Genomic DNA, 224,589 nt, shown 5'->3' on the forward strand with positions numbered 1-224,589 from the left:
CCGAGCTGGCCAAGCAGGTCGAGGCCGGAGCGCCGGCCAACATCTTCATCTCCGCCGACAATCGCTGGATGGACTATCTGGAGCAGCGCAACCTCATCGTGAAGGACACGCGCGTTCCGGCACTGGGCAACACGCTGGTGGTGGTCGTCCCTGCCAGCAAGCCGACACAGATCACCATCAGCCCCACGTTCGATTTCGCCACGCTGCTCGGCAAGGACGGGAAGCTGGTGACGGGCAATGTGGATAGCGTGCCGGTCGGCGTCTATGCCAAGGCGGCGCTGACCAAGCTCGGCCTGTGGGACAAGGTGAAGGCCCAGATCGCGGGCGCCGACAGCGTGCGCGCCGCCCTCGCTTTCGTGGAGCGCGGCGAGGCCCCGGCGGGCATCGTCTATGGCACGGATGCGGCCATCGCGAAGAATGTCGTCGTCGCGGGCACCTTCCCGTCGGATAGCCACGAGCCCATCACCTATCCCTTCGCACTGGTGAAGGATCATGACACGGCCGCCGCCAAGGCCTTCTTCGCAGAGCTTCTCAGCCCCGAGGCCAAGGCGGTCTATGCCAAATACGGTTTCACGGTGAAGTAAGCGCTTCCCCCTTCGCAGCGCAATGCGCGGGGGCGTAAGCTTTCCTTGCCCCCGCCGATCCTCAAGGACCCGCCGTGATTCTGACCCCGGAGGAATGGACGGCCGTGCGGCTGAGCCTGCAGGTGGCCTTCTGGGCCACCGTGTGGAGCCTGCCCCCCGGCATCGTCGTCGCCTTCATCCTCTCCCGCCTCGATTTCCCGGGGCGCGGGCTGGTGGATGGCGTCATCAACCTGCCGCTCGTCCTGCCCCGCGTGGTGGTGGGCTATCTGCTGCTGCTGTTCCTCGGGACGCGCGGCGCCCTTGGCTATTATCTCTATGAGTGGTTCGGCATCCGGCTGATCTTCTCCACCGCTGGGGCCACCGTCGCCGCCGCCGTGGTCTCGTTCCCGCTCACCGTCAGCGCCATCCGCCTCTCGCTCGATGCGGTGGACCGGGGGCTGGAGACGGCCGCGCGCACGCTTGGCGCCTCACGGCTCGACGTCTTCTTCAGCATCACCCTGCCGCTGATGCTGCCGGGCATTCTCTCCGGCACGCTCATGTCGCTGGCGTCCGCGCTGGGCGAGTTCGGCGCCACCATCACCTTCGTCTCCAACGTGGAAGGCGTGACGCGGACCATCCCGCTCGCCATCTACAGCGCCACCAGCGTGCCCGACGGCGACGCCATCGCACTGCGCCTCACGGTCGTCTCCATCATCCTGGCGCTCGGTGCCCTTCTACTGGCGGAGTTCGCCGACCGGCGCATCCGCATGGTCCTGGGGCGGGCATGATCGAGATCGACGTCGCGCTGACGCGCTCCTCCAGCTTCCGGCTCGCAGCCCGTTTCGTGGCGCCCGAGAAGGGCATCACCTCGCTGTTCGGCCGCTCCGGCGCGGGCAAGAGCACCATCATCCATATGGTGGCGGGCACCGTGCGCCCGGACAGCGGCAGCATCCGCATCGGCGATACGGTGTTTTTCGACGCCGCGCGGGGCATCGACCTCGCCATGGAGCGTCGGCGGGTGGGCTATGTCTTCCAGGACGCCCGCCTGTTTCCGCACATGCGCGTGGAAACCAACCTGCGCTATGGCGAACGGCGGGCGAAGGGCGAAAAGCGAATCGGCTTCGATGCGGTGGTGGGCATGCTCGGCATCGGCCATCTGCTCGGCCGCCGGCCGCACACTCTCTCCGGTGGCGAGCGCCAGCGGGTGGCCATCGGCCGCGCCCTGCTCGCCCAGCCCCGCCTGCTCCTGATGGACGAGCCCCTCGCCGCCCTCGACGAACAGCGCAAGGCGGAAATCCTGCCCTATCTTGAAGTGCTGCGGGACGAGCTGAAGCTGCCCATCCTCTATGTCAGCCACGCCATCGAGGAGGTGCTGCGCCTCTCCGACATGGTGGTGGCCATGGCGGACGGGGACGTGGTGGCGGCCGGCAGCGTGGCGGATGTGATGTCCCAGCCAGCGCTGCTGCCGGTGGTGGGGCGCTTCGACCTCGGCACCATCGTGGACTGCACGGTCGCTTCCCATGATGCCCATTATGCCCTCTCCAGCCTCGCCTTTCCCGACGGCGAACTGCGGGTGCCCCTGGTGGATCTGCCGCTCGGCGCACCCGCCCGTGCCCGCATCCGCTCCCGCGACGTGGCGCTCTCCTTGTCGCGGCCCATGGATGTCTCCGTCACCAACCGCCTCGCCGGCAGGGTCAGCGACATCCGCCGCGAGGAGGGTCCCTATGCGGACGTGGGCGTCAATCTCGGCCACGTCACCCTGCGCGCGCTCGTGACCGTGGAGAGCGTCAATCGTCTGGCGCTGGAGCCCGGCATGCCAGTGTGGGTGATGATCAAGGCGGTGGCGGTTGATTCCCGCTCGCCTTTGTTCGCGGCGCCGGCGGACGGCCCGCTCAGCCCGCCTGGGTCTCCGGCTCTGCGTCTGGTCGAGCCTGATAATCCTTCGCAAGCGAACGCATGATCTCGCTGCCCGCGCCCTCGGTGGCGCGGGCCGCCTGCCGCTCCATGGCGCGGTAGAGCGCGATGAGGCGATGGCCGAAGGGCGTCACTTCCGACCCGCCGCCCCGGCGGCCGGGAAAGGTGCGCAGCACCGGCTCCTCGAACATGCGGCCGAGTTCGTCCATCAGCATCCAGGCGCGGCGATAGCTCATGCCCAGTGCCTTGGCGGCGCCGAGGATGGAGCCGCTGAGATGGATCGCCTCCAACAATGCGATCTTGCCGGGGCCGAGGCGCCGGCCGTCACCAAAATCGAGACGGATGAACAGGGCGGGGGACGTGTCGGCCACGGCAGTTCCTCTCAGACTGCCGGATGATAGCCCAAAGCGGACCGGGGCGGACCCGCGAATTCCGGGCGGCAGCCCTCAATGGCTCGTGCACACGAACGGCGGCCGGCCGCAGCGGGAGAGATAGCGCTCGCACTGCTGCTCGCGGTCGTAGCCGAGCAGGGTACCGAGCATGAAATCCTCCTCCGGTGTCAATTGGCACAGGGGCTTGGTCACGATGCTGCGGGTGGTCTGCACAAAGGCGGTCCGGCCGAAGAACAGGTTCACCTTCTCCGCATTCACGTGCTGGACGAAATGCTCGATCTGCGATCCCTCCAGCCGCACGAGGATGGGCGGCAGGTCATGGGCAGCCATGGTCATGAGGAACAGGCAGCGGACGCCACGCCGGAACTCATAGACATTGTGGTTGAAGATGCGCAGCGTCACCTGGTCTAGAGCAGCTTCGCAAGCCATGCGGTGACCCGTTTCTCGGTGAGGGAGGACTGGGTGTCGGGATCGATGGCGAGGCCAACGAACTGCCCGTCACGCTCGGCCAGCGAACCGGTGAAGTCGTAGCCAGCCGTCTCGGTGAAGCCGACGACGGCGGCCCCCTTCTCCGCCACGAGATCATAAAGCAGGCCCATGGCATCCACGAAGGAGTCCGGATAGGTCGCCTGATCACCGGTGCCGAAGAGGGCCACCTTCTTGCCCGCGAGGTTGGCGGACTTGAGCGTGTCGATATTGGCTTCCCAGTCGGACTGGAGATCGCCCGCCCCATAGGTGGGCGAGCCGAGGATGAGCAGGTCGCACTGCTCGAAATCACCGACGCTCGCGGCCTTGATGTCGATGGAGCGGCCCGAGGCCTTCTTGCAAATGCGGGCGGCGACGGCCTTGGTGGCCCCCCCGTCCGAACCGAAAATCACGTTGACGATCATCTGCCTTCTTCCGTGTGCGGCCGGCGGCCCAGCCGCCCTGCCCTGTCGCCCGCGGGACCAGCGCATCCGTGAGGCAGGCCCAAGGCTGAGGCACCGGAAGGCGCGCCTCAAGACGGAGGCGCCCAGTTCTAAATGAGAATGATTAGACGGGACGGCGGCTAAGGCCTTGGTGCCGAAGTCATTCTGCCGCTTCTTTAGGAGGCTTCTGTCGTGCAGCGGATCGGATGGGCACCCTGAAACAGAAACGGGCGCCTTCCGGCGCCCGCTCCCTGTTCCAGAACCTGACTGAAACTCAGTTCTTGCTCTTGTCCACGAGCGCCTTGGCCTTGATCCAGGGCATCATCTCGCGGAGCTTCTCGCCGACCGCCTCGATCTGGTGGGCGTTGTGGCGGGCGCGGGTGGCCTTGAACGAGGCCTGGTTGACCTTGTTCTCGAGCATCCAGTCGCGGGTGAACTTGCCGGTCTGGATGTCGGTCAGCACGCGCTTCATCTCCGCCTTGGTCTCGGGCGTGATGATGCGGGGGCCGGTGACATACTCGCCATACTCGGCGGTGTTCGAGATGGAGTAGTTCATGTTGGCGATGCCGCCCTCATAGATGAGGTCGACGATCAGCTTCACTTCGTGCAGGCATTCGAAATAGGCCATCTCCGGCGCGTAGCCGGCTTCCACCAGCGTCTCGAAGCCGGCGCGGATCAGCTCCACGAGGCCGCCGCACAGGACGACCTGCTCGCCGAACAGGTCGGTCTCGCACTCTTCCTTGAAGGTGGTCTCGATGATGCCGGCGCGGCCGCCGCCGTTCGCCGAGGCGTAGGAGAGGCCGAGGTCATGGGCGTTGCCCGAGGCGTCCTGCGCGATGGCGATCAGGGTCGGCACGCCGCCGCCACGCTGATACTCGGAGCGCACCGTGTGGCCCGGGCCCTTCGGGGCGATCATGAGCACGTCGAGATCCTTGCGGGGCTCGATGAGGTTGAAGTGCACGTTGAGGCCGTGGGCGAACAGCAGCGCGGCGCCCTGCTTCATGTTGTCGTGCAGGCTCTCGCGATAGATGTCGGCCTGGAGCTCGTCGGGGGTGAGCATCATCACCACGTCGCCCCACTTGGCGGCTTCCGCGGGGGTCATGACCTTGAAGCCCTCACCCTCGGCCTTCTTGGCGCTGGCGGAACCGGGACGCAGGGCGACCACGATATCCTTCACGCCGCTGTCGCGCAGGTTGAGCGCATGGGCGTGGCCCTGGCTGCCGTAGCCGACGATGACGACCTTCTTGCCCTTGATGAGGTTCAGGTCGGCATCACGATCGTAATAAACGCGCATGGGTTTTCCTCTTGGTAAAACGGGTTGAAAGGGGTCGCAGCCGGCGCTCACATGGCTTCCGGGCCGCGGGAAATGGCGACGATGCCGGTGCGCGCCACCTCGACGAGGCCGAGGGGCGCCATCAGCAGCGCGAACTGGTCGATCTTGTCGGACTTGCCGGTGATCTCGAACACGAAGCTCTCGGTGGTGGCGTCGATGACGCGGGCGCGGAAGGCCTCCGCGAGGCGCAGCGCCTCGGAACGGGCTTCTCCGGTGCCGCGCACCTTCACCATGGCGAGCTCGCGCTCCAGCGACACCGCTTCCACGGTGAGATCCCGCACCCGATGGACCGGCACGAGGCGGTCGAGCTGGTTGCGGATCTGCTCGATCACCATGGGCGTGCCGGTGGTGACGATGGTGATGCGCGAGAGGTGACCCTCATGGCTCACCTCGGACACGGTCAGGCTGTCGATATTGTAGCCACGGCCGGAGAACAGGCCGATGACGCGGGCCAGCACGCCCGGCTCGTTGTCCACGAGGACCGAGAGGGTGTGGCGTTCCGTCTTCTCTTGCGCGAGCGACATCGAGGGGACTCTGCGAAAACAGGGAATGGAGGGGCGCGGCGAGGCCGGGCGCAAAGGCGCGCCCGGCGGCAGGAGGCTCACACCAGCATCTTGCCTTCGTCGGTGATGGCCTCGTCGAGGTCGACCGCCATGTCGCCGAGGATCATCTCATTGTGCGCGCGGCCCGACGGGATCATGGGGAAGCAGTTTTCCTGCTGGTCCACGATGCAGTCGAAGATCACCGGGCGCTTGATGTTGATCATCTCCTGGATGGCCCCGTCGAGGTCGCCGGGCTTCTCGCAGCGGATGCCGACGCCGCCATAAGCGTCGGCGAGCTTCACGAAGTCGGGCAGCGCCTCCGAATAGGAGTGCGAGTAGCGCCCGCCGTGCAGCAGTTCCTGCCACTGGCGCACCATGCCCATGTAGCGATTGTCCAGGATGAAGATCTTCACCGGCAGGTTGAACTGTACGGCCGTCGACATCTCCTGCATGTTCATCAGGATGGAGGCCTCGCCGGCGATGTCGATGCACAGGCCGTCCGGATGGGCGATCTGCGCGCCGATGGCGGCGGGCAGGCCGTAGCCCATGGTGCCGAGGCCGCCGGAGGTCATCCAGCGGTTCGGCTCCTCGAACCGGAAGAACTGGGCCGCCCACATCTGGTGCTGGCCGACCTCGGTGGTGATGTAGACGTCCTTGTCCTTGGTCGCCGCATAGAGGCGCTCGATGGCCTGCTGCGGCTTGATGACGTCCGGCAGCAGACGGTAGGCGAGCGAGTTGCGCGCACGCCAGCGGTCGATCTGCTTCCACCATTCGTCGAGCGCCGCCTTGTCGGTCTGGCGGTCCTGAGACTTCCAGAGGGCAACCATCGCCTCCAGCACCTTGGTACAGTCGCCGATGATGGGCAGGTCGACCTTGACGTTCTTGTTGATGGACGACGGGTCGATGTCGATGTGGATCTTCTTCGAGCCCGGCGCGAAGGCGTCGAGGCGGCCGGTGATGCGGTCGTCGAACCGCGCGCCGATGCAGACCATCACGTCGCAGCCGTGCATGGCCATGTTGGCTTCGTAGGTGCCGTGCATGCCGAGCATGCCCAGCCACTGGCTGCTGGCCGCGGGGAAGGCGCCGAGGCCCATCAGGGTCGAGGTGACCGGAACGCCCGTGAGGCGCGCCAGCTCGCGCAGCGCACGGCTCGCCGCCGGGCCGGAATTGATGACGCCGCCGCCGGTGTAGAAGATCGGACGCTTGGCGCCGGCGATCATCTCGATGGCCTGGCGAACCGCGCCGTCATCGCCCACGAGCTTGGGCTTGTAGGTCTTGTGCTCGATGTTCTCGCGGCCGATGTAGGTGCCCTTTGCGAACTGGACATCCTTCGGGATGTCCACGACCACCGGACCCGGACGCCCGTTCTGGGCGACATAGAAGGCCTCGTGCAGCACGCGGGCGAGATCGTTGACGTCGCGCACCAGATAATTGTGCTTGGTGCAGGGCCGGGTGATGCCGACCGTGTCGCACTCCTGGAAGGCGTCGTTGCCGATGAGGTGGGTCGCGACCTGGCCAGTGATGCAGACGATCGGGATCGAATCCATCAGGGCATCCGTCAGGCCGGTGACCGCGTTGGTGGCACCGGGGCCGGACGTGACGAGGACGACGCCGACCTTGCCGGACGAGCGGGCATAGCCCTCCGCCGAATGCACAGCCGCCTGCTCGTGGCGCACGAGGATGTGCTCGATCCGGTTCTGGTGGAACAGGGCGTCATAGATGGGCAGCACCGCGCCGCCCGGATAACCGAACAGGTGTTCGACACCCTGATCGGTGAGCGCCTGGATCACCATTTCGGCGCCGGTCATCTCCTTGGTCATGTCGTCCACTCCTCGCAGCCCCAGCTGCCCGGCGCCTCGCGCGCCCTCAATCCCGATTGATCACCATATGTGGGCTCCGGAGCTGAGCTCCAGAAACAACGAAGGGGCCCGAAGGCCCCTGATCGCGCGCCACCTGTCCCCCGGACGGCCCGTCAGGCCGCCGCGACGATGGCGCGCTCACGTACAAGAAGGATAATGAAGTTGCGCATCGGCGCACCCGCCCTTTCGAAAGTTGCGCGAACCTACCCACGGACGAAATCTCCGTCAAGCGGGGCCCTCACGCTTTTTTGCGCGCCGGTCGCTGCGGCACCTATTCCCCGGCTCTGCCGCGATATTGCCCCAAGCGTGCTGTCTTTGTAAGGAAACCCCAGTTCCGACGTTGCGGAAGAGACCATGCTCCGGATTTCCCATCCCCCGCGCCTCAAGGGCTCGATCGCCATCGGGCTTGCCTTAGCCTTCTGCGCGGCCGGAACCCTGCCGGCCCTCGCGGACTGCCAGACCGACTTCAACGCCTTGCGCGCCGACATGGAGACCAAGGGCAAGGCCCTCCAGGCGGCCGGCAAGGCCAAGGCCGGTCCGCAGGAACTCTGCCCGCTGTTCCGCACCTTCACGACCGCCGAGGCCAAGGCCGCAAAGTACCTTGAAGACAACAAGGACTGGTGCCAGATCCCGCCGGAGGCGATCAAGCAGGCAGTGGAGAACAACAAGAAGACCGCCCAGCTCCGTGATCGCGTCTGCCAGGCTGCGGCCAATGGCGCCACGGGCGCTTCGGGCGGCCCGGCCAAGCCGCCGCCGCAGGGCAGCCTGTCCCAGGCTCTGGGTGTCACCACCGGCTATGTGCCCGGCGAGAGCAACGGCCGCGGCGGTGTGTTCGACACGCTGACCGGCAACGCCCTCTCCAAGTGACCAGAACGTGAGCGGAGACCTGGGAGAGGCGGCCCGCGCGCCGGAACTGGCGGCGGTCGCCGACGCGCCGTCCGGCAATTGGGTGGACCGGCATGCGCCGGCGGCCCTGCGTCCCTATCTGCGGCTGGCCCGCCTCGACCGGCCCATCGGCAGTTGGCTCCTGCTCATGCCGTGCTGGTGGTCGACAGCGCTCGCCGCCGGTGCCGCGCACCAGCCCTATCCCGATCCGAAGCTGCTGATTCTGTTCGCCATCGGTGCCGTCGCCATGCGCGGCGCCGGCTGCACCTGGAACGACATCCTCGACCGCAAGATCGACCGCATGGTCGCGCGCACCCAGAACCGCCCCATCGCCAGCGGCGCGGTCAGCGTGCCGGCAGCCATGGCGTTCCTGGTGTTCCAGTGCCTCGTCGGCCTCGCGGTGCTGCTGTCCCTGCCCCGCTTCGCCGTCATCACCGGCATCGCCTCGCTCGGCGTCGTCGCCATCTATCCGCTGATGAAGCGCATCACCTCGGTGCCGCAGGCGGTGCTGGGCATCGCCTTCTCCTGGGGCGCCCTGATGGGCTGGGCGAGCGTCTTCCGCAGCATCGACGATCCCGCGCTTCTGCTCTTCGTGGGTTCGGTGTGCTGGGTGTTCGCCTATGACACCATCTATGCCCATCAGGATCGCGAGGACGACGCCATCGTCGGCGTGCGCTCGACGGCATTGCTGTTCGGCCAGTCGAGCTGGGTGGCGCTGGCGCTGAGCTACACGGCCACCGTCATCTTCTTCGCACTGGCGCTCATGGAGACGCCGAGCGGTTTCTTCGCCTGGGCGGGGCTCGTGGCTTTCGCGGCCCATCTCTTCAATCAGGTCCGTCGGCTCGATATCGACGATCCGGACCTGTGCCTTGCGCTCTTCAAGTCCAACCGCGACGCCGGCCTTCTCTTCTTCGTCGGCCTGTCCCTGGACGTGGTCGCGCAGCACCTGTCCGCCCTTTGGCCGTGAGTGCGCGCTCCGCGGGAACGGGCCTCAACTTTCTCCAGAGTGAACGCAAGTCGTCTTGCCACGGACATGCGAGGCGCTTAAGGGCAGCCCCATGAAGTCGCAGGATCAGACCCCGCCCCGTTCCGGCGCACCGGCGCCGGACGCGCCGGATGCCGTCGCCCGGCTGATGGCCGATGCGGTGACCGCGGCGGGAGCCATCGCGCTCGATATGTTCCGCGCGGGCCGGCTTGAAAGCTGGAGCAAGGCCAACGATTCGCCCGTGACGGCGGCCGACATCGCCGTGGACCGCTTCCTGAAGGATCGCTTCACCGCGCTGGCGCCCGACTACGGCTGGCTCTCGGAAGAGAGCGTGGACAGCCCGGATCGCCTCGCTCGCAGCCGGGTCTGGGTGGTGGACCCCATCGACGGCACGCGCGGCTTCATGGCGGGCGGCGTGGACTGGGCGGTCTCCGCCGCTCTGGTCGAGGACGGCCGGCCTGTCGCCGCAGCCCTGTTCGCACCTGCGAGCGAAGAGCTGTTCGTCGCCTCTGTCGGAGCGGGGGCGACGCGCAACGGCGTCCCGCTCGCCGTTTCCGATCTGACGGCACTGGCGGGCGCGCGCATCTCCGGTCCCGTGGCGAGCCTCGACCGGCTGGCCCAGCACGCCCCCATCGAGCGGCGCCCGCGTGTGCGCTCGCTCGCCTTGCGCATCACCCGCGTGGCCACGGCTGAACTGGATGTGGCGCTGGCCGCCCCCAATGCCCATGACTGGGACATCGCGGCGGCCGACCTTCTGGTGCAGGAGGCCGGCGGCCTTCTGTCCGGCTTGGATGGCCGGCCTCTCACCTATAATGCTACGGTGCCCCGGCACGGGGCGCTCGTCTGCGCGGGGACCGCCCTGCATCCTCACATTCTCGCTGCGGCGCGTGCGGGCGCCGGCGGCGCATCCTGACGTTCCTCCCGTTTTCGCCTGTCCCAGGAACTTATGACCATGACCGAACGCAAGCAGCTGCTTCATCTCGTCTTCGGCGGTGAGCTCAAGGATCTCGACTCGGTTGACTTCAAGGATCTGAGCCAGCTCGACATCGTTGGCATCTATCCCGACTATGCCAGCGCCGCCGCCGCGTGGCGCGGCAAGGCGCAGATGACCGTGGACAACGCGATGATGCGCTATTTCGTCGTCCACCTGCATCGCCTGCTCGATCCGGACACCGACAAGACGCACGGCAGCTGAAGGACGGAACCCCTCACTCATGTGGCGTCGTATTCGGACCAACCGGGGCGTCCAGGTCGCCCTGGGAACGACCTTTGCTTACTATTTCAAGGCTGTGGCCTACACGACGCGTTTCGTGGTGGAGCCGGCTGACATCTACGCGCGGATCGAAGAGAACCTGCCGCTCATCATGACCTTCTGGCATGGGCAGCACTTCCTGACGCCGTTCGTGATGAAGCCGCACCACAAGGCGAAGGTGCTGATCTCCCGCCATGCGGATGCGGAGATCAATGCCATCGCCGCCGAGAAGCTCGGGGTCGGAACCATCCGCGGTTCCGGCGCCACCTCCCCGCGCGACTTCCACCGCAAGGGCGGCGTGTCCGCCACCTATGCGCTCATTGACACGCTGGCCGAGGGGATCAATGTGGCGATGACGGCGGACGTGCCGAAGATCGCGCGCCATGTGGGCAAGGGCGTCGTGGTGGTGGCCCGTCATTCCGGCCGTCCCATCGTTCCCATCGCCATGGCCACGAGCAACCGCATCACCCTGAAGAGCTGGGACAAGGCCAGCCTCAACCTGCCCTTCAGCCGCGGCGCCGCCGTGGCGGCGGCGCCGATCTGGGTGCCCCGCGATGCGGACGACGCCGCCATCGAAGCCGCGCGGCTTCTGGTGCAGCGGCGCCTCGAAGCCGCGACCGCCCGTGCCGAGGCGCTGGTGGGACGCGGCAGCGCCCCCGCCCTCGTCGACGGCAAGGCCCCCGGCGAGGCCGCCCGATGACCCGAAGGCCGCTCCCGGTTCCGCTCCGTCTCTACCGGGGCGCCGCCTCGTTCGCGACGGTGCTGGCCCCGGCCTGGCTGAAGTACCGGGTGCGCAAGGGCAAGGAAGACCCGGCACGCATCGCCGAGCGGCGCGGCATCACGCGGGTGGAGCGGCCGCAGGGTCCGCTCATCTGGGTCCATGGCGCGAGCGTCGGCGAGATCGTCTCCATTCTGCCCCTCGTGGAGCGGCTTCAGGATCGCGGTTTCGCCATCCTGCTCACCTCGGGCACCCTCACCTCGAGCCGCGTCGCCGCCCGCCGGGCGCCGGCCTCGGTGATCCACCAGTTCGTCCCCCTCGACGCCCCCGCCTTCGTGCGCCGCTTCCTCGACCACTGGAAGCCCGATCTCGCGCTGCTGGCGGAATCCGAGCTCTGGCCCAACCTCATGACCGAGCTCGACAAGCGCGGTACGGCGGTTGTGCTTGTGAACGGCCGTCTGTCCGCCCGTTCGGCACAGCGCTGGGCCCGCCTGCCCCGCAGCGCGCGGGCGCTTCTCTCGCGGGTGGATCTCTGCCTCGCCCAGACGCCCGAGGATGCCGCCCGTTTCCGGGGCCTTGGCGCGCCGCGCGTTCAGGTCGCCGGCAATCTCAAGTTCGACGTTCCGGCGCCGCCCGCCGACGCCAGCATGCTCGCCCGCCTCCAGGCCGCCATCGGCGAGCGTCCCGTCCTGCTCGCGGCCTCGACGCATCCGGGCGAGGACGAATACGTTCTGGAAGCTCACGGGCGGCTTCGGCAGGAGCTGCCCGGCCTTCTCACCATCATCGCCCCCCGTCATCCCGAGCGCGGCGGTGCCATCCGCCAGCTGGCCCACGACGCGGGATTTGCGGCCACCCAGCGCAGCCAGACGCCGCTCCCTCTGCCCGAGGCGGAGGTTTATGTGGCCGACACCATCGGCGAAATGGGCCTCTTCTACCGGGTGGCACCGGTCGCCTTCCTCGGCGGCTCGCTCATCGAGCACGGCGGACAGAACCCCATCGAACCGGCGAAGATCGGTACTGTCGTGTTGCACGGCCCCCATGTGTGGAACTTCGCCGCCGTCTACGGAAAGCTGGACGAGGCCGCCGGCTCCGTCCCGGTGATGGATGCTGAGGACATCGTGCGCGCCACGCTCGACATCTTCTTCACGCCCGGCTGCCACGAGCGCATCTCCCACGCCGCGTGGCAGACGGTGGAAAACCTCAGCGGCGCACTGCCGCGCACGCTGGCGGCCATCGAGCCCTATCTCCTGCAGATCCGGCTGGAAGGGAAATGATCGGGCAGGCGCCCGCCTTCTGGTCCCGCCGCAACAGCCTCATGGGCTGGGTGCTCTCGCCGATCGGCGCGCTTGTCGGCGCCGTCACCCTGAAGCGGATGGCCGGCCCCTCTACGGGCGTCCCGGTCCCCGTCATCTGCATCGGCAATCCCACCGTCGGCGGCTCCGGCAAGACACCAACCGCGCTCATGGTCCTGGCGCGCCTGCAAGAGCAGGGCGCACGCCCCTTCGCCCTGCTGCGCGGCCATGGCGGGCGCCTCGCAGGTCCGGTCCTCGTCGATCCGCAGACCCATACGGCGGCTGACGTGGGCGACGAAGCCCTGCTGCTTGCGCAGGCGGCACCCACTGTTGTGTCCCGCGACCGCCCCGCCGGCGCCGCCCACGCCGTGGCCCTCGGCGCCAGCCATGTGGTGATGGACGACGGCTTCCAGAACCCGTCGCTCGCCAAGGACGTGAGCCTGCTGGTCATTGATGGCGAGGCTGGCGTCGGCAACGGGCGCGTGCTGCCCGCCGGGCCTTTGCGCGCACCGCTGGCGCCGCAGCTTGATCGCGCCGATGCGCTGCTGGTGGCCGGTGGCGGGCGCTGTGCCGACGCGCTCGGAAAGCTTGCCCGCAGCCATGGCAAGGTGGTGCTGAGGGGGCAGGTCCGGCCCGATCCGTCGGTCATCGCCACGCTCGAAGCGGGGACCGTACTTGCCTTCGCGGGCATCGGCCGACCGCAGAAGCTCGCCGACACGCTGGCGGCAGCGGGCGTGCGGATCGGGCGGCTCCAGCCCTTTCCCGATCATCATCCCTACCAGCCGTCGGACATCGCTCCGCTCATCGCGGAGGCCGCGCGCAAAGGGTGGCAGCTCGTCACCACCACAAAGGACCATGTGCGGCTGGGAGATCGGCGCTTTGCCGACATGGCCGGCGCCATCACGGCCCTGCCGGTGACCATGCAGTTGGATGCGCCCGGGGCCCTGAATGACCTTCTGCGGCTGGCAGAGGCGCGGGCCGCGGCCCGGATCTGAAGCCGTTAGGGCTCAGTCTTCGTCGTCGGCCGCTTCGATCTTGGTCGGGCCGAGCACCCGCGTCAGGACAGCCTGCGGGTCCGCATAGGCCTCCTGCAGATCGACGCTCCAGTACCGCAGTTCATCGAGCGGGATCTGCTGACCGGTCACGGCGCAACGCACATAGCTTCCCGGCCGAATGATCCGGAATTCACCGTCCAGATACCGGATCTCCGCTTCGCCCTGCGGCTCGGGAAAACGTTCGAATCGATTCATCACGGCGAAGAGAGACCCCAGAAACGAAGCAGACATGGCAGACTTGCCCGAAAGATACTGGTTTTCGGGAGAGGCCGAAAGGGCAACACCCTGCGGCGGCGCGTCAATCGTCGAACAGCGATGGCTGCTCCGCCTTGGTCCGCCCCCCCTTCGAGGGGCGCGCAGCCTGCGGCGGCTCGACAGGAGCCCCCTCTCCCAGTGCCTGGACGCCCAAGCGCCCATCGGCGAATTCCAGTTCCAGTCGCGCGCCCGGCACGACCGCGCCGGCAGCCCGCACCGCGCCGCCCTGCGCATCGCGCACCAGCGCGAAGCCGCGGGCCAGAACCCCGCGATAGGAGAGGGCCTTCAGCAATTGTTCCATCGCGGCGAGACGATTGGCGCGCACCCGCAAGTCGTGCCCCACCGCCCGTTGCGCCCGCGTCGAGAGGACAGAGAGGCGCTCCCGGCAGCGGGACAGATGGAGGACATGGGCGCGCAACGAGGCGGTCCGCGCGGAGCCGAAGCGCGCCGTCACCGCCGAAAGACGCTCGCTGCGGCGGGACACGAGGCCGGTCAGTCCCCACTGCAGGCGCCCACCCAAAGCCGCCACGCGGTCCTGCGCGCGGGCAAGCCGCAGGCGGAAGGCGGAAGCGGAATGACGTGTGCGCACTGCCTCGAAGGCCAGCCGATGCGCCGCCGCATTGGCCCTGAGCGCGCGCGGCAGCCGCTCGCCGGCGGCATCGAGCCGCTGACGCGGGACCGCAAGCAAAGCATCCGCTGTCGGCAGGTGCCGGGCGAGCGCGCGGAAATCGGCCCGGCGGCGCTCCAGAAGGCGCCGGGGCGCCGCAGAAAGGCGCTCGCCATAGGCCTCGATGCCGGCGATGAGATCCGCGCGCACGGGCACCACCATTTCGGCGGCGGCAGTGGGGGTCGGCGCGCGCACGTCGGCGGCGAAATCGATCAGCGTCACGTCGGTCTCGTGGCCCACCGCCGAGACCAGCGGAATGAAGCTCTCGGCCGCCGCGCGCACCACCGCTTCGTCGGAGAAGCCGAGCAGATCCTCCAGCGAGCCGCCGCCGCGCGCCACGATGAGCACGTCCGGCCGCGGGATGGGACCGCCCTCGGGCAAGGCGTTGAAGCCCCGGATGGCCTCGGCCACCTCCGCCGCGCTGGTCTCGCCCTGCACCCGCACGGGCCAGACGATCACCTCACGGGGAAAACGGTCGGCGAGGCGGTGGAGAATGTCGCGAATGACGGCGCCGGTGGGCGAGGTGACGACGCCGATCACCTTGGGCAGGAAGGGCAGTTCCTGCTTGCGGGCGGCATCGAACAGGCCTTCGGCGGCGAGGCGGCGCTTGCGCTCTTCCAGCATCGCCATGATGGCGCCGGCGCCAGCGAATTCGAGGCTCTCGATGACGATCTGGTAGCCGGATTTGCCCGGATAGGTGGTGAGCTTGCCCACCGCCACCACCTCCAGCCCTTCCTCGGGCCTGAGTTTCAGGCGGGCGAAGGCGGATTTCCAGATCACCGCATCGAGGCGCGCGCCCTCGTCCTTGATGCTGAAATAGGCGTGGCCCGAGGAATGGGGCCCGCGATATCCAGAGATTTCTCCGCGCACCCGCACATGACCATAGGCGTCCTCCACCGTCCGCCGCAGGGCGAAAGAGAGTTCGGAGACGGTCCATTCCGGCGCATTGGCGCGGGTTTCAGGCAGATCGGTCATCGAATCAGACGGCACCAGACAATCGAGGCAGAAGCATAGCCGCTATCTCATATGCGGCGGGCGCAATGCCCTACCCCTTGTTCACGGCCTCTCGACCCGATAGCCAAACCGAAACGGGGAAACAGTCCGATGAACGTGCTCCTGCTCGGTTCCGGTGGCCGCGAACATGCCCTTGCCTGGAAGCTCGCCCAGAGCCCGGACATGGGTCAATTCTATGCCCTGCCGGGCAACCCCGGCATTTCCGATTTCGCCGAGGCCATCGAGGGCATCGCTTTGTCCGCCCACGATACGCTCGTGCGCTGGTGCAAGGACCATGCGATCGAACTCGTGATCGTCGGCCCCGAAGCACCGCTGGTGGCGGGTCTCGTGGACCGGCTGGCGGAAGCCGGCATCGCCGCCTTCGGCCCCACCGCCGCCGCCGCGCGCCTTGAGGGCTCCAAGCTCTTCACCAAGGAACTGTGCCGCGCCAACGGCATTCCCACCGCCGCCTTCGCCCGCTTCACCAAGGCGGAAGCAGCCTGGGCCTATGTGACCGCCGAGGGCGCCCCCATCGTCATCAAGGCCGACGGCCTCATGGCCGGCAAGGGCGTGGTGGTGGCGCAGACGGTGGAAGAAGCCATCTCCGCCATCGATCAGGTGTTCGCCGCCGGCGGGCAGGAAGTGCTGATCGAGGAATTCATGGAAGGGGAGGAGGCGAGCCTCTTCTGCCTCGTGGACGGCGAGACCGTGGTGCCCTTCGGCAGCGCGCAGGACCACAAGCGCGCCTTCGACGGCGACCTCGGTCCCAATACCGGCGGCATGGGCGCCTATTCCCCCGCCCCCGTGCTGACGCCGGAGCTTGAGAAGCGGGCCATCGACGAGATCGTCATCCCCACCGCCAAGGCCATGGCGGCGGCGGGCACGCCCTATCGCGGCGTGCTGTATGCGGGCCTGATGCTCACCTCCACCGGTCCTAAGCTCGTGGAATACAACTGCCGCTTCGGCGACCCGGAATGCCAGGTTCTGATGCCCCGCTACACCGGCGACCTCCTGGAGACGCTGAATGCCGTCGCCCACGGCCGGCTGTCGCAGGTGAAGGTCTCCTGGTCGGACGACGCCGCCATCACGGTGGTCTATGCCAGCCGCGGCTATCCCGGCGCCCACCAGACGGGCAGCGAGATCAAGGGGATCGAGGCCGCCGCCGCGCTGCCGGACGTGCTGGTCTTCCAGGCCGGCACCAAGAAGAACGGCGCCCGCCTGCTCTCGAACGGTGGCCGCGTGCTGAACGTGACGGCCACCGGCAAGACGCTGAAGGACGCCCGCGACCGGGCTTATGAGGCCGCCGGCCTCATCGACTGGCCGGACGGCTTCCACCGCAACGACATCGGCTGGCGCGCCCTGCGCTGACCGCAAGCCGATTTTCGACTTCTGCAACGGCGGGACACCAGTCCCGCCGTTTTGCGTTGTGCGGGTGGTGGCGCGCCCGACGGCGTGCGACGCTGAGCGAAAATGCGCCGGAGGACTGCCATGCCCGACCTTGCCGACCTCTATCCGGGCTTCGAGGCCCATAACATCGATACGGCGGCCGGCCGCGTCTTCGTGCGCACCGGCGGCTCGGGCACGCCGCTCCTGCTGCTGCACGGTTTCCCGCAGACCGGCGTCATGTGGCACAAGGTGGCGCCGGAGCTCGCGAAGACCCACAGCCTCGTCATCGCCGACCTGCCCGGCTACGGCTGGAGCGCGGCGCCCGAGCCCGGCCGCGATCATGCGCCTTATTCCAAGCGCGCCATGGGAGAAGCCATGGTGCGGGTGATGGAGCATCTGGGCCACGCCCATTTCGCGCTCATGGGGCATGACCGGGGGGCGCGCGTCGGCTATCGCATCGGCCTCGACCATCCCGGCCGGCTCGACCGGCTGGTGGTGCTCGACATCGTGCCCACCATGGCCATGTGGCACGGCATGGACCGCAGCCGGGCCATGTCCGTCTATCACTGGATGTTCCTCGCCCAGCCCCATCCACTGCCGGAGACACTGATCGGCAAGGATCCCGGCTTCTATTTCGACTGGACGCTGGCGAGTTGGACTCGCGACAAGGATCTCTCCGCCTTCAGCCCCAAGGCGCTCGCCCATTACCGGGCCTCCTGCGCCGTGCCCGAGCGCATCCGGGCCATGTGCGAGGACTATCGGGCCGGGGCCACCATCGACCTCGCCCATGACGAGGCGGACCGCTCGGCGGGCCGCACCATCGACTGCCCGGTGTTGGCGGTATGGGGGGCGAGCGGCATTCCCGCCAAAGGCGAGAGCCCGCTCAACGCCTGGCGTGCCTTCGCCCCGCAGGTGACGGGACAGGCGGTCGAAAGCGGCCATTTCGTCTGTGAGGAAGCGCCGGAGGCGGTGCTGGCCGCCGTCACGCCCTTCCTCGCGCAGGGACGCTGAGGCGGCTCAGGTCAGCAGGGCGACCAGCCAGTCCGGATGGACAGACCAGCCGGCGAAACCGGCGGTCCCCATGAAGAAGCCGTAAGCCCCGAAGCCCCAGGAGACATAGAGCAGCCACCACAGGCTGGTCAGGGCGGCAACGGCCGCAAGCGACAGGGAGATGGCGAGCGCCGCGTCGGCCAGATCGAACTGGTCGTCGCGCATGTTTGCCTGATTGTAGCTCTCTTCCAGGTCCTTCGCCTTCTGGGCGAGCTTGTCGGCGCGGCCCTGATAGCGCTGCTTCTCGCCCTCGATGGCCGCGAGCTTCGCCACCACATTGGCCGGCGGGGACTCGCCGAACTGGACTTTGAGGATCTCGGCCGTCTGCTCGTTCATGTGCAGCTTGAGGCGGGCCGCCTGATATTCGTTCCAGGTGTCCACGATGTCGGCCTTGGCCGCCTGCATAGCCTGGACGATGTTGTCGTCCTTGATCTTGGCCACGGCCATGAAGACCGAGAGCAGCACCACGGTCATGGCGACCGCCCGGTTCAGCGCGCGGGTATGCCCCTCGCTGGTGATTTCCACTTCCATGAATGTCCCCTGCCCCATGCGGGAGTACCGCTGCACTGCACCATAATGCGTCACGGGCGGTGGCAAAATCCTCCCCCTGCGGCAATCCGTCCGGCCAGAGCCGGAACCCCGCCCAGCGAAACGCAAGGCGTCCGATGAGCGCGGTGAATCACGCTCTAGCGGCGGGCCTGGAAGAAGTTGCGCAGGATTTCCGCCGAGTGGCGCTCGGCGATGCCGCCATAGACGTCCGGCGCATGATGACAGGTGGGCTGGGTGAAGAAGCGCGGCCCGCTGTCCACCGCCCCGCCCTTGGGATCGAGTGCGCCGTAATAGAGGCGGCGGATGCGGGCGAAGGAGATGGCCCCGGCGCACATGGCGCAGGGCTCCAGCGTCACATAGAGGTCGCAGGTCAGCAGCCGTTCGGCACCGAGCGCCTTGGCCCCCGCGCGCAGCACCTGCATCTCCGCATGGGCGGTGGGATCGGACAGTTCGCGGGTGCGGTTGCCGTCACGGGCGATGACCTGGCTGTTGCGCACGAGGACGGCCCCGACCGGCACCTCGCCCCGCTCGGCGGCGGCGCGGGCCTCGGAAAGGGCCGTCTGCATGAAAGTCTCGCTCACCGGATGCCCCGCGATCTCGTCTCGCCGCACGGTTCGTGCTATCGCCCCTCCATGCCTCGAACATCGCCCCCCCGCAAGGACAAGAACCGCGTTCCCCGCGCCAAGCGCGAGCTGCCCGCCGCTGCGCCCAAGGAAGCCGAACGCATCGCCAAGGTCATCGCCCGCGCCGGTCTCGGCTCGCGTCGCGAGATTGAAGAGTGGATCACCGCCGGCCGCGTGTCGGTGAATGGCGAGGTGCTGGCCTCCCCGGCCTTCACCGTGACCGCCGAAGATGAGATTCGCGTGGATGGCGAGCCGCTGCCCGAGCGCGAGCGCACGCGGCTGTTCCTCTATCACAAGCCCATCGGCGTCGTGACGACCAACCGCGACCCGGAAGGCCGCACGACACTGTTCGAGCTTCTGCCCTCGCACCTGCCGCGCCTTGTCTCGGTGGGCCGGCTCGACATCAATTCCGAAGGCCTGCTGCTGCTGACCAATGACGGGGGCCTCGCCCGCGTTCTGGAACTGCCGGAGACCGGCTGGCTGCGCCGCTACCGCGTGCGCGCCAAGGGCACGGTGGATCAGGCGCAGCTCGACGCCCTCATCAAGGGCATCGTGGTGGAGGGCGTAGAGTACGGCCCCATCGAGGCGGTGCTGGACCGGGTGCAGGGCGCGAACGTGTGGATCACGGTGGCGCTGCGCGAAGGCAAGAATCGCGAAGTGCGCAACGTGCTCGGCGCGCTCGGCCTTCAGGTGAACCGCCTCATCCGCATCTCCTACGGTCCCTTCCAGCTGGGCGAGATCGCCGAAGGCGGCGTGGAAGAGGTGCGCACCCGCATCCTGCGCGACCAGATCGGCAACGACATCGCCGCCGCTGCGGGCGCCGACTTCAACGGTCCGCTTGTCGAGCGCGAGCCCGAGGAGGAGGCCCCGCGTCGCCCCCTCGGCCTCGACAAGCGCAAGCTGCCGCGTGCTGCCGAGACGGCGGACGCCAAGGCCGCGGTCTCCAAGCCCGCCCGCCGCGAGCGCCGCAGCGCCGAGCCGGAGATCGATCCCGAGCGTCCGCCGCGCGTGCCGCTGCGCAAGCGCATGCAGGACGAGGAACGCAAGGTGGTGAAGGTGGGCACGGTGGCTGACCGCAAGGGCCGCGCCGTGAAGGTCGAGCGCAAGCTCGCGCCGGTCGCGGAAGAGGCCGTTGAGCGCCGCCCCCGCCGCAAGGCCGACGACGGTCGCGCCTTCGACGCGCCGCGCGGCCGCAGCCGCCGGCCGGACTTCGAGGCCGAGGCGGAGGCCCCGCGCGGCCGCCGGCCCGCCGGCGAACGCCCGACCCGCTCGCGCCGGACGGAAGAGGCCGAATCCATCGGCTTCGCCCAGGCGGCGGAAGGGCCGCGCGCCCGGCGCGCGCCGCGCGGCGAGAGCTTCGCCGACCGCAAGCCGTCCGACCGGAAAGGCGGCGAGCGCAAGGGCGCTGACCGCCGGAGCGAGCGTCCCGAGGGCCGCGAGAAGGACGTCTATCCCTTCCGCGACCGGATCGAGCGCAGCTCCTGGCGTGCCGACGATGCCGGCCCGAAGCGCCGCTCGCGCGACGAGGGCGCCGAGCGCCCCGCTCGTGGCGGCTTCGACAAGCCACGCCGCGACCGCGACGACGCCCGCCCCTTCGGCGGTGACAAGCGCCGGAGCGACAGGCCCTTCGGCAAGCCGGAAGGTGGCCGGGGCCGTCGCGAACAGCCGGCCGAGGACGTCGGCTTCAGCGGTAGCTTCGAGGGGCGTCCGCCCCGTGGTCGGGGCGGCTTCGCCAAGGACGGCGGGAGCGAGCGTCCTGCCCGCTCCGGGTTCGACAAGCCCCGTGGCGAGCGTCGCACCGACAAGCCGTTCGGCCGTCCGGAAGGCGGTCGCACCCGCCGCGAGCAGCCGGCCGGAGAAGGTGGCTTCGAGGGGCGTGCGCCCCGCGGACGTGGTGGCTTCGCCAAGGAGGGCGGGAGCGAGCGTCCGGCCCGCTCCAGCTTCGACAAGCCGCGCGGCGAGCGCAGCTTCGGCAAAAGCGAAGGCCGTCCGCCTCGCGAAGACCGTGCCCCCGGCGGCAAGCCCGCAGGCAAGCGGCCGGGCTTCGGGGCCGGTCCCCGCACCGGCGCGCCCAAGGGGCGGCCGGGTGGTGGCAAGGGTGGCCCGGCGCGCGGCGGCAAGCCGCAAGGTCCGCGTTCGCGCGGCTGATCCATGCGGATCGTCGGCGGCAAGCATCGCGGGCGCCCTCTTCAGGCGCCCGCTTCCAAGGCGACGCGGCCGACCACGGACCGGCTGCGCGAGAGCCTCTTCAACATGCTCGCCCATGCCTATGGCGATGCGGCGGACGGCGCGCGGGTGCTGGACCTGTTCGCCGGCACGGGCGCGCTCGGCATCGAAGCGCTGTCGCGCGGCGCGGTGTTCGCGCTGTTCGTGGAGGAGGCGGCGGAGGCCCGCGCCCTCATCCGAGCGAATGTGGACGCACTGGGGCTGGCGGGCTCCACCAAGATCTTCCGCCGCGATGCGACCGCACTGGGCGGGATGGGGCCGGGCGGGCCTTATGATCTCGTCTTCTGCGATCCGCCCTATGGCAAGGGGCTGGCGGAAGCCGCCCTCGCCTCCGCCCGCGACGGCGGCTGGCTGGCGCCCAATGCGCTGCTCATCATCGAGGAGCAGGCGGGCGCCTTCACGGTGCCGGACGGCTTCGAGGAGATCGAGCGCCGGCGCTATGACGACAGCGAACTGACCTTCCTCCAGCCGGTCGGTGCCGCGCCCTAAGCCTCACACCCGCTCGGGATGGCGCTCCACGGTGGGCAGGATCTCCTGTGCCTCATCATCCCGGCGCTCCCGCGCGCCGGGATGCTCCTCGATATGCGGACCCGGCCGGCGGGCGGCGCGGGCGGCCTCCGCCACCCGGCGCCGATCCTCCTGCACCTGAAGGGCATTGGCATCGGTGAGGATGTGCAACGGCGGCGCATTGCCGGCCTTGTCGGTGCCGAAGAAGAGCCGGCGCTGCGGCAGCGGGATCTCGATGCCCCGCGCATCGAAGGCCGCCTTGATGCGCCGGTAGAATTCGCGCTTCACGTTCCACTGGCCGAGCGGGCGCGTCTTGAAGCGGCCGCGCAGCCAGACGGCGGATTCCTGAAGACCCTCCACGCCCACCACCTCGAACGGCTCGATGATGGTCTCGGCCAGCGGCCCGGCGCGGCGCATGTCCTCCGCCACCTCGGCCATGGTCTTCAGCGCCTCGTCGATATTCTCCCGGTAGGAGACCATCACGTCCACGACCGCATAAGCGAAGCCCTTGGACATGTTCTTGATGGTCTGGACCTCGCTGAAGGGGATGGAATGCACGTTGCCGTCGAAATCGCGCATGTGCACGGTGCGGATGGTGATCTTTTCCACGAGACCCGAATGGGCCCCCACCTCCACCACATCGCCCACCGACAGCGTGTCCTCCATGAGGATGAAGATGCCGGTGATCACATCCTTCACCAGCGTCTGCGCGCCGAAGCCGATGGCGAGGCCGAAAACCCCGGCGCCAGCCAGAAGCGGGGCGATGTTGACGCCGATTTCCGAGAGCAGGATCAGCCCCACCAGCGTCAGAAGCACCACACGAAAGCCATTCTGGAGGAAGGGCAACAATGTCTTTAGCCGGCTTGACGACGGATGCCGGCGGATCAGCCGCTCGGCAAAGGCCGTGCCCACCTCCCAGGCGATGAGCGCCGAGAGCGCCACGACGCCAATGGAGATGCAGCGGCTGAGCAGGCGCTGGCCGTTGTCGGAGGCGAGCCACGCGAAGGGACTTCCGCCCCAGATTTCCAGAAGCACCAGCAGCGTCAGTACCGCCAGCAGGCCCTGGAACACCTGCCGCAGGATGGGCAGATAGCGGTTCGCCCGCGCCTCCAGCAGCGGATATTGCCGCCGCACCTCGGGGCTGAGGTGGAAGATCATGCCGAAGCCGCGCTGGAGGAGGCGCGCGGCGAAGCGCGCCGCGACGATGGCGAGCACCGACAGAGCGGTCGCTTGCGCGAGAAAGGCAAAGCCGTCCCGCACATCCAGCACCCAGACGAAATAGCCGGCCACCACATAGGCGATGGCGAGCAGATGCCAGAAATCCGCCACCTGACTGCGCAGGCGTGTGAGGGAGTTGCCGGCTTTACCCGAGGCCCGCAGCCACGCCGCCACGGAGGCGCGGATCTGGAGCAGGAAGACGATGGCCATGCCGGCCACCAGCAGCCCGAGCCCATCGAGGAGGAAGGCATAGGCGCTGGTGGAGAGGCCGAGGATCCAGGCCGCCCGCAGCAGGAAATAGCCATAGACGACGGTGTTGGCGAAGCGCCGGACCCACAGGAGGCCATAGGCCGCGCTCTCATCGTCCAGCGGCGGCAGGCGCAGGCGCCGGCTCTCGGGCGAGAGCACCGCATGGCCGAGCGCGATGATCGCCCGCGCCATCACGCTGGCATTGACCAGCGTAACCACGGCGAGGCGCACCACGAAGCTCATCTCCACCGCGCCCAGCACCGCGAAAGCGGCGGCGGCAAAAGCGATGATGGGCAAGGCGAGCAGCACCGCCCGCACCAGAATGAGGAAGAGGCGGATGACGAGATGATCGCCCGCCCGCCGCTCGATGGCCCGGCGCGGGCGCGCGAGCAGCACGGACGCCAGCCACTCGGCGGCAAAGGCGGCCGCCAGCGCGAGCACCACGGTGCCGGCCGCCCACGCGATACGCCGCAATGCCGCCGGATCGCGCAGCGCTTCCACCGCCTCGGACATCTGGGCCGGCAAGTTCTCCATCTCGCCCACCACGGTCAGCACGCCGCTGGAGAAATCGGAGAGGGAACGGGTGGTGCCGGCCACCCAGTCATCGGCGGCCGGCGTGCCGGTCGTGGCGTCGCGAGCCTCGAGCAAAGCGCGCAGCCGGGCGGTGAAATCGGCCCGCGCCTTGTCGTCGGAGAGCGTCTCGAGGAGCGCCTTGAGGCTGTCCTCGCTCTTGGGCGCGGCGGTGGCTGGAGACGTAACGGAACCCGCAGGCGCGGCCGGGGTCTGGGCGAAACTGGTGGAGCTGAACAGGAGGCAAAGCGCCAGGCACAAGGACCGGATCATGGCGCATCGCTGCATCAAGCCATCCCTCTTTGCTGCGGGCAGGGGCGCCCCGCGGCAAGGGGCACCTCTCCTGCAACGGTCGGGCGGCGGGATCGTTCCGCAGCGCAGCGACGGCGTCTCAGCGGCGGGCGAACAGTTTTTCCACGTCCTTCAGGGACAAAGTGATGAACGTCGGCCGGCCGTGATTGCACTCGCCGGCGTTCGGCGTCTCCTCCATCTCCCGCAGGAGGGCGTTCATCTCCTCCACCCTAAGGCGCCGGCCGGCCCGCACGGAGCCGTGACAGGCCATGGTGGCGGCCACGTGCAGCAGGCGCCGCTCCAGCGGGAGCGCGTCATCCCATTCGGCGGAATGCTCGGCGACATCGCGCACGAGCTTGGTCACGTCGGCCTTGGCGAGCAGCGCCGGCACCTCGCGCACCAGAACCGCGCCGATGCCGAAGGGTTCGATGACGAGCCCGAGCGCCGCGAGATCCACCGCCCGCTCCGCCAGCCGGTCCGCCTCGGCCGGGTCGAGATCCACCACCGCCGGCACAAGCAGCCCTTGCCGCGCCACGCCATCCCGCTCCAGCGCGGCCTTCAGCTTCTCATAGACGAGGCGCTCATGGGCGGCGTGCTGGTCCACCAGCACCATGCCCTCGCGGGTTTGCGCGACGATGTAGGTCTCGTGCAGTTGCGCCCGCGCCGCGCCCAGCGGCCGGTCGAGATCGCCCGTCTCGGGCACGGCCGCATCGGCCCGGGCGTCGGCGGCGGGCATCCCGATGTCGAAGGAGGCCTGCACCGCTTCGGCGAAGCTTTCCAGCTCGGCCTCGAGCGCCCCGTCCGGCTCCGCCACGCTCAGCGGGCGCGCGGGGGAGGCGCGCCAATCGTAGCCCCCGGCCGGCATGGGCTCGGCCCGATAGGGCCGGAAAGCCGGGATGGCGGCGGCGGGGCGCGCTGGCTCCAGTTCCGGCGTGCGGGCGAGTTCCACCAGCCGGTCGGCGATGGTGCCGGCGGTGCTCGGCACGCGGGCGGCGAGCGCATCGGTCAGCGTGCGCACCAGAAGGGCGCGCACGTTCCCCCCGTCGCGAAAGCGCACCTCGGTCTTGGCAGGATGCACGTTCACGTCCACCTCGCGCGGATCGAGGCTGAGGAAGAGGGCGAGCACCGGATAGCGGTCGGAAGGCAGCAGGTCGGAATAGGCGGCTCGAAGCGCGCCCATCAGCAGCTTGTCCCGTACCGGCCGGCCGTTCACGAACAGGAATTGGGAGAGCGAATTGGCCTTGGAATAGGTGGGCAGGCCCGCGAGCCCCACCAGCCGCACCCCGCCCCGCTCGCCCACCACCGGAATGAGGTTGCGCCCCGCCTCCGCGCCGAGGACATCGGCGACACGGGCCGCGCGGCCGGCCTCGTCCATGGACCGCGCCACCCAGGTGAGGGGCTGGCGGTCATCGGTCATCAGCGTGAAGGCGACATCGGGCCGGGCCAACGCGAGGCGGCGCACCACATCAGCGGCGGCAGCGGCTTCGGCCCGGTCGGATTTCAGGAATTTCAGGCGCGCCGGCGTCGCAAAGAAAAGGTCGCGCACCTCCACCCGCGTGCCGCCATTGAGCGCCGCCGGACGGGGCGCGGTGACGATCCCGCCTTCCACGCGAATCTCGAAGGCATGGGGCGCGGCCTTCGGGCGGCTGGCGATGGAGAGGCGCGCCACGGCGCCGATGGAGGGCAACGCCTCACCCCGGAAGCCGAGCGTCGAAATGGCGAGAAGGTCTTCGGTGGGGAGCTTGGAGGTGGCGTGACGCTCGACGGCGAGGGACAGCTCGTCCGCACTCATGCCGGAGCCATTGTCGGAGATGCGGATCATCTCCCGTCCGCCACCGACCACCAGCACCTCGATCTCGGTGGCGCCGGCATCGATCGCGTTCTCGACCAGTTCCTTCACGGCCGCCGCAGGACGCTCGACCACTTCGCCCGCGGCGATGCGATCAATGAGAACGGGCGGAAGGCGTCGAATGGTCATGAGGATGATTCGGCCGATGACTGGGAACGGCCCGATCCTAGAGCAGCGGGCCCCTCCTCCCTAATCGAGGGCCGGGAGGCTGCTGCGTCATCCACGCAAACCGGCGTGGTGGCGCAAAATCAGAAGGACATGGACTGGTCGTTGTCCGAATGCCGGTCCGGCCCCTCATCATCGTCGCCGTCGAAAATCTCGCGCAGCGCCGCCGCCATGCTGGCGATGGTATAGGGCTTCGGCACGCGCACGGCGTCCGCAAAGCGATCGGGCACGCGCGAGACGCCGATGTAATCACTGCAGAAGATGAGCGGGATGCCGCGGTCGCTGAGGATCTCGGCGGCGGGAAACACCACCTCCCCCTTGAGGTTGATGTCGAGGATGGCGGCATCGAGCGGCTCGCGCTCGGCCGCCTGAACGGCCATGGCGAGGGTGGTGGCGGGTCCGACCGTCTCGTAGCCGAGGACGCGCAGATTGTCCTGCAGGCCCAGCGCCACGAGGAACTCGTCCTCGACCACCAATATCCGCTTTCCCGAAACACTCATCACAGAACCACCTTCTTCCCCCGCTGGTGTTGCAACGGGGAAAGACGAGACGCGGTTCCATTTGCCGCTTTGCATGGAACGCGGGAGGGTCATACCGCCAAGTTGCAGCACGCGTCCCGCGCTCGCGTCAGCAACAGCCGAGCAGCGCCGGAGCCGATGGTCCGGCGCACCTTCGGATCAGTCCTTGGCACGCTCCACATAGGAGGCGTCGGCGGTCATGATCACCACCCGGGTGCCGGCCGCAATGTGCGGGGGCACCATCGTGCGCACGCCGTTCGACAGCATGGCCGGCTTGTAGGACGAGGAGGCCGTCTGACCCTTCACGGTGGGCTCGGTGTCCACGATCTCAAGCACCACGCGCTGGGGCAGCTCGATGGCGATGGCATTGCCATTGTGGGTAGAGATCATGCATTCCATGCTTTCCTGGAGATACACGGACTGATCGCCCACCACGTCCTTGGGAACGGTGATCTGCTCGTAATTCTCCGGATTCATGAAGGTGTAGCCGTCGCTATCCTCATAGAGATAGGTATAGGGGCGGTCTTCCACGTAGGCGCGCTCCACCTGCTCGGTGGTGCGGTAGCGCTCGGAGATCTTCACCCCGTCGGAAATGCGGCGCATGTCCATCTGGGTCACCGGGGTGCCCTTGCCGGGATGGATGTTCTCGGCACTGAGAACCACGTAGAGCTTGTCATCGATCTCGACGACATTGCCCTTGCGCAGAGAGCTGGCGATGACCTTGACCACGTTTTTTCTTCCTCAGACAGATGTCGGCGACATGCCGCAGTGTTTCAGCCGGGCGCACCATAACGATCTTCGCGATTTGCGCCAGTCCTGCCCGGCAAACCTGCCGCCGGGCCGTTGACATGACCCGCCCCAGCCCCTGGTGGCACCCGAGCGTCCATGAGGACCGCCGCCCCTTTCTCCTCGCCCGCGCCCGCATCGCCGCAGCCATCCGCGCCGATTTCGCCGCCCGCGACTTTCTGGAAGTGGAAACGCCGGTGCTTCAGGTGTCGCCGGGGAACGAGGCGCACCTGCACGCCTTCGCCACGCTCTGGCGGCGGCCGGAGGGTGGCACCCTGCCCTATTATCTGCGCACCTCGCCGGAGTTTGCCGCCAAGAAGCTGCTGGCGGCCGGCGAGCCCCGCATCTTCGAATTCGCCCGTGTCTTCCGCGACCGCGAGCGCGGCACGACCCACCATCCCGAGTTCACCATGCTGGAATGGTATCGGACCCGCGAACCCTACGAGACCCTGATGGAGGACTGTGTCCGCCTGCTGCGCCTTGCTTCCAACGCGGGCGGCATCTCCGGTTTTTCGTTCCGGGGGCGGACCTGCGATCCCTTTGCCGAGGCCGAGCGGCTGACGCTCGTCGCGGCGTTCGAGCGGCATGCGGGCATCGATCTGTCCCGATTTCTCGCACCGCCGGGGGAAGAGCCGGAGGCCGCTCCCTTTGCCGAGGCGGTGGCGGCGGCGGGCATCCGCACCGCGCCGGACGACACCTGGGCGGACCTCTTCTCCCGTGTTCTCGTGGAGAAGGTGGAGCCGCATCTGGGCGACGGAACCCCGACCCTGCTCTGCGAATATCCCACCAGCGAGGCGGCCCTTGCCCGTCCCACCGTGGCCGACCCGCGCGTCGCGGAACGTTTCGAGCTCTATGCCTGCGGAGTCGAACTCGCCAATGCCTTCGGAGAACTGACGGACCCGGTGGAGCAGCGGCGGCGCTTCGAGATCGAGATGGAGGAGAAGGCCCGCCTCTATGGCGAGCGCTATCCCATCGACGAGGGGTTTCTGGAGGCGCTGGAGCATATGCCCGAGGCGAGCGGCTGCGCGCTCGGCTTCGACCGCCTTGCCATGCTGGCGAGCGGTGCCCGGCGCCTCGACGACGTGCTGTGGGCGCCAGTCGAGATTTCGTGATCCACGTTTTCGCCACATTTTGCGTTGCGTCAATCACAGACTGTTCTGCCCCGCTCAAGATCAGCCTCACTGATTAAGTGGAGAACAGTCATGTCGATCGGAATTTCTCACGGCAAGGCGATCCCCGAAGGCAACGGCTCGCTGCTGCGCAAGCTGATCGGCCCGGTGACGTTGCCCAACCGCTTCGCGCTCACGGACGGCATGAATGTGGTGCGCATCATGGCCGGCCTCTGGTACGCGCCTCACGTCTATCAGAAGCTGAGCGGCATCGAGGCCTCGCTGGGCTTCTTCACCAAGGCCGGCTTGGTCCCGGCGCCCTTCTTCCTTGGTCTGTCGATCCTGTTCGAGAGCCTCTGCTTTCTCGGTTTCACCTTCGGCCTCTTCACCCGCTGGATCGGCCTGATCTCCTTCGGCTGCATGGTCGTCGCGGCCTATGCCATCATCCAGACCAAGGGTGTCAACTGGTACTGGGCCAAGGGCGGCATCGAATATCTCGCCTTCTGGGGCATCACTTCGCTGGCCATCGCCATCGATGCCTGGCGCAAGGAGCAGGCGCTGAAGGCCTGAGCTTGTCGCGAAACGCAGAGCCCCTCCGGCCATGGGTCGGAGGGGCTTTTTGCTGTCCGCGCGCTGGCGCCGAAGGCCGCGATGTTGCGTGTCACACGAGCGCGTCGACCAGCGGCTCGGCTTCGATCTCCAGCATTTCCGTCTCGAAGAGCACAAGCTGCTGCGCCCGCACCGGTGCGAAAGACGTGCGGTGGTGCCGGCAGGGGCCGAGCCGGCGTAGCGCCGCCCCGTGCTCGGCGGTGCCGTAGCCCATGTGACGCTCGAATCCATAACCCGGAAAGGCCGCACCGAGCCCCACCATGAGGCGGTCCCGCGTCACCTTGGCGACGATCGAGGCGGCCGCGATCGAGGCGATCAGCCCGTCGCCGCCGATGACCATCTCCACCTCGCATTCGAGCGGAGGCCGGTCGTTGCCGTCCACGAAGACGAGGCGCGGGTCGGCAGGAAGGCCCTTCACCGCATTGGCCAGCGCCCAGAGCGTCGCCTGCCGGATGTTGTCGCGATCGATGCGGCTCGGCGGCGCCATCACCACCGAAACCTCGGCAGTGGCGCAAATCTCGTCGAACAGCGCCTCACGCCGGGTGGCGGTGAGCTTCTTCGAATCGTCGAGGCCGGCCGGAATGCGCTTGGGATCGAGAATGACGGCGGCCGCGACCACCGGACCGGCGAGTGGACCCCGTCCCGCCTCGTCCGCGCCGGCGACCGGTGCCATCCCTGACCTCAGGACCGCCCGCTCCCGCTTGAAGCTGAGGCCGGCCAGTGTCTTCACGGCCGTGGCCGAGCGCGCCATGCGATTCATCCCCGTTCCAGAACGTCGGGGAAAATGCACGGGGCCGTGGGCACTTGGCAACTTCGGGGGAGTGCTGAGCACAGACGGTCGCAGGCCGGTGCTTGACGGCCAAGGTCGCGGGGGCCACTCATCCGTGCGTTTGCCTGATGAACCCGTGGGGCTGGCCGGAGGTTGACCTCGGCCGCTGCACGCCGGGAGATCAAGATGCGTCTGGACGACTTCAAACCCAGCTCCAATGTCGAGGACCGCCGGGGGATGAATTTCCCCGGAGGCGGCGGCGGGCTGGGGATCGGCACCGTCATCGTGGTGGGCCTCTTGGGCTGGGCGCTCGGCATCAATCCGATGACGCTGCTCGGCGGACTGGAGGCCCTTCAGGGCTCCGGCCAGCAGCAGACGACGCAGGGCCGGAAGGGGCCGCCGGACGATCAGGTGGCGCAATTCGCGGCCAAGGTACTGGCCACCACCGAGCAGGTGTGGACCGACCAGTTCCGCCAGCAGGGCCGCACCTACACCAAGCCGACCATGGTGCTGTTCTCGGGCCGCGTGCAGTCCGCCTGCGGCGACGCCTCGGCAGCGGTCGGGCCCTTCTATTGCCCCGTGGACCAGAAGATCTATCTCGATCTCGACTTCTTCAAGGAGTTGGCCACGCGCTTCGGCGCGCCGGGCGACTTCGCCTCGGCCTATGTGATTGCCCATGAGGTGGGCCACCATGTGCAGAACCTCATCGGCATCCTGCCCAAGCTCCAGCAGGCTCAGCGCAATGCCGCGACCCAGCGGGAGGCCAACGGCATCTCCGTGCGCTCCGAACTCATGGCCGACTGCCTCGCCGGCGTCTGGGCCAATCACGCCAATACGGATTACCGCGTGCTGGAGCCCGGCGACGTGGACGAAGGCATGAAGGCGGCCGCCGCCGTGGGCGATGACCGGCTCCAGCGGCAGGCCACCGGCACGGTGGTGCGCGACAACTTCACCCACGGCTCCTCCCAGCAGCGCGTCACCTGGTTCATGCGCGGGCTGAAGACCGGCAACATGAACCAGTGCAACACCTTGCAGGGAACGCCCTGATGCCCGGCATCGACGAGAGCCGCCCGTTCGTGGCGCTGAACATCGCCGTCCTGACCATTTCCGATACGCGGGTGATGGAGGATGACCGCTCCGGCAGCCTGCTGGTGGAGCGCCTCACCCTCGCCGGCCACAGGCTGGCGGACCGGCGCATTGTTACCGACGACGTGGAGGAGATCCGTGGCGCGGTCAGCGCCTGGATCGCCGATCCGACGGTGGATGTGGTCATCACCACCGGCGGCACCGGCTTCACCGGCCGCGACGTCACGCCGGAGGCCCTGGAGCCGCTGTTTGAAAAGCGGATGGAGGGCTTCTCCACCGTCTTCCACATGATCTCCTTCCCGAAGATCGGCACCTCGACGCTCCAGAGCCGGGCGACGGCCGGGGTCGCGAACGCCACTTATATCTTCTGCCTGCCCGGCTCGCCGGGGGCATGCCGGGACGGCTGGGACGAGATCCTCGCCAACCAGCTCGACGTGCGCTTCCGCCCCTGCAATTTCGTGGAAATCCTGCCCCGCCTCGACGAGCATCTGAAGCGCGCCAAGGCGAAGGGCGCCACCGTCTGAGCCCTATTCCACCTCGGCGCGCTGCGGCTTCGGCCGGGGCGCGCTGCGGCGGCGCGGCTGCTGCGGAACAGGCGGCGGTGGGGGCGGCGCCATCAGGCGGCGCATGCCGAGATACATGAGTGCCGCCGGCACCAGCCCGTTCAGCACCTGCAGGCCGTTGAGCGGCCAGAGCGGAAGATAGCCGCGCAGAAAGGCCATCAGCGATCCCATCAGCACCGCATGGACCGCGATTCCGCCGGCCAGCGTCAGGCCAAGCGCTCGCAGCGGCGCGCCGAGGCGCGCGCGTGCGACCCACAGCGTCCAGATGTTAAGCGGCACGAAGAGGACGCAGGCGGTCAGGAGGCCGGGGTTGTAGCGCCATTCCACAACCGCCGACCCGATGTGGGTCAGCGCATTGACGAGCGGGATGGCGAAGAAGCTGAGACCTATGGGTGGCATGCGCCGCACCAAGAGCACCGAGACGAGACCGGCAATCCAGACCGTGCCCACATTGACCGCCGTGATGAAGGACAAGGGCACCGGACAGGCGATCGGGTCCCGATAGCTCAGGATGCGGCAGAGATCGGTGCGGAAGGCATAGGGCTGGCCGAGGAGATCGACCCCATGCGCCTCGAACTGGTGCAGCAGGTACGCGGCAAAGGCGAGCCAGACCAGCCATTGCAGGTCAAACCAGCGGGAGGCACGGCGATCCGCCTGCAGGCCATCCGTGGCGAACAGGACCACAAGCAGAGCGACGGCGGCGCCGAGGCCGATCCAGGGCCAGATGATCGCGAACACGGGCATGGCGGCAGCCTAAGGGAGAGTCGCGGAGCCGCAAAGGGCGCGACCGACGACGCGGACCGCTGTGCCCAGTTTGCCTGAGGCGCGTGTCGGGCGCACTCTGGAGCCAGTCGCGGCCCGCAAAGAGGCCGCCCAGCCCCGGGAGGGTGCCCATGCCAGTTTCCTTGCGCGAGGCCACGCGTCCGCCCGTGGCCGGACTGGAGGCGGAGGGTTTCAACCAGCCGCCGCCCTTCACGGATGTGGACCTTCTCGCCTGTGACGCCGCTCTGCGCGATGCGCTCGGGGCGCATGGTCCCGTGCCCGCCCATCTGCGCTCCGCGGGTGCCGAGTGGGGCAGCCGGGAACGCATGTGTCTCGGCCGGCAGGCCAACGAAAACCCGCCCCGTCTCCACTCCCATGATGCGCGGGGGCAGCGGCTCGATACGGTGGAATTCCACCCCGCCTACCACGCCTTGATGGCGGCGAGCAGCGCCGGCGGCCTGCACTGCGCCACCTGGCAGGGGGAGCGGCACCTCCACCGGGCGGCCCGGCTTTATCTCACGGCGCAGGTGGAGGCGGGGCACATCTGCCCGCTTACCATGACCCACGCCGCCCCCGCCGCCCTCGCCGCAGCCCCGGAGCTTCAGGCCGAATGGCTGGGGCGCCTCACCTCCCGCCTCTATGACGGCCGCTTCCTGCCCTTCTGGGAAAAGACCGCTGTCACCCTCGGCATGGGGATGACCGAGAAGCAGGGCGGCACGGACGTGCGCGCCAACATCACCCGCGCGACCCGCACCGGCGGCAGCGAATATGAGATCAGCGGGCACAAATGGTTCTTTTCCGCGCCCATGTGCGATGCCTTCCTCGTGCTCGCCCAGGCGCCGGAAGGGCTGACCACCTTCCTCATGCCCCGCTTCCGGCCCGACGGCAGCGTGAACGGCCTCCGGCTCCAGCGGCTCAAGGACAAGCTCGGCAACCGCTCCAATGCCTCCTCCGAGGTGGAGTTCGACCGAGCCTTCGCCTGGCGCGTCGGTACCGAGGGGCGTGGCGTCGCCACCATCCTTGAGATGGTCCAGCTGACTCGCCTCGACTGCGCCGTCTCCTCTGCCGGTCTCATGCGCCGCGCGCTGTCTGAGGCCCTCCACAATGCCCGGCACCGCAGCGTGTTTGGCCGGCGGCTGGTGGTGCAGCCGGCCATGCGTCTTGTGCTCGCCGACCTCGCGCTGGAGGCGGAAGCGGCGACGGCGCTCGCGATGCGCCTCGCCGCCAGCTTCGACGCGGCGGCCGGATCGCCGCAGGAGGCCGCCCGCGCCCGGCTGCTGACGCCAGCGGTGAAATTCGCCGTCTGCAAGGCGGCCCCCGACTTCATCTATGAAGCCATGGAGGCGGTGGGCGGCAATGGCTATGTGGAAGACAGTCCCCTGCCCCGCCTGTTCCGGGAGGCGCCGGTGAATGCCATATGGGAAGGCACCGGAACGGTGGTGGCGCTCGATCTGCTGCGCGCTGCCGGCCGCGATCCCGAGGCCGTGGTGCTGCTGCTCGACGACCTCGGTCGCGAGGCCGGCGGCCTGCCCGGCGTGACGGCGACCATCCGGCAGGTATCCGGCCTGCTGCGCGACCCGGAGCCCGACCGCCACGCACGCCTTGCGGCCCAGCGCCTTGCGATTCTCGCCGGCACCGCCGCCCTCGCCCGACAGGCCCCGGCTGCGGTAGCCGAGGCCTTCGCGCGCACCCGCCTTGCGGCCGGCGCGGGTCTCATCGGCACCAACGCGGTCGAAGGCGCTGCGGACCTGCTTCTGGAGCGGGCGCTGGACGGAGCCTGAACGGCGCGCTTTACCGCCCTCCGCAGGCGGTGCCATTGAAACCGGGAACGGCCTTCGCTATAGGGGCCACGACGATTCAATATGAGGCCACCCGGCCACCCTTTGCCGTGGCTGCCGTTCTCGCGCAAGCGAGTCGGCCGCGCACCCAGCGGCCGAGACCATTCAAAGAGGCGTACTGATGTCTTCAACGTTCGATACCGTGGCCAACATCATCGCCGAGACCTGCGACATCCCGCGTGACACGATCACGCCGGAAAGCCATGCCATCGACGATCTCGGTATCGACAGCCTGGACTTCCTCGACATCGCCTTCGCCATCGACAAGGCGTTCGGCATCAAGCTGCCTCTCGAGCAGTGGACGCAGGAAGTGAACGACGGCAAGGCGACCACCGAGCAGTATTTCGTGCTCAAGAACCTCTGCGCCCGGATCGACGAACTGGTCGCTGCGAAGACCGCCTGAGGCCCTTTCCCGGCGGGCACCCGCCCGCCGGACCAGTCAAGCCTGCGCGGCGCTTGAGCGAAACCCACGCGGCAACGGCCCTCGCCGCTGCCGTTGGCATGACGTCGGACGGAGCGAATGCGCCCTGAAGTTTTCAAGATGGTGGACCGCGTGGTCGCCATCGATCCCGGCCTTGAGACCATCCACTGCGAAGGTCTGGTCCCGCACGAGAGCTCCATCTTCGAGGGGCACTTTCCCGGCCACCCCATCATGCCGGGGGTGCTGCTGATCGAGGCCATGGCCCAGACCACGGGCTGGCTGGTGCTCGCCCGCAACCGCTTCGACAAGATGCCGTTCCTCGCGACGGTGAAGGAAGCCAAGCTGCGCACCTTCGTGGTGCCCGGCCAGATGCTCGACCTCCACTCGCGCATCCTGCATGAGGGCTCCGGCTTCGTGGTGGCGCAGACCAAGGCGCTCATCGAAGGCAAGCCGGTGTGCAATGCGGAGCTGGTGTTCCGCGTCCTGCCCTGGCCGGAGGGCCGCATGAAGGACGTGGTGCTGAAGGTCGCGGAGCGCGTGGAATTCCCGCTGGCGGACTTCGCCGATGCATGACGACAGGAAGCCGGGCCAGCGCGACGTCTGGATCACCGGCATCGGCCTTGTCACCTCGCTTGGCGAGGGACTGGACGCCCACTGGACAGCGCTGGCTGACGGCGCGACCCCGGTTGTGGATACCGAGAGCTTCAAGCCCTACATCGTCCATCCGCTGGTCAAGCTGAACTATGACCAGCAGATCCCCAAGAAGGGCGATCAGCGGCAGATGGAGGCGTGGCAGCGCATCGGCACCTATGCGGCCGGCCTTGCTCTCGATTCCGCCGGCATCGCCAAGAACCCCGAGATCCTCGGCCGCACCGACATGGTCGTGGCCGCCGGCGGCGGCGAGCGCGACTTCCAGGTGGACGCGGCGATCCTGAACGATCTGCTGGCCTCCAACGACTGGGGCCGCTCGCTGAACGAGCGCCTGCTCTCGGACCTGCGCCCCACCCTGTCGCTGGCCCAGCTCTCCAACCTGCTCGCCGGCAACATCTCCATCGTGCATGGCGTCACCGGCTCCTCGCGCACCTTCATGGGCGAGGAGAGCGCCGGTGTGGACGCAGCGCGCGTCGCCTATTCGCGCATTGCCGCCGGCCAGAGCGAGATCGGCCTCGTGGGCGGTGCCTACAATGCCGAGCGCGAGGACATGCTCCTCCTCTATGCGCTCAACGACCTGTGCATGACCGGCGACTACCGGCCGGTGCTGGGTGCCGAGACCGCGCCCGGCATTCCGTCCGGCTCGATGGGCGCCTTCCTCGTCCTCGAATCGCCCGAGCACGCCACGGCCCGTGGCGCCAAGCCCATCGCCAAGCTGTCCGGCGTATGGTCCGAACGCGCCCGCCGCACTGAGGCGGGAACGGTCGCCGCCAAGGTGGGCGAGTTGATCGCCGACGCCGGCAAGACACCGGGTACGGTCGTTTATTCGGCCGCCACCGGTGCGCCCGGCGCGACGGAAGCCGAGGGCGAAGCGCTGAAGGTGGCCGGCCTCCCGGTGCGCGTCGCGACCAATCGCATTGGCCATGGCTTCGAGGCGCAGTTCTCCGCGGTGATCGCGCTTGCCGCGCTCAGCCTGTCACGCGGCGCGGCCATCGCCCCGCTCGCGGCCTCGCCGCTCGAGACGGCTCAGGATGGCGCGCTGGAGCGCGTCATCGTCACCTCCGTCGGCCATTGGCGCGGCGAAGGCGCGGCGCTGGTCGAGAAGGCCGGCTGAGGCAGACCGCTCGCGCGGCGATCTTCAGAGTTATGCGGGCCGCCCGGATGTTTTTCGTCCGGGCGGCTTCGTTTCAAGGGTGAAAAATCGCTCCGGCGCATTAGGTTTGGGCCAAGTTCCGCCCGCCGCGCGCGGGCCGCTCAGATCAGGAGGCGCCCATGGCGCAGACCTATAACGACAAGTTCGGCCGTCCCATCGTGGTCGTGACCGGCATCGGCATCGTCACCTCCCTCGGGCAGGGCAAGGCCGAAAACTGGAAGAAGCTGACGGCCGGCGAGTCGGGCATCCACCGCATCACGCGCTTCCCCGTTGAGGGCATGCGCACGACCATTGCGGGCACGGTGGACTTCCTGTTCGACGAGCGCGTCGCCGCCCCGAACCTGTCCGAGAAGCTCGCGACGCTCGCCGCAGAGGAAGCCATTTCCGAGGCCGGCATCGGCGGCAATGGCGATTTCCCCGGTCCCCTGTTCGCGGCCGTTCCGCCGGTCGAGATCGAGTGGCCCGAGCGCCGGCAGCTGGCGGAAGTCGTGACCCACCGCCCGATGGTCTACCACGACCTCCTCGGCGCAGCCGCCACCGGCAAGTTCCGTCCCTGGCACGAGCGTTTCCTGTTCGGCTCTGTGGCCGATGCGCTTGCCGACCGTTTTGGGACGCGGGGCCAACCGATCTCCCTGTCCACGGCCTGCGCGTCGGGCGCCACCGCCATCCAGCTCGCCGTCGAGGCGATCCGCCGCGGCGAGTGCGATGTTGCTCTCTCCCTCGGCACGGATGGCTCGGTGCATCCCGAAGCGCTCATCCGCTTCTCGCTGCTCTCGGCGCTGACCACCGCCAATGACAATCCCGCCGAGGCCTCCAAGCCCTTCGCCAAGAACCGGGACGGCTTCGTCATGGCCGAGGGCGCAGCGGCGCTGGTGCTGGAGAGCTACGAGCACGCCAAGGCGCGCGGCGCCAGGATCCTCGGCGTGCTGGAAGGCGCCGGCGAGATGGCCGACAATTTCCACCGCACCCGCTCCAGCCCGGATGCCAAGCCCATCATCGGCTGCATCAACCGGGCGCTTTCGGATGCCGGCGTCACCATCGCGGATGTGGGCTACATCAACGCCCACGGCACCTCGACCCCCGAGAACGACCGCATGGAGCATGTCGGCTTCTCGGCGGTGTTCGGCGAGCAGCTGAAGAACGTGCCCATCTCGTCCAACAAGTCGATGATCGGCCACACGCTCACCGCAGCCGGCGCCATCGAGGCCGCCTTCTCGCTGCTGACGATCCAGAACAGCCGTATCCCGCCGACCATCAACTACCATGTGCCCGATCCGGCAATTCCGCTGGACGTGGTGCCGAATGTCGCCCGTGACGCCGAGGTGAAGCGGGTGATCTCGTCGTCCTTCGGCTTCGGCGGCCAGAACGTGTGTCTGGTCATTGCGGGTGAGCCCGCGTGAGCGAACCGAAGAAACGCGTTCTCGTCACCGGCGGCGGGCGGGGCCTCGGCTCCGCCGTCGTCCGTGCGCTCGCCACACAGGGCTTCGCGGTGACCTTCACATACCGCAGCGCCGGAGCCGAGGCCGAGGCGTTGATTGCGGCGATCACGGCTGATCTGCCCGACGCCGAGGTGAGCGCCCGCGCCGTTGATCTCGCCGACCGGGCCGCCGTTGAGGCACTGGCCGAAGAACTGGAGAATGGCGAGACCTTCTACGGCTTCTGCCACAATGCCGGGGCGTCCTACGACACGCTCGCCGCCATGGTGGACCAGGACAAGGCCGAAGCGGTCATGCAGGTGAACCACTTCGCCTTCGTGCGCCTCAGCCGGGCTCTCGTGCGGCCCATGACCCGCGCGCGGGAAGGCCGCATCGTCGCCATCGGCTCGGTGGCGGCACTCCAGGCCAATCCGGGCAATGTGGCCTATGCGGCCTCCAAGGCGGCCCTGCTCGCCCATGTGCGCGGGCTTGCGGTGGAAAGCGCCAAGCGCGGCGTCACCGTGAACTACATCGCCCCCGGCTTCATCGACACCGCCATGCTGGCGAAGTTCGCCGATCATCGCGCGCGCCTCGAAAGCCAGATCCCGGCGGGCCGCTTCGCCCAGCCGGACGACGTGGCACAGGTTGTCGCCTTTCTCTTCTCGCCCGGCGCGAGCTATATCACCGGCGCCGTGATCCCGGTGGACGGCGGCCTCGCCGCCACGCTCGCCGCCCACCGCTGAACCTCGTCAGGACCAACATGCGCGCCCTTCAACTCGTTTCCGACCGTTCGCTCCAGCTCGTCGACCTGCCCGAGCCCGACGCCCCCGGCGCCGGCGAGGTGCAGGTGCGCGTGAAGGCGCTCGCCCTCAACCACATCGACGTGTGGGGCTGGCGCGGCATGGCGTTTGCCAAGCGCAAGATGCCGCTGGTGGTGGGTGCGGAAGCGGCCGGCGAGATCGTCGCGCTGGGTGCCGACGTCCGCGGCCTGAAGGTCGGCCAGACCGTCTCCATGTATGGCGCCCTGACCTGCGGCCATTGCTCCAACTGCCTCAAGGGCCGCGACAATCTCTGCGAGAACGTGGGCGGCGTGCTCGGCTTCCACGTGGACGGCTTCGCCCGCGACGTGCTGAACATGCCCGAGCGCCTCGTCATTCCCGCCCCCGAGGGCGTGACCTTCGAGGAAGCGGCCTGCGCCGGCATCACCTTCTCCACCGTCGAGCACATGCTGTTCGACAATGCGAAGCTAGAAAAGGGCGAGACCGTCCTCGTGCACGCCGGCGGCTCGGGCATCGGCTCGGCGGCCATCCGCCTTGCCAAGGACGTGGGCGCCACCGTCATCACCACCGTGGGCGACGACGAGAAGGCCGCCAAGGCCGAGGCGCTCGGCGCCGACCACGTCATCAACTACAAGACCGAGCGCTTCGAGCACATGGTCCGCAAGATCACCAAGAAGGTGGGCGTGGACGTGGTGTTCGAGCATGTGGGCGTGGACACCTGGCAGGGCTCGCTGCTCTCCATGAAGCCCGGCGGCCGCCTTGTCACCTGTGGCTCCACCTCCGGCGTCTCGACCCAGATGAACCTGATGCAGCTCTTCCAGCGCCAGTACAAGATCTTCGGCTCCTTCGGCGCGACCATCCGGAACGTGGCCGACGGCCTCGAGAAGATGGGCCGGGGCGTGAAGCCGGTGATCGACACCGTGGTGCCGCTCGCGGATTTCAATGCCGGCCTCGAGCGACTGGAAAGCCGCAAGGTGTTCGGCAAGATCCTCGTGAAGTTCTGAGCCGATCCGCCGGGAGACCAGCGTGGGTCACGCAAAGCAGCTGTGGCGCCGGTTTGCGCGCCGCATGCAGCCGGCTTTCGATACGTTCGTAGCCGGCTATGTGCGCGCGTCCATCTGGTGGATGCGGCTTTATCCCGTCTCCTGGTCGTCCAACATCATCGGCACGCTGGCGCGCTTGTTCGGCCCCTGGTTCCTCGTCAGCAAGGTGGCGCGGGGCAATCTGAGGGCCGCCTTCCCCGAGAAGAGCCGGCGGCAGATCGAGGCCATCGTCGCAGGCTGCTGGGACAATCTCGGCCGCGTCGCCGGCGAGTTCGCCGTCCTCGACCGCATCTGGGATTATGACCCGGCCCGGCCCGGCGCGGGCACCATCGAACTGGTCGGCGCCGACATCATGGCCCGCCTGCGCGACGATGGCCGGCCGGCACTTTTCTTCACCGCCCACACCGGCAATTGGGAGCTCAACGCCATCACCGGCGAAAAGCTCGGCGTGCCCGGCGGCGTGCTCTATCGCGCGCCCAACAACCAGAAGGCCGCCGAAGTGGTGCTCGCCATGCGCGAGAAGACCATGCCGGGCCTCATCCGCGCCAGCCGCTCGGCCGGGCGGCAGATGGCGCAGATGCTGGAGGAGGGCCAGCACATCGGCATGCTGGTGGACCAGCACTGGGGGCAGGGCGTCACCGTGAACTTCTTCGGCCGCCCCGCCGCCACCAATCCCACCCTCGCCCGCCTCGCCCGGCAGTTCGACTGCCCGGTGCATGGCATGCGGGTCATCCGTCTGCCGAGGAACCGCTTCCGCATCGAGATCACCGAGGAAGTCATTCTGCCGCGCGACGCGGAAGGCCGGATCGACGTGCAGCCAGCGATGCAGGTGGTCACTTCCGTGATCGAGGACTGGGTGCGGCAATATCCCGAACAGTGGCTCTGGCTGCATCGCCGCTGGCGATAAGTCGGCGCGGTCCCTTCCCGTCCGCCCCGTGCCCGTGATGAGGTGGGGCACCGCAAAGACGGGAGGAGCACCACATGATTCACCGCAGGCTGAAGGCGCTGGGGACCGGGCTGCTGCTGGCAGCATTCGCCCTCGGCACACCCGCACGGGCGCAGGAGAGCCACCTCGAGCAGGTGCAGAAGATTGGCGCGCTGAAGGTGTGCACCACGGGCGACTACCGCCCCTTCACCTATCTTGATCCGGCCACCGGCAAGTTCGAAGGCATCGACATCGATCTCGCGAACGACCTCGGCACCGCGCTCGGGGTCAAGGTGGAGTTCGTGAAGACCTCCTGGTCGAACCTCATGAAGGACTTCACCGGCGGCGCCTGCGACATCGCCATGGGCGGCATCAGCATCACGCTGCCGCGCCAGAAGGCGGCCTATTTCTCCATTCCCATCATGGTGGACGGCAAGACGCCCATCACCAAGTGCGAGAATGTCTCGAAATTCCAGACGCTGGCGGACATCGACAAGCCGGGCGTCACCGCCGTGGTCAATCCCGGCGGCACCAACGAGAGCTTTGCCCGCGCCTCGCTGAAGAACGCCAAGATCGTTGTCTTCCCCGACAACACCACGATCTTCGAGGAAATCCTGGCCGGTCGCGCAGACCTCATGATGACCGACGCCATCGAGACCAGGTTGCAGGAAAAGCGCCATCCCGGCCTGTGCGCCGTGCATCCGGACAAGCCCTTCACCTTCAGCGAGAAGGCCTTCCTGCTTCCGCAGGGCGATGAGGTCTTCAAGGCCTTCGTGGACCAGTGGCTGCATCTGCGCCTCAACGACGGCACCTATGCGCGGATTTCCGCCACCTGGATTCGGTGAACAAGGCCGGAGGGCGGGGCGGTTTGCGCCCTGCCCATCATGCCGCTGTTGCAGACTTGTCCTAGAGTTTCAACTCTGGCGACCTTTTGCCATATTGCGGAAACCTGTGTTGTAACTGTTTGTCCGGCACATATCCGCCAATATGGAAATATTGCACCCGCCTCGTCGCCAGAATGGCGCCAAATCAAGGGCGGGCTTTATGGCGCAGCCCACCCCGGCAGAGTTACTGTTCAGCTAACCACAGTTCTTTGCTTCCATGAGTTGGGCCCCATGCGGATTATGTTGGTCGACGCGAGCCGCGTCACGCTGAAGCTCCTCGCCAAGACGCTGCTCGAAAGCCGGCATGACGTCGTTGCCTTCAGCGATGGCGGCGAGGCTCTCAACTATCTGCAGAGCGGGGCCGAGATCGACCTGCTCATGACCAGCTTCGAAATTCCCGGCGTGTCCGGCATCCAGCTCTGCTGGGAAGCGCGGCTGATCGCCAGCAGCGGCCGCCCGCTCTACGTGATCGCCATGTCGTCCAACAACGACGCCGACCATCTGGCCGAAGCGCTGGACAGCGGCGCGGACGACTTCGTCAGCAAGCCGCCGTCCCCGGTGGAACTCGAGGCCCGTCTGCGCGCCGCCGAGCGCATGAACCTCGCCCAGCGCGAACTGGTCCGCCTCGCCACCCGCGACGCCATGACCGATCTGCTGAACCGGCGCACCTTCTTCGCCCGCGCCGAGGACATGATCCACAACCGCACCAAGGCCTCCGTCATCCTGCTCGACGTGGACCTGCTGCGTCACATCAACGAGACCCACGGCTATCCCGGCGGCGACACCGTGGTGATGAAGGTGGCGCAGTCGATGAAGCGCTACCAGGGCATGGCCGCGCGCATCGGCGGCGAGGAATTTGCCGTGCTGCTGCCCGGCCTTTCCGAGGCCGAAGCGGTGGAGGAAGGCGAGCGCCTGCGCTGGTCGATCGCCGATCAGGCCGTCACCATGCCCAATGGGCAGTTGATCACCGTCACGGCCTCCCTCGGCGTCGCCGAACGCAAGCCCGATGACAATGTGGACGAGTGGATGGAGAGCGCGGACATCGCGCTCTATGCCGCGAAGGCCGGTGGGCGCAACCGCGTGGTCATGTCCGAGGAGATCATGGACCCGGACGCGCCCCGCGCCGGCCTCGCCCGCGGCGGCGGCGGCCGCGCGCTGCGTGGCGGCTGAGGACGACCCAAGGGCGGCCAGTGGCCGCCCTTCGCGTTTGTGCGGTGTGCCCGCGCTCCGCAGGTCCGGCCCATATGGACGGCCCTCCAGTTGCCGCGGGCGCACCCCACCTTCAGGCTGAGCCTGTCCGTGGGTCCGCCTTATTGCAAGCGCGGCTGAATGTATCGTTGCACCGCCGCCGGAAACATCCCATAGCCCTGTCTGTCATGGATCGTGCGTGACAGCGCTCTAGCATGTGCTTTGCCTTCTGATTCCGTGGGGCACGGCAGATGCGACAGCGCTCGGCCGCGGAGGTTCACCTGCGCGCGGCCGCGCCGCATGCCCGGCCCTGCATTTTCAGTCGCGCACCTCGTCATAGTGCAGAGGGTGGTGAGCATGCGAATTGTCCTGGTGGATGCGAGCCGCGTCACGCTCAAGCTCATTGGCCGGATGCTCACGGATAATGGCCACGAGGTGGTCTGCTTCAGCGACGGTCTTGAGGCGCTGGCCTATCTGCACGGTGGGTCGGAGATCGACCTGCTCATGACCAGCTTCGAGACACCCGGCGTGCCCGGCATCCAGCTATGCTGGGAGGCACGGCTGATCGCGAACGGCGATCGCCCGCTCTACGTGATCGCCATGTCCTCCAGCAACGACGCGGACCATCTGGCGGAGGCTCTGGACAGCGGCGCGGACGATTTCATCCGCAAGCCCCCCGCCCCCATGGAACTGGACGCCCGCCTGCGCGCCGCCGAGCGGCTCAATCAGGCGCGGCGTGAACTGGTCCGGCTCGCGACCCGCGACGGGCTGACCGGACTGCTGAACCGCCGCGCCTTCTTCATCCAGGCGGAAGACCTGCTGCGTCATGGCATCGTGGCTTCCGTGATCCTGCTCGACATCGACCACTTCAAGCAGGTCAACGACACCTACGGACATGATGGCGGCGACGTGGTCCTGACCGCCGTGGCACGGGCCATGTCGGCTTATGCCGGCCGGGCGGCGCGCGTCGGGGGCGAGGAGTTCGCCATTCTCCTGCCGGGCGTCACCGAGAGCGACGCCTACGAGGAGGCCGAGCGTCTGCGCTGGCGGATCGCGGACACGGCGGTGACGCTACGTGATGGACGAACGATCTCGGTGACCGCCTCGCTCGGCGTTGCCGAGCACGCCGCCGACGACAATGCCGACGAATGGATGAAGCGCGCCGACATCGCGCTCTATGCCGCCAAGACCGGCGGCCGGAACCGTACGGTCATGGGCGAAGAGGTGTCCGACGTGGACGGTCGGGGCTCGGGCCTTGCCAGAAGCGGCGGCGGACGGGTGCGCCAGCGCGCCGAGTAGGGGACCGGATCGGGAGCGATTCCCCCTTGCCCCGGCAGTCCCGATCCGATAAAGCCGCGCTTTCCTTTGCGGGGACGAACGCGATGGGGCAGCGGCCGGTGGCCGTCATCATGGGCAGCCAGTCCGATTGGGACACGATGCGCCATGCGGTGGAAATTCTCGAGCAGCTCGGCGTCGGCCATGACGTGCGGATCGTATCGGCGCATCGCACGCCCGACCGCATGTATGCCTTCGCCAAGGACGCCAAAGCCGAGGGGTTCAAGGTGATCATCGCCGGTGCCGGCGGCGCGGCGCACCTTCCCGGCATGGTCGCGGCCCTCACCCCCCTGCCCGTCCTCGGCGTTCCGGTGGAATCGAAGGCGCTGCAAGGCGTCGACAGCCTGCATTCCATCGTGCAGATGCCGGCCGGCATTCCCGTCGGCACGCTGGCCATCGGCAAGGCGGGCGCAACCAACGCCGGCCTTCTGGCGGCCGCGATCCTCGCGACGTCCGACGAGGCGCTCGCCGAGCGTCTCTCCGCATGGCGCGCCGCACGCACGGATGCGGTGGCGGAGCGTCCCTCCTGATCATGCTCAAGCCCGGTTCGACCATTGGCATCCTCGGCGGCGGTCAGCTGGGGCGCATGCTTGCCCTCGCCGCCGCGCCGCTCGGTCTCAAGACGCACGTTCTGTGCCCCGATGCCGACAGCCCCGCCTTTCAGGTGTGCGACGCGCACGTCTGCGCCGCCTATGACGACTTCGACGCGCTCGACCGCTTCGCTGCCGGCGTCGATGTGGTGACATACGAATTCGAGAACGTGCCGCTCGCGACGGCCGAACGCCTGTCCATGCACGTGCCGGTCCTGCCCGGCGCCAAGGCGCTCGCCATTACGCAGGACCGCCTGCTCGAAAAGAGCTTCGTGCGCGACCTTGGCATCGGCACCGCGCCCTTCGCCGCCGTCGATGATCTGCCGGGCCTCGAGGCTGCGGTCGCTGCCATCGGACTGCCGGCGGTGCTGAAGACCCGGCGCTTCGGCTATGACGGCAAGGGACAGGTGACGCTCCGGCCGGGCGATGATGTTGCGGGCGCATGGGAGGCCATCGGGCGCCAACCGGCGATCCTCGAAGGCTTCGTGCCCTTCGTGCGCGAGGTCTCCATCGTCGCAGCGCGGCGGGCGGACGATGCGTTCGCCGCCTTTGACGTGACCGAGAACGTCCATCGCGACCATATCCTGCACCGTTCCACGGTGCCGGCCACCTTGCAGGCGGACGCCATGCGCGATGCCCGGCGCATCGCCTGCCAGATTGCGTCCGCCCTCGACTATGTGGGCGTGTTTGCCGTCGAGCTGTTCGTGGTCGCGAACCAGGGCGTCGAGAGCGTTCTGGTCAATGAGATCGCGCCCCGCGTCCATAACAGCGGACATTGGACGCAGGACGGCGCCGTGACGTCGCAGTTCGAGCAGCACGTGCGGGCCATCGCCGGATGGCCGCTGGGCGACGCCCGCCGGCTCGGTCGCGCCGAGATGGTCAATCTCATCGGCGACGATGTGGAGCAGTGGCTGCCCCTGCTGGCCGAGCCTGGCGCCCATCTGCACCTCTACGGCAAGGGCGAAGCCCGTCCCGGCCGCAAAATGGGACACGTGAACCGGCTGTGGATCGACGAGAAAGCCGTTCCCGGCTGCTAGGCTGCGACCGGTACAGTCCCTGACGGAACGATCAAGGCCCGCCGGCGATCCGGCGGGCCTTTTCCTTCTGAGGTGGTCCGGCCGCTGGGTCAGGCGGCGCGCACCGTGGCGAGAAAGCGGTCCACTTCCGCCTTGAGGTGTTCGCCCTCGTTGCTCAGCGCGCGGGCGGAATCGAGCACGGCGCCCGAAGCCTCGCCGGTCTCGGCGGCCCCGCGGGTGACCTGCGCGATGTTGGCGCTCACCTGTTCCGTGCCGGCCGCCGCCTGCTGGATGTTGCGGCTGATCTCCAGCGTCGCAGCGCCCTGCTGCTCCACCGCCGCAGCGATGGCCTGTGCAATGCCGGCGATGCGGTTGATGGTGTCACCGATTTCCTTCATCGCCGATACACAGTCGGCGGTGGCGGTCTGGATCTGGGTGATCTGGTCCCCGATCTCGCCCGTCGCCTTTGCCGTCTGGGTGGCGAGCTCCTTCACCTCGGAGGCCACGACCGCGAACCCCTTGCCGGCATCGCCCGCCCGTGCCGCCTCGATGGTGGCATTGAGCGCGAGGAGGTTGGTCTGGGAGGCGATGGCATTGATGAGTTCCACCACATCCCCGATGCGCCGGGCCGCCTGCGAGAGCTCGCCGATGCGGGTGTCCGTGCGCTGCGCCTGCGTCACCGCCTCGGCGGCGATCTCGCTCGACGACTGCACCTGACGGGCGATCTCGGCCACCGAGCTCGACAGCTCCTCGGCCGCAACCGCCACCGACTTCACGTTGGCCGTCGCGAGATCGGACGCACTCGCCACCTCGCCGGAGAGCGAGCGCGTGGTGGTCGCGGTCTGGGAGAGCGTCGCCGCCGCCCCTTCGAGACGGTCCGTGGAGGCCGAAACGGTCGTGACGATGCCACCGATGGCGCTCTCGAACAGCGAGGCCAGTTCGCCGAGTTCCGCCTTGCGGCGCTGCTGGGCCGCCTGCTCCATCTCCTTCTGGCGGCCTTCCATCTCCACGGCCCGCTCGGCCTTCTCGCGGAACACCGCCAGCGCCTTGGCCATGCCGCCGACCTCATCCTTGCGGTCCTGGCCGACGATGGTCACCGACAGGTCCCCATCGGCCACGCGGTGCATCAGCTCGCCGAGCCGATGGATGGGCCGGGCGATGGAGAACTGGGCCAGCAGGAAGCCGACGACGATGGCCAGCACGGTGCTGCCGCCGATGAGCACATAGCTCAGCAGGCGGGCGGACGACGTGTCGGCCTTCAGATCATTGGAGGTTTCGAGGATGACCTTTCCCGCTTTGTCGATCACCGGCGTCGAGGAGCGGCGCACGGCGGCGATCTGGGGCACGGCCGTTTGCGCGATGGCGCGCGCCTCGGCGATATTGCCCGCCTGCGCCAGCTTGATGCCGCGAACCACCTCATTATAGGGCTGCTCGAACGACTGGCCGTAGCGACGATAGAAATCCGCATTCTCGGGGTCGAGCCGCGCCGCCTCGGCGAGAATCTTGTCGATCTCGGCCTTGTAGGAGGTCACTGTCTTCAGGATGGTTTCGAAGTCGGGTTTCTCATACGCGATCGAGGTCATGAGCCCCGCTTCCCAGTTGTTGGTGCGGATATTGGCCCGGACCAGTGCCAGAAGCGCGGGCTCCTGGTTCTCCGTCAAATAGGCGTAACGCTCGATGATCGCAGATGTACGTCCGTTCAGGTAAGCCACGGCGGCCAGCGTAATAACGCCCGCCAGGATCAAAATGAGTGTTATTTTATAAGCAATTCTCACGTCTTGAATTTTCATGTCCCCGTTCCCCTCGCCCTGCAACGGCCCAGCATTCGCGCCGTCACGCCCATACCGCAGCGCAGCGAACATTGGACATTCGCGGCCGTTCGTATGTGCTTCATACTAATTCGTAGTTGAACGAGGCTTGCCTCAGGCTTGCCCTGCGGCATGGGCTGAGTACGATGGCCGCATTGACGGCGCGGCACGTCCGTCGATCAAAACGATTTAACCGGCCGCCAAGGCCGGGCTCATCTGGAGGAAGCCCATGTCCCTGTTTTCGCGCGGCCTCGCCGCGGCCTGCCTTGCTGCGTCAGCGCTCATCCTGTCGCCGCTGGCGGCCGATCCCGCGGCCGCACAGACCAAGCTCAAGTGGGCTCACGTCTACGAGCCGTCCGAGCCGTTCCACACCGCCTCGGTCTGGGCCGCCGGCGAGATCGCCAAGCGCACCAACGGCCGCTACCAGATCGACGTCTATCCCTCCTCGCAGCTCGGCAAGGAAAGCGATCTCAATCAGGGGCTGACGCTCGGCACCGTGGACATGATCATTTCCGGTTCCAGTTTCGCCGGAAAGGCCTATCCGCCCATCGGCGTGACCTACTACCCCTATACCTTCCGCGATGCCGACCATCTTCTCGCTTATGCCAAGAGCGACGTCTTCAAGGATCTCGCCAAGGGCTATGAGGACAAGACGGGCAACCACATCGTGGCCGTCACCTATTACGGCGTGCGGCAGGCGACCTCGAACAAGCTGTTCAAGACCTGCGCGGAGATGAAGGGCCTCAAGATCCGCGTGCCCGACGCGCCCGCCTATCTCGCCATGCCCAAGGCCTGCGGCGCCAACATCACCCCCATCGCCTTCGCCGAGGTCTATCTCGCGCTCCAGAACGGCACCGTGGACGCGCAGGAAAACCCGCTGACCACCATCGAGGCAAAGAAGTTCTTCGAGGTGCAGAAGAACATCATCCTCACCGGTCACATCGTGGACCATCTGAACACGGTGCTCTCGCCCTCGCTCTGGGCCAAGCTCTCGCCCGAGGACCGCAAGATCTTCACCGACGTGGCGCAGGAAGCCGCCGCCAAGGCCAGCAAGGAAGTGGCCGCCCGCGAGAAGGAACTGATCGCGGTCTTCAAGGAAAAGGGCCTCACCATCGTCGAGGTGGACACCAACGACTTCCGCGACACGGTGATGAAGAACATCCCGTTCGAGAGCTTCGGCTACCGCAAGGCGGACTGGGAACGCATCCAGGCGCTCAAGAGCAGCATGTGAGACCGGCGGGCCGCGCCATTCGCGCGGCCGCCCTGCCCTGCCCCCGGCGGACCTCAGGAGCCGCCGGGTCCTCTCCTGCCTGACTGCCCGGAGTTCCGATGACGGCCGAGGTGCATACACGCGTGACCGGCGAAGAGCTGGCGGAAACCTTCGAACAGGACGTCGAGGTCGATCTCTCCCCCTACGCCCCCGAAGACTGGATCACGCTGATCCTGTTCTGGGTGATGGCGGGCCTTGTCTTCCTGCAATTCTTCACCCGCTATGTGCTGAACGACAGCTATGCCTGGACCGAGGAAGTGGCGAGCTACACGCTGGTGGGCGTTGTCTTCCTCGGTTCGGCCATGTGCGTGCGCCTCTCGCGGCACATTCAGGTGGACCTGCTCTACCGTTTCCTGCCTGCCCGTGCCGGACGCGTGGTCGCAACGCTTGTCGATATCATCCGCATCGGCTTCTTCGCTTATGCGAGTTGGCTGCTGTGGCGCTATGTCGGCCTCGTGGGCGACGAGCCCATGGTGATGCTCCAAGGCTCCAAGGGCATCGTCTACTGGAGCGTGTTCGCCGCCTTCGTGATCATGCTGCTGCGCGCCATCCAGGTGGCGATCGCCAATTTCCGGCGCGGCTACAGCGTGCTCGAACGCCCCGAAGCCTTTGACAATCTGGAGGCCTGATCCATGTGGCTGCTGATCGGAGCCTTCCTCGCCCTCATGCTGTTCGGCGTGCCGGTGGCGATTTCCATGGCGGTGTCCTCGCTGCTTTACATCGCCGTCTCCGGGACCGTGCCGGACGTGGTGGTGGCGCAGCGGATGATCGCCGGCGTCGAGAGCTTCCCGCTCCTCGCCGTGCCCTTCTTCATCCTCGCCGGCAATCTCATGAACATCGCCGGCGTGACGGGACGCATCTATTCCTTCGCCGTGGCGCTGGTGGGCTGGATGCGCGGCGGCCTCGGGCAGGTGAACATCATCGGCTCGGTGATTTTCTCGGGCATGTCCGGCACGGCCATCGCGGATGCCGCCGGCCTCGGCACCATCGAGATCAAGGCCATGAAGGACCATGGCTATTCGACTGAATTCTCGGTCGGCGTAACAGCGGCCTCCGCCACCCTCGGGCCCATCATCCCGCCATCCCTGCCCTTCGTGATCTATGGCATGCTCGCCAATGTCTCGATCGGAGCGCTCTTCCTCGGCGGTGTCATTCCCGGCGCGGTGATGACACTCATGATGATGGCGACCGTCGCCTGGTTCGCGCACCGCAACAAATGGGGGAACGACGCCAAATTCTCCTGGCGCAAGCTCGGCGGGGCGGGGCTTGAGGTCTTCGTGGTGGCGCTGTTTCCCATCGGCGTCTACGTGCTGGTGGAGCTCGGCCTCTCCATCAACGCCTCGGTGATGATCGCCCTCGCCATCCTGCTGGCGGCGGACTGGTACTTCGATTTCTCCGCCGTGATGGCGCTGATGGCGCCGGTCATCCTCATCGGCGGCATGACGCTCGGCTGGTTCACGCCCACGGAAGCCGCCGTGGCTGCGGTTATCTGGTCGCTCTTCCTCGGTCTCGTGCGCTACCGCTCCATGACGCTGCGCGCGCTCGCCAAGGCGACCTTCGACACCATCGAGACCACCGCCTCGGTGCTGTTCATCGTCACGGCCGCCTCCATTTTCGCCTGGCTCCTCACCGCCAGCCAGGCGGCGCAGGCCCTCTCCGACGCCATCCTCGGCTTCACCCAGAACAAATGGGTGTTCCTGGCGCTGGCGAACCTGCTGATCCTGTTCGTGGGCTGCTTCATCGACACCATCGCCGCCATCACCATCCTGGTGCCGATCCTGCTGCCCATCGTGCTGAAGCTCGGCATCGATCCGATCCACTTCGGGCTCATCATGACGCTGAACCTGATGATCGGTCTGCTGCACCCGCCGCTCGGCATGGTGCTGTTCGTGCTGGCGCGGGTGGCGAAGCTCTCGGTGGAGCGCACCACCATGGCCATCCTGCCGTGGCTGGTGCCGCTGATGCTGGCGCTTCTGGCCATCACCTACATTCCCGAGCTCACCCTCTGGCTGCCGCGCATGGCGGGTCTCGGACGCTGACGCAAAAGGAACCGGCGGGGCCTGTCCCCGCCGGTTCACCATGGTGCAGCGCAAGGAATGTGTGGCACCGACATCACGTATTCACAAAAACGTGATCAAATCCGACAGCGCGTGCCCCTGAATGGAGGAACCGAAGATTTCGGATTCTCAAGGGGTTCACCTCGAAGAGGCGCGGAATTGGGCTCCCGGAGCGGAGTGAAATTCATGCGCGGGTTAGCTTCAGGCAAGATACACTCATTCCAGTTTCATAACGCTGTACGATTGCCTTCCGATTGCGGGGTCGCGAGGGCGGAGTTCTGCAGGCGGAGAATTGGCATGTCAGTTCAACCTGTGACACCGGCTGAGAGCGTGACCCTGCAGTTCGCTGCCAAGCAGGCGCGTGAACTTGCGGAAAACATGGCCGCCGCCGTCCTTGCCGGCGATATGGCTGCCGCACAGCGCTATCTCGCGCAGATGCAGGTCAACGATCCTCAGGGCACCGCTGCCCTGCGGCAGGTTGGTACGGCCGACGCCTCCTCCGACCGCCGGTCCGGCTATGGCGCACTCATCACCGCCGTGCAGGTGGGCGATCTCGCCCGCGCCCGCTCCGCCGTTGGCAAGGGTGGTGAGCCCTCCGACGAGCAGAAGGCCTATGCGCTGGCCGCCCGTGCCGAGCAGCAGGGAATCGCCGCTCCGAAGGTTATCGACGCGGCCAATGCCGGCGCGGTTCTGATCGACCTCTCCTCGCGTATTGCGGTGGAGACGTCCGGCGCCCGCAGCCATGTTCAGGTCGAAGCGGACAAGAAGCGCGAGACCGGCGTCGAGGCGGCGTCCGACCCGACCGCGACGGACACCCAGAAGCCCAATGAGCAGCACCTCCCCGGCCCCGGCCAGGAGGAGAATGCCAACGCGCGGTACACGGACGAGCCCATTCGTTCGCGGGCACAGGTTCTGCACAGCTACAGCCAGTATCTGGCTATGTGAGTGCGTCTTCCCTCTGTGGTGGGGCAGGCGGGCGCAGCTCGCCCGTGAGCCGGCCGGTTTCCGGTTGGCTCGTTCCTTGCCCGTGCCGCCCGGCACGGGTCACCACACCGGGTGTCCCATGACGATCGACCTTGGCTCCACCTACCTCACCTATTCCTACCTCTCGAAGAATTACGATAAGGCGCTCGAACAGGAAGCGACCACCGGCTCCACCAAGCTGGAGACGGCCAACTTCGAGAAGTCCATCGGCAGCATCACGAGCGTCGATGATTTCGTGAACAATTACCGGGTCTTCACCTATGCCATGAAGGCCTATGGCCTTGAGGACATGGCCTATGCCAAGGCCTATATGAAGAAGGTGCTGGAAAGCGACCTCACGGACGACAGCAGCTTTGCCAACAGCCTGTCCGACGGCCGCTTTAAGGCCTTCGCCCAGGCCTTCCAATCCCTCACCTACGGCGAAGCCGTCAGCAGCGACACCGTCTCGACGGTCGAGACGAAGTACGCCCAGCAGACCATGGAAGACAATGCGGGCGCGAGCGACACCGGCGTTCAGCTGGCGCTCTATTTCAAGCGCAACGCATCCACGGTGACATCCGCCTACAGCATCCTGGCGGATGAGGCGCTCTATAAGGTGGTGAAGGCCACCTATAACATCCCTGACGAGATGTCGAACGCGGGCATCGAAGCTCAGGCGGCGCTGATCTCCAAGCATATCGACATCGAGGAACTTCAGGATCCCGATTATGTGGACAAGCTGCTCAAGCAGTTCTCCATCAAATACGACATCGAGAACAACAGCGCGTCCGATCCCGTGCTCCAGCTCTTCAACGATACCAGCAGCGTGAGCAGTGACACGGCCGGTGCCATCCTGAACCTGAAGTACGGCGGCTGACCGCCGGCCGGGGGCGGGCCATTGGCCTTGGCACCGCCCCCGGCCTTTTCCGCAGGCAAATGAAATTGCCTTCGCTCAAGGCGGAAGGTTGCGCCTCAACGCATGTTGCATAGGTCGCCGCGCGCCGGCGCGGCTTCCGGAAACAGGCGGATAAGCGATCCCATGACGACCGAATTCCTCCAGAACCGCACGTTCGACGAACTCGCCATCGGCGACAGTGCCTGCATCACGCGGGCGGTCAGCGAGGAGGACATCAAGCTGTTCGCCGCCGTCTCCGGCGATGTGAACCCGGCGCATATGGACCCGGCTTACGCCGCCACCGCCATCTTCGGGCACGTGGTGGCCCACGGCATGTGGACCGGCGCGCTGGTCTCAAGCGTGCTGGGCACCGAACTGCCCGGCCCCGGCACCATCTATCTGGAGCAGGACCTGCGCTTCCGCCGCCCCGTCTCGCCCGGCGACCTGATCACCGCCATGGTCAAGGTGGCGGAGAAGCGGCCCGAGAAGAAGATCGTCATTCTGGAAACGCGCTGCACCAATCAGGACGGGACCGACGTGCTCACCGGCACGGCGACGGTCATCGCCCCCACCGAGAAGCTACGCCTGCCCCGCATGGCGGTGCCGGAAATCTCGGTTCGTCCACAGACCCATTACGAGGCCTTCATCACCCGGGCCCGCAATCTGCCGACCATGACGGTGGGCGTCGTCCATCCGTGCAGCGCAGAAGCCCTTCAGGCGGCGATCGAAGCCAGAGACGAAGGCCTGATCGATCCCATCCTCATCGGCCCCGAGGCCAAGATCCGGTCAACGGCGGAAGCCGCCGGCATATCGCTGGACGGCCTGCGCATCGAACCGGCCGCCCACAGCCATGCGGCGGCCGCGCGGGGCGTGGAACTTGCCGCCGCAGGTACCGTCTCGGCGCTCATGAAGGGCAGCCTGCACACGGACGAGATCCTCGGCGCCGTCGTCGCCTCCGGCTCCGGCCTCAGGACCGAGCGTCGCATCAGCCACGTCTATGCGCTCGATGTGCCCACCTATCCCAAATCGCTGATCGTGACGGACGCGGCGATCAACATTGCCCCCACCCTCGCGCAGAAGCGTGACATCTGCCAGAACGCCATCGACCTCCTGCACCGCCTCGGCGTGGCGGAGCCCCTCGTGGCCGTGCTGGCCGCCGTGGAGACGGTCAACCCCGACATGCCCGCGACGCTGGACGCCGCCGCTCTCAGCATGATGGCGCGGCGCGGCCAGATCACCGGCGCCAAGGTGGACGGGCCGCTCGCCTTCGACAATGCGGTCAGCTTCGCCGCCGCGCGCATCAAGGAGATCGTCTCGCCCGTCGCCGGGCAGGCGGACATCCTGCTGGTACCGAACCTCGAGGCGGGCAACCTCCTCGCCAAGCAGATGATCTATCTCGCCGGCGCCGATGCCGCCGGCCTCGTGCTCGGGGCGCGCGTGCCCATCATCCTCACCAGCCGGGCGGATTCGCTGCGGGTGCGCCTCGCCTCGGTGGCGCTCGCCAAGCTGTCCATCGCCGGTGGCCATGCGGTGGCGGTGCCCGCATGAGCCGGCACATCCTGCTCACCTTCAATCCCGGCTCCTCCACGATCAAGCTGGGCCTCTTCGATGCGAGCCCGGAGGCCGTCCGCCGCATCGGCAAGGGCGTCATCGACCTGCGGCACAAGCCGCTGGTGCTGAACATCGTGGAAGGCCGCAGCACGGCCGAGATCCCGCTGAAGGCCCAGGTGACCGATGACCTGCACGAGGTCATCGAGGAAACGCTCTCCTGGCTTGCGCACCATTTCGAGGTGGCGGAGCTGACGGCCGTGGGCCATCGCGTGGTCCATGGCGGCGACCGGTTCAGCGGGCCTGTGCGCATCACGCCGGAGGTGGCGGGCGCCATCGCCGATCTCGTGCCGCTCGCCCCCCTTCACCAGCCCCACAGCGTGCGGCTCATCAAGGCCATCAGCCATCTGCGGCCCGACCTGCCGCAGGTCGCCTCCTTCGACACCGCCTTCCACCGCACCCAGCCGGATGTGGCGCGCCGTTTCGCCATTCCCCGCGCGCTGTTCGATGCCGGCATCAAGCGGTACGGCTTCCACGGTTTGTCCTACAAATACATCGCCTCGGCCCTCGCCCGCATCGCGCCGGAGGCGGCGAGAGGCCATGTGGTGGCGGCGCATCTCGGCAGCGGGGCGAGCCTCTGCGTGCTGAAGGGCGGCCTCAGCCTCGACAGCAGCATGGGCTTTTCCACGCTCGACGGCATTCCCATGGCGACCCGCTGCGGCGCGCTCGACCCCGGCGTCCTGCTGCATCTGCTGACGCAGGGCGGACAGAGCGTCGCCGAGGTGCAGGACATGGTCTATTACCGCTCGGGCCTCCTCGGCCTGTCCGGCATCAGCGCGGACAGCCGCGATCTCATCGGCAACCCGGCCCCCGAGGCACGGGAGGCGCTCGCGGTCTTCGCCTTCCGCATTGCCCGCGAGGCCACCGCGCTGGCGACCAGCGGCGGCGGGCTCGACGCGCTGGTCTTCACTGCCGGCATTGGCGAACATCAGCCGGAGGTCCGCTCCGCCGTCTGCGCGCATCTGACCTGGCTCGGCGTGAAGCTCGATCCGGCCGCCAATGCCGCCAATGCGACCCGCATCAGCACGCCGGACAGCCGCGTCGGAGTATTCGTCATCCCGACCGACGAGGAACAGGTCATTGCCGACGAAGCCTTCGGAGTCCTTCACACGGGAGAGGCGTCACACTGACCGCCGCTGCGCAAGCGGGCCGACCTCGGGCTACTCGATGTTCGGCTCGTAGTCGGCAAGCGCGCGGATCACCGCAGCGTTGGCCGCATAGGATTTGCGCAGACGGGCGAGTTGGGCATCGGTGCCGGTGCATAGCTTCTTCAACTGGGCGGCGAGGAATGTCGCGCGCTCCGGGTCGGTCGCCTCCTCGCCGCGAAAATGATCGCAGCCGTCCCGCCGCTGGATGAAGGTCCGCACGTCCGCCGGCAGTCCCGCCAGTTCTGCGGCGCTCCGCCCCTGCGCTATGGCGAGCGACGGGAAGCCCGTGCCGAGAAGCGAGCCGCACAGGGCAAGGATCCGGAATCCGCGCATCGCTTCCCTGCCCGGCTCAGAAATCCGCCTGCAACGCCAGCGTCTTCGCGACGCCCTCATAGTGACGGGCGGAAGCGGCGTTGTTCTGCGCCTTGTAGCTGGCGCTCACCGCCAGCGCCGCCTTCGAGGCGACGGTGAAGCCCGCGATGCGGTCATTGGGCTCGATCTCTCCCTGCCCGATGTCGCCGTCCCTGAACGGTCCCACCTGATAGCCGCCGTCGAAATCGATCGCCCCGATCTTCGGCACGCCCGCCTGCATATCGCCATAGAAAGCGGGACCGGGTGCAGCCCCATCCCGCCGGCGCAGCATGCCGAGGCCCGTGGCGAGGCCGTCCTTGCAGGTGCCGATCCAGAAGGTCGGCCCGGCCGTCAGGGACTTGGGCACCATGAAGCGGCAGCCGGTGGAGGGGTCCTGCGCCCAGGCACGGCTCGCGGCGGCAGGCGGGGTCACCGGCTGGCCAAAAGCCGAAGGCATCAAAACGGGCGTCGACAGCAGGACCGCCAGCCAGAGCGCAGCACGCATACGTTTCTCCATGACGACGGCCACGGGGGCCACCGAACCATGCCACGGGCAGCGGGTGCGGCCACCGCAGCCCGCGTGCAAAAGGCCGGTCAGGCCGCCGTGCGGTCGAAGATGGTGGCGCCGTGCTCGGCGCTGCCGACGGCGGCACGGAGCGGGGCGAACAGTTCGCGCCCCACGCCCACATGCGAACCGGAAAGGTCCTGCTCAGCGAGCGGACGGGCGGCCCATTCGGCCTCGTCCACCAGCACGGTCAGATGGCCGTTCACGCCATCGAAGCGGACGATGTCGCCATCCTTGATCTTGGCGATGGCGCCGCCATTGGCGGCCTCCGGCGTCACATGGATGGCGGACGGCACCTTGCCGGAGGCGCCCGACATGCGCCCGTCGGTGACGAGGGCCACCTTCTGCCCGCGGTCCTGAAGCACGCCCAGCGGCGGCATCAGCTTGTGCAGTTCGGGCATGCCGTTGGCCTTCGGCCCCTGGAAGCGCACCACCGCCACGAAATCACCCGTGAGGCTGCCGGCCTTGAAGGCGGCCTGAAGCTCTTCCTGCGAATGGAAGACGCGGGCGGGCGCCTCGATGATGTGGCGCTCGGGCGCGACGGCGGAGGTCTTGCTCACCGCCCGGCCGAGATTGCCGTCCAGCACCTTGAGGCCGCCGGTGGGCTGGAAGGGCTTGGCCACCGGCCGCAGCACCGCTTCGTCACCCGTCGCGGTGGCGCCGTCGGTCCAGGTGAGCTGGCCGGCCTCGTTCAGCGCCGGCTCCGAGGTGTACCCGGAGAGACCCGTGCCCCAGACGGTCTCCACATTCTCGTGCAGCAGGCCTTCGGAGAGCAGTTCGCGGATCACGAAGCCCATACCGCCGGCGGCATGGAAATGGTTCACGTCCGCCTTGCCGTTCGGATAGACGCGGGCGAGCAGCGGCACGACCTCGGCGAGATCGGAGAAATCGTCCCAGGTCAGCGTGATGCCCGCCGCCGCAGCCATGGCGACGAGGTGCAGCGTGTGATTGGTGGAGCCGCCGGTGGCGTGCAGGCCGACCACAGCGTTCACAAAGGCGCGCTCATCCAGAATGCGGCCGAGCGGGGTGTAGTGGTTGCCGAGCGCGGTGATGGCCAGCGCCCGCTTCACGCCCTCGCGGGTCACGGCATCGCGCAAGGGGGTGTTGGGGTTGATGAAGGAGGCGCCGGGCAGGTGCACGCCCATGATCTCCATCATCATCTGGTTGGTGTTGGCGGTGCCGTAGAAGGTGCAGGTGCCCGGACCGTGATAGGACTGGGACTCGGCCTCCAGCAGCGCATCGCGCCCCACCTTGCCCTCGGCGAAGAGCTGGCGCACCCGCGTCTTCTCGTCATTGGGCAGGCCCGAGGTCATGGGGCCGCTCGGCAGGAAGACGGTGGGCAGATGGCCGAAGGAGAGCGCGCCGATGACCAGGCCGGGCACAATCTTGTCGCAGATGCCAAGGAAGACGGCGGAATCATAGGTCTGGTGCGACAGGGCGACGGCGGTGGAGAGGGCGATCACCTCGCGGGAGAAGAGCGAAAGCTCCATGCCCGCCTCGCCCTGCGTGATGCCATCGCACATGGCCGGCACGCCGCCCGCCACCTGCGCCACGCCGCCGGCCTCACGGGCGGCCGCGCGGATGAGGTCAGGATAGCGCTCATAGGGCTGATGGGCGCTCAGCATGTCATTGTAGGCGGTGACGATGGCGAGGTTCGCGCCATCGCCCGCGCGAAGCTCCGCCTTGTCGGCCGGACCGCAGGCGGCAAAGCCGTGGGCCTGGTTGGCGCAGCCGAGCGCCCGACGGCGCGGCCCCTCGGCCCCGGCGGCGGCGATGCGATCGAGATAGCGCTGGCGAGGACCGCTGCTGCGTTGGACGATACGTTCCGTCACCTCGCCGACGCGGGCGTTGAGGGTGGCTTGGATGGCCATGGGGTGCCTCCTGGCTTGAGCGATCCGTCCCGGCGAACCTAATCACCGGGGCGGCGCTCCGCTAGGCCCGAGGCACCATTTCCCCCGCGCGCAAACCCGCGCGGCGCAAGACTCAAAACGTTTTGAGCCTTCCGCTGCGGACCCTCACTCGGCAGGCGTCGGCACGTGGGTGTCGGGGTGCGGCGTGGCTGCCCCACCCTTGCCCCGAAGCCTGTCGATGGCCCGGCTCACCCGGCCCATGGCGAGGTAGACCACCGGCGTCGTGTAGAGCGTCAGGATCTGGCTCACCGCAAGGCCGCCGACAATGGCATAGCCCAGCGGCTGGCGCAGTTCCGATCCCGTCCCGGTGCCGAGCATGAGCGGCACGCCGCCCAGGAGCGCCGCCATGGTGGTCATCATGATCGGCCGGAAGCGGGTCAGACACGCCTCATAGATGGACCGCTCGGGCGCCATACCCTCCTCGCGTTCCTTCTGGAGCGCGAAGTCGATCATCATGATGGCGTTCTTCTTCACGATGCCGATCAGCAGCAGGATGCCGATGAGGCCGATGACGCTGAGATCCTGCCCCGTCAGATAGAGCGTCAGCAGCGCGCCTAGACCCGCCGACGGCAACGTCGAGAGAATGGTGAGCGGGTGGATGAAGCTCTCGTAGAGCACGCCGAGGATGATGTAGACCGCGATGACCGCCGCCGCGATGAGATAGGGCTGGGTGCGCAGGGAGTCCTGGAAGGCCTGCGCCGTGCCCTGGAAGTTGGTGATGAGGGTGACAGGCTTGCCCATCTCCCGCTCCGCCTGCTGGATGGCCGTAACCGCGTCGCCCAGCGCGGCACCGGGGGCAAGGTTGAAGCTCAGCGTCACCGCCGGGAACTGGCCCTGGTGACTGATGGAGAGATAGGAAGTCTTGCTGGTGTCCACCTTCACGAAGGTGGAGAGCGGGATCATGTCCCCGGTGATGGGCGACTTCACATAGATCTTCTCCAGCGCCAGCGAGTCCTGCTGGAGGCCGGGCTCCACTTCCAGCACCACGTGATACTGCGAGAGCTGGGTGAAATACTGCGCCACCTGCCGCTGGCCGAAGGCGTCATAGAGTGTGTTGTCGATCACCTGCGGCTGGATGCCGAAGCGGGCCGCCGTGTCGCGGTCGATGGTCAGCGAAACGATGGGCGCCGAAGCCTGCTGGTCGGTTGCGACGTCCTGAAGCTGCGGGAGGGTCTTCAGCTTGGCGAGCATGCGCGGCGCCCAGCTGTTCAGTTCCTCGAGGTTCGAATCCTGCAGCGTGTACTGGTATTGCGTGCGGGAAGCGCGACCGCCGACATTGATGTCCTGCGCCGCCTGCAGATAGAGCTGGATGCCCGGAACCTGTGCCGTCTGAGGCCGCAGGCGGTTGATGACCTGGGTGGCGCTGGCGTCCCGCTCGTCCTGCGGCTTGAGGTTGATCCACATGCGGCCGGTGTTCACCGTCTGCGAGCCGCCGGTCGCGCCCACCGAGACCGAGACGCTGGAGACCGCCGGGTCCTTCGCGACGATGGCCATCAGCTTCTGCTGCTTCTCGGACATGGCCGCGAAGGAGATGTCCTGCGCCGCTTCCGCGAAGCCGCCGATGAAGCCGGTGTCCTGCTGCGGGAAGAAGCCCTTCGGGATCGCCACATAGATGGCGCCCGTGGCGATGACGGTGGCGAGCAGGCCGAGCAGGGTGATCGTCTGGTGGCGCAGCACCCATTTCAGGCCGCGGTCATAGAGCGCCAGCATGCCGTCGAAGAAGGCTTCCGCCGCCATATAGGCCCGGCCGTGCTTCACCCCATGCTCGTTCTTGAGGAAGCGCGAGCACATCATGGGGGTCAGTGTCAGCGACACCACCACCGAGACAAGGATGGTGATCGTCACCGTCATGGCGAATTCGCGCAAAAGGCGGCCGACGATGCCGCCCATGAGCAGGATGGGAATGAAGACGGCGATCAGCGAGACGCTGATGGAGATGATGGTGAAGCCGATCTCCGCCGCGCCCTTGATGGCGGCTTCGAAGGGCGCCATGCCCTCCTCGATGTGGCGGTAGATGTTCTCCAGCATCACGATGGCATCGTCCACGACGAAGCCCACCGCGATGGTGAGGCCCATGAGGGAGAGATTGTCGAGGCTGTAGCCCAAGAGATACATCACCGCGAAGGTGCCGATGAGCGCCAGCGGCACGGTGATGCTGGGAATGATGGTCGCCCAGACGCTGCGCAGGAAGGCGAAGATCACCGCCACCACGAGGCCGATGGTCAGCATCATGGTGAACTGCACATCGTCCACCGAGGCGCGGATGGTCTGCGTGCGGTCGGTGATGATGCGCACGTCAATGCCCGGCGGCAGCGAGGCTTCGAGGCGCGGGATCATCGCCCGCACCCGGTCCACCGCGTCGATCACATTGGCGCCCGGCTGCTTGAAGACGATGAGCTGGATGCCGCGCCGCCCGTTCTGCCACGAGGCGAGACGCGCATTCTCCGGCCCGTCCACCGCCCGGCCTATGTCGCGGATGCGCACGGGCGCGCCGCTCTTGTAGGCGATGACCACGTCGTTCCAGGGCTGCGAGGCCAGCAACTGGTCGTCCGCATAGATGGTGAAGCTCTGCGAGGGCCCGTCGAAGCTGCCCTTGGGCTGGTCCACCGTCGCATTGGCCAGCACCGTGCGCACATCCTCAAGGCTCATGCCGAGGGCGGCGAGCTTGGAGGGGTCCACCTGCACCCGCACCGCCGGCTTCTGCTCGCCGGTGATCGCCACCTGCGCGATGCCGGGGATCTGGCTGATCTGCTGGGCGAGGATGGTGTCGGCGATGTCGTCCACTTTGGTGATCGGATAGAGATCCGACTGCACCGACAGGATCAGGATGGGCGAATCCGCCGGATTGACCTTTCGGAAGGTGGGCGGGCTCGGCAGATTGTCGGGCAACTGCCCCGAGGCGGCGGTGATGGCCGCCTGCACGTCCTGCGCGGCCGCATCGATGTTGCGGTTGAGATCGAACTGGATGGTGATGGAGGCGACGCCCAGCGCGCTCGACGAGGTCATCTGCGTCACGCCCGCTATCTGGGCGAACTGACGCTCCAGCGGAGTGGCGACGGACGAGGCCATGGTCTCGGGACTGGCGCCCGGCAGGCTGGCGGAGACCTGGATGGTGGGGAAGTCCACCTGCGGCAGCGGGGCCACGGGCAACAGCGGATAGGCGACGACGCCCACCAGAACCAGCGCCACCATGAGGAGCGTGGTGGCGATCGGCCGCCGGATGAAGGGGGTCGAGATGCTCATGCGCCCTTCTCGCCCGTCTCGATGCTGGCGGCAGGCACGGCGCCGCCGTCCGTTTTGCCGGAGCGCACCGCCACCTTGGCACCGGGGGTGAGGCGGGACTGGCCGTCGATCACCACCTGCTCGCCGGGCTTGAGCCCGCTCTTGATGACGGCGGTCTCCCCCGCCATCGAGACGACCGCGATATCGCGCTTCTGGGCCACATTGTCCGCGCCGATGACGAACACGTAAGGCCCAGTCGGGCCGCGCTGGACGGCGCGGGAGGGGATGGTGATCTCGTCCTTCAGCGTGTTCACCAGCACCTTCACGTTCACGAAGGCACCGGGCCACAGGGTCAGGTTGTCATTAGGGAAGGTGGCCTTGAGGCGCAGCGTGCCGGTGTCGGCATTGATGGTGTTGTCGATGAGTTCGACCTTGCCCTCGCCCACCTCGGTCACGCCGTCGCGCTTGTAGGCGATCACCTCTACCGGACCGCGCGCCATGGCCGCCGCCACCTCGTCGAGACGCTCCTGCGGCAGCGCGAAGATCACCGACATGGGCTTGAGCTGGCTGATGACCACGAGCCCGGTGGTGTCTGTAGCATGGACGATGTTGCCCTGATCCACCTGCCGCACGCCCGTCCGCCCGTCGATGGGCGCGCGGATGGTGGTGTAGCCGAGCTGGACGGTGGCATTGTCGATGGCCGCCTGATCGCCCTGTACGGCCGCCTCATATTGCGCGACCAGCGCCTTCTGCGTGTCGAGTGTCTGGCGGGAGGTGGCATTCTTTTCCACCAGCGAGGCATAGCGGTCGAGGTCGAGCTTCGCATTGGCGAGCTGGGCCTCGTCCTTGGCCTTCGTGGCCTTCGCCTGTGCGAGGGCGGCCTGATAGGTGCGCGGATCGATCTCGGCGAGCACCTCGCCCGCCTTCACGTCCTGCCCCTCCTTGAACAGCACCTTCTGCAGTTCTCCGTCCACGCGCACCTTCACGGTGACCGAATTGTAGGCCTGGGCCGCGCCGATGCCGGTGGCATAGACCGGCACGTCCTTGGGCACGGCCGCGGCGACCACCACGGGAATGGCGGCGGGGCTCGGCTTTGCGGCGACCGCCGGGGACATGCCCGGCACTCCATGCCACCAGGCCGCCGCCCCGCCTGCGGCCGCCAACGCCAACACCGCCCACATCCACCGCCGCATCGTAAGGCCCTCATAGGTTCAACGGGTTTGAACCCCCGCGCGTGCGCAACCCTGCGCGGAAATGTCCACCATCACGCACCCGTGACCGCATGACGTAGCGCAGGGTTTCGGCGGCAGCCGGGTTAAACCCCTCGAAGGCGCAGTTCAGACGCCTGCGAAACCAAGGGGTGGGATTGAGGAGGAATGCACCATGGTGTCATTGTGCTTCCCGACATGGCGTCGAGTTCCGGGATGCGTGAGCCGAGCGACGAAGATCTCATGGCCCGCGTTGCTTCCGGAGATGCGGGCGCGTTCCGCGTTCTCAGCGCGCGCCACGCGCCGCGCGCCGTCGCGCTCGCCCGGCGCTACCTGTCCAGCGATGCCGACGCCGAGGATGTCGCGCAGGAAGCCCTGCTGCGCGTCTGGCGCGCCGCGCCGAGCTGGCAGCCGACGGCCCGTTTCACCACCTGGTTCTACCGGATCGTCGTCAATCTCTGCCTCAACCAGAAGCGTCGCGCCGAGCCCGCGCCGCTCGACGACGTGCCCGAGCCCGTCGATCCGACCCCCGACGCCGAGGCCCGGTGGGAGGAAGCCCAGGAACGGGATCGGATCGCCGACGCCGTCTCGCACCTTCCGGACCGGCAGCGCGCCGCGCTGCTCCTCACCTATTGGGAAGGCCTTTCCAACAGCGCCGTGGCTGACGCCCTCGGCACCACCGTGGGCAGTGTCGAGACGCTGCTCGTGCGCGCCCGCAAGGCGCTGCGCGACCGTCTCCAGCCGCGCGAAGGGGGGAAATAGATCATGACGACACGCCAGAACCCGAGCGCCCTGCCGCTCGACGCCATCGACCTCGCCTTCGCCCGCCATGGCGGCGAATTGGCGCTCTGGCCGGCCGAAGTGCGGGGGCAGATGGAGGCGGCCTGCGCCGCCGATCCCGCCTTCCGGGCCGCGTTTGAGGATGCCCGGCGCTTCGACGCGAACCTGCGGGCCGCCCTCGGCGGCGACCTCACGCCCGCCGACATGGCGCTCGGCGGCAAGGTCGCCGCCCGGCTGGCCGTGATGCCGCTGCCCGAGCAGCGGGTGTCCCTCGCCCGCCGCGTTGTCGGCTGGCTGGCGGCGGTGGACCTGCGCCCCGCGTGGCCCGGCGTCGCCGCCCTTACAGGCATGGCCCTGCTCGGCTTCGTGCTGGGCGCCAACCTGACGGACCTCGGCCTCTCCTACGGCCTCGGCGCCACCCGCGCCAATGCGGCCGACGTGAGCGCGCTGCTGTTCGAGCCAGATCCCATCACGGAGAACGGATTTTGACCGACGTGCCCCCATCCGCCTCCGCCGGGCGCGCGCGGCGCTGGCTTCTCATCGCCTCGCTGGCGCTGAACGTCTTCTTCATCGGCGGGCTGGTGTCCGTGGCCTCGCACCGCTTCACCCGGCCGCCGCCGACACCTGCGGACCGCACGCTGGAGGCCCGCATCGACCGGCTGACGAACAGCCTGCCGCCGCAGGATGCCGCCCTGTTGCAGACGCAGTTCAGGGCGGTGGAGGCCACCGTCGAGCGCGCACGGCAGGCCTCCCGCGATGCCCAGCAGAATGTGCGCGTCGCCCTGACCGCGCCGACCTTCGATCCTGACGCTGCGACGCAGGCGCTCGGTGCCCTGCGCGAGGCGCGCGAGCGCATCTGGATCGAAATTCACAGCGCTCTGGTGAAAGCGGCCATCGCAATGTCACCGGAAGGCCGCGAACGTCTCGCACGCTGGATTCCCTCAGGCGAAACCGGCCCCGAACAGAAGAAGCGACCCAAATGAACGAGCCCTTCCGCGATCCCAAGGGCGAGCCCGTCCAGCTTGACCTGCCCGAGGTTCCCGCGCGCAAGAAGCGCCGGTTTCCCTGGTCGCTGCTCATCTGCGCGGCTCTGGTGGCTCTGGTCGGCGCCGGCTGGCTGATCCGCCCGCAGCAGCAGGCGGGACCGGGCATGCGGCGCGCCTTCAATGGTCCCGTGCCGGTCGCCACCGCGACGGTGGAGAAAGGTTCGCTCCCGGTCACGCTCACCGCGCTGGGCACCGTGACGCCTCTCACCACGGTGACGGTGCGCAGCCAGATTTCGGGCCGACTGACCAAGATCAGCTTTCAGGAAGGGCAGGACGTGAAGGCCGGCGATCCACTGGCCGAGGTGGACCCGCGCCCCTATGAGGCGGCGCTGAAGCAGGCGCAGGGCCAGCTCGCCCGCGATCAGGCCCAGCTGCGCAATGCGCAGCTCGATTTGACCCGCTACCAGACGCTGGTGGCCAAATCCGCCGCGTCCCAGCAGTCGGTGGATACGCAGGAAGCCCTCGTCGCGCAGTATCAGGGCACGGTCCAGATGGACCAGGCGCAGGTGCGCACCGCCGAACTGAACCTTGAATACTGTCACATCGTCGCCCCCGTCTCCGGCCGCCTCGGCATCCGGCAGGTGGACGTCGGCAATTATGTGCAGGCGGGCGACAGCACCGGCATCGTGGTCATCACGCAGTTGAAGCCCATCACGGTGGTCTTCTCCCTGCCCGAAGACGTGGTGCCGCAGGTGGCCCGGCGCCTCGAGGCCAAGGCCGACCTGCCGGTCACCGTCTATGACCGCAACCGGCGCGCCAAGATCGCCACCGGCCAGCTCATCACCATCGACAACCAGGTGGACACCACCACGGGCACGGTAAAGCTGAAGGCGCAGTTTCCGAACGACGACGGCAGCCTCTTCCCGAACCAGTTCGTGAATGTGGACCTTCTGGTGAACACCATGGACGGCGCGGTCATCGTGCCCTCCGCCGCCGTCCAGCGCGGCGCGCCGGGGCCTTACGTCTATGTGGTCGGCGCCGATCAGACGGTGAGCGTGCACAAGGTGAAGCTCGGCCCCTCCGCCGGCGACAAGATTGCCGTCCTTGAAGGGCTCAATCCCGGTGACAAGGTGGTGGTCGACGGCGCCGACAAGCTGCGCGAAGGCGCGCAGGTGACCGAGCCGGACGCCGGCCAGACGCCGGGCCAGCCCGGACGCCGGCCCGGAGGCCCCAATGCCGCGGCCGGTCAGGGCCCCTCCGGCGCACCGGGCGCGCCCGGCAACGGCCAGCCGCGCCGGTCGCAGGCACCGACGCCGTGAACCCGTCCCGCCCCTTCATCGAGCGCCCCGTCGCCACATCGCTGCTGATGGCGGCGGTGCTGCTGGTGGGCGCGCTCGCCTTCCGCTTCCTGCCGCTCTCGGCGCTGCCGGAGGTGGACTATCCCACCATTGCGGTGCGCACCTTCTATCCCGGTGCGAGCCCGGAGGTGATGACCTCGGCCGTGACGGCGCCGCTGGAGCGCCAGCTCGGCCAGATGGCCAACCTCAAGCAGATGAGCTCGGTGAGTTCCGCCGGCGCCTCCATCATCACGCTCCAGTTCGGTCTCGACCTGACGCTGGACGTGGCCGAGCAGGAGGTGCAGGCGGCCATCAATGCCGCCGGCAACCTGCTGCCGAGTGACCTGCCCGCCCCGCCCATCTATGCCAAGGTCAATCCGGCCGACGCACCGATCCTCACCCTTGCGGTCACGTCGAAGACCCTGAGCCCGACGGCGCTGGAGGACATTGCGGATACGCGGGTGGCGCAGAAGCTTTCGCAGATTCAGGGCGTCGGTCTCGTCAGCCTCGGCGGCGGTCAGCGGCCGGCGGTGCGCATCCGCGCCAATCTCTCGGCGCTCGCCGCCTATGGCCTCAATATCGACGACCTGCGCACCAGCATTTCCAACGCCAACGTCAACAGCCCCAAGGGCAATTTCGACGGGCCGATGCGCGCCTATTCGGTGACGGCCAACGACCAGATCAAGGACCCGGCCGTCTATCGCGACCTCGTCATTGCCTATCGCAAGGGCGCACCGGTCCGGCTGTCGCAGGTGGCAGAGGTGATCGACGGGGCGGAAAACGACAAGCTCGCCGCCTGGATGAACACGACGCCGGCCATCATCCTCAACATCCAGCGCCAGCCGGGCGCCAACGTCATCGCGGTGGTGAACGAGATCAAGGCGATCCTGCCGGAACTCACCGCCAACCTGCCCTCCGCCGTTCAGGTGGACATCCTCACCGACCGCACCACCACCATCCGCGCCTCCGTGCTCGATACGGAGATCGAGCTGGTGTTCGCCGTGGCCCTCGTGGTGCTGGTGATCTTCCTCTTCCTGCGCAACCTGCCGGCGACCGTCATCCCGAGCCTGTCCGTGCCGCTCTCCATCGTCGGCACGTTCGCGGTCATGTATCTGGCGGGCTTCAGCCTCAACAATCTTTCGCTGATGGCGCTCACCATCGCCACCGGCTTCGTGGTGGACGATGCGATCGTCATGATCGAGAACATCGCCCGCTATGTGGAAGAGGGGATGGAGCCCTATGAGGCGGCGCTGAAGGGCTCGGCGCAGATCGGCTTCACCATCGTCTCGCTTACCGTCTCGCTGATCGCGGTGCTGATCCCGCTGCTGTTCATGGCGGACGTGATCGGCCGCCTGTTCCGCGAGTTCGCCATCACCCTCTCCGTCACGATCCTCATCTCGGCGGTGGTCTCGCTCACCCTCGTGCCCATGCTGTGCGCGCGGATGCTGAAGGCCGCGCCCCACCGCCCCGCCGAGGCCTCCCGGCGCATCGGCTGGTTCGACCGGCTGATCGCCGCCTATGGCCGGATGCTGAAGGTGGTGCTGCGCCACCAGATAACGACCCTGATGGTCGCCCTCGGCACGCTCGCCCTGACCGTGGCGCTCTACGTGTTCATCCCCAAGGGCTTCTTCCCGGTGCAGGACACTGGGCTCATCCAGGGTGTGACCGAAGCCTCCCAGTCCATTTCCTTCTCCGCCATGGCCGAGCGCCAGCAGGCGCTGGTGACGGAGCTGCTGAAGGATCCGAACGTCGAGAACGTCACCTCCTTCATCGGTGCCGACGGCACCAACACGACGCTGAACAGCGGCCGGCTCCAGATCGCGCTGAAACCCCGTGACGACCGGGACATGGGCGTGCTCGACGTGATCCGCGAGCTGAACGCGCGCGTCGCCAACGTGCGGGGCATCTCGCTCTACATGCAGCCGGTGCAGGATCTTACCGTGGATGCCACGGTCGCGCGGGGCCAGTACCAGTTCATCCTCTCGGATACCAATCCGCAGGAGCTCTCCCAGTGGGTGCCCAAGCTCGTGGACGCCCTCGCCGCGCGGCCCGAGCTGCAGGACGTTTCCAGCAACCTTCTGGACAAGGGCCTTGCGGTGGACATCACCCTCGACCGCGACACCGCCGCGCGCTTCGGCATCACCACGGCGACGCTCGACAATGCGCTCTATGACGCCTTCGGGCAGCGCATCATCTCCACCATCTTCACCCAGACCAACCAGTATCGCGTGATCCTCGAAGCGGACCCGGCGCTCCAGGCCAATTTGAAGTCGCTGGAGAATGTCCATGTGCCCTCGTCCGCCGGCGGGCAGGTGCCGCTCTCGGCCATCGCCACCATCACCGAGCGCACTGCGCCGCTCCAGATCGCCCATCTGAGCCAGTTTCCCGCCGTCACCGTCTCCTTCAACCTCGCGCCCGGGGTGGCGCTGGGCGAGGCGGTGGAGATCGTGAAGGAGGTGGAGCGCAGCATCGGCCTGCCGGCCAGCATCACCACCGCCTTCCAGGGCGCGGCGCTGGCCTTCCAGGGGGCGCTGTCGAACCAACTCCTGCTGATCCTCGCGGCGCTGGTGACGGTCTATGTGGTGCTGGGCGTGCTCTATGAGAGCTACATCCACCCGATCACCATCCTCTCCACGCTGCCCTCCGCGAGCGTCGGCGCGCTGCTGGCGCTGATGGCGACCGGCGGGGAGCTGGATGTCATCGGCATCATCGGCATCATCCTGCTCATCGGCATCGTGAAGAAGAATGCGATCATGATGATCGACTTCGCCCTCGATGCGGAGCGCAACCAGGGCATGGCGCCGGAGGAAGCCATCTATCAGGCCTGCCTGCTGCGCTTCCGGCCGATCCTGATGACCACCATGGCGGCCATCCTCGGCGCCCTGCCGCTGGTGTTGGGACAGGGCGCGGGCTCGGAGCTGCGGTCGCCGCTCGGCATCTGCATCATCGGCGGTCTCGTGGCGAGCCAGATCCTCACCCTGTTCACCACGCCGGTCATCTATCTGATGTTCGAGCGCGCCGCCCGGCGCCTCGCCCGCTGGACCGGCCGGGCACCGGAAGAGGCGCTGCCGTGAACATTTCGGCGCCCTTCATCCGACGGTCGGTGGCCACCACGCTGCTGACCATCGGCCTCGGCCTGTCCGGGCTGCTCGCCTATTTCAACCTGCCCGTGGCGCCGTTGCCGCAGGTGGACATCCCGACCATCCAGGTGAGCGCCTCCATGCCGGGCGCGAGCCCGGACACCATGGCCTCCACGGTGGCGACGCCGCTGGAGCGCCATCTCGGCCAGATCGCCGACGTGAGCGAGATCACCTCCAACAGCACGCTCGGCCAGACCCGCATCACGCTCCAGTTCGGCCTCAGCCGCGACATCGACGGTGCCGCACGCGACGTGCAGGCTGCCATCAACGCCGCCCGTGCGGACCTGCCGGCGGCCCTGCGCAGCAATCCGACCTATCGCAAGGTCAACCCGGCGGACGCGCCGGTGATGATCCTGTCGCTCACCTCGGACACGCTGAGCCGCGGCCAGCTCTATGACAGTGCCGCCACGGTGCTCCAGCAGAAGCTCTCGCAGGTGAAGGGCGTCGGGCAGGTGACCATCGGCGGCAGTTCCCTGCCGGCGGTGCGGGTGGAAATCAATCCGAGCGCTCTCTCGCAGTATGGCATCGGCCTTGAGGACGTGCGGGCGGCGCTGGCCGCCGCCAATGCGAATTCCCCCAAGGGCGCCATCGAGTCCAAGGGCCAGCGCTGGCAGATCTATACCAACGACCAGGCCTCCAAGGCGGACGCCTACCGCTCCCTCATCATTGCCTATCGCAACAATGCGCCCGTGCGCATTTCGGACGTCGCGACGGTCGAGGACTCGGTGGAGAACATCCGCAACGAGGGGCTCGCCAACGGCAAGCCCTCGGTGCTCATCCTCATCTCCCGCGAGCCCGGCGCGAACATCATCGAGACCATCGACCGGGTGAAGGACCTGATGCCGGAACTGCGGGCCTCGATCCCCGCCGACATCACGCTCGCCATCGCGCAGGACCGCACCGCCACCATCCGCGCCTCGGTGGCGGACGTGGAACATGCCCTCCTGATCGCCGTCATTCTGGTGGTGGTCGTCGTCTTCGCCTTCCTGCGGGATGCGCGGGCGGCGCTCATTCCCAGTGTGGCGGTGCCGGTGTCGCTGCTTGGCACCTTCTCGGCCATGTATCTGCTGGGCTACAGCCTCGACAACTTTTCCCTCATGGCGCTCACCATCGCCACGGGGTTCGTGGTGGATGACGCCATCGTGGTGGTGGAGAACGTCATCCGCCACATGGAGGCGGGCAAGTCGCGCCTCGAGGCGGCGCTGGCGGGGGCGCGGGAGGTGGGCTTCACCGTGCTCTCCATGAGCATCTCGCTCATCGCCGTCTTCATTCCGCTGCTGCTCATGGGCGGCATTGTCGGCCGCTTCTTCCGGGAATTCTCGGTCACCATCTCGGTGGCCATCCTCGTCTCCATGGTGGTGTCGCTGACCACCACGCCCATGATGTGCGCCTATCTGCTGCGCCCGCACCGGGCGGAGCGGCCCGGCAACCGGCTGGGCCGTGCGGCGGAACGCGTGTTCAAGGGCATCCTCGCCGGCTATGCGCGCTCCCTCGACTGGGCGCTGGCGCACCGTCTCTTCATCCTGCTGCTCCTCGGCGGCGTGGTGGCGCTCAACGTCCACCTCTTCTCCGTCGTGCCCAAGGGGTTCTTCCCGCAGCAGGACACCGGCATGCTGGTGGGCGGCGCGCAGGCGGACCAGAGCATCTCCTTCCAGCTCATGCGCCAGAAGCTCATGCGCTTCGTGGAGATCATCAAGTCCGATCCGGCCGTGGACAGTGTGGTGGGCTATACCGGCGGCGGGCAGACCAATTCCGCCTTCGTCTTCGTCTCGCTGAAGCCCAAGGAGGAACGGGACGCCTCCGCCGATCAGGTCATCGCCCGGCTGCGCGGTCGCCTGTCGTCCGTCCCCGGCGCCACCATGTTCCTTCAGGCCATGCAGGACGTGCGGGCGGGCGGGCGCCAGTCCAATGCCCAGTACCAGTTCACGCTCCAGAGCGACGATCTCGCCGTGCTGCGCGAATGGACGCCCAAGATCACGGAAGCCCTCAAGCGCAACCCCGACCTCGTGGACGTGAATTCGGACACGCAGGAAAAGGGGCTGGAGATGCAGCTCGACATCAACCGGGACACCGCCGCCCGGCTGGGGCTCTCCATGAGCCAGATCAGCAACACGCTCTATGACGCTTTCGGCCAGCGGCAGGTCTCCACCATCTACGCGCCGCTGAACCAGTATCACGTGGTCATGGAGGTGGCGCCGCGTTACTGGCAGGACCCGCGCACGCTGGACGACATCCGCATCTCCACCAGCGGCGCGGCGCTGGCGGGGAGCCTTGCCACCGCATCGGTCACGAGCCAGATCACCTCAACGGTCTCCAGCGCCCTCTCGGCCGCCACGGGCACGACCGATACGACGCTCGATGCGGTACGCAACGCCAGCACGAACCGCATTGCCAACACCACGAAATCCGGCACCTCCACGGGCGCGGCGGTGAGCACCCGCTTCTCGCCCTCCATCCCGCTGTCTGCCTTCGCCTCCTACGGGCCGGGCAATGCGCCGCTGGCGGTGAACCATCAGGGCCTGTTCGCCGCCTCGACCATTTCCTTCAATCTGCCCGAGGGCAAGACCATCGGCGATGCGGTGGCCTCCATCCAGCGCACGATGGTGGAGATCGGCACGCCCTCAAGCGTCCACGGCACCTTCCAGGGGACGGCCAAGGTGTTCCAGCAGTCGCTGTCCTCCCAGCCGCTGTTGATCCTGCTGGCGCTGGCGACGGTCTATGTGGTGCTGGGCGTGCTCTATGAGAGCTTCATCCACCCCATCACCATCCTCTCCACTTTGCCCTCCGCCGGCCTTGGCGCGGTGCTGGCGCTGATCGCCTTCAACACCGAATTCAGCCTCATCGCGCTGATCGGTGTGATCCTGCTCATCGGCATCGTGAAGAAGAATGCCATCATGATGGTGGACTTCGCGCTGGAAGCGGAGCGCCAGCAGGGCCTGCCGCCGGCCGCCGCCATCCGCGAAGCCTGTCTCCAGCGCTTCCGCCCGATCCTGATGACCACGCTGGCGGCAGTCTTCGGCGCCCTGCCACTGGCGCTCGCCTCCGGGACGGGTGCGGAGCTACGCCAGCCGCTCGGCATCTCGATCATCGGCGGACTGCTGGTGAGCCAGTTGCTCACCCTCTATTCGACACCCGTCGTCTATCTCTGGCTGGATCGCCTGCGGGGTCGCGAGCGCCGCCGCCGGCTTGCGCCGGTGCCCGCGGAATGAAATGCGCCCTCAGCCGTTCAGCTGCCAGAGGGTGAAGTTGAGCACGCTGGCGAACCCCACCCAGGCCGCCAGCGGCACGAGGCAGGCGCCCGCCAGCCGGTCCAGCCGCCAGAAGGCGCCGATGGTCGCGAGGATGACCAGCCACTGCGGCCCGATGTTGAGGACGCCCAGCAGCGGGCTGTGGAGATAGAAGAACATCCACGACCAGGCGGCGTTGAGCACGAGCTGGAGGAAGAACAGCGTCAGCGCCGTCGAGCGTCCGGGCGTCGCCTTCGGCAGGCGCAGGATGCGCCACGCCGCATAGGCCATCAGCACATAGAGCGTCGTCCAAACCGGGCCGAAGATCCAGTTCGGCGGGTTGAACGCGGGCTTCACCAACCCCGCGTACCAAGGGGCAAGATTGGGGAAGGTGGCGATCTGCCCAAGCACGGAGGCGGCGACCACCGGCAGCACCGCGAGCGCCACCTGGCCGAGACCCTGTGGGGAAAGAAGCCGAATGCGCTGTGCCGTCATCTCATGATCCTCGCTGTATGTCCGGCCCGAAAGCCGCGCGTCCGCGCCGGCGAACCGAAGGTGCTGGAACCGGTTTACCTGATCCGTGGCCCGTGCCCGTCCGTAGCAGACCACCGAGACCCAGCATCCGGGAGACAATGCCGTGGCCCTCTATCTTCTCGCTTATGTATGCACGGCGCTTGTGTTCCTGGTCATCGACGCGGTCTGGCTCACCGCCATGGGCGACCGTTTCTACAAACCCCTGATGGGCGACATGGTTCTGCCCGGCTTCCGCATGGGCCCGGCGATCGCCTTCTATCTCCTCTATGTGGCCGGGATGGTGATCTTCGCCGTGTCTCCTGCCCTCGCCAACGGCAAGTGGACCACCGCACTCATCTTCGGCGCCGCCTTCGGCTTCTTTGCCTATGCCACTTATGATCTCACCAATCAGGCAACCCTGCGCAACTGGCCGCTTGTCCTCACCCTCGTCGATCTGACCTGGGGCACCGTTCTCACCGCATCCGCCTCCACCCTCGGCTTCCTCGCCGCGCGGACGCTTCACAAGGCCTTCTTCGGCTGAGGGCGCCAGGGCAGGAAGGCGCTGACCCGTTGCTGGTAGGCCCGGAAGGCGTCTCCGCGGCTGCGCATCATGTGCGCTTCCAGTGGCGGAATGCCGGAGAGGTGGACCAGCAGGGCATACATGAAGGCCGGCCCCACCAGCGTGACGAGCCCCCAAGGATAAGCGTTCAGCCCCTGAAGTCCGATGACCACGTAGCCGAACCAGCCCAGCCACTGGAAGAAATAGTTGGGGTGACGCGACAGTCCCCAGAGGCCGACGTCGCACACCTTGCCCCGGTTGGCCGGATCGCGCCGAAAGCGCGCCAGTTGGGCGTCGGAAACCGCCTCGCCAAGGATGCAGGAGACGAGCAGCACGGCGCCGGCGAGATCCATTGCGTTGATCCCCGGCACCGGATTGCGGGCCGCGGCCAGCACGGCAAGAGCGAGCAGAAAGCCGCTAAGCGCCTGGATCTGTAGGAAGAGGAATAGCTCGCTGGCCGCCTTATCCCCCCACAGGGTGCGCAGATGTGCATAGCGTGGATCATCCCCACCACCCCGGGTGCGCCCGGCGATGTGCCCGCCGAGCCGCAATGCCCAGAGCGCCACGAGGCCGGCCACCAGCCATTGCCGCGGGGTGGTCCCGCCGTCCGGCCAGATCGGGGCGAGGGCCGCGAAAAGCCCGGCCCCACCGAGGGTGAAGGACCAGATGCTGTCGATCCAGCCCGACTGGCGCGTTGCCTGCGCCACCGCCCAGGCCAGCGACATGGCGAGGGTGAAGATCGCCGCCAGCAGCAGAAGGAGCACGGGATAGGTCATGCGGGCCGTTTCCCTCTTGATGCCGCGATCGTCAGAATCCCACGAAGGGCTGCATGAGGCGGCCGATGACGCCGCTGAAGCGCATGCTGCCCTCGATGGCAGCGACGCAGATGCAGTCGCCCTCGGGCCCGGCCACCGGCTCATGGTCAAGGGCACTGTCCGCCTCGCAGAAATCACCCGGCCGGTAATCCTGATGGCCGTCCGAGAAGGAGCCGTGGATGACCTGCGTGAACTCGGTGCCGGTGTGCCCATGCTCGGGAATCTTGGAGCCCGGCGCGATCCGCAGCAGCCGGGCGCCGGTGAAGCGATGACCCGGCAGCAGAATGTGCCGGGCCTTCACGCCCGGCCCGAGCCAGCGCCATCGCCCGAAATCATAAGCTCCGAGAACGGACGGCAAGTCCACGTCCGCGGGCTGCCGGCGCGCCGGACGGCTGCGGGGCGGCGGCGGGGCGGCGGCATCCGCGCGCGCCTGCGTCTCGATGAGCGCAGCGTCGGACATTTCCGTGGGCGGAAGGGCGTCAAGAAGGGCGCCGCCTGCGGCTGCAAAGACCCGCAGCCGCTCCCGGCAATGGGAGCAGAATGCCAGATGGCTCTGGGTGACCACCGCCGGTCCGACCTCAAGCCGCCCCGCCGCATAGGCCAGCAGCGTCTCGTCGCTCGGGTGATGGAGCACCTGACGCCCGTTCACGATGCCTTTGTCTTCGCCTGTCACGCTTCCGCTTCCCGCGCCCTGCGGCGCTACATGTGTCGCGAATTGTCTACGGCGGGTGGCGTGATCTGGATCAGCGCGCGGGCAAGTGATCCGGCTTTGGAACGCTGACGTAGGAACAGACAAGCTGACGGCTTCTCCGGCGGCGCAGGCCCGCTCTCCAAAACAAGGTCATATCAATGAGTTCGCTGCGTGCACCCGGAGCCGACCGCCCCCTGCGCATCGCCGTCATCGGCAGCGGCATCTCCGGCCTTTCGGCGGCCTGGCTGCTGTCTTCGCGCCACGAGGTGACGCTCTATGAGGCGGATCGGCGCATCGGCGGGCACAGCAACACCGTGGACACGCCGGCCGGCCCCGTGGACACCGGCTTCATCGTCTATAACGAGGCGGCCTATCCCAATCTCACCGCCCTTTTCGCCCATCTGAACGTGCCCACGAAATGGTCGGACATGTCGCTGGGCGTCTCGCTCGATCGGGGACGGCTCGAATATTCCGGCGACAGCCTGCGCAAGCTGTTCGCCCAGCCCGCCAATCTGGTGAGCGGGCGCTTCTGGACCATGCTGCGTGACCTCCTGCGCTTCTATCGCGAGGCCCCGGCCGCGGTGGCCGCGCTGGAGGATACGCCCCTTGACGTCTACCTCGCCGCCGAGGGCTACAGCGCCGCCTTCCGGGACGACCATCTCTATCCCATGGCCGCCGCCATCTGGTCGACGCCGGCGGCGGAGATCGGCGCCTATCCGGCGGCCGCCTTCATCCGTTTCTGCATCAATCACGGTCTGCTTCAGGTGCTCAACCGGCCGCTCTGGCGGACGGTGGACGGCGGCAGCCGGGAGTATGTCCGCCGCCTGCTCGCCCCCTTGGGCGACCGGGTGCGGGTGGGGTGCGCCGTGCGCAGCGTGCGCCGCGTTTCCGGTCTGGTGGACGTGACGGACCAGTCGGGCAACCGCGCCTTCTTCGATCACGTGGTCATCGCCACCCATGCGGAACAAGCGCTGCGCCTGCTCACCGACCCGACGCTGACCGAGCGCCAGTTGCTCGGAGCCTTCCGCTATTCCACCAACGAGGCCATCCTGCACCGGGACACGTCGCTGATGCCAAAGCGCAAGGCCGTGTGGTCGGCCTGGAACTACATGTCGGAGCGGGATGGGGACGGCGCGCGCCTCTCCGTGACCTACTGGATGAACCGTCTTCAGGGCCTGCCCATGGACCAGCCCCTCTTCGTGACCCTCAACCCGCCACGCGAGCCGCGCGCCGGCACCGTGCTGCGCCGCGAGACCTATACCCATCCCACCTTCAACACCGAGGCGATGGCGACCCAGAAGCAGCTCTGGACCATTCAGGGCCAGCACAACACCTGGTATTGCGGCGCCCATTTCGGCGCCGGTTTCCATGAGGACGGACTTCAGGCGGGTCTTGCCGTGGCCGAGGCGCTCGGCGGCGTGCGTCGGCCGTGGACCGTGGCGAGCGAATCCGGCCGCATCTTCCTCCAGCCACGTGAAGCGGCCATGCCGGCACTGGAGGCAGCCGAATGATGCCCCCGGCCTCCGCCCTCTATTCCGGCACGGTGGTGCACCACCGGGTGCGCCCCCGCGAACATCGCCTCAGCTACAAGATGTTCTCGCTGCTGCTGGACCTCGACGAACTCGACGTGCTCGATGGGCGGCTTCGCCTCTTCTCGCGCAACCGCTTCAACGTCTTCGGCTTCCGCGACCGGGACTATGGCGACGGATCGCGGACGCCGCTGCGGGTGCAGGTGGAGCGGCATCTTGCGGCCGCCGGCATCGCCTTCGATGGCGGGCCGATCCGGCTGCTCACCATGCCGCGCATCCTCGGCTATGCCTTCAATCCGCTCAGCGTCTATTTCTGCTACCGCCGCGACGGCGGGCTGGCTGCGATCCTCTATGAGGTGAACAACACCTTCGGCGAGCGGCACAGCTACCTGCTGCCGACGGACGATCCGTTCGCGCCGACCATTCGCCAGCGGACGGACAAGCGCTTCTTCGTTTCGCCCTTCATGGACATGGACCTGACCTACCAGTTCCGCGTGCAGCCGCCGGGCGCTCGGGTGGGCATCGGCATCGCGACCCGGGACCGTGCGGGGCTCGTCCTCTCCGCCACGCTTGCATCCACACGGGTTGAACTGACGGACAACGCGCTGCTCAACGCCTTCTTTTCCTGTCCGCTTCTGACCCTTAAGGTGATCGGTGGCATCCATTGGGAAGCCCTTCAGATCTTTCTGAAGGGCATCGGGTTGAGGCACCGCCCCCCTCCGCCCGTCCACCCCGTCACGGTTGCGCGTTCCGACACATGAGGGTTCTGGCGGAAAATGTCGGTAGAAAGTGAACGCCGCGGCGCCGTCGTGTCGCGTGAGGCCCCCGCGCGGGGCATCGGCCCCTTCATCCTGAAGCGCCTGCTGTCGCGCCTGTCCCGTGGGCGACTGACGGTGATTCTCCCCTCCGGCGGGCGGATCGAGAGCGCGATGCGCGCGCCGGGGCCGGAAGCAACCCTCGTTCTCCACAACTGGCGCACCTTTCGCCGCTTCGCCGCCCGTGGGCAGGTGGGCTTTGCCGAGGCCTATATGGCCGGGGAATGGACCAGTCCGGACCCGGCGGCGCTGATCGAGCTTGCGGCCATAAATATCGAGCGGCTGGAGGCGGCGCTCAGCGGCCTCTGGCCGGTGCGGCTCGCGCGTCGCCTTACCCATGCCCGGCGGGCCAACACGAAGAAGGGGAGCCGGAAGAACATCTCCTTCCACTACGATCTCGGCAACGATTTCTACCGCCTCTGGCTCGACCCCTCGATGACCTATTCGAGCGCCATCTTCGAGCCGCCGACCCTGTCCCTCGAAGAGGCACAGGACGCGAAACTCGCCCGGATCGGTAGCTGGCTCGATATCGGCGCCGCCGGCACGCGCGTGCTGGAGATCGGCTGCGGCTGGGGCGCGCTCGCCTCCAAGCTCGCGCACATGGGTGCCCATGTGACCGGACTGACGCTCTCCAAGGAACAGCTTGCCTTCGCGCAGGAGCGGATCGCGCGCGAGGGCATGGCCGAGCGCGTGGACCTGCGCCTTCAGGATTATCGCGATGTGGTGGGGCAGTTCGACCGCATCGTCTCCATCGAGATGCTGGAGGCGGTGGGCGAGCAATACTGGCCGGTCTATTTCGGAGCCATCAAGAAGCATCTCGTGCCCGGTGGCGTCGCGGTCCTGCAAGGCATCACCATCGACGAGCCGCGCTATGAGGGCTACCGCGCCAATCCGGACTTCATCCAGCACTACATCTTTCCCGGCGGCATGCTGCCGACCAAGGAGATCATGGCCGCGCAGGCGAAGGCAGCCGGCCTCGTGCTGGAGAAGGTGGAGAGCTTCGGCCTCAGCTATGCCATGACGCTCGCCGAATGGCGCCGCCGCTTCCTGGCCGCCTGGCCGGCCATCGAGAAGATGGGGTTCGACACCACCTTCAAACGCCTTTGGGAATATTACCTCGCTTATTGCGAGGGGGGCTTCCGGGCCGGTGTGATCGACGTCTCGCTTTATCGCCTGCGGGCCTGAGGGGGCGCTGCCCCCTCCTTCTCACTCCAGAAACTCGAACCCCCTGGTGCGGGCGTGATAATGCAGCCCGCCGTCCTGGACGATGAGGAACAGCGCCCGGCTGTCGCCGCCATTGTGATGGGAATGCGGGGCGCCGGGTGGCGTCACAAGCGTGGCGAAGGGCGACCAGTCGCAGCGTACGCCGCCAACCATGGAATAGCTGTCGTCCCCGTTCAGCACGAGGGTGAGCGCCGCCGAATTGTGCCGGTGCGCTTTCTGGTGCGTCTTGGGCGGCAGGGTGTTCAGCGACAGCGTGAGCGTCGGCAGGATGTTGCGCGCCGCCTGCTGGCGGTCGGACGAGAAGATCAGCGCCATGCCGGAGGTCTGGGCGTTTGGCGCCGCGCCATAGATGATCTCGATCTGCCGGGCGATCTCGGCCGCCGGATAATGCACGGGATCGACCGGGCGGGCCTCTTCGGACGGCCGACGGTCGGCATCGAAGGCAAGCTGGGGCTCGTTCGTGACCACCCAGAGCACGGTGCGCGTTGCGGCCTCTAGCGCCGCCGGCGCGCCGGTGAGCAGGAACACGTCGCCCTTGGCGAAGGCGATGGTCTCGCCGCCCTGAACCACCCGGCCCTCGCCTTCGATAACGTACCAGATGGAGCCGGTGGCCTCGAAATCCGCAACGAGATGCTCACCCGCTCCGATGACCGCATAGCGCGCCAGCATGAGCGGCGAGGTCGCGGGAAAGGCGCAGCCCATGGCGGCCGACTGGTCGCAGGCGATGAAGCCGGTGGGCGTATCGGCCGAGAGGGCCTGTCGCGCCTGTTCGGTGAAGACGCCGCCGGGGACCGGCGGCAGCTTGATGTTGAAGGCATTGCCCGAATTGAAATAGCGCGCCCGCGCTTCCGCCTCGCTCGCCGGGGCGAGCGCGCTCTGCGGCGGCAGATCCGCCATGTCCATCACGGGCGTGGTGATCTTGGCGGAAGCGGGCATGGGCGCAACTCCTCAGGCAGACGGCATTTCAGAAGAGGCGAGCAGATCGGCCAGGACATCGCAGAGCACCTGCGCGCCGGCCGCCACGTGGGCAGGCTCGGACCATTCGGCCTCGGCATGGCTGATGCCATCGCGACAGGGGATGAAGATCATCGCCGCCGGCGCGCGCTTGGCGAGGTGGCGGGAATCGTGCCCGGCATAAGAGAGGATCGGCATGGCGCCGTAGCCGTGCCGTTCTGCTGCCGCGCTGATGGCCTGCTGGAGAACCGGCGAGAAATCGTTGGAAGGCTCGTTGACCAGCAGGTCGAGCGCGACGGCGCAAGGTGCCGCTTCCGCCGTGCAGATGGCGCGGATGCGCTCGGCCAACAACTCCAGCACGGCATTGTCGGGATGGCGCATGTCGATGCTGAACGTGACCTTGCCGGGAATGACCGAGGGCGCGTTGGGCTCCACCTGCACGCGGCCGATGGTGAACTTGATGAGCGCATCATGGGCGCCCACCTGCCGGTTCAGTTCCACCACCATGCGGCCGAAGGCGGCGATGGCATCGCGCCGCTCCGCCATGGCGAGCGTGCCTGCATGGCCTTCCGCGCCGGAGATGGTGATGCGGAAGGTACGCTTCCCCTGCATCCCGGTGACGATGCCGATCTCCTTGCCCTGCGCCTCCAGCACCGGCCCCTGCTCGATGTGCAACTCCACATAGGCGCCCACCGGGAACCCCAGCGGGCGCTGGGGCACGTCCGGGAAGCTGGCATGCAGCCGGTCCAGTTCCGCGCCCATGGTGATGCCGTCGAGGTCCGTGCGGGCGCGGATCTCGGCGAGCGGTCGGGTGGCCGAGAAGGCCTCCGATCCGGTCATGCCCGGCGCGAAGCGGCTGCCTTCCTCATTCATCCACGCCACCACCACCAGATCCCGCCGGCGCGGCACGCCCGCCGCTGCCAGCGTTTCGGCGGCCTCGAAGGCGGTCAGCACGCCGGCCGCGCCATCGAACTTGCCGCCGGTGGGCTGGGTGTCGATGTGGCTCCCGGCCACCACCGGCGGCAGGCTGCGGTCCTCGCCCGGCAAGGTGAGGAAGAGATTGCCCGCCGGGTCCGTCGAGGGCTCGAAACCGAGCGGCCGCGCCCAGTCGAGGATCAGCCGCCACGCCTCGGCCTCGCCGAGGGTCAAAGCCTGACGATTGACGCCGCCCTGCGAGAGCGCGCCGATCTCGGCCAGCGCCATCAGGCGGTTCCAGACCCGCCCGGCATCGATCAAAGGATAGGCCATGGGTCAGTTCGTCCGCATGATCTGGCCGGGAATGGCGCGCGGATCGCGCGGCAGCCAGCGCCCCGCCTCCACCTGCGCAATGAACTCCGCCAGTTGCGCGTTGAAGGCGGCGGGCTCCTCAAGGTTCAGCGTGTGGCCGGTCTTGGGGAAGACGCACAGGCCACTCGCCGGGATGGTCTTCTTGAGGAAGATGCCCGGCTGGAGGCAATGGTCATCCTCGTCACCCACCATGATGAGGGTCGGCACGTTCATGGATTTCAGCCCCTCTTCCAGATCCCAGAAGGAGGGCCGGCGGGCCTGCACGCCGCGCATGGTCATGGCCGCGCCGAGGTCCGAATGGGTGGCGAGGCGGTCGGCAAATTCGTTCCAGCCGCGCGGATCCTTGTTCTGGAACTGCACGCGGCTCGCGCCCAGCGCATAGATCTTGGAGAACTCCCTGGCGCCCTGGCGCTCGAAATTGTCCGCCACCTCCCGCGAGACGCCCCGGAAATACTCCTCAAATTCCTTCTCGCAGCCATAGCCGGCACCGGCCACCGTGAGCGAGAGCGCGCGTTCCGGCGTGCGCAGGCCGAAATGGACGGTGGCGAAACCGCCCATGGAGAGGCCGACGATGTGCGCCTTCCCGATGCCGAGGCCGTCCAGCACCGCCACCGCGTCATCGGCCGCAAGCGCCTGCGAATACTGCTCCATGTCGCTCGGAATATCCGACGGCGCATAGCCCCGCGCCGCATAGGTGATGCAGCGGTGGCGGCGGGCGAAGAACCGCATCTGCGGCTCCCAGCTCATATGATTGCCGCCGAACTCATGGACGAAGAGGATGGGCGTACCCTCGCCCGCCTCTTCCACATGCAGGCGGATGCCGTCCTTCGTGGTCACATGCATGGTGCGTCTCTCAAGGCTCAGAACTGGGGGCCGATGTCGTTGAGCGTGCGGGCGGTGGCGACGAGCGCGGGAAGCTGCGCGCAGAAGGCATCCACCCAGCCCTCCGGGACCGAGGTGCTCACCTTCACGAAGCGGTCGCCGAAACGTGCCGTGTGATAGGTGCCCTGGCGGATCATCATCTTCTCGCGCCGGGCCGCTTCCACCAGGGCCTCCGGCCGGATGCCGGCGCCGATGGTTTCCAGCACGAGGAAGTTGCCGTGCGAGGGATAGACCGGCAACGCGAAGCCTTCGATGGCGGACGCAGCCTCCTTGATCTTGGCCTTGTTGGCGCGATCGATACGGCGCACCTCGGCCATCCATTCGGGCTTCACCTTCAGCCCCGCCTCGGCCGCTCGCTGGGCGATGACGCTGGCGCCCAGCACGCTGGTCGCCCGCTCGGCGCAGGCCTCCAGCACGGCGGGCGCCGCCACCAGCGCGCCGACGCGCAGGCCGGCAAGGCCGAGCCATTTGGAGAAGGAGAGCGAGACGATGGCGCCCTCGGGCGCGGCGAGCAGCGCCGGATGATGGCCGTCCGCGAAATCGCGATAGGTGCAGTCATGCACCAGCATGGCGCCGCAGTCGCGGGCAATGGCTGCGAAGGCCTCGATCTCCTCGCGCGTGTAACGGATGCCGAGCGGATTGTTGGGGTCCACGAGATAGATGATGGCGGTGCGCTCATCCACCGCCGCTTTCAGCGCCTCGGGCGTCAGGCGATAGTTGCAGGCGGGATCATAGATGGGGATCTCGATCACCTCCGCGCCCGCCTGCTTCGCAAAGAGGCAGGGCCACTTCCAGGTGGGATCGGTGGTGACGAAGGTGGTGCCCGGCCGGCAATAGGCGCGGCACACCATGGCGAGCGCCGAGACGCCACCTTCCGTCACCAGCGCCTCGGCACCGGGCGTGCCGAGATCGGCGACGATGGCCGCGCGCAGCGCCTCGAAGCCCAGCGGCGGGGCATAGGCGTTGAAGGCGCCTTCCTCGATGGCCGCGATCATCGCCGCCTTCACCGCCGGATGGGCCGGGATGTGGTTGGTGTTCTGCCCCAGCCACATGAGGCCGGGCGTGCTGGAGAGCGCATCGAAATAGCGATTGCGCTGGCTGGCGGATGACATGAGCGGTCCTTGGGGCGAGCCGGGAAGGAACGCGGCCGGTGCGGGCCGGCCGCAGGAAAGCGCTGGCGCTCAGATGACCGAGCCGCGGGCCGAGATGCCGCCGTCGATGGTCACGTTGGTGCCGGTGATGTAGCCGGCGCGGGGCGAGGCGAGGAACGCCACGAGGTCCGCCACTTCCTCGGAGGTCGCGGGCCGCTTGCCCGGATATTTGTCGAACAGCTCCTCCCAGCGGCTTTCATCGCCCAGCATGTCGATGGCCTTGCGCTTCATGATCTTGAGCATGCGATCGGTCGCCACCGGCCCCGGATTGACGCCCACCACGCGCACGCCTTCATTGAGGCTCGCGCCGCCAAGCGCCTTCGTAAAGGACATGAGCGCCGCATTGCCCGTGGAGCCGGCGATATAGCTCGCATCCCAGTTCTCACCGGAATTGCCGATGACATTGACGATCACGCCATCCTTGCCGCGCATCTTCTTATAGAAGGCGCGGGCCAGCGTGATGTAGCCGAAGACCTTGAGATCGAAGCCGCGCCGCCAGGCGGCATCGTCCACGATCTCCAGCGAGCCGGCGGGGATGTCGCCGGCATTGTTGATCAGAATGTCCACATAGCCCACGTCCTCGGCCAGCTTCTCCATGGCCTCGGTGGACGACAGATCGAGCGCATGCACGGTAACGCGCACGCCGTGGGCGGCTTCCAGCTCGCCCTTGGCCTGCGCCATCGCCTCGCCATTGCGGGCGGCCAGATGCAGGTGGCAGCCTTCGGCGGCAAACACCTGCGCCACGGCAAGGCCGATACCCTTCGAGGCGCCGGTGATCAGGGCGGTCTTGTTCGTGAGGTCCAACTTCAAGGCAGGTCTCCAGGCGAAATGGATATACAATAGCTAGCAAATTGCATACCAACTCGCGTCGCTCGCGCTCATCCGAAGGCGGCGAGGAAATCCAGCAAATTATCGCCCAGCAGATTCACGTGGTCCCGCATGGCCTTGTGGGCCCGCTCCGCATCATGGTCGGCAATCGCCGCAATCACCTCCGCATGCTCGCGCAGCGTATCCGATATGCGGGTCGGCATGCGGGTGACACGGCGCCGATAGGCGGCCACCTGATTGCGCAGCCGGCGGGTCTGGTCGGCCAGAAAGGCGTTCGCCGAAGCCTCATAGAGCGCCTCGTGAAACTCCTGGTTCACATCGTAGAAAAGGTCGATGTCCTTTAGGGTTGCGACCTGTTCCAGCTTCTCGTGGATGGCCCTCAGCTTGTCCATCTGGGCCGGCGTGATGCGCCGCGCGGCGAGGCGGGCGCACAGACCCTCCATCTCCGCCATCACCTGAAACATCTCGATCAGCGCATGCGCACCAATTGAGCGCACCACCGCCCCTTGCCGGCCGCGCAGTTCGACCAGACCGCTGGCGGCGAGAAGGCGGAACGCCTCGCGCACCGGGGTGCGGGAAACCCCATAGCGGGCGGCGATTTCCTGCTCATCGAGACGACTGCCGGGCTCAAGGCGCCCGGCGGCGATGGCGGTCTCAAGCTCTCCGCGCAGCTTCTCGGCCAACGTGGGCGCGGCGGTGCGGAGCCCGTCCTGCCCAAAAGGCGCGCATTCCGCGTCATCCTGTGCACGGATACTGCTCATTCGCGCACTCATTCTCTTCCTCGGTATACATAAAGGCGGGTCGCTCACCGCCAGTCTCTCCCAACTCGCCACCGCAAGCAAATGTCGGCTCTGCATAAGGCACATATGCCGGGCGCGTCATCGCCGCCCGCGACCGGCGAGGCGCCTTCCCTTCCGTTGGCACATCGATTGCTTGGGATGAAGGAAAGCGGCGCATTTTTGCGTATGCGGAAAATGCCACTCATTATACATGGTGGAAGGACGGCTTTTGACCCTCGCATCCAGCAGCCTCCCGCTTCCGGCCGAAGCGGCGGGTCCGACGGCCTCGACCTCCGCCGCGGACGCGCGTCCGCTTCTGGAGATGAAGGGACTGTCGAAAAGCTTCGCCAACGTCACCGCCGTTTCCGGCTTCGAGGCCGCCATCGCGCCGGGCGAGTTCGTCACCGTCGTCGGCCCTAGCGGCTGCGGAAAGAGCACCCTGTTCAACATCGTAGCCGGGCTGGAGGAGCCGGACAGCGGCAGCATCCTGCGCTTCGAGGGGCGCAGCTGCCATGCGCGCGAACTTCTGGGCAAGGTGTCCTTCATGCCCCAGCGCGACCTGCTTCTCCCCTGGCGCACGGTCATCGACAATGCCGTCATCCCGATGGAGATCGAGGGCCGCTCGCGGAAGGCCGCGCGGGCCGAGGCGCGCGAGATGCTGCCCGAGTTCGGCCTTGCCGGCTTCGGCGACCAGTATCCGCACGAGCTCTCCGGCGGCATGCGCCAGCGCGTGGCGCTCATGCGCACCTTCATGTTCAAGCGCGAGCTGATGCTGCTGGACGAGCCGTTCGGCGCGCTCGATGCGCTCACGCGCACCATGATGCAACGCTGGCTGCTGGAGGTGTGGCGCAAGCACCGCCGCACCATCCTCTTCATCACCCATGATGTGGACGAGGCGCTGTTCCTTGGCGACCGCGTGCTCGTCATGTCGGCGCGGCCGGGCCGGGTGAAGCTGGAGCTTCCCGTCTCCCTGCCGCGCCCGCGCTCCGCCGAACTCGTCACGGACCCGGAATTCGTGCGCCTGAAGCGCATCCTGCTGGAAGCCATCGAGGAGGAGGCCATGAAGTCCTTCCTCGCCCCCGGCGCTTCCGGCACCCACTGATGGATCATCCCATGACCGCGACCGACACCACCGCCGCCTGCCCGGCGCACATGGACCCGAGCGAATGGGACGCCCGCGTCGCGCTCGCCGCCTGCTACCGCATGGTGGCGAAGCTCGGCCTGGACGATCTCATCTACAACCACATCTCCAGCCGCGTGCCGGGGCATGAGAACCAGTTCCTCATCAATCCCTATGGCCTGCTGTTCAGCGAGATGACGGCCTCGAGCCTCGTCAAGATCGACATCGAGGGCCGCAAGCTGCAGGAAACACCCTATGAGGTGAACCTGGCCGCCTTCGTCATCCATGCGGCGCTCCACAAGACCAGCCATGACGCGGTCTGCGTGCTGCACACCCATTCGGATGCCAGCGTGGCGGTGTCCGGGCAGGAGCAGGGCCTCCTGCCGCTGAGCCAATTCGCCATGCGCTTCTACAACCGGCAGGCCTTCCACGATTACGAGGGCGTCGCCATCGACCTCGACGAGCAGCAGCGTCTGGTGCGCGATCTCGGGCCCCACAAGGTCATGCTCATGCGCAATCACGGCATCCTCACCGTCGGCCGCACGCCGGGGGAAGCCTTCATGCTGCTCTATTATTTCGAGCGTGCCGCCAAGATCCAGCTCGCCATGCAGGCGGCCTGCGCGTCGGGCGTGAAGCTCGTCATTCCCCCGCATGAGGTCTGCGAGCATGCCGCCCGCCAGTTCTGGGAGCTGAAGGGCGACATTCTCGTGCCCGGCGAGCGCGAATGGCCCGCGCTCATGCGCCAGCTCGACCGCGAAGATCCGTCCTACCGCCAATAACAGCCAACACCTTCCGGAGACGAAGACGATGACTGAACGGGTTGAAAAGACGCGCCGCACAGGTCCGAGCCGCCGGCATGTGATGGCCGGCCTCGCCGCGGGGCTTGCGATGATGGGCGGGGCCGGCGCCGCTCCCGCCAGGGCCGCCGATCTCACCAAGGCGACGCTGCGCCTCAAGTGGCTGCCGCAGACCCAGTTCGCCGGCTTCTACGTCGCTGTGGCCAAGGGCTATTACAAGGACGAGGGCATCGACCTCACCATCAATCCCGGCGGCCCGAACCTGCTGGCGGAAAACCTCGTCGCCACCGGCGCCGACACGTTCGGCCTGTCGGGTGGCCTCGACAGCGTGTTCGCCGCCCGCGACAAGGGCATGCCGGTGGTGTGTATCGGCATTTCCCACCAGATGACGCCCTTCGTCTTCGTCGCTCGCGCCGACGGGCCGATAAAGACCATTCAGGATTTCAAGGGCAAGACCGTCACCACCTGGTTCACCGGCGCGAACCATGTGCTCAACGCCATTCTCGCCAAGAACGGCATCGATCCTTCGCTGGTGACCATCCAGCCGCAGCAGGTGAGCGTCACGCCCTTCATCGATGGGCAGGTCGATGTCATCACCGCCACGCGGTACAATGAATATTACACCATCAAGACCCGCATGGGCGAAGAGAAGCTGCGCACGTTCGTGGCCGAGGACAGCGGCATCACCTTCCCCCGTGACACGCTGATCGTGTCGGAGACCACCGCGAAGGAGAAGCCGGAGCTGGTGAAGGCCTTCCTGCGCGCCTCCATCAAGGGATGGAAGGACGCCTTCAACGATCCCAAGGGCGCCGTGGATACGGTGATGGCCATCGCCCCGACCCTCGACCGTGCCCATCAGGAATTCCAGCTCACCGAGGCCAAGAAGCTGATGGTGGCCGGCAAGGTGCCGGAGAAGGGCCTGTTCTGGATCGACATGGATTCCGTGAAGATCACGCAGGACCTGTTCCTGAACGCCAAGGTCATCTCCAAGCCCGTGGACCTCGGCGCCACCTTCAACACAAGCTTCCTCGAAGCCATTCCGCTGGCCGACCGCAAGCCGTGAGGCGGACCGCCCGGCCTGCCCTCTCCCCAACCCTCCCCCGCAAGCGGGAGAGGGCGTGGCGATCGCACCCGGACCAAAACCGTTCTCCTCGGGATCATGCGTGCCACCATTACGTCCGCGAGACGCAAAGCCCTCTCCCGCTTGCGGGGGAGGGTTGGGAGGGGGCAGGCATCCGCGTCAAGGACGAGCGTCCGGCCCCTTTTCACCTTCTGCCCCGGCCGTGGCCCCGCCCACCGAAGAATAGGAAGCGATGAGCACGTCCAGCCTCGCCCATCCGGCCCTGCCGCCGTCGGGCGCCTCCCTCCGCCTCCTCCTGCCGCTGCTGCGCCTTTTGCGCGGGCTCGCCATTCTCGTGGCCGTCTTCGCGGCCTGGGAGGCGCTGGTCATCGCCTTCGCCATCCGCCCCTATTATCTGCCGCGCCCGACCGTCATCTTCGCCGCCCTCTGGCAGACGCCCGCGCCTTATGTGCAGGGGTTCCTGCGCACGCTCAGCGAGACGCTCCTCGGCTTCGTCGCGGGCGGCGTCTTCGGCATCGGGATCGGGCTCCTGTTCTTCCGGGCGCGGGCGCTGCGGGAGCTGATCTTCCCGCTCTTCATCGTGTCCCAGACCATCCCGGTCATCGCCTTCGGCGCGCTGGTGGTGCTGTGGTTCGGCAACACGCTCCTCGCTAAGGCCGCGATCGCCTTCTACCTCACCTTCTTCCCGGTGACGGTGAACACGCTGCTGGGGCTCGAAAGTGTCGATCCGCGACAGGAAGCGCTGCTGCGTTCCTTCGGCGCAAGCCCGCTCCAGTTGCTCACGCGGCTGCAATTTCCAACTGCCCTGCCGCAGATCTTCGTGGCGCTGCGCCTGGCCTCCTCGCTCGCCCTCGTGGGCGCCATCGTGGGGGAATGGTTCGGCGACACCGTGGGCCTCGGCGTGCTGCTCCTTCAGGGCATGTATACGGAGAATGTCGTGAGCATCTGGGCGACGCTGCTCGTCTCCGCCCTGCTCGGCACCGGCTTCTATGCCCTCGTGGCCGCCGCCGAACGGGCCTTCGTCTTTTGGGGGGCGGAGCAATGAGCGACGCACCGGAGATGGCCGGCGCCGCCCGGCCGCGCAGCCTCACGCTCCAGCGCGGCATGCTCGGCATCGTGCTGTTCGTCCTGGCCTGGGAAGGCATCGCGCGGGGCTTTCACCTGCCGGCCTATACGCTGCCGGCGGTCAGCGACATCCTCGCCAGCATCTATGCCAAGCGCGCGGTCCTTCTCACCGCCGCCGGCTTCACCCTCACCGAGGCGCTGGTGGGCTATGTCCTCGGCGCGCTCATCGGCATCGGGCTCGCGATCGTCATCACGCTGATCCCGCCCACCCGCACTGTGCTCCTGCCCGCCGCCACCGCCATCAATTCCGTGCCGGTGGTGGCCTATTCGCCACTGATCCTGCTGTGGTTCGGCATCGGCATGGGCTCGAAGTTCGTGATGGTGGCGCTGGCGGTGAGCTTCACGGTCTTCCTTTCCGCCCTTGCCGGCTTCGACCGGGTGGACCGGCGCTCGGTCGACCTGTTGCGCAGCTTCGGGGCCGGGCGGCTCGCCATCCTGTGGCGTCTGCGCCTGCCCACCGCTTTGCCGCTGATCGCCGCCGGCCTGCGGGTTTCGACCGTCCGCTCTCTCATCGTCGCCATCGTCACGGAAATGCTTGGCGCCTATGGCGGGCTCGGCTGGGTGATCTATCAGGCGGTGCTCCAGATCGACTTCGTGCAGGTGTGGGGCGCCATCTTCGTCGCCTCCGCCGCCAGCCTCGCCTTCTTTGGCCTCATCGGCTTTGCCGAAAAGCGCATCATCTTCTGGAAGTGAAATCATGAAACGGCAGATGCATCTCGGCCTGTTCCTGCTGGGCACGGGCAGCCACATCGCGGGCTGGCGCATGCCCGGCGCGGTGGACAGTTTCCAGGACATCGAAGCGGTGTGCGAGATCGCCCGAACTGCCGAACGGGCGAAGTTCGACCTCATTTTCATGGGCGACAATCTCAATGCCGATCCCGCCGCCCATCCCTCCTATACGGCGCGCCTCGAACCGCTGACGCTGCTCTCTGCCGTCGCCATGGCAACAGAGCGCGTCGGCCTCGGTGCGACGGTCTCCACCACCTATTCCGATCCCTTCACGGTGGCGCGCGCTTTCGCTTCCCTCGACCACATCAGCCATGGCCGCGCCGCCTGGAATGCCGTCACCACCGCAGCGCCGGCCGCCGCCGCGAATTTCGGCACCCAGCATCCCGACCACGGTCGCCGCTATGAGATCGCCGGCGAATTCCTCGATACGGTGAAGGGGCTCTGGGACTGCTGGGCGGACGATGCCATCGTCGCCGACCGGGAGAGCGGGCTCTATATCGATCCCGCCAGGGTGAAGCCCCTCGATCACGAGGGCGCCTTCTTCAAGGTGAAGGGGCCGGTGAACATCGGTCGGGCGCCGCAGGGCCATCCGATCATTTCGCAGGCGGGCGGCTCGGAACCTGGCCAGCAACTGGCCGCACGCACCGCCGATCTGGTGTTCGCCGTCGTGCAGGACATTGACGAGGCGCGCGCCGGCTATCAGGCCCTCAAGGCGCGCCTTCCCGCCCTCGGCCGCCGGCCGGAGGAGGTCTGCGTGCTGCCCGGCGTGATGCCGGTGGTGGGGCGCACCGACCGGGAGGCCCGCGACAAGCTCAACGCGCTGATGCGCCATGTGAACGCCAGCAATGCGCTGGGCATGCTGTCCGAGCGCTTCGGCGTGGACATGAGCGCTTACGATCTCGATGGTCCCATCCCGGACCTGCCGAAGGCAGACACCTATCACTCCTTCACCGGCGTGATGCTGGCCAAGGCCCGGCGCGAGAGCATGACGCTTCGCGACCTCTACAATCTGGTCGCCGCCGCACGCGGGCATTGGGTGCTGTGCGGTTCCGCCGAGAGCGTGGCGGACACGTTGCAGGACTGGTTCGAGACCGAAGCGGCGGACGGCTTCAACGTCATGCCGCCCTATTTCCACGAGGGGTTTACGGATTTCACCGATCTTGTGGTGCCCCTCCTTCAGGAACGTGGCCTGTTCCGGGCCGATTACGAGGGCACGACGCTGCGCGACCACCTCGGCCTGCAGCGTCCCGCCAATCCCAATTTCCCGGCCTGAGGCGCGTCAGGTCATCTCGCCCGCCGGCGGGGCGACGACGGCGAAATAGGCGCCCTGCGGATCGCGACCCTGCGCGATCCAGGCGCCGCCCGGCACTTCCATGGGCCCGTGAAGCACCTGCCCGCCTTCCGCGGCGATGGTCGCCACCGCCGCAGCGATGTCGGGCACCTGCGCATAATAGAGCCAGCCGGGCGCCGGCATCTCCGGCGGCTTGTTGAACATGCCGCCGATGGCCCGCCCACCGTGCTCGAAGAGCTGGTAGGTGCCCATACCCCCCATGTCGATGGGCTCGCCCTTGGTCCAGCCAAACAGCTCCGCATAGAAGGGGAAGACCGCCGGCCAGTCACTGGCGGCGAGTTCGTGCCACCCCACCGCACCCATACGGTTCGCCGGCGCGGGCGGCGGCGCGTTGCCTTCGTTCCAGTGGATCAGCGACAGCACCGCGCCCTGCGGATCGCCGATCACCGCAAAGCGGCCGACGTCGGGAATGTCCGCCGGCGGGGAATGGATGATGCCGCCGGAAGCCGACACGCGGGCGGCGGTGGCATCGACATCCTCCACCTCCACATAGCCCATCCAGTAGGGGCCGATGGCGGCCTTCAGCACGTCTTCCGGCAGCGCCATCATGCCGCCGACATCGACACCGTCCTTCGACAGGAGGATGTAGGTCATGCCCTGCATCCCCGCATCTCGCCCCTGCCAGTCAAGCAGGCGACGGTAGAATGCACCGGCGGCCTCCACGTCCGTGGTGCAGAGCTGGTACCAGCTGAAGTCTCCATGTGGCATGTGGCGTTCCCCTTTATTTCAGTGAAACTTGGACTCTGCCGTCTCGTTCTGATCATCTTGGGTCGACGACATCGCAGGACTTAAACCAACCTTGCGACATGTGATAGACAAAAGCATCCCGCCCTGCGGCTCCGGGAGCCGGCAAAGGTGGAGAAGAGGCGCCCGGAAAAAATTGCGGCGCAGTGTCGGTTTGCGAGCCGGCCGGACGTCCTTGGGGCGCATCATCTAGAGGAGGACAGGATGCGCGTAATGGTTCTGGTGAAGGCGGACGTGAACAGCGAGCAGGGCGCCCTGCCTCCGGCCAAGCTGCTGGAGGACATGATGGCCTATAATGAGGAACTGGTGAAAGCCGGCATCATGGTCGCGGGCGAGGGACTGAAGCCGTCCTCGCAAGGGGTGCGCATCCGTTTTTCGGGCGACCAGCGCACCGTGACCGAGGGCCCCTTCGCCGAGACGCGCGAACTCGTCGCCGGCTTCTGGATCTGGGAGGTGGAGTCGATGGCGCAGGCCGTGGAATGGGCCAAGCGCTGCCCCAATCCGCAGCTCTCGGATTCCGATCTCGAAATCCGCCCCTTCTATGCGCTTTCGGACTTCGGCGAGGTGGTGACCCCGGAGGTGGAAGCGCAAGTGGAGCGCCTCACGGCCGCCATCGAAGGCCAGCACGGCAAATACATGTGACGGTGACGGACGACGAGGTCGCACAGGCGAAAGAGCCGCGCCCAAGCCTTCGCGGGGATCGCGACTCCATGGATGCGGCCTTTCGGGCCGCGTCCCCCGCCGCCATGGCCGCGCTGTTACGCGGGCTGGGCACGCTCGACCGGGCGGAAGACGCCTTTCAGGAGGCCTGCCTGCGCGCCCTCGCCCACTGGCCGGAGCGCGGCCCGCCCCACGATCCGACGTCGTGGCTGGTGAGGGTCGGCCGCAATGCCGGCATCGACAGGCTCCGCCGGCACGCCCGAGAGGCGGGGCTGCCGACCGAGCATCTGGGGCCCGCGACGCCGGACGAGGAAGACCGGCGCGCGGACGCCCTCGACCGGACCGGCCTCGGCGACGATGTGCTGCGCCTCCTGTTCATCTGTTGCCATCCTGACTTGGCGCCGGCGCATCAGATCGCGCTGGCCCTGCGCGTGGTCTGCGGGCTCAGCGTGCCGGAGATCGCCCGCGTCTTTCTCATGGGCGAAGCGGCGATGGAACAGCGGATCACACGCGCCAAGCGCCGGGTGGCCCAGGCCGGCCTTCCCTTCGAGACGCCCGCACCGCGCGAGCGGCAGGCGCGCCTGTCCGCCGTCTCGGCCATGGTCTATCTCATCTTCACCGAGGGCCATTCGGCATCCGCGCAGGAAAGCGGCCGCAAGGCGCCCCTCTGCTTGGAAGCCATAAGGCTCGGCCGCCTTCTGGCGCAGCTCTTCCCCGAGGAGCCTGAGGTGCTCGGGCTCCTCGCTTTGATGCTCCTCCATGACGCCCGCGCACCCGCCCGCTTCGGCGGTGACGGGGCCATCATTCTGCTGGAGGATCAGGACCGCCGCCTCTGGAACCGCGCCGCCATCGCCGAGGGCACGGCCCTCACCAACCGCGCCTTCCGCATGCACCGGCCCGGTCCCTATCAGCTTCAGGCCGCCATTGCGGCCCTGCATGCCCGCGCGCCGGATGTCGATCGCACGGACTGGGTTCAGATCGAGCAACTCTATGGCGTGCTTGCGGACATGGACCCGACGCCGGTCGTCATCCTCAACCACGCGGTGGCGCTCTCGCGGGCGAAAGGTCCCACCGAAGGTCTGGCGCGGATCGCGCCGCTGGCGCAGGCGCTCGCCAGCTATTTCCATTACCACGCGGTTCTCGGCCATCTGCTGGAGCGTCTCGGCGCACGGGAAGAGGCCCACGCGGCCTATGCACGAAGCCTCGATCTTGCGCCCAGCGCTGCGGAGGCCGCACAGGTCCGGCTCTATATGGATCGGCTGGCCGCGCCGACGCCCGTCAGCCCCCAATGACCTCGCGGGGATCGGCGTCGAAATAGTCGGGATTGACGTCCCGGATCAGGCCGAGGCTGCCGTGCAGCGTCTTCACGTGCCGTCGCATGGCGGCCGAGGCCGCTTCCACGTCATGGGCTGCGATGGCAGCGACGATCTCGCTGTGCTCGCGGATCACCCGGTCCATCCGCCCGGGATGAGGCAGGCTCAGATGACGGCAGCGGTCCACCTGCGTCTTGAGATGCAGGACCAGCCGCCAGATGCCGGGCAGGCCCGCGATCTCGGCAATGGTCTGGTGCAAGGCATCGTCCGCCGCATGGAAGGCGCGATGGTCGCCCCGCGCCGCCACGGCCATTTCGTCCGCGATCACCGCGTCGAGCCGCTTGAGGTCCGCCGCACTCGCCTTTTCGGCGGCCGCCTGGGCGGTGACGTCCTCCAGCGCCGCGCGGGCGATCATGGCCTCGTGCAGGCTCGCCAGAGGAATGCGGGAGACATAGGTGCCGGACTTGGGGGCGATCTCCACCAACCCCTCGTCCGCGAGCCGCAGCAGCGCCTCGCGCACCGGCGTGCGGCTGAGCCCATGGGCCGCCGCGATCTCCTTTTCGGCGATCACTTCGCCGGGAACGCGCTTCAGGGATACGATCTCGTCCCGCAACTGATGGTAGACGACGCTCGCGGCCGTCAACCGGCGTGGCCCGCTCTCGTCTCCCGGAAGCGCGAGGCCCACGGCCTGCAAGCGTTCCATGCGCATCCCCCAAGTGGTGGCGGGACGATGCGCCGAAACGAAGCGGTCGTCATCCCGATCCATGGTCAGGCGATACAAAACGCCGGCGCCCCCCGCAAGCGCCGGTGCAGCGCCCCTGCTATGCGGCAAAACCTCCCCCCTTGCCCGCCACGCCGCCGCGCAGGATCAGCAGGCCGGACAGCGCCGCGGTGACGACCAGCGTCAGGCCGGAGACCGCCGCAATGGACGGCTCCAACTGGTAGGAGAGGCTGGAGAAGATCTGGATCGGCGCCGTGGTCATGCGGCTCGCGAGGAAATAGGTGACGATGAACTCGTCGAACGAGGTGATGAAGGCGAACACCGCCCCGCCGATGAGACCGGGCCGGATGATCGGCAGTGTCACCCGCCACAGCGCCACCGGCAGAGGCGCACCGAGACTGGCTGCCGCCTGCTCCAGCGAGCGGTCGAAGGCCTGAAGGCTCGCGCCCACGGTGACGATCACATAGGGGATGCACAGCACCAGATGGGCGGCGATGAAGCCCATCAGCGTGTCGTCGAAGCGCAGCGGCAGGAACACCCGGTAGATGGCCATGCCCAGCACCACGTGCGGCAGCACCATGGGTGAGACCAGCAGGGTGCGTAACGCCTTGCGCGTGATGAGCGGTCCGCGGTCGAGGCCGAGTGCCGCCGCCGTGCCGAACAGCAGCGCCAGCGGCGTCACCACGCCGGCAACGATCAGGCTGGTGCCGACCGCCTTCCGCCAGGTGTCATCCTGAAAGATGAAGCCGTACCAGCGCAGGCCGTAGGCCTTCGGCGGGAAAGACAGATAGTCCTCGGCGGTGAAGGACTGAATAAGCAGGATCACCTGCGGCAGGATGAGGAAGATCATCACCGCCACGGCGACGATGCTGACGAGGAGGCCCAGGGGCCGCTTGGCGTCGGTCATCAGGCGCCCTCCCCGCGCATGCGCTCGATGCGCTTCTCCGCCCGGCTCGACAGGCCAAGGACGATGAGGATGAAGGCGAGCAGCACGATGGCGAAGGCCGCCGCCCGGCTCCAGCCAAACTGGTTGCGCACGAGGTCGGTCATGACCATCGGCAAAGTGGTGACGAAGCTGCCGCCCATGATCACCGGCGTCAGATAGACGCCCATGGACAAGACGAAAACGAGCGTTGTCCCCGCGATCAGGCCCGGAAGGCTCAAGGGAAAGGTGACGCGCCAGAAGACCGTGGTGCGCGAGGCGCCAAGGCTCGCCGCCGCATCTTCGACGGACGGGTCGATGGACAGCAGCGAGGAAAAGACCGGCATCACCAGAAAGGCGAGATAGACGTGGGTCACGCCCACGACGACGCCGAACGTATTGTAGAGGAGCGGCAGCGGGCCATCGATGAGACCGCTCTGGCGCAGCAGGGCATTCACCATGCCCTCGCGCCCCAGCACCAGCAACCAGGCCACATTGCGCACCACGACGCTGGTGAGCAGCGGCGAGATGACGATGGTGAGCGCTACGAGCCGCAGGACGGGCCCGGCGCGACGCATGAACAGCGCCAGCGGATAGCCGAACAGTATGCACCCGGCGGTGATGAGCAGCGACAGCCGCACCGTGCGCCAGAAGATGGAAAGCGTGACGCCATCCGTAAAGAAGGCGGCGTAATTGGCGGAGGTCAGCCCGCCGCCGGCGCCGGCATGCAGGCTCTCGGAGCCGAGGATGCCAAGCGGCACGAAGAAGATCAGGGCATAGAGGACGAAGGTGGGGGCAATGAGCCCCCACCAGAAGATCCGCCGGCCGGTGCGGAGCGCCATGGATGATCTCCGCTCAGCTCTGCTTCCACGCATCCCAGCGCCGGCGCCATTCGGGCAGATTGTCGACGATAGCCTCGTAATCCTCCGGCACCGCGCGGGCGAGTTCCTCGGGCGTCGAGACGACCACACGCTTGGCGATCTCCGGCGAATAGACGACCTTCTTGTTGGGCGAGGCGTAGAACAGCTTCTCGGCCATCGCCTGCTGCGGGGCGACGGTGCAGGAGAAGTTGATGAAGGCCTTGGCGAGATCCGGATTGCGGGCGCCGCGCGGAATGCAGAAGGGATCGGCGCGCGTGAAGAAACCTTCCTGCGGGCTGACGAAATCGATCGGCACGCCCTGATCCTTCAGCGGATAGACGCGCCCGTTCCACACGGCGATGAGCGAAACCTCGCCCGAGCGGATCAGCTGCTCCGCCTGCGCGCCGGTCGTCCAGAGGGTGGCAAGGTTGGGCCGCAGTTTGGTGAGGGCGGCGAAGGTCGCATCGTCCACCGGCAGGGGCTTGCCCTTCACGACGAGATTGACCATTTCGAGGGCCTGATCGAACAGGGCCTCGTTGAGCGCCACCTTGCCCTTGTACTGCGGGTCCCAGAGATCCGCCCATTTGGTGGGCGGCGTCTTCACCTTCTCGGTGTTGTAGCCGATGCCATAGCTCCACAGCACCAGCTTCGGCCCGTGCGGGGTGATGTAGCTGGGATAGAGGTTGGCATATTCCGGCATGTCCTTCGCGTCGATGGTCTGGAACAGGTTGTTCCGGACGCCGAAGACATAGTCCGTCATCTGCATGGGGATGACATCGGCATCGGGCCGGCCCGCATCCACCTGCGCCTTGATCTTCGCCATGGGCGGCGAGGAACCCTGCATGGTGAGCACCTCGACCTTCACGCCGGTCTTCTGGGTGAAGGGATCGATCCAGTGGTCCTTGATGACCTTTCCGAGCAGGCCGTCGAAATTATAGACCACCAGCGTCTCGCCCGCGGCGAGCGAGCGGGTGATCACCGCTGGTGCCGCCAGCGGCGCGGCGGCGAGCATCCCGAGCCCCTTGAGCGCCGTGCGGCGGCTGAGGCGGATCTTGTCCGTCATTGTCTGTTCCCCTTCTTGAGTTGAGCGAAGGCCTGCGCGCCTTGAGGCGCGTTCTGGTATCGTTGGCGTTGGAAATCGGCGGCGGATCAGGCGGCCGGCGTCACCTCGAACAGGCAGAAGGCATGGCCTTCCGCGGCGCATTGCGTCTCGGCCGACTGGAGCTTGCGCGGCGCGCCCGCCTGCTCGCAGACGAATTCGAGGGCACCGGCGAGCCAGGGCGCGAACATGTAGCAGAGCTTGCGCCCCGCCCCTCGCGTCTCGTCCGTGACGAAGGAGGAATGGTCGAGCCGCACGGTGGCCGTGCCCGCCGCCGGATCGATGGCGAGGATGGAGAACTTGCCCCAGCCGCGCTGGGACAGGCGCTTCATGTAGTGGGCGAACACATCGACGCCTCTGAGGCCATAGACCTCGCTCTGCTTCTTGCACCACACATAGGCCGACTTGTGCCCGGCGGGCGCCAAGGCGGAATTGAAGGCCTCCGCGCCGATCTCCGCCTCGATGGCGAAGTGGTTGTTGTTGTAGAAATGCTGGGGCACCAGGATCATGGGCATCTGGTCGGCGTACCAGCGCCCCGTTTCCGGATCGACGTCGAGTTCGATTTCAGGCTTGGCCACGGACGGCTCCTTCTGTTGCGGCGGGATGAGCGGGGCCTCAGCGGCCCCACACGTCCTTCAGGAGTTGCAACCAGTTGCCACCCATCACCTTCTCGATCCGGCCGGTGGACCAGCCGCGCTGCTCCATGGCGGCGGTGAGGTTCGGGAAGTCGCCGATCTCGCGGAAGCCCTCGGGATTGATGACGGCGCCGAAGTCGGTGAGCTTGCGGCCGAAACCCTTGTCGTGGGTGATCCAGTCGAAGAAGGGCTGGCCATAGCCCTGCGTGAAGTCGGTGCCGACGCCGACGATATCCTCGCCCACGAGGTTGATGACGTATTCCATCGCCTCGACATAATCGGCCACCGTCGCGGCCGGGCCTTTCTTGAGGAAGGGCGGGAACATGGTCACGCCGACGAAGCCGCCCTTCTCGGCGATGAAGCGCAACTGCTCGTCGCTCTTGTTGCGCTTGTGCTCCTTGAGGCCGGACGGCAGGCAGTGGGAATAGGCCACGCGCTGCTTGGAGGCCTTGATGACGTCCTCGGAGGTCTTCGGCCCCACATGCGAGAGATCGCACAGGATGCCGAGGCGGTTCATCTCGGCCACCACGTCATGGCCGAAGTCGGAAAGGCCGCTGTCGCGGCTCTCGTAACAGCCCGAGCCCACCCAGTTCTGGGTGTTGTAGGTCATCTGGATGATGCGGATGCCGAGTTCGTGGAACAGCGGCAGATATTCGATGCGGTCCTCGATGGCACTGGTGTTCTGCCAGCCGAGGATGATGCCCGTCTTGTTCTCCGCCTTGGCGCGGAGGATGTCCTCGGAGGTGTAGACCTGCGTGATGAGATCCGCGTGGGTGCGGAAATCGGCCTTCCACTTGGCGATATTGCGCATGGTCTCGGTGAAGTTCTCCCACACCGAGCAGGTGCAGTTGGCGGCCGTCAGGCCGCCCTTGCGCATGTCCTCGAAAACCGGGCGGCTGAAATCGGAAATGATCAGGCCGTCAATGACGATCAGGCTGTCGTGAAGCGTCGACACGATACTCTTCCTTCGCTTGAAAAAATGGAGAACGGACTGAGACCGGAAGCTCAGAGCGGCACGAGAACCGCCGCCTCCGGCTGCCAGGAGACATGAACCGGCTGACCCGCGTTCAGCGGGCTTGGGCCGCCGGCGGCCGGCGAGGGGCAGCGGGCGGTGAGCGTGAGGCCCGAGGCGGCCCGCACCTGATAATCGATGACGAGGCCCCGATAGGTGGCCAGTTCCACCCGGCCGGGCAGATGGCCCTGCCCGCCCTCGCCCACCGCGATGACGATCCGTTCGGGGCGCACGCCGAGGGCCACGTCCTCCTTGCCCGGCGGCGGGCCGGCGACCGGCACCACCTCGCCCGTCGCGAGCCGGAAGCCCCCGGTGTCGGGGCGCCCCGGCAGAAGGTTCGTCACCCCCATGAATTCGGCCACGAAATGGGATTTCGGCGTGGCAAAGACCTCGTCCGGCGAGCCCTCCTGCTCGATGCGCCCGGCGCGCATCACCACCACCCGGTCGGACACTGAGAGCGCCTCGTCCTGATCATGGGTTACGAAGATGGTGGTTATGCCGAGTGACCGCTGGATCTGCCGGATTTCCAGCTTCATCTCCTGCCGCAACTGGGCATCGAGGTTGGAGAGCGGCTCGTCGAGCAGCAGCACGTCCGGCTCGATCACCAGCGCCCGGGCCAGCGCCACGCGCTGCTGCTGGCCGCCGGACAATTGCTTGGGCAGGCGCTCCGACAGGTGGCCGAGGCGCACCTTGTCCAGCGCCGTCTTCACCCGCGCGGCGATGTCAACCTTGGAGACCTTGCGCATCTCGAGGCCGAAGGCGACGTTCTGCGCGACGCTCATGTGCGGGAACAGCGCGTAATTCTGGAAGCCGAAGCCCATGTTGCGCTTGTGCGGCGGCAGGTGGGTGACGTCGCGCCCGCCCACCATGATGCGCCCCTCGGTCACCGGCACGAAGCCGCCGACCATGCGCAGCGTCGTGGTCTTGCCGCAGCCGGAGGGGCCGAGCAGCGCCACCAGTTCCCCTTGCCCGATAGATAGGGAGACATGGTCCACGGCGACCATGTGCTCGTAGCGCTTGACGATGGACTGGAGAACGACCTCGGACATGGAAGCACCCGTGTTCGCAGCCCGGCGCTCAGAAGGCGCGGGCAAGTTTGGCGTAGCGGTCGCTGACGATGAGCAGCGTACCGATGATGAGGATCTGGACGGTGGCGACGGCGGCGACCGTGGAATCGAGGTTCCACTCCAGATAGGAGACGAGCGCGATCTGGAGCGTGGTGCGGCCCGGCCCCACGAGGAAGATCGACTTCTCCAGATCGATGAAGGAGATGACGAAGGAGAACAGCGCCGCCGCGACGATGGCGGGGCGGATCATCGGCAGCGTCACCCGCCGGAACACCGTGAAGGGCGTCGCCCCGAGCGAGGATGCCGCCTCCTCGCAGGAGCTGTTGGCGCCCGCGAGGCCTGCCGTGACAAGTCGCACCGTCCAGGGCAGCGCGATGAGGCCATGGGCGACCAGCAGGCCGCCGAAGGTGCCGGTCACGTCCCGGTCGATCAGCACCTCCAGCTCGATGAAGGCGATGAACAGCGCCGCGCCGCCGACGATGCCGGGCACCACCATAGGCGCCAGCAGCAGCGTCTGGATGGCATCGCGCCCCGGGGAGCGATAACGCACCAGCGCAAGGCTCGCCGGAACGCCAAGCCCGAGAGAGATGATGACCGCGCACAACGCCGTCTCCACGCTGGTGAGGAAGCCGTTGCGGAAGGCCTCCTGCTCCCAGGCCCGCGCATACCAGGACAAGGTGTAGCCGGTGGGCGGGAAGGAGAGGATGCGGTTCTCGAAGAAGCTCACCCAGACGATGGCGACCAGCGGCAGCAGCACGAAGGCGAGCACGGTGGCGGAGAGGCCGGCATAGATGCGGCGGATGGCAAGCGCGCCCATCACTCGCTCCATTTCCGGTAATGCCGCTGCACGAGCACATTGGCGGTGGTGGTGAGGAACAGGGTGACGGCCATCAGCACGAAAGCGAGCGCGGCGCCGAAGGGCCAGTTCATGGCCTTGGCCACCTGCTGGTAGACGGTGGGCGCCATCATGTGGAAGGTCGGCCCACCGATCAGCACCGGCGTCGCATAGGCATTCATCGAGAGGATGAAGCACAGCATGGTGCCGGCGAGGAGGCCCGGCAGCGCCAGCGGCAGCACCACCCGGCGCAGCACCACCCCATGCGGCGCGCCGAGGCTGGCTGCGGCCGCCTCCAGATTCTCGTCGATGCCCTCCAGCACGCTCTGGAGCGTCACGATCATGAAGGGCAGCATCACGGAGACGAGGCCGATGACGACGGCGGTCGGCGTGTACATCAGCTTGACGGCGGAGAGGCCCACGCTGCCGAGTGCGGCATTGAACAGGCCCTTGTCGCCGAGGATCACCATCCAGGCGGCGGTGCGCACCGCATTGCCCATGAGCAGCGGCAGGATGATGAGGATGAGCAGGCGCGGCTTCCACTTCGGCCCGGCGTGGCGCACTAGCGCGTAGGCCACGGGGAAGCCTGCCAGCAGGCACAGGGCGGTGGAGAGGGCAGACACCCAGAGCGTGGTGCCCAGCACCTCCTGATAGAAGCTGTCGGAAAAGAACTTCTGATAATTGGCGAGGGTCAGCGCCTCGACCATCATCTGGCCCGGCACGAAGCGGTTGAGGCTATAGCGGAACATCAGCGCTAGCGGCGCCACCAGCCCGAGCAGCACGAAGAGCGTGGCCGGCGCCGCCAGCCCGAAGGCCGGCGACACGCGGACGCCGGCCCGCGCGCGAGGCGCGGGCACATCCATTTCCATCTGACCGTTCATCGCTGAGGCGGGCATGTCGCGGCTCAGCGGGCGATGTTCTTGTTCCACCACTCCAGCCATTCGGCCGTATTCTTGGCCACGTGCTCATAATCGGGGAATTTGAGCGCCGCTGCCTCCGCCGCCGTGAAGTCGATCTTCGCTTTCAGCTCGGGCGAAAGGGCTGCCTTGGCGTTGGCCGGAGCGTAGAAGCTGGCGCCCGCGAGGCCCGCCATGGCCTTGGGATCGAGCATGGCGTTGAAATAGACATAGGCCAGCTCCGGGCTCGGGGCCCGCTTGGGCAGGGCCGCGCCGAACATGACGGCGATGGCGCCCTCGGCCGGATACTGGATGGCGAGCGGCGCCCCATCATTGGCCCACTGGAGGCCGCGCGCCTTGTAATTGATGGCGATGTCCACCTCGCCATTGGCAAGGCCCGCCGCCAGTTGCTGATGGGCGGCATAGATGCGCGGCTGGGTCAGCTCCTTCAGCTCGATGAGGCGCTTCTTGCCCTCTTCCGTATTGGTGACGTTACCGCCCTTGATCAGGCCGGCCATCATCACATAGTTGAAATAAAGCTGGTTGGTGAGGCCGAGCTTACCGACCCACTTCTTGTCCCACAACTCCGCATAGGACTTCGGCGGGTTCGGCACCTTGTCCTTGTTGTAGATGAGCGTCACGCCGCTATAGAGCCAAGGCACGAAGAAGGGCTTCGACTTCAGCGCGGGGACCACATCCGCATAGTTCGGCACCTTGGCGAAATCGATGTCGGCCAGCACGTCCTGACCGTTCAGTTCGACGCTGTCGCCCTCATTGATATGGATGACGTCGATGGTGCCGCGGCGCAGGCGCTTCTCGGCGATGAGCTTGGCCTTGCGCTCCGGCTCCATGCCGAGGTCCCGGACGATCTTGATGCCCTGGCTTTCCACCAGCGGCGCCTCGACGAACTTGATGGTGCGTTCGTTCCAGTCGCCGCCCCAGTTGGAGACCACAAGCGTGCCCTCAAGGGCGGCGGCGCCACGGGGCAGGCCGAACGCGGCGCTGCCGGCAGCAAGGCCAAGGCCCGCGAGGACAGAGCGGCGCGAAAAGGGCGCAGAAAAGTGAGTAGTCGTCTTCGTCATGTCCGCCTCTGGATTTTTATGATGCGTGCGTGGCGAAGAGGCGCGCACGGAGCGCGCGCCTCGTGGACGGACCGGCCTCAGGCGGCAGCGCGCGTACCCACGTCGTCCAGATAGGCGATGCAGCGCGACAGGGGCTCCACATCGGCGAACTTGGCGTCGATATCGAACAGGTTCCAGGCCACCGCACCCGGCACGCGATCGCCGATGCATTCCTTCACCGCAATGGTGCGGAAGCCTTCCGCAAGCCCGTCGCACAACGTCGTGCGCACGCAGGCGGAGGCGGTGACGCCGGTGACAAGGATGGTGTCGACATTGTTGGCGCGCAGGAAGCCGGCGAGATAGGTGCCGTGGAAGGCCGAGGCGCGCTTCTTGATGAGAACCTGTTCGCCCGGCACCGGCTCGATGCGGCTGTCGATGGCCCAGAGGTCCGGCTTGTCCTGAGCCACCACTTCAACCGGGATCTTCTGGTGCCAGAGCCCCATGTCCGTGGCATCGCTGGCGCGGTCGGTCACCTGATAGCAGGTCGTGACATGAACCACGGGATGGCCGTTGCGGCGGCACGCGGCCAGCAGCGCCTGCACGCCCGGAATGATCTCCTCGTCGATCTTCTCGCAGGTGAAGGGATTGCCGGGGCGCGTCCAGGCATTGGCGAGATCCACATTGATCAGTGCGGGCCGCCGGCCGAAGCCGACACGGCGCTGGAAGCCGTTGCGCTGGTAGAGTTCGCTCGCCTTGCCGAAGGCAGCCGAAAGGGCTGCGTCGAGTTCCGCATCGAAAGCCATCGCTGTCGTCCTCTGGAGGTTCGCGCTGTTGTTGCTGCGCTTGACCGCAACGATGGGGCCGTTCGATCGAGAATGGGAAATTCTAATTTCTTCGCTATTGATATGGTTTTTGGTATGAATTCCGGATGCGTTTCGACCTGCGCCACATTCGGAGCTTCATCGTCCTCGCCGAGACCTTGCATTTCGGCCGGGCGGCGGAACGGCTGAACATGACCCAGCCCGGCATGAGCCGGCTGATCGGCGAGCTCGAGCGGGAGGTGGGCGTTCCCCTCTTCCGCCGAACCACGCGTACCGTGGAGCTGACGGAAGCCGGCAAGGCCTTCCTCGGGGAATGCGCGCTCGCCATGGACCGGCTCGACCGCGCGGTGTCCATCGCCCGGCGTACCGCCAAGGGCGAGACCGGCATCCTGCGCATCGCCTACATGGATTTCGCCATCAACGGGCGCCTGCCGGAACTGTTGCGCAGCTTCAGCCGCATGCGGCCGGACATCCGGCTTGAACTGTCCTTCATCGCGACGCTGAAACAGTATGAGGCGCTGCTGGCGGACCGCATCGACATCGGCTTCCTCATCGGCCCCGTGGACCAGCCGGGGCTCGCCAGCTACACCTTTGACCGCGACCGCTACGTGGTCCTTCTGCCGACCACCCACCCGCTCTCGAACGTGCGCAACCTGCGCCTGTCGGATCTCGCCCGCGAGCCCTTCGTGCTCGGGTCCGGCGAGAACTGGGGCGCCTTCCGCAACCAGCTCTTCGCGCTCTGCCACCGGGCCGGTTTCGTGCCGGACATCGTGCAGGAAGCCTCCTCCTCGGAAGGCATCTTCGGCCTCGTGGCAGCCGGGGCGGGCATCAGCCTCTATGCGAGCTGTGTGCGCAACCTCCAGCGCCGGGGCATCGTCATCCGCGAGATCGAGGACACGCCGGACCAGCTTCTCACCTGCGCCGCCTGGATCAGCCCGACGCAGTCGCCTGGCGTTCAAGTGTTCGTGGATTTCCTCTCACAGGTCTGGGGCGGTCAGGCGGCGCACATTCCGGCCCCATCGGCCTGAAACGCAGACGGGCGGCCGAAGCCGCCCGCTGCGTGTCTCTTGCGGGGCGATGCGGCTCAGGCGGCCCGGACCGTCTGGAGGAAGCGCGCCATTTCCGCGCTCAGCGCCTGCGCCTGGCCCTGGAGGTCGGAGGATAGCGTCAGCACCTGCCCCGCTGCAGACCCCACGCTCTGCGCGGTCTGTGCAACGCCGGTGATGTTGCCGGTCACCTCGCTCGTGCCCGCGGACGCTTCCGCGACGCTGCGCACGATCTCGCCGGTGGCGACACCCTGCTGCGCCACGGCCGCCGCGACGGCGTTGGCGTAGGTGTTCATCTCCTGAATGGTGGTGGCGATACGGCCGATGGCATCCACCGCCTTGCCGGTGGTGGACTGGATGGCGCCCACCTGCCCCGAGATCTCGGCGGTGGCCTTGGCCGTCTGGTCGGCGAGTTCCTTCACCTCGCTCGCCACCACTGCGAAGCCCTTGCCTGCCTCACCCGCGCGCGCCGCCTCGATGGTGGCATTGAGGGCAAGGAGGTTGGTCTGGCCGGCGATCGAGCTGATGAGGTTCAGGATGTCGCTGATCTTGGCCGCAGCCAGCGAGAGTTCGCGGACGATCTCGCCCGTGGCATGCGCCTCGTTCACGGCGGTCATGGAGACGTCCGCTGCCTGCTGCACCTGCCGGCGGATTTCCTGCACGGAGCTGCCGAGTTCCTCCGCAGAGGAGGCGACGACGTTGACGTTCGCCGCCGCCTGCTCGGCCGCAGCGGCAACGGTGTTCGAGCGGCCGGCGGTGTCGTCGGCGCTCTGCGAGAGCACCTGCGCCGAGGCCTTGAGCTGGTCGGCGGAAGCCCCCACGGCGCCGATGATGCCTCCCACATTGGTCTCAAACAGATCCGCGAGCTGCTGCATGGCATCGCGGCGCTCGGCCTCCGAACGCGCTCGGGCGGCGGCGGTTTCCGCTTCCAGCGCGCTGTTGCGCAGCAGGCTGTCCTTGAACACCTGAACGGAGCTGGCCATGTGGCCGATCTCGTCCTTACGGCCGACACCGGGGATTTCGGTCTCCAGCTCGCCGTCGGCGATCCGGCCGATGGCCGCCGTCATCTGGAACAGAGGACGAATGGCCCGGCGCTGCACCACCACGAGCACGGCAAGGGCAGCAAGCACCACCACCACGAGGCCGACGACTGAAAGGATCAGGTTCTGGCGCGCGGAGGCGATGGCACTGTCGATGGCAAGCTCGGAGCCTTCGAACGCGGCGTCGCGCAGGGCGATGACGACGTTCCACATGCGGAAGGTGCGCTCGCGATAGGTGCTGCCGTCGATGGGGAAGTCGCCTGTCTCGAAATACTTCGCCATCTCGTCCCGCAGGCCGGCGAAGAACTGGATGTAGTCGCTGTTCGCCTTGTCGAGCGCCGGCTTGAAGGAGGGCGCACCGCCCGTCACGTTCCGCAGCTCCCACAGGCCACCCCAGAGCTGATCAACGCGCCCCTGCAACGTGTAGAACTGGATGCGCTGCTCGGGCGTCACCGGCTTGTGCGCAGCCACCAGCGACTGCAGCATGCCCGCCTGACGTCCGCCGTAATCACGCAGGTCCAGGATAGCGGCACCGACGTTGCCCCAGGCGAAGGCGACGCCGTTGGCGGGCGCCATCTTGCGCAGCTGCGTGTTGAGCGCCTGCGCCGCGAGCGTGTTCATGGCGCTCGCCTTGTCGGTCACCACATTGGCCGCCGTGCCGCGCTGGTTGATGGGCAGGGCCATGGCGCTGGACTGGGTGTCCTTGATCTGGCGATAGGCCTCGTCGAGCTGCTTCGACACCGCGATGATGGCGTCCGCGTCGGCAAGCTGGCCGACCGTCGCCTCGGTGCGGGCGCGGATGGCGGCCAGCGCCTTTTCGGAGGCCTCGCGATAGGCCGGCAGATCGGTGCGGCTGACCTGATCGCTCGTCATGGTCTGGATGGCGAGCGTGAGCAGGCCGCGCTCCGGGTTCATAACCCGCGGCACGTCGGCAAGCGCACGAACCACCTCCAGCCGGAGGCGCGCATCCTGGCTCAGGGTGAGCTGGTTGTACTGCCGCACGGCCATCATGATCGATAGCACGCAGGCTATCGCGGCAACACACAGGATGGACAGAGATAGCAGGCGCTTGATCGTCACGGGTGGCGTCTCCCTAAGGCTGTAGCTGGCCTGCCGCCTTCTTCAAGCGGCATTTACGTCCAGCCTGCCTTATATTCCGGCGGCCTTGCCCGGAGATTGCGCCACGGAGCTACCGCTCCGGATTGATCCTGCGGAATGCTTTCCCGTCCATCATGATGCCGTAGCCGTCGAACGCCAGCGCGGCGCCCGCCGCCGCCTCGAGATCGGCAGCCGTGGAGGCATGGATGACAAATAGCGGGTCTCCCGCGCGCACCACGTCGCCCACCCGCGCCTTCAGATCGATGCCGGCGCCCTTGTCCAGCGGCGCGCCGGCAAGGCGGGCGATGCCGGCCACGGCGAACCCGTCGATATCGCTCACCTGTCCGTCATTTTGGGCGGTCACGGTGTGCGTGAGGCGGGCGGGACGCACCGGCTCGCTCCAGCGCCCCTGCGCCTCCACGATCCGCTCCAGCGCCGCGCGGGCGGCACCGGAAGCGAGAAGCTCCTCGGCGCGGGCGCGCGCCCTGTCCGGACCAACGGCCGGATCCCAGGCGAGAATGCGGCTGGCGAAGAAGAGGGCTTTCTCCTTCAGGTCCGGCGGGGCTTCGGAATGATCCTCCAGGACCCAGAGCACGTCCCGGACCTCAAGAGCCGGCCCGATGCCGCGCCCGATGGGAGCGCTGCCGTCGGTAGGAATGGCTTCGACGGTGAGGCCGAGCCCGGCCCCGACCTGCTCGAACAGGCGCGCCATCTCGTGCGCTTCGCCCGCCCCCTTTACACGGGCGCGGGCGCCAAACGGCAGGTCGATCACCACATGGGTCGACCCGGCGGCCAGTTTCTTGGACAGGATGGAGGCCACCGACCAGCGCGTGGAATCGAGCCCCAGCGGCCGGGTGATGGCGTTCATGACGTCATCGAGGGCCGAATGACTGAGCCGCCCATTCCAGGCGATGCAGCCGCGTGCCCGTTCCACGGTGCGGCGCACCTCGGCGCTGTCGAGATCGACGCGCGCCAGCGTCTCCATAGCGTCCGCCGTGCCGGCCGCCGAGGTGATGGCGCGGGAGGAGGTCTTGGGGATGGCAAGCCCGTGCGCGGCGACGATGGGCACCACGATCATGGTGATGCGCGAACCGGGAATGCCGCCCATGGAATGCTTGTCCACCACCATGGGTTCATCCCAGGTGATGCGGCTCGCGAATTTCGCCCGCACCTTGGCGAGCGCCAGCACTTCGTCGTCACTCAGGCTGCGGTCGGCGGCGACGAGAAAGCCGGCGACCTCGCTGTCGGGATAACGCCCCTCCACGATGTCTCCCACCACCTGCGCATAAGCGCCCTCATCCAGCGTCGCGCCCTGGATCTTACGGCGGAGCGCGGCGCGGCTTTCGGGCACGGGGGTGCGGGTGAGGACCAGTTCCGATCCTTCCGGCAGGCCGAGGGCCTCGAAGGCTTCCGAGGACAGGCCCACGGCACCGGACGGCAGCAAGGCATCGCCCACCAATGCCACTTCGGCGCGGATGCTGCGCCCCTCGCCGATCAGGTCCACACGCCCCGGCCCGAGATAGTCCGGCGCGGCCACAACGGTATTCCCACGAGCCAGAAAGGCGACATTTCGTCGTCCGGTCTCGATGGCCATCCGCACCAGCCTCAGGCGGGCGGTCTGCGCGACAAGCGCAGCGACGAATTTCTCGATGCCGGCGCGTGGCGTGCTGTCGTTCGGCACCTGAATGACCGTGACGCTCTCCGGAAACGGCGGCACTTTGCGCTCAAGCCGGGCGGCGATGTTCTCCGCGCCTTCGCGTCCCCTGCCCTTCAGGCGCTCGGCCAACACCGCCTCCGGCGCCGTGATCTCCAGCACCACCAGATGCGGCACCCGCTCCGCCAGCGCGGCGACCATGGCCCGCGAGCCATTGGCGATCACGTGGCGCCCGGCGGCCATGTCGTCGAGCAGCGTGGCGCGCAGGCCGTATTTGAGCCCGTGCGCCTCCCAGTGGATCAGGAATCCGCCCTGCGCCAGCGCGGCGTCAAACTGGTCGACGCTCAGCGCCTCGTGCGCCTCGCCGCCCGCATCGGCCGGCCGGGTGATGGACCGGCGCGCAAACACGTACCGGCCGGTGGGACCGAGAGCCGCCTTCGCCCCCTCGATGAGGGTGTCCTTGCCCGAGCCGCTCGGCCCGACCACGAAGAAGAAGAGTCCCGATCCCATGGCGTTCACTCCGCCTCGTCGAGGCCGATGTCGACGGCCGGCGCCGACTGGGTGATCTTGCTGGTGGAGATGTAATTCACCCCCGTCTGCGCGATGGGGCCGATGGTGTCGAGCCGGATGCCGCCGGAGGCTTCCAGCGGCACGCGCCCGGCCACCAGCTCCACCGCCGCCTTCATGTCCGGGATGGACATGTTGTCGAGCATGATCACGTCCGCACCCGCAGCGAGCGCCTCGCCCACCTGATCGAGGCGGTCGCATTCCACCTCGATCTTGGTGAGGGTCGGCAGGCTTTTCCGGGCGCGGGCGACAGCCGGGCCGATGCCGCCGCACACGGCGATGTGGTTGTCCTTGATCATCACGCCGTTATCGAGGCCGAGGCGGTGGTTGAGGCCGCCGCCGGATGTGACGGCATGCTTCTCGATCATGCGCAGGCCGGGCGTGGTCTTGCGGGTGTCGATGAGGCGCGCCTTGGTGCCGGCAACCGCCGCCACATATTTCGCCGTCTCGGTGGCGATGCCGCTCATGCGCTGGACGATATTGAGGGCCGTGCGCTCGGCGGTGAGGATGCCGCGCGCCGGGCCGCGCACGGTGAGCAGCACCGCGCCCTTTTCCACCACATCGCCGTCCTTCACCTTCACTTCCACGTCGAGCCGCTTGTCGTAGCGCCGGAAGATGGCGGCCGCGATCTCGATGCCGGAAATGGTCATGGGCTCGCGGGCATTCATGTAGAAATGACCCTGCTCGTCCGGCTCGATCATCACCTGCACGGTGAGGTCGCAATAGCCGATGTCCTCGGCAAGCCAGAGGTCGATCAGCCGGTCAATCTGGAAGGGATCATACATGGGGCTTCTCCCGAGGAAGGCGCATTGAATTCAGGCGTGTTGCGGCCGACGCCGGGAGGCCGTTGTGGCGGCCCGGCGGGACAGAATTTCAGAGCGATCAGCGGTGGTCCGTCAGGACCGGAAGGACGGTTTCAGGTGCGGCACCTCCTCATGACGGCCGCCGCGAACGGTCGAGCGCGAGCAGGAGACCGTTGGCGACGAGCGCCACGATGGCGATGAGGAGGGCGACAGCCAGAACGGTCGGCATGTCGCCCCGCTCCATGGCATGGGTGACCATGTAGCCAAGGCCGTTGCGCGAGGCGAACATCTCCCCGATGAGCACGCCCAGCAGGCAGAGCGAGACCCCGAGCCGGGCGCCGGTGATGACCTGCGGCAGGATGGCGGGGAGGATGACGCTCACCGCCGTCTGCCACGAGGTGAGCCCCATCACCGCCGCGCTGCGTCGATAGACCGGCTTCAGCTGCAGGATGGCGTTCATGGTGAAGAGCGTGAGCGGGATCAGGCCATGCATGATGCCGAAGGCGATGCGGGCGGAGATGCCGAGCCCGAAGATGAGCAGCACCAGAGGATAGAGCGTCACCTTGGGCAGCGAATAGAGATTCACGAGGATGGGCTCCGCCACCTCCCCCGCGAGCCGCTTCATGCCGAGCAGGACACCGAGAGTGATGCCCGCCGCCGTGGAGAGAACAACCGCCACCGCAAACGCATAGAAAGTCTGGCCCGCCTGCTTCCAGAAGGTGGGATCACCCAGCAGCACGCCCATCTGGCGGAGCGTTTCCAGCGGCGAGGGCAGGCTGGAATTGGCGACGCCGAGGTGCAGCGCCTCCCAGGCGACGAGGCCGGCGAGAATGACGAGGAGAGGACCAAGGACATGGCGCATGGCGATCACCGCCTCAGCCGGGACTGGAGCCGCCGGTCGACCGCGTCGAGCCCGGCATTGATCACCGTGACCGCAAGGATGATGAGCAGCATCAAGGCGTACATGTCGCGGTTGTTGAAGTTGTTATAGGCATAGGCGATGGCGTAACCGATGCCAGCGCCCGACAGGATGAATTCGGACGCGATGACGCCGATGAAAGCATAGGCGACCGAGAGCTTCATGCCGGTGAAGAGATAGGGCAGCGCCGCCGGCAGGCTGATCTTCAAGGCCCGCTCCACCGGCCCCATGCGCAGCATGCGCGCGGTCTTGCCGAGCACGGGCGGAATGCGGTCGATGCCGTTCAGCGTCGCGGTGATCATGGCCACGATGGCGAGCAGCACGGCGATGGCGATGATGGCCCCGCTACCGACCCCGAACAGGATGATGAAGACCGGGTAGAACATGAAGGTCGGGACAGCATAATAGCTGGCCAGCAGAGGCTCCACCGCGCCGCGTACCTTCGGCAGGGCGTGCAGGATGGCGCCGATGAGAAAGCCGAGCACGATGGCGATCACGGTCGCCGCCGCCACATTGCTGAAGCTCACCAGCATGTCGCGATTGTAGGTGCCGCGCGCCAGGATCTCCGCAAGGCTCGCCGCCATCACCGACGGCGGCAGAAGGATGGTCATGGGAATCCAGCCGATGCGGCAGGCAAATTCCAGCGCCCCCACCGCGCCCACGATGACAGCGAGCCGCAGCCAGAAGGCATAGCCGGAGAAGCGGTAGAGCGCCGAATTCGCCACGGCCGCCTCCTCAGCTTCCGCGCAGGTGCTTGAGGGATTCGGCGCGCAGCTTCTCCCACAGATGCGCGGTGAGTTCGCCGAAGCGCGGATGGGAGACGATGCGGCTGTCGCGATCGCGCGGCCAGCCGGTTTCCAGGACGTCGATGAACAGGCCGGGACGGGCCGACATCACGCCCACGCGATCGGAGAGCATGGCCGCCTCGTCCAGCGCGTGGGTGATGAGGAGAACCGTCGCGTTCGTCTCCCGCCAGAGGCGCAGCAGTTCGTCACCCATCAGCAGTCGGGTCTGCTGGTCGAGCGCGCCGAAGGGCTCGTCCAGCAAGATGAGGCGCGGCTGCATGACCAGCGTGCGGGCGATGCACACGCGCTGGCGCATGCCGCCGGAGAGTTGCGCCGGATAGGCCTTGGCAAAATCCTTCAGCCCCATGAAGCCGAGGGCATAGTCCACGCGCCGCTCGATCTCCGCAGGATCGACGCCCGAGCGCCGCAGGCCGAAAGAGACGTTGTCGTGCACATTCAACCAGGGGAAGGACGCGTCCTCCTGGAACACCACGCCGACGCCCGCCGGCACGCCGGTGATCGGCTTGCCCTCGAACTCCGCATGTCCGGCCGTAGGGGCCGAGAGACCGGCGAGGACGTCCAGCAGGGTTGACTTGCCACAACCCGAAGGGCCGACCACCGAGAAGAACTCCCCCCGCCGCAGGTCGAGATCCACCGGTCCAAGCGCGTGGACTGCGCCCCCCTTGGGGGAGCCGAAGACCCGGGTCACACCCGTCAGCCGGGCGTGGTGGTCGTCGGTGGCGGCGGAGGGCACCGCTGCGAGCGCCGCGCTCATTTCGTGCCCTGGAGGGCCGGAGGCAGGTAGCTCGGATCGAGCAGCTTCGACCAGTCCACGTCGGCCGTCACCTCGCCGATCAGCTTCAAGCCGTCCACGGTGCGGTTCAATTCGGGAATCGAGAACTCGCCCTCGCTCCACATGCGCGGGCCGATCATGTTGTCCACCGCGATCTTTGCGATCTTCGGCTCAAGCTTGAAGTCCTTGCCGACGATCTCCGCTGCCTTGGCGGGATCGGCATAGATGGCTTTAACACCGTCGGCCCGGCCGGCGATGATCGCCTTGAGCTTTGCCGGATTGGCCTTGGCGAAGGCGCGCGTCGTGATGCCCACCGAGGTCGTCATGGGCGGCAGCACCTTGCCGTAATTGACGACGGTCCGGTACTTGTCGGCGCGGATGATGGAGAGCGGCTCAATAAGGGCCGCCGCGGCCACGGCGCCCTGCTCCAGCATGGTGAGGCCGTTCACATAGCCGCCCGAGGCCACGCGCTCCACCTTGGACGCGTCCACGCCCTGTTCCTTGAGCGCCATCAGCAGCAGCATCTCCGAGACGCCCTTGGGCGAGGTGATGGCGACCTTCTTGCCTTCCAGATCCTTCAGCGACTTGATCGGCGAGTCCGGCATGGTGACGAGGGAGGCTTCCGCCACCGAACGGGTACCCGTGTTGACGATGATGACATCAAGTCCCTGACGCTGCGCCGCAAGCGCGGCGGCGATCGCCACATCGCCATAAGGCGTATCGCTGGCGAGAAGATTACGCACCGTCGTGCCGCCGCCGCCCGAGCCGATGATGCTCGTGATGTCGACGCCCGCCTTCTTGAACAGGCCTTCCGCCATGGCCACCGCATAAGGTGCGCCATAGAGGCTCGTGCCCCACTGGGTCACGGAAATCTCGTCGGCCTTGGCGGCACAGACGGCGGCGACGCCGGTGATCGTGACCGCAGCCACAAAGGACCGGATGGACGGGAAGAAGGACATGAAGCTGACCCCGCTGACTGTGTCGTTCCACGCAGAATAGGCGTCGCAGGACCGAGGGGAAGCCGCAGAAGCGTGCCTGCGGCGGAGCGTGCACCTATCCGGTACCGATCGATTGCTTGCGAAGTAGAGTACACACTTTTTAGTTCGTCAACGTAGAAGGCGACCTCGCGAGCGTTTTCGAGCAAGGATATTTTGTGCAGCGCGTGCCAATTTAATTTGCACACGCACAAATTTCGAGACGCAGCGCGAAATCAACATTTCCCGATTGCGCGAGAAGAAGAGTGCACACTACGATCCCATAGATGAGCGCCGTCGTGACGGGACGACGGGACCGTCACGACCGGAGTGACAGCGTGTCCGACGATCGCCACCGCGAGACTTCGACCGGAACGGCCGACGCTCCGCACGCGGACGGCCCCTACGACTTCCGCGACCAGGTCGGCCACCTCTTGCGCAAGACCTACCAGCGCCACCTGGCGATCTTCCAGCAGCACGCCGCCGACCCCAACCTCACCGCAGTCCAGTTCGTCACCCTCTGCGCCCTGCGCGACAACGGCCCGAGTTCCCAGAGCGAACTGGTCCGCCTGACGGCCGTCGACCAGGGCACCATCCGCGGCATCATCGACCGCCTGCGCGCCCGCGAACTCATCTCTCTCACCACAGACCCGGAAGACCGGCGCAAGGTGATCGCAACGCTGACGGACGGCGGCCGGGAGGCAATCGCAGATATGGTGCCCTGCGCCCGTCGGATCACGGAACTGACGCTGCAAAATCTCAATGCGGCAGAACGCGTGGCCCTGCAGTTTCTCCTGCGCAAGATGCTCGGTCCGGACACACAGGGCTGATAAGCCCGATCTCATCAGCCGCGGAAATCCACCGGCCCAGCCCCAGATGGGGCTGCGCAGGCGCTTGTGCGCATGCCAAAACATATGTAGCGTATTCCAATCACAGTAATTGTAATGCGATTACTCAAGGTCCAAGCATGGCCAGTCCGTCTTCCGATATCGTCTCCGCTTTGACCGCGCTCCTCGGCGCCGACAGCCTCCTCACGGAGGCGGCGGACCTCGCGGCGCATATCGAAGACTGGCGCGAGCGATATCGGGGCCCCGCGGCCTGCGTCGTGCTGCCGAGGAGCACGCAGGAAGTATCCGACGTGGTGCGCCTGTGCCACGCCCATGGCGTCCCCGTCCTCCCGCAGGGCGGCAACACCAGCCTGTGCGGCGGCGCAGTGCCTGGCACGGACGGGCAGCCCCCGGTGATCGTCGCGCTCTCCCGCCTGCGCCGCATCCGGTCCGTCGATCCGGCCAACAATGCAATGGTGGTGGACGGCGGCTGCGTGCTTGCGAACGTGCAGGAGGCGGCGCGGGAGGCCGACCGGCTCTATCCCATCAGCCTCGGGGCGGAAGGCTCCTGCCAGATCGCCGGCACCATCGCCACCAATGCCGGCGGCACCGCTGTCCTGCGCTACGGCAACACACGCGAGAATATCCTCGGCCTTGAAGTGGTGCTGCCGGACGGCGCCATCTGGGACGGTCTGAAGGCGCTCCGCAAGAACAACACGGGCTACGACCTCAAGCACCTGTTCATCGGCTCGGAAGGCACGCTCGGCATCATCACCGGCGCCACCCTGAAGCTGCACCCGCTGCCGACCGCCTTCTGTGTGGCCTGGGTCGGCGTCAGCTCGCCGGATGCGGCGCTGTCCCTGCTCGGGCGACTCCAGTCCGCCTGCGGTGCCCGCCTTTCCGCCTTCGAGCTCATCAATGACCTCCAGCTTGATCTCGTGCTCGCAAATGTTCCGGGCCGCCGCAATCCCTTCGCGGCCAGCCATCCTTGGCACGTGCTGGTGGAACTGAGCGACAACAGCCCCGAGGTGGAGCTGTCCGCCGTTCTCGGCCGGGTGCTCGAAGAAGCCATGGAAGCCGACCTCATCGAGGATGCCGTCCTCGCCGCCAGCGAAGCCCAGCGCGCGGCCCTCTGGGAGATCCGCCACTCGGTGTCGGAAGCCAACAAGAAGGCCGGCGTCGGCCTCACCACCGACTGCGCGGTGCCGGTCTCGGCCGTGCCGACCTTCATCGCGCAGGCGACGGATGCCGTTCGCGCCATTGTTCCGGACCTGCCGGTGATCGTCGTCGCCCACATGGGCGACGGCAATGCGCACTTCATTCCCTTCTTCACCTATCCGGAATGGGAGGCGGTGGCCGACAAGGAGGCCATGGCGCACCGGATGCGCCATGTGGTCAACGAGGTTTCCCACGCCCTCGGCGGCACCTTCAGTGCCGAGCACGGCGTGGGGCGCACGCACATCGCGGAGATGGCGCACTTCAAGTCGCCCGTCGAACTCAAGCTCATGCACGCGGTGAAGGCCGCCTTCGACCCCGACAACCTCTTCAATCCCGGCCGCCTGCTGCCCCCCGCAGCCTGAGCCGGGAAACGGCCGATCCCACGTTCAACAGTGTCTCAGGTCCTCATAACAAACTTCAGAGGTGAGCCCATGACTGACGTTCCCGGTACCGGTCCCTCCCGCCGCACGCTGCTCAAGAGCGCCGCCGCCGGCGCAGCCGCGGTCATGATGCCGGCCGTCTGGTCGCCCTCCCGCGCCGCCGGCAAACGCATCGTGGTGCGCGATGACGGCGGCATCTACACCAAGGCCTACGGCGCGGTGTTCTATAAGCCGTTCACCGAGAAGACCGGCATCGAGGTGGTGGGCGTGCAGGCCGCCGCCGAACCCACCGCTCAGATCAAGAGCATGGTGGAGACGAAGAACTACACCTGGGACATGGCCAAGATCAGCAAGCCGGCCATCCTGATCCTCACCGACGGCGGCACGCCTTATCTTGAGAAGCATGGCCTCGAGAGCGATCCGGTGATCGCGTCGATCCCGGCCCAGTACATGTCCCCCTACGGCGTCGGCACGAACGTCTATACGACGGTGCTCGCCTATCGCTCGGACGCTTTCCAGGGCAAGAAGGCGCCCAAGTCCTGGGCCGACTTCTGGAACGTGAAGGACTTCCCCGGCCGCCGCGCCATGCGCAAGCATCCCTTCGACACCGTCGAGGAAGCGCTGATGGCGACCGGCGTCCCCACCAACCTCGTCTACCCCTGCAATGTGGACAAGGCGTTCGCGGCGCTCGACCAGATCAAGCCGAACATCGCCGTCTGGTGGACCTCCGGCGCGCTGGTGGAACAGGTGCTCACCTCCGGTGAGGTGGACATGATCCCGACCTGGGTTTCCCGCGCACAGGCCGCGCAGGCCAAGGGCGCCCCGGTGGAGATCATCTGGGATCAGGGCATCTGGGGCGGCGACCACTGGTCGATCCTCGCCGGCACGCCCAATGCGGACGCCTGCCGCGAGTTCATCAAGTTCGCCTCCGATCCGGAGCGCATGGCCAAGCTGACCGAATTCTTCCCCGCCGGCGTCACCCAGCCGAAGGCGTTCGACTACATCAAGCCGGACATCGCCAAGAACTGCCCGACCTTCCCGGCCAACATTCAGTCCGGCCTCCAGATCGACGCTGCCTACTGGCTGAAGAACCAGGCGGCCGTCATCGAGCGCTTCAACAGCTGGGTGCTCGGCTGATCCCACTCGGCGCCCGCTCTCCCCTCCCCAGGGCGCCGAGCGTGCCGGCCGGATCTTCCCCATCCGGCCGGCACCCCCTTCTTGTCGCAGACACTTGTCCCGGAGCCGTTTGATGTCCTCGTCCAGCCTGTCCGTCCACGGCCTCGGCAAGCGCTACGGCGAATTCGTCGCCCTCGCGCCCACCGATCTGGAGGTGGCTGCCGGGGAGTTCCTGACGCTGCTCGGCCCCTCGGGTTCGGGCAAGACCACGCTGCTTAGCCTCATCGCCGGCCTCACGGCGCCGGATGACGGCGCCATCCGCATCGGCGGCGCGGACGTGACCTACCGCCCGCCCTATGAGCGCGACCTCGGCATGGTGTTCCAGAACTATGCCCTGTTCCCGCACATGACCATTGAGGACAACATCGCCTTCCCGCTCAAGATGCGGAAGGTGAAGGGCGCGGACGCGAAGAAGCGCGCCGCCGAGGCGCTGGAGCTTGTGCGTCTGCCGCATGTGGCAAAGCGCTTCCCGCGCGAGCTGTCCGGCGGCCAGCAGCAGCGCATCGCGCTCGCCCGCTGCCTCGTCTATCGCCCGTCCATCATTCTCATGGACGAACCGCTCGGCGCGCTCGACAAGAAGCTGCGCGAGCATATGCAGCTCGAGATCAAGCGCATCCACCGCGAACTCGGCACCACCATCATCTATGTGACGCACGATCAGGAAGAGGCGATGACCATGTCGGATCGCATCTGCCTGATGAACAGCGGGAAGATCGAACAACTGGGAGCGCCCGGCGATCTCTACTTCCGCCCGCGGACCGTCTTCGTGGCGGACTTCCTCGGGGAGTCGAACCTTCTGCCCGCACAGGTGGACCGCAACGAGGCCGGTACGCTGGCCGTGACGCTCGACGGAGGCGCCGGCAGCGGGCAGGCGATCGGCAATGGCGCCAATCTGGCGGCCGGCGCGAAGGTGACGGTCATGGTGCGCCCGCAGAACATCACGGTGCGCCCCGCCGGCGAGGGATCGGGCAAGCTCAAGGGTCGGCTCACCGACATCATGGTCACGGGCAGCCTCACCAAGCTCTATCTGGAAGCGCTGGCACCCGGGCTACCGCAGCTCGTGGCGGCCTATCCGACCCGCACGCTCAGCGACGACCACAGCATCGGCGACGTGCTCGAACTGGACTGGCAGGCGCAGGATGCGGTCGCCATTCCGGCGGGACAGTGACATGAGCACCGCACTCTCCGCTCCCGCCCGCGCCGCGGCCCGCCGGAAGGCGTTCGGCCGCGCGCTCATGGCGGCGCCGCTCATCGTGCTGCTGCTGGTCTTCCTGGTCTATCCGGTGGGCCAGTTGCTGCTGCTCAGCGTCTGGGGCGCCAAGGGCTTCAGCCTTCAGGCCTACGCGCCGCTGTTCTCCTCGCCCCTCTATATCAACGTTCTGCTCATCACGTTGAAGATCTCCGCCATCACCACGCTCCTGTCGGTGATCGGCGGCTATCCGATCGCCTATCTCATTTCCGTCTCCGCCCCCGAGCGCAAGGCGCGGCTGCTGTTCTGGGTGCTGCTGTCCTTCTGGACCAGCTTCCTCGTGCGCGCCTTCGCCTGGATCGTCATCCTCGGCCGCCGGGGCGTCGTGAACCATCTGCTGCTGAGCCTCGGCCTCGCCGACCAGCCCGCCGACCTCCTCTATAATTTCAGCAGCGTCATCATCGGCATGGTGCATGCGCTGATGCCGCTCGCCATCCTCACCATGCTCTCGGTGATGGAGAACATCGACCGCACCCTGCCCCGCGCCGCCTCGACGCTGGGCGCTCGGCCCGGCACGGCCTTCTGGAAAATCTATTTCCCGCTCTCTCTGCCGGGCGTTGCCGCGGCGGCCATCATGGTGTTCGTCACCGCCATCGGCTTCTTCATCGTGCCCGCCCTCCTCGGCGGACGGCGTGAGACGATGATCACGCAGCTCATCATCGACCAGGTGCTCCAGACCATGAACTGGGGCTTCGCCGGCGCCATCTCGGTGCTGCTGCTGGTGGTCGTGCTGGTGGTCTTCCTCGCCTATGACAAGCTCGTCGGCCTCTCGACCATGACCGGCTCGGGCAGCACGCGCCCGGCCAAGGCCGCCTCCGGCGGCCTCTCGCAGCGGATCGGCGATGCCCTGCTCACCGCCCTCGGCACCGCCAGCGACGCGCTGATCTCGCTCTTCCCCCACCGCAAGAAGGCAAGCGGAAAGGCGCCCCTCCCCCTCGTCTTCTTCGTCGTCGCCCTGCTCGTGCTCATGAGCCTTCCGGCCGTGCTCATGATCCCGCTGTCCTTCGGCTCGGGCGGGCTCAACTGGCCGCCGCGCGGCTTCACGCTGGAATGGTATGAGCAGATGCTCCAGTCGCCCGTCTGGGGGCAGGCGCTCATGCGCTCGCTGCTGGTGGGCCTCGGCACCGGCGTCCTTGCCATGCTCATCGGCACGCCTGCCGCCTTCCTGCTGGTGCGCAGCGACATGAAGGGCAAGGGCGCGATCCTCGCCTTCGTGCTTTCGCCCATCGTCGTGCCGCGCATGATCATCGCGGTGGGCCTGTTCTACATGTTCGCCCGCATCGGCCTCGTCGGCACGGCCCTCGGCCTCATCCTCGGCCACACGGTCGTCGCCGTGCCCTATGTGGTGATGACCATGATGGCGGTGCTGCGGAACTATGACACCCGCCTCGATCTTGCGGCCCAGAGCCTGGGCGCGCGCCCGCTCGCAACGCTGCGCTATGTGACATTGCCGATCCTCGGGGCGGGCATGCTGTCATCCTTCCTGTTCGCCTTCGCGACCTCTTTCGACGAGCTGACGATCGCGCTCTTTGCCTCCGGCGGCCTCAACGCCACCTTGCCCAAGCAGTTCTGGGACGAGGTGACGCTCCAGGTCTCCCCCATGATCGCGGCGGTTTCGACCTGCCTCTTCATCTTCATCGCGGTGCTGATCTTCGTTGCCGACCGGCTGCGCCGGCGCAGCCTCGCCAGCTGACCGCAAACCCCGTCACAGACCCAGGGCTCTCCATGCTGACCTCTTCCCAACTGCGCGGCATCTTTCCGGCCACTCCGACGCCGGTGAACGCGGACGACACCATCAACGTGGGCGCCTCGAAGGCGCTGTTCTCCTGGCTGCTGAAGCAGGGGATCGACGGCCTCGTCCCGCTCGGCGGCACGGGCGAATACGGCGCCCTGCCGCGGTCCGAGCGCATCAAGTTCGCGGGTCTCGCCGCGGAGGCCATGACGGGCAAGGGCCCGGTGATCGCCGGCGTTCTGGACACCGGCTATCATGATGCGCTTCAGGCGGGCCGTGAGTTTGCGGCGGCGGGCGTGGACGGCCTGCTGGTGCTCACGCCCTATTACACGAACCCGACCCAGGCCGGCATCCGCGATTATTTCCTGCGCTATGCCGATGCCTCGCCGGTGCCGATCCTCATCTATGAAATCCCCTACCGCACCCGCATTGCCATCAATCCGGAGATCCTGCACGAGCTCTCCCGCCATGAGCGCATCATCGGCATGAAGGCGTGCAACACGGACATGTACCACTTCCTGCGCACGGTCGCGGGCGTGGACGAGAGCTTCACCATCCTCAGCGGCGAGGACACGCTCTTCCCGCTGCATGTGGCGGCTGGCGCCAAGGGCGGCATCGTGGTGACGGCCAACCTGGTGCCGAACGCCTGGCGCCAGATCTTCGACCTTGCCCTCGCCGGCAAGACGCAGGACGCGCTGGCTTTGCATCGCCGCCTGATCCCGCTGATGAACATGGCCTTCGCCGAGACCAACCCCGGCCCCATGAAGGCGGTGATGGATCTCATCGGCGTGGATGCCCCGCGCATGCTGGCGCCGCTCGTCTCCGCCGCGCCCGATCTCGCCGCGCGGCTGCGAAGGGAACTTCAACCCCTGTTGCAGGAATTCGAAGGCGTTCCGCACGCCCTCGCCTCCTGAACCCGAAGGCCGCGCGGCCGTATTGTGCATCTGCATTGCCATTGACGGCTGCGCGGCGAACCCGAAATTTAAGGCATCATGCGCAAGCCCAGCCGGACCTCCCTCCGCCCAGCCAGTGCCAAGCCCGCCGCTCCCTCCCCCGTCCGCACGGAACGCGCGGATGCCGGCGCGGCGGTCGCCGAGAAGAAGCGCTCCTCGCTCTTCGTCGGCTCGACGGAGAAGGCCTTCCAGGTGCTGCATGCCTTCGACGGGCCGCTGCGCTTCATGACGCTGGCCGACATCGCGCGCGCCTCCGGCCTCGACCGGAGCGCCGCGCAGCGGCTCGTGCACACGCTGGAAACGCTCGGCTACATCCGCCGCGTGCCGGACACGCGCAATTATGCCCTCACCTCCAAGGTGCTCCAGTTCTCCTACAGCTACATCCGCGCCAATGAGCTAATTGACAAGGCCTCGCCCTATCTGCTTGACATCAGCCGCCGCCTCGGGGAGACCACCAACCTGCATGAGCTGGACGGGCCGGAGGTGGTGTTCGTCGCCCGCTTCCCCGGCCAGCACATGAACAATATCGACATCGTGGTCGGCAGCCGCCTGCCCACGTTCTTCACCTCCTCAGGCACCGCCATGCTGTCGCAACTGAGCGAAGAGGAGCAGCGGGAGATTCTCGCCCGCACGAATCTCTCCCCCCGCACGCCCTTCACAGTGACGGATCCCGAGGCGCTTCTGGCGCGTGTGAGGCAGGCGGGAGAGCGCGGCTATGCGATGATCGTGAACGAGACCGTGATGGGCGACATCTCCATCTCCGCCCCCATCACCGACGAGCACGGCCGCCCGGTCGCGGGCATCAACATCTCGGTGCCCACCAGCCGCTGGACGCCGGAGCGCGCGGAGGCGGAACTGGCGCAGGAAATCCAGGTGGCCGCGACCTCCATCTCCAAGCCGAAACTCACCCGTGTTTCAAGCTGAGGTGCGCGGCTCAGCGGCGGGCGATCTCCACACCGCCCGACGGAGCGCGTGAAATGCCGCCGCACAGCCGGGCATTCGCCAGACGGGGCGCATCGGCCACCTGATATTTGAGGTCGTCCAACGTCCGCGCACCATAAGGGTCGTGCAGAATAACGGCCAAGACTTGCGCCGCTTCCTCGATCTGCGCGGGCACATCATCGGTCGGGCGCATGCGCTGGAAATTGCCGCGGGATCCATCGGTGCTGAACCCGGCACCGGACAGGATCGCCGCAACGCTTGGCGTCACCTCCATCCGGTCCTGAGGGCGTCCGTAAAAGCCGGACGACACCTCGCAGAGCAGTCCGCCGTCCTTCACGAACAGGCACTGTACGTAGGCCTGCCCGATGCGGCGCGCCTCGACGATGACGAATCGGTGGGGGCCGTTGGGTCTCGCTCCGACGATCCTGAGCCGTTCACGGATCTCGCAGGCCGCGGCCGGCAGGAAACGCGCCCGAACATCGCTGCCATCGACACTGAACGGTGCGGCGACAGCCGGCGGCAGGCCCGCCGCGCCGGCCACAAGAAGCCATCGCCACCATCGCTGCCAGCCCATCGGCACCCCCGCTCCCGAAGCAAGGATAACGGCGCCGGCGAGCACTGGAAATGGCGCTGCGTCAGGCCTTGTAGCGGTTCATGGCGGTGAGCTTCTGCACATAGGGCTCGACGGCGCGCAGATAGACTTCCTCGCGCAGGAAGGTGATCTCCTCGCCCAGCGCCTCGTCCTCAACCTCGCGGTACCAGGATTTCGGGCGGCCGTCGGAGCCGTCGTTCCAGCGGTAGCCGCGTGCTTTCAGTGCGTCCTTCATGTCGAAGGGGCTGTTCTCAGCCCAGACACGAAAGCGCGGGCGGCGGGCGGTTTCCAGCAGGCGGCCGAAGGCGGTGCCGGTCGCCTCCTTGAGCGGGGCCGCGAGCACTTCCAACAAGGCGTGACAGTCGTCCACCGCACGGTGGCCGTTGTGGAACATGCCGCACTGGCCGATGAGATAGCCGAGCTTGGTGCCCTCGAAGCCGAAATCCGCCCACGGCACCTCGACCACCGAACAGGCCCAGGGCTTCACATCGAAGCCCTCCACCAGATGCTCGCAGAAGGGTCGGTCGAAGCGGGCGTTATGGGCAATGACGATGGAGGCCGGCTGGATGAAACGGGCTGCCGCCTCGAGATCGATGCTCTGGCCGGCCACCATTTCCGGCGTGATGCCGGTCAGCTTGGTGATGACGGGGCTGATGGGAACGGTTGGCTCGCGCAGGGCGCTGAAGGTGTCCACCACATCGCCGATGGCGCCGCCCTCGCGATAGGTGAAAGCCACCATGCCGAGTTCGATCACCTCGTCCCTGGTGTGATCGAGGCCGGTGGTTTCGGTATCCACGATGACCGCGAGTTTCTCGCCGAGTTCCAGCGCTCGCGGGACGACCCGGCGCGGCTCCAGCCGGCGCAGCACCCGAAAGCGGCCAGTCTCCTCAAGTTCGTGGACATAGCTGTCATGGCGGGCGTCGAAGGCCAGCGCTGGCCCCTTGCGCGGCTTCGGGGGGGCCTTGCGCCGGGGCCGGTCGGCGCCAAACAGATCCGCCTGCGGCTCTTCCACATTGAGCAAGGCGAAGAAATCGGCCTGCTGTGCCATGCGCCGTTCCGTCTCCTGCCGCGCCGACTCACCCATTGTTAACGATATGATACCCGATGGGATGTGGTGGCGCCCGGTTCAGGCGGCGGCGAGCCAGATCATGTGGCGGGCGCCGCGCCCCTTGGTTGAAGCCCGCACGGCATGCTCCTCTACCTGGAAGCCGGCGGTGCGCAGGCGCCGTGTGAAGCGCTCGTCCGGCGCCGATGCCCACACCGCCAGGACGCCGCCCGGCACCAGCGCCGCCTTCGCCCGGCCGAGGCCGCCCGGCGCATAGAGGCGGTCGTTGCTCTCGACCGTGAGGCCCTCGGGCCCATTGTCCACATCGAGCAGGATGGCGTCGAAGGCGGCACGGCTCTGGGCGATGAGGGGGGCGACGTCGCCCACATGCAGGCGCACCCGGGGATCATCGAGGCTGCCGGCGAACACCTCGGCCATGGGTCCGCGCGCCCAGTCCACAACCTGCGGGACCAGTTCGCACACAGTGATGGCGGCATCCGCAGGCGCCACGGCCAGCGCAGCGCGGAGCGTGAATCCCATGCCGAGACCGCCGATGAGGATGTGGGGCTGGGCCTGGCCCGCCAGCCGTTCGCACGCGAGGCGCGCTAACGCCTCCTCGGAGCCGAACAGGCGGCTGTTCATGAGCTCGTTGGTGCCGAGCATGATGGAAAATTCTGTGCCGCGCTGCTTGAGGCGCAGGCTACCGCCGCCCGGCAGAGGCGCGGTGTCGATCAGCGTCCAGGGTATCATCGTCTCGTCCGGCGTGGGCGCGCACCATACACGGCGCGCCGAAGACCGGAAGGGCACCGATCAGCGGCGATCGAAGAAGCGCTGGCGCAGGTCTTCCATCACATTGCCGATGTGGCGCGCCATGGCCTGTTCGGCCGCATCCGCATCGCCGGAGGCCACCGCGTCGAGGATGGCGAGATGCTCGCGGGCGATCTCGCCGATGCGGCGCGGCCGGCGTTCGAGACCGAAGAGGCGCGAGCGCTGGCGTACCTGCCGGATGAGTTCTGCGAGCAGCGGATTGCCGCTAGCATTGGCGATGACCTCGTGCAGATCGTCGTCCGTCCCGTCGAGATCGGTGCGGCTGGGATGGGGATCGTCGCCCTCCTCATGCTGCGTCACCGCCTCGATCCGCGCCCGCAGCGCCGCGAGGGTCGCCGGCGGGACATGGCCGGCAGCCAGACGCGCGGCTTCCCGCTCCAGCACGAGGCGCACCCGCAAGGCGTGGCTGTAATCCTCCAGCGTCACGGTCTTGACCTGTAGCGCACCTTCGCCGCGCCGGATCAGCAGTCCTTCGCCTTCGAGGCGAAAGAGCGCATCGCGCAAAGGCGTGCGGGAGACGTCGAGCTGCTTGGCAAGCTTTCGCTCCTGCACCAGCGAGCCGGCTTCCAGCGCGCCGCTCAGGATCATCTCGAGCAACTGGCGATAGGCCACTTCGGTCAGGCGGGGTGCGGCGGTTCCCGCGTCTGTCTCCGTGACCATCCTCAGCGCGCTCCTGCTGTTCTCGGGGCATGGACTGCATAAAAAATGAGCATGCAATCCAATTGACCGACATGGAATACCACCGGCATACTATTTCTCGCACCCCTTGCAAAGCCCCACTGCGCAAGGCGTAGCGGACCCGGCGGGTGGCGACGCAAATCGCCAGGGCCCGCGTCCAGGCACAGGACACCCAACGATGCGCAAGACCTTCCAGAGCACCCGCGCCGCCGCCTTCGCGATGGCCCTCGCCGCCCTTCCCTGGGCCGCCACTTCTGCGCTGGCGCAGGATGCGGGCCTCAAGACCGGCGTGGACGGCACCTTCGCCCCCCATGCCATGCCGAACCTCTCGGGCGGCGTGCAGGGCTTCAACATCGACCTCGCCAATGAGCTGGCCAAGCGACTCGGCACCAAGGTCACCATCGACGCTACCCAGTTCTCCGGTCTCGTGCCCGGCCTGCAGGCCGGCACCTACGATTTCATCGCGGCTCCGGTGACCGTGAACAAGGATCGTGCCGAACAGCTCCTCTTCACCGAGGGCTATCTCAACACCGACTTCCAGTTCGTGGTGAAGAAGGACGCGCCGGAGATCACCAAGCTCGAGGATCTCAAAGGCAAGGTCATCGCCGTGAACAAGGGGTCGGCCTATGACAGCTGGGCGCGCGACCTTGCCGACAAGATCGGCTGGACGGTCGAATCCTACGGCACCAATTCGGACGCCATCCAGGCGGTCCTCACCGGGCGCGCCTATGCGAACGTCGCCGGCAACACGGTCTCCGCCTGGGCGGTGAAGAACAACCCGGCCATCAAGCTGTCCTACCTCTATTCCACCGGCCTCGTCTGGGCGATCCCGGTGCGCAAGGACAATGTCGCGCTCCGCAACAAGCTGGATAGCGCGATCGAATGCATGAAGAAGGACGGCACCCTCGCCTCCATGCACGAGAAGTGGTTCGGCACCAAGCCGGCCCCGGGCTCTGCTGCCGCCACCATCTTCCCCGGCTACGGCGTGCCGGACATGCCCGGCTACGACAAGACGGAGCACCCGCTCTCCTGCTCCTGATCCGCAAGACCTGACCCAGCGCGGGGCGCTCTTGCCCCGCGCTCCCCATCCCACGGCACGGTTCTCCTGTGATTGAAACCACCCCATCCGACGCCCCGCGCACCGAGCCGATGCTCGACATCCGCGCCCTGCGCAAAACCTTCGGCGCGGTGGAAGTGCTGAAGGGTATCGACCTCAAGGTCGCCCAGCAGGAACTGGTGTTCATCATCGGCCCGTCGGGTTCCGGCAAGAGCACGTTCCTGCGTTGCATGAACCGGCTGGAGGAGCCGACCGACGGCTCCATCTTCGTCGACGGCGTCGACCTGCTTCACCCCAAGACGGACATCAACGCCATGCGCCGCCGTGTCGGCATGGTGTTCCAGTCGTTCAACCTCTACCCGCACATGAGCGCGCTCGGGAACGTCACGCTCGCGCTGCGCAAGGTGCTGGGCAAGTCCGCCGCCGAGGCGGAGGCCATCGGCATGGCGGCACTGGAGCGCGTCGGCCTTGCGGAACGCGCCCGCTATTATCCGAGCCAGCTTTCCGGCGGCCAGCAGCAGCGCGTGGCCATCGCCCGCGCCATCGCGCTCGAACCGCGTGTGATGCTCTTCGACGAACCCACCTCAGCGCTTGATCCCGAATTGGCGGGAAGCGTGCTCGCCGTCATGCGTGATCTCAAGAACGCCGGAATGACCATGGTGGTGGTCAGCCACGAAATGCGCTTTGCCCGCGACGATGCCGACCGCGTGGTCTTCATGGAAGCCGGCCAAGTGGTCGAGGAGGGGCCGCCGGCCCGCCTCTTCGGCCCCGACGCCCATCCGCGCGTGCGCGCCTTCCTCACTGAAATCACCCGCTGAGGCCGCCATGACGAGTGGCGCGCTTTTTCTCGAAACCTTCTTCAACCCGGTCATCATCGCGCGCTATCTGCCCGCTATCGGCAAGGGCATGCTGGTGACGATCGAGGTGGCCGCCTGCGTCATCGTCACCGGCATCGCCCTCGGGCTGGCGCTGGCGGTGGTGCGCAGCTTCCGCCTCAAGGCGGTCAATGCCGCCATCATCGTGATGGTCGACATCCTGCGCGCTTTGCCGCCGCTGGTGCTCGTCCTTCTCGTCTATTTCGGCCTGCCGAACGTCGGCCTCACCCTGCCGAGCTTCGCCGTGCTGTGGCTGGTGCTCTCCCTCGTTCTGGCGGCCTTCGCGGAAGAGGTGTTCTGGGCGGGCATCGTCTCGGTGCGCAAGGGCCAGTGGGAAGCGGGGCGCTGCACCGGCCTCACCGAATTCCAGACGCTGCGCTATATCGTGCTGCCGCAGGCCATCCGCCTCACCGTGCCGCCGCTCACAAACCGCACCATCGCCATCACCAAGAACACGGCGCTCGGCACCGTGATCGGCGTGCCGGAAATCCTCAATCAGGCCACCACCGCCCAGAGCTTCTCCGGCAGCGCCACGCCGTTGATGATGGGCGCGGTCGCCTATCTCATCCTCTTCGTGCCGGTGGTCATCGCCGGGCGCTATATCGAGACGCGCTTTGCCTGGAGGCGGGCCTGATGGACGCGATCCTCCTCCAGTTCTTCAATCTGGACATCATGCGGCAGGCTGCCCCCCTGGTACTCCAGGGCCTCGGCATGACGCTGATGGTGTGCTGCGCGGTGATCCCGCTCGGGCTCGTCGGCGGCCTCATCGTGGCGCTCGGCAGCCGGGCGCGCTCCCACCTCGCGAGAGGCCTGCTGGCCGGCTTCATCGACGTGCTGCGCGCCCTGCCGCCGCTGGTGCTGCTGATCGCCATCTCGGCCGGACTGCCCTTCGCGGGCATCCGCCTCTCGCCCTTCGCCTGCGTGACACTGGCGCTGTTCCTCAACACCTCGGCCTATTATGGCGAGGTGTATCGCGCCGGCCTCGACAGCGTGTCTCACGGACAGTGGGAAGCGGCGCGCTGCACCGGCCTCAGCGCCTCGCAGGCCATGTTCTACGTCATCATCCCGCAGGCGGTGCGCAACGTGCTACCGGACCTCGTGTCCAACACGGTGGAGGTGGTGAAGCTCACCTCGCTGGCCAGCGTCGTGGCCCTGCCGGAGATGCTCTATTCGGCGGACATGGCCCGCTCGCTCACCTTCAATTCCTCTCCCATCATGCTGGCCGCGCTCATCTACCTCGCCCTGCTGTGGCCCGTGGTGCGCCTCATGAGCCGGCTCGAACACCGGCTCGGAACCTGATCCCCTCTCAAGCGAAACGGCCCGGCGCGGCGGAGCGCCAGCCCCCAGGAGTCTAGGAAGATGCGTGAAATCAAGGTCGCGGCGGCCCAGTTGGGCGCCATCCAGAAGGCGGAGAGCCGGGAGGCCGTGGTCGGCCGCATGCTCGCCCTGATGGCCCAGGCGAAAGCCGCCGGCTGCAACCTCATCGTCTATCCCGAGCTCGCGCTCACCACCTTCTTCCCGCGCTGGTACCACGAGAACCGCGCCGAGGCGGACGTGTGGTTCGAGAGCGCGATGCCCAACGAGGCCACCCAGCCGCTGTTCGACGCCGCGCGCGAATATGGCATGGCCATGAGCTTCGGCTATGCGGAGCTGACCCCGGACGGCCACCACTTCAACACGTCCATCCTCGTGGACGACAAGGGCAACATTGTCGGCAAGTATCGCAAGATCCACCTGCCGGGCCATGCGGAATACGACCACGACCGCAGCCACCAGCATCTGGAGAAGCGCTATTTCGAGCCGGGCGATCTCGGCTTCAACGTGTGGCGCACCATGGGCGGCATCTTCGGCATGGCCATCTGCAACGATCGCCGCTGGCCGGAGACCTATCGCGAGATGGGCCTTCAGGGCGTGGAGATGATCCTACTGGGCTTCAACACCCCGTCGGTGAACGGCCAGAAGGGCGCCGAGGCCCATGCCCAGCGCATGTTCCACCACAAGCTCTCCGTGCAGGCCGGCGCCTACCAGAATTCCACCTGGGTCATCGCCGTCGCCAAGGCCGGTTCCGAGGACGGCCATCACCTGATGGGCGGCACCGTCATCGTGAATCCGGATGGCGAGATCGTAGCGGAATCGAAGACCGAGGACGATGAACTGGTGATCGCCGCCTGCGATCTCGATGCCACCGTTTTCGGCAAGGAGACGGTGTTCGATTTCGCCCGCCACCGCCGCATCGAACACTATGGCCGCATCAACACCCAGACGGGCGTGATCCTGCCGCCGGAGGCCTGATCCCATGAGCGATACGGACGCGGCCGAAGGGCTGAGCTTTGATTTCGGCGCCACAGCGCCGGACCTGCGCTACAAGCTGCTGACCGGCCTCGTGGTGCCGCGTCCCATCGCCTGGGTCACCACCCGCTCCACGGCGGGCGTCGTGAATGCGGCGCCCTTCTCCTTCTTCAACGTGTTCGCGCAGGAGCCGCCGCTTCTGGTTCTCGGCATCGACACCCGCAGCGACGGCAGCCCGAAGGACACTTTGGTCAATATCCGCGAGACCCGCGCCTTCGTGGTGCATCTGCCGGACGAGGCCACCGCCAAGGCGATGAACGACACCGCCATGGATTTTCCCGGCGCGGAAGGCGAGCCCGAGGCCCTTGGCCTCGCGCTCGTGCCGGGCACGCACGGCCCGGTGCCGCGCCTTCGGGACGCACCGGTCGCCATGGAGTGCCGGCAGGTGACGACGCTGAACTTCGGTCCGCGCCGCGATCTCGTGCTTGGGGAAGTGCTGGCGCTCCACACCCGCCCCGGCATTCTGGATGCCGGCACGCTGCGGACCAATTACGAGGTCTACCAGCCCATCGCCCGCCTCGGCGGGACGCTCTATGCCCATCTGAACGACCGCTTCAGCATGGAGCGCGAGACCTATGAGACGTTCAAGGCGCGCACCGGCAAGGACGGCGCCTGAGGCCCTTCAGGCCCGCGCCGCCTGTACCGCCCCGATGGCCATGGTGACTGCGGCGAGCACCGGATCGACGACCGGCACACCCAGCGCCTCCTCCAGCGGCCGGCGGTGGCGGGACATGCCAGCGCAGCCCATGACGATGACATCGCAGCGGTCGAGCCGCATGAGGTCGCGCCCCACCTCGATCATGCGGGCGAGCGTGTTTTCCCCCGCCGCGCTCTCCGCGACGCTCATGTTGAGCGGACGCTCCCCGGCGAAGCGCTCATAGAGGCCCATCTGGCGCACATAGCGCTGATGCCGCGCCATGGTGCCCTCGCCGATGGCGATGACGCCGAAGCGGTCGCCCCGCGCCAGCGCCGTGAGCAGGCCCGCCTCGCAGATGCCGAACACCGGCGCTTTCGTACCCTCGCGGCACACATGCAGGCCCGGATCGCTGTAGCAGGCGATGACGAAGGCGCCCGCGCCCTGCTCGCGCTCCACGAGCCGGCGCAGGGGCAAGGAGACGGATTCCACATCCGCCTGCGTCTCCACCCCATAGGGGCCGTCGTCCAGCGTGACACAGCGGATCGCGGGGCCGTCCGAGAAGCGCAGCGGCGCCAGCGCAGCATCGAAGCCGGCGGTCACCACCGCATTGGAGTTGGGATTGACCACAAGGATGTCCGGCCGCGTCATCACTGATCCCCGCTGATGGTCCCTTTCCCGATGATTAGACCGTCCCTTGCGTCACTGTCCACGCGGGCGTCGTCCGCCACGCGGAACGGCGGCACCTGAAAAATCCTCCTTCGCCACACCGGCGAGAATCGCCCGGTGCAACGCACGGCCGGCGGGCGTGAGATCGCGGCCCGCCCGCTTGATGAGGAACAGCTGCCGCTCCACGCGCGGCTCCACCAGCGGACGGAAGGCCAGCACCGCATGATCCGGACGCGGCCAGGCCAGGCCCGGCAGCGGCGCCACCCCGACGCCTGCCTCCACCATGGCCAGCAACGTCGCCGGATGCTCCGCCTCGTGGTGAGGCGCGGCGGGCGCGGGCAGGCCGCGCTCCATTTCCAGCCGGATGCCCGTGCCCGGCGCCATGGCGATGAGGCCCGCCTGCCCGGCCTCCTCCCATGTCACGCTCTCATGGGCGGCCAGTGGATGGTCCCGCCGCATCACGAGGGCGAAGCTGTCGGTGAGGAGGAAGGTGCTGTCGAGATCGGGATCATCGCCCGGCACATTGGCGACGCCCAGTTCCGCATCCCCGCTGCGCAGAGCGGTGATGATCTGGTGGCGCGGCGCCTCGCGCACGGCGACGCTCACCATGGGATGGGCCTCCTGAAACTGCGCCAGCACCTGTGGCAGCAGGCGCAGGGCGACCGAAGGCACACACGTTACAGTCACATGGCCGCGCCGATGCTCCTTGAGGTCTCGGAGATCCTGCAACTGGTGATCAAGGTCCGCCAGCACGCGCTGCACACCCGGCAGGAATTCGCGCCCGATGGCGCTCAACTGCACGCTGCGGGTGGTGCGGTCCAGAAGGCGCACGCCGAGGTCCGCCTCCAGCTGCTGCACCGCCTGGCTCAGGGCGGACTGGGAGAGGCCGAGGAGGCGCGCGGCGCGGCTGAAGCTGCCGGTCTGGGCCACCGCCACGAAGGCCCGCAACTGCCGCAGGTTCATATTTATCGACATAGCTTATGAATATATCGATTTTTCCCGGCTTGTTAATAAGCTGGGCGGATGCCACCATTTTCACCGTGAACAATGAATGTGCAGCGGCCCTCACGCCGCCAGCATGGACGGCGCGGAACACGCGCCGCCGCCTTCCTTCCAAGAGGCCTTCCCATGGTGATGGACCGGCGTTCGCTCCTGAAATTCTCGCTCGCCAGCGCGGCGGCGGGCACATTCGGCCTGCCGGGCATCGCCCGCGCGGCCGGCACCCCCGTGGTGGTGTCGGAGGCCCTGCGCCTCGGCATGTATGCGACGCTGTATGTGGCGGCGGACAAGGGCCTGTTCGCCAAGCACGGGCTGGAGGCGGATGTCTCCACCGCTGGCGGCATCGCCTTGCCGACGCCCATGGTGCTCTCCGGCCGCGCGCAGTTCGGCGTCACCAGCCCCGGCATGTCGGTGAATGCGGTGCGCGAGGGCGGCAAGATCAAGAACATAGCCAAGATCGTCGGCGGCGTCTCCATGTGGGCCATGGCGCGGCCCGACAGCGCGATCAAGTCCATCGAGGATCTCAAGGGCAAGACCATCGCCACCCTGAAATTCCCCTCTTCCACCATCCAGGTGCCCACCTACGCCATGAAGGCGGTGGGCAAGTTCGACCCGAAGGAAGCGGGCGTCACCTTCCTCGAACTGCCGCCGGGCGCACAGGCCGCCGCCGTGAAGGACGGGCGGGCGGACGTCGCCACCGCCTTCGAATGGGACATCTCCATCGGTGCCGAACAGTTCGGACTCAAGCCGGTGCTCTCGTTCGGCGACATCATCGGCCCGCTCTGCTTCACCTCCGCCATGGCGAGCGAGGAGTTCATCGCCAAGAACCCGGCGACCGTGCAGGGCTTCTGCAATGCGCTGGCCGAGGCGCAGAAGCTGATGCACCAGGACAATGCGGTCTTCACGCAGGTGGCGGAGAAGTATTTCCCGAAGGTCGCGCCCTCGGTGATCGCCAACGCGACGAAGAATTTCTTCGGCTCGCGCACCGCCATTCCCCAGAACCCCACCATCTCACAGGAGGAGTGGGAGCGCGACATGCAGCTCGAACTCGGCGGCGGCTCCATCAAGGAGGCCCTGCCCTATGCCCAGATGGTGGACAATTCCTTCGCTCTGAAGGCGGCGAAGGACTTCGGAGTGGCCGGATGACCCTTTCGACCAGCTATCCCCCGGCCCGCCGCACCGTCGTGCTGCCGGCCCGGCCCGAACCCCTGTCCGTGGCGGTGGAGGAAACCGCCGTCGTGGTCGTGGACATGCAGAATGCCTACGCCTCGCCCGGCGGCTATCTCGATATCGCCGGCTTCGACATTTCCGGCGCCAAGGCCGCCATTTCGGCCATCGCCGAGACGGTGGAGGCGGCCCGCGCGGCCGGCGTGACGGTGATCTATTTCCAGAACGGTTGGGACAAGGATTATGTGGAGGCCGGCGGCCCCGGCTCGCCCAACTGGCACAAGTCCAACGCGCTGAAGACCATGCGCAAGGAGCCCGAACTGCAGGGCAAGCTGCTGGCAAAGGGCGGCTGGGACTATGCGCTGGTGGACCAGCTTCAGCCTCAGCCCGGCGACATCGTGGTGCCGAAGCCGCGTTATTCCGGCTTCTTCAACTCGCAGTTCGACAGCATCCTGCGGGCGCGCGGCATCCGCAATCTCGTCTTCTGCGGCATCGCCACCAATGTCTGCGTGGAATCCACCCTGCGCGACGGCTTCCACCTCGAATATTTCGGCATCCTGCTGGAGGACGCGACCCATCAGGCCGGTCCCGAATACGTGCAGAAGGCCGCCATCTACAATGTGGAGACCTTCTTCGGCTGGGTTTCCACCGTCGCCGATTTCCGCCGCGCCTTCGCGCAGATCCCTCCCAAGGAAGACTGACCGGCCATGACCTCCCGCGCCATCATTCCCCCCGGCTCCGGCGTGCCGCTGGCGCCCTATTCGCCCGGCATGCAGGCGGACAACGTGATCTATGTCTCCGGCACCCTGCCCTTCGACAAGGACAACAACGTCGTCCATCTGGGCGACGCCGCGGCCCAGACCCGGCATGTACTGGAGATCATCAAGGGCGTGCTGGAAGCCGCCGGCTCCGGCATGACGGACGTGACCTTCAACCACATCTTCCTGACCGACTGGGCGAATTACGGCGCCATCAACGCCGTTTATGCCGAATACTTCCCCGGCGAGAAGCCCGCCCGCTATTGCGTGCAGGTGGGCCTCGTGAAACCCGGCGCGCTGGTGGAGATCGCCACCATCGCCCACAAGCGGGCCTGAGCCATGGCGATGGCCCCTGCCCGGACCCTGCCTCACCGCGGCGGATGGCGGGTGGCCATGCCCTCCCCCTCCCGCGTCGCGCTCTACCAGATCGCCCTCCTCCTCGCCCTGCTGGCGCTGTGGGAGGCGGGCGTCGCCCTCGGCTGGCTGCCGGTCTTCCTCTATGGCCGCCCGAGCGGCGTCATCGCCAAGGGCTGGCAGCTCATCCTTTCCGGGGAACTTGCCCGTGACGCAGCGCTGACCGCCTGGGAGGCCATCGCCGGCTTTGCCATCGGCACGGTGCTCGGCAGTGCCGCCGGGCTCACGCTCTGGCTGTTCCCCACGGGCGCGGCGGTGCTGCGGCCCTACATGATCGCGCTCAACGGCCTGCCGAAGATCGCGCTGGCCCCGCTCATCATCGTGTGGTTCGGCATCGGCCTCGGCTCCAAGATCGCCATTGCCGCCATCATCACCTTCATCGTCGCCCTCATCACCGCCCAGCAGGGCGCGAAAGAGGTGGACGCGGACCTCGTGAAGCTCATGCGCTCGCTGGGCGCCAGCCGCCTGCGCACCTGGCGGACGGTGATCGTGCCCGGCGCCATGCCGTGGATCGTCTCGGCTTTCCGGCTCAACGTCGGCTTCGCGCTCATCGGCGCCGTGGTGGGCGAATACATCGCCTCCAAGGAGGGCCTCGGCTACATGATCTACTATGCCGGGGTGCTCTATGACCTCAACGCCGTGTGGGTGGGCATCGCCGCACTCATGGGTGTCGCGCTGGCAATGTACGGCGTCATCGACCTGATCGAACGGCGCCTGCGCGCCTGACCATCCCAAAATCCCGTTCAAAGCGAAGACGTTCCATGCCCTATGCGCACGGCGGCGACGCCGACCTCTATTATGAAATCCATGGCGCGGGGACGCCCATCCTGCTCTCCGCCGGCATGGGCGGGGGCGCCGGCTTCTGGCGCCCGCAGATCGAGGCGCTTGCCGCCCGGCATAGGGTGATCCTCTATGATCACGCCGGCACCGGGCGCAGCGGGCGGGACATCGGCCCGCGCAGCATCACGGAAATGGCGCGGGACATGGTCCACGTGCTCGATGCGGCGGGCGTGGACGATGCCCATGTGGCGGGCCACGCCATCGGCGGCATCATCGGCATGGAACTGGCGCTGGCCGCGCCCGAGCGGGTGCGCAGCCTGACCATCGTCAACGGCTGGGCGCGGGCGGATGGCTTCCTGCGGCGCTGCTTCGAGGTGCGCAAGCGCATCCTCCTCGCCTCCGGCCCGGAAGCCTATGTGCGCGCGCAGCCGCTCTTCCTCTATCCACCCCGCTGGATCGCCGAGAACATCGCCGCACTGGAGGAGGAAGAGGCACACATGGTGGCGCACTTCCCCGGGACGCAGACCATGCTGAGCCGCATCGAGACCTTCCTCGCCTTCGACGGGCGCGAGCGCCTCGCGGACATCCGCGTGCCCACCCTGCTCGCCGCGGCGAAGGACGATGCGCTCGTGCCCTCCTATCTCTCGGCGCTGCTGGCGGAAGGCATTCCGGACGCGCGCATCGCCGAGGTGGACTGGGGCGCGCACGCGTTCAGCGCGGTGACGCCCGGCGTGTTCAACGACATGCTGCTCGGCTTCTGCGGGGAGATCGACCAATGAGCGAAGGATCAGGCGGGCGCCGGGTCGTCCTGCGCGCCGAGGATGTGAGCGTCGTCTTTCCCGGCGCCAACGGCCCGGTGGAAGCCATCCGCAGGGTGGATTTCGAGCTTTATGAAGGCGAGACGCTGGCCATCGTCGGTCCCTCCGGCTGCGGCAAGTCCACCTTGTTCAACGCCATCTCCGGCCTCCTGAAGCCGACGCGCGGCCTCATCGAGGTGGACGGCGTTCGGGTGGACGATGCCACCGGCCATGTGGGCTACATGCTGCAGAAGGACCTGCTGCTGCCCTGGCGTTCGGTAATGGACAATGTGGTGCTGGGCCTTGAGGTGCGCGGCACGCCGAAGACCGAGGCCCGCGCCATCGCCCAGAAGCTTATCACCGCTTATGGCCTCGCCGGCTTCGAGAAGACGAAGCCCGCCACCCTCTCCGGCGGAATGCGCCAGCGCGTCGCCATCATGCGCACGCTGGCCTTCGATCCGACCGTCATCCTCCTGGACGAGCCCTTTTCCGCGCTCGATTTCCAGACCCGCCTGCTGCTTCAGGCGGATGTGGCGCGCATCATTGCCGAGCAGCGCAAGAGCGCCATTCTCGTGACCCACGATATCGGCGAAGCCATCGCCATGGCCGACCGGGTGCTGGTGCTGTCGCTGCGCCCCGCCACCGTGAAGGCGCTGCACGAGATCCGCCTGCCGAAAGGCGAACGCGATCCGGTGGCGCTGCGGGCCGATCCCGTCTTCAACGCGCATTTCTCGGAGATCTGGGCCGATCTGGAGATCCCCAAGGCCGCGTGAGTTCGGCCGCGCGCTTTCCCCTCGCGCCGCACCAACCGGCACGCCAAGATGCGCGCCATGCTGCATCACGATCTGCAATCGCTCCGCCTGTTCGTCGCCGTCTGCGAGACCCGCAGCCTCTCCAAGGCGGCGGAACGGATGAATCTGGCGCTCTCCGCCGCCAGCCGCCGCCTGCGCCTGCTGGAAGAGGAGGCGGGCATGCCTCTGGTGCGCCGCCTGCCCCATGGGGTCGAGCCCACCATGGCCGGGCAGACCGCCCTCTCCTATGCCCAGTCCGTGCTCATGCTGGCGGATCGCTATGTGGCGGGTCTCGCCGACCACCGCTCCGGTGCACGCGGACGGGTGCGGGTTTCGGCCTCCAGTTCCGCGCTGGTGGAGCGCCTCGCCACCGACCTTGCGGACTTCGCCAAGCGCCATCCCGACATCCGCATCGACCTGGAAGAACAGCCCACGGCCGACACCATCGCCGCCGTGACCCGCAAGCAGGCGGACCTCGGCGTCATCGTGCGCGGACAGGCGGTGGAGGGGCTGACGCTTCTTCCCTATTCCACCGACCGCCTGTCCGTGGTGGTGCGCAGCGATCATCCGCTGGCGGATCGGGCGGCCGTCTCCTTCGCGGACCTGCTCGACGAGGATTTCGTGGCGCTAGAAGCCGGCACCGCCGTCAACCGGCTGGTGATGGAGCGGGCGCGGGAGTTGGGGCGGTTCCTCAAGGTGCGGGTGCAGGTGCGCAGCTTCGAAGTGATGTGCCAGATGGTGCACCACGGCCTAGGCATCGGCATCCTGCCCGAGGCGGCGCTGCGCCCGCTCGCCACGGCGCTGGGCCTCACCCTCGTCCGGCTGGAAGAGACCTGGGCGGCGCGCGAGATCGCCATCTGCCTGAGGGAAAACGAGGAATTGCCGAGCGCCACGCGCCGTCTTCTGGACGAGTTGTTGACGAGCTAGCGCCTGCGCATTTCGCGAAATCTGAATGCTTTCTTTTCTAATTCCGCGAAGCACATACCTGCGCTTACCCTGCCTGTGCTGGAGAAACAGGCATGACTGCTTTAGGTGCACCGCGGGAGAAGGGGACGACCGAAGGCGACGCCGTCGCCTCCGCCTGCGCCCGCTGCGCAGCAGCCACCCCCTCCAATGCTTTCGTCGCTCTTCTGCCCCCCGCACCGGGCGGCCGCTTTCCCTTCGCGGTGAAGGACATGGCGGATGTGGCCGGCCACGCCCCCACCTATGGCCTCGCCCATCCGCAGGGCTCGCCCCGCGCCGCTTCCGCGCCCGTGATCGGTCTGCTGGAAGCCGCAGGCGGACGCGCCGTGGCGCTGGCGCAGATGACGCCGCTGGCCTTCGATCCGTCCGGCGACAACCGCTGGCAGGGGCGCCCGCTCAACCCGTGGAACACTGACCGCATCTGCGGCGGCTCGTCATCCGGCTCGGCGGTGGCCGTTGCGCTGGGTGCGGTTCCGCTGGCGCTGGGATCGGACACGGCGGGCTCATTGCGCATCCCCGCCCACTGCTGCGGCGTGCTGTCCTGGAAGGCCACCGCCGGGCTCATTCCGCTGGACGGGGTGCTCACCCTCGCGCCGACTCTCGACACGCTGGGCTTCCTCGGCATCGATGCGGACTGGCTGGACAGTGCCGCCGCCGTTTTCGCACCCGTCATCGCCGCTCGCCCGCAGCGGATTGGGCTCGCGACCGATCTGCTGGATACCTGCGACGCGGATGTGGCGACCGCATTCCGCACCGCTGCCGATCAAGCGCAGACGTCGTCCACCACGACGGAGGTTGCCCTCGCGCCGCTCATCGCTGCGACGGACGGTCCCGTGCTCGATCTGCTGATCGGAGAAAGCGCCCGCTCGCTGGCGCACCTGCCCGAGGCGGAAGCCGATCCGCTTTTTGCCAAGCGCCTCGCCAAAGGCCGCGCCCTGCCGGACGCGCATCTCGCCGCCTGCCGCGACCAGTTACGCGCGGCGGAGGCCATGGCGGCGGATATCTTCGCTGACTGCGACGCCCTCCTGCTGCCGGCCATGCCCTGCGCGACGCCCACCATCGCCGCTTGCGATCCGCAGGCGCCCGGCTTCTCCGGCCGCACGCTCTATCGCCTCTCCGCCTTCACCCGCTTCGCCAACGGCCTCGGCCTCCCGGTCGTGACCTTTCCCATCGGCCTTGATGCCAACGGCATGCCCGTGGCGGCGCAACTGGTGGGGCCCCGCGGCAGTGACCGCGCCCTCATCGCCGGCGTGCGCCATCTCATGGCCGACATCCCACGGCCGCCAGAATACAAACATCCGTCCCGGAAGGAGCCCCACGCGTGAGCGCCACCGCACAGGCCCCCGCGGCCGACCGTCCGGCCGCCTCCACGGCCCTCGCCAACCTGCGCATCCTCGACCTGACGCGGGTGCGGGCCGGGCCGACCTGCTGCCGCATCTTCGCGGACTTCGGCGCGGACGTGATCAAGATCGAGGCGCCCGATGGCGTCGATCCCAATGAGAGCATGTCGGGGGCCCGCGACGGCTATGACATGCTCAATCTTCACCGCAACAAACGTTCTCTCTCCCTCAATCTGAAGCGCAAGGAGGGGCTGGAGCTGTTCCTGAAGCTGGTGGAGAGCGCCGATGTGGTGGTGGAGAATTATCGGCCCGACGTGAAGGCGCGGCTCGGCATCGATTATCCGGCGCTGAAGGCCCGCAACCCCCGCATCATCCTCGCCTCCATCTCCGGCTTCGGACAGGACGGGCCCTATGCCCGCCGCGCCGGCTTCGACCAGATCGCGCAGGGCATGGGCGGCCTCATGTGGGTCACCGGCCTGCCGGGGCAAGGACCGGTGCGGGCGGGCGCGGCGGTGGCCGATTCCACTGCCGGCCTGTATGCCGCCACCGGCATTCTGGTAGCCCTGCGCGAACGCGACGTCTCGGGCGAAGGCCAGTGGGTGCAGACTTCCCTGCTTCAGGCGCAGATCGCTTTGTGCGATTTCCAGGCCGCCCGCTATCTGGTGGATGGCGTGGTGCCGGAGCAGTCCGGCAACGACCATCCCTATTCCACCCCCATGGGCGTCATAGCCACGGCAGACGGCTTCATCAATCTGGCAGTGGGGGGCGATGGCCAGTGGCGCGACCTCTGCCGCGCCATCCAGCGCAGCGATCTCGCCGAGCATCCCGATTATGCCACCCAGCCCCAGCGCCTCGCCCATCGGGCGCAGGTGTGGGCGCTCCTCACCCCGATCTTCGCCGCCGACACCTCCGCCAACTGGCTGCAGCGGCTGGAGGAAGTGGGTGTGCCCGCCGGCCCGATCTATCGCATGGACGAGGTGTTCGAGGACCCGCAGGTGAAACATCTCGGCCTCGCCCGGAGCGTGACGCATCCGCGCCTTGGCGAAGTGACGCTGGTCGGCCAGCCCATCGGCCTGTCGCGCACCCCGCCGGCCGTGGTCGCCCCGCTCTCGGACAAGGGCGCGGACGGCGAGGCCATCCTCGCCGAGATCGGCCTCGATGCGGGCCGCATCGCGGCGCTCCGGGCGGAGGGCATCCTGTGAGCGCCACACTGACCTATGAGGCGCAAGAAGGTCTCGCCCGCATCACCATCGCGCAGGACGCGAAGATGAATGCGATGACCTTCGAGATGTGGTCGGCCCTGCCCGGCCTCATCGCCCGCGCATCCGCCGATCCCGCCATCCGCGCCATCGTGCTCACCGGCGCCGGCGAGAAAGCCTTCTGCGCCGGGGCCGACATCTCCCAGTTCGGCGAACGCCGTTCCGATCCGGAGGCGGTCGCCGCCTATGATCATGCGGTTGCAGCCGGAATGGCGGCCCTCGCCGGGGCGGAGAAGCCGACCGTGGCCCTCATCAAGGGCATCTGCTTCGGCGGCGGCTTCGGCCTCGCGCTCGCCTGCGACATCCGGCTCGCCCGTGCGGACGCCCGCTTCCGCGTGCCAGCGGCGCGGCTCGGGCTCGGCTATGGCTATGAAGGCGTCAAGCTCATCAGCCGCAAGCTGGGGCCGGACGCCACGGCCGACATCCTCTTCTCCGCCCGCATCCTCGATGCCGCCGAGGCCGAACGCCTCGGCGTCGTGGCGCGGGCCTGGGCGGCAGAGGCCTTCGAGACCGAAAGCGCGGCCTATCTCGGCCAGATCGCCGCCAATGCGCCGCTGACGCTTGTGGCGGCCAAGCGCGCGCTGGTGGAACTCGCCCGCCTAGAAGCTGAGCGAGACCTCGACGGGGTCGCCGCGCGCGTCGCTGCCTGCTTTGCAAGCGCCGACTATCGCGAGGGTCAGGCTGCCTTCAAGGAGAAGAGACCGCCCCGCTTTACCGGCGCCTAAGCGCCGGCCTTTCCCACGCCGTTCCGTTCGTTGCGTCCCCCAATCAAAAATCCAGAGGACCAGGACATGCATCGCAGGACGTTTCTCGCCGGACTTTCGGGGCTTGGTGCCTCGGCTCTCCTTCCCGTCTCCGGCGCCCTCGCGCAGGGCGCCGCCCCTGTCACGCTGACGGTGGGCTACGCCAAGGTCGCCCATCTCGCACCCATCATCCTGATTGCGGACAAGCTCAAGGCGCAGGGCGTGGAGCTGAAGCTCGTGGAATTCGCGCGCTATGCGGATGCGCGCACCGCACTTCAGGCCGGTTCGCTCGACATTGCGACCGTCGGCCCGGCCGATATTCCGATTTCTCTCGCCAACGGCTCCACAGCCCTCGTCGGCATCATGGGGGTGGGCTCCTCGCCCAAATATGTGATCGCCCGCACCGGCACCAAGTTCGAGAGCTGGGACAACATCAAGGGCAAGAAGATCGCCATCGCGCCCGGCTCGGCCGTATGGTTCCAGTTCGCGGCGACGCTCATCGAGAAGGGCGTGCCCTACAATTCTTTCCAGGCCATCAACATCCAGGGCGGCGGCGCCAATTTCGACCAGGCGCTGGAGAAGGGTGAGGTGGATGCCATCGTCACATGGGAGCCCTTTGAGTCCATCCCGGTGATGAAGGGCTACGGCTATTTCGCCAAGAACCTCGATTACAGCACCTCCAAGGCGGCCGGCGCCGAACTGGGCATGCTGGTGGCCAACAAGACCAACATCGCCGGCAAGGACGCCGCCGTTCAGGCCTTCGTCTCCGCTTATGTGAAGGAGATGAAGGCCCTGGAAGCATCTCCCGCCGCCTTCGCCACCGCCATCCAGACCCTCACCGGCCTCGATGCGGATATCTCAAAGCGCATCGCCGAGATCATCAAGCTCGGCCCGGTGGTGACGCCGGACCAGTTGAAGCGTCAGGCCAAGGCCTTCAACGATCTGGGCGTCATCCCGAAGGACGTGACCGGCCAGATCGATGGCGCCTGGAACAGCACCTATCTCGACAAGGCGCTGAAGTCCTGAACCGATCCCCCTTCCGTTCGGAGGTCTCTGCCCCGCAGGGACCTTCCGGAGCGCGGGCACTCCTCTCCCCTCTCCCCCGGGGTGCCCGCGCCGATATCATGGATGCCTCGATCCTGACGATGCGCGAGGCGAGACGTTGCGGAGCCGCGACATGACCACCCTCACCACCGGCGCGCGCGCCGGCCGCCGACCTTGGCGCCTGCCGATCCCGCGGGCTGGCGCCCTCGTGCTGGCGCTGATCCTTCCTGTCGCGCTCGTCATCCTCTGGCAGCTCTCGGGCAAGGACGGCGCGCTGTTTGGCGGCGCACTGCCGACACCCGACCGGGTCTGGAACGCTTGGGTCACCTGGGCCTTCGGACCCAAGGGCATGGGCCTCAATCCCTATTCCGGCACGTGGCTGGAGAGCGTCACCTTCTCCACCATCCGCGTCGCCAAGGGTTTCTCGCTGGCCATTCTGGTCGGCGTGCCGCTCGGCATCGCCATCGGCTGGTGGAAGCTGTTCGCCATGGTGGTGGACCCGACGATCCAGTGGCTGCGGCCCGTGCCGATCACCGCCTGGCTGCCGATCTCCATCGCCATCTTCGGCATCAGCGACTTCGGCTCCATCTTCCTCATCACCATCGGCGCCTTCTATCCGATCGTCATCAACACCACCCACGGCACGCGGGATGTTGAGAAGAACTGGATCCGCGCCGCGCTGATGATGGGCTCGTCCCCGCTCACCGTGATGCGGCGCGTGGTGCTGCCCGCCGCCCTGCCGTCCATCTTCACCGGCCTGCGCATCGGCCTCGGCATTGCGTGGACGGCGGTGATCGTCTCCGAAATGGTGGCCGTGAAATCCGGCCTCGGCTACGTGCTGTGGGATGCCTATTACGTTGGCCGCATGGACATCGTGATCGCCGACATGGTCTCCATCGGCCTGCTGGGCTACCTCAGCGACGTCCTCATCGTCCGCCTCGAGCACACCGTGCTGCGCTGGCGGCGCCTGCAATCCTTCAACGCGTGAGGCCACCATGGGCACCGTTTCCATGACCGGCGTGTCCAAGGTGTATGGCGGCGCCCACGGCGTCCGTGCCCTGGACAATGTGGACGTGCATCTTGCCGAGGGCGAGTTCATGGCCCTGCTTGGCCCCTCGGGCTGCGGCAAGTCCACCTTGCTGAACATGCTCGCCGGCTTCGAGGGCCAGACCGAGGGGGCCATCAGCTTCGACGGCCGCAGCGTCGTGAAGCCCGGCCCCGACCGGGGCGTCGTGTTCCAGGAGGCAGCGCTGCTGCCCTGGCTCACCGTCTGGCAGAATGTGGTGTTCGGGCCGCAGGTTCAGGGCGTGCCGCGCGCCGACTATGAGCCCCGCGCGAAGGAGATCCTGCGGGTGGTGGGGCTCGATGCCTTCCACGACGCTTTGCCGGCGCAATTGTCCGGCGGCATGCGCCAGCGCGTCGGTATCGCCCGTGCATTGGTGATGCAGCCGCGCGCGCTGCTCATGGACGAGCCCTTTGGCGCGCTGGATGCCCAGACCCGCCTCTCCATGCAGCAGCTGCTGCTGGAGGTGTGGCAGCGCTTCAAGACCACGGTGCTGTTCGTGACCCACGACATCGACGAGGCGATCCTCCTCGCGGACCGTGTGTGCATCATGACCGCCCGCCCCGGCCGCATCACCCGCGACATCCCCATCACCCTGCCGCGCCCGCGCACCATCGACGACCTGCTCAGCCCCGCCTTCGTGGCGTTCAAGGCGCAGATCATGTCCGAGATGCGCGGCGCGCACTAAGGCGCCGCTCCCCCATACGGCCGGCCATGCCCCAATGGGCCGCCTGCACCACCTGCCGCTGAACGCCTCAGGCTCTCCTGCGAGGACCGTCATGGCCAACCCGCGCATTCCCTATCGCTTCTCCACGTCCGCGCCGCCTTTGCCGCCGCTAAACGGCAAGCGCATCCTCGTCCATCTGGTGGTGAACGTGGAGCACTGGCAGTTCGACCGCGCCATGCCACGCACCATCATCACCCCACCCCACGGGCAGGGCTCGATCCCGGACGTGCCCAACTTCTCCTGGGCGGATTACGGCATGCGCGCGGGCCTGCCACGCATCCTCGATCTGTTCAGCGCCCGTGGCCTGCCCGCCTCCACCAGTTTCAATGCCGGCGTCATCGACGCCTATCCGCAAGCCGCCGAGGCGATGCTCAGGGCCGGCTGGGAGTTCATCGGCCACGGCCTGCACCAGAAGGCGATCCAGAACACGGACGGCGATGCGGAAGCCGAGATGATCGCCGCCGCACTCGACAAGATCGCCGGCTTCACGGGTGCCCGCCCCCGCGGCTGGCTGTCGCCGGGTCTGCGGGAGAGCGAGCGCACGCCGGATCTCCTGAAGGCGCAGGGCGTCGATTATGTCTGCGACTGGGTGGTGGACGACGTGCCGAACTGGATGACCACCGCCCACGGGCCGCTGGTCGCCATGCCCTACAATCTGGAGATCAACGACAGCATCATCTACGCCATCGAGCGCCACGCCACGGGCGAGATGGAGAAACGGCTCAGGCACACGCTGGCGCTGTTCGAGGCCGAATGCACCCGTGCACCGCGTGTGCTGGCGCTGGGGCTGCACCCCCATCTCATCAGCGTGCCCCATCGCATGCATGAGCTGGTCAATATGGTGGATGCGCTGGCCGCCTCGCCCGAAGTGGCCTTCGTCACCGGCAGCCAGATCTGCGACTGGTTCACCACCGCCGTTTCCCCGGAGAGCTGACCCATGGACCTCGATCTCAAGGGGCGTCGCGTCCTCATCACCGGCGGTTCAAAGGGCATCGGCGCGGCCTGTGCGCGCGTCTTCCTGGGGGAAGGCGCCGGCGTGCTGCTCGCCGCCCGTGACGAACGCCAGCTCGCCGCAACCGCCGCCGACCTCTCCGGCCTCGGCCCCGTCGCCACCTGGGCCGGAGACCTTTCGCGCGCCGAGGAGCGGGAGCGGCTGCACCGGGAAGCAGATGGCTACGACATCCTGGTCAACAATGCCGGGGCGATCCCGCGCGGCGGCCTGCTCGACATGACCATGGAGCAGTGGGAAGCCGCCTGGGCGCTGAAGGTGATGGGTTATATCCACCTCACCCAGTTGGCGCTCGGGACCATGAAAGCGCGGGGCAGCGGCGTCATCGTCAACATCATCGGACAGGCCGGGCGGCAGCCGCGCTATGGCTATGTATGCGGCGCCACCGGCAATGCGGCGCTCATGGCCTTCACCCATGCGGTGGGCGGCAAGGCGCCGGATTTCGGGGTGCGCGTATTCGGCATCAATCCCTCGGGCACGCGAACCGAGCGCATGGAGACATTGGCAGCACAGGAGGGCCGCACCATCGCCGATGTGGGCGCCAGCGCGCCCTTCGGCCGACTCGCCGAGCCGCTGGAGATCGCCCGCACCACGGCCTTCCTCGCATCACCCGCCTGCGGCTATGTCAGCGGGACGGTCCTCGATATTGACGGCGGCGCAGGGTCGCACTGAACAAGGCACATTCTTTTACCATTTGGCGCCACGATCGCCTTGTCTCGGACATCGGAACTGCTAACGTCTCGTATCGCCTCCGGTATTCAGCGGCGTTCGGAGGGTGTCCCGTGGGACAATTCGTTCTCGTTGCTGGATACGAGTCTCCCGATGGGCCGGCGTTACCTTACGAAAACCACGTCACACGCCCGTGAAACCGGCGGACACGGTGGCCAGCCCACATCCTTTACCATCGCTTTTCAGCCGATCGTCGATGTGAGCCGCGAGCATGTCTGGGGCTATGAAGCGTTGGTGCGTGGCGAGAATGGCGAGAGCGCCGCGTCCATCTTCGCCCAGGTGGAAGAGCCAAGAAAACACCATTTCGATCAGGCCTGCCGCCAGCGCGCCATCGAAATGGCAGGCCGGCTCTTTCCCGATGAGCGCACACGCCTCTCGGTGAACTTCCTGCCCGACCACGAGCAGGTGCCCAAGGCGGCCATGCGGGCGTCCCTCGATGCTGCGAGCCGGGCCGGACTGCGGCCGAACCAACTGATGTTCGAATTCACGGAAACCGGCCATTTCGGGGATCTGGGAGGCACGGCGAATCTCGTCGAAAAATACCGCGACCTCGGCCTGCTCACGGCGCTCGACGATTTCGGCTCGGGCTATTCCGGCCTCCTGCGGCTCGCGGGCCTTCAGCCGGATTTCCTCAAGATCGACATGGGCCTCGTGCGCAACATCTCGGCCGACAAGCGACGACAGGCCATCGTTGCCGCCGTCGTGAGCCTGGCGAGGGCACTGGACATCGACCTCATCGCCGAGGGGGTCGAGACCCGCGAGGAGAGCACCGCCCTGCGCGAACTCGGCATCACGCTCTTCCAGGGCTTCCACTATGCCCGGCCGACCATCGGCACGCTGCCGCCCGTCATGGTCTCCTGAAGGCGGATCGGGAAGGGCCTGCCCCCTCCCGATGGAGCGTCCTCTCAGGTCGCCTCCGCCTTCATGCACGGCTGACCGTCCGCTCCGGCCGCCCAGAGCTCCAGCCCTTCGCCGGTCGCCACCGCATTCAGCGTCATGGGCGGACCATCGAAGATCGGGCGAACGCTTCGGAAGGCGAAGGTGCGGGGCGCGCGACCCAGCAATCGGCCCGCGAACTCGGCCAGCAGGGTCGCCTGAAGCGGACCGTGCACCACGAGGCCGGGATAGCCCTCCTCCTCGATGCAATAGGTCCGGTCGTAATGGATGCGATGACCGTTGAAGGTGATGGCGGAATAACGGAACAGCAGAACGGGCGAGGTCTCGACGCTCTCCTGCCATTGCGCCACCGGCGCCGGCTGCCCGGTGCCCGCCCCGCCGGGCGGCGCATCGGTGCCGCGATAAACGATGTCCTGCCGCTCCCGCACTGCAACACCACGCGCCGTCGTGATTTCGTGTTCCACGGTGACGAAGCACAGGACGCCGGTGCGCCCCTCCTTCACCACAACGTCGGCGATGCGCGAGGCGCGCGTCACCTCATCGCCCACCCGCAGTGCGTCGTGCCATTCGAGGCGTCCGCCCGCCCACATGCGGCGTGGTAGCGGCACCGGCGGCAAGAACCCGCCGCGCGCAGGATGACCATCCGGCCCGAGCCCGTCCATGGGCACGGCGGGCGGCGCGAGGCACCAGTGGCTGGTGAGAAGCGCCGGTTCCCCCGGCGCGGGCGCCCCTGCGGCAAGGTTTAGTGTCACACGAAACTCCCGCAAGGCGCGCGCGGTCAGCAGGTCGCGCACCGTCTCGGTGCGGCCGATCCAGCTGCGCAGATGGTCGATGTCCAGCGTCGCCATGGCAGGCCTCAATAGGAGCGCGGCAGGCCGAGCACATGCTCGGCGAGATAGGAGAGGATAAGATTGGTGGAGATGGGCGCCACCTGATAGAGGCGCGTCTCGCGGAACTTGCGCTCCACATCATATTCCTCGGCGAAGCCGAAGCCGCCATGGGTCTGCACGCAGGCTTCCGCCGCCGCCCAGGAGGCATCCGCCGCCAGCATCTTGGCCATGTTGGCTTCCTGCCCGCAGTCCTGCCCTGCTTCGAAGAGCGCCGCCGCGCGATGCACCATCAGCTCGGCTGCGCGCATCTGCGCATAGGCCTTGGCGATGGGGAACTGGACGCCCTGATTCTGGCCGATGGGCCGGCCGAAAACCACGCGCTCCTTGGCATAAGCGGTGGCCTTGTCGATGAACCATTTGGCATCGCCCACGCATTCGGCCGCGATGAGGATGCGCTCCGCATTCATGCCGGAGAGGATGTAGCGGAAGCCCTTGCCCTCCTCGCCCACGAGGTTCTCCGCCGGAACCTTCATATTGTCGAAGAAGACCTCGGTGGTGGAGTGGTTCATCATCGCCCTGATGGGGCGGATGGTGAGGCCATTGCCCTTGGCCTCCCGCATGTCCACGATGAAGACTGAGAGACCATCCGTGCGCTTCTGCACCTGATCGCGCGGCGTGGTGCGGGCGAGCAGCAGCATGAGATCGGAATGCTCGGCGCGGGAGGTCCAGACCTTCTGGCCGTTCACCACATAATGGTCGCCCCGCTTCTCGGCGAAGGTCTTCAGCGCCGTGGTGTCGGTGCCGGAGGTGGGCTCGGTGACGCCGAAAGCCTGAAGGCGCAGTTCTCCGGAGGCGATCTTCGGCAGATAGGTCTCCTTCTGCGCCCCGGTCCCATGCCGCAGCAGGGCGCCCATGATGTACATCTGGGCGTGGCAGGCGCCGCCATTGCATCCGGCCCGCTGCACTTCCTCCAGGATCGCCGCCGCCGCCGAGAGCGGCAGGCCGGCGCCGCCATAGCTTTCGGGGATGAGGGCGGCGAGAAAGCCTGAATGGGTCAGCGCCTCGACGAAGGCGGTGGGATAGGCGCTCTCCCGATCGAGCTTGCGCCAGTATTCGCCGGGGAAGTCCGCGCACAGTTTGCGGACCGCTTCGCGGATATCGGAGAAATTGGCGTCGATGGCCTCGATGGTCCCGCTCATGACCGCTCCCTGGAAGGTGTTGCTCCCTTCCTAGCAAGCGGAGCCCCCATAGGGGAAAACGCTAAATCTGATCACCGCCAGAAGAAGAGGTGATGGCCGCCCGCATCGGGACACGGGCGGCGGAAGCCTCAGTAGAGGCCGGTGAGATAATAGAAGCCGATCACGAAGAAGACGGCCATGGTCTTCACCAGCGTGATGGCGAAGATGTCGCCATAGGACTGGCGGTGGGTGAGGCCGCAGACCGCCAGCAAGGTGATGACGGCGCCATTGTGCGGCAGCGTGTCCATGCCGCCCGAGGCCATGGCGGCGACACGGTGCATCACGTCGAGCGGGATGCCCGCCGCATTGGCCTGCGCGATGAACTGCTCCGACATGGCCGCCAGCGCGATGGACAGGCCGCCCGAGGCCGAGCCGGTGATGCCGGCCAGCGTCGTGACGGAGATGGCCTCGTTGACCAGAGGATTGGGGATGGCCGACAGCGCATTGCGGATGACAAGGAAGCCCGGCAGCGCGGCGATGACGGCACCGAAGCCATATTCCGTCGCGGTGTTCAGGGAGGCGAGAAGCGCCCCGGCGACGGACGATTTCGAGCCCTCCGCAAACTGCGCCGCCACCCGACGGAAGGCGAAGAGGAAGACGGTGAAGATGCCGAGCAGCAGCGCGCCCATCACCGCCCAGATGGCCGCGACAGACGCGGTCGGCAGCGTCAGGGCCGGCTGGCCTTCCACGAGGACCGCGGTCGCGTTTGGGCCGAACCAGACGGGGATCATGCGGGCGAGCAGAAGATTGGCGACACCCACCACCACCAGGGGCAGGAGCGCGATGAGCGGATGGACCAGCGCTGCCTCGCCTTCCGTCTTCGGCTCATTGGTGTGGCCGGTGCCGTAACCCTCCCCCGCCCGCAGGGCCTGTCGGCGGCGGAATTCGAGATAGCCGACGCCCACCACCAGCATGAAGGCCGTGCCCACGAAGCCGAGGATCGGCGCCGCATAGGCCGTGGTCTTGAAGAAGGTGGTCGGGATGATGTTCTGGATCTGCGGCGTCCCCGGCAGGGTGTCCATGGTGAAGGAAAAGGCGCCGAGCGCGATCACCGCCGGCAGAAGGCGCTTGGGGATGCCGATCTGGCGGAACATCTCGGCCCCGAACGGATAGACCGCGAACACCACCACGAACAGCGAAACGCCGCCATAGGTCAGCACCGCGCCCACGAGGACGATGGCCAGCACCGCCTGGCTGGGGCCGAGTATCCTGATGATGGCCGAGACAATGGAGCGGGAGAAGCCGGAGAGCTCGATGACCTTGCCAAAGACGGTACCGAGCAGGAAGACCGGGAAGTAGAGTTTGATGAAGCCGACCATCTTGTCCATGAAGAGGCCGGAAAAGATCACGGGCACGGCGGTCGGATCGGTCAGCGCCACGGCCGCCATGGCGGCGACGGGGGCGAACAGGATCACGCTGAAGCCGCGATAGGCGACGAACATAAGAAAGGCGAGCGCGCCCAGGCAGATGAGAAAGCTCATCCCGGTTCTCCTTGGGACCTGTGCGCGGCGGTGGCGTCAAGGCGCCCTGGCGGCCGGCACGGTCTTCCTCCCGGCGAAACGGGACGGCTGAAGAGCCCCGCACCGCCGCATGTGAGCCCGCTCCTGAGGATACGGACCCGGCGAAGCGGCTCTTGGGTCGAAGCCCGCGCCGTCTTTGTCTTGAATTCGGCTTGCGTCCCGAAAGCTCTGTTATGAGACGGCGCGATCCGCCGTCCGGAAGATCGCAGCGTCCCATCTTCCGATTTTCAACATAAGGTAAGCTTAGCTGCTCGACCAGATACCCGGATAACCTGCGGTGCCCGCAAAGGTTCCGCTTGCCGAACGGCGGCGCGGGCGGCTTGATGCCCGCGCGGTGCCCCCTCAGGGCATGAGGGCGATCTGGTCGATGCCCATGGCCTCGGGGAACCCAAGCACGAGGTTCATGTTCTGGATCGCCTGTCCGGAGGCGCCCTTCACCAGATTGTCGGTGGTGCAGAGCACGGTGGCCCGGCCCGCCACGCGGTCGGCCACGACACCGATATGCGCCCAGTTAGAACCGCGCACATGGCGCGACTGCGGCACCTGGCCGAAAGGCAGGACATGGACGAAATGCTCGTCCTTGTAGAATTCGGCGAGGATGCGATGCAGGTCCTCGGCGGTGCCGCCGGTGGTGCGCACATAGATGGTGGCGTAGATGCCCCGGTTCATGGGCGCGAGATGCGGCACGAACACCGGCTGCACGGTGCGGCCGGCGGCCTTGGAATATTCCTGGTCCAGCTCGCCCATGTGCCGGTGGCCGGACACGGAATAGGCATGGATGCCCTCGGAGACTTCCGAGAACAGCATGGCCTCCTTGGCCGAGCGGCCGGCACCGGACATGCCGGTCTTGCTGTCGACCACGATCTGGTCCGGCTCGATGGCGCCGGCTTCCAGCAGCGGCACGATCGGCAGGATGGCGGTGGTCGTGTGGCAGCCCGGATTGGCGACGAGGCGCGCCTTCCTGATCTCGTCGCGGTAAAGCTCGACGAGGCCGAACACCGCTTCCTTCTGGAGGTCGAGGGCGGCATGGATGTGGCCGTACCACTTCTCATAGGCACCGGGATCGGTCAGCCGGAAGTCGGCCGAGAGGTCCACCACCTTCACCTTCGGCGCCTTCTCGAACACGTCCTTGATCACCGTCTGGGTGGTGGCGTGCGGGAGGGCGCAGAAGACGAGGTCAACCTGCGTGAAATCCACGCTGTCGATGGTCACGAGCGTCGGCAGCTTGAAAGGCGCGAACTGCGGGAAGACGTCGGCCATGGACTGGCCCGCCTTCCGGTCGGCGGTGAGCGCCACAAGCTCCACGCGCGGGTGTCGCAGCAGAAGGCGCACAAGCTCAGAGCCCGTATAGCCCGAGGCGCCCAATACCGCGATCCGTGCTTTCGCTTCCGACATGACACTCTCCTGCCCGCCTCTCGCGGGACCAACTTGAGACCGGCGCATCAGCGTCCTGTCGGACGCGGCCACGCGGGCGACGGTGATTACACCCTTCCCATGTCGCATAAAAGACAGGAAGCGCATCACTGGGCCGCGCTCCCGGCACGCCGTCTCCCCTTGAATAGCTTTCGATGCAATCTCGGCTTTACGAATGCAACCAGTGTTGCCAAGCTAGGGGCGACTGCATTGACTGCAACAGAACCCATCCGACGCAACGGAGGGCACGCCGCAGGGAGCCGGCCTTACCCCCATGAACGAGCACGTTTCCAAGGATCTGGTCCTCGCCCGCCTCTCCGAGACGGTGAGCTCGGCGCGCTCACTGGAGGAGCTGACGCGGCCGCTGCTGGAGCTTCTGGAACTGATTACCGGCCTTGAGAGCACCTTCCTGACGCGCATCGATTTCGCAGCGGGCATCCAGAACGTCCTGTTTTCCCGCAACAGCAGCACCTTGCACTTGCCGGAGACGCTCTCGGTTCCCTGGGGCGACACGCTGTGCAAGCGCGCGCTGGCCGAGCAATGCCCCTATGCCGACAACGTCTCGACCCGCTGGGGTGATTCTGAGGCGGCCCGCGTCCTCGGCATCGAGACCTTCACGAGCACACCCGTCTATCTCGAGGGCGGCTCGCTCTATGGGACGCTGTGCGCGGCGAGTTGCGATCGCAAGCCGATCTCGTCCGACGGCCAGCACGTGCTGCGCCTGTTCTCAGCGCTCATCGCACAACAGATCCAGCAGGACCAGCTGATGCAGGAGCTGCGCCGCGCCAATGCGCAGCTCGCCGCCTATTCGTTTACGGACGCGCTCACCGGCCTGCCCAACCGCCGTTTCATCCTCGACGAACTCCAGCGCATGACGGCGCAGGCCGCGCGTAGCGGGCAGAACCTGATCGTCGCCTTCATCGACCTCGACGGCTTCAAGGCCATCAACGATGCCCACGGCCATGACGCCGGAGATGCCTTCCTGATCGAGGTCGGCCGCCGCCTGTCGCTGGGTCTTCGGGCCGGCGACGTACTGGGGCGGCTCGGAGGCGACGAATTCGTCATGGTGGGCTTCACCGCGCCGGGCGAGCCCGGCCGCGCGCCGGCCGATGCCACGCGCCAGCGCCTCACCGCTCTGATCGAGGGCCATTACGAACTCGGCCGCTGGCGCATCGACTATGAGGGCGCGAGCATCGGCGTGATCGAAGCCGAACCCGGCGAGAGCGCGCCCGAGGAGATTCTGCGCCGGGCCGACGCCCTCATGTACGAGACCAAGAAGGCGCGCCGGGCCACCCGCCGGTCAGCGACGGGATAGGCGCTTTTCCAATCTCCGTGTCATTTCCTCCGCATGCGCGCAGGGAAACGGGACGATCGCCGGCACCAGAAGGCTGCCATGTGCGCGGGTCGAGGCGACTCGGCTAGAAAGTTCGGCTACAAGGGCACAAACCGTGTACATCCCGCGTCCGCCGCAAGGCCGGGCGCCTCGCGAGATCCGATCGCTACATGTCCAATTCCGACGACCTCTTCTCCAATCCCCCTCCCTCCCGCGGCCGCAAGACCACGGTCGTGCCGCAGATGGCGAGCGACTATACCGCCGCCCACATCGAGGTGCTGGAAGGGCTGGAGCCGGTGCGGCGCCGGCCCGGCATGTATATCGGCGGCACCGATGCCAAGGCGCTGCATCACCTCTTCGCCGAGGTGATCGACAACTCCATGGACGAGGCGGTGGCGGGCCATGCCACTTTCATCGAGGTGCAGCTCTCCAATGACGGCTCGCTGACGGTGATCGACAACGGGCGCGGCATCCCGGTGGAGGAACACCCCAAGTTCCCCGGCAAGTCGGCGCTCGAAGTCATCATGACCACGCTGCATTCGGGCGGAAAGTTCGACAGCAAGGTCTATGAGACCTCCGGCGGCCTGCACGGCGTCGGCGTCTCGGTGGTGAACGCGCTCTCCGACGCCTTCGAGGTGGAGGTCGCCCGCAACCAGACGCTCTACCGCCAGACCTTCTCGCGCGGCACGCCGCAGGGCAAGCTGAAGGAAGTGGGCCGCATCACCAACCGGCGCGGCACCAAGATCCGCTTCCATCCCGATCCGGACATCTTCGGCCCGAGCGCCAAGTTCGAGCCCGGCCGCGTGTTCCGCATGGCGCGCGCCAAGGCCTATCTGTTCGGCGGCGTGGAAATCCGCTGGTCCTGCGATCCCGAACTGCTCGCCGGCACCACCGGCGTGCCGGAAAAGATGACCTTCCGTTTCCCCGGCGGTCTCCGGGACTATCTGGCCGCCGACATCGAGGGCCAGACCCTCGTGCATGGCGACATCTTCTCTGGGCGCGTGCAGAAACCGGGCGGCCATGGCTCGGCCGAATGGGCGGTGGCCTGGATCGCCGATGGCGACGGCAGCATCTCCTCTTACTGCAACACCATCCCGACGCCGGACGGCGGCACCCATGAGAACGGCCTGCGCGCCGTGCTGCTCAAGGGCCTGCGCGAGCATGGCGAGCGGACCAACCAGTCCAAGCGCGCCGCCCTCCTCACCGGCGAGGACGTGACCGCGGGCTGCGCGGCCATGCTCTCCGTCTTCGTGCGCGAGCCGGAATTCCAGGGCCAGACCAAGGAGCGTCTCGCCACCGCCGAGGCGGCCCGCATCGTCGAGCAGACGGTGCGCGATCCCTTCGACCACTGGCTCGCCGCCAATCCGGCCCAGGCCACCCGCCTGTTCGACCATGTGGTGGAGCGGGCCGAGGAGCGGCTGCGGCGCAAGCAGGAGAAGGAAATCTCCCGCAAGACCGCCGTGCGCAAGCTGCGCCTGCCCGGCAAGCTGGCGGACTGCTCCAACACCGAGGCGGCCGGCTCCGAACTCTTCATCGTCGAGGGCGACTCGGCCGGCGGCTCCGCCAAGCAGGCCCGCGACCGCCGGACCCAGGCGGTGCTGCCCCTGCGCGGCAAGATCCTCAATGTCGCCAATGCCGGCCGCGACAAGCTTGCCCAGAACCAGCAATTGGCCGATCTCGGCCAGGCGCTCGGCTGCGGCACGCTCTCGCACTATCGCGAGGCGGACCTTCGCTATGAGAAGGTCATCATCATGACCGACGCGGACGTGGACGGCGCCCACATCGCCTCCCTCCTCGTCACCTTCTTCTACCGTCAGATGCCGAAGCTGGTGGACGAGGGGCATCTCTTCCTCGCCGTGCCGCCGCTCTATCGCATCACGCAGGGCGCCAAGACGCTCTATGCCCGAGACGACGCCCACAAGGAGAAGCTCCTGAAGAAGGAGTTCAACGGCCGCGGCAAGGTGGAGATCGGGCGGTTCAAAGGCCTCGGCGAGATGATGCCGGCGCAGCTCAAGGAAACCACCATGGACCCGAAGACGCGCACGCTGCTTCAGGTCAGCATCGAGGAGGCGGCCCGCGCCGCCACCGACGACATCGTGGAACGCCTCATGGGCAACAAGCCGGAGGCGCGCTTCGCCTTCATCTCCGAGCACGCCGCCTTCGCGGGCGAGGAACTGCTCGACATCTGAGCCGAGGCGTCCGGCTCAGACCGGCTCCACCGACTGGACCTTGCGGGCGGCGGCCTCCTCCGCCTCCCGGCGCACACGCTCGGCCAAGGGCGCGAGGCGCGAGGCCGGCCAGGCGAGGGCGAACATGGCAAGCCCCGCCACCACGAACATGCCGGGCAGCGAGCCCACCGCGTGCGACACCGCCCCCGCCACCACCGCGCCGAAGGCCTGCCCGGCGAAGAAGAAGGTGGCATAGAGCGACACGCCCGAGCCGCGCGCGCTGGGCGCCAGCTCGGTGGACATGATCTGAAGCGTGTTGTGGATGGTGTAGAAGCCGAAGCCCATGACGCCGAACAGCGCCATCATGAACACGAGCGAGGGGGCGAAGGCGATGCCGATGAGGCAGCAGCCGACGATGAGCGCGCCCGTCGCCGCCATGCCGCTGAGGCCCAGCAGATCCACGAGCTTCTGCACCACCACGCTGTAGAGCACGCCGCCGATGGCGAAGGCGCCCATGGCGATGCCCGCCTCCACGGCATCGCCGATGTGGAACTCCACCATCAGCGGCGCCACGAAGGGGAAGACGCCGAAGATGATGCCGCCCTCCACCGCCGACACGGCGAAATGGCGGATGGAGACCGGATTGCGGAAGACGGTGCGATAGCCCTCCAGCGTCGCGGCCACCGAGATGGGCTTGCGGGCACCCAGTTCCTTCAGGAACAGGATGGTGCACAAGGTCGCGGCGGCGGAAACGGCCGCTGCGGCGAAAAACACCGTGCGCCAGCCGAAATAGGTGGCGAGCGTGCCGGAGATGATGGCGCCCCCCAACTGCCCCAGCACCACGGCCAGCAACAGGCGGCCGAGCGCCACGGTGCGCTGCTCGAAGGCGACGCGATCGCCCACGATGGCGAAGGACACGGGAATGATGCCGCCCGCCCAGCCGCCGGCGAACACCCGCGCCGCCACCAGCACCGGATGGTTCGGCGCAAAGGCACAGGCCAGATGGCCGATGGTGAGGCAGGCGAGCGTGATGCGGATAAGCCGCACCCGGCCGAAGGCATCGCCGATGGGGCCGAACACCAGTTGCATCAGCGCATAGGGCAGCGTGAAGGCAGTTGCGAGCAGGGCCGCGGCCTGGAGCGAAACGCCAAGATCAGACGCCAAAAGATTGAGCATCGGATCGACGGAACGCGCCGTAAAAGCGCTGGCGAAGTCCGCAAGGCCAAGAATAAGCAGAAAGGACATGGGGGGCTACACTAGGGACGGAAGGGCGCCCGGTGCGCCGTCCCGTCCTGTCTCCGACGGGCCGGCGGGCCGGTCAAGCAGCGGAATTGCATGGCATGCGCTGTGCGCCCCGAGCCAGCGCATGGCATTAACATTGACACAGCGCACAATGCTTCTATTTTCTACCGCGTCGTCCGAGATGTATTCGAATCCAAGCGCGCCGACCGACGACCACTCGTTTGGGCCCGTACACGGCATGGGACCTTCGATCAGCGGGGCGCTGCCACATCAAGCGACCCAATGTCATTTTCTGAACTCGGCCTGAGCGAAAAAGTCCTCTCGGCCGTCGCGGCCACGGGCTACACCACCCCTACGCCCATCCAGGCGCAAGCCATTCCGCATGTCCTCGCCCGGCGGGACGTGCTCGGCCTCGCGCAGACCGGAACGGGCAAGACCGCCGCATTCACGCTGCCCATGCTGACCCTGCTGGAGCAGGGCCGGGCGCGCGCGCGCATGCCGCGCACTCTCATCCTCGAACCGACGCGCGAGCTCGCGGCGCAGGTGGAGGAGAATTTTGTCCGTTACGGCAAGAACCACAAGCTGAACGTCGCCCTGCTTATCGGCGGCGTTTCCTTCGGCGACCAGGACACCAAGCTGCTGCGCGGCGTGGACGTGCTGATTGCCACCCCCGGCCGCCTGCTCGACCATGTGGAGCGCGGCCGCCTCCTGCTCTCCGGCATCGAGGTGCTCGTCATCGACGAGGCCGACCGCATGCTGGACATGGGCTTCATCCCGGACATCGAGCGCATCTGCAAGCTGGTGCCCTTCACGCGCCAGACGCTGTTCTTCTCGGCCACCATGCCGCCGGAGATCCAGCGCCTCGTCTCGCAGTTCCTCTCGAACCCGGTGCGGGTCGAGGTGTCGAAGCCCGCCAGCGCCAACACCTCCATCACCCAGCTTCTCGTCGCCTCGGGCCGCGAGGACTATGAGAAGCGCGAGACCCTGCGTGAGTTGATCCGCAACGCGGACCAGTTGCAGAACGGCATCGTCTTCTGCAACCGCAAGCGGGACGTGGCGGTGGTGCATCGCTCGCTGCAGAAGCACGGATTCAACGTGGTGTGCCTGCATGGCGACATGGACCAGCACGCCCGCACGCAGGCGCTGGACCAGTTCCGCACCGGCGAAGCCACCTTGCTGGTGGCCTCCGACGTCGCGGCCCGTGGCCTCGACATTCCGGCGGTGAGCCACGTCTTCAACTATGACGTGCCGCACCACTCGGAAGACTATGTGCACCGCATCGGCCGCACCGGCCGCGCCGGCCGCACCGGCACCGCCATCATGCTGGTGACGCACGACGACGCGAAGTCCCTGGCGGCCATCGAGAAGCTCATCGGCAACGCCATCCCCTGGCAGGGCGAGCCGCTCGGCGAAGCCCCGCCGCGCGAGAAGCGCTCCCGTGGCGGCGACCGCCGCGAAGAGCGTGGGGAGCGGAGCGAGCGTAACAAGCGTTCGGGCCGTGGCCGCAGCGAGCGCAAGGCCGAGGTTGAGGATGGGGTCGAGGTCCGCGCCGAGCGCGCGCCGCGTCCTGCCCGCGAAGGACGCCCCGAACGCGAGCCCCGGCCGGAGCGCGAGCCCCGCGCCGAGCGTCAGCCGCGTCCCGAGCGGGAAGCGCGCCCTGAGCGTGAGGCCCGTCCGGAACGGGAAGCCCGCCCCGAAGGCGAGCGCGCCCGCAAGCCCCGTCCCGAGACGGCGGACGCGGCCAGCCGCAACCGGCGCGACCGCTCCGCCAGCGAGCCGGCGGACATGTCCCACCTGCCCGCCTTCCTGCTGCGCCCGGTGCGCATCAAGGCCTCCTCCTGACGCCCATTCCGGCCGGATTGCATCGCGATCCGGCCGTTTGAATTCTGAGCAAGCCTGCCGCGCAGCACGTCCCGGCGTTCTGAGAAGCCGGATGATCAAGCCCTGAACTGACGGTCCAGCAGCGGGCGTGGCTGACCTGATGACCTCGGCGAGGCCGCTCAGGCAAAGACGACGCGGTTCCGGCCCATCTGCTTCGATCGATAGAGCGCCGCATCCACGAGCCGCAGAGCCTCGGCGAGACCGCCCTCCCCGTCCCAGAGCGCGACGCCGGCGGAAATGGTGACCCCACCGCTCTCGTCGTCCGGCAACACGGCCACCGCCTGACGCAGTTTCTCGGCGAGGGCTTCGGCCTCCGGCGCCGACAGATCCGCCGAGACCACCAGAAACTCGTCCCCGCCCCAACGGCCGATGACATCGCCTTCGCGCAGCACGCGTCGAAGCGCATCGACGACGTTCTGAAGGACGCGGTCGCCGAACACGTGCCCCCATTGGTCATTGACGGTCTTGAAGTAATCCATGTCCAGCAGGATCAGCGCCCACTGCCGGGATGAGGCGCCCTGCATTTCAAGGGCCCGCTCGATGCCGCGCCGGTTCGCAATGCCGGTAAGCGGGTCGGACAGAGCCGCGCTCTCCATCATGCTCGCCTGGGCCTTGGCCTGCTGGTAGGCGGCCTGCGAGTAGGAGAAGAGCACGAGAACCAGCAGCGAAATGGCCTGCACGATGATGGCGTTCAGCAATAGCGCGTTGGTGGTGTCCGGCCAGTTCGCCGGCTCACTGTTGAACCACACCCAGACCGCCGTTGCCGCCGGGATGAGGAAGCCGATCACCGCGGCGGGAATGCTCTCGCGGCCGGGAAAGATGATGAAGGCCGCCACGCTGATCAGCGGCAGCCATTGCAGCGTGTCGGCGATCACATAGAGCCTGATCTGGGGGTCCGGATCGCCGAATGTGAAGACACCGGTCGCGCAGCCGATGCAGAAGGCGAGAAACAGGCTTCGCTCCGCAACGATCCGCCAGCGCTCGCTGATATCCGTGACGATGAAGCCGACCGCGCAGATGAGAACCAGCAACGGATCCGTCAGGGTGGCATTTCGTGCGCTGATGATGCCCTGATAGCTGTCGTAAAGCCAGAACCAGACATTGCAGACAAAGCCGATCGCGAACAGAATTCGCATGATGCGCGTACGCAGTCTGGCGAATTCCGGGCTCATTTCGGTTTTGGTCCGCGTTCGGCCAGAGGGGAGCATGTTCTTCATCCGCGAATGACGCGTTGTGTTGTGAGCCTGTCAGCCTTGGGAAGCGGTGCTCCATCCAGATACGCACGTTATCGCGAATGGCGCATTCGACGCAGCACCCGGGCCCGCTCTTCCGCCTCAGGCAAACACCACCCGGTTCCGGCCCATCTGCTTGGAGCGATAAAGCGCCGCGTCCACCTGCCGGAGCGCCTCCACAAGGCCGCCTTCCCCATTCCACAGCGCGATGCCGACGGAGATGGTCACGCCGCCGCTGTCGTCCTCCAGAAGGCCGGCCACCGCCTGCCGCAGCCGCTCGGCCAGCGCCTCCGCCTCGGCCGCCGGCGCGCCGGGGGAGATCACCAGAAATTCGTCGCCGCCCCACCGGCCGATGACATCGCCGCCACGCAGGTTGGGGCGGATCGCATTCACCACATTCTGGAGCACGCGATCCCCAAAGACGTGGCCACGCTCGTCGTTGACCATCTTGAAGTGATCCATGTCCAGAAGGATGAGCGCCCACGGGCGGGGCACCGAAGCCGCCGTCTGTGTCTCCAGCGCCCGCTCGATGCCGCGCCGGTTGGCAATGCCCGTGAGCGGGTCGGAGAGGGCCGCACTCTCCATCATCCTGGCCTCCGCCCGGGCCTGCTGGAAGGCGGCCTGCGAATGCGAGAACAGAACGAGGGCCGCCACCGACACCACATGGATGACGAGCGCATTGAACAGAAGCGTGCTCGTGGTGGCCGGCCAGGTCGCAGCATCGCTTCCCCACCACACCCAGACCGCCGTTCCCGCCGGAATGAGGAAGCCCACCACCGACGCCACCACGCTCTGGCGGCCGGGAAAGATCATGAAGGCGATGATGCTGATGAGCGGGATCCATTGCAGCGTATCGGCAATGGCGTAGTAGCGCACCGGTTCGTCCGCGGCCGTGAAGGACAGCACGCCGCTGGCGCAATTGGCACAGAAGGACAGGAAGGCGAGCCACTCCGTCGCTGCGCGCCACCGATCACCCAGCTCGATGACAAAGAATCCGGCGGCATAGATGAACATGACCGAGGGATAGGTCACATAGGCATCACGCGCGCTGATGATGCCGCTGCTGCTCTCGAAAATCAGAAACCATCCGTTGCAGACAAAGCCGATGGCGAACAACAGCCGCAACATCCGCTTCCGCAATCTGATGAATTCGATGTCCATCGCAGCACTCCCCAGGCGAGCACTTGGACATAGGCCACTGACACACGCAAGCAGACCGCCGCCCTCGGCTGGGGAGGAGGACGGCCAGGCAGCGACAGGACGGAGGGACCGGACATCTCCCCTCCTCGGACCGGCGGCAGCGGCGCTGGCTCGACATCGGAGGGGACGCAACTGACTTAAGGCTTCCGGCGCGTCTGGCGTTGCGAAGCCGGGACGCCGATCCCCAGCGCATCGAAGTCCGGCGCCGGCCCGGCGGGCGCCTTGGAAGCCGCCTTCTTTCCGCGCGCCTTTCTGGCAGCGCCCGCCCGCGCTACCCCTTGAGCCCGCCGAAACAGCACTTCGCGCGCCTCGGGGTCGTCGAGCGCCGCTTCGGGCAGGGTCCAGTAAGGCAGCGTCACCTGCCGGTTGCGGGCCGTATAGCCCAGCGGCGCGCAACCGAGTGCGGCCAGTTCCTGCGCGAAGTCCCCATCGGCCTTGATGAAGAGGTCGCCGCCGCTCTCCAGGGCGAACATCCGCCCGTCGCAGAAGATGCCGTGACCGCCGAACATGCGCTTGATCTCGACGGGCCCGAGCGGCGCAAAGAGGTCGGCCAGATCATCGCGGTCCATCCCGGCCTCCCCGCGCCCGTCTCAGCCCTTGACGAGATCGAGCAGGCGCACCGCCGCGCGCATTTCCTTCTCGCGGGCGGCGCGGCGGGCCGTCGCCTCCGCATCCTCGCCCCAGCGCTCGATCGTCCAGTCCTCGTCCACATGGGCCGCGCGCCAGGCGGCATCGGCATCGAGGACGCCATTGGCCAGCGCCACAGCGAGGAAGGCCGATCCGGTCAAAGCGGTCAGCGTGCTCAAGGCCGCGAGGGAGAGCGGATCGTCGGTTCCGACCAGCGCAGCCACGCGCGCCACCATGTCGGCGGGCTGCTCCACGTGGCGGATGCCTTCGGCGAGGAAGAAGCGGGCGTCATGCGCGCGGTCGAGCCAGGCCAGCACCGGGTCCCAATGGGCCGCTTGCCGCGCGACCAGCCCCTCAGGCCCCTCGGCGCGATAGAGCAGGAGGTCGCTGCCCATGTAGCGCACGATTTCCTCCTTCACCTCCTGCGGATTGCGCGCCACGCCATCGAGCGCGACGTTCACGAGGCGGGTGAGCGGCATGGTGAAGGGGTCGATCTCCACGCCCTGCGCCGCCCATTCCTCCGCCAGAGCGGCGGCGAGCGCGGCGCTCGGCACCGCGAGCTTTGCCTTGGCGGGCGTGCGCAGGGGACGGCCGTCGAGGCGCACCTCATGGCCTCCCTCGCCTTCCGCGACCGTCACCTCCTTGTAGAAGCGCTTGGGCAGCGTGCGGCGGCTCTGCGCGCGGATGGCCTCGGCCGGATCGAGCGGCGACTGCTCGAGGTCGCTCAGGATGTCGCGCATGGCTCGGCTCCTCGAAAATCTCAGGCGACGGCGGGCGCGCGACCGCCGACCAGCGCCGCGATGGCGTCCGGAATCTCGCGGAAGTCGCGCACGATCACATCGGCACCGGCTGCGGTGAGTTGTTCCAGCGGATGATAGCCCCAGGCGACGCCGATGGCATGGGCCCCGGCCGCCTTGGCCATGGCCATGTCGAAGCCGGTGTCGCCAATCACCACCGTGCGGGCGGAGGGCTGTCCCATCTCCGCCATGGCCTGCTGCACCATGGCCGGATGGGGCTTGGAGGGGGCATCGTCCGCCGTCTGGATGGTGGAGAACCAGCCGTCCATGGCATTGGCCGCCAGAACGCGCGTGACGCCGCGCCGGGCCTTGCCCGTCACCATGCCGAGCAGCATGTCGTCGCGCTGGCGCAGCCCATCGAGCGTATCGCGGGCGAAGGGGTACATGGGCTCAGGCGGCTCGCGGTCGCGCAGGTCCATGAAGGCGCTGCGATAGGCTTCCACCATCTCCTCCACGGGAAAGGCGGCATCGCCCTCGGCGAGGTCGGTGAAGGCTTCGCGCAGCGACAGGCCGACGATGGAGAGCATGCGCAGCCGGTCCGGCGCGGGGAGGCCCTGCCGGGCATAGGCCGTGCCCATGGCGGCGACGATCATGTGCTGACTGTCCACCAGCGTGCCGTCGCAGTCGAACAGGGCGAGGATGGGCTCAAGGGTCATTTCTGGGTCAACTTGTCGGTGTCGAGATCGAGGGTCCAGGTGGTGGTGCCGTTGGGATCGATGAACACCACCTGCTTGAAGCCGCGCGCCTTGCACTGGCGCGGGAACGGGCCGCCGCTGATCAGGTCCACGGCGGTCTTGGCGGGGAAGTTAAACTTCAGGGTCATCACGGTCGCGCCCTCGCCGGTGGCCGTCACCGTCATGTCGAGGCCGTTTTCCTTGAAGGCGTCCTGCGTGGATTTCGCATAGTCGCGCCGGGTGCCGGGATCGCTCGGGATCGAGGGCATGGGCGGGCGCTGGCTGCCCGGCGGCACCGTCTGGAGGGTCGGCGCAGCCGCAGGTGCGGCGGGGGCCGGATCCGGCGTCGCGGTCTGGGGGATAGGTGTCGGAGCCGGCGGTGGCTCAGGCGCGGCCTGGGGCGGCGGTGCAACGGCAGCCTGCTGCTGCGGCGCCGATGCTGCGGGTGACGGCGCCTTGGGCGTCAGCAGCACCCACACGCCGGCACCGGCGGCCAGCGCCACCAGTACACCGGCAATCCCCACCACCACGGGAAGCGCGCGCCGGGGCGGCGCAGGCGACGCGAGTTCAAGGCCGCAGACGGCGCAGGCGACATCGTCCGGATGCACCGGTGCACCGCAGCCGGGACAGGTCTCGGTCTGTGGGGACATGGGGGCACCTCCGATGATTGACGGGCGGCATCGGCCTTGCGACGGCCGGGACCGGGCGAACCCAGCCACGCCGCCAGCCCCCCGGCGACGCGATGCCCCGGACCGCCGCGCACGGCCGGACAGGGCGCCCTGTCTAGCAGAGGCGAGGCGCGCAGGCGACCGCCGAAAATGCAAAGCCGCCCGGCGCTTGCGCAGCGGGCGGCTTTGTCGTGGACCGTCGGGCGCCTATTTGGGAGCGCCGAAATCCAGCGCCGGCGGAGGCGGCGCGGAGTCGAGATCCGGGGTGAGGTTGTCGAACTGCTTCTGCACCGCCCCCTGATCCAGTTGCACGGAGCTGCTCTTGTAGTGCGTCACCATGCCGGGGAAGAGCACGACCAGCGCCACCATGATGAGCTGGATGCCGACGAACGGCACCGCACCCCAGTAGATCTGGCCCGTGGTCACCGGCTCCATGCGCTTGCCCGTCACGCGGTCGAGATAGGGCACCTTGGGTGCCACCGACCGCAGGAAGAACAGCGCAAAGCCGAAGGGCGGATGCATGAAGGAGGTCTGCATGTTCACCGCCAGCATCACGCCGAACCAGATCAGGTCGATGCCGAGCTTGTCGGCGGCCGGTCCGAGCAGCGGGATGATGATGAAGGCCAGCTCGAAATAATCGAGGAAGAAGGCCAGCAGGAACACGAGGATGTTCACCACGATGAGGAAGCCGGTCTGGCCGCCGGGCAGCGAGACAAGCAGTTCCTCCACCCAGCGGTGGCCGTCCACACCATAGAAGGTCAGGGAGAACACGCGCGAGCCGAGCAGGATGAACAGCACGAAGGCCGAGAGCTTGGCCGTCGAGTAGGTCGCCTGCCGCATCAGGTCGAACTTCAGGCGCCCGCGGCCGGCGGCGAGCAGCAGCGCGCCCACCGAGCCCATGGCGCCGCCCTCGGTTGGCGTCGCGACGCCGATGAAGATGGTGCCGAGCACGAGGAAGATCAGGGCCAGCGGGGGCACCATCACGAAGATGACCTGCTCGGCCAGCTTCGAGAGCAGGCCCAGCCGGAACACGCGGTTGATGACCGCCACCACGAAGGCGAGACCCACCGTCATGGACATGGCAAGGACCACATAGTCCGAGCCGACCCGCATGCCCGAGCGCTCCATCACCGCGATCGAGATGCCGATGGCGATGGACAAGGCGATGAACAGCGAGGGGGTGAGCAGGCGGGCGGTGCCGCTCATGATGAAATAGAAGAGGACGAAGGCGCCGAGGCCCCAGACTGCCAGATTGGCCGCGCCCGGCAGGCTGCCGGCCGTGAGGCCCGGCAGCGAGCCGGTGGCGATCAGCACCGCAAAGCCGGCGGCGAAGATGGCGCCGAGCAGCCGCGAGGGGCCGCGCTTCTGATTCTTGTCGCGCAGGGTCTGGGCTTCCAGCGGCAGGCCGGGGGCTGCGTTCGGAAACAGCGTCGAGACGAGGAAGATGTAGAGCGCGTAGAGGCCGGCCAGCAACAGGCCGGGCACGAAGGCGCCCTCGTACATGTCACCCACGGACCGGTTGAGCTGGTCGGCCATGACGATGAGCACGAGGGAGGGCGGGATGATCTGGGCCAGCGTGCCCGAGGCCGCGATCACGCCCGAAGCCACGCGCCGGTCATAGCCGTAGCGCAGCATGATGGGCAGCGAGATGAGGCCCATGGAGATGACCGAGGCCGCAACGACGCCCGTGGTGGCGGCCAGCAGCGCGCCTACGAAGATCACCGCATAGGCAAGGCCGCCGCGGATGGAGCCGAACACCTGTCCGATGGTGTCGAGCAGATCCTCGGCCATGCCGGAGCGCTCGAGGATGAGGCCCATGAAGGTGAAGAAGGGCACCGCGAGGAGCACTTCATTGTTCATGGTGCCATAGACGCGCTCGGGCAGCGCCTGAAGGAAGTCCGGCCGGAACAGGCCGAGCTCGATGCCGATGACGCCGAACACGAGGCCGTTGGCGGCCAGCGCGAAGGCCACCGGATAGCCCAGCAGCAGGAAGATCACGAGGGCGCCGAACATGATCGGCGCCATGTTGTGGGTGACGAAGGCGCGCAGGCCGCCATCGGCGGCGAAGGCCATCTCCGGACCGAGGGTGCTGAGCGCCACGGCGAGCGCGCAGAGGAGGCCCGTCTTGAAGACGCGGTTCTGGATCATGATCGCGTTTCCTCAGGGCGTCTTGGTGTCGGCGACGATGGCGACGGGCTCGACATCGGCGAGCAGGCGCTGGGCTTCCGCCTCGGCGGAGGCAAGGTGGCCGCCCGCCCCCTCGTTGGGGTCCTCCATCTTGCCGGTGAAGATGGCGACGCGCTTGATGAGCTCGGAGATCGCCTGGATCAGCAGCAGAGCGAAGCCCACGGGCACGAGCATCTTGGCCGGCCACTGGGGCAGGCCGCCGGCGTTCAGGGACTGCTCGTTGATGCGGTAGGAATTCAGCGCGAAGGGAATGGACGTGTAGAGCATCACGAGGGCGAACGGCATCAGGAAGAAGACATTTCCGAAGATGTCGATGCCGTCGCGCAGGCGCTTGGACAGGCGGGAATTCACGATGTCGATGCGGATGTGCTCGTTGTCCATCAGCGTCCAGGGCGAGCACATCAGGAACACCGCGGCGAACAGCACCCATTGCAGTTCGAGCCAGGCGTTCGAGCTCAAGTCGAACAGCTTGCGGATGACCGCATTGCCGGCGGAAACGATGATGGCGACGAGGATCAGCCAGGATACCAGACGCCCGATGCGGGCATTGATGGCATCAATCGCCCGGCTGAGCGCGAGCAAAACGGACATGGGATTTCCCCCCGGCGATGCGGATTCCCGCTTCTGATCGCAACGGCCCGTTCGGGTCCGCCTGCGGTGACGAGCGGACGGCAGATGAACAAAAGTCCATCCGCCGCCGAGCCGCGCACCATAGGCAAAGCCCATCAATGCGCAAGTCTGTCCGAAAGTCTAACGCCTGAAATACCTTGGGCCGACGTGCTGCAATGCAGCAACGCCGATGAAATGTTCAACCCTCGGGCGATTCCACGATGGGATCGTACTGGGTTGCATCAAAGCCGAGCACGGCCCACGACTGCGCCATGTGGGGCGGCAGCGGCGCAGAGACGTCGATCATGCCCTCCCCGCGCGGATGGGGAATCACCAGCCGGCGCGCGAGGAGATGCAGCCTGTTCTGCAAGCCGCCGGGCAATTCCCAGTTCTCGATGTTGAAATACTTGGGATCGCCCACGATCGGGTGATGGATATGGGCCAGATGCGCGCGGATCTGGTGCGTGCGCCCGGTCACCGGCTTCAGCGACAACCAGCTCATCTTCTGCGCCGCATGCTCGACGACCGCATAATAGGTCACGGCGTGGCTGGCATCCTCCTCGCCATGGCGGGCAACGCGCATGCGCTCCTCGGCCTCCTCGCGGGCGAGATACGTGGAGATGCGGCCCTGCCGGGGTTTCGGCACGCCCGGCACCAGTGCCCAGTAGATCTTGCGCGCCTCGCGGGAGCGGAAGTTCTTGGCGAGCTGCGCCGCCGACAGACGGTTCTTGGCGATCAGCAGGCAGCCGGCGGTGTCCTTGTCGATGCGATGGACGAGGCGGGGCTTCTGGCCATCCTTGGCCCGCAGGGCGTCCAGCATGCCGTCGATGTGGCGGAAGGTGCCCGAACCGCCCTGCACGGCGATGCCGGACGGCTTGTTGAGGACGAGGACGTCCTTGTCCTCGAACAGGATGATCGAGCGCAGGAATTCCGCATCCGTCTGCTCGCGGCGGGCAGCGGCGCGCACCTGATGCGCGGCCGGCGCGAAGGGACTGCCGGAGCCGGCAAAGCCCCCCTCCTCCCCCGCGACGGCGCCCTCGCCCTTTGCCTTCGACTGGGCCGGGGACGAGGCGGGCGCGGCATCGTCGCCCAGCGGCGGCACGCGCACGCTCTGGCCGGGCGAAAGGCGCGTCGAGGTCTTCACCCGCCCGCCGTCCACGCGCACCTGACCGGTCCGCACCAGCTTCTGCAGATGGCCGAAGGACAGATCCGGGAAATGCGTCTTGAACCAGCGGTCGAGGCGCATGTCGGCCTCGTCCTCGGTCACCTGCTTCAACTCCACCGCCATATGCGGGCCACCTCTCCATCCGGCGCGGCTTCGCCGCCGGGACACCTGTTCGTGCCTATCGGTCACAGAACGGGCGCGGCGTCCAGAGCTTTGCGCGAATGGGGGGCATTCGGGAGCGGATCAGCCCATGGCGCGGATGAGCGAAAGGCCCGCGAACACGCCGACGAGGCACAGGACGAGGGAGCCGACCGCATAGGCGGCCGCCGGGCCCATTTCGCCGCGCTCCACCAGCACCGCGAATTCCAGCGAGAAGGTGGAGAAGGTGGTGAAGCCGCCCAGCATCCCGGTGGTCAGAAGCAGGCGCACGTGCTGCGTCCAGAAGCTGCCCTGCCCCGCCCGCATGGCGAAGGCCGCCGTGAGCGCGCCCATGATGAAGCAGCCGAGCACGTTGATGAACATGGTCGCGAAAGGAAAGGACAGCGTGCCGAACAGGCGCACGGTCGTGATGTTCACGATGTGGCGCATCAACCCGCCGAAGCCGGCGCCCAGAAACACGAGAACGGCGGGGATCATGTTGGCCCTCATGCTGCGTTGCAGGAGATTGCTACAGAGGGCCGCGCCACCCGGCAAGATCACGCTGCGAGACCGCAAGGCCCTGCGCGCTCACGCCAGCAGGGCGACGGCAGAAAGCGCGCCCAGGAGCGCCAGGAAGCCGGCCGCCACATAGAACATCCGGGACGTGCGCCCCCGCCCGCCCTCAGGCGCCGGAAGCACGCGGCCGAGCAGGCACAGGATCACATAGACGAAGGCAAGGGCCGCCAGAGCCACGACCACGTTGAACAGCACCAGCACGTTGAACAGGGCGTCGGCATTTACAAACATCGACGCGCCTCCTCCGCTTTCGGCCTCAAGGCACCCGCCCCTCAGTCGAAGGCCCGGTCCGCCTTCAGGCGGGCCCAATAGTCGAGGCGCTTCTTCACCTCGCGCTCGAAGCCGCGCTCATTGGGCTGGTAGAGGTCCGGGCGATGGTCGCCCGCGAGCTCGTCGGGGAAGAATTCCTGCCCCGCATAGGCGTCGGGATAATCGTGATCGTAGCGATAGCCCGCGTGGTAACCGAGTTCCTTCATGAGCTTGGTCGGCGCATTCAGGATGTGCTTGGGCGGGGCGAGCGACCCTGTCTTCTGCGCCAGCGCCAAGGCTGCATTGAAGGCGGAATAGGCGGCGTTGGATTTCGGCGCGGTCGCCACATAGGCGATGGCCTGCGCCATGAAGAGGCGACCTTCCGGCCAGCCGACGCGCTCGAAGGCGGTCCAGGCGGCGATCACCTGTGGCATAGCCTGCGGATCAGCCATGCCGACATCCTCGGAGGCGCAGCAGGCAAGCCGGCGGAAGATGGTGCCCGGGTCCTCGCCGCCGGTCATCATGCGCGCGGCCCAGTACATCGCCGCATTCACATCCGAACCGCGCAGGCTTTTGTGGAAGCAGGAGAGCAGGTTGTAATGCTCCTCCTGCGCCTTGTCGTAAACGGGCGCGCGCTTCTGCACCGTCTGGGCGAGGGCCTCCAGATCGAGGTCCGGCCCCGGCGGGAGGGTGAGGAGCTCCTCCACGAGGCCCAGCAGATAGCGCCCGTCGCCGTCCGCCATCTCGGTCAGCGCCTCGCGGGCCTGCGCGTCCAGCGGCAGGCGGCGGCCGGCATGGGCTTCCGCCCGCTCCAGCAGGCGGCCGAGATCCGCCTTCTCCAGCCGGCGCAGCGTATAGACCTTGGCCCGCGACAGCAGCGCGGCCACCATGGAGAAGCTCGGGTTTTCCGTGGTGGCGCCGATCAGAACGATGGTGCCGTCCTCCACATGGGGGAGCAGCGCATCCTGTGTGGTGCGGTTGAAGCGATGCAGTTCGTCCACGAACACCGCCGTCTGGCGCCCCGAGCCCGTGCGCAACTGCCGGGCGGTCTCCACCACCTTGCGCAGATCGGCGACACCCGAGAGCACGGCGGAGAGCTGCACGAACTCGAAGCCGAGCCCGCGCGCGACGAGGCGGGCGATGGTGGTCTTACCCGAGCCGGGCGGCCCCCAGAGGATGAAGGAAGAGAGCCGCTTGCCTTTCACCATCCGCCCGATGGGACCCTCCGGGCCGAGCAGATGCTCCTGCCCGATCACATCCTCCAGCCGCTGCGGGCGCAGCACCTCGGCCAGTGGACGCGGGGCAGCCTCCTCGAACAGCGACAGGGTCATCAGGTGTCTCCGGGGGTCCGCGCATCACGCGGACAAGGGCCGCCGGCAACCGGCGGCCCTTGATAGATGGTGTTTCGTGTCCCGCCCGCCAGCCGGCGGGCATGCGACTCAGCCGCCGAGAACCGCAGTGATGGTGCGCCCGCCGCGCGCCACCGTCACCTTCCAGGCGCGGGACGGGGTGCGGGTGGCCGCCACCAGATCCTTGGTGCGTTCGATGCGGCCGCCATTCACCTCGAGGATGATGTCGCCCGCCCGGAAGCCCGCCGCATCGGCGGGCGAGCCGTCCGCCACCTCCGAGATCACGACCACGCCCTCGTCCACATCGAGGCGCAGTTCGTCAGCGACGGCCGGGGAGACATTGAGGACCCGCGCGCCGGCAAAGGGCGAGCGCGAGGAGATCACCACCTCGTCCCGCGGCACGCTCTCCGGCGGGGGCTCCAGCGTCACCACCAGGGTCTGGTCGCGGCCCTGACGGACGATACCGAGATTGGCCTTGCCGCCGAGCGGGCGGGTGCCCCAGCGATAGTTCAGGGACTCGGGATCATCGATCGGCTGTCCCTCGACGGCGACGATGAGGTCGCCCGTCTTCAGGCCGGCGCGGGCGGCCGGGCCATCCGTGGCCACGGACTGGACGAGCGCTCCCGTCGGCCGCTGCAGGCCGAGGCTGTCGGCGATCTCCGGCGTCACGCGCTGGAGCTTGGCGCCGAGCCAGGGCCGGCGCACGGTCTTGCCGCCGGCCTTGGCCGAGGCGACCACCACCTTCACCATATTGGCGGGGATGGCGAAGCCGATGCCATGCGAGCCGCCCGAGCGCGAATAGATGGCGCTGTTGATGCCCACGAGGCGCCCGTCCATGTCCACGAGGGCGCCGCCGGAGTTGCCGGGATTGATGGCGGCATCCGTCTGGATGAAGAACTGATAGTCGGACACACCCACCTGCGTGCGGGCGAGCGCAGAGACGATGCCCTGCGTCACCGTCTGGCCGACGCCGAAGGGATCGCCGATGGCAAGCACGAGATCGCCGACCGCGAGTTCATCCGAATTGCCGATCTCCAGCGAGGAGAATTTGGCCCCCTCCCCCTTGATGCGCAGCACGGCAAGGTCCGTGCGCTGGTCGGAGAGGAGCACCTCGGCGTCGAACTCACGCTTGTCATTGAGGGCGATGCGGATCTGGTCCGCGCCCTGGATCACGTGCTGGTTGGTAACCACGAGGCCGCTGGGATCGACGATCACGCCCGAGCCGAGCGAACGCTGCACCCGCTCGGGCGCGCCGAGCCCGCCGCCTCCAGGGCCGCCGCCGAAGAAGCGCCGGAAGAAGGGGTCATCGATGAAGGGATTGGTGCGCTGGGCGATCTTCAGCGCATAGACATTGACGACCGCCGGCGCTGTGCGCGCCACCACGGGCGCGAAACTCATCTTCATCGCCGCGGCCGAGGACGGAACGACGGTTCCCGCCTGGGCATGCGCCGACGCCCCGGCGGGGGCCTGCCGTTCGACCTGCTGCGCCACGGCGACCGAAAGACCGGCAACGACGAGGCCGCCCGCCAGAACCGCTCCCACCCAGGACCGCACGCCGGCAAAACCCATGGTCTGTCACCCTCGCTGAAGTCGTCGCGCGCCGGCCCGGACGAGTCGGCACGCTTTCGTGCTGATTAAACGAAAGAAGGGCGACCGTGAGGCCGCCCTTCCAGAAACGTTGCACTGCGACGCGGGATCCCCCGCGTGCGCAAATCAGGCCGCGACGGCCTCGGCCGCCTCGGCGCGGGCACGATCGGCGGCGCCCTTGGCGTCCACGTCACGGTCCACGAACTCGATCACGGCGACCGGGGTCGAGTCGCCATAACGGAAGCCGGCCTTGATGATGCGGGTGTAGCCGCCCGGACGACCTTCATAGCGCTTGGCCAGCACGTCGAAGAGCTTCTTCACGACGTTGAGGTCGCGCAGCTCAGCGATGGCCTGGCGGCGGGCGTGCAGGTCGCCACGGCGGGCGAGCGTCACGAGCTTCTCGACGACCGGACGCAGATCCTTCGCCTTCGGCAGGGTGGTGACGATCTGCTCGTGGGTGATGAGCGCACCGGCGAGGTTGGCGAACATCGCCTTGCGATGCTCCGCGGTGCGGTTGAACTTGCGGTGAACCTTGCCGTGACGCATGACGGCGAACTCCTAAATGCCTCCGGCGTTTCGAGCCGAGATTGGTTAAGCGACTCGAGCCGCGGGGTGAATGGTCAGTAGTGGTCTTCGAAGCGCTTCGCGAGCTCTTCGATGTTCTCCGGCGGCCAGCCCGGCACTTCCATGCCGAGGTGCAGGCCCATGGAGGCCAGCACTTCCTTGATCTCATTGAGCGACTTGCGGCCGAAATTCGGCGTACGGAGCATCTCCGTCTCGCTCTTCTGGATCAGGTCGCCGATGTAGACGATGTTGTCGTTCTTCAGGCAGTTCGCCGAACGCACCGACAGTTCGAGCTCGTCCACCTTCTTCAGGAGCGCCGGGTTGAAGGGCAGTTCCTGGATGGCAGCGGTCTCGCTCTCGCGCTTGGGCTCCTCGAAGTTCACGAAGATCTCAAGCTGGTCCTGCAGGATGCGGGCCGCATAGGCGAGCGCGTCCTCGGCGGACACCGAGCCGTCGGTCTCGATCTGCATGGTCAGCTTGTCATAGTCGAGGATCTGACCCTCACGGGTGTTCTCGACCTTGTAGGAGACCTTGCGGACCGGCGAGTAGAGGCTGTCGATCGGGATGAGGCCGATCGGAGCATCCTCGGGACGGTTGCGTTCGGCGGGGACGTAGCCCTTGCCGGTGTCGACGGTGAATTCCATGCGCAGTTCCGCGCCCTCGTCCAGCGTGCAGAGCACGAGGTGGGGGTTCAGGATCTGGATGTCGCCCACGGTCTGGATGTCGCCGGCGACGAGGACGCCGGGACCGTTCTTCTTCGCCACGAGACGCTTGGGGCCATCGCCCTGCATCTTGATGGCGATGTCCTTGATGTTGAGGATGATGTCGGTGACGTCCTCACGCACGCCCGGAATGGACGAGAACTCGTGCAGCACGCCATCGATGTGCACCGACGTCACCGCCGCGCCCTGAAGGGACGACAGCAGGATCCGGCGCAGCGAATTGCCGAGCGTCATGCCGAAGCCGCGCTCCAGCGGCTCGGCCACGACGGTGGCGAGGCGCTTGGGATCGGCGCCGGCAGTCACCTGCAGCTTCTCGGGCTTGATCAGCTCTTGCCAGTTCTTCTGAATCACTTGCGTCACCTTGCCTTCTCGCCGGGCGGCGGCACTCGATCAACCGAACGGAAACCCCGCTGGTCCTGTGCGGCGCCGGCCCGCCCCGCTCGCCGGGGATGAACCGAGCAGAGGCCCGGCGGGAAGATCCCGCGGGCCATTGGCACGCTCAGACGCGCCGGCGCTTGCGCGGACGGCAGCCGTTGTGCGGGATCGGCGTCACGTCACGGATCGAAGTGACCAGGAAACCGGCGGCCTGCAGCGCGCGCAGGGCCGATTCACGGCCCGAACCGGGACCGGAGACTTCCACTTCCAGGGTGCGCATGCCGTGCTCGGCCGCCTTGCGGGCCGCATCCTCGGCCGCGAGCTGCGCGGCGTACGGGGTGGACTTGCGCGAACCCTTGAAGCCCATGGCACCGGCGGACGACCAGGAGATGGTGTTCCCCTGCGCATCGGTGATGGTGATCATGGTGTTGTTGAACGACGCATTCACATGCGCAACGCCCGAGGCGATGTTCTTGCGCTCGCGGCGCTTAACGCGTGCTGCTTCCTTAGCCATCTCGTCTTCGATCCTTCAGGCGCGCCCGTAGCTCCAGGCGCTCGGGATGGGCACCCTTTCGGGCACCCGGGATAAAAGGAAAGGCCGGAGCCCGGCCTTTCCCTCAAACTAATGCGATCGCGGCGATCACTTCTTCTTGCCGGCGATCGGCTTGGCCGGACCCTTGCGGGTGCGGGCATTTGTGTGGGTGCGCTGGCCGCGGACCGGGAGGCCGCGACGGTGACGCAGGCCGCGGTAGCAGCCCAGGTCCATCAGACGCTTGATGTTCATCGCCACTTCGCGGCGCAGATCGCCTTCCACGATGTAGTCGCGGTCGATGGTCTCACGGATCTGCAGCACTTCCGCGTCGGTGAGCTGGTTCACGCGACGCTCGGCCGCGATGCCGACCTTCTCCACGATCTCTTCGGCCTTCTTCGGGCCGATGCCGTGAATGTACTGGAGCGCGATGACGACGCGCTTGTTGGTCGGGATGTTAACGCCTGCAATACGAGCCACTGCTCTCTCCATCTCAGCCACCCCGGCGGGGCGGCGGAAAGCTCCGCGTCCGGTGGAGGCCGGCCCTTGCGGAGACAACAACAATCCGTGCGAGTCGCGCCTCATGCGAGGGCGACACGCACGGATCTCGAAAAGGAAGGAGCGCCATTACGCGCTTTTCCGGATTCTGTCAACGCCCCGCAACGCCTCCAGGCGCTGTCACGGAGCGCGAGGGACGCTCAGGCCGTCTCGAGAATCGAGTCGATAGCCTGCGTCACCTTCTCGATCGGCGCCATGCCGTCGATCTGCTGAAGCTGGCCTCGGGCCGAATAATAGGGCGCCACGACCGCGGTATCGCGGTTGTAGGCCTCAAGGCGGGTCTTGAAGACCTCCGGATCGTCATCCTTGCGCACCGGCTCGCCCTTGGCCTTGGCCTCGGCAGCGCGGTTGAGGATGCGATCGAGGAGCTTGGCCTGATCCACCTTCAGCTCGATGACGGCATCGAGCTTGAGGCCCTTGTCCGTCAGCAGCCTGTCGAGGGCGTCCGCCTGCGCGACCGTGCGCGGGAAGCCGTCGAGAATGAAGCCCTTGCGGGCATCCGGCTGATCGAGCCGCTCGGCGATGATGCCGATGACGATCTCGTCCGAGACGAGGCCGCCCGATTCCATCACCGCCTTGGCCTTGAGGCCCACCGGCGTGCCGGCGGCGACCGCCGCCCGCAGCATGTCGCCGGTGGAGAGCTGGACGATCCCGTGACGCTGGACGAGACGCAGCGCCTGCGTGCCCTTTCCGGCACCGGGAGGACCAAGCAGTACCAACCTCATTTCCGTTTCCCCCCGCGCAGCTTGGACTTCTTGACCAAGCCCTCATATTGATGCGCCAGCAGATGTCCCTGGATCTGCGAGACCGTATCCATGGTCACGCTCACCACGATCAGCAGCGACGTTCCGCCAAAATAGAACGGCACGGCGGCGTAGGAAATCAGCACTTCGGGGAAGAGACAGACCGCCGCGATGTAGGCTGCGCCCACCACCGTGATCCGGGTCAGCACATAGTCGATATATTCCGCGGTGCGCTCGCCGGGGCGGATGCCGGGAATGAAGCCGCCGTGCTTCTTCAGATTGTCGGCCGTCTCCACCGGATTGAACACGATGGCGGTGTAGAAGAAGCAAAAGAACACGATCAGCAGCACATACAGCAGCATGTACAGCGGACGGCCGTGACCCAGCAGGGCCGTGACCTGATTCAGCCACTCGGGACCCGCGCCCTGCAGGAAGCTGGCGATCGTGGTGGGGATCAGCAGCAGCGAGGAGGCGAAGATGGGCGGAATGACGCCCGACGTATTCAGCTTGAGCGGCAGATGCGAGGACTGGCCCTCATAGAGCCGGTTGCCGACCTGGCGCTTGGGATACTGGATCAGAAGCCGGCGCTGGGCGCGCTCCATGAACACGATGAAGGCGATGAGGCAGACCACCATCACCAGCACGCCGAGAATGATCGGCGTGGAGATGGCGCCCTGACGGCCCAGTTCCAGCGTGCGGACGAAGGCGCCCGGCAGTTCGGCGACGATGCCACCGAAGATGATGAGCGAGGTGCCGTTGCCGATGCCGCGCGAAGTGATCTGCTCGCCCAGCCACATCATGAACATGGTGCCGCCGGTGAGCGTGATCACCGTGGAGATGCGGAAGAACCAGCCCGGATCCATGACGACGCCGGTGGAGCGCTCCAGACCGACGGCGATGCCATAGGCCTGGAACACCGCCAGAACGACGGTCAGATAGCGGGTGTACTGGTTGATCTTCTTGCGGCCCGCCTCGCCTTCCTTCTTCAGCGCCTCGAGCGTCGGGGAGACGGTCGTCAGCAACTGCACGATGATGGAGGCCGAGATGTACGGCATGATGTTCAGGGCGAAGATCGCCATGCGCTCCACGGCGCCGCCCGAGAACATGTTGAAGAGGCCGATGATCCCCTGCTGGGCGCCGCGGAACACGTCCTGCAGCGCATCGGGGTTGATGCCGGGAAGCGGGATATATGTCCCGAGCCGGAAGACGATGAGCGCGCCGAGGGTGAACCAGATGCGCTTCTTCAGCTCCTCGGCCTTGCCGAGGGAACCGAAATTCAGATTTGCCGCGAGTTGTTCGGCCGCCGAGACCATGCCTTGCTCCGCTTCCGCCGCCGCACCGGGAGGCGGGCTATAGATGAGAGGCGCGTGTGAGCCGCGAAAGACCCCCGGAGCATCGGCCGCACGGAAAGCGGCGTCAAACCGGGAAATCGTAAGCAGCCCAGGTCGGCCGCGAATCCTCTTCCCCGACGGTCATAACCGGCTTTGTCCGGCCCATCCATAGCCGCTTTGCCGCGCAGGTGCCCTCCCCGCGCTCGCGCACCGACTGGAACAGGCCCTGCCGCAGGTCGCGGCACGGGGCACGCGACACAGGAACCGAACGGCGCTCAGGACCAGCGGACCGCACCCGAGCCCACAAACACAGAACGGCCCCGGATCGCTCCGGGGCCGGTCCAATACGCGAGGCTTCAGACCGCTTCCGCGGCTTCCGCCTTGACCGACACCTTCACGGAGCCGCCGAGCTTCTCGACCGCCTCGGTCGCGGACTTCGTGGCATAAGCCACGTCCAGCGCAACCTTGGCCTTGAGCTCGCCGCTGCCGAGAACGCGCACGCCATCCTTGGCGCGGCGCAGGACGCCGGACGCCACGAGGGCGGCCTCCGTCACCGGAGCGGACGCGTCCAGCTTGCCGGCGTCGATGGCGGCCTGAATGCGGCCGAGCGACACTTCGTTGAAGTCGAGCGCGAAGATGTTGTGGAAGCCACGCTTCGGCAGACGCCGATGCAGAGGCATCTGACCACCTTCAAAGCCCTTGATGGCGACGCCGGTACGGGCCTTCTGACCCTTGACGCCGCGACCAGCGGTCTTGCCCTTGCCGGAGCCGATGCCCCGGCCGACGCGCATGCGCTTCTTGCGCGCGCCGTCGTTGTCCCTGATTTCGTCGAGCTTCATCTCGCTTCCCCTCACTCGTCCGCGACGACGCGGACGAGATGCTGGACCTTCGCGATCATGCCGCGCACGGCCGGAGTATCCTGGAGGGTGGAGCGACGGTGCCGCTTGTTCAGCCCGAGGCCCACCAGCGTCGCGCGCTGGTCGCCCGGACGGCGGATCGGCGAACCGATCTGCTCCACGGTGACGGTCTTGGTTTCAGACGCCTTAGCCATGGCGTTATCCTTTCAGATGCGGCCGGGCTCAGTCGGTCGCTTCGGCGTCTTCGACGCGGCGGCGGGACTGGAGCTGGGAAACCTTGAGACCACGACGGGCCGCGACGGAGCGCGGGCTGTCCTGGTTGGTCAGGGCGTCGAAAGTGGCACGAACCATGTTGTAGGGGTTGGAAGACCCGAAGGACTTCGCCACCACGTCATGGACGCCGAGGGTCTCGAACACGGCGCGCATCGGACCACCGGCGATGATGCCGGTACCCGCAGGCGCAGCGCGCAGGATGACCTTGCCGGCGCCGTGGTGACCATGCACGTCGTGGTGCAGGGTCCGGCCTTCGCGCAGCGGCACGCGGATCAGCGCACGCTTGGCGCTTTCCGTGGCCTTGCGGATCGCTTCCGGCACCTCACGGGCCTTGCCGTGGCCGAAGCCCACGCGGCCCTTCTGGTCACCGACGATGACCAGGGCGGCGAAACCGAAGCGCCGGCCGCCCTTCACAACCTTGGCAACACGGTTGATGTGGACAAGCTTGTCCACGAACGTGTTGTCACGATCCTCGCGCTCTGCGCGGTGTTCCCGATCACGGGCCATATCGCTGCGTCCTCGCGTCAGAACTGAAGGCCGCCTTCGCGGGCGCCCTCAGCGAGCGCCTTGACGCGCCCATGATAGATGTAAGCGCCACGGTCGAAGACGACCGCGGTCACGCCCTTGGCAGTGGCCCGCTCAGCGACCAGCTTGCCGATGGCCTTGGCGGCCTCGACGTCAGCGCCGGTCTTGAGCGAGGAACGCAGGTCCTTCTCGAGGCTCGAGGCGGCGACCAAGGTCTCGCCCTTCGCGTCATCGATGATCTGCGCGTAGATATGCTTCGAGGTGCGGTGCACGGACAGGCGCGGACGCCCGTTGGCCGCGGCGCGGATCGCGCGACGCACCTTGGCCTTGCGGCGCTCAAGCGCCTCCAGATCTCTAGCCATGGTTCGCCTCCGTCACTTCTTCTTGCCTTCCTTGCGGAAGATGAATTCGCCAGCGTACTTGACGCCCTTGCCCTTGTAAGGCTCGGGGCCGCGGAACTCACGGATCTCAGCGGCGACCTGACCGACCTGCTGCTTGTTGATGCCGGTCACAACCAGCTCGGTCGGCTTGGGAGCCGCGATCTGGATGCCTTCCGGGATCGGGTAGATCACGTCATGGCTGTAGCCGAGGGAAAGCTGCAGGTTCTTGCCCGCAACCGCCGCCTTGTAGCCGACGCCGTTGATCTCGAGCTTCTTCTCGAAGCCCTTGGTCACGCCTTCGACCAGGTTCGCCACCAGCGTGCGGGACATGCCCCACATGGACTTGTGACGCGGAGTTTCGCCGCGCATGGCGATCTTCAGCTCGCCGCCTTCCAGCGACGCCTGAATCTCTTCCACGAGCACCACTTCGAGGGCGCCCTTGGGGCCCTTCACCTTGACCGTCTGACCGTCCACGCTGGCAGTGACGCCGGCGGGAATGGCGACGGGATGCTTGCCGATCTTCGACATTTCTCTCTCCGCCGCTCGATCAGAACACGGTGCAGAGCACTTCGCCGCCGACATTCTTGTCGCGGGCGTCGTGATCCGCCATCACGCCCTGGGGCGTGGACAGCACGGCAATGCCGAGGCCGTTGGCAACACGCGGCAGCGCCTTCACGGAGGCGTAGACGCGGCGGCCGGGCTTGGACACGCGGGTGATCTCGCGGATCACCGGCTGGCCGTCGAAGTACTTGAGCTCGATCTCGAACTCGGTACGGCCGTTGCCATGGTCGGTGGTGGTGTAGCCGCGGATGTAACCCTCGTCGCGGAGGACATCCAGGAGGCTGGCGCGCAGACGCGAACCCGGCGTGGACGTCTTGTCCTTGCGGCGCATCTGGGCGTTGCGGATGCGGGTGATCAGATCGCCGATAGGATCATTGATGGACATCGGCCTCTCCTCACCAGCTCGACTTCACCAGGCCCGGAACCAGGCCCTGGGAACCGAGTTCGCGCAGCGCGACACGGCTCATCTTCAGCTTGCGATAGAACGCACGGGGACGGCCGGTGACTTCGCACCGGTTGCGCACGCGGATCTTCGCGGAATTGCGCGGCATCTGCGCGAGCTTGAGGGTCGCGGCAAAGCGCTCCTCGATCGGCAGGGTCTTGTCGTTCACGATCGCCTTCAGACTTGCGCGCTTCGCCGCCTTGCTCTGGGAGAGCTTGCGGCGACGCTCGTTCGTCTCGATCGCGCTCTTTTTCGCCATGTCTTGCTCCTGTTCTCCGCGTCTGAGGTGCGTCACCGCATCCCCACTGCCGGAAAATCAAAACCCGTCACATAGATGAAAGGGTTCGGCGCCCGGCCATGCCGGACGCCGATCCTTCTATACTGTCACTGGCGGAAGGGGAAGTTGAAGGCGCGCAGCAGAGCCCGCGCCTCGTCGTCCGTCTTCGCCGTCGTGCACACGATGATGTCCATGCCCCAGATCTGCTCGACCTGGTCATAGTTGATCTCGGGGAACACGATGTGCTCCTTCATGCCCATGGCGTAGTTGCCACGGCCGTCGAAGCTCTTCGGGTTCAGGCCGCGGAAGTCGCGGACGCGCGGCAGCGCGACCGTGATGAGGCGGTCCATGAATTCGTACATGCGCGCCTGGCGAAGGGTCACCTTCGCGCCAACCGGCTGGTTCTCGCGCAGCTTGAAGTTCGAGATCGCCTTGCGGGCCCGCGTCAGCACCGGCTTCTGGCCGGCAATGCGCGCGAGGTCAGCGGCGGCCGTCGTCACCTTCTTGGTGTCGGCGGTGGCTTCGCCCACGCCCATGTTGATGACGATCTTCTCGATGACCGGCACCTGCATGGGGTTCTTGTAGCCGAACTCTTCGATCAGCTTGGGGCGCACCACGGAATCGTAGTGGGTGCGCAGCCGCGGGGTATAAGTCGCCTCAGCCATCGATCCTCTCCCCGGAACGCTTGGCCACGCGGACCTTGCGCCCGTCGTCCAGCACCTCGAAACCGACGCGGGTGGGCTTGCCATCCTTGGGGTCGGCAACCGCGATGTTCGAGAGGTGGATGGGAGCCTCCTTGGAGATGATCCCGCCCTCCGACTGCGCGGTCTGGCGCTGATGACGCTTCACAACGTTGACGCCGCGGACGAGCGCACGCTCTTCCTTCGGCAGCACCTGGAGCACCTCGCCCGTGCGACCCTTGTCGCGGCCGGCGAGGACGACGACCTTGTCGCCCTTCTTGATCTTCGCGGCCATCACAGCACCTCCGGCGCCAGCGAGATGATCTTCATGTGGTTCTTCGCGCGCAGCTCGCGCGGAACCGGCCCGAAGATACGGGTCCCGACGGGTTCCTTGTTATTGTTGATCAGCACGGCCGCATTGCGGTCGAAGCGGATCACGGAACCGTCGACGCGACGGATGTCCTTGGCCGTGCGAACCACGACCGCCTTCATCACATCGCCCTTCTTCACGCGACCGCGCGGAATGGCTTCCTTGACCGACACAACGATGATGTCGCCCACGTGAGCATACTTCCGCTTCGAGCCGCCCAGCACCTTGATGCACATGACGCGACGCGCACCGGAATTGTCCGCCACGTCGAGATTGGTCTGCATCTGGATCATGACGCACCTGCTCTCGTCATCCAGCGCCGCCGATTTAACGGCATTGCTCGTCCACACTGCCGTGCCCGCTCATCGGAACACGGTTGCCGCCGCGATGCGGTCTCCACTCGATCCGGACCTCCTGAACGGGAGGCACGAATGCGACGGACCCAGCACCGGAGCGTTGTCCTGAAACGCGAATGGGACGGCTGGAACAGTTGCTGTTGCCGGCTACCCAGTGAATCGCGCCCCACTCCATAAACAGAGACGGCTTCACCGTCCATAGGAATCGCACAGGCGGTTCCCATGAACGGCCGCTTCTGTCGGTATCAGACCTCGGCGCGCTTCTCGCCCTGGACCACGATCCAGTTCTTCAGCTTCGACAGAGGCCGATGCTCCTCGATCCAGACGGTATCGCCGATGGACCAGGTGTTGGCCTCGTCATGGGCGTGATACTTCTTGGACCGACGAACGGTCTTCTTCAGCAGCGGATGGGTGAAGCGACGCTCCACCCGGACCACTACGGTCTTGTCCTGCTTGTCGCTCACCACGACGCCCTGGAGCACGCGCTTCGGCATCGCTCACCCTCACTTCACGTTGGCAGCAGCGACGCGCTTGGCGTTCTGCACCGTCTTGATCCGGGCGATGTCGCGACGGATCTCCTTGGAGCGCGCCGTGTTTTCCATCTGGCCGGTGGCCTTCTGGAAACGCAGGTTGAACTGCTCCTTCTTCAGCTTCAGCAGCTCATCGGCGAGCTGATCGGGGCTGAGGGCCCGAACGTCCTCGGCTTTCATGAGCCTCTCCCTCACTCGGCGATGCGCTGAATGAAGCGCGTCTTGATCGGCAGCTTGGCGGCGGCGAGCGTCAGCGCTTCACGGGCGAGGTCGACCGGCACGCCGTCGATCTCGAACATGATGCGGCCAGGCTTGACCTTGGCCGCCCAATATTCCGGGGCGCCCTTGCCCTTACCCATACGAACTTCGGTGGGCTTGGAGGTGACGGGCACGTCCGGGAAGACGCGGATCCACACCCGGCCCGCACGCTTCATGTGACGGGTGAGCGCGCGACGCGCGGCTTCGATCTGGCGGGCGGTGACACGCTCGGGCTCAAGAGCCTTGAGACCGAACTCACCGAAATTCAGTTCCGTACCGCCCTTCGCGACGCCGTGGATACGGCCCTTGAACTGCTTGCGGAACTTCGTGCGCTTGGGTTGCAGCATGGCTTAATCGCCTTCCTTTTGCAGCCGGTCACGCGGCGCTGTCGCGGTCGCGATCGCGGTCACGATCACGGTCACGACGCGGCGGACGACCGCTGGACGGGCCTTCGCTCTCCGCGGTCATGCGCTTGTCCACGGCCATCGGATCGTGCTCGAGGATCTCGCCCTTGAAGATCCACACCTTGACACCGCAGGTGCCGTAGGTGGTGAAGGCGGTCGCCGTGCCATAATCCACGTCCGCACGCAAGGTGTGCAGCGGAACGCGGCCCTCGCGGTACCACTCCAGACGCGCGATCTCGGCGCCGCCGAGACGGCCGGAGCAGTTGATGCGGATGCCTTCGGCGCCGAGACGCATGGCCGACTGCACGGCCCGCTTCATGGCGCGACGGAAAGCCACGCGGCGCTCCAGCTGCTGGGCGATCGACTCGGCCACCAGGCGCGCATCGATTTCCGGCTTGCGGATCTCCACGATGTTGATGAAGACCTCCGACTTGGTCATGTCGGCGACCTTCTTGCGCAGCTTGTCGATGTCCGCGCCCTTCTTGCCGATGACCACGCCCGGACGCGCCGAGTAGATGGTCACGCGGCACTTCTTGTGCGGACGCTCGATCACCACCTTGGACACCGCGGCCTGCTTCAGCTGCTTCAGCAGCATCTGGCGGATCTTGATGTCCTCGTGGAGCAGCGTGCCGTAGTCGCCCTTATTGGCGAACCAGCGGCTGTCCCAGGTGCGGTTGATGCCGAGCCGCAGCCCGACCGGATTGACCTTTTGACCCATCAGGCCCGCTCCTCGACTTCCCGCACCACGATGGTGATGTGGGAGAAGGGCTTCTCGATGCGCGAGGCGCGACCACGCGCACGCGGCGAGAACCGCTTCATGACCAAACCCTTGCCCACGTGCGCCTCGGCGACGATCAGATCGTCCACGTCGAGGTCGTGGTTGTTCTCGGCGTTCGCGATGGCGCTCTCGAGGCACTTCTTCACGTCACGCGCAATGCGCTTGCGGGAGAACTCGAGATCCGCCAGGGCGGTGGACACCTTCTTGCCGCGGATCAGGCCCGCGACAAGGTTGAGCTTCTGGGGCGACACGCGCAGGTTGCGCGCAACAGCCTTGGCTTCGTTGTCCGCGAGAGCGCGGGGAGTTGCCTGCTTACCCATGGCTGATCACCGCCGCTTCGACTTCTTGTCGGCCGCATGCCCGTAGTAGGTACGGGTCGGCGAGAACTCGCCGAACTTATGGCCGACCATGTCCTCCGAAACGTAAACGGGAACGTGCTTCGCCCCGTTATACACACCGAAGGTAAGGCCAACGAACTGGGGAAGGATCGTGGAGCGACGGCTCCAGATCTTGATGGTCTCGTTGCGACCCGAAGCGCGCGCCGCATCTGCCTTCTTGAGCAGATAGCCGTCGACGAACGGGCCTTTCCAGATAGATCTCGACATAGGTTAGGCCCTCACTTCTTCCGCTTGTGACGGCTCGTGACAATGAACTTGTCGGTCGCCTTGTTCGAGCGGGTCTTCATGCCCTTCGTGGGCTTGCCCCACGGGGTGACAGGATGACGGCCACCAGACGTGCGGCCTTCACCGCCGCCGTGCGGATGGTCGACCGGGTTCATGGTCACGCCGCGGTTATGCGGCTTGACGCCCAGCCAGCGGCTGCGCCCGGCCTTGCCGAGCGAGGTGTTCATGTGGTCCGGGTTGGAGACCGCGCCGACCGTGGCATAGCAGGCGCCGTGGATGAGGCGCTGCTCGCCGGAGTTCAGGCGAACGATCACATAGCCCTGGTCGCGGCCAACGATCTGAGCGTAGGAGCCGGCGGAGCGGGCGATCTGGCCGCCCTTGCCGATCTTCATCTCGACGTTGTGCACGATGGTGCCGACCGGCAGGTTCGACAGCGGAGCCGCGTTGCCGGGCTTCACGTCCACCTGCTCGCCCGCAATCACCTTGTCGCCGACGGCCAGGCGCTGCGGCGCCAGGATGTAGGCGAGCTCGCCGTCCTCATACTTGATGAGGGCGATGAAGGCGGTGCGGTTCGGATCGTACTCCAGACGCGCCACGGTGGCGGACACGTCGCGCTTGGCGCGCTTGAAGTCCACCAGACGGTAGGTCTGCTTGTGACCGCCGCCACGGAAGCGGACCGTGATGCGGCCGTTGTTGTTGCGGCCGCCCGAGGAGCTCTTGCCCTCGGTCAGCGTCTTCACCGGCTTGCCCTTGTAGAGGCCGGAGCGGTCCACGATCACGAGCTGGCGAAGGCCCGGCGTGACCGGCTTGAAATGCTTCAGCGCCATGGTCTTAGTTCCGTTCCTTCACTCACAGGCCCGTGGTGATGTCGATCCGCTGGCCCTCTTCGAGGGTCACCACGGCCTTCTTGACATCGCTCTGGACGCCCTTGCGGCCGCGGAAGATCTTCACCTTGCCCTTGCGGACCAGCGTGTTCACGCTCTTGACCTTCACGTCGAACAGCTTCTCCACGGCCTCCTTGATCTGAGGCTTGGTGGCGTCGGCGGCGACGTTGAAGACCACCTTGTTCTGCTCGCTCTGCGCCGTCGCCTTCTCGGTGATGACGGGGGAGCGGATCACGTCGTAATGACGCGGCTCGATGTTGGCCTGCGGGCTCATTTGAAGCGCGCCTCCAGCGCGTCCACGGCGGCCCGGGTCAGAACCAGGGTGTCGCGCCGCAGAATGTCGTACACGTTGATGCCCTGCACAGGCAGCACGTCCACGGAAGCGAGGTTGCGGGCCGCAAGAGCGAAATTGGTCGCCACCTGCTCGCCGTCCACCACCAGCACCGAAGCGATGCCGAGCTTCTCGAAACGCTCCTTCAGAGCCTTGGTCTTGGCGTCCGTCAGGGTCGCGGCGTCGAGCACGATGATCTGCTCGGCCTTGGCCTTGGAGGACAGCGCATGCTTGAGGGCAAGCGCGCGGACCTTCTTGGGAAGGTCGAAAGCGTGCGAGCGCACCACCGGCCCGAAGGCCCGGCCGCCGCCGCGGAACTGCGGAGCGGAGGCAGCGCCGTGACGGGCGTTGCCGGTGCCCTTCTGCTTGTAGAGCTTCTTGGACGTGCGGTTGATCTCCGAACGGCCCTTGGTGCGGTGCGTGCCGGCCTGGCGACGGGCGAGCTGCCACGTCACCATGCGGTGCAGGATGTCCGCGCGGGGCTCGAGACCGAAGATGGCGTCCGAAAGCTGGATCGAACCGGCTTCAGCGCCGTCGAGCGTCTTGACGGTGAGTTCCATCACGCGCCCTCCTCGTTGGTGGCTTCGGCCGCGGCAGCGCCAGCGGTCTCGCGCAGCTTGAACGCGCCGGGCTTGGGCGCTTCGCTCGGGAGGCGCTTCTTCACCGCGTCGCGGACCATGATCCAGCCGCCGGCGTGACCGGGAACGGCGCCTTCCACGGCGATGAGGCCGCGCTCGACGTCGGTCATCACGACCTTCAGGTTCTGGGTGGTGACGGTGACGTCACCCATGTGGCCGGGCATCTTCTTGTTCTTGAAGGTCTTGCCCGGATCCTGGCGACCACCGGTCGAACCGATGGAGCGGTGGGAGATCGACACGCCGTGCGAGGCGCGCAGACCGCCGAAGTTGTGCCGCTTCATGCCGCCGGCAAAACCCTTACCGATCGTGGTGCCGGTGACGTCCACATACTGGCCCACGACGAAGTGGTCAGCCGTGATCTCGGCGCCGACCGGGATCAGAGCGTCGGCGTCCACGCGGAATTCCGCGAGCTTGCGCTTGGGCTCGACCTCGGCCCGGGCGAACTGCCCGCGCTCGGCCTTGTTGGTGTTCTTCGGCTTGCGCTTGCCAGCACCGAGCTGGACCGCGACGTAACCGTTCTTGTCGAGCGTGCGGTGGGCGACCACCTGGCAGCTCTCAACTTTCAGCACAGTGACCGGCAAATGCTCGCCCGCATCCGTGAAGATGCGTGTCATGCCGAGTTTCTGGGCGATGACGCCTGACCGCATGGTCGTGTCTCCTCGCCTCACGTCAGAGCTTGATTTCGACGTCGACGCCAGCGGCGAGGTCGAGCTTCATCAGCGCGTCCACGGTCTGGGGAGTCGGATCGACGATATCGAGCAACCGCTTGTGAGTACGCATCTCAAACTGCTCGCGCGACTTCTTATCGATGTGCGGAGAGCGATTGACGGTGAACTTCTCGATCCGCGTCGGCAGCGGAATCGGGCCGCGCACCTGCGCGCCAGTGCGCTTGGCCGTGGCGACGATCTCGCGGGTCGACGCATCGAGGATGCGGTGATCGAACGCCTTAAGGCGGATCCGAATGTTCTGGCCGTTCATGGCTCAAGGGCTCCAAGAAAAAGAGGGACGCGCCGCGCTGGCGGCGCGGCCCCGTTTCTTATTGTTTCACTCGATGATGGAGGCGACGACGCCGGCGCCGACGGTGCGGCCGCCCTCACGGATGGCGAAGCGGAGCTTCTCTTCCATCGCGATCGGGACGATCAGCTGCACGTCCACCGAGATGTTGTCGCCCGGCATCACCATCTCGGTGCCTTCGGGCAGCGTCACCACGCCGGTCACGTCCGTCGTGCGGAAGTAGAACTGCGGGCGGTAGTTGGTGAAGAACGGCGTGTGACGGCCGCCCTCTTCCTTCGTCAGGATGTAGGCTTCGGCCTTGAACTTGGTGTGCGGCTTCACCGAACCCGGCTTGCACACCACCTGGCCACGCTCCACGTCCTCGCGCTTCGTGCCGCGCAGCAGCACGCCGACGTTGTCGCCGGCCTGGCCCTGGTCGAGCAGCTTGCGGAACATCTCGATGCCGGTGACGGTGGTCTTCACCGTCGGACGGATGCCGACGATCTCGACTTCGTCGCCCACCTTCACGATGCCGCGCTCGACACGGCCGGTCACCACGGTGCCGCGGCCGGAGATCGAGAACACGTCTTCGATCGGCATCAGGAAGGGCTGGTCAACCGGACGCTCCGGCTGCGGGATGTACTTGTCCACCTCGGCCATCAGCTTCAGGATGGCTTCGGCGCCGAGCTCGGGAGACTTGTTCTCGAGCGCGCACAGGGCAGAGCCGCGCACGATCGGGATGTCGTCGCCGGGGAAGTCGTACTTGGACAGAAGCTCGCGGACCTCGAGCTCGACCAGCTCAAGAAGCTCCGGATCATCGACCATGTCGCACTTGTTCAGGAACACCACCAGAGCCGGCACGCCGACCTGACGGGCGAGCAGGATGTGCTCGCGGGTCTGCGGCATCGGGCCGTCGGCGGCGGACACCACCAGGATCGCGCCGTCCATCTGCGCCGCGCCGGTGATCATGTTCTTCACATAGTCGGCGTGGCCGGGGCAGTCCACGTGCGCATAGTGGCGGTTCTGCGTCTCGTACTCGACGTGCGCCGTCGAGATCGTGATGCCGCGCGCCTTCTCTTCCGGCGCCTTGTCGATCTGGTCGTAGGCGGTGAAGGTCGCGCCACCCGACGTCTCGGCGAGCACCTTCGTGATCGCGGCCGTCAGAGAGGTCTTGCCGTGGTCAACGTGGCCGATGGTGCCAATGTTGCAGTGCGGCTTGTTACGTTCAAACTTAGCTTTGGCCATGGGACTCTCCGTTGGGTCTCTCTGGCGGTGATTTCTTGCGAAAACGATAAGGACTTAAGAAGTTCAGGCGTATTTCGCCTGAACCTCCTGAGCGACGTTCGACGGCACCTGCTCGTAGTGGTCGAACTGCATGGTGAAGGTCGCGCGGCCCTGGCTGAAGGAGCGCAGGGTGTTCACGTAACCGAACATGTTCGCCAGCGGGACCATGGCGTTCACGACATTCGCGTTGCCGCGCATGTCCTGGCCCTGGATCTGGCCGCGACGGGAGTTGAGGTCGCCGATGACCGAACCCGTGTAATCCTCGGGGGTCACGACCTCGACCTTCATGATCGGCTCGAGCAGAACCGAGCCGCCCTTCTGCAGGGCTTCACGGAAGCCGGCACGAGAGGCGATTTCGAAGGCCAGGGCCGACGAGTCGACTTCGTGGAAGGCGCCGTCGGTGAGCGTCACCTTGACGTCCACCACCGGGAAGCCGGCGATGACACCCGCGCCGAGCACGCTCTCGAGGCCCTTCTGGACGCCCGGGATGTACTCCTTCGGCACCGCGCCGCCGATGATGGCGCTTTCGAACTCGAAGCCCTTGCCGGCCTCGTTCGGCTCCACCGTGAACTTGACCCGCGCGAACTGGCCGGTACCACCGGTCTGCTTCTTGTGGGTGTAGTCCACCTCGGTCTTCTTCGTGAGGGTCTCACGATAGGCGACCTGCGGAGCGCCGATGTTGGCGTCCACCTTGTAGGTGCGCTTCAGGATGTCGACCTTGATGTCGAGGTGCAGTTCGCCCATCCCCTTGAGGATGGTCTGGCCGCTCTCGTGGTCGGTCGACACGCGGAAGGACGGATCTTCGGCGGCGAGCTTGGAAAGCGCGATGCCGAGCTTCTCCTGGTCGGCCTTGGACTTCGGCTCGATCGCGATCTCGATGACCGGCTCGGGGAATTCCATCTTCTCCAGGATCACGGCCTTCGCGGGGTCGCACAGCGTATCGCCGGTGCGCACTTCCTTGAGGCCGGCCAGGGCGACGATGTCACCCGCATAGGCTTCCTTGATGTCTTCCCGGTTGTTCGCATGCATGAGCAGCATGCGGCCGACGCGCTCGCGCTTGTCGCGGGTCGAGTTGAGGAGGCCCATGCCCGCTTCCATCACACCCGAATAGATGCGGCAGAAGGTGATGGTGCCGACGAACGGGTCGTCCATGATCTTGAACGCGAGCACCGACAGGGGCTCCTCGTCCGAAGGCTTGCGAACCGTCTCTTCCTCGGTCTTGAAGTCGATACCCTTGATCGCGCCGCGATCGATGGGGCTCGGCAGATAGTCCACGACGGCGTCGAGCAGGGGCTGCACGCCCTTGTTCTTGAACGCCGAGCCGCAGAAGACCGGGTTGAACTTGCGGCCGACGACCGCGAGACGGATCAGGCGCTTCAGCGTCGCCTCGTCCGGCTCCTGGCCGTCGAGATAGGCGGCCATGGCATCGTCGTCGAGCTCGACGGCGGCCTCGACCAGCTTGTTGCGATATTCAGCGGCCTTGTCGGCGAGATCGGCGGGGATCTCCTCGTCGTGGAACTTGGCGCCGAGCGCCTCGTCTTCCCACACGACCGCCTTCATGCGCACCAGGTCGATGATGCCCTTGAAGTTGTTCTCGGAGCCGATCGGCAGCTGGCAGCACACGGGGTTGCCGGCCACGCGGTCGATGATCATCTCGACGCAGCGGTAGAAGTCCGCGCCGGTCTTGTCCATCTTGTTGACGAACACGATGCGCGGGACGTTGTACTTGTCGGCCTGGCGCCAGACGGTTTCCGTCTGGGGCTCAACGCCCTGGTTGCCGTCCAGCACGCACACCGCACCGTCGAGCACGCGCAGGGAGCGTTCGACTTCGATGGTGAAGTCCACGTGCCCGGGGGTGTCGATGATGTTCAGGCGCTTGCCCGACCAGAAGGCGGTCGTCGCAGCAGAAGTGATCGTGATGCCACGCTCCTGCTCCTGCGTCATCCAATCCATGGTGGCAGCGCCATCATGGACTTCGCCGATCTTGTGGCTCTTGCCGGTGTAATAGAGGATCCGCTCCGTGGTCGTGGTCTTTCCGGCATCAATGTGGGCCATGATGCCGAAATTGCGGTAGTCCTCGATGGCGTGCGTACGCGGCATGACTGAGGTCCTCTCCGATCACCAGCGGTAGTGCGAGAAGGCGCGGTTGGCTTCCGCCATCCGGTGCGTGTCTTCGCGCTTCTTCACGGCGTTGCCGCGATTGTTGGCCGCATCGAGCAGTTCGGCGGAGAGACGCTCCACCATGGTCTTCTCGTTGCGGGCACGGGCCGAGGCGATGAGCCAGCGGATCGCGAGGGTCTGGCGACGCTCGGTGCGCACTTCGACGGGCACCTGGTAGGTGGCGCCGCCGACGCGGCGGGACCGCACTTCCACGGCGGGAGCGACGTTCTCGAGCGCGGTCACGAACAGATCCAGCGGATTGCTCTTGGCCTTGGCTTCGACCACGTCGAGCGCACCGTAGACGATGCTCTCGGCGACCGACTTCTTGCCGTCGCGCATGATGGAATTCATGAAGCGCGACACGATGATGTTGCCGAACTTGGCGTCCGGAATGACTTCGCGACGCTCAGCCTTGTGACGACGAGACATTGTTCAGGCTCCCCTTATCACTTCGGCCGCTTCGCGCCGTACTTCGAACGACGCTGCTTACGGTTCTTCACGCCCTGGGTATCCAGAACGCCACGCAGGATGTGATAGCGCACACCCGGAAGGTCCTTCACGCGGCCGCCGCGGATCATGACCACGGAGTGCTCCTGAAGGTTGTGACCTTCGCCGGGGATATAGCCGATCACTTCGTAGCTGTTGGTCAGCCGCACCTTGGCGACCTTACGAAGCGCCGAGTTCGGCTTCTTCGGGGTCGTGGTGTAGACGCGGGTGCACACGCCGCGCTTCTGCGGGCTCGACTGAAGAGCGGGTGCCTTGTCCCGGGCCTTCTGCGCTTCCCGCGGCTTCCGGATCAGCTGGTTGATCGTCGGCATGTAGCCTTCGCCTCGTCCTGACCTGCGGCTTGCGCCGCATCCAATGTTTCGCGCCCCTTACGGACCGCAACGGTTCGGCGACCGAGGTCGCCAACGAAAAATTCGCGCCGGCGGGAAAATTCCCATCGGCGGGACCACGAACGAAAAGCGCTGTCCGCTGCTGGTCACAGCGGGCGCGCCCGTTCGCGACAGAGGATCACGAAACTCAATCCCCTTTCGGGAACCGGCGCCGCGATCGTGCACCTGACTTTCTCAGTGCTGTACCTGGCAGCGTATCGGTGAACCGATCGGGGCCTGACTGAACCCATCCCGCAGGATGTTGCTCAAGACTGCCACTCCGATCGCGTTGGGACACCGACGCCTGCCGCGAAAGTGGGTGGTGTCTAGCGTCCCCCCTGCCCCGCGTCAAGGGCCGAGATGCCGCCAGCGCTTATTTTCCGCGCACTCCAGCCATGCAATCGCGCTCACGCGAAGATCACATGATCGGGCAGTTCGTTGCGGTCCTGCGCGCTCGCGGGAAAGGTTTCGGAAAGCCTTATGCCGGCTTGGTTAACGCCGGCTGCCAAGGCACCGGAAAGATCGCCGTCCGCCGCCGCTTTCGATACCACCGCACAGACCTCCTCGCAAACGCCGGGGCCCAGTTTTGCGAGGATGGTCTCGTCCGCCACCACCTCGATGAGGCGGTCCGGCGCAGCAGCAAGAATCATGAGTCCGGTCCGGGACTCAGTGAGATGGATGCCGAGGGCCAAGAATCGGTCGAGCGCCGCCGCCCGCGCCGCAGCCCGTCTCACGGCCGGCGGAACGGTGCGGCGGGCGAGCGCCGGCACCGACAGCAGGGCCAGAAGCGCGAGGAAGATGAGGCCCTGCACCGCCAACAGCGGAATGGGGCGCAGCGGCACCGCCAGCACCAGCAGCCAGGGCAGAGCGAGCGCAGCCAGCGCCGCCCAGAGCACCGGATAGAAGGTATGGCGGATGAGCGGGCGGGAGAGCACCACCACCCGGATTTCCGCGCTGGTCTGCGCCTCGGCGGCGCGGACGGCGGCGAGGATGCGCTCGCGCGCGGCGTGATCGAGCACAGGGGTCATCACCATCCTCCCGAAGCGCCGCCGCCGCCGGACGAGCCGCCCCCGCCGGAGAAGCCCCCGCTCGAACTGCCGCCGCCCCCGCTGCTCTCCCAGCGCCAGCTCGAGGAGGAGGCGCCCACGCCGCTGCCGACGGAGAAACCACGCCCCCGGCCGCCGCCGAACCAGATGATCAGAAGGATCACCACGACAAGAATCACGAAGATGACGAACAGCACCATCCCGTCGTCGCCCACCGCCGTTGCCGGGGCGCCGGCCGCCCGCTGGCGGGCCTCCTCGGGATCGAGATTGAGGATTTCCAGCACCGCCTCGGCGCCGGCCACGATGCCGGCCGGCATGTCGCCCTTGCGGAAGGCTGGCAGGATGGTGGTCTGGATGATGGTGCTGGCGACCGCATCGGTCAGGATGCCTTCGAGCCCATAACCCACCTCGATGCGTACCTTGCGCTCGTTCGGCGCCACCAGCAGCAGCACGCCGTTGTTCTTCTTCTCCTGTCCCAGCTTCCAGAAGCGGAACAGGCGGTTGGCATAGTCCTCGATCGAGGTGCCCTGCAGAGAGGGCACGGTGGCCACCACGAACTGATCGCTGGCCTTGGCCTCCTGCGCGGCGAGCTTGCCGTCGAGCATGGCCCGCGTGGTGGCGGGCAGGACGTTTGCCGCGTCCACCACCCGCCCGCTGAGTGCCGGAAAGGAGAGATCCGCCAAGGCCGGCGCTGCCACGGCGACGAGAACTGCCGCGAGCAGGATCAAGATGCCCGCCAGCGGCCCCGGAACGCGCAGCGGGCGGCGCGGGAAGGCGGCGGGCGGGTTCATGCGGGGCCGGCTCATGGCGCGTACCGCCCGCTCAGAACTTCACCTTGGGCACCTGCATCTGCTGCTCGGAGATGGTGAAGGTCTCCATGGGCTTGTTGTTGCGGTAGAGCGTCGAGGCCCAGATGGCGCCGGGGAAGGTCTTGAGCTCGGTGTTATAGACGCGCACCGCCTCGATATAGTCGCGACGTGCGACGGCGATGCGATTCTCCGTCCCTTCGATCTGCGACTGGAGCGCGAGGAAGTTCTGGTTCGACTTCAGGTCCGGATAAGCCTCGCTCACCGCCAGCAGCCGCCCGAGGGCGCCGGAAAGCTGGGTCTGGGCATCCTGGAACTGCTTGAACTGTGCGGGATCTGTGATGGTGGAGGCATCGACGCGCACGGAGGTCGCCTTGGCGCGGGCCTCGACCACCTGCGTCAGCACGTCCTTCTCCTGCTGGGCGTAGCCCTTCACCGTCTCCACGAGATTGGGGATGAGGTCGGAACGGCGCTGGTACTGGTTCAGCACGTCGCTCCACTTCGCCTTGGCCTGTTCCTCGGCGGTGGGAATGCCGTTGATGCCGCACCCACCGAGGGCCAGCCCGAGGGTCAGCAGAAGGACCGGCAGGCGGAGGCGGGTGGCAAGGCGCGAGGCGGACATGGGCGTCTCCCTGGGACACGAACGGCTGCCCCTTATAACGCCCCTGCGTGACTGGAACCACGCCGCACCCGATGGCACAAACAGGACGCCATCCGCCCCGCCTTCAGCCCCTTGCGACATGTCCGATTCTTCCACGCTGCCCTGCCCCTGGTCCGCCTATCTCGTCGAATGTGGCGACGGCTCGCTTTATTGCGGGGTGGCGATCGATGTGGAGCGGCGGATGCGCGACCACGCGACGCCCAAGGGCGCACGCTATGTGCGCGGGCATGGCGGCGTGAAGCGCCTACTCTGGTCGCGTCCCTTCGCCTCGCGTGGCGCCGCGCTCAGGGCAGAACTGCGCATCAAGGCCCTGCCCCGCCGGGCCAAGCTGGACCTTGCCGCCACCGGGGCCATGCCCGGCGGCTGGCCGGAGTGAGCGGCGCGCGCCCGCACGCCGCTCCGGATCTCACGCCGCGTTAAGGTCGCGGACGAAGGTCTCCACCACCGACCGCAAGTCCGTCGCCTGGGCCGAGAGACCCTGCGAGAGGCTGAGCAACTGGTTGGAGGCCGCCCCCGTCGCCTGCGCGGCCCGGCCGACGCCGGTGATGTTGTCGGTCACTTCCTGCGTGCCCGTGGACGCCTGCTGGCAGTTCTGGGCGATCTCGCCCGTCGCTTCGCCCTGCTGCGCCACCGAGCCGGAGATGGCCGAGGAGATCTCCTTGATGTTGGTCACCACCCGGATGATCTCCGCCATGGAGGCCACCGTGCCGTTGGTGGCGGACTGGATCTCCTCCACCTTCTGCGAGATGTCGCTGGTGGCCTTGGCGGTCTGGGAGGCCAGTTCCTTCACCTCCGAGGCGACGACCGCGAAGCCCTTGCCCGCGTCGCCGGCACGGGCGGCCTCGATGGTGGCGTTGAGAGCCAGCAGGTTGGTCTGGTCGGCGATGGACTTGATGAGGTTGATGACCTCGCCGATGTCCGCCGCCGCCCTAGCGAGTTCGCTGATCCGCTGGTTGGAGGCATCGGCCTCGCGGAAGGCGAGATCCGCGACCGTGGCCGAATGGCTCACCTGCGCCGTGATCTCCCGCACCGAGGCGGCCAGTTCCTCCGAAGAGGCCGCAACGGTCTGCACATTGGTCGCGGCCTGCTCGGCGGCCGCAGCCACGGCCTGCGCCTGCTGCGCGGTCTGGTCGGCCGAAGCGGACAGATCGCGGGCGGCGTGTGCCACCTCGCCGGACGAGCCCGCGAAGCTGGAGGCGAGCTCCTTCATGCGGGCGACGAAATTCTGGGCCAGCGCCTCGCGCCGGACCATGGTCTGGCGCTCCACCTCTTCGCGCTCCTGCTGGGCCCGGCGCAGAACCTCCGCCTCGGAGAGCTGGCCGCGCAGATGCTCGAGCGAGGTCGCCATGGCGCCGATCTCATCCTTGCGGGTGGTGCCGGCGACCGGGGTGCCGAGCTTGCCCTGCCCCATGTCGGCCATGGCGCCCATCATGGTGCGGATCGGAGCGACGATGCCGCTGCGCACCAGCAGGATCGCCACGGCGATCATGGCGAGGGTGGCGCCGGCGATGCCAAGCAACGTCACCAGGGCCGAGTGGCGGGTCTGCGCCTGGAGCGTCGCGCGGATGGCATTGCTTTCGGCGGTGAGCTTGCCATTGAACTCGACGGTGGCGGCGATCACCGCATTGATGGCCGGTTCGCAGCGCGCCGACATGAGCGCACCGGCGCGGGCGATGGAATCGAGCGAGGTCTCGGTGGTGGCGATCCGGACCACCTCCCCGCACTCATTGGCGACGACGGTGGTGAGCCGGTCGCGCAACTGGGTGATCTCGGCGCGCTTGTTCGGCACGGCGTCCGCGCCTTCGTCCATCAGTTCGCCGAAGCGCTTCATGGAAGCCTTCAGGGCGGCAGCCGCTTTCACATTGTCATCGTCCGAGGTGGAGATGATGGCGCGCATGATGTCCGTGCTGACGGTCGCCGCCGAACGGGCCGAACGGGCGATCTTGTTGATGGCGGTCTGCGGACCGTCCGCCAGCTCGCCGTATGCGCTGTCGATGCTGGACATGGTGGAGGTGGAATAGAGCGCGCCGCCGAGGCTGATCACCCCCAGCAACGCGAGCAGAACCACCACCTTCCAGGTCATGGGAAGATTTGCGTAGCTCATGGCGTCCCCCGTGTTTTGTTGCGAACGTTGGCCGTCGCTTTTGCCCGGCACCCTCGCAAGCCATCCGTCGTAGCGCCAGCTTGGCGCTCTCATGCACAGCAAGCTATCGACGGTAAGTGCCCACGATAAGTGCAGATAAAAACCATCATCGGGCATTCATTTCCAATGTGGTGCTATTTTTAATTCATCTTGGAAGACTGCCTGCATATTTTTTGCGCCGCAAGAATAAGCACGCGCCCGATCTTCCGCAGCGGCAAATTCCCTGCGTGGGCAGCGGCGCGGACTTGCCCGCCGGCCTACCCGGTGCTCGGTGGCAAACAGCCGACGGTGCACCTCGACACCCCGGCGGCACGCATGGAGGCAGGGCATACACCCCACCATCTTGTTTTGAGGTTTTGAGAATCGCACGCGCCGCGCCGCGAGCGCCTCTGGCACGAGCCGGGGCCGGCGCGTCAGTCCCTGGACGTGTCGCCGAGATAGCCGGGCAGGTCCTGGGCCTCGTCGAGACGGGCGAGCTTGATGGCGAGGTCGCGGGCGAGATCGAAATCGGTCTCGATCAGACGCTTCGACATGAACGAGCGGAAATACTCGCCCCACATGAATTCCTTGAACGGCGTCTCGTCATCGTCCCGGAAGGCGGGGCCGCGCACCGAGCGGGCGAGCGTGCGCCACGGATTGTCCGTGAGGTCGCGCACATGGTTCGGAATGCGGGCATAGGGCCGCCGGTTGCCGTCGGCATCAATGGGCCAGCAATTGCCCTCGCGCTCCATCTCTTCCCAGAAGGCGGTGCGGTCGAGATGGGACCAGTCCGCCTGGCGGGACAGGTCCAGATACACCTCCTTGAAGCCGGCCATCAGAGCGGCGCGGCAGAGATGATGGTGATCGATCAGATAGAGCTGGTTGCCGGGCCCGCGCACGCAGGGGATCGGCTTCTTGCGGAAGAGCGCCTCGGCCTCCTCTTCGCCCATGGCCATCATTTTCTTGGCCCGCCGGGCGACCTCCTGCATCCCCAACGTGAGCTGGGTGGGGTGCAGATCGTCGATGGCAACGGATTCGAGATGGTCGGGCAGGCTGGCCATGACGCGCTTCCGGAACATGAGACGAAAAAGGGGTGCGGCGACCGGCGCCGCACCCCCATGAACGCAATCGGCCTGAAACGGATCAGCCGGGAGAGATCATGTTCTCCGGACGGACGACCGCGTCGAACTCCTCGTTCGTCACATAGCCGCCGCCGACCGCTTCCTCGCGCAGCGTGGTGCCGTTCTTGTGGGCGGTCTTGGCGATCTTGGCGGCCGCGTCATAGCCGATCTTCGGCGCCAGCGCGGTGACCAGCATCAGGGAGCGCTCGAGGCCCGCCTTGATGTTGTCCTCGCGCGGCTCGATGCCGACCACGCAGTGCTCGGTGAAGCTCACCGCCGCATCCGCGATCAGGCGCACCGACTGCAGGAAGTTGTAGGCCATCACCGGGTTGAACACGTTCAGCTCGAAATGGCCCTGGCTGCCGGCGAAGGTGAGCGCGGCGTTGTTGCCGAACACCTGCACGCAAACCTGCGTCAGCGCCTCGCACTGGGTCGGGTTCACCTTGCCCGGCATGATGGACGAGCCGGGCTCGTTCTCCGGCAGGGCCAGCTCGCCGAGGCCGGAGCGCGGACCCGAGCCGAGGAAGCGGATGTCGTTGGCGATCTTGAACAGCGAGGCGGCCACCGTGTTGATGGCGCCGTGCGAGAACACCATGGCGTCATGGGCGGCGAGCGCCTCGAACTTGTTCGGAGCGGTGGTGAAGGGCAGGCCGGTGATGGCGGCGATCTTCTCGGCCACCTTCTCGGCAAAGCCCACCGGTGCATTGAGGCCGGTACCGACCGCCGTGCCGCCCTGGGCGAGCTGCATCAGCGCAGGGAGGGTGGATTCGATGCGGGCGATGCCGTTTTCCACCTGCTTGGCATAGCCGGAGAATTCCTGGCCGAGCGTCAGCGGGGTTGCGTCCTGCGTGTGCGTGCGGCCGATCTTGATGATCGAGGCCCACTGCTTCGCCTTGGCGTCGAGGGCGCCGTGCAGCGTCTTCAGGGCGGGAAGCAGCCGGTGCACGATCTCCTCCGAGCAGGCGACATGCATCGCCGTCGGATAGGTGTCGTTGGACGACTGGCTCATGTTGACGTGGTCGTTCGGGTGCACGGGCTTCTTGGAGCCCTTCTCGCCGCCCAGCATCTCGATGGCGCGGTTCGAGATGACCTCGTTCGCGTTCATGTTGGACTGGGTGCCCGAGCCGGTCTGCCAGACCACCAGCGGGAAATGGTCGTCGAGCTTGCCGTCGATCACTTCCTGGGCGGCCGCGACTATGGCGTCGGCGATCTTGCCGTCCAGCTTGCCGAGGTCACGGTTGGCCTCGGCGGCGGCGCGCTTCACGATGCCGAGAGCGCGGACGACCGGAAGCGGCTGGCGTTCCCAGCCGATCTTGAAATTGCCGTAGGATCGCTGCGCCTGCGCGCCCCAATAACGGTCCGCCGGCACCTCGATGGGGCCGAAAGTGTCAGTTTCGACGCGGGTGGCACTCATGGTCCGGTACTCTCCTTGGACTGTCCAGCGGCCAGGCTTCTAGCACACGTCATCAGAAGTCCGTGAGCGCCGGGCGCGATCAAAATAATTGCAGGGAGGTACCTAATGACGCCGGGATCGGTAATTTTGGCCCTAGCTTCGCGGCGCAGGCGGATGACAATGCGAGTCCGCGCACTATGTGATGGTAACGTCGGACTGGGTTCGGATCAGGACGACGCGCGTTAACCCGGCTCGGTTGGGGGCCAGAGTCGAGACTGAGAAACACTTTGGGCGACGTCGTGAACCTCAATAAGGCCCGCAAGACGCGGGCCCGACAGCAGGCGCAGGCCGAGGCTGCCGAGAACCGGATCCGGTTCGGGCGCACCAAGGCCGAGCGTGAAGCTCAGGCCGCGCAGGAACGCCTGCAGGCCAAGCGCCTGGATGGTCACGCCCGCACCGAAAGGGAAGAATCATGAAAAGCCCCGTGGTGAAGAGATCCATCGTTATTGCCGGTCACAAGACCAGCGTGAGCCTGGAGGACGCCTTCTGGGATGCGCTCAAGGAAATCGCGGGGCAGCGGCGCCTGACCCTGTCCGACCTGGTGGCGACCATCGACTCCGGCCGCAATCAGGGCAACCTGTCGTCCGCGATCCGGCTGTTCGTGCTGGACTATTATCGCGGCACCGCGAATGCCGCGCGCGGACACAGCATGGGCGAACGCGTCGGAGCCGGCAGCGCTACCGTTGCGTAATCGCATAGTAGTTCCTATCTGAATGCATGAGGCGCGCGCCGCGTTGAAAGGGGACGCGCGCTTTTCTATAACCTGCCCGCCGGCTCGCGGGGCTCGGCGCGTCCATGGGGCGCGTGTGCCCAGACCGCGAAGCGGTGGCAGAGTGGTACAGGTCTGGACCGCCGCCATCGCGCGGCGCTCCTACGGGAGTCGACGATGTCGTGGAAAAATCAGGGCGGTGGCCCCTGGGGAAATGGGCCGCGGGGGCCCTGGGGTCAGGGACCGAACAATTCCGGACCGACGCCTCCAGACATTGAAGACATCATCCGCCGCAGTCAGGACCGCCTGCGGCACATGCTCCCGGGCTCCATGGGCACCAAGGGCGCAATTCTTCTGGTCGCTCTGGTGGTGGCCGGCTGGCTCCTCTCCGGCTTCTACCGCGTCGAGCCCGACGAGCAGGGTGTCGTCCTGCGCTTCGGCCGCTTCGTGCAGCTCACCCAGCCGGGCCTCAACTATCACCTGCCCTACCCGATCGAGACCGTGCTGACCCCCAAGGTCACGCGCGTGAACCGCATCGACATCGGCATGCGCCTCGCCGAGGACACCCGACGCAACGCCACCGTGCTGCGCGACGTTCCCGAGGAGAGCCTGATGCTCACCGGCGACGAGAACATCGTCGACGTGGATTTCGCCGTCTTCTGGGTCATCAACAACGCCGAGCAGTATCTGTTCAACGTGCAGAACCCCGAAAGCACCATCAAGGCGGTGGCCGAGAGCGCCATGCGCGAGGTGGTCGGCCGCAACAACATCCAGCCGATCCTCACCGGCGCCCGGCAGAACATCGAGACCGGCGTGCAGGACCTGATGCAGCGGGTGCTCGACAGCTACAGCGCCGGCGTGAAGATCACGCAGGTCCAGCTCCAGAAGGTGGACCCGCCGGCGCAGGTCATCGACGCCTTCCGCGACGTGCAGGCCGCCCGCGCGGACGCCGAGCGCGCCCAGAACGAGGCGCAAACCTACGCCAACCGCGTCGTGCCCGAGGCGCGAGGCGAAGCCGCCCGCATCGAGAACGGCGCCCAGGCCTACCGCGAGCGCACCGTGGTGGAAGCCCGCGGCCAGGCCGAGCGCTTCCTCAAGATCTACGATGAATATGTGAAGGCGAAGGACGTGACGCGCGAGCGCATGTATCTGGAGACCATGGAACGTGTGCTCGGCGGCACCGACAAGGTGATCGTCGACCAGAGCGCCAGCCGCAGCGGCGGCGTGGTGCCCGTGCTGCCGCTCAACGAGCCGGCCCGCCGCGCCCCCGCCCCCACCGGCCCGCAGACCCAGGGAGCCGCCCGATGAAAAACTCTTTCCTCGGCGGCGGCATCCTCGTCGTCTTCCTCATCGTGGTGATTGGCCTCTATTCTTCGGCCTTCACCGTGACCCAGAACCAGCAGGCGCTGGTGCTGCGCCTCGGCAATCCGCGGCCGCCCATCACGACGCCGGGCCTGCACTGGAAGGTGCCGTTCATCGACACGGTGGTCTATCTGGACAAGCGCATCCTCGACCTCGAGAACCCCTCGCAGGAAGTGATCGCCTCGGACCAGAAGCGCCTCGTGGTGGATGCCTTCGCGCGCTACCGCATCTCCGATCCGCTCAAGTACTATCAGGCGGTCGGCACGGTTGAGGGCGCCAACTCCCGCCTCGCCACCGTCCTCAACTCGGCCCTGCGCCGCGTGCTGGGCGAAAGCACCTTCACCCAGGTGGTGCGTGACGAGCGCGAGGGCCTCATGGCCCGCATCAAGGAGCAGGTGAACCGCGAGGCCTCCAACTTCGGCATCACGGTGGTGGACGTGCGCATCCGCCGCGCGGACCTGCCGGACGCCAATAGCCAGGCTGTGTTCCAGCGCATGCAGACGGAACGCCAGCGTGAGGCGGCCGAGATCCGCGCCCAGGGCGGCGAGGCAGCCCAGCGCACCCGCTCGCGTGCCGACCGCGAGGTGACGATCCTGATCGCCGAAGCCAACTCCCGGGGCGAGGCCGTGCGCGGCCAGGGCGATGCGGAGCGCAACCAGATCTTCGCCCAGGCCTATGGGCGCGATCCGGAGTTCTTCACCTTCTATCGCTCGCTCCAGGCCTACGAGCAGTCGATCAAGGCTTCCGACACCCGTCTCGTGTTGAGCCCGGAGGCGGACTTCTTCCGCTTCCTGCGCAACCCGCAAGGCACACGGGGCCCGGTCGGCGCGGCCCCGGCGGACAGCGTCACGCCCGTTCCCGTTCCGGCCCGCTGAAGGTCAGGGAAACGTGCGCGATCTCGTCGCCGCCCTCGGGCTCGTGCTGGTCATCGAGGGCCTCAGCCTCGCGGCGTTCCCCGCCGCGTGGCGCCGCGCCATGAAGGCGATCCTGAAGGCGCCCGAACAACCCATGCGCATCGCCGGCCTCGTGGCCGGCGTCGTCGGTGTGGTGCTCGTCTGGCTCGTCCGGGCGCATTTTTAGCCGGGGACCCGGCCTCCTCCGCCATGGTGGTGCCGCAGTGCTTCCGATCATCGGACGCTGCGCCACCCGGCCCGCTTGCGTCCGCCGTGCCGGGACCGCGCCCCGTTGCGGCGCAGCGCGGAGGATTGACGTTCCGTTCACCCGAGCGTGACTCTCGTCCAACGCGTTTTTGAAGTCTCATTGCCCTTCGCGGGGGATGGTGCTTCCGTGCCAGTTCGTCATCGAAAGTCCGGGTCCGCGAGGAGATCCCATGTTCCGTATCGATCGTTTGCGCGCTGCGATGGCCGCCCCTGCGCTGGCGCTTGCCCTGGCCGTATCCGGCCCCGTGCATGCCGCTGCCAGCAAGGGGCCGGACACGGTCGCGGATGTCGCTGAGAAGGTGATGGATGCGGTGGTGAACATCTCCACCTCGCAGAACGTCGCCCCGTCCCGCAGCGTGCCCGCCCCGCAGCTCCCGCCCGGCTCGCCCTTCGAGGATTTCTTCGACGAGTTCTTCAAGCGCCGGCAACAGCAGGATGACGGCGACCAGGAACAGTCGAACCGCCGCCCCCGCCGCGTCTCGTCCCTTGGCTCGGGCTTCGTCATCGATCCGACCGGCTACATCGTGACCAACAATCACGTCATTGCCGACGCGGACGAGATCTACGCCAATTTCAACGACGGCACGAAGCTCAAGGCCGAACTCGTCGGCCGCGACACCAAGACCGACCTCGCCCTGCTGAAGGTGAAGCCCGAGAAGCCGCTGGTGTCCGTGAAGTTCGGCGACAGCGACAAGATGCGGGTCGGCGATTGGGTGATGGCCATCGGCAATCCGTTCGGCCTCGGCGGCACGCTCACGGTGGGCGTCATCTCCGCCCGCAACCGCGACATCAATTCCGGTCCCTACGACAACTTCCTGCAGACGGACGCGGCCATCAACCGGGGCAATTCCGGCGGCCCGCTGTTCAACATGGAAGGCGATGTGATCGGCGTGAACACCGCCATCATCTCCCCCTCGGGCGGCTCCATCGGCATCGGCTTCGCCGTGCCCTCCTCCACCGCCGGCCCGGTGATTGCCCAGCTCCAGCAGTTCAAGGAAGTGCGGCGCGGCTGGATCGGCGTGCGCATCCAGAACGTCTCCGACGAGATCGCCGAGAGCCTCGGCATCGGGAAGGCGCGCGGCGCGCTGGTGGGCGGCCTCAATGACGACAACAGCCCGGCGGCCAAGGCCGGCGTGAAGGCCGGCGACGTCATCGTCAAGTTCGACGGCAAGGACGTGAAGGATGTCCGCGACCTGCCCCGCATCGTGGCCGACACGCCAGTGGGCAAGGAAGTGGACATCGTCGTCCTGCGCAAGGGCAAGGAAGAGACCCTGAAGATCACGGTCGCCCGCGCCCCCGAGGAGGAGAAGACCGCCGCCGACAAGTCCAAGCCCCAGAGCGCGGACGCCGACAAGCCGGTGGTGAAGAAGGTGCTCGGCCTCGAGGTCGCCAGCATCACCGACGACCTGCGCCGCCGCTTCAAGATCAAGGACACGGTGAAGGGCGTGGTCATCACCTCCGTGGACCGCAATTCCGCCGCCGCCGACAAGGGCCTCAAGGCCGGTCAGGTGATCGTGGAGGTGGGCCAGGAGCCGGTCTCCGCCCCGGCCGACCTCCAGAAGCGCGTGGACGCGCTGAAGAAGGACAACAAGAAGTCGGCCCTGCTGCTGATTTCCGATGGCGAAGGCCAGGTCCAGTTCGCGGCCGTGCCGCTCAACTGACGGCGGCGTCCGGCTCGAACGCCAGCCCCCCTGAAATGCGATCCGCGGCGCGCCATTGGCGCGCCGCTTTGCGTTTGGCCGGTCGAATCGAAGGCCACGGCAATGCGGCGATGGTTTCTCGCCGTCCCGAATGCACAGATCGGAACGCCCCCCTGTTCGGAGCTCCGAGAGAACGGGTCGGGCCCGTCCCTGACGAAAAACATATATCAAAAGTAGATTATAGAGCCATTTTCACACCGAATAATTGCAAATTCAGACAATTCCAGCTTCAGGCAAGGTGACTGATAGACAGTCTCACAAGTAATAAGTTGGAGAGTTTTATGCGCATCCGGGGGATATTCCTCATATGCATCTCAACGCTGGGCGCCGTGGCGCTGGCGGGAAGCATCATGTTCGCCGTGGGCGAATGGCAGCGATGGCAATCGGCCATCAGCGCCCAAGCCTTGATGCAGGTGCTCGCAAATCTTTCCTATTCCACCGAGCGTTTCGGACTTGAGCGCGGTGACTTCAACCAGATGCTGCTCGGCGAAAGCGCGGCATCGGAAGCGCAGATCGCGACCACCAAGAAGAATATGGGCCGCACCGACGAAACGTTGGCTGCGGCGAAGACGCTCGCCGCATCCCTGCGACCGGCGGACCGCGCGATCGCCGAAGGGGCGATCACCAAGGCCATCGCGGACCTGCGGAAACTGCGGGATGATGCGTGGGAAGAAGCGAGAAAGCCCCGCGACAGCCGGAATCCCGCCGTCACGAAGAACTTCCTCCCCTCCGCCGCAGAACTGCTGCGCTCCGTGACCTCCCTTATGGAGGCCCTGGAACTGCGGATCGGCGACGAAGATCCGGCCATGGAAAGCTATGTCTCTGTGGCCCGTCTCTCGTCGGCGATGCGGGATGCAGGTGGCCGCCGTTCCGCGGTGGTCCTGCTTTATCTCGGCTCCGGGAAAAAGTTCACGCCGGCGCAGCTTGAACAGTTCCTCATGCTCGACGGTGAGGCCGAAGCCTATTGGGCCATGGTCAAGCACGCGGCCAAGCCGCTGGAAAATGTCCCCGGCATCAAGGAATCGCTCGCCACGGCCCAGGACCAGTTCATCGGCGTCGGAGGCCGCATCACCCGCCAGATTTATGCCAGCGGGATCTCCGATACGCCCCCGCCGATGACCCTCCCGGAGTTTCGCGCGCAGATCGCGCCTCCGCTGATCAAGGCTCTGGCGCCTCGCGATGCTGCCTTTGCTGCCGCCCAGATTCAAAGCGAACAGAATATCAGCAACAGCCGCACCGGCTTCATTCTCGCCTGCCTCTTCATGTTGGCCATCGTCGGTGTCGTCGCGGGCTTTGCCGTCTTCATCACCCATCGTGTGGTGAGGCCCATCCGCACCCTGGCCAGCGGCATCGAGAGCATTTCGAAGGGCGAGTTTGACGTGGAAATCCCGGGCCTCGACCGCAAGGATGAGGTAGGGGAGATCGGCCGTGCCGTGGAAATCTTGCGGGGCAACAGCCAGGAAATGGTGCGCCTGCAGGAAGAGCAGGTGTCGCTTCGCGCCCAGGCCGAGGAAGAGCGGCGCCGGGCATTCGATCTCGTGGCCGACGAGCTCGGCAGCGTGGTCGGCGAGATCGCAGGCGTGGTGTCCACCGCCTCGGAGGGCCTTCAGGCGTCCGCCCAGAGCATGCTGACCATGGCGGAACAGACGTCCAGCCGATCCGACGTCGCCAGCCGGGCGTCCGAGGAAGCCAACAAAATGGTGGGCGCCGTCGCCACGGCCGCCGAGGAGCTGTCCGCCTCCGTCTCGGAGATCGGCTCCCAGGTGAAGGAATCCGCCCGTGTCGCCAGCATTGCGGTGACCGAAGCCAACGCTGCGGCCTCCAAGGTCAACACCATGTCAGAAGCCGCCCGCCGCATCGGCGACATCCTGAGTCTGATCAGCAACATCGCTGGCCAGACCAACCTGCTGGCGCTCAACGCGACCATTGAAGCGGCCCGTGCGGGCGAGGCGGGTCGCGGCTTCGCCGTGGTGGCTTCCGAGGTGAAGAATCTCGCGGAACAAACCTCCAAGGCCACGGCGGAAATCGAAGCTCAAATCTCCACCGTTCAGGGCGCCACGGACGAAGCGGTATCGGCCATCACCGGCATTGCGTCGACCATCGGGCGCATGAACGAAATCTCCAACACCATCGCGTCGGCGGTGTCGCAGCAGACGGCCGCGACGAACGAGATCGCCCATTCCATCTCGCGCGCCTCTCAGGGGGTGCGCGATGCCTCCGAGAACATGGCGGAGGTCAATCAGACGGCGGCGGAGACGGGAACGACCGCCACTCAGGTGCTCGGCGCCTCCACCGATCTGTCCCGCACGTCGGGCGAACTGCGCCGGGCGACGGAGAACTTCGTCGCCCGCATCCGCAGCGCCTGAGCCCGCTCCAGCCCCCGGCCCTGCCGGGGGCTTTGCGTGCCACCTGAAGGTCCGGGTCAGCCCTCGCGGAAATCGTCGCGGTGGTAGCCCTGCATATAAAGGAGCGCGGTGAGGTCCCCATGGTCCACACGGGCCTTGGCTTCCGCCGCCACCTTGGGCTTGGCGTGATAGGCGACGCCGAGACCGGCTTCCCCCAGCATGGCGAGATCATTCGCCCCATCGCCCACGGCCATCGTCTCCGAGGGCGAAAGGTGCAGGCGGTCGCGCAGCTCCACGAGGGTCGCGAGCTTGGCTTCCTTGCCAAGGATCGGCTCGGTCACGGTGCCGGCGAGCTTGCCGCCGTCCGTCTCCAGAATGTTGGCGCGGTTCTCGTCGAAGCCGATCATCTGCGCCACCGCGCCGGTGAACAGCGTGAAGCCGCCCGAGACCAGCGCCGTATAAGCCCCGTTCGCCTTCATGGTGGAAACGAGCGCCTTGCCGCCCGGCATGAGGGTGATGCGCTCGCGCAGGACATCATCCACCACCTCGGCGGCGAGGCCCTTCAGCAGCGCCACGCGCTCGCGGAGCGCCGGCTCGAAGGCGATCTCGCCCCGCATGGCCCGCTCGGTGATGGCGGAGACATGGGCCTTGAGGCCGACGAGATCGGCCAATTCGTCGATGCATTCCTGCCCGATCATGGTGGAATCCATGTCCGCGAGGAACAGGCGCTTGCGCCGCCCGGCCGCAAGCTGCACCACCACATCCACCGGCGCGCCGTCCAGCGCGGCGCGGACCTGATCCTCCAGGCCGTGGACAGAGACGTCGGCGGGCGGGTCGAAATGGATCTCGCTCGCCACGTCGGCATTAAGAGTGATGGGCTCGTCCGCCCCGGGCAGAACCGCGCGGGCGGCAGCCACCACCTCGCGGGTTATGGCGGGGTGGGCGGGATTTGAGATAAGTGTCGCGACATAGACCATGGGACTGCGGGACTCTGAAGCATTGAAACCATTGGCGGTGCTCATCGCAGGTCCAACGGCCAGCGGCAAGTCGGCGCTGGCGCTGGATCTGGCGGAACGGACCGACGGCGTCATCATCAACGCCGATTCCATGCAGGTTTATGGCGATCTGCGCATTTTGACCGCCCGGCCGACGCCGGAGGAGGAAATGCGGGTGCCCCACCGCCTCTACGGCCACGTGGACGGCGCCGCCGATTATTCCGTCGCGCGCTGGATCGCCGACGCGGCGGCGGCGATGGCCACCGCCCGCGCCGAGGGGCGCCTGCCCATCGTCATCGGCGGCACGGGCCTTTATTTCCGGGCGCTGACGCGCGGCCTTGCCCCTATCCCAGAGATCCCCGAGGAGGTGCGCCAGCGGGTGCGGCGCATGGCCGAGGACGAGGTGACGGTGGTGCTGCATGCCCGCCTCGCCACCCGTGACCCGGAAGCCGCCGTGCGCCTGCAGCCGCAGGATCGCCAGCGCATCCTGCGGGCGCTGGAGGTGTTCGAGGCCACCGGCCAGCCGCTCAGCCAGTGGCAGCGCGCCACCCACCGGCCGGTGCTGGAGGAGGCGGCCGCCGTGCGCTTCGTGCTGGAGGTGGAGCGCGAAACGCTGCGGGGTCGCATCGACCGCCGCTTCGAGACCATGATGGAGGCCGGCGCGCTGGCGGAGGTCGAGCGGCTGGCCGCACGCGCGCTTCCGGCGGACCGGACCATCCTCAAGGCCCACGGCGCCCCTGCCCTCACCCGCTATCTGCGGGGCGAGATGTCGCGGGCGGACGCCATCGCGGAAGGCCAGAACGACACCCGCCGCTATGCCAAGCGGCAGGTCACGTGGTTCCGCCACCAGATGCCGGACTGGATGCGTGGCACGCCTGACACCGCGCTCGAGCAGCTGACCGGGGCGCTCGGCCTCTGATCAGGCGCGCGCCCGCGCCACCTTCGCGGGCGGAAGCACCTTGAGACGCACCGTGCCGGCGAGCGCAACGCCGAGCCCCGCTGCCAGCACCCACAGCGCGGGGCTGATGCCGAGCCCCGGCTGGAAATTGGCCTGCGCCACCAGCCACGGGCTGACACCAGTGAAGAGGCCGTACCAGGCGATCTCCAGCAGCGCCGTCAGCACGGCGCTGAGGCCCGCCAGCGCGAACAGAGCGAGGGGGCCGACCGCATTGGTGCGGCGGTGCCAGAGGCGATAGGCGAACAGCCAGATCAGCAGGCCGGTGGTCAGCACCGCCTCCGTCACATCCAGCTTCGACTGGATGAAGAAGTGAACGCTGGCGAGGATGGCGATGCCATAGACCGTGGCGTGGAGCGCATTCCAGCGCTTGCCGCCCATCCGGCGGATCACGCTGTCGAAGGAGGTGGCGCCGAGCGCCACGAGGAAGGCGACGCCGACGGCGCCAATGGTGAGATAGAAGCGCAGCACGATCTCCCGCGCCACCGTGCCGATGTTCCAGCCTTGGTCCATCGCATAGAGGCCGAGGTGCAGGAGCGCGTAGCACATGGCGGCGACGCCGAGGATGCGGCGGGCCAGCACGAGTTTCGGCCAGTGGAAGATGCGCCGGGCCGGCGTGACGGCGAGACTCACGAGCAGCAGGCGGATGGCCCAGAGGCCTGAAAAGTGAATCGCCGCCGAAACCGGCCGCGCGCCCAGATCGCCTGCCACCGCCCACGCACCGAGCCAGATGGCCGGCAGCACGCTACCGACCAAGGCCAGCGTCTTCTCGGGGCTGAATTTTCCGTTGCGCTCGTGAAACAGCGACATGCGCTCACCTGACCTCGTGCGAAACCTGCTTCTACTACGTCAAGCCGCGTGGCCTTGTTACGGCTGCCCCTTGCAAAATGCCGTGAGGCCATTTGATCCGGCAATCCCAACGGCTTCGGCGACACTCATGCACACGGGAGGACTATGCCGCAGCCGCTCGCCGCTTGCTCATCGCTTGCGGGCGTCCTAAGGCGAGAGAACGATCACGAGGACCGCCATGAGCATCACCGGCCAGCAACTCGAGGACATCCGCCAGGCGCGCGCGACGACCACGGCCACCCTGCGGCCGACCGTGCCGGCGCTGGAGGAGGTGCTCTATGAGCCCATCCCGCTGCTGGACCACGGCTTCCTCCGCGTGATCGATTATATGGGCGACGACAATGCCGTGGTGCAGGCCGCCCGCGTCTCCTACGGGCGCGGCACCAAGAAGGTGAGCGAGGATCGCGGCCTCATCATGTATCTGATGCGGCACTGGCACACGACGCCCTTCGAGATGGCCGAGATCAAGTTCCATGTGAAGCTGCCCATCTTCGTGGCGCGCCAGTGGATCCGCCATCGCACCGCCAGCGTGAACGAATATTCCGCCCGCTATTCCATCCTCGACAAGGAATTCTATCTGCCGGCGCCGGAGCAGCTCGCCGCCCAATCGAGCGCGAACCGGCAGGGGCGCGGCGACGTGCTGGAGGGCGAGGAAGCCCAGCGCGTGCTCGACCTGCTGCGCGGCGATGCCGAGCGCACCTATGCCGACTATGCCTGGATGCTGAACGAAGGCACCGAGGAGCAGCCCGCCGATCCCGACCGCTCGGGCCTTGCGCGCGAACTCGCCCGCATGAACCTGACGCTGAACACCTATACTCAGTGGTATTGGAAGACCAATCTTCACAATCTCATGCACTTCCTGCGCCTGCGGGCCGATCCGCATGCGCAGTACGAGATCCGCGTCTATGCGGAGAAGATGCTGGACATCATGAAGCGCTGGGTGCCGATCACCACGGAAGCCTTCATCGAGCACCGCATGGAATCGGCGAGCCTCTCGCGCACGGCGCTGGCGGCGGTGAAGCGCATGATCGCCGGCGAAACGGTGACGGCGGCCACCAGCGGCCTCTCCGCCCGAGAGTGGCGGGAACTCGCCGCCACCCTCGGCCTCCCCGAGGCCTGATCCATTTCTGACGGGCGACCCCGCCCGTCAGCGCCTCACGCGAAATCGGGCGGGCGGCGGAAGCCGTAGAGCTCTTCGAGCGCGGCGGCGAAGGCGATGGGCGTGCGGTCCTCCAGATAGGGACCGACGATCTGCACACCCACGGGAAGGCCATCTGCCGTCTCGCCGATGGGCGCCACACTCGCCGGCAGGCCCGCCAGCGTAGCGATGCCGGCCCAGAAGAGCTGGTCGTTATAATCCGCCTGCCGGCCGTTGATGGTGAGGGTGCGCGCCTCGCGGGGGCGATCCTCGTCCAGCGGGAAGGCGGCCCCGGTGGTCACTGGCGCGAGCAGCACGTCATAGCTTTCGAAGAAGGCGGCCCAGGCCCGCTGGATGGCGGCCCGGCGCTCCTGAATACCGAGCCACGCCCGGTGGCTCTGGGTCAGTGCCCGGTCGGATTCGGCCACATAGGAATGGTCGTCCGCGGCGGTGGTCTTCAGGCGTGCCAGAGCCGCGTCGACGGCTGCCTGCGGCGGGCGGGCGCTCGCGGCCCCGCGCAGCACCTGAAGCAGCACATGGTGGTGCTCGGCATCGTCGAAATCCGGCCGGGCGTTGTCGTTCACATTCACGCCCTCGGCGCGCAGGCGCTCCACCAGCGCCCTGAGACGCGAGGCATAGGCCTCGTCCACCTCGGCGATGGACGAGCCGTAGAGGACCGCGACACGGAAATCCTTGAGCTTGCGGGCGCGGGGCTCGCGCAGCTCCAGCCGCCAGGCGATGGCATCCGGCCCGGCCGGGCCGGCGAGGATGCCGAGCAGCAGGTCGAGATCGCCCGCCGAACGCGCCATTGGGCCGGAGGTCGAGACCTCGTTGCCAATGGTGCTGCCCGGCCGGTCATTGCCCGCCTGCGGCACCACATGAATGCTGGGCCGGTGGCCGAACACGCCGCAGAAATGGGCGGGCATGCGCACGGAGCCGCCCGCATCGCTCCCCAGCTCGGCCGCCGTGAAGCCCGCCGCCAGCGCCACCGCCGAGCCGCCCGAGGAGCCGCCCGGCGTCACGTCACGCCGCCAGGGATTGTGCGTGGTGCCATGGATGGCGTTGTAGCTCTGCCAGTCCAGGAGATGAATCGGCACATTGGTCTTGCCGAAGACGATGGCCCCGGCATCGAGAAGCCGCTGCACCACGACGCCCGTCGCCTCCGGCCGGAAATCGGCGGTGGCCGGATCGCCCCAGGTGGTGGGCCAGCCGGCGATATGGTGGGATTCCTTCACCGTCATGGGCAGGCCGTGCAGCGGCCCCCAGCTCTCGCCGCGGGCGCGGGCGGCGTCGGCGGCGTCCGCACGAGCACGGGCAGCCTCGGCCTCCAGAAAGATCACCGCATTCAGCGCCGGATTGTGGCGCTCGATCCGGCCGAGATAGAGCTCCAGCAGGGCGCGGGAGGTGACGTCGCCGCGCCGCAGAGCCTCCAGCAGATCGACGGCCGAGGCGAAGGCGAGCGCCTCGGGCGCCGGCAGGATGGTGTCGGAACGGGTCATGCTCAAACCTCCTCGGACGGAGCCGCGGTGCGCCCGCCCTCCCAGAAGACGATGCGCTTGGCGATGAAGCGCATGAGGCTCGATCCCGCCATGCCGATGGCGGCGAGGATGAGGACGCCCGCGAACATGGTGCTGACGCTCATATTCACCGTGGCCGAGCCGATGAGATAGCCGAGCCCCTGTTCGGAGGCGATGAACTCACCCACAACCGCGCCGATCAGCGCCAGCACAATGCCGATCTGGAGGCCGGCGAAGATGGAGCTCGCCGCCGAGGGCAGCTTCACATGCAGGAAGATGAAGGCCCGCGAGCGGTTGAAGGAGCGGCACATCTCCACCAGCTCGGGATCGGTGCGGCGGATGCCGACGATGGTGTTCACCAGCAGCGGAAAGAAGCAGAGCAGCGCCACCAGCACCACCTTCGACATCAGCCCGAAGCCGAACCAGACGAGGATGAGCGGCGCCAGCGCCACCTTGGGCATGGATTGAACGGCGACGATGAGCGGGAAGACGAACTTCTCGAACGTCTCCGATTCCGCGATCAGGATGCCCACCACCACCGCCGCGAGGCTCCCGATGGCATAGCCCGTGAGCGTCGAGAGCAAGGTGAAGCGGATGTGCGGCCAGTAGCTGCCGTCCACCAGCCCGCCATAGAGGGTCGAAAAGACCGCGCCCGGCGGCGGCAGGAGATAGGAGGGCAACCCGCCGGGTCGGGTGGCGAAGGCCCAGGCCGCAATCACCAGCGCCAGCGTGATGAGCGGGTAGAGGATGGATTGCACGGTCTTCATGACGCCCTCCGCGCCGCACCCGCCAGATCACGGAACAGGCGGCGCAGTTCGTAGGCGATGGTGTTGAACTCGGACGAGGTCAGCGTCTCGATGGTGCGCGGGCGCGGCAGCGGCACGGCGACGTCCGCCACCACCTTCGCCGGCCGGCCGGCCAGCACCACCACGCGATCCGCCAGCAGCACCGCCTCGGGAATGGAATGGGTGACGAAGAGCGCCGTCTTGCGGCCCGCCATCCAGATGCTCTGGAGTTCCAGCGAGAGATCCTCGCGGGTCATGGCATCGAGCGCCGCGAAGGGCTCGTCGAGGATGAGGAGGCTCGGATCATGCAGCAGCATGCGGGCAATGCCCACGCGCTGCGCCATGCCGCCGGAGAGCTGGAAGGGATAGGCGCCGGCCACATCCGACAGGCCCACCAGCGCCAGCAGCCGGTCCGCCTGCGTCCGTGCCTCGGAACCGGCGGCGCGGGCAAAGCCGGCGGGCAGCAGCACATTGTCCCGCACAGTGCGCCAGGGCAGCAGCGTTGGCTTCTGGAACACCATGCCGATGTCCTGCCGCGGGCCGGTGATGGGGCGTCCGTCGAGGCGGATCGCGCCGCCTGTCGGGCGTTCGAGACCGACGACGAGGCGCAGCAAGGTGGACTTGCCGCTGCCGGAGGGACCGAGGATGGCGACAAACTCGCCATCCCGCACGTTCAGCGACAGCCCCTCCAGCACCTTGCGGCCCGTCCTGCCGTCATAGCCGAAGGCGACATCGGAGAGGACGAGGCGGCCGTCCGGCGCTCCGCCGGGGACACCGGCGGGCGCGGCGGGCTCCATCTTCATGGCAGGGCCTTGGCGCGGGCGATGAGGGCAGCGCGGTCGAACTTGGAATATTCCGGCACGAACTGGTTGCTGAAGTAGGTCTCCAGCGGGATGTCGGCGGTGGCGAACTCGCCGTATTCATGCATCGCCTTCACATAGGCGCGGATGATCTCGAGGTCGAAGGCGCCGGGCACGCGGTCCTTGCCCTGCGCGTCACGCACCGTGAGGGCGAGCCGGCGCTTCAGGATCTCCACGTTGTCGGCAAGCGCCTTGTCCGCATCGCCCTGAGGCTTGGCCTGCGGATTGCGCTTCCAGAAGGCCTCGACGCAGGCCTTGGGATTGGCGTCGCAGGCCACCACCGCCTGCGCATAGGCGCGGCCGAAGCGGGCGATGAGGTCCGGCTGCTGCTTCACCGTGTCGGCATGGGTGAGGAAGCCGTTGACGATCATGTTGGCGAACACGGGCGGATAGGGAAGGCGCCGCGCCTTGGTGCCTTCCAGCTCCATGAGGTCGATCCAGGTGCTGTTGAAATTCAGCGCCTCGACCCGGTTCTCGCGCAGGGCATGGAAACCCGAGCCCAGATTGCCCACGGCGACGATGGAGACGTCTTTGCCCGGCTCCAGCCCCTCGCTGCGCAGCAGGGCGCGGGTCTGCGGGATGGTGCCCCAGGTCAGCGCCCCGACGCCGATCTTGCCGCCCTTCAGATCCTTGATGCTCTTGATGTCGGAGGAGGCGAGGACGGACAGCTCGAGGGAATTGTACGGGTTGGCGTTATAGACATAGGTCAGCGGCAGCGGCGGCTCGCCCGGCTTGTGGGCGGCGAGCAGTGTCTCGGGCAGCGGGAAGCCGAAGGTCACCTTCTTCTGCAGAAGCTGGGGCACGATGGCTCCCGCCCCCTGCAGCACCACGCTCTCCACCTCGATGTTCTGCTCCTTGAACAGGCCCAGCTCATCGGCGATCGCATAGACGCCGCCGTCCGTGATGGTCGGGGGAATCGCGAGACCGACCAGGACCTTGTCGGCGGCTGAGGCGGAGGCTGTGGGCAGAACGGCGGCGGCGAGGCAAACGGCGGTCGCGAAGCGAAGGGCCGTTCCGAGCAAAGGCTTCATCCCTGTCTCCTGAACGAGTCCGGCAAGCCGGAAGCAGTAAGAACGCATGCTATATAATTCATGGATTATATCATATAGGCCCGACTGACGCGGCGGCGCGAGTCTGCGCGCGCAGAATATCGGACGCATTCCGGTACGCCAGTCACGTCAAAACACCAGACCGCGCCGGCGCGCAAGGAACGGCGGGTCGCCCCAATCCGGCGGAGCGCCGTGATGCGATCGCGCGACAGCCGAGCGCCCGGCTTCCCACGGGGCCAAAGTTGCAGCATATCCCTCGCGGGGCGGGGCAGCTAAGATCGCGGCTCCGAGATTCCCGGCAGGCGGGCATGGATCACGATCGCGACACCGCGCACCAGATGGGCCAGCTGCTCAACCGCTTCGTGGTGGGAAAGCTGCCGTTCCCCGAGCTGACGCGCGCCCTTGCCCCCCTGTGCCGGACCGCTGAAGGCGCCGATGCGCTGGACGACCTGCTCCAGCGCTGGATCGACGTTCAGGGGCTCGGCGTCTCGTTGGCGGAAGGCATTCGGAGCGAAACGCTGACTCTCGCCGCCGCTCCACCCGTGGAGACATCGGCCAGCCGCAGCGCCCCGTCGCGCAACCTGCCCGGCATGGTGGAGGATGCGGTCCTGTCCTCCTTCGTCGATCGCTTCAAGAAGGAGCGCAGCGGCGGCAATCCGGCGGCGAAGCACGATACGCTGGGCTCCGCCCTGTCCGCCTATGAAGGGCTGCGCCTGCGCCGCTACGCGCGCGAGACCACGGAAGGCGCCGTGCGCCCGCCGCTCCAGACCAAGCCGGAGGCGGAAGCCCAGAAGGGCATGGTGCTGCGCGACCGCTTCATCCTGGAGAACGAGCTCGGGCGCGGCGGCATGGGCATCGTCTATCGCGCCATCGACCGGCGCCGTCTGGAAGCGGGCGCGCGCCAGCCGTATGTCGCCATCAAGATGCTGAACCTCAGCTTCGCCAGCCATCCCGACGCCCTGCGGGCACTGGAGGCGGAGACCCGGCGCACGCAGGATCTCGCCGATCCGCGCATCACCACCGTCTATGACTTCGACCGGGACGGGACCCACGCCTTCATCGTGATGGAGCTGCTGGAGGGCGTCGGCCTCGACCGCCTTTTGCGGGAGGAGCCGACCTTCTGCGGCAGCGAGGATGCCCAGCGCGTGCTGCGCGACCTCATGGAGGCGCTCGCCTTCACCCACAGCCGCGGCGCCATCCATGCGGACCTGAAGCCCGGCAATCTCTTCCTGTGCGCCGACGGGCGGCTGAAGGTGCTCGACTTCGGCATTTCGGCGGTGGCCGGCCAGAACGCGCTGGAAGAGGCGCCCATCAGCGGCCTCACGCCTTCTTATGCCTGTCCCGAGCGCAACGAGGGCGGGCCGCCCTCCGCCTCGGACGACGTTTATGCGCTGGGCTGCCTCGTGCATCTGCTGCTGACCGGCCGCCATCCCTACGACCGCATGAGCGGCAGCGAGGCGAAGGCCGCCGGCATCGCGCCGTACGAGCTGCCCATGCTGCCGCCCGCCGCCCGCCGCGCGGTCAATGCCGCTTTGTCCTTCGACGAAGCCCAGCGGCCTGCCGATGCCGGCGCATTCCTTGCCGCCTTCACCGCCGAACCGGAGAACCGCAATTCCCTCTTCTCCTTCTGGTCGGCACGCAAGAATGGCTGACGACATGCAGGCCCAGCCCGGCGCGCGGCCCTACGACACCGTCCGCGTCGTCCGCGCCGGCGTCTTCGAGATTTCGCTCGCCAGCCGGCAGGGTCCGGGGCGCGAGAACAATGAGGACGCGGTCTTCAGCAATCCGGAGACCGGCGTTCATCTGGTGGCCGACGGCGTCGGCGGCCTGCCCTATGGCGAGGTGGCGAGCTGGGAGATCGTGCAGGCCTGCACCGCCATCCATGCCGCGGACCTCTCCTTCATGGATCGCCTGGAGTGGCTCGAGGATCGTCTCCTCGCCGCCAACCACACGCTCTATCAGGCGGGCATGACGGCGCCGCAGGCCTTCACCATGGCTTCCACGGTGGTCGCGGCACAGGTGGAAGATGATCGTGCCGGGCTCTTCTGGGCCGGGGATTCCCGCGCCTACCTGCGCCACCACGGCCGCCTCTTGCAGCTCACCACGGACCATGTGGAACTGCGCGACCGGCGGCGCCTCGTCACGCGCCTTGTGGGCGCGACGCCCGACCCCGAACTCGATTTCCGCATCGTGCAGATCGACCCCGGTGCGCGGCTGCTGCTGTGCACGGATGGCATTTTCGACGCGGTGCCACCGGAGGTGATCGGTGCGACGCTCGACCTCGAGCGACGCGATCTGGCCACGGCGCTGCTGGAAGCCGCCGACTGCTATTCCGGGCGCGACGACGCCACCGCCATCGTCCTGCGCCATGTGGGAGGCACCCCATGAGCGAGCCCGATCCGTCTCCCCTGCCCTGCGCCGGCGACCATGAGGCGCTGTCCCGCCTCGAGGGGATCTGCCGCCAGATCGCCAAGGGCGATTACGACAATGTGGATGACCTGTTCGCGCTGACGGTCGCCGAGGATGCCTCCGAGACCATCCACCAGTTGGCCGAGGCCTTCGGCTTCATGCTGGTGCAGGTGGAGGCGCGCGAGATGCGGCTCAACATGCTGATCGAGGACCTGACGGGCCTCAAGGAGCAGTTGGAGATCGCCAACGGCAAGCTGAAGCAGGAAAATGCCGAACTCAGTGTGCAGTTGAAGCGCCTCACGGTGGAAATCGACCGCCAGGAGCTGAAGAAGCACGTGGGCGCCATCGTCGAGACCGAATATTTCCAGGATCTGCAACAGCGCGCGCGAGAGATGCGGGCGCGGCACATGCGGAGCGACCAGGCGCGAGACGAATGACCACCATCATCTCCGTTCACTCCTATCGCGGCGGCACGGGCAAATCGAACATCAGCGCCAATGTGGCGGCCCTGCTGGCACAGTCGGGCCATCGGGTGGGCGTCATGGACGTGGACATCCGCTCGCCAGGCATCCACGTGCTGTTCGGGCTTGAACCGCAGAACATCGACCACACGCTGAACGACTTCCTGTGGGGCCGGTGCAGCGTCGATGCGGCCATCGTGGACGTGACGCGCGCCGCCGTGCCCGGCACGCCGCGCGGACGCGGGCAGGTGCTGCTGGTACCGAGCAGCATGCGCACCGGGGAGATCGCGCGCATCCTCAAGGAAGGCTATGCGGTGGAGGTGCTCAACGAGGGCATCCACGAGCTCTGCCGCCGGCTCGACCTCGACTATCTCATCATCGACACCCATCCGGGCGTGAACGAGGAGACGCTGCTCTCCGTCGCCATCTCGGACACCCTGCTCATGGTGCTGCGGCCGGACCAGCAGGACTATCAGGGCACGGCGGTCACGCTCGAGCTGGCGATGCGGCTGGAGGTTCCGCAGATGCTGCTGGTGGTGAACAAGGTTCACAGCAGCATCGATGCGGTGGAACTGAAAGGTGAGATCGAGGCCGCCTACCGCTCGCCCGTGGCCTGCGTGCTGCCGCTCAGCGACGATCTCGTGCGGCTCGGCAGCGCCGCAGTCCTTGCGGCCGTCACGCCCAATGCTCCGTATGTGACGGCGCTGCGGGATGTGCTCGCCTATCTGGAGCCCCGGCACGCCTCCGCCGGATGAGGCGGGGCCGGCTCAGAAGGGGAAGAGGGGCGGCGTCGGATCGCCCTTCCAGCCCACCACCACGGGAATGAACTGCGCGGTCAGCCCGACGAGATTGAGCTGCACGTCGTTCACGAGACTGGGCTTCAGGCCGATGGTGGTGCGCCACTGCGCCTGATCGATGGTGCGGAAGGCCGCGATGGCGCCGACGAGCGTGGCATCGGGCGGCGCCTCCTCCTTGACCGGAATGTTGCCGTTCGGCGGCACCACGATCTCCTTCTTGGAGACCATGCTGGGACCGAGGATCTGCGCGTCCTGCGACCAGAGCGTCTGGAAGTCGCTCTGCATGAAATTGGTATCGTCCTTCAGGACATAGAGCCGGACGGTCACCGGCGAGGCCACGCCCACGAGGCTCGGATTGATCGTGTCGTCAGCCAGAAGCCGCACGCCGATGATGGTCGGCTTGGGCGGCGGGGTGGGAATGGCGCCGCAGCCGGCGAGACCCGCAAGCCCGCCGGCAACGAACGTGCGCCGCGCGAGCACCGCCCCGGACCCCGCAAGGATCGTCGGTCGGACCTGCGTTTCCGGCACTTCTCGTTCAGACAAGGGGCACTCCCACATAGCCGGCCGCACGGTACCACTTTCTATGACCTGCGCCCGCGCGGCTGCGCAAGCGAAACCAAACGCCCGTCCGCATACAATCCGTTTACCGTTTATTTTCCCCCTACCGCCGCGGCCGATCGGTTAAAAACACCCAAATATCGCCACCCCCAGTGGCAGAGACGACACACTCTCGTGACCTTTATACCGCTAGTCTGACGCGGATTCCTGATTTACTCCTTGCACGGCTAGGGTGGAGACAAGAATGGCTGCGGTTGACCTCAAGGCTCTGATCGGCCGCTTGGATGGCACCTGCCGCTCGACCTTGGAGGGGGCAGCCGGTTTCGCCCTCATGCGCACCCACTACAATGTGGAGATGGAGCACTGGCTCTCGCGCCTGCTTGCGGAAGCCAATACGGACATCCCGCTCATTCTCGCCCATTACGGTGTCGAGCTCGGCGCCGTGGAACGGGACATCGCCCGCAGCCTCGACCGGCTGAAGACCGGCAACAGCCGCCCGCCGGGCCTCTCGCCGGACATCGTGGAGACGGCCAAGCAGGCCTGGCTGCTGGCTTCCATCGAAGGCGGCCTGTCCCAGGCGCGGTCCGGCCACCTGCTCTGGGCCATGCTTTCGGACAGCTCGCTGGCGCTGAAGCTCAACGACATGTCGGCGGGCTTCAAGACGCTCTCCGCCGACGCGCTGCAAAAGGACTTCGCCAGCATCACCGCCGGCTCCAGCGAGCAGCAGGCGGCCCTCGCGCAGCCCGCCCCCGGCTTCGCGGCTCCCGGAACCGGCGGCAAGGCCGGCGATGCGCTCGCGCAGTACACGGTAGACCTGACCGCCGAAGCCAAGGCGGGGCGGATCGACCCGATCATCGGGCGCGATTCTGAGATCCGCCAGATCGTCGACATCCTCATCCGCCGCCGGCAGAACAATCCGATCCTCACGGGCGAGGCGGGCGTCGGCAAGACGGCGGTCGTGGAAGGCTTTGCGCTGCGCATCGCCGCCGGCGACGTGCCTCCGGCCCTGCGCAACGTTGTCCTGCGCACCCTCGACCTCGGCCTGCTCCAGGCCGGCGCCAGCATGAAGGGCGAGTTCGAGAGCCGGCTCCGGGCGGTGATCGACGGCGTGAAGGCCTCGCCCGTTCCGATCATCCTCTTCATCGACGAGGCGCACACCCTGATCGGCGCCGGCGGCGCTGCGGGACAGGGCGATGCCGCCAACCTGCTGAAGCCGGCCCTCGCCCGTGGCGAACTGCGGACCATCGCGGCCACCACCTGGGCCGAATACAAGAAATATTTCGAGAAGGACGCCGCCCTCACCCGCCGCTTCCAGGTGGTGAAGGTGGAAGAACCCTCCGAGCCCATCGCCATTGCCATGCTGCGCGGCCTCGTGCCCACGCTGGAGGGCTATCACAAGGTCCGCATCCTCGATGAGGCGCTGAGCGAGGCCGTGCGCCTGTCCGCCCGCTTCATTCCTTCGCGCCAGCTGCCGGACAAGGGGGTCTCGCTGCTCGACACCGCCTGCTCACGGGTCGCCGTAAGCCAGACCACCATTCCCGCCGCCATCGACGACCGCAACCGGCGGATCGAGCTGATCGACGCCGAGATGGTGCTCATCACCCGCGAGCAGGCCTCCGGCGTCGATCACACCAAGCGCGCGGAGACGCTGGCCACCGAGCGGGCCACCCTCGATGCCGAGCGCGTGACGCTCACCGAGCGCTGGGAAGCGGAGCTGGCGCTCGTGAAGTCTCTGGGCGACCTGCGCACGCAGCTGGAAGCCGAGGCGGAGGCCGCCGCGCATGACGCGCTGCGGGTGAAATATGCCGAGGAGAGCGCCAAGCTCGCCGAATTGCAGGGCGAGGCGCCGCTGGTCTTCCCACTGGTCGATGGCCAGGCCATCGCGGAAGTGGTGGAGAACTGGACCGGCATTCCCGCCGGCCGGATGCGCAGCGACGAGATCCGCAACGTCCTCGCCTTGCAGGCGACCATGGAACAGCGGGTGGTCGGCCAGTCGCACGCTATCGCGGCGGTGGCGCAGGCCATCCGCACGTCGCGGGCCGGCATGACCGACCCTCGCAAGCCGCTGGGCGTCTTCCTGATGGTTGGCCCCTCGGGCGTCGGCAAGACGGAGACCGCGCTGACGCTGGCGGACCAACTCTATGGCGGTGAGCAGAACCTCACCACCATCAACATGTCTGAATATAAGGAAGAGCATAAGGTCAGCCTGCTCATGGGCAGCCCGCCCGGCTATGTCGGCTATGGCGAGGGCGGCGTGCTCACCGAGGCGGTGCGCCGGCGGCCCTATTCGGTCATTCTCCTCGACGAGATGGAGAAGGCCCATCCGGGCGTGCAGGACATCTTCTTCCAGGTGTTCGACAAGGGGTCGATGAAGGACGGCGAAGGCCGGGAGATCGACTTCAAGAACACCGTCATCATCATGACGTCCAATGCCGCATCGGACCTTATCACCAAGCTCTGCGCCGATCCCGAGACCATGCCCGAGCCGGGCGTGCTGGCGCAGGCGCTGCGGCCGGAGCTCGAGAAATACTACAAGGCCGCCTTCCTCGGCCGCGTGACGCTGGTGCCTTACCTGCCGCTGACGGATGCCATCATCCGCCAGATCGTGGGGCTCCAGCTCGGCCGCATCCGCAACCGGGTGATGGAGGCCTATGGCGCCAGCTTCACCTATGACCCCGAGCTGGTGGAGACCATTGCGGCGCGCTGCACCGAGAGCGCCTCTGGCGCGCGCAACATCGAGAACATCCTCTCGCGGACCCTGCTGCCCGAGCTTTCCGGCCATCTGCTGGAAGCCATGGCGCAGACGAAGCCCATCACCGCGATCAGCGTCGGACTGAAGGAGGACGGCCAGTTCTCCTATCAGTTGCAGTGAGCGGGGCGCCGCGCGATGCCCCCCGCAGCCCGCCTCGGCGACAAGGTGATGCAAGCCGGCCCGCACTGCCACGCGCCGATGCATCCGGCCGCGCCTGTGCCGACACCGGTGCCGCATCCGCCCATGCAACTGCCGATCATGAAGGGCTGCACGACCGTGCTCATCGGCAACATGCCTGCGGCGCGGGCCACCGACACCACCACCCCCTGCATGCTGGCCGGCTGCGTCCCCGGCGGGCCCGGCATGATCGCCATGGGCTCCGCCACCGTGCTGATCGGCAGCCTGCCGGCGGCGCGGGTGGGCGACATGACGGCCCACACGAGCTGCGTCGCGCCCATTCCTGCACCCACGGGCACGGTGATGGCACCGGGCTGCACCACCGTCATCATCGGCGGGTGACCATGCGGCTGCTGCACCATGAAACCCTGAAGCCGGTGTGCCCGGCCTGCCGCCAGACTGGAGTCGGGCACCCACTGGCGCTGGAGGCTGGTGCCGTCGTCGTCGAAGGCGACGTGCGCACCGGCATCCTGCGGTGCAGTGGCCCCGCCTGCGGCAGGGCCTATCCCATCCTCTCCGGCACCCCCATCCTCGTGCCGGATGTCAGCTCCTGGCTCGCCGCCAACCTGCACCTCGTGCTGCAGGGCGAGGTCGAAAGCGAAGCCGTGGAAAGCCTGCTCGGCGATGCGCTCGGACCGGACGCCGCCTTCAACGTGGTGCGCCAGCAGCAATCGACCTATGGGCACGACCACTACGGCGACGTGTTTTCCGGCGGCGTCGCCGCGCCGACGGGCAGCGTGCGCCAGGCCCTCGCGCAGGCTCTCGCCCATCTCCCTGCGAAGGCTGGTCCCTCGATCGATCTCGGCTGCGCGGCCGGCCGCACCACTTTCGATCTCGCCGCCGCCACCGGCCGCCCGGCGCTCGGCATCGACCTCAACTGGCACCTTCTGAGGCTCGGCCGCACGGTTCTGGACGACGGTCACGTCCTCTATCCGCTGCGGCGCTCCGGCAACCGTTTCGAGCGACGCAGCGCGCGGGTGAACCTGCCCGGCGCGGCGCTGTGCGACTTCTGGATCGCCGACGCTCTGGCCCTGCCGTTTGCGGGCGGCACGTTCGGCTATCTGAGCGCGTTCAACGTGCTCGATTGCGTGAGCCGGCCGACCGCGCTCATCGCGGAAGCCCAGCGCGTGCTCAAGGCCGAAGGGGGCCTTGCCCTCTCCACGCCCTTCGACTGGGCGACCCACGCGACGCCGCCGAACGAATGGCTCGACGGCCCCGCCGCGGCGCGGGCGGTGCTCCAGGGCCATTTTCCCGCGCCTGCGGGAGCCCCCGCTTCCGGGACGGCGCAAGAACTGCGCCTGCCCTGGCATGTCCGTCTGCATGACAATGCAGTCGTCCACTACGAGGCCTATGTTTTTCTCGCTTCAAAAAAGGATGTTTCTTCAGGCCACCAAGCAGCCTGATTATCGTCCCGTCAAATAAGAATGCTAATCGAACATCGATCCGCGCCTGCGGAAGCGTTCAGGGAGGTCTGTGGTGGCCATATACGTGAAATATGACGGCATCGACGGCGAAGCCACGCATCAGGACCACAAGAAGTGGATCGACGTCCTTTCGCTCTCCTGGGGCGTCGGGCGCGGAATCTCCACCGTCTCGGGTTCGGGCAACAACCGCGAGGCCTCCGAGCCCTCCATCAGCGAAGTGTCCATCGTCAAGATGTTCGATGCGTCCTCGCCCAAGCTCTTCACCGAGTCCTGCACCGGCAATGCGGGCAAGACCGTGAAGATCGACCTCACCACCACCGGCAGCCCGGGCGCGACCTACTGCACCTACACGCTGACCAACGCGCTGATCTCGTCCTACTCGGTGTCCTCGGGCGGTGACCGCCCCACCGAGTCCATCTCGATCAGCTTCACCAAGCTCGAGTTCAAGTTCACCCCCTACGACGACAAGAACAAGGCCGGCACCCCGGTCACCGTCTCCTACGACCTCGCCACCACCAAGAGCGCGTAAGCACTTAGCCTGAGGGGGCAGGGTCATGGCGACGAGCACGGAAGATCTGAAGCTGCACCTGAAGCGGGTTCAGGACAAGGCGCTTCAACTGAACTGGCAGGATACGATCACGGTTCTGGCCACGCCGGAGCCCAGCCTCGTCACCGAGCTTGGCCCTCTGACGACGAAGCTGGAGAACGCCAAGACACAGCAGTGCGCCGCGGTCATGGCACTCGAATTCCAGGCCAACGTGAAATATCAGCAGAACATCCGCACCACGCGGGGCGAGCTGAACTCCTCGACCATCCAGAGCGGCAACGGCGGCGTTGAAGCCTTCGTCACATTAGCTCAGGCGATCGACACGCTGCGCAACGCCGTGACCACGGTGGGCAAGACGGAGTTGGAGAAGCCGCAGCCCCCCTCCCCGGTGCTGAAAGTGCTCGATGCGCTGCTGGCGCAGTCCCTTATGGCCGTGCCCTATGCGGGCCCCTTCCTTTCAGCCGCGGCGCAGAATGCGGGAACGCTGCTCAGCGCAGGCGTGCTGACCGCCTTCCAGTCCATCGCCAATTACGCGCTCACGGCTCCGCCCAAGGACAGCAGCACCCTCGGTACCGTCCTCGGGGGCACGACCCAGACCACGGGCGTCGCCTCCGGCCTCGTCTCGGGTGCAGGAAAGGGCGTTTCGGGTGCGATCGCGAAGGCAGTTCCGGTCCTCGGCGGCTATGACGGCGCTGTCAGCTTCTTCTACAATCTCTGGGCGGCCAAGAAGCAGCGCGAGAAGGATGCCGAGCTCGACACCATCGTGCAGAACGGCAACCTTTCGACCCAGGTCGACGTGGTTCGGGTCATGAACACACAGACCCAGAACCAGGTCGTCTCCAACAAGATCTATGACCGGCTGTTCGCCACCGTCAAACCTGTGGCCGAGGAGCAGAAGCTGGAAATGCTTCTCAACAAGAAGTCGGATTCCATCAAGAATTTCTACAAGAAGGTGCCCGATACGTTGGACGCGTACAGACAGTACGTGCTCCAGCTCATGTACGCCTCGATTGTCGAATCCCTCAGCGATGAGATCGTCAGCCTCCATCGTGAAATTCAGGGGCTGTCGGTTGCGAAGAAGGTCAGCATGCCGGTCTTTGCGTCGGCAACGACGCAGAAGTTCGAATTGGCTGCCGTTCTTGTGATGGGTTACTATTTCTACCGCTACATCAAGATGAACCCGGCACACAGCGCCTCCCTCGTGACATTGATGCAGAAATATTACCCGGGTTGGACCGCAACCTCGGTAGTGACCACGCCCCCCGTCCTGACAACGATGATGCCGACCCTCAATACGGAGTCGAGGGTCATCGCCCAGGGCTTCATCAATACACAGACCTTCCAAAGCGTCATCGCGCCGCCGCCGACAGGATTGAAGGGCATCATCTCGAGCAGCGAACCTTATGTTTCGGAAGCCATCGAGACAGCGGGCGACAGCGCGGGCCGTTATTTCGGCCTCCTGAAATCCTCCATCTCCAACACGCTTGCCAAGAACCTGCGGCGTGGCGAGAGCAATACACCCGACATCGCCAAGATTGTAAAACTGGTGGCCGTCTGCACGCTCATCGTCAACGAAGTGCTCGGCGCGGTCGCCCGCAAGGCGTCCTTTTCCTATCAGGACAGCTGGATCGATGTGCTTGCGGATTGCGAATTCCTGACGCGATACTCCAAGTGGTTCGGCCGCATCAGTGAGGACAAGAAAAAACAGGTGACAGGCTATGGAAAAGCCTTCAGCGAATCCCGCCTGCGTTTCCCCGGAAGCCTGCCGAGCGATGCAGAGCGCACTATGGTTTACATGTTCGCTAGTGTGGTCGTTCTGAACGTTGATCTGGGCAAAATCGTCATCGGCACCCAGAATTGGGCAAAGGTGAGAGAAAACCTGCACAAGACAATCAGCATCATCAACGAAGCTGAATTGGATTGAGCGAGGCTAAAGCACGCGTCTAACAAAACCGAGGAGCAGTTATGGCCATCTACGTTAAATATGACGGCATCGACGGCGAAGCCACGCAGCAGGACCACAAGAAGTGGATCGACGTCCTCTCGCTCTCCTGGGGCGTCGGGCGCGGCATCTCCACCGTCTCGGGCTCCGGCAACAACCGCGAGGCCTCCGAGCCCTCCATCAGCGAAGTGTCCATCGTCAAGATGTTCGATGCGTCTTCGCCCAAGCTCTTCACGGAGGCCTGCACGGGCAACACCGGCAAGACCGTGAAGATCGACCTCACCACCACCGGCAGCCCGGGCGCGACCTACTGCACCTACACGCTGACCAACGCGCTGATCTCGTCCTACTCGGTGTCCTCGGGCGGCGACCGCCCCACCGAGTCCATCTCGATCAGCTTCACCAAGCTCGAGTTCAAGTTCACCCCCTACGACGACAAGAACAAGGCCGGCACCCCGGTCACCGTGTCCTACGATCTCGCCACCACCAAGAGCTCGTGACGCGCGGATCGAAGGTCAGGTTTACAGGCTTGGCCGCGCGGGACCCTGTCCCGCGCGGCGCTCCCGTTTGCGGGGCACAGGCGACTCTGCCCCGCCGGTCAGGCAGAATGGACGACGTTGGGATATGGTCGAGGCGGCGGCGCGTGGGGCCTGAGCGCGCAGGGACTATCAAGGTCCGCCGGCGCCGGCCTGCCCGCAGCGAGGGGATCGCATGAGTGACGCTTCAGCCCCCGTGCAGACCGACCGGCTGCTGACGCTCACCACGCCGCTCGGCGGCGATGTGCTCATCGCCACGCACCTCGAGGGCAAGGAAGGCCTGTCCGAGCTCTTCCTGTTCACCCTCACCATGACGTCCACGAAGGCCGACATCACGCCGGACAGCCTTCTCGGCAAGCCGATCACCGTGGCCATCGCCCGGCCCGGCGGCGATCCGCGCTACATCAACGGCATCGTCACGCGCTTTCAGGCCGGGGACCGCACGGTGGACGGCATGCGCCGATACCGGGTCGAACTCTCGCCCAAGCTCTGGCTGCTCACCCGCACGTCCGACTGCCGCATCTTCCAGAACCAGAGCGTGGTGCAGATCGCCGACACGCTGCTCTCGGAGGGCGGCATCACCGACTACAAGAAGCAGGGCCTCTCCGGCAGCCACCCCAGCCGCGATTACTGCGTGCAGTATCGCGAGACGGACTATGCCTTCCTCCAGCGCATCTTCGCGGAAGAAGGTATCTATTTCTATTTCCAGTACGACTCTTCCAGCCACACGCTGGTGCTGAGCGACAGCACGGCCGGCTATGTGGATTCAATCGACAAGTCGGTCATCCACGCCCCCGTCACCACCGGCGAGACCATCGCCGTGCAGGAATGGGCGAGCGGCTTCCATTTCCGGTCCGGCAAGGCGACGCTGAACGATTACAATTTCGAGCAGCCAGCCAACGATCTGACCGCGAGCACC

The 224,589-nt window shown here is 67.0% G+C and carries 228 protein-coding genes (2 of these 228 cut by a window edge); 110 read left to right on the plus strand and 118 right to left on the minus strand.

The window, feature by feature from the left end; all coding sequences use genetic code 11:
- The 3 genes from modA to modC form a co-directional block, all read left to right on the plus strand.
- Window positions 1-584, plus strand: partial view of a molybdate ABC transporter substrate-binding protein gene (gene modA / locus DFO45_RS06135; protein ID WP_133864186.1) — the 3' portion only. It extends 229 nt beyond the left edge of the window; only the last 584 of its 813 coding nucleotides appear in the window; its start codon lies beyond the left edge, outside the window; the stop codon is at window positions 582-584.
- 77 nt (window positions 585-661) lie between these two features.
- Window positions 662-1,351 carry a molybdate ABC transporter permease subunit gene (gene modB, locus DFO45_RS06140; RefSeq protein ID WP_043880268.1) on the plus strand — a complete coding sequence of 230 codons (690 nt, stop codon included), beginning with the start codon at window positions 662-664 and terminating at the stop codon, window positions 1,349-1,351.
- Window positions 1,348-2,523, plus strand: coding sequence for a molybdenum ABC transporter ATP-binding protein (gene modC, locus DFO45_RS06145; RefSeq protein WP_133864187.1), 1,176 nt, complete (start codon window positions 1,348-1,350; stop codon window positions 2,521-2,523). Before modB ends, modC begins: the two co-directional genes overlap by 4 nt.
- Here the strand turns inward: modC and DFO45_RS06150 are convergent.
- The 6 genes from DFO45_RS06150 to DFO45_RS06175 form a co-directional block, all read right to left on the minus strand.
- Window positions 2,456-2,848: a winged helix-turn-helix domain-containing protein gene (locus DFO45_RS06150; protein ID WP_245517962.1), complete on the minus strand. Its 393-nt coding sequence runs from the start codon at window positions 2,846-2,848 to the stop codon at window positions 2,456-2,458. The two genes, modC and DFO45_RS06150, sit on opposite strands and share 68 nt — an antisense overlap.
- A 75-nt stretch (window positions 2,849-2,923) precedes the next feature.
- Window positions 2,924-3,298 (minus strand): DUF2023 family protein, encoded by a 375-nt coding sequence (locus DFO45_RS06155; RefSeq protein ID WP_133864189.1) that lies wholly within the window; start codon window positions 3,296-3,298, stop codon window positions 2,924-2,926.
- The gene (gene fldA / locus DFO45_RS06160) at window positions 3,277-3,759 is read right to left on the minus strand and encodes a flavodoxin FldA (protein WP_133864190.1); all 483 of its coding nucleotides are present in this window, start codon (window positions 3,757-3,759) and stop codon (window positions 3,277-3,279) included. The genes DFO45_RS06155 and fldA overlap by 22 nt, the downstream gene beginning before the upstream one ends.
- Window positions 3,760-4,051: 292 nt before the next feature.
- Entirely contained in the window at window positions 4,052-5,071 is a 1,020-nt protein-coding gene (ilvC, locus tag DFO45_RS06165) for a ketol-acid reductoisomerase (RefSeq protein WP_012170900.1), read from the minus strand.
- Window positions 5,072-5,118: 47 nt separating this feature from the next.
- The gene (ilvN, locus tag DFO45_RS06170) at window positions 5,119-5,634 is read right to left on the minus strand and encodes an acetolactate synthase small subunit (RefSeq protein ID WP_012170901.1); all 516 of its coding nucleotides are present in this window, start codon (window positions 5,632-5,634) and stop codon (window positions 5,119-5,121) included.
- A gap of 77 nt (window positions 5,635-5,711) precedes the next feature.
- Window positions 5,712-7,472 (minus strand): acetolactate synthase 3 large subunit, encoded by a 1,761-nt coding sequence (locus DFO45_RS06175; RefSeq protein WP_133864191.1) that lies wholly within the window; start codon window positions 7,470-7,472, stop codon window positions 5,712-5,714.
- Window positions 7,473-7,865: 393 nt separating this feature from the next.
- Here DFO45_RS06175 and DFO45_RS06180 point away from each other — a divergent pair, with 393 nt between their 5' ends.
- The 7 genes from DFO45_RS06180 (at window position 7,866) to lpxK (ending at window position 13,638) form a co-directional block, all read left to right on the plus strand.
- Window positions 7,866-8,378, plus strand: coding sequence for a hypothetical protein (locus tag DFO45_RS06180; protein WP_133864192.1), 513 nt, complete (start codon window positions 7,866-7,868; stop codon window positions 8,376-8,378).
- 7 nt (window positions 8,379-8,385) lie between these two features.
- Entirely contained in the window at window positions 8,386-9,363 is a 978-nt protein-coding gene (gene ubiA / locus DFO45_RS06185) for a 4-hydroxybenzoate octaprenyltransferase (protein WP_245517963.1), read from the plus strand.
- A gap of 91 nt (window positions 9,364-9,454) precedes the next feature.
- Window positions 9,455-10,294, plus strand: coding sequence for a 3'(2'),5'-bisphosphate nucleotidase CysQ (locus DFO45_RS06190; RefSeq protein ID WP_133864193.1), 840 nt, complete (start codon window positions 9,455-9,457; stop codon window positions 10,292-10,294).
- A 33-nt stretch (window positions 10,295-10,327) separates the two neighbouring features.
- On the plus strand, window positions 10,328-10,576 hold the full coding sequence (locus DFO45_RS06195) for a DUF4170 domain-containing protein (RefSeq protein WP_012170906.1): 249 nt from the start codon (window positions 10,328-10,330) through the stop codon (window positions 10,574-10,576).
- 19 nt (window positions 10,577-10,595) lie between these two features.
- Window positions 10,596-11,333 carry a DUF374 domain-containing protein gene (locus DFO45_RS06200; RefSeq protein ID WP_133864194.1) on the plus strand — a complete coding sequence of 246 codons (738 nt, stop codon included), beginning with the start codon at window positions 10,596-10,598 and terminating at the stop codon, window positions 11,331-11,333.
- Entirely contained in the window at window positions 11,330-12,625 is a 1,296-nt protein-coding gene (locus tag DFO45_RS06205; protein WP_133864195.1) for a 3-deoxy-D-manno-octulosonic acid transferase, read from the plus strand. Before DFO45_RS06200 ends, DFO45_RS06205 begins: the two co-directional genes overlap by 4 nt.
- Complete coding sequence (lpxK, locus tag DFO45_RS06210) at window positions 12,622-13,638, plus strand: tetraacyldisaccharide 4'-kinase (protein WP_133864196.1); 1,017 nt, start codon at window positions 12,622-12,624, stop codon at window positions 13,636-13,638. Before DFO45_RS06205 ends, lpxK begins: the two co-directional genes overlap by 4 nt.
- Before the next feature lie 12 nt (window positions 13,639-13,650).
- Here lpxK and DFO45_RS06215 read toward each other — a convergent pair whose 3' ends face one another.
- Window positions 13,651-13,893: a DUF2093 domain-containing protein gene (locus DFO45_RS06215; protein WP_043880272.1), complete on the minus strand. Its 243-nt coding sequence runs from the start codon at window positions 13,891-13,893 to the stop codon at window positions 13,651-13,653.
- Between the two features lie 103 nt (window positions 13,894-13,996).
- The gene (xseA, locus tag DFO45_RS06220) at window positions 13,997-15,595 is read right to left on the minus strand and encodes an exodeoxyribonuclease VII large subunit (RefSeq protein ID WP_133864197.1); all 1,599 of its coding nucleotides are present in this window, start codon (window positions 15,593-15,595) and stop codon (window positions 13,997-13,999) included.
- Window positions 15,596-15,724: 129 nt separating this feature from the next.
- Between xseA and purD the strand changes: the two genes are divergently transcribed.
- Together purD and DFO45_RS06230 are read left to right on the plus strand one after the other, a co-directional pair.
- Window positions 15,725-16,981, plus strand: coding sequence for a phosphoribosylamine--glycine ligase (gene purD / locus DFO45_RS06225; RefSeq protein WP_043879288.1), 1,257 nt, complete (start codon window positions 15,725-15,727; stop codon window positions 16,979-16,981).
- Between the two features lie 120 nt (window positions 16,982-17,101).
- Window positions 17,102-18,010: an alpha/beta hydrolase gene (locus DFO45_RS06230; RefSeq protein WP_133864198.1), complete on the plus strand. Its 909-nt coding sequence runs from the start codon at window positions 17,102-17,104 to the stop codon at window positions 18,008-18,010.
- Window positions 18,011-18,016: 6 nt separating this feature from the next.
- Here the strand turns inward: DFO45_RS06230 and DFO45_RS06235 are convergent, their stop codons facing one another.
- Window positions 18,017-18,580, minus strand: a complete 564-nt coding sequence (locus DFO45_RS06235; RefSeq protein ID WP_133864199.1) for a DUF4337 domain-containing protein — start codon at window positions 18,578-18,580, stop codon at window positions 18,017-18,019.
- A 155-nt stretch (window positions 18,581-18,735) separates the two neighbouring features.
- A complete protein-coding gene (locus tag DFO45_RS06240; RefSeq protein WP_012170915.1) occupies window positions 18,736-19,179 on the minus strand; it encodes a nucleoside deaminase in 444 nt (147 codons plus the stop codon).
- A gap of 3 nt (window positions 19,180-19,182) precedes the next feature.
- On the opposite strand from DFO45_RS06240, the gene DFO45_RS06245 reads away from it, so the two are divergent.
- Together DFO45_RS06245 and rsmD are read left to right on the plus strand one after the other, a co-directional pair.
- Entirely contained in the window at window positions 19,183-21,369 is a 2,187-nt protein-coding gene (locus DFO45_RS06245; RefSeq protein WP_245517964.1) for a pseudouridine synthase, read from the plus strand.
- A gap of 3 nt (window positions 21,370-21,372) precedes the next feature.
- Window positions 21,373-21,936, plus strand: a complete 564-nt coding sequence (gene rsmD / locus DFO45_RS06250) for a 16S rRNA (guanine(966)-N(2))-methyltransferase RsmD (protein WP_133864201.1) — start codon at window positions 21,373-21,375, stop codon at window positions 21,934-21,936.
- Between the two features lie 3 nt (window positions 21,937-21,939).
- On the opposite strand, the gene DFO45_RS06255 is transcribed toward rsmD, so the two are convergent.
- The 4 genes from DFO45_RS06255 to efp all read right to left on the minus strand — a co-directional run bounded on the left by DFO45_RS06255 (window position 21,940) and on the right by efp (window position 27,543).
- Window positions 21,940-24,264, minus strand: a complete 2,325-nt coding sequence (locus DFO45_RS06255) for a mechanosensitive ion channel domain-containing protein (protein ID WP_245517965.1) — start codon at window positions 24,262-24,264, stop codon at window positions 21,940-21,942.
- Between the two features lie 118 nt (window positions 24,265-24,382).
- On the minus strand, window positions 24,383-26,260 hold the full coding sequence (gene mutL, locus DFO45_RS06260; protein ID WP_133864203.1) for a DNA mismatch repair endonuclease MutL: 1,878 nt from the start codon (window positions 26,258-26,260) through the stop codon (window positions 24,383-24,385).
- Window positions 26,261-26,379: 119 nt separating this feature from the next.
- Window positions 26,380-26,796: a response regulator gene (locus DFO45_RS06265; RefSeq protein WP_166657057.1), complete on the minus strand. Its 417-nt coding sequence runs from the start codon at window positions 26,794-26,796 to the stop codon at window positions 26,380-26,382.
- A gap of 177 nt (window positions 26,797-26,973) precedes the next feature.
- Complete coding sequence (gene efp, locus DFO45_RS06270) at window positions 26,974-27,543, minus strand: elongation factor P (RefSeq protein WP_012170921.1); 570 nt, start codon at window positions 27,541-27,543, stop codon at window positions 26,974-26,976.
- A 119-nt stretch (window positions 27,544-27,662) separates the two neighbouring features.
- On the opposite strand from efp, the gene epmA reads away from it, so the two are divergent.
- Window positions 27,663-28,712: an EF-P lysine aminoacylase EpmA gene (gene epmA / locus DFO45_RS06275; protein WP_133864205.1), complete on the plus strand. Its 1,050-nt coding sequence runs from the start codon at window positions 27,663-27,665 to the stop codon at window positions 28,710-28,712.
- A 90-nt stretch (window positions 28,713-28,802) separates the two neighbouring features.
- The gene (locus DFO45_RS06280; RefSeq protein ID WP_052285918.1) at window positions 28,803-29,279 is read left to right on the plus strand and encodes a DoxX family protein; all 477 of its coding nucleotides are present in this window, start codon (window positions 28,803-28,805) and stop codon (window positions 29,277-29,279) included.
- Window positions 29,280-29,370: 91 nt separating this feature from the next.
- Here DFO45_RS06280 and DFO45_RS06285 read toward each other — a convergent pair whose 3' ends face one another.
- Window positions 29,371-30,078, minus strand: coding sequence for a ribonuclease HII (locus DFO45_RS06285; RefSeq protein ID WP_245517966.1), 708 nt, complete (start codon window positions 30,076-30,078; stop codon window positions 29,371-29,373).
- 195 nt (window positions 30,079-30,273) lie between these two features.
- On the opposite strand from DFO45_RS06285, the gene DFO45_RS06290 reads away from it, so the two are divergent.
- Both DFO45_RS06290 and moaB read left to right on the plus strand, forming a co-directional pair.
- Window positions 30,274-31,134: a neutral zinc metallopeptidase gene (locus DFO45_RS06290; protein ID WP_133864207.1), complete on the plus strand. Its 861-nt coding sequence runs from the start codon at window positions 30,274-30,276 to the stop codon at window positions 31,132-31,134.
- Entirely contained in the window at window positions 31,134-31,697 is a 564-nt protein-coding gene (moaB, locus tag DFO45_RS06295) for a molybdenum cofactor biosynthesis protein B (RefSeq protein WP_133864208.1), read from the plus strand. Before DFO45_RS06290 ends, moaB begins: the two co-directional genes overlap by 1 nt.
- A 3-nt stretch (window positions 31,698-31,700) precedes the next feature.
- Here moaB and DFO45_RS06300 read toward each other — a convergent pair whose 3' ends face one another.
- Complete coding sequence (locus DFO45_RS06300; RefSeq protein ID WP_133864209.1) at window positions 31,701-32,480, minus strand: HXXEE domain-containing protein; 780 nt, start codon at window positions 32,478-32,480, stop codon at window positions 31,701-31,703.
- A gap of 149 nt (window positions 32,481-32,629) precedes the next feature.
- Here DFO45_RS06300 and DFO45_RS06305 point away from each other — a divergent pair, with 149 nt between their 5' ends.
- From DFO45_RS06305 to DFO45_RS06365, 13 genes are all read left to right on the plus strand, one after another.
- Window positions 32,630-34,279: an acyl-CoA dehydrogenase family protein gene (locus DFO45_RS06305; protein WP_133864210.1), complete on the plus strand. Its 1,650-nt coding sequence runs from the start codon at window positions 32,630-32,632 to the stop codon at window positions 34,277-34,279.
- A gap of 178 nt (window positions 34,280-34,457) precedes the next feature.
- Entirely contained in the window at window positions 34,458-34,739 is a 282-nt protein-coding gene (locus DFO45_RS06310; RefSeq protein WP_012170929.1) for an acyl carrier protein, read from the plus strand.
- Window positions 34,740-34,856: 117 nt separating this feature from the next.
- On the plus strand, window positions 34,857-35,330 hold the full coding sequence (locus tag DFO45_RS06315; protein WP_012170930.1) for a 3-hydroxyacyl-ACP dehydratase FabZ family protein: 474 nt from the start codon (window positions 34,857-34,859) through the stop codon (window positions 35,328-35,330).
- Window positions 35,323-36,522 (plus strand): beta-ketoacyl-ACP synthase, encoded by a 1,200-nt coding sequence (locus tag DFO45_RS06320; RefSeq protein ID WP_133864211.1) that lies wholly within the window; start codon window positions 35,323-35,325, stop codon window positions 36,520-36,522. Before DFO45_RS06315 ends, DFO45_RS06320 begins: the two co-directional genes overlap by 8 nt.
- A 158-nt stretch (window positions 36,523-36,680) precedes the next feature.
- Window positions 36,681-37,961 carry a beta-ketoacyl-ACP synthase gene (locus DFO45_RS06325; protein ID WP_012170932.1) on the plus strand — a complete coding sequence of 427 codons (1,281 nt, stop codon included), beginning with the start codon at window positions 36,681-36,683 and terminating at the stop codon, window positions 37,959-37,961.
- Window positions 37,958-38,719: an SDR family NAD(P)-dependent oxidoreductase gene (locus tag DFO45_RS06330; RefSeq protein WP_133864212.1), complete on the plus strand. Its 762-nt coding sequence runs from the start codon at window positions 37,958-37,960 to the stop codon at window positions 38,717-38,719. The genes DFO45_RS06325 and DFO45_RS06330 overlap by 4 nt, the downstream gene beginning before the upstream one ends.
- 17 nt (window positions 38,720-38,736) lie before the next feature.
- The gene (locus DFO45_RS06335) at window positions 38,737-39,759 is read left to right on the plus strand and encodes a zinc-binding dehydrogenase (RefSeq protein WP_012170934.1); all 1,023 of its coding nucleotides are present in this window, start codon (window positions 38,737-38,739) and stop codon (window positions 39,757-39,759) included.
- A 22-nt stretch (window positions 39,760-39,781) separates the two neighbouring features.
- Entirely contained in the window at window positions 39,782-40,705 is a 924-nt protein-coding gene (locus DFO45_RS06340; RefSeq protein ID WP_245517967.1) for a lipid A biosynthesis lauroyl acyltransferase, read from the plus strand.
- Between the two features lie 74 nt (window positions 40,706-40,779).
- On the plus strand, window positions 40,780-41,568 hold the full coding sequence (locus DFO45_RS06345) for a transporter substrate-binding domain-containing protein (protein ID WP_012170936.1): 789 nt from the start codon (window positions 40,780-40,782) through the stop codon (window positions 41,566-41,568).
- 270 nt (window positions 41,569-41,838) lie between these two features.
- Complete coding sequence (locus DFO45_RS06350) at window positions 41,839-42,777, plus strand: diguanylate cyclase (protein WP_043879293.1); 939 nt, start codon at window positions 41,839-41,841, stop codon at window positions 42,775-42,777.
- Window positions 42,778-43,152: 375 nt separating this feature from the next.
- Entirely contained in the window at window positions 43,153-44,094 is a 942-nt protein-coding gene (locus DFO45_RS06355; protein WP_133864213.1) for a diguanylate cyclase, read from the plus strand.
- An 83-nt stretch (window positions 44,095-44,177) separates the two neighbouring features.
- Window positions 44,178-44,660, plus strand: coding sequence for a 5-(carboxyamino)imidazole ribonucleotide mutase (purE, locus tag DFO45_RS06360; RefSeq protein ID WP_012170939.1), 483 nt, complete (start codon window positions 44,178-44,180; stop codon window positions 44,658-44,660).
- 2 nt (window positions 44,661-44,662) lie between these two features.
- On the plus strand, window positions 44,663-45,757 hold the full coding sequence (locus DFO45_RS06365; RefSeq protein WP_133864214.1) for a 5-(carboxyamino)imidazole ribonucleotide synthase: 1,095 nt from the start codon (window positions 44,663-44,665) through the stop codon (window positions 45,755-45,757).
- Between the two features lie 89 nt (window positions 45,758-45,846).
- Here the strand turns inward: DFO45_RS06365 and DFO45_RS06370 are convergent, their stop codons facing one another.
- Entirely contained in the window at window positions 45,847-47,448 is a 1,602-nt protein-coding gene (locus DFO45_RS06370) for a methyl-accepting chemotaxis protein (protein ID WP_166657058.1), read from the minus strand.
- A 325-nt stretch (window positions 47,449-47,773) separates the two neighbouring features.
- Here DFO45_RS06370 and DFO45_RS06375 point away from each other — a divergent pair, with 325 nt between their 5' ends.
- The 7 genes from DFO45_RS06375 (at window position 47,774) to DFO45_RS06400 (ending at window position 55,467) form a co-directional block, all read left to right on the plus strand.
- Window positions 47,774-48,775: a sialic acid TRAP transporter substrate-binding protein SiaP gene (locus DFO45_RS06375; protein ID WP_012170942.1), complete on the plus strand. Its 1,002-nt coding sequence runs from the start codon at window positions 47,774-47,776 to the stop codon at window positions 48,773-48,775.
- A 98-nt stretch (window positions 48,776-48,873) separates the two neighbouring features.
- Window positions 48,874-49,443 carry a TRAP transporter small permease gene (locus tag DFO45_RS06380; RefSeq protein WP_133864216.1) on the plus strand — a complete coding sequence of 190 codons (570 nt, stop codon included), beginning with the start codon at window positions 48,874-48,876 and terminating at the stop codon, window positions 49,441-49,443.
- Between the two features lie 3 nt (window positions 49,444-49,446).
- Window positions 49,447-50,853, plus strand: a complete 1,407-nt coding sequence (locus DFO45_RS06385) for a TRAP transporter large permease (RefSeq protein WP_133864217.1) — start codon at window positions 49,447-49,449, stop codon at window positions 50,851-50,853.
- Between the two features lie 315 nt (window positions 50,854-51,168).
- A complete protein-coding gene (locus DFO45_RS24895; protein WP_158304113.1) occupies window positions 51,169-51,816 on the plus strand; it encodes a hypothetical protein in 648 nt (215 codons plus the stop codon).
- Between the two features lie 118 nt (window positions 51,817-51,934).
- On the plus strand, window positions 51,935-52,711 hold the full coding sequence (locus DFO45_RS06390; RefSeq protein WP_043879298.1) for a DUF1217 domain-containing protein: 777 nt from the start codon (window positions 51,935-51,937) through the stop codon (window positions 52,709-52,711).
- A 162-nt stretch (window positions 52,712-52,873) separates the two neighbouring features.
- A complete protein-coding gene (locus DFO45_RS06395; RefSeq protein ID WP_133864219.1) occupies window positions 52,874-54,277 on the plus strand; it encodes a bifunctional enoyl-CoA hydratase/phosphate acetyltransferase in 1,404 nt (467 codons plus the stop codon).
- Complete coding sequence (locus tag DFO45_RS06400) at window positions 54,274-55,467, plus strand: acetate/propionate family kinase (RefSeq protein WP_133864220.1); 1,194 nt, start codon at window positions 54,274-54,276, stop codon at window positions 55,465-55,467. The genes DFO45_RS06395 and DFO45_RS06400 overlap by 4 nt, the downstream gene beginning before the upstream one ends.
- Before the next feature lie 30 nt (window positions 55,468-55,497).
- Here the strand turns inward: DFO45_RS06400 and DFO45_RS06405 are convergent, their stop codons facing one another.
- The 5 genes from DFO45_RS06405 to DFO45_RS06425 form a co-directional block, all read right to left on the minus strand.
- The gene (locus tag DFO45_RS06405) at window positions 55,498-55,818 is read right to left on the minus strand and encodes a hypothetical protein (protein WP_133864221.1); all 321 of its coding nucleotides are present in this window, start codon (window positions 55,816-55,818) and stop codon (window positions 55,498-55,500) included.
- Window positions 55,819-55,834: 16 nt separating this feature from the next.
- On the minus strand, window positions 55,835-56,341 hold the full coding sequence (locus DFO45_RS06410) for a hypothetical protein (protein ID WP_133864222.1): 507 nt from the start codon (window positions 56,339-56,341) through the stop codon (window positions 55,835-55,837).
- 89 nt (window positions 56,342-56,430) lie between these two features.
- Window positions 56,431-58,272 (minus strand): phosphogluconate dehydratase, encoded by a 1,842-nt coding sequence (gene edd, locus DFO45_RS06415; RefSeq protein ID WP_133864223.1) that lies wholly within the window; start codon window positions 58,270-58,272, stop codon window positions 56,431-56,433.
- Window positions 58,273-58,416: 144 nt separating this feature from the next.
- Window positions 58,417-61,554: a multidrug efflux RND transporter permease subunit gene (locus DFO45_RS06420; protein ID WP_133864224.1), complete on the minus strand. Its 3,138-nt coding sequence runs from the start codon at window positions 61,552-61,554 to the stop codon at window positions 58,417-58,419.
- Complete coding sequence (locus DFO45_RS06425) at window positions 61,551-62,648, minus strand: efflux RND transporter periplasmic adaptor subunit (protein ID WP_245517968.1); 1,098 nt, start codon at window positions 62,646-62,648, stop codon at window positions 61,551-61,553. Before DFO45_RS06425 ends, DFO45_RS06420 begins: the two co-directional genes overlap by 4 nt.
- A 261-nt stretch (window positions 62,649-62,909) precedes the next feature.
- On the opposite strand from DFO45_RS06425, the gene DFO45_RS06430 reads away from it, so the two are divergent.
- The 6 genes from DFO45_RS06430 to DFO45_RS06450 are packed head-to-tail and all read left to right on the plus strand — an operon-like array spanning window position 62,910 to window position 72,193.
- Window positions 62,910-63,503 (plus strand): sigma-70 family RNA polymerase sigma factor, encoded by a 594-nt coding sequence (locus tag DFO45_RS06430; protein ID WP_244421710.1) that lies wholly within the window; start codon window positions 62,910-62,912, stop codon window positions 63,501-63,503.
- Window positions 63,504-63,506: 3 nt separating this feature from the next.
- Entirely contained in the window at window positions 63,507-64,010 is a 504-nt protein-coding gene (locus DFO45_RS24900) for a hypothetical protein (RefSeq protein WP_166657059.1), read from the plus strand.
- Window positions 64,011-64,015: 5 nt separating this feature from the next.
- Window positions 64,016-64,504 carry a periplasmic heavy metal sensor gene (locus DFO45_RS06435; RefSeq protein ID WP_245517984.1) on the plus strand — a complete coding sequence of 163 codons (489 nt, stop codon included), beginning with the start codon at window positions 64,016-64,018 and terminating at the stop codon, window positions 64,502-64,504.
- Window positions 64,501-65,826 (plus strand): MdtA/MuxA family multidrug efflux RND transporter periplasmic adaptor subunit, encoded by a 1,326-nt coding sequence (locus tag DFO45_RS06440; RefSeq protein WP_012170955.1) that lies wholly within the window; start codon window positions 64,501-64,503, stop codon window positions 65,824-65,826. Before DFO45_RS06435 ends, DFO45_RS06440 begins: the two co-directional genes overlap by 4 nt.
- The gene (locus tag DFO45_RS06445; protein WP_133864227.1) at window positions 65,823-68,918 is read left to right on the plus strand and encodes an MdtB/MuxB family multidrug efflux RND transporter permease subunit; all 3,096 of its coding nucleotides are present in this window, start codon (window positions 65,823-65,825) and stop codon (window positions 68,916-68,918) included. Before DFO45_RS06440 ends, DFO45_RS06445 begins: the two co-directional genes overlap by 4 nt.
- Window positions 68,915-72,193, plus strand: a complete 3,279-nt coding sequence (locus DFO45_RS06450; protein WP_133864228.1) for an efflux RND transporter permease subunit — start codon at window positions 68,915-68,917, stop codon at window positions 72,191-72,193. The genes DFO45_RS06445 and DFO45_RS06450 overlap by 4 nt, the downstream gene beginning before the upstream one ends.
- A 9-nt stretch (window positions 72,194-72,202) precedes the next feature.
- On the opposite strand, the gene DFO45_RS06455 is transcribed toward DFO45_RS06450, so the two are convergent.
- Window positions 72,203-72,706 carry a TspO/MBR family protein gene (locus tag DFO45_RS06455; RefSeq protein WP_133864229.1) on the minus strand — a complete coding sequence of 168 codons (504 nt, stop codon included), beginning with the start codon at window positions 72,704-72,706 and terminating at the stop codon, window positions 72,203-72,205.
- Between the two features lie 142 nt (window positions 72,707-72,848).
- Here DFO45_RS06455 and DFO45_RS06460 point away from each other — a divergent pair, with 142 nt between their 5' ends.
- Window positions 72,849-73,265 carry a DUF2177 family protein gene (locus tag DFO45_RS06460; RefSeq protein WP_133864230.1) on the plus strand — a complete coding sequence of 139 codons (417 nt, stop codon included), beginning with the start codon at window positions 72,849-72,851 and terminating at the stop codon, window positions 73,263-73,265.
- Here the strand turns inward: DFO45_RS06460 and DFO45_RS06465 are convergent.
- Both DFO45_RS06465 and DFO45_RS06470 read right to left on the minus strand, forming a co-directional pair.
- Window positions 73,244-74,059 (minus strand): DUF1295 domain-containing protein, encoded by an 816-nt coding sequence (locus DFO45_RS06465; RefSeq protein WP_133864231.1) that lies wholly within the window; start codon window positions 74,057-74,059, stop codon window positions 73,244-73,246. The genes DFO45_RS06460 and DFO45_RS06465 overlap by 22 nt on opposite strands.
- Window positions 74,060-74,090: 31 nt before the next feature.
- Window positions 74,091-74,771 (minus strand): ChrR family anti-sigma-E factor, encoded by a 681-nt coding sequence (locus DFO45_RS06470; RefSeq protein WP_245517969.1) that lies wholly within the window; start codon window positions 74,769-74,771, stop codon window positions 74,091-74,093.
- A 176-nt stretch (window positions 74,772-74,947) separates the two neighbouring features.
- Here DFO45_RS06470 and DFO45_RS06475 point away from each other — a divergent pair, with 176 nt between their 5' ends.
- The 3 genes from DFO45_RS06475 to DFO45_RS06485 are packed head-to-tail and all read left to right on the plus strand — an operon-like array spanning window position 74,948 to window position 78,318.
- On the plus strand, window positions 74,948-76,300 hold the full coding sequence (locus DFO45_RS06475) for an FAD-dependent oxidoreductase (RefSeq protein ID WP_133864232.1): 1,353 nt from the start codon (window positions 74,948-74,950) through the stop codon (window positions 76,298-76,300).
- Window positions 76,297-77,079: a DUF1365 family protein gene (locus tag DFO45_RS06480; RefSeq protein WP_133864233.1), complete on the plus strand. Its 783-nt coding sequence runs from the start codon at window positions 76,297-76,299 to the stop codon at window positions 77,077-77,079. The genes DFO45_RS06475 and DFO45_RS06480 overlap by 4 nt, the downstream gene beginning before the upstream one ends.
- Window positions 77,080-77,127: 48 nt before the next feature.
- Window positions 77,128-78,318: a cyclopropane-fatty-acyl-phospholipid synthase family protein gene (locus DFO45_RS06485; protein ID WP_245517970.1), complete on the plus strand. Its 1,191-nt coding sequence runs from the start codon at window positions 77,128-77,130 to the stop codon at window positions 78,316-78,318.
- Window positions 78,319-78,339: 21 nt separating this feature from the next.
- On the opposite strand, the gene DFO45_RS06490 is transcribed toward DFO45_RS06485, so the two are convergent.
- The 6 genes from DFO45_RS06490 to DFO45_RS06515 form a co-directional block, all read right to left on the minus strand.
- Window positions 78,340-79,293: a cupin domain-containing protein gene (locus DFO45_RS06490; RefSeq protein ID WP_133864235.1), complete on the minus strand. Its 954-nt coding sequence runs from the start codon at window positions 79,291-79,293 to the stop codon at window positions 78,340-78,342.
- A gap of 12 nt (window positions 79,294-79,305) precedes the next feature.
- The gene (locus DFO45_RS06495) at window positions 79,306-80,559 is read right to left on the minus strand and encodes a Zn-dependent hydrolase (protein WP_133864236.1); all 1,254 of its coding nucleotides are present in this window, start codon (window positions 80,557-80,559) and stop codon (window positions 79,306-79,308) included.
- Between the two features lie 3 nt (window positions 80,560-80,562).
- A complete protein-coding gene (locus DFO45_RS06500) occupies window positions 80,563-81,441 on the minus strand; it encodes an alpha/beta hydrolase (RefSeq protein WP_133864237.1) in 879 nt (292 codons plus the stop codon).
- A 17-nt stretch (window positions 81,442-81,458) separates the two neighbouring features.
- Window positions 81,459-82,592 (minus strand): pyridoxal phosphate-dependent aminotransferase, encoded by a 1,134-nt coding sequence (locus tag DFO45_RS06505; protein WP_133864238.1) that lies wholly within the window; start codon window positions 82,590-82,592, stop codon window positions 81,459-81,461.
- Window positions 82,593-82,661: 69 nt separating this feature from the next.
- Entirely contained in the window at window positions 82,662-83,441 is a 780-nt protein-coding gene (locus DFO45_RS06510) for an SDR family oxidoreductase (protein ID WP_133864239.1), read from the minus strand.
- Between the two features lie 68 nt (window positions 83,442-83,509).
- Window positions 83,510-84,220, minus strand: a complete 711-nt coding sequence (locus DFO45_RS06515; RefSeq protein ID WP_166657061.1) for a GntR family transcriptional regulator — start codon at window positions 84,218-84,220, stop codon at window positions 83,510-83,512.
- 247 nt (window positions 84,221-84,467) lie between these two features.
- Between DFO45_RS06515 and DFO45_RS06520 the strand changes: the two genes are divergently transcribed.
- From DFO45_RS06520 to DFO45_RS06545, 6 genes are all read left to right on the plus strand, one after another.
- Window positions 84,468-85,340 carry an ABC transporter ATP-binding protein gene (locus DFO45_RS06520; protein ID WP_245517971.1) on the plus strand — a complete coding sequence of 291 codons (873 nt, stop codon included), beginning with the start codon at window positions 84,468-84,470 and terminating at the stop codon, window positions 85,338-85,340.
- 11 nt (window positions 85,341-85,351) lie between these two features.
- Entirely contained in the window at window positions 85,352-86,137 is a 786-nt protein-coding gene (locus tag DFO45_RS06525; RefSeq protein ID WP_133864242.1) for a class II aldolase/adducin family protein, read from the plus strand.
- 28 nt (window positions 86,138-86,165) lie between these two features.
- Window positions 86,166-87,218 (plus strand): ABC transporter substrate-binding protein, encoded by a 1,053-nt coding sequence (locus tag DFO45_RS06530; RefSeq protein WP_133864243.1) that lies wholly within the window; start codon window positions 86,166-86,168, stop codon window positions 87,216-87,218.
- 250 nt (window positions 87,219-87,468) lie between these two features.
- Entirely contained in the window at window positions 87,469-88,281 is an 813-nt protein-coding gene (locus DFO45_RS06535) for an ABC transporter permease (RefSeq protein WP_133864244.1), read from the plus strand.
- The gene (locus DFO45_RS06540) at window positions 88,278-89,054 is read left to right on the plus strand and encodes an ABC transporter permease (RefSeq protein WP_245517972.1); all 777 of its coding nucleotides are present in this window, start codon (window positions 88,278-88,280) and stop codon (window positions 89,052-89,054) included. The genes DFO45_RS06535 and DFO45_RS06540 overlap by 4 nt, the downstream gene beginning before the upstream one ends.
- Window positions 89,055-89,058: 4 nt before the next feature.
- Complete coding sequence (locus DFO45_RS06545) at window positions 89,059-90,363, plus strand: LLM class flavin-dependent oxidoreductase (RefSeq protein WP_133864245.1); 1,305 nt, start codon at window positions 89,059-89,061, stop codon at window positions 90,361-90,363.
- Between the two features lie 6 nt (window positions 90,364-90,369).
- Here the strand turns inward: DFO45_RS06545 and DFO45_RS06550 are convergent, their stop codons facing one another.
- Window positions 90,370-91,149: a VOC family protein gene (locus DFO45_RS06550; protein WP_133864246.1), complete on the minus strand. Its 780-nt coding sequence runs from the start codon at window positions 91,147-91,149 to the stop codon at window positions 90,370-90,372.
- A 240-nt stretch (window positions 91,150-91,389) separates the two neighbouring features.
- Between DFO45_RS06550 and DFO45_RS06555 the strand changes: the two genes are divergently transcribed.
- Window positions 91,390-91,827 carry a YciI family protein gene (locus tag DFO45_RS06555; RefSeq protein ID WP_012170978.1) on the plus strand — a complete coding sequence of 146 codons (438 nt, stop codon included), beginning with the start codon at window positions 91,390-91,392 and terminating at the stop codon, window positions 91,825-91,827.
- 68 nt (window positions 91,828-91,895) lie between these two features.
- Entirely contained in the window at window positions 91,896-93,137 is a 1,242-nt protein-coding gene (locus DFO45_RS06560; RefSeq protein ID WP_133864247.1) for an RNA polymerase sigma factor, read from the plus strand.
- Here DFO45_RS06560 and DFO45_RS06565 read toward each other — a convergent pair.
- From DFO45_RS06565 to DFO45_RS06615, 11 genes are all read right to left on the minus strand, one after another.
- Window positions 93,124-93,861 carry a GntR family transcriptional regulator gene (locus DFO45_RS06565; protein WP_133864248.1) on the minus strand — a complete coding sequence of 246 codons (738 nt, stop codon included), beginning with the start codon at window positions 93,859-93,861 and terminating at the stop codon, window positions 93,124-93,126. The two genes, DFO45_RS06560 and DFO45_RS06565, sit on opposite strands and share 14 nt — an antisense overlap.
- Before the next feature lie 118 nt (window positions 93,862-93,979).
- The gene (locus tag DFO45_RS06570; RefSeq protein WP_133864249.1) at window positions 93,980-94,786 is read right to left on the minus strand and encodes an ABC transporter permease; all 807 of its coding nucleotides are present in this window, start codon (window positions 94,784-94,786) and stop codon (window positions 93,980-93,982) included.
- Window positions 94,786-95,643 (minus strand): ABC transporter permease, encoded by an 858-nt coding sequence (locus tag DFO45_RS06575; protein ID WP_166657063.1) that lies wholly within the window; start codon window positions 95,641-95,643, stop codon window positions 94,786-94,788. Before DFO45_RS06575 ends, DFO45_RS06570 begins: the two co-directional genes overlap by 1 nt.
- Before the next feature lie 13 nt (window positions 95,644-95,656).
- Window positions 95,657-96,724, minus strand: coding sequence for an ABC transporter substrate-binding protein (locus DFO45_RS06580; protein WP_166657064.1), 1,068 nt, complete (start codon window positions 96,722-96,724; stop codon window positions 95,657-95,659).
- A gap of 86 nt (window positions 96,725-96,810) precedes the next feature.
- Window positions 96,811-97,338 (minus strand): 4-vinyl reductase, encoded by a 528-nt coding sequence (locus tag DFO45_RS06585; protein ID WP_133864252.1) that lies wholly within the window; start codon window positions 97,336-97,338, stop codon window positions 96,811-96,813.
- A gap of 37 nt (window positions 97,339-97,375) precedes the next feature.
- A complete protein-coding gene (locus tag DFO45_RS06590; RefSeq protein WP_133864253.1) occupies window positions 97,376-98,350 on the minus strand; it encodes a dipeptidase in 975 nt (324 codons plus the stop codon).
- Window positions 98,351-98,400: 50 nt separating this feature from the next.
- Complete coding sequence (locus DFO45_RS06595) at window positions 98,401-99,456, minus strand: ABC transporter ATP-binding protein (protein WP_133864254.1); 1,056 nt, start codon at window positions 99,454-99,456, stop codon at window positions 98,401-98,403.
- A 28-nt stretch (window positions 99,457-99,484) separates the two neighbouring features.
- Entirely contained in the window at window positions 99,485-100,291 is an 807-nt protein-coding gene (locus DFO45_RS06600; protein WP_133864255.1) for an ABC transporter permease, read from the minus strand.
- The gene (locus DFO45_RS06605) at window positions 100,291-101,205 is read right to left on the minus strand and encodes an ABC transporter permease (protein ID WP_245517973.1); all 915 of its coding nucleotides are present in this window, start codon (window positions 101,203-101,205) and stop codon (window positions 100,291-100,293) included. The genes DFO45_RS06600 and DFO45_RS06605 overlap by 1 nt, the downstream gene beginning before the upstream one ends.
- A gap of 8 nt (window positions 101,206-101,213) precedes the next feature.
- Entirely contained in the window at window positions 101,214-102,287 is a 1,074-nt protein-coding gene (locus DFO45_RS06610) for an extracellular solute-binding protein (RefSeq protein WP_133864256.1), read from the minus strand.
- A 77-nt stretch (window positions 102,288-102,364) separates the two neighbouring features.
- Complete coding sequence (locus tag DFO45_RS06615) at window positions 102,365-103,069, minus strand: isochorismatase family protein (protein ID WP_012170990.1); 705 nt, start codon at window positions 103,067-103,069, stop codon at window positions 102,365-102,367.
- A 125-nt stretch (window positions 103,070-103,194) separates the two neighbouring features.
- Here DFO45_RS06615 and DFO45_RS06620 point away from each other — a divergent pair, with 125 nt between their 5' ends.
- Window positions 103,195-104,115, plus strand: a complete 921-nt coding sequence (locus tag DFO45_RS06620; protein ID WP_133864257.1) for a LysR family transcriptional regulator — start codon at window positions 103,195-103,197, stop codon at window positions 104,113-104,115.
- A gap of 56 nt (window positions 104,116-104,171) precedes the next feature.
- Here DFO45_RS06620 and DFO45_RS06625 read toward each other — a convergent pair whose 3' ends face one another.
- From DFO45_RS06625 to DFO45_RS06655, 7 genes are all read right to left on the minus strand, one after another.
- Window positions 104,172-106,196, minus strand: a complete 2,025-nt coding sequence (locus DFO45_RS06625) for a HAMP domain-containing methyl-accepting chemotaxis protein (protein WP_166657065.1) — start codon at window positions 106,194-106,196, stop codon at window positions 104,172-104,174.
- Between the two features lie 166 nt (window positions 106,197-106,362).
- Window positions 106,363-108,435 carry a phosphonate metabolism protein/1,5-bisphosphokinase (PRPP-forming) PhnN gene (phnN, locus tag DFO45_RS06630; protein ID WP_245517974.1) on the minus strand — a complete coding sequence of 691 codons (2,073 nt, stop codon included), beginning with the start codon at window positions 108,433-108,435 and terminating at the stop codon, window positions 106,363-106,365.
- Between the two features lie 5 nt (window positions 108,436-108,440).
- Entirely contained in the window at window positions 108,441-109,277 is an 837-nt protein-coding gene (gene nadC / locus DFO45_RS06635; RefSeq protein WP_012170994.1) for a carboxylating nicotinate-nucleotide diphosphorylase, read from the minus strand.
- 148 nt (window positions 109,278-109,425) lie between these two features.
- A complete protein-coding gene (locus DFO45_RS06640; RefSeq protein ID WP_043880288.1) occupies window positions 109,426-110,157 on the minus strand; it encodes an ABC transporter permease subunit in 732 nt (243 codons plus the stop codon).
- Between the two features lie 5 nt (window positions 110,158-110,162).
- On the minus strand, window positions 110,163-110,939 hold the full coding sequence (locus tag DFO45_RS06645) for an ABC transporter permease (RefSeq protein WP_208299747.1): 777 nt from the start codon (window positions 110,937-110,939) through the stop codon (window positions 110,163-110,165).
- 10 nt (window positions 110,940-110,949) lie between these two features.
- Window positions 110,950-111,774: an ABC transporter ATP-binding protein gene (locus DFO45_RS06650; protein ID WP_133864260.1), complete on the minus strand. Its 825-nt coding sequence runs from the start codon at window positions 111,772-111,774 to the stop codon at window positions 110,950-110,952.
- Window positions 111,771-112,751, minus strand: coding sequence for an ABC transporter substrate-binding protein (locus tag DFO45_RS06655; RefSeq protein ID WP_133864261.1), 981 nt, complete (start codon window positions 112,749-112,751; stop codon window positions 111,771-111,773). Before DFO45_RS06655 ends, DFO45_RS06650 begins: the two co-directional genes overlap by 4 nt.
- A gap of 302 nt (window positions 112,752-113,053) precedes the next feature.
- Between DFO45_RS06655 and DFO45_RS06660 the strand changes: the two genes are divergently transcribed.
- The 7 genes from DFO45_RS06660 (at window position 113,054) to DFO45_RS06690 (ending at window position 121,225) form a co-directional block, all read left to right on the plus strand.
- A complete protein-coding gene (locus DFO45_RS06660; protein WP_133864262.1) occupies window positions 113,054-113,596 on the plus strand; it encodes a MarR family transcriptional regulator in 543 nt (180 codons plus the stop codon).
- Between the two features lie 137 nt (window positions 113,597-113,733).
- Window positions 113,734-115,173: an FAD-binding oxidoreductase gene (locus DFO45_RS06665; RefSeq protein WP_133864263.1), complete on the plus strand. Its 1,440-nt coding sequence runs from the start codon at window positions 113,734-113,736 to the stop codon at window positions 115,171-115,173.
- A gap of 69 nt (window positions 115,174-115,242) precedes the next feature.
- Window positions 115,243-116,328: an ABC transporter substrate-binding protein gene (locus tag DFO45_RS06670; protein ID WP_133864264.1), complete on the plus strand. Its 1,086-nt coding sequence runs from the start codon at window positions 115,243-115,245 to the stop codon at window positions 116,326-116,328.
- 112 nt (window positions 116,329-116,440) lie between these two features.
- A complete protein-coding gene (locus DFO45_RS06675; protein WP_133864265.1) occupies window positions 116,441-117,535 on the plus strand; it encodes an ABC transporter ATP-binding protein in 1,095 nt (364 codons plus the stop codon).
- Between the two features lies 1 nt (window position 117,536).
- Window positions 117,537-119,309 (plus strand): ABC transporter permease subunit, encoded by a 1,773-nt coding sequence (locus tag DFO45_RS06680; RefSeq protein ID WP_133864266.1) that lies wholly within the window; start codon window positions 117,537-117,539, stop codon window positions 119,307-119,309.
- Between the two features lie 32 nt (window positions 119,310-119,341).
- A complete protein-coding gene (gene dapA / locus DFO45_RS06685; protein WP_133864267.1) occupies window positions 119,342-120,262 on the plus strand; it encodes a 4-hydroxy-tetrahydrodipicolinate synthase in 921 nt (306 codons plus the stop codon).
- A gap of 78 nt (window positions 120,263-120,340) precedes the next feature.
- On the plus strand, window positions 120,341-121,225 hold the full coding sequence (locus DFO45_RS06690) for an IclR family transcriptional regulator C-terminal domain-containing protein (RefSeq protein WP_043880289.1): 885 nt from the start codon (window positions 120,341-120,343) through the stop codon (window positions 121,223-121,225).
- Between the two features lie 10 nt (window positions 121,226-121,235).
- On the opposite strand, the gene DFO45_RS06695 is transcribed toward DFO45_RS06690, so the two are convergent.
- The 4 genes from DFO45_RS06695 to DFO45_RS06710 all read right to left on the minus strand — a co-directional run bounded on the left by DFO45_RS06695 (window position 121,236) and on the right by DFO45_RS06710 (window position 124,368).
- Window positions 121,236-121,817, minus strand: coding sequence for a hypothetical protein (locus tag DFO45_RS06695; RefSeq protein WP_166657066.1), 582 nt, complete (start codon window positions 121,815-121,817; stop codon window positions 121,236-121,238).
- A gap of 61 nt (window positions 121,818-121,878) precedes the next feature.
- On the minus strand, window positions 121,879-122,883 hold the full coding sequence (locus tag DFO45_RS06700; protein WP_133864269.1) for a 3'-5' exonuclease: 1,005 nt from the start codon (window positions 122,881-122,883) through the stop codon (window positions 121,879-121,881).
- Between the two features lie 78 nt (window positions 122,884-122,961).
- Window positions 122,962-123,630, minus strand: coding sequence for a hypothetical protein (locus DFO45_RS06705; RefSeq protein WP_133864270.1), 669 nt, complete (start codon window positions 123,628-123,630; stop codon window positions 122,962-122,964).
- Window positions 123,631-123,690: 60 nt separating this feature from the next.
- On the minus strand, window positions 123,691-124,368 hold the full coding sequence (locus DFO45_RS06710) for a GntR family transcriptional regulator (RefSeq protein ID WP_133864271.1): 678 nt from the start codon (window positions 124,366-124,368) through the stop codon (window positions 123,691-123,693).
- 196 nt (window positions 124,369-124,564) lie between these two features.
- Between DFO45_RS06710 and DFO45_RS06715 the strand changes: the two genes are divergently transcribed.
- The 6 genes from DFO45_RS06715 to DFO45_RS06740 all read left to right on the plus strand — a co-directional run bounded on the left by DFO45_RS06715 (window position 124,565) and on the right by DFO45_RS06740 (window position 129,283).
- Entirely contained in the window at window positions 124,565-125,425 is an 861-nt protein-coding gene (locus DFO45_RS06715) for a transporter substrate-binding domain-containing protein (protein WP_208299748.1), read from the plus strand.
- Between the two features lie 110 nt (window positions 125,426-125,535).
- Window positions 125,536-126,261 carry an amino acid ABC transporter ATP-binding protein gene (locus DFO45_RS06720; protein WP_133864430.1) on the plus strand — a complete coding sequence of 242 codons (726 nt, stop codon included), beginning with the start codon at window positions 125,536-125,538 and terminating at the stop codon, window positions 126,259-126,261.
- Between the two features lie 7 nt (window positions 126,262-126,268).
- Window positions 126,269-126,952 carry an amino acid ABC transporter permease gene (locus tag DFO45_RS06725; protein ID WP_133864272.1) on the plus strand — a complete coding sequence of 228 codons (684 nt, stop codon included), beginning with the start codon at window positions 126,269-126,271 and terminating at the stop codon, window positions 126,950-126,952.
- A complete protein-coding gene (locus tag DFO45_RS06730) occupies window positions 126,952-127,617 on the plus strand; it encodes an amino acid ABC transporter permease (RefSeq protein WP_133864273.1) in 666 nt (221 codons plus the stop codon). Before DFO45_RS06725 ends, DFO45_RS06730 begins: the two co-directional genes overlap by 1 nt.
- A gap of 60 nt (window positions 127,618-127,677) precedes the next feature.
- On the plus strand, window positions 127,678-128,610 hold the full coding sequence (locus DFO45_RS06735; protein WP_133864274.1) for an N-carbamoyl-D-amino-acid hydrolase: 933 nt from the start codon (window positions 127,678-127,680) through the stop codon (window positions 128,608-128,610).
- Window positions 128,611-128,614: 4 nt separating this feature from the next.
- The gene (locus tag DFO45_RS06740) at window positions 128,615-129,283 is read left to right on the plus strand and encodes a flavin reductase family protein (RefSeq protein WP_133864275.1); all 669 of its coding nucleotides are present in this window, start codon (window positions 128,615-128,617) and stop codon (window positions 129,281-129,283) included.
- A gap of 6 nt (window positions 129,284-129,289) precedes the next feature.
- On the opposite strand, the gene DFO45_RS06745 is transcribed toward DFO45_RS06740, so the two are convergent.
- Both DFO45_RS06745 and DFO45_RS06750 read right to left on the minus strand, forming a co-directional pair.
- Window positions 129,290-129,952, minus strand: a complete 663-nt coding sequence (locus DFO45_RS06745; protein WP_208299749.1) for an aspartate/glutamate racemase family protein — start codon at window positions 129,950-129,952, stop codon at window positions 129,290-129,292.
- A 51-nt stretch (window positions 129,953-130,003) separates the two neighbouring features.
- Window positions 130,004-130,945, minus strand: coding sequence for a LysR family transcriptional regulator (locus DFO45_RS06750; protein ID WP_133864276.1), 942 nt, complete (start codon window positions 130,943-130,945; stop codon window positions 130,004-130,006).
- Window positions 130,946-131,098: 153 nt separating this feature from the next.
- Here DFO45_RS06750 and DFO45_RS06755 point away from each other — a divergent pair, with 153 nt between their 5' ends.
- The 16 genes from DFO45_RS06755 to DFO45_RS06830 all read left to right on the plus strand — a co-directional run bounded on the left by DFO45_RS06755 (window position 131,099) and on the right by DFO45_RS06830 (window position 145,414).
- Entirely contained in the window at window positions 131,099-132,115 is a 1,017-nt protein-coding gene (locus DFO45_RS06755) for an ABC transporter substrate-binding protein (RefSeq protein WP_245517975.1), read from the plus strand.
- The gene (gene rutB / locus DFO45_RS06760; protein WP_133864277.1) at window positions 132,112-132,837 is read left to right on the plus strand and encodes a pyrimidine utilization protein B; all 726 of its coding nucleotides are present in this window, start codon (window positions 132,112-132,114) and stop codon (window positions 132,835-132,837) included. The genes DFO45_RS06755 and rutB overlap by 4 nt, the downstream gene beginning before the upstream one ends.
- Before the next feature lie 6 nt (window positions 132,838-132,843).
- The gene (gene rutC, locus DFO45_RS06765) at window positions 132,844-133,230 is read left to right on the plus strand and encodes a pyrimidine utilization protein C (protein WP_133864278.1); all 387 of its coding nucleotides are present in this window, start codon (window positions 132,844-132,846) and stop codon (window positions 133,228-133,230) included.
- A gap of 57 nt (window positions 133,231-133,287) precedes the next feature.
- Window positions 133,288-134,034: an ABC transporter permease gene (locus DFO45_RS06770; RefSeq protein WP_133864279.1), complete on the plus strand. Its 747-nt coding sequence runs from the start codon at window positions 133,288-133,290 to the stop codon at window positions 134,032-134,034.
- A gap of 35 nt (window positions 134,035-134,069) precedes the next feature.
- Window positions 134,070-134,867 (plus strand): pyrimidine utilization protein D, encoded by a 798-nt coding sequence (rutD, locus tag DFO45_RS06775; protein WP_133864280.1) that lies wholly within the window; start codon window positions 134,070-134,072, stop codon window positions 134,865-134,867.
- Complete coding sequence (locus tag DFO45_RS06780) at window positions 134,864-135,658, plus strand: ABC transporter ATP-binding protein (RefSeq protein WP_133864281.1); 795 nt, start codon at window positions 134,864-134,866, stop codon at window positions 135,656-135,658. The genes rutD and DFO45_RS06780 overlap by 4 nt, the downstream gene beginning before the upstream one ends.
- A 57-nt stretch (window positions 135,659-135,715) precedes the next feature.
- Window positions 135,716-136,603, plus strand: a complete 888-nt coding sequence (locus tag DFO45_RS06785) for a LysR family transcriptional regulator (RefSeq protein WP_133864282.1) — start codon at window positions 135,716-135,718, stop codon at window positions 136,601-136,603.
- A 92-nt stretch (window positions 136,604-136,695) separates the two neighbouring features.
- On the plus strand, window positions 136,696-137,964 hold the full coding sequence (locus tag DFO45_RS06790; RefSeq protein ID WP_133864283.1) for an amidase: 1,269 nt from the start codon (window positions 136,696-136,698) through the stop codon (window positions 137,962-137,964).
- Window positions 137,961-139,181 carry a CaiB/BaiF CoA-transferase family protein gene (locus tag DFO45_RS06795; protein ID WP_133864284.1) on the plus strand — a complete coding sequence of 407 codons (1,221 nt, stop codon included), beginning with the start codon at window positions 137,961-137,963 and terminating at the stop codon, window positions 139,179-139,181. Before DFO45_RS06790 ends, DFO45_RS06795 begins: the two co-directional genes overlap by 4 nt.
- Entirely contained in the window at window positions 139,178-139,963 is a 786-nt protein-coding gene (locus DFO45_RS06800) for an enoyl-CoA hydratase (RefSeq protein WP_133864285.1), read from the plus strand. The genes DFO45_RS06795 and DFO45_RS06800 overlap by 4 nt, the downstream gene beginning before the upstream one ends.
- A gap of 66 nt (window positions 139,964-140,029) precedes the next feature.
- Window positions 140,030-141,007: an ABC transporter substrate-binding protein gene (locus tag DFO45_RS06805; protein WP_133864286.1), complete on the plus strand. Its 978-nt coding sequence runs from the start codon at window positions 140,030-140,032 to the stop codon at window positions 141,005-141,007.
- A 151-nt stretch (window positions 141,008-141,158) separates the two neighbouring features.
- The gene (locus DFO45_RS06810) at window positions 141,159-142,013 is read left to right on the plus strand and encodes an ABC transporter permease (protein WP_081433981.1); all 855 of its coding nucleotides are present in this window, start codon (window positions 141,159-141,161) and stop codon (window positions 142,011-142,013) included.
- Between the two features lie 7 nt (window positions 142,014-142,020).
- Complete coding sequence (locus DFO45_RS06815; RefSeq protein WP_012171030.1) at window positions 142,021-142,776, plus strand: ABC transporter ATP-binding protein; 756 nt, start codon at window positions 142,021-142,023, stop codon at window positions 142,774-142,776.
- Between the two features lie 91 nt (window positions 142,777-142,867).
- Window positions 142,868-143,749, plus strand: coding sequence for a polysaccharide deacetylase family protein (locus DFO45_RS06820; RefSeq protein ID WP_133864287.1), 882 nt, complete (start codon window positions 142,868-142,870; stop codon window positions 143,747-143,749).
- A 3-nt stretch (window positions 143,750-143,752) separates the two neighbouring features.
- Entirely contained in the window at window positions 143,753-144,496 is a 744-nt protein-coding gene (locus DFO45_RS06825) for an SDR family oxidoreductase (protein ID WP_012171032.1), read from the plus strand.
- Window positions 144,497-144,727: 231 nt separating this feature from the next.
- The gene (locus DFO45_RS06830; RefSeq protein ID WP_043880296.1) at window positions 144,728-145,414 is read left to right on the plus strand and encodes an EAL domain-containing protein; all 687 of its coding nucleotides are present in this window, start codon (window positions 144,728-144,730) and stop codon (window positions 145,412-145,414) included.
- Window positions 145,415-145,458: 44 nt separating this feature from the next.
- Here DFO45_RS06830 and DFO45_RS06835 read toward each other — a convergent pair whose 3' ends face one another.
- The 4 genes from DFO45_RS06835 to argC form a co-directional block, all read right to left on the minus strand.
- Window positions 145,459-146,298: a MaoC family dehydratase N-terminal domain-containing protein gene (locus DFO45_RS06835; RefSeq protein ID WP_133864288.1), complete on the minus strand. Its 840-nt coding sequence runs from the start codon at window positions 146,296-146,298 to the stop codon at window positions 145,459-145,461.
- Window positions 146,299-146,306: 8 nt separating this feature from the next.
- The gene (locus tag DFO45_RS06840) at window positions 146,307-147,479 is read right to left on the minus strand and encodes an acyl-CoA dehydrogenase family protein (RefSeq protein WP_133864289.1); all 1,173 of its coding nucleotides are present in this window, start codon (window positions 147,477-147,479) and stop codon (window positions 146,307-146,309) included.
- 128 nt (window positions 147,480-147,607) lie between these two features.
- A complete protein-coding gene (locus DFO45_RS06845) occupies window positions 147,608-148,999 on the minus strand; it encodes a GntP family permease (protein WP_133864290.1) in 1,392 nt (463 codons plus the stop codon).
- Between the two features lie 381 nt (window positions 149,000-149,380).
- A complete protein-coding gene (argC, locus tag DFO45_RS06850) occupies window positions 149,381-150,433 on the minus strand; it encodes an N-acetyl-gamma-glutamyl-phosphate reductase (protein WP_133864291.1) in 1,053 nt (350 codons plus the stop codon).
- A 292-nt stretch (window positions 150,434-150,725) separates the two neighbouring features.
- On the opposite strand from argC, the gene DFO45_RS06855 reads away from it, so the two are divergent.
- Window positions 150,726-151,766 (plus strand): sensor domain-containing diguanylate cyclase, encoded by a 1,041-nt coding sequence (locus tag DFO45_RS06855; protein WP_133864292.1) that lies wholly within the window; start codon window positions 150,726-150,728, stop codon window positions 151,764-151,766.
- Window positions 151,767-151,954: 188 nt separating this feature from the next.
- Window positions 151,955-153,973: a DNA topoisomerase IV subunit B gene (gene parE / locus DFO45_RS06860; RefSeq protein WP_133864293.1), complete on the plus strand. Its 2,019-nt coding sequence runs from the start codon at window positions 151,955-151,957 to the stop codon at window positions 153,971-153,973.
- A gap of 15 nt (window positions 153,974-153,988) precedes the next feature.
- Here parE and DFO45_RS06865 read toward each other — a convergent pair whose 3' ends face one another.
- Window positions 153,989-155,197, minus strand: coding sequence for an MFS transporter (locus DFO45_RS06865; RefSeq protein WP_133864294.1), 1,209 nt, complete (start codon window positions 155,195-155,197; stop codon window positions 153,989-153,991).
- 279 nt (window positions 155,198-155,476) lie between these two features.
- On the opposite strand from DFO45_RS06865, the gene DFO45_RS06870 reads away from it, so the two are divergent.
- Entirely contained in the window at window positions 155,477-157,036 is a 1,560-nt protein-coding gene (locus DFO45_RS06870) for a DEAD/DEAH box helicase (protein ID WP_043879317.1), read from the plus strand.
- Window positions 157,037-157,194: 158 nt separating this feature from the next.
- Here DFO45_RS06870 and DFO45_RS06875 read toward each other — a convergent pair whose 3' ends face one another.
- From DFO45_RS06875 to DFO45_RS07105, 47 genes are all read right to left on the minus strand, one after another.
- Window positions 157,195-158,211, minus strand: a complete 1,017-nt coding sequence (locus DFO45_RS06875) for a GGDEF domain-containing protein (protein WP_166657067.1) — start codon at window positions 158,209-158,211, stop codon at window positions 157,195-157,197.
- 198 nt (window positions 158,212-158,409) lie between these two features.
- A complete protein-coding gene (locus DFO45_RS06880; RefSeq protein WP_133864296.1) occupies window positions 158,410-159,468 on the minus strand; it encodes a diguanylate cyclase in 1,059 nt (352 codons plus the stop codon).
- 176 nt (window positions 159,469-159,644) lie between these two features.
- The gene (locus DFO45_RS06885; RefSeq protein WP_133864297.1) at window positions 159,645-160,076 is read right to left on the minus strand and encodes a TfoX/Sxy family protein; all 432 of its coding nucleotides are present in this window, start codon (window positions 160,074-160,076) and stop codon (window positions 159,645-159,647) included.
- Window positions 160,077-160,097: 21 nt separating this feature from the next.
- Window positions 160,098-160,874 carry an ATP12 family protein gene (locus DFO45_RS06890; protein WP_133864298.1) on the minus strand — a complete coding sequence of 259 codons (777 nt, stop codon included), beginning with the start codon at window positions 160,872-160,874 and terminating at the stop codon, window positions 160,098-160,100.
- A 20-nt stretch (window positions 160,875-160,894) separates the two neighbouring features.
- Window positions 160,895-161,587 carry an HAD-IA family hydrolase gene (locus DFO45_RS06895; protein ID WP_133864299.1) on the minus strand — a complete coding sequence of 231 codons (693 nt, stop codon included), beginning with the start codon at window positions 161,585-161,587 and terminating at the stop codon, window positions 160,895-160,897.
- On the minus strand, window positions 161,584-162,255 hold the full coding sequence (locus DFO45_RS06900) for a zinc ribbon domain-containing protein (protein WP_133864300.1): 672 nt from the start codon (window positions 162,253-162,255) through the stop codon (window positions 161,584-161,586). Before DFO45_RS06900 ends, DFO45_RS06895 begins: the two co-directional genes overlap by 4 nt.
- Before the next feature lie 225 nt (window positions 162,256-162,480).
- A complete protein-coding gene (locus tag DFO45_RS06905; RefSeq protein WP_133864433.1) occupies window positions 162,481-164,346 on the minus strand; it encodes a TRAP transporter large permease subunit in 1,866 nt (621 codons plus the stop codon).
- A gap of 87 nt (window positions 164,347-164,433) precedes the next feature.
- Complete coding sequence (locus DFO45_RS06910; protein WP_043879318.1) at window positions 164,434-165,051, minus strand: TRAP transporter small permease subunit; 618 nt, start codon at window positions 165,049-165,051, stop codon at window positions 164,434-164,436.
- A gap of 217 nt (window positions 165,052-165,268) precedes the next feature.
- On the minus strand, window positions 165,269-166,357 hold the full coding sequence (locus DFO45_RS06915; protein WP_133864301.1) for an RluA family pseudouridine synthase: 1,089 nt from the start codon (window positions 166,355-166,357) through the stop codon (window positions 165,269-165,271).
- Between the two features lie 120 nt (window positions 166,358-166,477).
- Window positions 166,478-166,870, minus strand: coding sequence for a fluoride efflux transporter CrcB (gene crcB, locus DFO45_RS06920; RefSeq protein ID WP_043879320.1), 393 nt, complete (start codon window positions 166,868-166,870; stop codon window positions 166,478-166,480).
- Window positions 166,871-166,960: 90 nt separating this feature from the next.
- A complete protein-coding gene (locus tag DFO45_RS06925) occupies window positions 166,961-167,179 on the minus strand; it encodes a hypothetical protein (protein ID WP_133864302.1) in 219 nt (72 codons plus the stop codon).
- 41 nt (window positions 167,180-167,220) lie between these two features.
- Window positions 167,221-168,528 carry a replication-associated recombination protein A gene (locus DFO45_RS06930; protein ID WP_133864303.1) on the minus strand — a complete coding sequence of 436 codons (1,308 nt, stop codon included), beginning with the start codon at window positions 168,526-168,528 and terminating at the stop codon, window positions 167,221-167,223.
- A gap of 108 nt (window positions 168,529-168,636) precedes the next feature.
- A complete protein-coding gene (locus tag DFO45_RS06935) occupies window positions 168,637-170,115 on the minus strand; it encodes a Do family serine endopeptidase (RefSeq protein WP_133864304.1) in 1,479 nt (492 codons plus the stop codon).
- 144 nt (window positions 170,116-170,259) lie between these two features.
- Entirely contained in the window at window positions 170,260-170,679 is a 420-nt protein-coding gene (gene rplQ, locus DFO45_RS06940) for a 50S ribosomal protein L17 (protein ID WP_012171055.1), read from the minus strand.
- A gap of 74 nt (window positions 170,680-170,753) precedes the next feature.
- The gene (locus tag DFO45_RS06945) at window positions 170,754-171,770 is read right to left on the minus strand and encodes a DNA-directed RNA polymerase subunit alpha (protein ID WP_043880303.1); all 1,017 of its coding nucleotides are present in this window, start codon (window positions 171,768-171,770) and stop codon (window positions 170,754-170,756) included.
- 148 nt (window positions 171,771-171,918) lie between these two features.
- Complete coding sequence (gene rpsK / locus DFO45_RS06950; RefSeq protein WP_012171057.1) at window positions 171,919-172,308, minus strand: 30S ribosomal protein S11; 390 nt, start codon at window positions 172,306-172,308, stop codon at window positions 171,919-171,921.
- A gap of 126 nt (window positions 172,309-172,434) precedes the next feature.
- Window positions 172,435-172,803, minus strand: a complete 369-nt coding sequence (gene rpsM / locus DFO45_RS06955; RefSeq protein ID WP_043879322.1) for a 30S ribosomal protein S13 — start codon at window positions 172,801-172,803, stop codon at window positions 172,435-172,437.
- A gap of 218 nt (window positions 172,804-173,021) precedes the next feature.
- Window positions 173,022-173,606 (minus strand): adenylate kinase, encoded by a 585-nt coding sequence (locus tag DFO45_RS06960; protein ID WP_133864305.1) that lies wholly within the window; start codon window positions 173,604-173,606, stop codon window positions 173,022-173,024.
- Window positions 173,603-174,937: a preprotein translocase subunit SecY gene (secY, locus tag DFO45_RS06965; protein WP_012171060.1), complete on the minus strand. Its 1,335-nt coding sequence runs from the start codon at window positions 174,935-174,937 to the stop codon at window positions 173,603-173,605. Before secY ends, DFO45_RS06960 begins: the two co-directional genes overlap by 4 nt.
- A gap of 374 nt (window positions 174,938-175,311) precedes the next feature.
- On the minus strand, window positions 175,312-175,794 hold the full coding sequence (gene rplO / locus DFO45_RS06970) for a 50S ribosomal protein L15 (protein WP_043879323.1): 483 nt from the start codon (window positions 175,792-175,794) through the stop codon (window positions 175,312-175,314).
- An 11-nt stretch (window positions 175,795-175,805) separates the two neighbouring features.
- Window positions 175,806-176,006 (minus strand): 50S ribosomal protein L30, encoded by a 201-nt coding sequence (gene rpmD, locus DFO45_RS06975; protein ID WP_012171062.1) that lies wholly within the window; start codon window positions 176,004-176,006, stop codon window positions 175,806-175,808.
- Window positions 176,007-176,034: 28 nt separating this feature from the next.
- A complete protein-coding gene (gene rpsE, locus DFO45_RS06980; protein WP_012171063.1) occupies window positions 176,035-176,592 on the minus strand; it encodes a 30S ribosomal protein S5 in 558 nt (185 codons plus the stop codon).
- A gap of 17 nt (window positions 176,593-176,609) precedes the next feature.
- Complete coding sequence (gene rplR, locus DFO45_RS06985) at window positions 176,610-176,972, minus strand: 50S ribosomal protein L18 (protein ID WP_012171064.1); 363 nt, start codon at window positions 176,970-176,972, stop codon at window positions 176,610-176,612.
- A 12-nt stretch (window positions 176,973-176,984) separates the two neighbouring features.
- Window positions 176,985-177,518, minus strand: a complete 534-nt coding sequence (gene rplF, locus DFO45_RS06990; RefSeq protein ID WP_012171065.1) for a 50S ribosomal protein L6 — start codon at window positions 177,516-177,518, stop codon at window positions 176,985-176,987.
- A 19-nt stretch (window positions 177,519-177,537) separates the two neighbouring features.
- Entirely contained in the window at window positions 177,538-177,936 is a 399-nt protein-coding gene (rpsH, locus tag DFO45_RS06995) for a 30S ribosomal protein S8 (RefSeq protein ID WP_012171066.1), read from the minus strand.
- A gap of 10 nt (window positions 177,937-177,946) precedes the next feature.
- Window positions 177,947-178,252, minus strand: a complete 306-nt coding sequence (rpsN, locus tag DFO45_RS07000) for a 30S ribosomal protein S14 (protein WP_043879324.1) — start codon at window positions 178,250-178,252, stop codon at window positions 177,947-177,949.
- Window positions 178,253-178,377: 125 nt separating this feature from the next.
- Window positions 178,378-178,935: a 50S ribosomal protein L5 gene (gene rplE / locus DFO45_RS07005; RefSeq protein WP_012171068.1), complete on the minus strand. Its 558-nt coding sequence runs from the start codon at window positions 178,933-178,935 to the stop codon at window positions 178,378-178,380.
- The gene (gene rplX / locus DFO45_RS07010) at window positions 178,928-179,245 is read right to left on the minus strand and encodes a 50S ribosomal protein L24 (protein ID WP_043879325.1); all 318 of its coding nucleotides are present in this window, start codon (window positions 179,243-179,245) and stop codon (window positions 178,928-178,930) included. The genes rplE and rplX overlap by 8 nt, the downstream gene beginning before the upstream one ends.
- Window positions 179,245-179,613 (minus strand): 50S ribosomal protein L14, encoded by a 369-nt coding sequence (rplN, locus tag DFO45_RS07015; RefSeq protein ID WP_018390610.1) that lies wholly within the window; start codon window positions 179,611-179,613, stop codon window positions 179,245-179,247. Before rplN ends, rplX begins: the two co-directional genes overlap by 1 nt.
- Before the next feature lie 308 nt (window positions 179,614-179,921).
- Window positions 179,922-180,170, minus strand: coding sequence for a 30S ribosomal protein S17 (gene rpsQ, locus DFO45_RS07020; RefSeq protein ID WP_012171071.1), 249 nt, complete (start codon window positions 180,168-180,170; stop codon window positions 179,922-179,924).
- A gap of 9 nt (window positions 180,171-180,179) precedes the next feature.
- A complete protein-coding gene (gene rpmC / locus DFO45_RS07025; RefSeq protein WP_043879326.1) occupies window positions 180,180-180,386 on the minus strand; it encodes a 50S ribosomal protein L29 in 207 nt (68 codons plus the stop codon).
- Window positions 180,387-180,397: 11 nt separating this feature from the next.
- Entirely contained in the window at window positions 180,398-180,811 is a 414-nt protein-coding gene (gene rplP / locus DFO45_RS07030) for a 50S ribosomal protein L16 (protein WP_012171073.1), read from the minus strand.
- Window positions 180,812-180,839: 28 nt separating this feature from the next.
- Window positions 180,840-181,586, minus strand: coding sequence for a 30S ribosomal protein S3 (rpsC, locus tag DFO45_RS07035; RefSeq protein WP_012171074.1), 747 nt, complete (start codon window positions 181,584-181,586; stop codon window positions 180,840-180,842).
- Window positions 181,586-181,966, minus strand: a complete 381-nt coding sequence (rplV, locus tag DFO45_RS07040; protein ID WP_012171075.1) for a 50S ribosomal protein L22 — start codon at window positions 181,964-181,966, stop codon at window positions 181,586-181,588. Before rplV ends, rpsC begins: the two co-directional genes overlap by 1 nt.
- Before the next feature lie 6 nt (window positions 181,967-181,972).
- Window positions 181,973-182,251 (minus strand): 30S ribosomal protein S19, encoded by a 279-nt coding sequence (rpsS, locus tag DFO45_RS07045; RefSeq protein WP_012171076.1) that lies wholly within the window; start codon window positions 182,249-182,251, stop codon window positions 181,973-181,975.
- 11 nt (window positions 182,252-182,262) lie between these two features.
- A complete protein-coding gene (gene rplB, locus DFO45_RS07050; RefSeq protein ID WP_133864306.1) occupies window positions 182,263-183,096 on the minus strand; it encodes a 50S ribosomal protein L2 in 834 nt (277 codons plus the stop codon).
- 22 nt (window positions 183,097-183,118) lie between these two features.
- Complete coding sequence (locus DFO45_RS07055) at window positions 183,119-183,427, minus strand: 50S ribosomal protein L23 (RefSeq protein ID WP_012171078.1); 309 nt, start codon at window positions 183,425-183,427, stop codon at window positions 183,119-183,121.
- Window positions 183,424-184,044 carry a 50S ribosomal protein L4 gene (gene rplD, locus DFO45_RS07060; protein ID WP_043879327.1) on the minus strand — a complete coding sequence of 207 codons (621 nt, stop codon included), beginning with the start codon at window positions 184,042-184,044 and terminating at the stop codon, window positions 183,424-183,426. The genes DFO45_RS07055 and rplD overlap by 4 nt, the downstream gene beginning before the upstream one ends.
- Window positions 184,044-184,769 (minus strand): 50S ribosomal protein L3, encoded by a 726-nt coding sequence (rplC, locus tag DFO45_RS07065; RefSeq protein WP_133864307.1) that lies wholly within the window; start codon window positions 184,767-184,769, stop codon window positions 184,044-184,046. Before rplC ends, rplD begins: the two co-directional genes overlap by 1 nt.
- Window positions 184,770-184,791: 22 nt before the next feature.
- A complete protein-coding gene (rpsJ, locus tag DFO45_RS07070) occupies window positions 184,792-185,100 on the minus strand; it encodes a 30S ribosomal protein S10 (protein WP_012113701.1) in 309 nt (102 codons plus the stop codon).
- Window positions 185,101-185,166: 66 nt separating this feature from the next.
- A complete protein-coding gene (gene tuf / locus DFO45_RS07075) occupies window positions 185,167-186,360 on the minus strand; it encodes an elongation factor Tu (RefSeq protein WP_012169411.1) in 1,194 nt (397 codons plus the stop codon).
- Window positions 186,361-186,423: 63 nt separating this feature from the next.
- Window positions 186,424-188,499 carry an elongation factor G gene (gene fusA, locus DFO45_RS07080; RefSeq protein ID WP_012171081.1) on the minus strand — a complete coding sequence of 692 codons (2,076 nt, stop codon included), beginning with the start codon at window positions 188,497-188,499 and terminating at the stop codon, window positions 186,424-186,426.
- Window positions 188,500-188,517: 18 nt separating this feature from the next.
- Window positions 188,518-188,988: a 30S ribosomal protein S7 gene (gene rpsG, locus DFO45_RS07085; protein ID WP_012171082.1), complete on the minus strand. Its 471-nt coding sequence runs from the start codon at window positions 188,986-188,988 to the stop codon at window positions 188,518-188,520.
- Between the two features lie 17 nt (window positions 188,989-189,005).
- On the minus strand, window positions 189,006-189,377 hold the full coding sequence (gene rpsL, locus DFO45_RS07090) for a 30S ribosomal protein S12 (protein ID WP_012171083.1): 372 nt from the start codon (window positions 189,375-189,377) through the stop codon (window positions 189,006-189,008).
- 464 nt (window positions 189,378-189,841) lie between these two features.
- Window positions 189,842-190,462 (minus strand): hypothetical protein, encoded by a 621-nt coding sequence (locus tag DFO45_RS07095; protein WP_133864308.1) that lies wholly within the window; start codon window positions 190,460-190,462, stop codon window positions 189,842-189,844.
- Window positions 190,462-191,271: a TPM domain-containing protein gene (locus DFO45_RS07100; RefSeq protein ID WP_133864309.1), complete on the minus strand. Its 810-nt coding sequence runs from the start codon at window positions 191,269-191,271 to the stop codon at window positions 190,462-190,464. The genes DFO45_RS07095 and DFO45_RS07100 overlap by 1 nt, the downstream gene beginning before the upstream one ends.
- 31 nt (window positions 191,272-191,302) lie before the next feature.
- Window positions 191,303-191,908: a LemA family protein gene (locus DFO45_RS07105; protein WP_133864310.1), complete on the minus strand. Its 606-nt coding sequence runs from the start codon at window positions 191,906-191,908 to the stop codon at window positions 191,303-191,305.
- Window positions 191,909-192,026: 118 nt separating this feature from the next.
- Here DFO45_RS07105 and DFO45_RS07110 point away from each other — a divergent pair, with 118 nt between their 5' ends.
- Window positions 192,027-192,323, plus strand: a complete 297-nt coding sequence (locus tag DFO45_RS07110) for a GIY-YIG nuclease family protein (protein WP_133864311.1) — start codon at window positions 192,027-192,029, stop codon at window positions 192,321-192,323.
- Window positions 192,324-192,353: 30 nt separating this feature from the next.
- On the opposite strand, the gene DFO45_RS07115 is transcribed toward DFO45_RS07110, so the two are convergent.
- The 3 genes from DFO45_RS07115 to fumC all read right to left on the minus strand — a co-directional run bounded on the left by DFO45_RS07115 (window position 192,354) and on the right by fumC (window position 196,604).
- Window positions 192,354-194,051 (minus strand): HAMP domain-containing methyl-accepting chemotaxis protein, encoded by a 1,698-nt coding sequence (locus DFO45_RS07115; RefSeq protein ID WP_043879330.1) that lies wholly within the window; start codon window positions 194,049-194,051, stop codon window positions 192,354-192,356.
- 452 nt (window positions 194,052-194,503) lie between these two features.
- Window positions 194,504-195,130, minus strand: a complete 627-nt coding sequence (locus tag DFO45_RS07120) for a ParB-like protein (RefSeq protein ID WP_166657068.1) — start codon at window positions 195,128-195,130, stop codon at window positions 194,504-194,506.
- A gap of 82 nt (window positions 195,131-195,212) precedes the next feature.
- Window positions 195,213-196,604, minus strand: coding sequence for a class II fumarate hydratase (fumC, locus tag DFO45_RS07125; RefSeq protein ID WP_012171090.1), 1,392 nt, complete (start codon window positions 196,602-196,604; stop codon window positions 195,213-195,215).
- Between the two features lie 266 nt (window positions 196,605-196,870).
- Between fumC and DFO45_RS07130 the strand changes: the two genes are divergently transcribed.
- From DFO45_RS07130 to DFO45_RS07160, 7 genes are all read left to right on the plus strand, one after another.
- Window positions 196,871-197,059, plus strand: a complete 189-nt coding sequence (locus DFO45_RS07130; protein WP_012171091.1) for a DUF4169 family protein — start codon at window positions 196,871-196,873, stop codon at window positions 197,057-197,059.
- Window positions 197,056-197,334: a ribbon-helix-helix domain-containing protein gene (locus tag DFO45_RS07135; RefSeq protein ID WP_012171092.1), complete on the plus strand. Its 279-nt coding sequence runs from the start codon at window positions 197,056-197,058 to the stop codon at window positions 197,332-197,334. The genes DFO45_RS07130 and DFO45_RS07135 overlap by 4 nt, the downstream gene beginning before the upstream one ends.
- 195 nt (window positions 197,335-197,529) lie before the next feature.
- Entirely contained in the window at window positions 197,530-198,660 is a 1,131-nt protein-coding gene (gene hflK, locus DFO45_RS07140) for an FtsH protease activity modulator HflK (RefSeq protein ID WP_133864314.1), read from the plus strand.
- A complete protein-coding gene (hflC, locus tag DFO45_RS07145) occupies window positions 198,657-199,589 on the plus strand; it encodes a protease modulator HflC (RefSeq protein ID WP_133864315.1) in 933 nt (310 codons plus the stop codon). Before hflK ends, hflC begins: the two co-directional genes overlap by 4 nt.
- 13 nt (window positions 199,590-199,602) lie before the next feature.
- Window positions 199,603-199,794, plus strand: a complete 192-nt coding sequence (locus DFO45_RS07150; protein ID WP_012171095.1) for a DUF2065 domain-containing protein — start codon at window positions 199,603-199,605, stop codon at window positions 199,792-199,794.
- A gap of 250 nt (window positions 199,795-200,044) precedes the next feature.
- The gene (locus tag DFO45_RS07155; RefSeq protein WP_043879331.1) at window positions 200,045-201,535 is read left to right on the plus strand and encodes a DegQ family serine endoprotease; all 1,491 of its coding nucleotides are present in this window, start codon (window positions 200,045-200,047) and stop codon (window positions 201,533-201,535) included.
- A gap of 320 nt (window positions 201,536-201,855) precedes the next feature.
- Entirely contained in the window at window positions 201,856-203,940 is a 2,085-nt protein-coding gene (locus tag DFO45_RS07160; protein WP_133864316.1) for a methyl-accepting chemotaxis protein, read from the plus strand.
- A gap of 56 nt (window positions 203,941-203,996) precedes the next feature.
- Here the strand turns inward: DFO45_RS07160 and serB are convergent, their stop codons facing one another.
- A complete protein-coding gene (gene serB / locus DFO45_RS07165) occupies window positions 203,997-204,896 on the minus strand; it encodes a phosphoserine phosphatase SerB (RefSeq protein ID WP_133864317.1) in 900 nt (299 codons plus the stop codon).
- Here serB and miaA point away from each other — a divergent pair.
- The gene (gene miaA / locus DFO45_RS07170) at window positions 204,895-205,833 is read left to right on the plus strand and encodes a tRNA (adenosine(37)-N6)-dimethylallyltransferase MiaA (protein WP_133864318.1); all 939 of its coding nucleotides are present in this window, start codon (window positions 204,895-204,897) and stop codon (window positions 205,831-205,833) included. The genes serB and miaA overlap by 2 nt on opposite strands.
- Here miaA and DFO45_RS07175 read toward each other — a convergent pair whose 3' ends face one another.
- The gene (locus DFO45_RS07175; RefSeq protein ID WP_133864319.1) at window positions 205,834-206,679 is read right to left on the minus strand and encodes a ferric reductase-like transmembrane domain-containing protein; all 846 of its coding nucleotides are present in this window, start codon (window positions 206,677-206,679) and stop codon (window positions 205,834-205,836) included.
- A 217-nt stretch (window positions 206,680-206,896) separates the two neighbouring features.
- Here DFO45_RS07175 and thyX point away from each other — a divergent pair, with 217 nt between their 5' ends.
- The gene (thyX, locus tag DFO45_RS07180; RefSeq protein ID WP_133864320.1) at window positions 206,897-207,838 is read left to right on the plus strand and encodes an FAD-dependent thymidylate synthase; all 942 of its coding nucleotides are present in this window, start codon (window positions 206,897-206,899) and stop codon (window positions 207,836-207,838) included.
- Between the two features lie 35 nt (window positions 207,839-207,873).
- On the opposite strand, the gene DFO45_RS07185 is transcribed toward thyX, so the two are convergent.
- From DFO45_RS07185 to DFO45_RS07200, 4 genes are read right to left on the minus strand one after another with little or no spacing between them, the layout of a single operon-like run.
- Window positions 207,874-209,355, minus strand: a complete 1,482-nt coding sequence (locus DFO45_RS07185) for an amidase (RefSeq protein ID WP_133864321.1) — start codon at window positions 209,353-209,355, stop codon at window positions 207,874-207,876.
- Between the two features lie 2 nt (window positions 209,356-209,357).
- Window positions 209,358-210,140, minus strand: coding sequence for an ABC transporter permease (locus DFO45_RS07190; RefSeq protein ID WP_012171103.1), 783 nt, complete (start codon window positions 210,138-210,140; stop codon window positions 209,358-209,360).
- Complete coding sequence (locus DFO45_RS07195) at window positions 210,137-210,961, minus strand: ABC transporter ATP-binding protein (protein ID WP_012171104.1); 825 nt, start codon at window positions 210,959-210,961, stop codon at window positions 210,137-210,139. Before DFO45_RS07195 ends, DFO45_RS07190 begins: the two co-directional genes overlap by 4 nt.
- Window positions 210,958-212,049, minus strand: coding sequence for an ABC transporter substrate-binding protein (locus tag DFO45_RS07200; RefSeq protein ID WP_012171105.1), 1,092 nt, complete (start codon window positions 212,047-212,049; stop codon window positions 210,958-210,960). The genes DFO45_RS07195 and DFO45_RS07200 overlap by 4 nt, the downstream gene beginning before the upstream one ends.
- A gap of 326 nt (window positions 212,050-212,375) precedes the next feature.
- On the opposite strand from DFO45_RS07200, the gene DFO45_RS07205 reads away from it, so the two are divergent.
- Genes DFO45_RS07205 through DFO45_RS07220 form a run of 4 tightly spaced genes read left to right on the plus strand, consistent with a single transcriptional unit; the run spans window position 212,376 to window position 215,692 of the window.
- Entirely contained in the window at window positions 212,376-213,719 is a 1,344-nt protein-coding gene (locus DFO45_RS07205; RefSeq protein WP_133864322.1) for a serine/threonine-protein kinase, read from the plus strand.
- Window positions 213,712-214,455, plus strand: coding sequence for a protein phosphatase 2C domain-containing protein (locus tag DFO45_RS07210; protein ID WP_158304114.1), 744 nt, complete (start codon window positions 213,712-213,714; stop codon window positions 214,453-214,455). Before DFO45_RS07205 ends, DFO45_RS07210 begins: the two co-directional genes overlap by 8 nt.
- Complete coding sequence (locus tag DFO45_RS07215; protein ID WP_133864323.1) at window positions 214,452-214,913, plus strand: hypothetical protein; 462 nt, start codon at window positions 214,452-214,454, stop codon at window positions 214,911-214,913. Before DFO45_RS07210 ends, DFO45_RS07215 begins: the two co-directional genes overlap by 4 nt.
- Complete coding sequence (locus DFO45_RS07220) at window positions 214,910-215,692, plus strand: MinD/ParA family protein (protein ID WP_012171109.1); 783 nt, start codon at window positions 214,910-214,912, stop codon at window positions 215,690-215,692. The genes DFO45_RS07215 and DFO45_RS07220 overlap by 4 nt, the downstream gene beginning before the upstream one ends.
- 12 nt (window positions 215,693-215,704) lie before the next feature.
- Here the strand turns inward: DFO45_RS07220 and tssJ are convergent, their stop codons facing one another.
- On the minus strand, window positions 215,705-216,277 hold the full coding sequence (gene tssJ, locus DFO45_RS07225; protein WP_158304115.1) for a type VI secretion system lipoprotein TssJ: 573 nt from the start codon (window positions 216,275-216,277) through the stop codon (window positions 215,705-215,707).
- A 259-nt stretch (window positions 216,278-216,536) separates the two neighbouring features.
- Here tssJ and tssH point away from each other — a divergent pair, with 259 nt between their 5' ends.
- From tssH to tssI, 7 genes are all read left to right on the plus strand, one after another.
- Window positions 216,537-219,164 (plus strand): type VI secretion system ATPase TssH, encoded by a 2,628-nt coding sequence (gene tssH / locus DFO45_RS07230; protein ID WP_133864324.1) that lies wholly within the window; start codon window positions 216,537-216,539, stop codon window positions 219,162-219,164.
- 15 nt (window positions 219,165-219,179) lie between these two features.
- A complete protein-coding gene (locus DFO45_RS07235; protein WP_043879337.1) occupies window positions 219,180-219,563 on the plus strand; it encodes a PAAR domain-containing protein in 384 nt (127 codons plus the stop codon).
- 2 nt (window positions 219,564-219,565) lie between these two features.
- Complete coding sequence (locus DFO45_RS07240) at window positions 219,566-220,624, plus strand: methyltransferase domain-containing protein (protein WP_133864325.1); 1,059 nt, start codon at window positions 219,566-219,568, stop codon at window positions 220,622-220,624.
- A gap of 73 nt (window positions 220,625-220,697) precedes the next feature.
- Entirely contained in the window at window positions 220,698-221,174 is a 477-nt protein-coding gene (locus tag DFO45_RS07245; protein WP_133864326.1) for a type VI secretion system tube protein Hcp, read from the plus strand.
- Window positions 221,175-221,199: 25 nt separating this feature from the next.
- Window positions 221,200-223,116, plus strand: coding sequence for a hypothetical protein (locus tag DFO45_RS07250; protein ID WP_133864327.1), 1,917 nt, complete (start codon window positions 221,200-221,202; stop codon window positions 223,114-223,116).
- A 41-nt stretch (window positions 223,117-223,157) separates the two neighbouring features.
- Entirely contained in the window at window positions 223,158-223,634 is a 477-nt protein-coding gene (locus DFO45_RS07255) for a type VI secretion system tube protein Hcp (RefSeq protein ID WP_012171115.1), read from the plus strand.
- A 211-nt stretch (window positions 223,635-223,845) separates the two neighbouring features.
- Window positions 223,846-224,589: the 5' portion of a type VI secretion system tip protein VgrG gene (gene tssI, locus DFO45_RS07260; protein ID WP_012171116.1), read on the plus strand. It continues 1,299 nt past the right edge of the window; the window shows 744 of its 2,043 coding nt (coding positions 1-744); it begins with the start codon at window positions 223,846-223,848; the stop codon falls past the right edge of the window.

The sequence above is a fragment of the Azorhizobium sp. AG788 genome (assembly GCF_004364705.1).
In the GTDB taxonomy this organism is placed as follows: domain Bacteria; phylum Pseudomonadota; class Alphaproteobacteria; order Rhizobiales; family Xanthobacteraceae; genus Azorhizobium; species Azorhizobium caulinodans.

Bases quoted from the DNA above. Each gene is read 5' to 3' on its own strand.
- DFO45_RS06715 (WP_208299748.1), top strand. From the start codon at position 124,565: ATGCGCAAGACCTTCCAGAGCACCCGCGCCGCCGCCTTCGCGATGGCC.
- DFO45_RS06895 (WP_133864299.1), bottom strand. From the start codon at position 161,587: ATGACCCTTGAGCCCATCCTCGCCCTGTTCGACTGCGACGGCACGCTG.
- DFO45_RS06425 (WP_245517968.1), bottom strand. From the start codon at position 62,648: ATGTCCCCGGCGGTCGCCGCAAAGCCGAGCCCCGCCGCCATTCCCGTG.
- DFO45_RS07220 (WP_012171109.1), top strand. From the start codon at position 214,910: ATGACCACCATCATCTCCGTTCACTCCTATCGCGGCGGCACGGGCAAA.
- DFO45_RS06300 (WP_133864209.1), bottom strand. From the start codon at position 32,480: ATGCCCGTGTTCGCGATCATCTGGCCCTGGATCGGCCTCGGCGCCGCC.
- DFO45_RS07205 (WP_133864322.1), top strand. From the start codon at position 212,376: ATGGATCACGATCGCGACACCGCGCACCAGATGGGCCAGCTGCTCAAC.
- DFO45_RS06845 (WP_133864290.1), bottom strand. From the start codon at position 148,999: ATGAGCTTTCTCATCTGCCTGGGCGCGCTCGCCTTTCTTATGTTCGTC.
- rplB (WP_133864306.1), bottom strand. From the start codon at position 183,096: ATGGCGCTGAAGCATTTCAAGCCGGTCACGCCGGGCCTTCGCCAGCTC.
- DFO45_RS06290 (WP_133864207.1), top strand. From the start codon at position 30,274: ATGCGTCTGGACGACTTCAAACCCAGCTCCAATGTCGAGGACCGCCGG.
- DFO45_RS06410 (WP_133864222.1), bottom strand. From the start codon at position 56,341: ATGCGTGCTGCGCTCTGGCTGGCGGTCCTGCTGTCGACGCCCGTTTTG.
- DFO45_RS06740 (WP_133864275.1), top strand. From the start codon at position 128,615: ATGAGCGATACGGACGCGGCCGAAGGGCTGAGCTTTGATTTCGGCGCC.
- DFO45_RS06690 (WP_043880289.1), top strand. From the start codon at position 120,341: ATGCGCAAGCCCAGCCGGACCTCCCTCCGCCCAGCCAGTGCCAAGCCC.
- DFO45_RS06755 (WP_245517975.1), top strand. From the start codon at position 131,099: ATGGTGATGGACCGGCGTTCGCTCCTGAAATTCTCGCTCGCCAGCGCG.
- DFO45_RS06910 (WP_043879318.1), bottom strand. From the start codon at position 165,051: ATGTCCGTTTTGCTCGCGCTCAGCCGGGCGATTGATGCCATCAATGCC.
- mutL (WP_133864203.1), bottom strand. From the start codon at position 26,260: ATGACCATTCGACGCCTTCCGCCCGTTCTCATTGATCGCATCGCCGCG.
- fldA (WP_133864190.1), bottom strand. From the start codon at position 3,759: ATGATCGTCAACGTGATTTTCGGTTCGGACGGGGGGGCCACCAAGGCC.
- DFO45_RS06365 (WP_133864214.1), top strand. From the start codon at position 44,663: ATGCTCAAGCCCGGTTCGACCATTGGCATCCTCGGCGGCGGTCAGCTG.
- DFO45_RS06925 (WP_133864302.1), bottom strand. From the start codon at position 167,179: ATGTTTGTAAATGCCGACGCCCTGTTCAACGTGCTGGTGCTGTTCAAC.
- DFO45_RS07135 (WP_012171092.1), top strand. From the start codon at position 197,056: ATGAAAAGCCCCGTGGTGAAGAGATCCATCGTTATTGCCGGTCACAAG.
- DFO45_RS06565 (WP_133864248.1), bottom strand. From the start codon at position 93,861: ATGGAACGCTTGCAGGCCGTGGGCCTCGCGCTTCCGGGAGACGAGAGC.
- epmA (WP_133864205.1), top strand. From the start codon at position 27,663: ATGACCCGCCCCAGCCCCTGGTGGCACCCGAGCGTCCATGAGGACCGC.
- rpsK (WP_012171057.1), bottom strand. From the start codon at position 172,308: ATGGCTAAGGAAGCAGCACGCGTTAAGCGCCGCGAGCGCAAGAACATC.
- DFO45_RS07120 (WP_166657068.1), bottom strand. From the start codon at position 195,130: ATGGCCAGCCTGCCCGACCATCTCGAATCCGTTGCCATCGACGATCTG.
- DFO45_RS06385 (WP_133864217.1), top strand. From the start codon at position 49,447: ATGTGGCTGCTGATCGGAGCCTTCCTCGCCCTCATGCTGTTCGGCGTG.
- DFO45_RS06525 (WP_133864242.1), top strand. From the start codon at position 85,352: ATGACCGCGACCGACACCACCGCCGCCTGCCCGGCGCACATGGACCCG.
- DFO45_RS06710 (WP_133864271.1), bottom strand. From the start codon at position 124,368: ATGGTCACGGAGACAGACGCGGGAACCGCCGCACCCCGCCTGACCGAA.
- rutD (WP_133864280.1), top strand. From the start codon at position 134,070: ATGCCCTATGCGCACGGCGGCGACGCCGACCTCTATTATGAAATCCAT.
- rplF (WP_012171065.1), bottom strand. From the start codon at position 177,518: ATGTCGAAGATCGGCAAGCATCCCGTCGCCATTCCCGCCGGCGTCACT.
- DFO45_RS06190 (WP_133864193.1), top strand. From the start codon at position 9,455: ATGAAGTCGCAGGATCAGACCCCGCCCCGTTCCGGCGCACCGGCGCCG.
- DFO45_RS07105 (WP_133864310.1), bottom strand. From the start codon at position 191,908: ATGTCCGCCTCGCGCCTTGCCACCCGCCTCCGCCTGCCGGTCCTTCTG.
- rpsQ (WP_012171071.1), bottom strand. From the start codon at position 180,170: ATGCCGAAGCGCGTGCTCCAGGGCGTCGTGGTGAGCGACAAGCAGGAC.
- rplV (WP_012171075.1), bottom strand. From the start codon at position 181,966: ATGGGTAAGCAGGCAACTCCCCGCGCTCTCGCGGACAACGAAGCCAAG.
- DFO45_RS06885 (WP_133864297.1), bottom strand. From the start codon at position 160,076: ATGGACCGCGATGATCTGGCCGACCTCTTTGCGCCGCTCGGGCCCGTC.
- DFO45_RS06680 (WP_133864266.1), top strand. From the start codon at position 117,537: ATGAGCACCGCACTCTCCGCTCCCGCCCGCGCCGCGGCCCGCCGGAAG.
- DFO45_RS06770 (WP_133864279.1), top strand. From the start codon at position 133,288: ATGCCCTCCCCCTCCCGCGTCGCGCTCTACCAGATCGCCCTCCTCCTC.
- DFO45_RS07160 (WP_133864316.1), top strand. From the start codon at position 201,856: ATGCGCATCCGGGGGATATTCCTCATATGCATCTCAACGCTGGGCGCC.
- DFO45_RS06735 (WP_133864274.1), top strand. From the start codon at position 127,678: ATGCGTGAAATCAAGGTCGCGGCGGCCCAGTTGGGCGCCATCCAGAAG.
- DFO45_RS06810 (WP_081433981.1), top strand. From the start codon at position 141,159: ATGACCACCCTCACCACCGGCGCGCGCGCCGGCCGCCGACCTTGGCGC.
- DFO45_RS06480 (WP_133864233.1), top strand. From the start codon at position 76,297: ATGATGCCCCCGGCCTCCGCCCTCTATTCCGGCACGGTGGTGCACCAC.
- DFO45_RS06255 (WP_245517965.1), bottom strand. From the start codon at position 24,264: ATGATCCGGTCCTTGTGCCTGGCGCTTTGCCTCCTGTTCAGCTCCACC.
- DFO45_RS06545 (WP_133864245.1), top strand. From the start codon at position 89,059: ATGAAACGGCAGATGCATCTCGGCCTGTTCCTGCTGGGCACGGGCAGC.
- rpsJ (WP_012113701.1), bottom strand. From the start codon at position 185,100: ATGAACGGCCAGAACATTCGGATCCGCCTTAAGGCGTTCGATCACCGC.
- DFO45_RS06195 (WP_012170906.1), top strand. From the start codon at position 10,328: ATGACCATGACCGAACGCAAGCAGCTGCTTCATCTCGTCTTCGGCGGT.
- rpsN (WP_043879324.1), bottom strand. From the start codon at position 178,252: ATGGCGAAAAAGAGCGCGATCGAGACGAACGAGCGTCGCCGCAAGCTC.
- edd (WP_133864223.1), bottom strand. From the start codon at position 58,272: ATGGCCATCCAAGCCACCCTCAACGCCCGCGTCGGCGAGGTGACGGAA.
- DFO45_RS06405 (WP_133864221.1), bottom strand. From the start codon at position 55,818: ATGCGCGGATTCCGGATCCTTGCCCTGTGCGGCTCGCTTCTCGGCACG.
- DFO45_RS06535 (WP_133864244.1), top strand. From the start codon at position 87,469: ATGAGCACGTCCAGCCTCGCCCATCCGGCCCTGCCGCCGTCGGGCGCC.
- DFO45_RS07190 (WP_012171103.1), bottom strand. From the start codon at position 210,140: ATGAAGACCGTGCAATCCATCCTCTACCCGCTCATCACGCTGGCGCTG.
- DFO45_RS06175 (WP_133864191.1), bottom strand. From the start codon at position 7,472: ATGACCAAGGAGATGACCGGCGCCGAAATGGTGATCCAGGCGCTCACC.
- DFO45_RS06960 (WP_133864305.1), bottom strand. From the start codon at position 173,606: ATGAGGTTGGTACTGCTTGGTCCTCCCGGTGCCGGAAAGGGCACGCAG.
- DFO45_RS06440 (WP_012170955.1), top strand. From the start codon at position 64,501: ATGAACGAGCCCTTCCGCGATCCCAAGGGCGAGCCCGTCCAGCTTGAC.
- DFO45_RS07055 (WP_012171078.1), bottom strand. From the start codon at position 183,427: ATGAGCCCGCAGGCCAACATCGAGCCGCGTCATTACGACGTGATCCGC.
- DFO45_RS07250 (WP_133864327.1), top strand. From the start codon at position 221,200: ATGGCGACGAGCACGGAAGATCTGAAGCTGCACCTGAAGCGGGTTCAG.
- DFO45_RS06395 (WP_133864219.1), top strand. From the start codon at position 52,874: ATGACGACCGAATTCCTCCAGAACCGCACGTTCGACGAACTCGCCATC.
- DFO45_RS07200 (WP_012171105.1), bottom strand. From the start codon at position 212,049: ATGAAGCCTTTGCTCGGAACGGCCCTTCGCTTCGCGACCGCCGTTTGC.
- rplE (WP_012171068.1), bottom strand. From the start codon at position 178,935: ATGGCTGAGGCGACTTATACCCCGCGGCTGCGCACCCACTACGATTCC.
- DFO45_RS06900 (WP_133864300.1), bottom strand. From the start codon at position 162,255: ATGTCCCCACAGACCGAGACCTGTCCCGGCTGCGGTGCACCGGTGCAT.
- DFO45_RS24895 (WP_158304113.1), top strand. From the start codon at position 51,169: ATGTCAGTTCAACCTGTGACACCGGCTGAGAGCGTGACCCTGCAGTTC.
- DFO45_RS07100 (WP_133864309.1), bottom strand. From the start codon at position 191,271: ATGAACCCGCCCGCCGCCTTCCCGCGCCGCCCGCTGCGCGTTCCGGGG.
- rplQ (WP_012171055.1), bottom strand. From the start codon at position 170,679: ATGCGTCACGGCAAGGTTCACCGCAAGTTCAACCGCACCGCGGAGCAT.
- rutB (WP_133864277.1), top strand. From the start codon at position 132,112: ATGACCCTTTCGACCAGCTATCCCCCGGCCCGCCGCACCGTCGTGCTG.
- DFO45_RS06790 (WP_133864283.1), top strand. From the start codon at position 136,696: ATGACTGCTTTAGGTGCACCGCGGGAGAAGGGGACGACCGAAGGCGAC.
- DFO45_RS06605 (WP_245517973.1), bottom strand. From the start codon at position 101,205: ATGCCCGCCTCAGCGATGAACGGTCAGATGGAAATGGATGTGCCCGCG.
- DFO45_RS06745 (WP_208299749.1), bottom strand. From the start codon at position 129,952: ATGACGCGGCCGGACATCCTTGTGGTCAATCCCAACTCCAATGCGGTG.
- DFO45_RS06235 (WP_133864199.1), bottom strand. From the start codon at position 18,580: ATGGAAGTGGAAATCACCAGCGAGGGGCATACCCGCGCGCTGAACCGG.
- DFO45_RS07210 (WP_158304114.1), top strand. From the start codon at position 213,712: ATGGCTGACGACATGCAGGCCCAGCCCGGCGCGCGGCCCTACGACACC.
- DFO45_RS06310 (WP_012170929.1), top strand. From the start codon at position 34,458: ATGTCTTCAACGTTCGATACCGTGGCCAACATCATCGCCGAGACCTGC.
- DFO45_RS06540 (WP_245517972.1), top strand. From the start codon at position 88,278: ATGAGCGACGCACCGGAGATGGCCGGCGCCGCCCGGCCGCGCAGCCTC.
- argC (WP_133864291.1), bottom strand. From the start codon at position 150,433: ATGTCGGAAGCGAAAGCACGGATCGCGGTATTGGGCGCCTCGGGCTAT.
- DFO45_RS06580 (WP_166657064.1), bottom strand. From the start codon at position 96,724: ATGACGGACAAGATCCGCCTCAGCCGCCGCACGGCGCTCAAGGGGCTC.
- dapA (WP_133864267.1), top strand. From the start codon at position 119,342: ATGCTGACCTCTTCCCAACTGCGCGGCATCTTTCCGGCCACTCCGACG.
- miaA (WP_133864318.1), top strand. From the start codon at position 204,895: ATGGGACTGCGGGACTCTGAAGCATTGAAACCATTGGCGGTGCTCATC.
- DFO45_RS06375 (WP_012170942.1), top strand. From the start codon at position 47,774: ATGTCCCTGTTTTCGCGCGGCCTCGCCGCGGCCTGCCTTGCTGCGTCA.
- DFO45_RS06495 (WP_133864236.1), bottom strand. From the start codon at position 80,559: ATGGCCTATCCTTTGATCGATGCCGGGCGGGTCTGGAACCGCCTGATG.
- DFO45_RS06780 (WP_133864281.1), top strand. From the start codon at position 134,864: ATGAGCGAAGGATCAGGCGGGCGCCGGGTCGTCCTGCGCGCCGAGGAT.
- rplC (WP_133864307.1), bottom strand. From the start codon at position 184,769: ATGCGGTCAGGCGTCATCGCCCAGAAACTCGGCATGACACGCATCTTC.
- rpsE (WP_012171063.1), bottom strand. From the start codon at position 176,592: ATGGCCCGTGATCGGGAACACCGCGCAGAGCGCGAGGATCGTGACAAC.
- DFO45_RS06455 (WP_133864229.1), bottom strand. From the start codon at position 72,706: ATGACGGCACAGCGCATTCGGCTTCTTTCCCCACAGGGTCTCGGCCAG.
- DFO45_RS07235 (WP_043879337.1), top strand. From the start codon at position 219,180: ATGCCCCCCGCAGCCCGCCTCGGCGACAAGGTGATGCAAGCCGGCCCG.
- DFO45_RS06675 (WP_133864265.1), top strand. From the start codon at position 116,441: ATGTCCTCGTCCAGCCTGTCCGTCCACGGCCTCGGCAAGCGCTACGGC.
- hflC (WP_133864315.1), top strand. From the start codon at position 198,657: ATGAAAAACTCTTTCCTCGGCGGCGGCATCCTCGTCGTCTTCCTCATC.
- DFO45_RS07255 (WP_012171115.1), top strand. From the start codon at position 223,158: ATGGCCATCTACGTTAAATATGACGGCATCGACGGCGAAGCCACGCAG.
- DFO45_RS06420 (WP_133864224.1), bottom strand. From the start codon at position 61,554: ATGAGCATCTCGACCCCCTTCATCCGGCGGCCGATCGCCACCACGCTC.
- DFO45_RS06505 (WP_133864238.1), bottom strand. From the start codon at position 82,592: ATGTCATCCGCCAGCCAGCGCAATCGCTATTTCGATGCGCTCTCCAGC.
- DFO45_RS06720 (WP_133864430.1), top strand. From the start codon at position 125,536: ATGCTCGACATCCGCGCCCTGCGCAAAACCTTCGGCGCGGTGGAAGTG.
- DFO45_RS06305 (WP_133864210.1), top strand. From the start codon at position 32,630: ATGCCAGTTTCCTTGCGCGAGGCCACGCGTCCGCCCGTGGCCGGACTG.
- DFO45_RS06320 (WP_133864211.1), top strand. From the start codon at position 35,323: ATGCATGACGACAGGAAGCCGGGCCAGCGCGACGTCTGGATCACCGGC.
- DFO45_RS06180 (WP_133864192.1), top strand. From the start codon at position 7,866: ATGCTCCGGATTTCCCATCCCCCGCGCCTCAAGGGCTCGATCGCCATC.
- DFO45_RS06650 (WP_133864260.1), bottom strand. From the start codon at position 111,774: ATGAGCGCGGCGCTCGCAGCGGTGCCCTCCGCCGCCACCGACGACCAC.
- serB (WP_133864317.1), bottom strand. From the start codon at position 204,896: ATGGTCTATGTCGCGACACTTATCTCAAATCCCGCCCACCCCGCCATA.
- moaB (WP_133864208.1), top strand. From the start codon at position 31,134: ATGCCCGGCATCGACGAGAGCCGCCCGTTCGTGGCGCTGAACATCGCC.
- fumC (WP_012171090.1), bottom strand. From the start codon at position 196,604: ATGAGTGCCACCCGCGTCGAAACTGACACTTTCGGCCCCATCGAGGTG.
- DFO45_RS06475 (WP_133864232.1), top strand. From the start codon at position 74,948: ATGAGTTCGCTGCGTGCACCCGGAGCCGACCGCCCCCTGCGCATCGCC.
- DFO45_RS06815 (WP_012171030.1), top strand. From the start codon at position 142,021: ATGGGCACCGTTTCCATGACCGGCGTGTCCAAGGTGTATGGCGGCGCC.
- rplR (WP_012171064.1), bottom strand. From the start codon at position 176,972: ATGGCTAGAGATCTGGAGGCGCTTGAGCGCCGCAAGGCCAAGGTGCGT.
- DFO45_RS06750 (WP_133864276.1), bottom strand. From the start codon at position 130,945: ATGTCGATAAATATGAACCTGCGGCAGTTGCGGGCCTTCGTGGCGGTG.
- hflK (WP_133864314.1), top strand. From the start codon at position 197,530: ATGTCGTGGAAAAATCAGGGCGGTGGCCCCTGGGGAAATGGGCCGCGG.
- xseA (WP_133864197.1), bottom strand. From the start codon at position 15,595: ATGACCGATCTGCCTGAAACCCGCGCCAATGCGCCGGAATGGACCGTC.
- DFO45_RS06515 (WP_166657061.1), bottom strand. From the start codon at position 84,220: ATGAGCAGTATCCGTGCACAGGATGACGCGGAATGCGCGCCTTTTGGG.
- DFO45_RS06500 (WP_133864237.1), bottom strand. From the start codon at position 81,441: ATGCATGTGACCACGAAGGACGGCATCCGCCTGCATGTGGAAGAGGCG.
- purD (WP_043879288.1), top strand. From the start codon at position 15,725: ATGAACGTGCTCCTGCTCGGTTCCGGTGGCCGCGAACATGCCCTTGCC.
- tssH (WP_133864324.1), top strand. From the start codon at position 216,537: ATGGCTGCGGTTGACCTCAAGGCTCTGATCGGCCGCTTGGATGGCACC.
- DFO45_RS06640 (WP_043880288.1), bottom strand. From the start codon at position 110,157: ATGCGCCATGTCCTTGGTCCTCTCCTCGTCATTCTCGCCGGCCTCGTC.
- DFO45_RS06355 (WP_133864213.1), top strand. From the start codon at position 43,153: ATGCGAATTGTCCTGGTGGATGCGAGCCGCGTCACGCTCAAGCTCATT.
- rplX (WP_043879325.1), bottom strand. From the start codon at position 179,245: ATGGCCGCGAAGATCAAGAAGGGCGACAAGGTCGTCGTCCTCGCCGGC.
- rsmD (WP_133864201.1), top strand. From the start codon at position 21,373: ATGCGGATCGTCGGCGGCAAGCATCGCGGGCGCCCTCTTCAGGCGCCC.
- DFO45_RS07110 (WP_133864311.1), top strand. From the start codon at position 192,027: ATGTCCGATTCTTCCACGCTGCCCTGCCCCTGGTCCGCCTATCTCGTC.
- DFO45_RS06880 (WP_133864296.1), bottom strand. From the start codon at position 159,468: ATGGACATCGAATTCATCAGATTGCGGAAGCGGATGTTGCGGCTGTTG.
- rplO (WP_043879323.1), bottom strand. From the start codon at position 175,794: ATGAAGCTCGACGAAATCAGGGACAACGACGGCGCGCGCAAGAAGCGC.
- DFO45_RS06265 (WP_166657057.1), bottom strand. From the start codon at position 26,796: ATGAGTGTTTCGGGAAAGCGGATATTGGTGGTCGAGGACGAGTTCCTC.
- thyX (WP_133864320.1), top strand. From the start codon at position 206,897: ATGAGCATCACCGGCCAGCAACTCGAGGACATCCGCCAGGCGCGCGCG.
- rpsS (WP_012171076.1), bottom strand. From the start codon at position 182,251: ATGTCGAGATCTATCTGGAAAGGCCCGTTCGTCGACGGCTATCTGCTC.
- rpsL (WP_012171083.1), bottom strand. From the start codon at position 189,377: ATGCCGACGATCAACCAGCTGATCCGGAAGCCGCGGGAAGCGCAGAAG.
- DFO45_RS06730 (WP_133864273.1), top strand. From the start codon at position 126,952: ATGGACGCGATCCTCCTCCAGTTCTTCAATCTGGACATCATGCGGCAG.
- DFO45_RS06570 (WP_133864249.1), bottom strand. From the start codon at position 94,786: ATGACCGACGCCAAGCGGCCCCTGGGCCTCCTCGTCAGCATCGTCGCC.
- DFO45_RS06350 (WP_043879293.1), top strand. From the start codon at position 41,839: ATGCGGATTATGTTGGTCGACGCGAGCCGCGTCACGCTGAAGCTCCTC.
- DFO45_RS06245 (WP_245517964.1), top strand. From the start codon at position 19,183: ATGCCCCGCGATCTCGTCTCGCCGCACGGTTCGTGCTATCGCCCCTCC.
- DFO45_RS06465 (WP_133864231.1), bottom strand. From the start codon at position 74,059: ATGACCTATCCCGTGCTCCTTCTGCTGCTGGCGGCGATCTTCACCCTC.
- phnN (WP_245517974.1), bottom strand. From the start codon at position 108,435: ATGGGATCGGGACTCTTCTTCTTCGTGGTCGGGCCGAGCGGCTCGGGC.
- rplN (WP_018390610.1), bottom strand. From the start codon at position 179,613: ATGATCCAGATGCAGACCAATCTCGACGTGGCGGACAATTCCGGTGCG.
- DFO45_RS06670 (WP_133864264.1), top strand. From the start codon at position 115,243: ATGACTGACGTTCCCGGTACCGGTCCCTCCCGCCGCACGCTGCTCAAG.
- DFO45_RS06530 (WP_133864243.1), top strand. From the start codon at position 86,166: ATGACTGAACGGGTTGAAAAGACGCGCCGCACAGGTCCGAGCCGCCGG.
- DFO45_RS06825 (WP_012171032.1), top strand. From the start codon at position 143,753: ATGGACCTCGATCTCAAGGGGCGTCGCGTCCTCATCACCGGCGGTTCA.
- DFO45_RS06560 (WP_133864247.1), top strand. From the start codon at position 91,896: ATGGATGCGGCCTTTCGGGCCGCGTCCCCCGCCGCCATGGCCGCGCTG.
- DFO45_RS07240 (WP_133864325.1), top strand. From the start codon at position 219,566: ATGCGGCTGCTGCACCATGAAACCCTGAAGCCGGTGTGCCCGGCCTGC.
- DFO45_RS07155 (WP_043879331.1), top strand. From the start codon at position 200,045: ATGTTCCGTATCGATCGTTTGCGCGCTGCGATGGCCGCCCCTGCGCTG.
- DFO45_RS06915 (WP_133864301.1), bottom strand. From the start codon at position 166,357: ATGGCGGTGGAGTTGAAGCAGGTGACCGAGGACGAGGCCGACATGCGC.
- DFO45_RS06700 (WP_133864269.1), bottom strand. From the start codon at position 122,883: ATGGCACAGCAGGCCGATTTCTTCGCCTTGCTCAATGTGGAAGAGCCG.
- DFO45_RS06840 (WP_133864289.1), bottom strand. From the start codon at position 147,479: ATGAGCGGGACCATCGAGGCCATCGACGCCAATTTCTCCGATATCCGC.
- DFO45_RS06155 (WP_133864189.1), bottom strand. From the start codon at position 3,298: ATGGCTTGCGAAGCTGCTCTAGACCAGGTGACGCTGCGCATCTTCAAC.
- DFO45_RS24900 (WP_166657059.1), top strand. From the start codon at position 63,507: ATGACGACACGCCAGAACCCGAGCGCCCTGCCGCTCGACGCCATCGAC.
- DFO45_RS06660 (WP_133864262.1), top strand. From the start codon at position 113,054: ATGAGCGCCGTCGTGACGGGACGACGGGACCGTCACGACCGGAGTGAC.
- DFO45_RS06935 (WP_133864304.1), bottom strand. From the start codon at position 170,115: ATGGGTTTTGCCGGCGTGCGGTCCTGGGTGGGAGCGGTTCTGGCGGGC.
- DFO45_RS06655 (WP_133864261.1), bottom strand. From the start codon at position 112,751: ATGTCCTTCTTCCCGTCCATCCGGTCCTTTGTGGCTGCGGTCACGATC.
- DFO45_RS06335 (WP_012170934.1), top strand. From the start codon at position 38,737: ATGCGCGCCCTTCAACTCGTTTCCGACCGTTCGCTCCAGCTCGTCGAC.
- DFO45_RS07095 (WP_133864308.1), bottom strand. From the start codon at position 190,462: ATGACCCCTGTGCTCGATCACGCCGCGCGCGAGCGCATCCTCGCCGCC.
- DFO45_RS06870 (WP_043879317.1), top strand. From the start codon at position 155,477: ATGTCATTTTCTGAACTCGGCCTGAGCGAAAAAGTCCTCTCGGCCGTC.
- rplD (WP_043879327.1), bottom strand. From the start codon at position 184,044: ATGGAACTCACCGTCAAGACGCTCGACGGCGCTGAAGCCGGTTCGATC.
- DFO45_RS06575 (WP_166657063.1), bottom strand. From the start codon at position 95,643: ATGGCGCTCCGCACCGGCCGGCGGATCTTCTGGTGGGGGCTCATTGCC.
- DFO45_RS06205 (WP_133864195.1), top strand. From the start codon at position 11,330: ATGACCCGAAGGCCGCTCCCGGTTCCGCTCCGTCTCTACCGGGGCGCC.
- DFO45_RS06835 (WP_133864288.1), bottom strand. From the start codon at position 146,298: ATGGCGACGCTGGACATCGACCATCTGCGCAGCTGGATCGGCCGCACC.
- DFO45_RS06380 (WP_133864216.1), top strand. From the start codon at position 48,874: ATGACGGCCGAGGTGCATACACGCGTGACCGGCGAAGAGCTGGCGGAA.
- DFO45_RS06725 (WP_133864272.1), top strand. From the start codon at position 126,269: ATGACGAGTGGCGCGCTTTTTCTCGAAACCTTCTTCAACCCGGTCATC.
- ilvN (WP_012170901.1), bottom strand. From the start codon at position 5,634: ATGTCGCTCGCGCAAGAGAAGACGGAACGCCACACCCTCTCGGTCCTC.
- lpxK (WP_133864196.1), top strand. From the start codon at position 12,622: ATGATCGGGCAGGCGCCCGCCTTCTGGTCCCGCCGCAACAGCCTCATG.
- rpmD (WP_012171062.1), bottom strand. From the start codon at position 176,006: ATGGCTAAGGCGTCTGAAACCAAGACCGTCACCGTGGAGCAGATCGGT.
- rplP (WP_012171073.1), bottom strand. From the start codon at position 180,811: ATGCTGCAACCCAAGCGCACGAAGTTCCGCAAGCAGTTCAAGGGCCGT.
- DFO45_RS06200 (WP_133864194.1), top strand. From the start codon at position 10,596: ATGTGGCGTCGTATTCGGACCAACCGGGGCGTCCAGGTCGCCCTGGGA.
- DFO45_RS06705 (WP_133864270.1), bottom strand. From the start codon at position 123,630: ATGATACCCTGGACGCTGATCGACACCGCGCCTCTGCCGGGCGGCGGT.
- DFO45_RS06695 (WP_166657066.1), bottom strand. From the start codon at position 121,817: ATGGGCTGGCAGCGATGGTGGCGATGGCTTCTTGTGGCCGGCGCGGCG.
- DFO45_RS06600 (WP_133864255.1), bottom strand. From the start codon at position 100,291: ATGGGCGCGCTTGCCATCCGCCGCATCTATGCCGGCCTCTCCGCCACC.
- modC (WP_133864187.1), top strand. From the start codon at position 1,348: ATGATCGAGATCGACGTCGCGCTGACGCGCTCCTCCAGCTTCCGGCTC.
- DFO45_RS06400 (WP_133864220.1), top strand. From the start codon at position 54,274: ATGAGCCGGCACATCCTGCTCACCTTCAATCCCGGCTCCTCCACGATC.
- DFO45_RS06930 (WP_133864303.1), bottom strand. From the start codon at position 168,528: ATGACCCTGTCGCTGTTCGAGGAGGCTGCCCCGCGTCCACTGGCCGAG.
- rutC (WP_133864278.1), top strand. From the start codon at position 132,844: ATGACCTCCCGCGCCATCATTCCCCCCGGCTCCGGCGTGCCGCTGGCG.
- DFO45_RS07115 (WP_043879330.1), bottom strand. From the start codon at position 194,051: ATGAGCTACGCAAATCTTCCCATGACCTGGAAGGTGGTGGTTCTGCTC.
- ilvC (WP_012170900.1), bottom strand. From the start codon at position 5,071: ATGCGCGTTTATTACGATCGTGATGCCGACCTGAACCTCATCAAGGGC.
- DFO45_RS06865 (WP_133864294.1), bottom strand. From the start codon at position 155,197: ATGTCCTTTCTGCTTATTCTTGGCCTTGCGGACTTCGCCAGCGCTTTT.
- DFO45_RS06820 (WP_133864287.1), top strand. From the start codon at position 142,868: ATGGCCAACCCGCGCATTCCCTATCGCTTCTCCACGTCCGCGCCGCCT.
- purE (WP_012170939.1), top strand. From the start codon at position 44,178: ATGGGGCAGCGGCCGGTGGCCGTCATCATGGGCAGCCAGTCCGATTGG.
- rpsH (WP_012171066.1), bottom strand. From the start codon at position 177,936: ATGTCCATCAATGATCCTATCGGCGATCTGATCACCCGCATCCGCAAC.
- DFO45_RS06345 (WP_012170936.1), top strand. From the start codon at position 40,780: ATGATTCACCGCAGGCTGAAGGCGCTGGGGACCGGGCTGCTGCTGGCA.
- DFO45_RS06390 (WP_043879298.1), top strand. From the start codon at position 51,935: ATGACGATCGACCTTGGCTCCACCTACCTCACCTATTCCTACCTCTCG.
- DFO45_RS06875 (WP_166657067.1), bottom strand. From the start codon at position 158,211: ATGCGAATTCTGTTCGCGATCGGCTTTGTCTGCAATGTCTGGTTCTGG.
- crcB (WP_043879320.1), bottom strand. From the start codon at position 166,870: ATGATCCCCGCCGTTCTCGTGTTTCTGGGCGCCGGCTTCGGCGGGTTG.
- DFO45_RS06490 (WP_133864235.1), bottom strand. From the start codon at position 79,293: ATGCCCGCTTCCGCCAAGATCACCACGCCCGTGATGGACATGGCGGAT.
- parE (WP_133864293.1), top strand. From the start codon at position 151,955: ATGTCCAATTCCGACGACCTCTTCTCCAATCCCCCTCCCTCCCGCGGC.
- DFO45_RS06665 (WP_133864263.1), top strand. From the start codon at position 113,734: ATGGCCAGTCCGTCTTCCGATATCGTCTCCGCTTTGACCGCGCTCCTC.
- DFO45_RS06285 (WP_245517966.1), bottom strand. From the start codon at position 30,078: ATGAATCGCATGGCGCGCTCGGCCACGGCCGTGAAGACACTGGCCGGC.
- DFO45_RS06610 (WP_133864256.1), bottom strand. From the start codon at position 102,287: ATGACGAAGACGACTACTCACTTTTCTGCGCCCTTTTCGCGCCGCTCT.
- secY (WP_012171060.1), bottom strand. From the start codon at position 174,937: ATGGTCTCGGCGGCCGAACAACTCGCGGCAAATCTGAATTTCGGTTCC.
- DFO45_RS06785 (WP_133864282.1), top strand. From the start codon at position 135,716: ATGCTGCATCACGATCTGCAATCGCTCCGCCTGTTCGTCGCCGTCTGC.
- DFO45_RS06905 (WP_133864433.1), bottom strand. From the start codon at position 164,346: ATGGCCTTCGCCGCCGATGGCGGCCTGCGCGCCTTCGTCACCCACAAC.
- DFO45_RS07215 (WP_133864323.1), top strand. From the start codon at position 214,452: ATGAGCGAGCCCGATCCGTCTCCCCTGCCCTGCGCCGGCGACCATGAG.
- DFO45_RS06555 (WP_012170978.1), top strand. From the start codon at position 91,390: ATGCGCGTAATGGTTCTGGTGAAGGCGGACGTGAACAGCGAGCAGGGC.
- fusA (WP_012171081.1), bottom strand. From the start codon at position 188,499: ATGCCGCGTACGCACGCCATCGAGGACTACCGCAATTTCGGCATCATG.
- DFO45_RS06890 (WP_133864298.1), bottom strand. From the start codon at position 160,874: ATGCGCGACATCCTGAGCGACCTCGAGCAGTCGCCGCTCGATCCGGCC.
- DFO45_RS06215 (WP_043880272.1), bottom strand. From the start codon at position 13,893: ATGAATCGATTCGAACGTTTTCCCGAGCCGCAGGGCGAAGCGGAGATC.
- DFO45_RS06615 (WP_012170990.1), bottom strand. From the start codon at position 103,069: ATGGCTTTCGATGCGGAACTCGACGCAGCCCTTTCGGCTGCCTTCGGC.
- DFO45_RS06430 (WP_244421710.1), top strand. From the start codon at position 62,910: ATGCACCATGGTGTCATTGTGCTTCCCGACATGGCGTCGAGTTCCGGG.
- DFO45_RS06855 (WP_133864292.1), top strand. From the start codon at position 150,726: ATGAACGAGCACGTTTCCAAGGATCTGGTCCTCGCCCGCCTCTCCGAG.
- DFO45_RS06280 (WP_052285918.1), top strand. From the start codon at position 28,803: ATGTCGATCGGAATTTCTCACGGCAAGGCGATCCCCGAAGGCAACGGC.
- DFO45_RS07185 (WP_133864321.1), bottom strand. From the start codon at position 209,355: ATGACCCGTTCCGACACCATCCTGCCGGCGCCCGAGGCGCTCGCCTTC.
- DFO45_RS06325 (WP_012170932.1), top strand. From the start codon at position 36,681: ATGGCGCAGACCTATAACGACAAGTTCGGCCGTCCCATCGTGGTCGTG.
- DFO45_RS06230 (WP_133864198.1), top strand. From the start codon at position 17,102: ATGCCCGACCTTGCCGACCTCTATCCGGGCTTCGAGGCCCATAACATC.
- DFO45_RS06595 (WP_133864254.1), bottom strand. From the start codon at position 99,456: ATGTCCGAGGTCGTTCTCCAGTCCATCGTCAAGCGCTACGAGCACATG.
- DFO45_RS06805 (WP_133864286.1), top strand. From the start codon at position 140,030: ATGCATCGCAGGACGTTTCTCGCCGGACTTTCGGGGCTTGGTGCCTCG.
- rpsC (WP_012171074.1), bottom strand. From the start codon at position 181,586: ATGGGTCAAAAGGTCAATCCGGTCGGGCTGCGGCTCGGCATCAACCGC.
- DFO45_RS06315 (WP_012170930.1), top strand. From the start codon at position 34,857: ATGCGCCCTGAAGTTTTCAAGATGGTGGACCGCGTGGTCGCCATCGAT.
- DFO45_RS06620 (WP_133864257.1), top strand. From the start codon at position 103,195: ATGCGTTTCGACCTGCGCCACATTCGGAGCTTCATCGTCCTCGCCGAG.
- rpmC (WP_043879326.1), bottom strand. From the start codon at position 180,386: ATGAAAGCCGAGGACGTTCGGGCCCTCAGCCCCGATCAGCTCGCCGAT.
- rpsG (WP_012171082.1), bottom strand. From the start codon at position 188,988: ATGTCTCGTCGTCACAAGGCTGAGCGTCGCGAAGTCATTCCGGACGCC.
- nadC (WP_012170994.1), bottom strand. From the start codon at position 109,277: ATGTATGATCCCTTCCAGATTGACCGGCTGATCGACCTCTGGCTTGCC.
- DFO45_RS06550 (WP_133864246.1), bottom strand. From the start codon at position 91,149: ATGCCACATGGAGACTTCAGCTGGTACCAGCTCTGCACCACGGACGTG.
- DFO45_RS07175 (WP_133864319.1), bottom strand. From the start codon at position 206,679: ATGTCGCTGTTTCACGAGCGCAACGGAAAATTCAGCCCCGAGAAGACG.
- tuf (WP_012169411.1), bottom strand. From the start codon at position 186,360: ATGGCCAAAGCTAAGTTTGAACGTAACAAGCCGCACTGCAACATTGGC.
- DFO45_RS07195 (WP_012171104.1), bottom strand. From the start codon at position 210,961: ATGAAGATGGAGCCCGCCGCGCCCGCCGGTGTCCCCGGCGGAGCGCCG.